At 37.1% G+C, this 230,686-nt stretch carries 220 protein-coding genes, 1 tRNA gene, 2 riboswitches and 5 other annotated features (1 of these 228 running past the window's edge); of the genes, 49 read left to right on the forward strand and 172 right to left on the reverse strand.

The annotated features are described in order from the left end of the window. The 24 genes from clpX to F7888_RS07905 all read right to left on the reverse strand — a co-directional run. On the reverse strand, positions 1-169 hold the 5' end (the start) of the coding sequence (gene clpX, locus F7888_RS07790; protein ID WP_191778615.1) for an ATP-dependent protease ATP-binding subunit ClpX. 1,103 nt of this gene lie to the left of the window's left edge; 169 of the gene's 1,272 nt are visible here — the first part of the coding sequence; its start codon is at positions 167-169; the stop codon falls past the left edge of the window. A gap of 442 nt (positions 170-611) precedes the next feature. Further along, positions 612-1,898 (reverse strand): trigger factor, encoded by a 1,287-nt coding sequence (tig, locus tag F7888_RS07795; protein ID WP_191778616.1) that lies wholly within the window; start codon positions 1,896-1,898, stop codon positions 612-614. Between the two features lie 336 nt (positions 1,899-2,234). Continuing rightward, positions 2,235-3,287 carry a tetratricopeptide repeat protein gene (locus F7888_RS07800; protein ID WP_191778617.1) on the reverse strand — a complete coding sequence of 351 codons (1,053 nt, stop codon included), beginning with the start codon at positions 3,285-3,287 and terminating at the stop codon, positions 2,235-2,237. A 144-nt stretch (positions 3,288-3,431) separates the two neighbouring features. Continuing rightward, on the reverse strand, positions 3,432-4,022 hold the full coding sequence (gene leuD / locus F7888_RS07805; protein WP_191778618.1) for a 3-isopropylmalate dehydratase small subunit: 591 nt from the start codon (positions 4,020-4,022) through the stop codon (positions 3,432-3,434). 17 nt (positions 4,023-4,039) lie between these two features. Continuing rightward, positions 4,040-5,449: a 3-isopropylmalate dehydratase large subunit gene (gene leuC / locus F7888_RS07810; RefSeq protein WP_191778619.1), complete on the reverse strand. Its 1,410-nt coding sequence runs from the start codon at positions 5,447-5,449 to the stop codon at positions 4,040-4,042. Positions 5,450-5,483: 34 nt separating this feature from the next. Beyond that, positions 5,484-6,599 carry a 3-isopropylmalate dehydrogenase gene (leuB, locus tag F7888_RS07815; RefSeq protein WP_191778620.1) on the reverse strand — a complete coding sequence of 372 codons (1,116 nt, stop codon included), beginning with the start codon at positions 6,597-6,599 and terminating at the stop codon, positions 5,484-5,486. A gap of 279 nt (positions 6,600-6,878) precedes the next feature. Next, complete coding sequence (locus tag F7888_RS07820) at positions 6,879-8,417, reverse strand: 2-isopropylmalate synthase (protein WP_191778621.1); 1,539 nt, start codon at positions 8,415-8,417, stop codon at positions 6,879-6,881. Next, positions 8,404-9,435 carry a ketol-acid reductoisomerase gene (ilvC, locus tag F7888_RS07825; RefSeq protein ID WP_191778622.1) on the reverse strand — a complete coding sequence of 344 codons (1,032 nt, stop codon included), beginning with the start codon at positions 9,433-9,435 and terminating at the stop codon, positions 8,404-8,406. Before ilvC ends, F7888_RS07820 begins: the two co-directional genes overlap by 14 nt. A 73-nt stretch (positions 9,436-9,508) precedes the next feature. After that, positions 9,509-10,027: an acetolactate synthase small subunit gene (gene ilvN / locus F7888_RS07830; protein WP_191778859.1), complete on the reverse strand. Its 519-nt coding sequence runs from the start codon at positions 10,025-10,027 to the stop codon at positions 9,509-9,511. Further along, positions 10,024-11,742, reverse strand: a complete 1,719-nt coding sequence (ilvB, locus tag F7888_RS07835) for an acetolactate synthase large subunit (protein WP_191778623.1) — start codon at positions 11,740-11,742, stop codon at positions 10,024-10,026. The genes ilvN and ilvB overlap by 4 nt, the downstream gene beginning before the upstream one ends. A gap of 82 nt (positions 11,743-11,824) precedes the next feature. Beyond that, positions 11,825-12,091 (reverse strand) — a binding site (T-box leader). A gap of 34 nt (positions 12,092-12,125) precedes the next feature. Continuing rightward, positions 12,126-13,031: a branched-chain-amino-acid transaminase gene (gene ilvE, locus F7888_RS07840; protein WP_191778624.1), complete on the reverse strand. Its 906-nt coding sequence runs from the start codon at positions 13,029-13,031 to the stop codon at positions 12,126-12,128. 477 nt (positions 13,032-13,508) lie between these two features. Continuing rightward, positions 13,509-13,585: transfer RNA gene (locus tag F7888_RS07845), tRNA-Arg, on the reverse strand. Between the two features lie 116 nt (positions 13,586-13,701). Further along, positions 13,702-14,211, reverse strand: a complete 510-nt coding sequence (locus F7888_RS07850; protein WP_191778625.1) for a metallophosphoesterase family protein — start codon at positions 14,209-14,211, stop codon at positions 13,702-13,704. 78 nt (positions 14,212-14,289) lie between these two features. After that, positions 14,290-14,883, reverse strand: coding sequence for an XTP/dITP diphosphatase (locus F7888_RS07855; protein ID WP_191778626.1), 594 nt, complete (start codon positions 14,881-14,883; stop codon positions 14,290-14,292). A 4-nt stretch (positions 14,884-14,887) separates the two neighbouring features. After that, a complete protein-coding gene (gene rph / locus F7888_RS07860; RefSeq protein WP_191778627.1) occupies positions 14,888-15,637 on the reverse strand; it encodes a ribonuclease PH in 750 nt (249 codons plus the stop codon). Positions 15,638-15,790: 153 nt separating this feature from the next. Continuing rightward, complete coding sequence (locus F7888_RS07865; RefSeq protein WP_191778628.1) at positions 15,791-16,861, reverse strand: GerMN domain-containing protein; 1,071 nt, start codon at positions 16,859-16,861, stop codon at positions 15,791-15,793. A 281-nt stretch (positions 16,862-17,142) separates the two neighbouring features. After that, complete coding sequence (gene racE / locus F7888_RS07870; RefSeq protein ID WP_191778629.1) at positions 17,143-17,937, reverse strand: glutamate racemase; 795 nt, start codon at positions 17,935-17,937, stop codon at positions 17,143-17,145. A 9-nt stretch (positions 17,938-17,946) separates the two neighbouring features. Next, positions 17,947-18,405, reverse strand: coding sequence for a MarR family winged helix-turn-helix transcriptional regulator (locus tag F7888_RS07875; protein WP_191778630.1), 459 nt, complete (start codon positions 18,403-18,405; stop codon positions 17,947-17,949). A 224-nt stretch (positions 18,406-18,629) separates the two neighbouring features. Beyond that, a complete protein-coding gene (gerE, locus tag F7888_RS07880) occupies positions 18,630-18,854 on the reverse strand; it encodes a spore germination transcription factor GerE (RefSeq protein WP_078545247.1) in 225 nt (74 codons plus the stop codon). Positions 18,855-19,154: 300 nt separating this feature from the next. After that, positions 19,155-20,798, reverse strand: coding sequence for a glycerol-3-phosphate dehydrogenase/oxidase (locus tag F7888_RS07885; RefSeq protein WP_191778631.1), 1,644 nt, complete (start codon positions 20,796-20,798; stop codon positions 19,155-19,157). 80 nt (positions 20,799-20,878) lie between these two features. Continuing rightward, complete coding sequence (glpK, locus tag F7888_RS07890; RefSeq protein WP_191778632.1) at positions 20,879-22,369, reverse strand: glycerol kinase GlpK; 1,491 nt, start codon at positions 22,367-22,369, stop codon at positions 20,879-20,881. A 145-nt stretch (positions 22,370-22,514) separates the two neighbouring features. Beyond that, on the reverse strand, positions 22,515-23,276 hold the full coding sequence (gene sdhB, locus F7888_RS07895) for a succinate dehydrogenase iron-sulfur subunit (protein ID WP_191778633.1): 762 nt from the start codon (positions 23,274-23,276) through the stop codon (positions 22,515-22,517). Positions 23,277-23,279: 3 nt separating this feature from the next. After that, positions 23,280-25,040 carry a succinate dehydrogenase flavoprotein subunit gene (sdhA, locus tag F7888_RS07900; RefSeq protein ID WP_191778634.1) on the reverse strand — a complete coding sequence of 587 codons (1,761 nt, stop codon included), beginning with the start codon at positions 25,038-25,040 and terminating at the stop codon, positions 23,280-23,282. Positions 25,041-25,137: 97 nt separating this feature from the next. Then, positions 25,138-25,749 (reverse strand): succinate dehydrogenase cytochrome b558 subunit, encoded by a 612-nt coding sequence (locus F7888_RS07905; RefSeq protein ID WP_191778635.1) that lies wholly within the window; start codon positions 25,747-25,749, stop codon positions 25,138-25,140. 378 nt (positions 25,750-26,127) lie between these two features. On the opposite strand from F7888_RS07905, the gene F7888_RS07910 reads away from it, so the two are divergent. After that, positions 26,128-26,571, forward strand: a complete 444-nt coding sequence (locus F7888_RS07910) for a YslB family protein (protein WP_191778636.1) — start codon at positions 26,128-26,130, stop codon at positions 26,569-26,571. A gap of 264 nt (positions 26,572-26,835) precedes the next feature. On the opposite strand, the gene F7888_RS07915 is transcribed toward F7888_RS07910, so the two are convergent. The 13 genes from F7888_RS07915 to zapA all read right to left on the reverse strand — a co-directional run bounded on the left by F7888_RS07915 (position 26,836) and on the right by zapA (position 42,062). Next, positions 26,836-28,074 (reverse strand): aspartate kinase, encoded by a 1,239-nt coding sequence (locus F7888_RS07915; RefSeq protein WP_191778637.1) that lies wholly within the window; start codon positions 28,072-28,074, stop codon positions 26,836-26,838. 129 nt (positions 28,075-28,203) lie between these two features. Beyond that, a riboswitch (Lysine riboswitch) is annotated at positions 28,204-28,381 on the reverse strand. 71 nt (positions 28,382-28,452) lie between these two features. Beyond that, positions 28,453-30,225: an excinuclease ABC subunit UvrC gene (gene uvrC, locus F7888_RS07925; protein WP_191778639.1), complete on the reverse strand. Its 1,773-nt coding sequence runs from the start codon at positions 30,223-30,225 to the stop codon at positions 28,453-28,455. A gap of 136 nt (positions 30,226-30,361) precedes the next feature. After that, a complete protein-coding gene (gene trxA / locus F7888_RS07930) occupies positions 30,362-30,676 on the reverse strand; it encodes a thioredoxin (protein ID WP_191778640.1) in 315 nt (104 codons plus the stop codon). Between the two features lie 365 nt (positions 30,677-31,041). Further along, complete coding sequence (locus F7888_RS07935; protein WP_191778641.1) at positions 31,042-32,019, reverse strand: electron transfer flavoprotein subunit alpha/FixB family protein; 978 nt, start codon at positions 32,017-32,019, stop codon at positions 31,042-31,044. A 38-nt stretch (positions 32,020-32,057) separates the two neighbouring features. Further along, complete coding sequence (locus F7888_RS07940; protein WP_191778642.1) at positions 32,058-32,831, reverse strand: electron transfer flavoprotein subunit beta/FixA family protein; 774 nt, start codon at positions 32,829-32,831, stop codon at positions 32,058-32,060. Positions 32,832-32,886: 55 nt separating this feature from the next. After that, positions 32,887-33,660, reverse strand: a complete 774-nt coding sequence (locus F7888_RS07945) for an enoyl-CoA hydratase (protein ID WP_191778643.1) — start codon at positions 33,658-33,660, stop codon at positions 32,887-32,889. Between the two features lie 60 nt (positions 33,661-33,720). Further along, entirely contained in the window at positions 33,721-34,317 is a 597-nt protein-coding gene (locus F7888_RS07950; protein WP_191778644.1) for a TetR/AcrR family transcriptional regulator, read from the reverse strand. 223 nt (positions 34,318-34,540) lie between these two features. After that, positions 34,541-36,235 (reverse strand): long-chain-fatty-acid--CoA ligase, encoded by a 1,695-nt coding sequence (locus F7888_RS07955; protein WP_191778645.1) that lies wholly within the window; start codon positions 36,233-36,235, stop codon positions 34,541-34,543. A 286-nt stretch (positions 36,236-36,521) separates the two neighbouring features. Next, entirely contained in the window at positions 36,522-36,929 is a 408-nt protein-coding gene (locus tag F7888_RS07960) for a DUF350 domain-containing protein (protein WP_191778646.1), read from the reverse strand. Between the two features lie 15 nt (positions 36,930-36,944). Next, positions 36,945-39,305, reverse strand: a complete 2,361-nt coding sequence (locus F7888_RS07965; protein WP_191778647.1) for an endonuclease MutS2 — start codon at positions 39,303-39,305, stop codon at positions 36,945-36,947. Positions 39,306-39,348: 43 nt separating this feature from the next. Next, the gene (polX, locus tag F7888_RS07970; protein ID WP_191778648.1) at positions 39,349-41,064 is read right to left on the reverse strand and encodes a DNA polymerase/3'-5' exonuclease PolX; all 1,716 of its coding nucleotides are present in this window, start codon (positions 41,062-41,064) and stop codon (positions 39,349-39,351) included. Between the two features lie 157 nt (positions 41,065-41,221). Next, positions 41,222-41,764: a CvpA family protein gene (locus tag F7888_RS07975; protein WP_191778649.1), complete on the reverse strand. Its 543-nt coding sequence runs from the start codon at positions 41,762-41,764 to the stop codon at positions 41,222-41,224. After that, positions 41,757-42,062 carry a cell division protein ZapA gene (zapA, locus tag F7888_RS07980; protein ID WP_191778650.1) on the reverse strand — a complete coding sequence of 102 codons (306 nt, stop codon included), beginning with the start codon at positions 42,060-42,062 and terminating at the stop codon, positions 41,757-41,759. Before zapA ends, F7888_RS07975 begins: the two co-directional genes overlap by 8 nt. A 364-nt stretch (positions 42,063-42,426) precedes the next feature. Here zapA and rnhC point away from each other — a divergent pair, with 364 nt between their 5' ends. After that, complete coding sequence (gene rnhC / locus F7888_RS07985; RefSeq protein WP_191778651.1) at positions 42,427-43,374, forward strand: ribonuclease HIII; 948 nt, start codon at positions 42,427-42,429, stop codon at positions 43,372-43,374. A gap of 192 nt (positions 43,375-43,566) precedes the next feature. Here the strand turns inward: rnhC and pheT are convergent, their stop codons facing one another. From pheT to F7888_RS08005, 4 genes are all read right to left on the reverse strand, one after another. Further along, positions 43,567-45,981 (reverse strand): phenylalanine--tRNA ligase subunit beta, encoded by a 2,415-nt coding sequence (gene pheT / locus F7888_RS07990; protein WP_191778652.1) that lies wholly within the window; start codon positions 45,979-45,981, stop codon positions 43,567-43,569. An 18-nt stretch (positions 45,982-45,999) separates the two neighbouring features. After that, positions 46,000-47,034, reverse strand: a complete 1,035-nt coding sequence (gene pheS / locus F7888_RS07995) for a phenylalanine--tRNA ligase subunit alpha (RefSeq protein WP_191778653.1) — start codon at positions 47,032-47,034, stop codon at positions 46,000-46,002. 83 nt (positions 47,035-47,117) lie between these two features. After that, positions 47,118-47,375, reverse strand: a binding site (T-box leader). A 55-nt stretch (positions 47,376-47,430) separates the two neighbouring features. Next, entirely contained in the window at positions 47,431-48,159 is a 729-nt protein-coding gene (locus F7888_RS08000; RefSeq protein WP_191778654.1) for a YwaF family protein, read from the reverse strand. A 24-nt stretch (positions 48,160-48,183) separates the two neighbouring features. Then, positions 48,184-48,945, reverse strand: a complete 762-nt coding sequence (locus F7888_RS08005) for a TrmH family RNA methyltransferase (protein WP_191778655.1) — start codon at positions 48,943-48,945, stop codon at positions 48,184-48,186. 147 nt (positions 48,946-49,092) lie between these two features. Here F7888_RS08005 and sspI point away from each other — a divergent pair, with 147 nt between their 5' ends. Further along, positions 49,093-49,302, forward strand: a complete 210-nt coding sequence (sspI, locus tag F7888_RS08010; RefSeq protein WP_191778860.1) for a small acid-soluble spore protein SspI — start codon at positions 49,093-49,095, stop codon at positions 49,300-49,302. A gap of 39 nt (positions 49,303-49,341) precedes the next feature. On the opposite strand, the gene F7888_RS08015 is transcribed toward sspI, so the two are convergent. Together F7888_RS08015 and F7888_RS08020 are read right to left on the reverse strand one after the other, a co-directional pair. Beyond that, positions 49,342-50,427 (reverse strand): M42 family metallopeptidase, encoded by a 1,086-nt coding sequence (locus F7888_RS08015; protein WP_191778656.1) that lies wholly within the window; start codon positions 50,425-50,427, stop codon positions 49,342-49,344. A 77-nt stretch (positions 50,428-50,504) separates the two neighbouring features. Then, positions 50,505-50,993, reverse strand: coding sequence for a dUTP diphosphatase (locus tag F7888_RS08020; protein ID WP_191778657.1), 489 nt, complete (start codon positions 50,991-50,993; stop codon positions 50,505-50,507). A gap of 120 nt (positions 50,994-51,113) precedes the next feature. On the opposite strand from F7888_RS08020, the gene F7888_RS08025 reads away from it, so the two are divergent. Then, entirely contained in the window at positions 51,114-51,506 is a 393-nt protein-coding gene (locus tag F7888_RS08025) for a sigma-w pathway protein ysdB (protein WP_191778658.1), read from the forward strand. Positions 51,507-51,538: 32 nt separating this feature from the next. Here F7888_RS08025 and F7888_RS08030 read toward each other — a convergent pair whose 3' ends face one another. The 28 genes from F7888_RS08030 to F7888_RS08165 form a co-directional block, all read right to left on the reverse strand. Further along, positions 51,539-52,129 carry a TVP38/TMEM64 family protein gene (locus F7888_RS08030; protein WP_191778659.1) on the reverse strand — a complete coding sequence of 197 codons (591 nt, stop codon included), beginning with the start codon at positions 52,127-52,129 and terminating at the stop codon, positions 51,539-51,541. A 110-nt stretch (positions 52,130-52,239) separates the two neighbouring features. Then, positions 52,240-52,515: a DUF1294 domain-containing protein gene (locus F7888_RS08035; RefSeq protein ID WP_191778660.1), complete on the reverse strand. Its 276-nt coding sequence runs from the start codon at positions 52,513-52,515 to the stop codon at positions 52,240-52,242. Positions 52,516-52,587: 72 nt separating this feature from the next. Then, positions 52,588-52,944: a 50S ribosomal protein L20 gene (gene rplT / locus F7888_RS08040; RefSeq protein WP_191778661.1), complete on the reverse strand. Its 357-nt coding sequence runs from the start codon at positions 52,942-52,944 to the stop codon at positions 52,588-52,590. Between the two features lie 40 nt (positions 52,945-52,984). Further along, positions 52,985-53,185, reverse strand: a complete 201-nt coding sequence (gene rpmI / locus F7888_RS08045; protein WP_191778662.1) for a 50S ribosomal protein L35 — start codon at positions 53,183-53,185, stop codon at positions 52,985-52,987. 21 nt (positions 53,186-53,206) lie between these two features. Next, positions 53,207-53,725 carry a translation initiation factor IF-3 gene (gene infC / locus F7888_RS08050; RefSeq protein ID WP_078545182.1) on the reverse strand — a complete coding sequence of 173 codons (519 nt, stop codon included), beginning with the start codon at positions 53,723-53,725 and terminating at the stop codon, positions 53,207-53,209. 97 nt (positions 53,726-53,822) lie between these two features. Continuing rightward, positions 53,823-53,958, reverse strand: a sequence feature (ribosomal protein L20 leader region). 312 nt (positions 53,959-54,270) lie between these two features. After that, positions 54,271-56,202 (reverse strand): threonine--tRNA ligase, encoded by a 1,932-nt coding sequence (gene thrS, locus F7888_RS08055; protein WP_191778663.1) that lies wholly within the window; start codon positions 56,200-56,202, stop codon positions 54,271-54,273. A gap of 53 nt (positions 56,203-56,255) precedes the next feature. Beyond that, positions 56,256-56,505: a binding site (T-box leader), on the reverse strand. An 80-nt stretch (positions 56,506-56,585) separates the two neighbouring features. Continuing rightward, entirely contained in the window at positions 56,586-57,449 is an 864-nt protein-coding gene (ytxC, locus tag F7888_RS08060; protein WP_191778664.1) for a putative sporulation protein YtxC, read from the reverse strand. Between the two features lie 163 nt (positions 57,450-57,612). Further along, on the reverse strand, positions 57,613-58,401 hold the full coding sequence (locus F7888_RS08065) for an ATP-binding protein (protein WP_191778665.1): 789 nt from the start codon (positions 58,399-58,401) through the stop codon (positions 57,613-57,615). A 13-nt stretch (positions 58,402-58,414) separates the two neighbouring features. Further along, the gene (locus F7888_RS08070) at positions 58,415-59,107 is read right to left on the reverse strand and encodes a helix-turn-helix domain-containing protein (RefSeq protein ID WP_191778666.1); all 693 of its coding nucleotides are present in this window, start codon (positions 59,105-59,107) and stop codon (positions 58,415-58,417) included. A gap of 26 nt (positions 59,108-59,133) precedes the next feature. Beyond that, the gene (locus F7888_RS08075) at positions 59,134-60,525 is read right to left on the reverse strand and encodes a replication initiation and membrane attachment family protein (protein ID WP_191778861.1); all 1,392 of its coding nucleotides are present in this window, start codon (positions 60,523-60,525) and stop codon (positions 59,134-59,136) included. A 184-nt stretch (positions 60,526-60,709) separates the two neighbouring features. Further along, positions 60,710-61,168 (reverse strand): transcriptional regulator NrdR, encoded by a 459-nt coding sequence (nrdR, locus tag F7888_RS08080; protein ID WP_191778667.1) that lies wholly within the window; start codon positions 61,166-61,168, stop codon positions 60,710-60,712. A gap of 114 nt (positions 61,169-61,282) precedes the next feature. After that, positions 61,283-61,663 (reverse strand): cytosolic protein, encoded by a 381-nt coding sequence (locus F7888_RS08085; protein ID WP_191778668.1) that lies wholly within the window; start codon positions 61,661-61,663, stop codon positions 61,283-61,285. 124 nt (positions 61,664-61,787) lie between these two features. Further along, complete coding sequence (gene speD / locus F7888_RS08090) at positions 61,788-62,168, reverse strand: adenosylmethionine decarboxylase (RefSeq protein WP_191778669.1); 381 nt, start codon at positions 62,166-62,168, stop codon at positions 61,788-61,790. 258 nt (positions 62,169-62,426) lie between these two features. Further along, positions 62,427-63,458 (reverse strand): glyceraldehyde-3-phosphate dehydrogenase, encoded by a 1,032-nt coding sequence (locus F7888_RS08095; RefSeq protein ID WP_191778670.1) that lies wholly within the window; start codon positions 63,456-63,458, stop codon positions 62,427-62,429. Between the two features lie 181 nt (positions 63,459-63,639). Further along, a complete protein-coding gene (gene coaE / locus F7888_RS08100) occupies positions 63,640-64,248 on the reverse strand; it encodes a dephospho-CoA kinase (RefSeq protein WP_191778671.1) in 609 nt (202 codons plus the stop codon). Between the two features lie 23 nt (positions 64,249-64,271). Then, complete coding sequence (ytaF, locus tag F7888_RS08105) at positions 64,272-64,910, reverse strand: sporulation membrane protein YtaF (protein WP_191778672.1); 639 nt, start codon at positions 64,908-64,910, stop codon at positions 64,272-64,274. A gap of 91 nt (positions 64,911-65,001) precedes the next feature. Continuing rightward, positions 65,002-65,826, reverse strand: a complete 825-nt coding sequence (gene mutM, locus F7888_RS08110) for a DNA-formamidopyrimidine glycosylase (protein ID WP_191778673.1) — start codon at positions 65,824-65,826, stop codon at positions 65,002-65,004. 12 nt (positions 65,827-65,838) lie between these two features. Beyond that, positions 65,839-68,469 (reverse strand): DNA polymerase I, encoded by a 2,631-nt coding sequence (polA, locus tag F7888_RS08115; protein WP_191778674.1) that lies wholly within the window; start codon positions 68,467-68,469, stop codon positions 65,839-65,841. A gap of 131 nt (positions 68,470-68,600) precedes the next feature. Continuing rightward, positions 68,601-68,801 (reverse strand): cold-shock protein CspD, encoded by a 201-nt coding sequence (gene cspD, locus F7888_RS08120; RefSeq protein ID WP_191778675.1) that lies wholly within the window; start codon positions 68,799-68,801, stop codon positions 68,601-68,603. 211 nt (positions 68,802-69,012) lie between these two features. Beyond that, on the reverse strand, positions 69,013-69,942 hold the full coding sequence (gene hflC, locus F7888_RS08125) for a protease modulator HflC (RefSeq protein ID WP_191778676.1): 930 nt from the start codon (positions 69,940-69,942) through the stop codon (positions 69,013-69,015). Continuing rightward, the gene (hflK, locus tag F7888_RS08130; RefSeq protein ID WP_191778677.1) at positions 69,935-70,906 is read right to left on the reverse strand and encodes an FtsH protease activity modulator HflK; all 972 of its coding nucleotides are present in this window, start codon (positions 70,904-70,906) and stop codon (positions 69,935-69,937) included. The genes hflC and hflK overlap by 8 nt, the downstream gene beginning before the upstream one ends. A 228-nt stretch (positions 70,907-71,134) precedes the next feature. Beyond that, on the reverse strand, positions 71,135-72,871 hold the full coding sequence (pnpS, locus tag F7888_RS08135; protein WP_191778678.1) for a two-component system histidine kinase PnpS: 1,737 nt from the start codon (positions 72,869-72,871) through the stop codon (positions 71,135-71,137). Beyond that, entirely contained in the window at positions 72,864-73,583 is a 720-nt protein-coding gene (locus F7888_RS08140) for a response regulator transcription factor (protein WP_191778679.1), read from the reverse strand. The genes pnpS and F7888_RS08140 overlap by 8 nt, the downstream gene beginning before the upstream one ends. A gap of 222 nt (positions 73,584-73,805) precedes the next feature. Beyond that, positions 73,806-74,282 carry a MaoC family dehydratase gene (locus F7888_RS08145; protein ID WP_191778680.1) on the reverse strand — a complete coding sequence of 159 codons (477 nt, stop codon included), beginning with the start codon at positions 74,280-74,282 and terminating at the stop codon, positions 73,806-73,808. Positions 74,283-74,468: 186 nt separating this feature from the next. Next, on the reverse strand, positions 74,469-75,410 hold the full coding sequence (gene mdh, locus F7888_RS08150) for a malate dehydrogenase (RefSeq protein ID WP_191778681.1): 942 nt from the start codon (positions 75,408-75,410) through the stop codon (positions 74,469-74,471). A 136-nt stretch (positions 75,411-75,546) separates the two neighbouring features. After that, complete coding sequence (gene icd, locus F7888_RS08155; protein WP_191778682.1) at positions 75,547-76,818, reverse strand: NADP-dependent isocitrate dehydrogenase; 1,272 nt, start codon at positions 76,816-76,818, stop codon at positions 75,547-75,549. Between the two features lie 107 nt (positions 76,819-76,925). After that, on the reverse strand, positions 76,926-78,044 hold the full coding sequence (citZ, locus tag F7888_RS08160) for a citrate synthase (RefSeq protein ID WP_191778683.1): 1,119 nt from the start codon (positions 78,042-78,044) through the stop codon (positions 76,926-76,928). Positions 78,045-78,334: 290 nt separating this feature from the next. Beyond that, positions 78,335-78,796, reverse strand: coding sequence for a DUF441 domain-containing protein (locus tag F7888_RS08165; RefSeq protein ID WP_191778684.1), 462 nt, complete (start codon positions 78,794-78,796; stop codon positions 78,335-78,337). A gap of 153 nt (positions 78,797-78,949) precedes the next feature. On the opposite strand from F7888_RS08165, the gene ytvI reads away from it, so the two are divergent. Next, a complete protein-coding gene (gene ytvI / locus F7888_RS08170) occupies positions 78,950-80,071 on the forward strand; it encodes a sporulation integral membrane protein YtvI (protein ID WP_191778862.1) in 1,122 nt (373 codons plus the stop codon). A gap of 40 nt (positions 80,072-80,111) precedes the next feature. On the opposite strand, the gene F7888_RS08175 is transcribed toward ytvI, so the two are convergent. From F7888_RS08175 to dnaE, 8 genes are all read right to left on the reverse strand, one after another. Next, the gene (locus tag F7888_RS08175) at positions 80,112-80,498 is read right to left on the reverse strand and encodes an FxsA family protein (protein ID WP_191778685.1); all 387 of its coding nucleotides are present in this window, start codon (positions 80,496-80,498) and stop codon (positions 80,112-80,114) included. Positions 80,499-80,603: 105 nt separating this feature from the next. Beyond that, positions 80,604-82,364 (reverse strand): pyruvate kinase, encoded by a 1,761-nt coding sequence (gene pyk / locus F7888_RS08180; protein WP_191778686.1) that lies wholly within the window; start codon positions 82,362-82,364, stop codon positions 80,604-80,606. 126 nt (positions 82,365-82,490) lie between these two features. Continuing rightward, the gene (gene pfkA / locus F7888_RS08185) at positions 82,491-83,450 is read right to left on the reverse strand and encodes a 6-phosphofructokinase (protein ID WP_191778687.1); all 960 of its coding nucleotides are present in this window, start codon (positions 83,448-83,450) and stop codon (positions 82,491-82,493) included. Between the two features lie 254 nt (positions 83,451-83,704). After that, positions 83,705-84,682 (reverse strand): acetyl-CoA carboxylase carboxyl transferase subunit alpha, encoded by a 978-nt coding sequence (gene accA, locus F7888_RS08190; RefSeq protein ID WP_191778688.1) that lies wholly within the window; start codon positions 84,680-84,682, stop codon positions 83,705-83,707. Beyond that, a complete protein-coding gene (gene accD, locus F7888_RS08195) occupies positions 84,679-85,539 on the reverse strand; it encodes an acetyl-CoA carboxylase, carboxyltransferase subunit beta (protein ID WP_191778689.1) in 861 nt (286 codons plus the stop codon). The genes accA and accD overlap by 4 nt, the downstream gene beginning before the upstream one ends. A 92-nt stretch (positions 85,540-85,631) precedes the next feature. After that, a complete protein-coding gene (locus tag F7888_RS08200; RefSeq protein WP_191778690.1) occupies positions 85,632-86,228 on the reverse strand; it encodes a FadR/GntR family transcriptional regulator in 597 nt (198 codons plus the stop codon). Between the two features lie 9 nt (positions 86,229-86,237). Next, positions 86,238-87,476 (reverse strand): NADP-dependent malic enzyme, encoded by a 1,239-nt coding sequence (gene ystJ / locus F7888_RS08205; RefSeq protein ID WP_191778691.1) that lies wholly within the window; start codon positions 87,474-87,476, stop codon positions 86,238-86,240. Between the two features lie 413 nt (positions 87,477-87,889). Further along, complete coding sequence (dnaE, locus tag F7888_RS08210) at positions 87,890-91,267, reverse strand: DNA polymerase III subunit alpha (protein ID WP_191778692.1); 3,378 nt, start codon at positions 91,265-91,267, stop codon at positions 87,890-87,892. Between the two features lie 159 nt (positions 91,268-91,426). On the opposite strand from dnaE, the gene ytrH reads away from it, so the two are divergent. From ytrH to F7888_RS08225, 3 genes are all read left to right on the forward strand, one after another. Continuing rightward, positions 91,427-91,765, forward strand: coding sequence for a sporulation membrane protein YtrH (gene ytrH / locus F7888_RS08215; protein WP_191778693.1), 339 nt, complete (start codon positions 91,427-91,429; stop codon positions 91,763-91,765). After that, complete coding sequence (ytrI, locus tag F7888_RS08220; RefSeq protein ID WP_191778694.1) at positions 91,765-92,268, forward strand: sporulation membrane protein YtrI; 504 nt, start codon at positions 91,765-91,767, stop codon at positions 92,266-92,268. The genes ytrH and ytrI overlap by 1 nt, the downstream gene beginning before the upstream one ends. 101 nt (positions 92,269-92,369) lie before the next feature. Continuing rightward, positions 92,370-92,561, forward strand: a complete 192-nt coding sequence (locus F7888_RS08225; RefSeq protein WP_191778695.1) for a hypothetical protein — start codon at positions 92,370-92,372, stop codon at positions 92,559-92,561. 83 nt (positions 92,562-92,644) lie between these two features. Here the strand turns inward: F7888_RS08225 and F7888_RS08230 are convergent, their stop codons facing one another. Beyond that, the gene (locus F7888_RS08230) at positions 92,645-93,580 is read right to left on the reverse strand and encodes a DHH family phosphoesterase (RefSeq protein WP_191778696.1); all 936 of its coding nucleotides are present in this window, start codon (positions 93,578-93,580) and stop codon (positions 92,645-92,647) included. A gap of 134 nt (positions 93,581-93,714) precedes the next feature. Between F7888_RS08230 and F7888_RS08235 the strand changes: the two genes are divergently transcribed. Beyond that, positions 93,715-94,011: a YtpI family protein gene (locus F7888_RS08235; RefSeq protein WP_191778697.1), complete on the forward strand. Its 297-nt coding sequence runs from the start codon at positions 93,715-93,717 to the stop codon at positions 94,009-94,011. Between the two features lie 35 nt (positions 94,012-94,046). Here F7888_RS08235 and F7888_RS08240 read toward each other — a convergent pair whose 3' ends face one another. From F7888_RS08240 to F7888_RS08250, 3 genes are all read right to left on the reverse strand, one after another. Further along, positions 94,047-95,363, reverse strand: coding sequence for a CBS domain-containing protein (locus F7888_RS08240; RefSeq protein ID WP_191778698.1), 1,317 nt, complete (start codon positions 95,361-95,363; stop codon positions 94,047-94,049). Positions 95,364-95,477: 114 nt separating this feature from the next. Continuing rightward, positions 95,478-95,723: a YtxH domain-containing protein gene (locus F7888_RS08245; protein WP_318246250.1), complete on the reverse strand. Its 246-nt coding sequence runs from the start codon at positions 95,721-95,723 to the stop codon at positions 95,478-95,480. Positions 95,724-95,817: 94 nt separating this feature from the next. Beyond that, positions 95,818-96,501 (reverse strand): metal-dependent hydrolase, encoded by a 684-nt coding sequence (locus tag F7888_RS08250; RefSeq protein ID WP_191778700.1) that lies wholly within the window; start codon positions 96,499-96,501, stop codon positions 95,818-95,820. 168 nt (positions 96,502-96,669) lie between these two features. Here F7888_RS08250 and F7888_RS08255 point away from each other — a divergent pair, with 168 nt between their 5' ends. Continuing rightward, a complete protein-coding gene (locus tag F7888_RS08255) occupies positions 96,670-97,770 on the forward strand; it encodes a M24 family metallopeptidase (protein ID WP_191778701.1) in 1,101 nt (366 codons plus the stop codon). Positions 97,771-97,818: 48 nt separating this feature from the next. Here F7888_RS08255 and F7888_RS08260 read toward each other — a convergent pair whose 3' ends face one another. Continuing rightward, the gene (locus F7888_RS08260; protein WP_191778702.1) at positions 97,819-98,061 is read right to left on the reverse strand and encodes a hypothetical protein; all 243 of its coding nucleotides are present in this window, start codon (positions 98,059-98,061) and stop codon (positions 97,819-97,821) included. Between the two features lie 200 nt (positions 98,062-98,261). Beyond that, complete coding sequence (ald, locus tag F7888_RS08265) at positions 98,262-99,383, reverse strand: alanine dehydrogenase (RefSeq protein ID WP_191778703.1); 1,122 nt, start codon at positions 99,381-99,383, stop codon at positions 98,262-98,264. 240 nt (positions 99,384-99,623) lie between these two features. Between ald and F7888_RS08270 the strand changes: the two genes are divergently transcribed. Next, the gene (locus F7888_RS08270; protein ID WP_191778704.1) at positions 99,624-100,076 is read left to right on the forward strand and encodes a universal stress protein; all 453 of its coding nucleotides are present in this window, start codon (positions 99,624-99,626) and stop codon (positions 100,074-100,076) included. A gap of 53 nt (positions 100,077-100,129) precedes the next feature. Here the strand turns inward: F7888_RS08270 and argH are convergent, their stop codons facing one another. Both argH and F7888_RS08280 read right to left on the reverse strand, forming a co-directional pair. After that, entirely contained in the window at positions 100,130-101,500 is a 1,371-nt protein-coding gene (gene argH / locus F7888_RS08275) for an argininosuccinate lyase (protein ID WP_191778705.1), read from the reverse strand. Beyond that, complete coding sequence (locus F7888_RS08280; protein WP_191778706.1) at positions 101,497-102,699, reverse strand: argininosuccinate synthase; 1,203 nt, start codon at positions 102,697-102,699, stop codon at positions 101,497-101,499. The genes argH and F7888_RS08280 overlap by 4 nt, the downstream gene beginning before the upstream one ends. Positions 102,700-102,929: 230 nt before the next feature. On the opposite strand from F7888_RS08280, the gene F7888_RS08285 reads away from it, so the two are divergent. After that, positions 102,930-103,244 carry a hypothetical protein gene (locus F7888_RS08285; RefSeq protein ID WP_191778707.1) on the forward strand — a complete coding sequence of 105 codons (315 nt, stop codon included), beginning with the start codon at positions 102,930-102,932 and terminating at the stop codon, positions 103,242-103,244. A gap of 303 nt (positions 103,245-103,547) precedes the next feature. Here the strand turns inward: F7888_RS08285 and F7888_RS08290 are convergent, their stop codons facing one another. The 9 genes from F7888_RS08290 to sppA form a co-directional block, all read right to left on the reverse strand. Further along, positions 103,548-104,060 carry a MogA/MoaB family molybdenum cofactor biosynthesis protein gene (locus F7888_RS08290; RefSeq protein ID WP_191778708.1) on the reverse strand — a complete coding sequence of 171 codons (513 nt, stop codon included), beginning with the start codon at positions 104,058-104,060 and terminating at the stop codon, positions 103,548-103,550. Continuing rightward, positions 104,057-104,902 carry an EcsC family protein gene (locus tag F7888_RS08295; protein WP_191778709.1) on the reverse strand — a complete coding sequence of 282 codons (846 nt, stop codon included), beginning with the start codon at positions 104,900-104,902 and terminating at the stop codon, positions 104,057-104,059. The genes F7888_RS08290 and F7888_RS08295 overlap by 4 nt, the downstream gene beginning before the upstream one ends. A gap of 145 nt (positions 104,903-105,047) precedes the next feature. Further along, positions 105,048-106,238: an acetate kinase gene (locus F7888_RS08300; protein ID WP_191778710.1), complete on the reverse strand. Its 1,191-nt coding sequence runs from the start codon at positions 106,236-106,238 to the stop codon at positions 105,048-105,050. Positions 106,239-106,457: 219 nt separating this feature from the next. Beyond that, positions 106,458-107,468, reverse strand: a complete 1,011-nt coding sequence (locus F7888_RS08305; protein ID WP_191778711.1) for a class I SAM-dependent methyltransferase — start codon at positions 107,466-107,468, stop codon at positions 106,458-106,460. 99 nt (positions 107,469-107,567) lie between these two features. Beyond that, positions 107,568-108,068, reverse strand: coding sequence for a thiol peroxidase (tpx, locus tag F7888_RS08310; protein ID WP_191778712.1), 501 nt, complete (start codon positions 108,066-108,068; stop codon positions 107,568-107,570). Positions 108,069-108,234: 166 nt separating this feature from the next. Then, complete coding sequence (ytfJ, locus tag F7888_RS08315) at positions 108,235-108,660, reverse strand: GerW family sporulation protein (protein WP_191778713.1); 426 nt, start codon at positions 108,658-108,660, stop codon at positions 108,235-108,237. A gap of 11 nt (positions 108,661-108,671) precedes the next feature. Next, entirely contained in the window at positions 108,672-109,373 is a 702-nt protein-coding gene (locus F7888_RS08320) for a DUF2953 domain-containing protein (protein WP_191778714.1), read from the reverse strand. A gap of 94 nt (positions 109,374-109,467) precedes the next feature. Continuing rightward, entirely contained in the window at positions 109,468-109,971 is a 504-nt protein-coding gene (locus F7888_RS08325) for an RDD family protein (RefSeq protein WP_191778715.1), read from the reverse strand. Between the two features lie 15 nt (positions 109,972-109,986). Then, positions 109,987-111,000 carry a signal peptide peptidase SppA gene (sppA, locus tag F7888_RS08330; RefSeq protein ID WP_191778716.1) on the reverse strand — a complete coding sequence of 338 codons (1,014 nt, stop codon included), beginning with the start codon at positions 110,998-111,000 and terminating at the stop codon, positions 109,987-109,989. A gap of 172 nt (positions 111,001-111,172) precedes the next feature. On the opposite strand from sppA, the gene F7888_RS08335 reads away from it, so the two are divergent. Continuing rightward, complete coding sequence (locus tag F7888_RS08335) at positions 111,173-111,973, forward strand: NAD kinase (RefSeq protein WP_191778717.1); 801 nt, start codon at positions 111,173-111,175, stop codon at positions 111,971-111,973. Between the two features lie 62 nt (positions 111,974-112,035). On the opposite strand, the gene F7888_RS08340 is transcribed toward F7888_RS08335, so the two are convergent. The 4 genes from F7888_RS08340 to ezrA form a co-directional block, all read right to left on the reverse strand. Continuing rightward, a complete protein-coding gene (locus tag F7888_RS08340; protein WP_191778718.1) occupies positions 112,036-112,242 on the reverse strand; it encodes an alpha/beta-type small acid-soluble spore protein in 207 nt (68 codons plus the stop codon). A gap of 119 nt (positions 112,243-112,361) precedes the next feature. After that, positions 112,362-113,564, reverse strand: coding sequence for a tRNA uracil 4-sulfurtransferase ThiI (gene thiI, locus F7888_RS08345; protein WP_191778719.1), 1,203 nt, complete (start codon positions 113,562-113,564; stop codon positions 112,362-112,364). Position 113,565: 1 nt separating this feature from the next. Then, positions 113,566-114,708, reverse strand: a complete 1,143-nt coding sequence (locus F7888_RS08350; protein ID WP_191778720.1) for a cysteine desulfurase family protein — start codon at positions 114,706-114,708, stop codon at positions 113,566-113,568. Between the two features lie 298 nt (positions 114,709-115,006). Continuing rightward, positions 115,007-116,698: a septation ring formation regulator EzrA gene (gene ezrA, locus F7888_RS08355; RefSeq protein WP_191778721.1), complete on the reverse strand. Its 1,692-nt coding sequence runs from the start codon at positions 116,696-116,698 to the stop codon at positions 115,007-115,009. Between the two features lie 192 nt (positions 116,699-116,890). Here ezrA and hisJ point away from each other — a divergent pair, with 192 nt between their 5' ends. Beyond that, positions 116,891-117,712: a histidinol-phosphatase HisJ gene (gene hisJ / locus F7888_RS08360; protein ID WP_191778722.1), complete on the forward strand. Its 822-nt coding sequence runs from the start codon at positions 116,891-116,893 to the stop codon at positions 117,710-117,712. An 8-nt stretch (positions 117,713-117,720) separates the two neighbouring features. On the opposite strand, the gene refZ is transcribed toward hisJ, so the two are convergent. Further along, on the reverse strand, positions 117,721-118,359 hold the full coding sequence (gene refZ / locus F7888_RS08365) for a forespore capture DNA-binding protein RefZ (RefSeq protein ID WP_191778863.1): 639 nt from the start codon (positions 118,357-118,359) through the stop codon (positions 117,721-117,723). A 176-nt stretch (positions 118,360-118,535) separates the two neighbouring features. On the opposite strand from refZ, the gene F7888_RS08370 reads away from it, so the two are divergent. Beyond that, positions 118,536-119,018 (forward strand): GAF domain-containing protein, encoded by a 483-nt coding sequence (locus F7888_RS08370; RefSeq protein ID WP_191778723.1) that lies wholly within the window; start codon positions 118,536-118,538, stop codon positions 119,016-119,018. Positions 119,019-119,253: 235 nt separating this feature from the next. On the opposite strand, the gene F7888_RS08375 is transcribed toward F7888_RS08370, so the two are convergent. Further along, positions 119,254-121,089 carry a sensor domain-containing diguanylate cyclase gene (locus tag F7888_RS08375; RefSeq protein WP_191778724.1) on the reverse strand — a complete coding sequence of 612 codons (1,836 nt, stop codon included), beginning with the start codon at positions 121,087-121,089 and terminating at the stop codon, positions 119,254-119,256. 386 nt (positions 121,090-121,475) lie between these two features. On the opposite strand from F7888_RS08375, the gene rpsD reads away from it, so the two are divergent. Then, on the forward strand, positions 121,476-122,078 hold the full coding sequence (rpsD, locus tag F7888_RS08380) for a 30S ribosomal protein S4 (RefSeq protein ID WP_191778725.1): 603 nt from the start codon (positions 121,476-121,478) through the stop codon (positions 122,076-122,078). Positions 122,079-122,404: 326 nt separating this feature from the next. Here the strand turns inward: rpsD and tyrS are convergent, their stop codons facing one another. Continuing rightward, positions 122,405-123,670 carry a tyrosine--tRNA ligase gene (gene tyrS, locus F7888_RS08385; protein WP_191778726.1) on the reverse strand — a complete coding sequence of 422 codons (1,266 nt, stop codon included), beginning with the start codon at positions 123,668-123,670 and terminating at the stop codon, positions 122,405-122,407. A 55-nt stretch (positions 123,671-123,725) separates the two neighbouring features. After that, positions 123,726-123,956, reverse strand: a binding site (T-box leader). 125 nt (positions 123,957-124,081) lie between these two features. Here tyrS and F7888_RS08390 point away from each other — a divergent pair. Continuing rightward, a complete protein-coding gene (locus F7888_RS08390; RefSeq protein WP_191778727.1) occupies positions 124,082-126,997 on the forward strand; it encodes a transglycosylase domain-containing protein in 2,916 nt (971 codons plus the stop codon). Positions 126,998-127,047: 50 nt separating this feature from the next. Here the strand turns inward: F7888_RS08390 and acsA are convergent, their stop codons facing one another. Further along, complete coding sequence (gene acsA / locus F7888_RS08395; protein ID WP_191778728.1) at positions 127,048-128,766, reverse strand: acetate--CoA ligase; 1,719 nt, start codon at positions 128,764-128,766, stop codon at positions 127,048-127,050. 181 nt (positions 128,767-128,947) lie between these two features. Between acsA and F7888_RS08400 the strand changes: the two genes are divergently transcribed. Genes F7888_RS08400 through F7888_RS08410 form a run of 3 tightly spaced genes read left to right on the forward strand, consistent with a single transcriptional unit; the run spans position 128,948 to position 131,418 of the window. Next, positions 128,948-129,580 (forward strand): GNAT family N-acetyltransferase, encoded by a 633-nt coding sequence (locus tag F7888_RS08400; RefSeq protein WP_191778729.1) that lies wholly within the window; start codon positions 128,948-128,950, stop codon positions 129,578-129,580. Between the two features lie 40 nt (positions 129,581-129,620). Beyond that, a complete protein-coding gene (locus F7888_RS08405) occupies positions 129,621-130,268 on the forward strand; it encodes an acetoin utilization AcuB family protein (RefSeq protein WP_191778730.1) in 648 nt (215 codons plus the stop codon). Continuing rightward, complete coding sequence (locus F7888_RS08410) at positions 130,261-131,418, forward strand: acetoin utilization protein AcuC (RefSeq protein ID WP_191778731.1); 1,158 nt, start codon at positions 130,261-130,263, stop codon at positions 131,416-131,418. The genes F7888_RS08405 and F7888_RS08410 overlap by 8 nt, the downstream gene beginning before the upstream one ends. Positions 131,419-131,465: 47 nt before the next feature. Here the strand turns inward: F7888_RS08410 and ccpA are convergent, their stop codons facing one another. The 5 genes from ccpA to F7888_RS08435 all read right to left on the reverse strand — a co-directional run bounded on the left by ccpA (position 131,466) and on the right by F7888_RS08435 (position 135,515). After that, entirely contained in the window at positions 131,466-132,467 is a 1,002-nt protein-coding gene (gene ccpA, locus F7888_RS08415; protein ID WP_191778732.1) for a catabolite control protein A, read from the reverse strand. 287 nt (positions 132,468-132,754) lie between these two features. After that, positions 132,755-133,831, reverse strand: a complete 1,077-nt coding sequence (locus F7888_RS08420; protein ID WP_191778733.1) for a bifunctional 3-deoxy-7-phosphoheptulonate synthase/chorismate mutase — start codon at positions 133,829-133,831, stop codon at positions 132,755-132,757. Positions 133,832-134,164: 333 nt separating this feature from the next. Beyond that, complete coding sequence (ytxJ, locus tag F7888_RS08425; RefSeq protein ID WP_191778734.1) at positions 134,165-134,491, reverse strand: bacillithiol system redox-active protein YtxJ; 327 nt, start codon at positions 134,489-134,491, stop codon at positions 134,165-134,167. 70 nt (positions 134,492-134,561) lie between these two features. After that, complete coding sequence (locus tag F7888_RS08430) at positions 134,562-135,014, reverse strand: YtxH domain-containing protein (RefSeq protein WP_191778735.1); 453 nt, start codon at positions 135,012-135,014, stop codon at positions 134,562-134,564. 48 nt (positions 135,015-135,062) lie between these two features. After that, positions 135,063-135,515 (reverse strand): DUF948 domain-containing protein, encoded by a 453-nt coding sequence (locus F7888_RS08435; RefSeq protein ID WP_191778736.1) that lies wholly within the window; start codon positions 135,513-135,515, stop codon positions 135,063-135,065. A 229-nt stretch (positions 135,516-135,744) separates the two neighbouring features. Here F7888_RS08435 and F7888_RS08440 point away from each other — a divergent pair, with 229 nt between their 5' ends. Continuing rightward, a complete protein-coding gene (locus F7888_RS08440) occupies positions 135,745-136,860 on the forward strand; it encodes an aminopeptidase (RefSeq protein WP_191778737.1) in 1,116 nt (371 codons plus the stop codon). A gap of 98 nt (positions 136,861-136,958) precedes the next feature. On the opposite strand, the gene murC is transcribed toward F7888_RS08440, so the two are convergent. The 8 genes from murC to F7888_RS08480 form a co-directional block, all read right to left on the reverse strand. Beyond that, on the reverse strand, positions 136,959-138,257 hold the full coding sequence (gene murC, locus F7888_RS08445; RefSeq protein WP_191778738.1) for a UDP-N-acetylmuramate--L-alanine ligase: 1,299 nt from the start codon (positions 138,255-138,257) through the stop codon (positions 136,959-136,961). Positions 138,258-138,662: 405 nt separating this feature from the next. Further along, positions 138,663-141,170, reverse strand: coding sequence for a DNA translocase FtsK (locus F7888_RS08450; protein WP_191778739.1), 2,508 nt, complete (start codon positions 141,168-141,170; stop codon positions 138,663-138,665). A gap of 174 nt (positions 141,171-141,344) precedes the next feature. Further along, entirely contained in the window at positions 141,345-142,160 is an 816-nt protein-coding gene (locus F7888_RS08455; protein ID WP_191778864.1) for a DUF1444 domain-containing protein, read from the reverse strand. A 49-nt stretch (positions 142,161-142,209) separates the two neighbouring features. Then, positions 142,210-142,521 carry a thioredoxin family protein gene (locus F7888_RS08460; protein ID WP_191778740.1) on the reverse strand — a complete coding sequence of 104 codons (312 nt, stop codon included), beginning with the start codon at positions 142,519-142,521 and terminating at the stop codon, positions 142,210-142,212. Positions 142,522-142,525: 4 nt separating this feature from the next. Continuing rightward, a complete protein-coding gene (locus tag F7888_RS08465) occupies positions 142,526-143,539 on the reverse strand; it encodes a PTS transporter subunit IIC (RefSeq protein WP_191778865.1) in 1,014 nt (337 codons plus the stop codon). A gap of 137 nt (positions 143,540-143,676) precedes the next feature. Next, the gene (locus tag F7888_RS08470; RefSeq protein WP_191778741.1) at positions 143,677-144,177 is read right to left on the reverse strand and encodes a hypothetical protein; all 501 of its coding nucleotides are present in this window, start codon (positions 144,175-144,177) and stop codon (positions 143,677-143,679) included. 159 nt (positions 144,178-144,336) lie between these two features. Continuing rightward, the gene (locus F7888_RS08475; protein ID WP_191778742.1) at positions 144,337-144,849 is read right to left on the reverse strand and encodes a DUF84 family protein; all 513 of its coding nucleotides are present in this window, start codon (positions 144,847-144,849) and stop codon (positions 144,337-144,339) included. Positions 144,850-144,943: 94 nt separating this feature from the next. Beyond that, positions 144,944-146,017, reverse strand: a complete 1,074-nt coding sequence (locus F7888_RS08480) for a M42 family metallopeptidase (protein ID WP_191778743.1) — start codon at positions 146,015-146,017, stop codon at positions 144,944-144,946. Positions 146,018-146,202: 185 nt separating this feature from the next. Here F7888_RS08480 and F7888_RS08485 point away from each other — a divergent pair, with 185 nt between their 5' ends. Further along, complete coding sequence (locus F7888_RS08485) at positions 146,203-146,505, forward strand: PepSY domain-containing protein (RefSeq protein WP_191778744.1); 303 nt, start codon at positions 146,203-146,205, stop codon at positions 146,503-146,505. Between the two features lie 48 nt (positions 146,506-146,553). Here F7888_RS08485 and F7888_RS08490 read toward each other — a convergent pair whose 3' ends face one another. The 3 genes from F7888_RS08490 to trmB all read right to left on the reverse strand — a co-directional run bounded on the left by F7888_RS08490 (position 146,554) and on the right by trmB (position 148,671). Beyond that, on the reverse strand, positions 146,554-147,396 hold the full coding sequence (locus tag F7888_RS08490) for a YtnP family quorum-quenching lactonase (RefSeq protein ID WP_191778745.1): 843 nt from the start codon (positions 147,394-147,396) through the stop codon (positions 146,554-146,556). 17 nt (positions 147,397-147,413) lie between these two features. Beyond that, positions 147,414-147,920 (reverse strand): GNAT family N-acetyltransferase, encoded by a 507-nt coding sequence (locus F7888_RS08495; protein ID WP_191778746.1) that lies wholly within the window; start codon positions 147,918-147,920, stop codon positions 147,414-147,416. Between the two features lie 106 nt (positions 147,921-148,026). Further along, positions 148,027-148,671: a tRNA (guanosine(46)-N7)-methyltransferase TrmB gene (gene trmB / locus F7888_RS08500; RefSeq protein ID WP_191778747.1), complete on the reverse strand. Its 645-nt coding sequence runs from the start codon at positions 148,669-148,671 to the stop codon at positions 148,027-148,029. A 234-nt stretch (positions 148,672-148,905) separates the two neighbouring features. Here trmB and F7888_RS08505 point away from each other — a divergent pair, with 234 nt between their 5' ends. Further along, entirely contained in the window at positions 148,906-149,184 is a 279-nt protein-coding gene (locus tag F7888_RS08505) for a YtzH-like family protein (RefSeq protein WP_191778748.1), read from the forward strand. On the opposite strand, the gene F7888_RS08510 is transcribed toward F7888_RS08505, so the two are convergent. From F7888_RS08510 to thpR, 7 genes are all read right to left on the reverse strand, one after another. Next, entirely contained in the window at positions 149,181-149,969 is a 789-nt protein-coding gene (locus tag F7888_RS08510; RefSeq protein WP_412095987.1) for a phosphotransferase, read from the reverse strand. The genes F7888_RS08505 and F7888_RS08510 overlap by 4 nt on opposite strands. Before the next feature lie 223 nt (positions 149,970-150,192). Then, positions 150,193-152,349 (reverse strand): type I pullulanase, encoded by a 2,157-nt coding sequence (gene pulA / locus F7888_RS08515; protein WP_191778750.1) that lies wholly within the window; start codon positions 152,347-152,349, stop codon positions 150,193-150,195. A 25-nt stretch (positions 152,350-152,374) separates the two neighbouring features. Then, positions 152,375-153,316, reverse strand: a complete 942-nt coding sequence (locus F7888_RS08520) for a diacylglycerol/lipid kinase family protein (protein ID WP_191778751.1) — start codon at positions 153,314-153,316, stop codon at positions 152,375-152,377. Between the two features lie 217 nt (positions 153,317-153,533). Continuing rightward, positions 153,534-154,280: an NERD domain-containing protein gene (locus tag F7888_RS08525; RefSeq protein WP_191778866.1), complete on the reverse strand. Its 747-nt coding sequence runs from the start codon at positions 154,278-154,280 to the stop codon at positions 153,534-153,536. A 38-nt stretch (positions 154,281-154,318) separates the two neighbouring features. Continuing rightward, on the reverse strand, positions 154,319-155,005 hold the full coding sequence (locus F7888_RS08530; protein WP_191778752.1) for an LrgB family protein: 687 nt from the start codon (positions 155,003-155,005) through the stop codon (positions 154,319-154,321). Continuing rightward, positions 155,002-155,397: a CidA/LrgA family protein gene (locus F7888_RS08535; protein ID WP_225228669.1), complete on the reverse strand. Its 396-nt coding sequence runs from the start codon at positions 155,395-155,397 to the stop codon at positions 155,002-155,004. The genes F7888_RS08530 and F7888_RS08535 overlap by 4 nt, the downstream gene beginning before the upstream one ends. Before the next feature lie 13 nt (positions 155,398-155,410). After that, positions 155,411-155,974 carry an RNA 2',3'-cyclic phosphodiesterase gene (thpR, locus tag F7888_RS08540; protein WP_191778753.1) on the reverse strand — a complete coding sequence of 188 codons (564 nt, stop codon included), beginning with the start codon at positions 155,972-155,974 and terminating at the stop codon, positions 155,411-155,413. A 144-nt stretch (positions 155,975-156,118) separates the two neighbouring features. Between thpR and cysK the strand changes: the two genes are divergently transcribed. Then, positions 156,119-157,048: a cysteine synthase A gene (cysK, locus tag F7888_RS08545; RefSeq protein ID WP_191778754.1), complete on the forward strand. Its 930-nt coding sequence runs from the start codon at positions 156,119-156,121 to the stop codon at positions 157,046-157,048. Between the two features lie 157 nt (positions 157,049-157,205). Here cysK and F7888_RS08550 read toward each other — a convergent pair whose 3' ends face one another. Beyond that, on the reverse strand, positions 157,206-158,042 hold the full coding sequence (locus F7888_RS08550) for a cytochrome c oxidase assembly protein (RefSeq protein WP_191778755.1): 837 nt from the start codon (positions 158,040-158,042) through the stop codon (positions 157,206-157,208). Between the two features lie 87 nt (positions 158,043-158,129). Beyond that, positions 158,130-159,008, reverse strand: coding sequence for a LysR family transcriptional regulator (locus F7888_RS08555; protein ID WP_191778756.1), 879 nt, complete (start codon positions 159,006-159,008; stop codon positions 158,130-158,132). A 110-nt stretch (positions 159,009-159,118) separates the two neighbouring features. Here F7888_RS08555 and F7888_RS08560 point away from each other — a divergent pair, with 110 nt between their 5' ends. Further along, positions 159,119-160,207: a citrate synthase/methylcitrate synthase gene (locus F7888_RS08560; protein WP_191778757.1), complete on the forward strand. Its 1,089-nt coding sequence runs from the start codon at positions 159,119-159,121 to the stop codon at positions 160,205-160,207. A gap of 81 nt (positions 160,208-160,288) precedes the next feature. Here the strand turns inward: F7888_RS08560 and F7888_RS08565 are convergent, their stop codons facing one another. The 5 genes from F7888_RS08565 to F7888_RS08585 form a co-directional block, all read right to left on the reverse strand. Continuing rightward, on the reverse strand, positions 160,289-160,624 hold the full coding sequence (locus F7888_RS08565; RefSeq protein ID WP_191778758.1) for an antibiotic biosynthesis monooxygenase family protein: 336 nt from the start codon (positions 160,622-160,624) through the stop codon (positions 160,289-160,291). 72 nt (positions 160,625-160,696) lie between these two features. Further along, entirely contained in the window at positions 160,697-161,230 is a 534-nt protein-coding gene (locus F7888_RS08570; protein WP_191778759.1) for a hypothetical protein, read from the reverse strand. 15 nt (positions 161,231-161,245) lie between these two features. After that, complete coding sequence (locus F7888_RS08575; protein WP_191778760.1) at positions 161,246-162,664, reverse strand: DUF4153 domain-containing protein; 1,419 nt, start codon at positions 162,662-162,664, stop codon at positions 161,246-161,248. 124 nt (positions 162,665-162,788) lie between these two features. Next, positions 162,789-163,433: a permease prefix domain 1-containing protein gene (locus F7888_RS08580; protein ID WP_191778761.1), complete on the reverse strand. Its 645-nt coding sequence runs from the start codon at positions 163,431-163,433 to the stop codon at positions 162,789-162,791. After that, positions 163,420-163,761 carry a PadR family transcriptional regulator gene (locus tag F7888_RS08585; protein ID WP_191778762.1) on the reverse strand — a complete coding sequence of 114 codons (342 nt, stop codon included), beginning with the start codon at positions 163,759-163,761 and terminating at the stop codon, positions 163,420-163,422. Before F7888_RS08585 ends, F7888_RS08580 begins: the two co-directional genes overlap by 14 nt. 156 nt (positions 163,762-163,917) lie before the next feature. Here F7888_RS08585 and F7888_RS08590 point away from each other — a divergent pair, with 156 nt between their 5' ends. Beyond that, positions 163,918-164,124: a hypothetical protein gene (locus F7888_RS08590; protein ID WP_191778763.1), complete on the forward strand. Its 207-nt coding sequence runs from the start codon at positions 163,918-163,920 to the stop codon at positions 164,122-164,124. A gap of 47 nt (positions 164,125-164,171) precedes the next feature. Here the strand turns inward: F7888_RS08590 and clpP are convergent, their stop codons facing one another. The 5 genes from clpP to F7888_RS08615 all read right to left on the reverse strand — a co-directional run bounded on the left by clpP (position 164,172) and on the right by F7888_RS08615 (position 169,436). Further along, a complete protein-coding gene (gene clpP / locus F7888_RS08595; protein ID WP_191778764.1) occupies positions 164,172-164,753 on the reverse strand; it encodes an ATP-dependent Clp endopeptidase proteolytic subunit ClpP in 582 nt (193 codons plus the stop codon). Between the two features lie 29 nt (positions 164,754-164,782). Further along, positions 164,783-165,487 (reverse strand): sigma-70 family RNA polymerase sigma factor, encoded by a 705-nt coding sequence (locus F7888_RS08600; protein WP_191778765.1) that lies wholly within the window; start codon positions 165,485-165,487, stop codon positions 164,783-164,785. 237 nt (positions 165,488-165,724) lie between these two features. Next, positions 165,725-166,924, reverse strand: a complete 1,200-nt coding sequence (locus F7888_RS08605; RefSeq protein WP_191778766.1) for an MFS transporter — start codon at positions 166,922-166,924, stop codon at positions 165,725-165,727. Between the two features lie 65 nt (positions 166,925-166,989). Beyond that, on the reverse strand, positions 166,990-168,402 hold the full coding sequence (gene pepV, locus F7888_RS08610) for a dipeptidase PepV (protein ID WP_225228670.1): 1,413 nt from the start codon (positions 168,400-168,402) through the stop codon (positions 166,990-166,992). Between the two features lie 20 nt (positions 168,403-168,422). Then, positions 168,423-169,436 (reverse strand): potassium channel family protein, encoded by a 1,014-nt coding sequence (locus F7888_RS08615; protein ID WP_191778767.1) that lies wholly within the window; start codon positions 169,434-169,436, stop codon positions 168,423-168,425. Between the two features lie 470 nt (positions 169,437-169,906). Between F7888_RS08615 and F7888_RS08620 the strand changes: the two genes are divergently transcribed. Further along, the gene (locus tag F7888_RS08620) at positions 169,907-170,128 is read left to right on the forward strand and encodes a DeoR family transcriptional regulator (RefSeq protein WP_191778768.1); all 222 of its coding nucleotides are present in this window, start codon (positions 169,907-169,909) and stop codon (positions 170,126-170,128) included. 171 nt (positions 170,129-170,299) lie between these two features. Here the strand turns inward: F7888_RS08620 and F7888_RS08625 are convergent, their stop codons facing one another. After that, positions 170,300-171,013, reverse strand: a complete 714-nt coding sequence (locus F7888_RS08625) for a pseudouridine synthase (protein WP_191778769.1) — start codon at positions 171,011-171,013, stop codon at positions 170,300-170,302. 172 nt (positions 171,014-171,185) lie between these two features. Between F7888_RS08625 and F7888_RS08630 the strand changes: the two genes are divergently transcribed. Next, a complete protein-coding gene (locus F7888_RS08630; protein WP_191778770.1) occupies positions 171,186-171,401 on the forward strand; it encodes a hypothetical protein in 216 nt (71 codons plus the stop codon). 55 nt (positions 171,402-171,456) lie between these two features. Here the strand turns inward: F7888_RS08630 and F7888_RS08635 are convergent, their stop codons facing one another. After that, entirely contained in the window at positions 171,457-173,097 is a 1,641-nt protein-coding gene (locus tag F7888_RS08635) for a putative polysaccharide biosynthesis protein (protein ID WP_191778771.1), read from the reverse strand. Positions 173,098-173,370: 273 nt separating this feature from the next. On the opposite strand from F7888_RS08635, the gene F7888_RS08640 reads away from it, so the two are divergent. Next, complete coding sequence (locus tag F7888_RS08640; RefSeq protein WP_412095989.1) at positions 173,371-174,600, forward strand: BaiN/RdsA family NAD(P)/FAD-dependent oxidoreductase; 1,230 nt, start codon at positions 173,371-173,373, stop codon at positions 174,598-174,600. Positions 174,601-174,626: 26 nt separating this feature from the next. Here F7888_RS08640 and F7888_RS08645 read toward each other — a convergent pair whose 3' ends face one another. Beyond that, on the reverse strand, positions 174,627-174,812 hold the full coding sequence (locus F7888_RS08645; protein ID WP_191778773.1) for a sporulation protein Cse60: 186 nt from the start codon (positions 174,810-174,812) through the stop codon (positions 174,627-174,629). A 214-nt stretch (positions 174,813-175,026) separates the two neighbouring features. On the opposite strand from F7888_RS08645, the gene F7888_RS08650 reads away from it, so the two are divergent. After that, complete coding sequence (locus F7888_RS08650; RefSeq protein WP_191778774.1) at positions 175,027-175,545, forward strand: hypothetical protein; 519 nt, start codon at positions 175,027-175,029, stop codon at positions 175,543-175,545. Between the two features lie 270 nt (positions 175,546-175,815). On the opposite strand, the gene F7888_RS08655 is transcribed toward F7888_RS08650, so the two are convergent. The 8 genes from F7888_RS08655 to arfA all read right to left on the reverse strand — a co-directional run bounded on the left by F7888_RS08655 (position 175,816) and on the right by arfA (position 183,834). Then, positions 175,816-176,442: a hypothetical protein gene (locus F7888_RS08655; protein WP_191778775.1), complete on the reverse strand. Its 627-nt coding sequence runs from the start codon at positions 176,440-176,442 to the stop codon at positions 175,816-175,818. A 25-nt stretch (positions 176,443-176,467) separates the two neighbouring features. Then, complete coding sequence (locus F7888_RS08660; RefSeq protein ID WP_191778776.1) at positions 176,468-177,349, reverse strand: ABC transporter permease; 882 nt, start codon at positions 177,347-177,349, stop codon at positions 176,468-176,470. Then, the gene (locus F7888_RS08665) at positions 177,346-178,233 is read right to left on the reverse strand and encodes an ABC transporter permease subunit (protein WP_191778777.1); all 888 of its coding nucleotides are present in this window, start codon (positions 178,231-178,233) and stop codon (positions 177,346-177,348) included. Before F7888_RS08665 ends, F7888_RS08660 begins: the two co-directional genes overlap by 4 nt. A 185-nt stretch (positions 178,234-178,418) precedes the next feature. Then, the gene (locus F7888_RS08670) at positions 178,419-179,402 is read right to left on the reverse strand and encodes an aldo/keto reductase (RefSeq protein ID WP_191778778.1); all 984 of its coding nucleotides are present in this window, start codon (positions 179,400-179,402) and stop codon (positions 178,419-178,421) included. 152 nt (positions 179,403-179,554) lie between these two features. Further along, positions 179,555-179,821 (reverse strand): DUF6171 family protein, encoded by a 267-nt coding sequence (locus tag F7888_RS08675; RefSeq protein WP_225228671.1) that lies wholly within the window; start codon positions 179,819-179,821, stop codon positions 179,555-179,557. A gap of 15 nt (positions 179,822-179,836) precedes the next feature. Then, complete coding sequence (locus F7888_RS08680) at positions 179,837-181,324, reverse strand: alpha-N-arabinofuranosidase (RefSeq protein ID WP_191778779.1); 1,488 nt, start codon at positions 181,322-181,324, stop codon at positions 179,837-179,839. A gap of 26 nt (positions 181,325-181,350) precedes the next feature. Continuing rightward, positions 181,351-182,328, reverse strand: a complete 978-nt coding sequence (locus F7888_RS08685; RefSeq protein ID WP_191778780.1) for a glycoside hydrolase family 43 protein — start codon at positions 182,326-182,328, stop codon at positions 181,351-181,353. A gap of 15 nt (positions 182,329-182,343) precedes the next feature. Beyond that, the gene (gene arfA, locus F7888_RS08690; protein WP_225228690.1) at positions 182,344-183,834 is read right to left on the reverse strand and encodes an arabinosylfuranosidase ArfA; all 1,491 of its coding nucleotides are present in this window, start codon (positions 183,832-183,834) and stop codon (positions 182,344-182,346) included. A gap of 267 nt (positions 183,835-184,101) precedes the next feature. Here arfA and F7888_RS08695 point away from each other — a divergent pair, with 267 nt between their 5' ends. Further along, positions 184,102-185,016: an ArsR/SmtB family transcription factor gene (locus tag F7888_RS08695; RefSeq protein ID WP_191778782.1), complete on the forward strand. Its 915-nt coding sequence runs from the start codon at positions 184,102-184,104 to the stop codon at positions 185,014-185,016. 59 nt (positions 185,017-185,075) lie between these two features. Here F7888_RS08695 and F7888_RS08700 read toward each other — a convergent pair whose 3' ends face one another. The 3 genes from F7888_RS08700 to xylA all read right to left on the reverse strand — a co-directional run bounded on the left by F7888_RS08700 (position 185,076) and on the right by xylA (position 189,024). Further along, positions 185,076-186,068 (reverse strand): Gfo/Idh/MocA family protein, encoded by a 993-nt coding sequence (locus F7888_RS08700; protein WP_225228672.1) that lies wholly within the window; start codon positions 186,066-186,068, stop codon positions 185,076-185,078. A 62-nt stretch (positions 186,069-186,130) separates the two neighbouring features. Further along, the gene (xylB, locus tag F7888_RS08705; RefSeq protein ID WP_191778784.1) at positions 186,131-187,630 is read right to left on the reverse strand and encodes a xylulokinase; all 1,500 of its coding nucleotides are present in this window, start codon (positions 187,628-187,630) and stop codon (positions 186,131-186,133) included. 62 nt (positions 187,631-187,692) lie between these two features. Beyond that, complete coding sequence (gene xylA / locus F7888_RS08710) at positions 187,693-189,024, reverse strand: xylose isomerase (RefSeq protein ID WP_191778785.1); 1,332 nt, start codon at positions 189,022-189,024, stop codon at positions 187,693-187,695. 195 nt (positions 189,025-189,219) lie between these two features. Here xylA and F7888_RS08715 point away from each other — a divergent pair, with 195 nt between their 5' ends. Continuing rightward, the gene (locus F7888_RS08715) at positions 189,220-190,392 is read left to right on the forward strand and encodes an ROK family transcriptional regulator (protein ID WP_318246251.1); all 1,173 of its coding nucleotides are present in this window, start codon (positions 189,220-189,222) and stop codon (positions 190,390-190,392) included. Between the two features lie 196 nt (positions 190,393-190,588). Here the strand turns inward: F7888_RS08715 and F7888_RS08720 are convergent, their stop codons facing one another. The 8 genes from F7888_RS08720 to F7888_RS08755 form a co-directional block, all read right to left on the reverse strand. After that, positions 190,589-191,743, reverse strand: a complete 1,155-nt coding sequence (locus F7888_RS08720; RefSeq protein ID WP_191778786.1) for a glycosyl hydrolase family 8 — start codon at positions 191,741-191,743, stop codon at positions 190,589-190,591. A gap of 19 nt (positions 191,744-191,762) precedes the next feature. Then, positions 191,763-193,268 (reverse strand): GH39 family glycosyl hydrolase, encoded by a 1,506-nt coding sequence (locus F7888_RS08725; RefSeq protein WP_191778787.1) that lies wholly within the window; start codon positions 193,266-193,268, stop codon positions 191,763-191,765. Between the two features lie 14 nt (positions 193,269-193,282). Beyond that, complete coding sequence (locus F7888_RS08730; RefSeq protein ID WP_191778788.1) at positions 193,283-195,379, reverse strand: alpha-glucuronidase family glycosyl hydrolase; 2,097 nt, start codon at positions 195,377-195,379, stop codon at positions 193,283-193,285. Positions 195,380-195,400: 21 nt separating this feature from the next. Continuing rightward, positions 195,401-196,324 carry a carbohydrate ABC transporter permease gene (locus F7888_RS08735; protein WP_191778789.1) on the reverse strand — a complete coding sequence of 308 codons (924 nt, stop codon included), beginning with the start codon at positions 196,322-196,324 and terminating at the stop codon, positions 195,401-195,403. 11 nt (positions 196,325-196,335) lie between these two features. Next, complete coding sequence (locus F7888_RS08740; protein ID WP_191778790.1) at positions 196,336-197,304, reverse strand: ABC transporter permease; 969 nt, start codon at positions 197,302-197,304, stop codon at positions 196,336-196,338. Between the two features lie 161 nt (positions 197,305-197,465). Next, on the reverse strand, positions 197,466-199,136 hold the full coding sequence (locus tag F7888_RS08745; RefSeq protein ID WP_191778791.1) for an ABC transporter substrate-binding protein: 1,671 nt from the start codon (positions 199,134-199,136) through the stop codon (positions 197,466-197,468). Positions 199,137-199,245: 109 nt separating this feature from the next. Next, positions 199,246-201,003, reverse strand: a complete 1,758-nt coding sequence (locus F7888_RS08750) for a sensor histidine kinase (protein WP_191778792.1) — start codon at positions 201,001-201,003, stop codon at positions 199,246-199,248. Next, complete coding sequence (locus tag F7888_RS08755; protein WP_191778793.1) at positions 200,987-202,588, reverse strand: response regulator transcription factor; 1,602 nt, start codon at positions 202,586-202,588, stop codon at positions 200,987-200,989. The genes F7888_RS08750 and F7888_RS08755 overlap by 17 nt, the downstream gene beginning before the upstream one ends. Positions 202,589-202,837: 249 nt before the next feature. Here F7888_RS08755 and yfkAB point away from each other — a divergent pair, with 249 nt between their 5' ends. From yfkAB to F7888_RS08775, 4 genes are all read left to right on the forward strand, one after another. Further along, on the forward strand, positions 202,838-203,968 hold the full coding sequence (gene yfkAB / locus F7888_RS08760; protein ID WP_191778794.1) for a radical SAM/CxCxxxxC motif protein YfkAB: 1,131 nt from the start codon (positions 202,838-202,840) through the stop codon (positions 203,966-203,968). 286 nt (positions 203,969-204,254) lie between these two features. Then, complete coding sequence (locus F7888_RS08765; RefSeq protein WP_191778795.1) at positions 204,255-205,430, forward strand: MFS transporter; 1,176 nt, start codon at positions 204,255-204,257, stop codon at positions 205,428-205,430. Between the two features lie 229 nt (positions 205,431-205,659). Beyond that, a complete protein-coding gene (locus F7888_RS08770) occupies positions 205,660-206,877 on the forward strand; it encodes an aminotransferase-like domain-containing protein (protein WP_191778796.1) in 1,218 nt (405 codons plus the stop codon). Beyond that, complete coding sequence (locus F7888_RS08775) at positions 206,877-207,878, forward strand: D-2-hydroxyacid dehydrogenase (RefSeq protein ID WP_191778797.1); 1,002 nt, start codon at positions 206,877-206,879, stop codon at positions 207,876-207,878. Before F7888_RS08770 ends, F7888_RS08775 begins: the two co-directional genes overlap by 1 nt. Before the next feature lie 67 nt (positions 207,879-207,945). Here the strand turns inward: F7888_RS08775 and F7888_RS08780 are convergent, their stop codons facing one another. Then, positions 207,946-208,365, reverse strand: a complete 420-nt coding sequence (locus F7888_RS08780) for a PH domain-containing protein (protein ID WP_191778798.1) — start codon at positions 208,363-208,365, stop codon at positions 207,946-207,948. A 134-nt stretch (positions 208,366-208,499) separates the two neighbouring features. Here F7888_RS08780 and F7888_RS08785 point away from each other — a divergent pair, with 134 nt between their 5' ends. Next, positions 208,500-208,676, forward strand: a complete 177-nt coding sequence (locus F7888_RS08785; RefSeq protein WP_225228673.1) for a hypothetical protein — start codon at positions 208,500-208,502, stop codon at positions 208,674-208,676. Between the two features lie 312 nt (positions 208,677-208,988). Here the strand turns inward: F7888_RS08785 and F7888_RS08790 are convergent, their stop codons facing one another. Beyond that, positions 208,989-209,432, reverse strand: a complete 444-nt coding sequence (locus F7888_RS08790; RefSeq protein ID WP_191778800.1) for a DUF5392 family protein — start codon at positions 209,430-209,432, stop codon at positions 208,989-208,991. A 222-nt stretch (positions 209,433-209,654) separates the two neighbouring features. Beyond that, positions 209,655-209,756, forward strand: a riboswitch (purine riboswitch). 153 nt (positions 209,757-209,909) lie between these two features. Here F7888_RS08790 and F7888_RS08795 point away from each other — a divergent pair. The 7 genes from F7888_RS08795 (at position 209,910) to F7888_RS08825 (ending at position 215,846) form a co-directional block, all read left to right on the forward strand. Further along, positions 209,910-210,503 carry a xanthine phosphoribosyltransferase gene (locus F7888_RS08795; RefSeq protein ID WP_191778801.1) on the forward strand — a complete coding sequence of 198 codons (594 nt, stop codon included), beginning with the start codon at positions 209,910-209,912 and terminating at the stop codon, positions 210,501-210,503. A gap of 14 nt (positions 210,504-210,517) precedes the next feature. Continuing rightward, on the forward strand, positions 210,518-212,044 hold the full coding sequence (locus F7888_RS08800) for an NCS2 family permease (RefSeq protein ID WP_191778802.1): 1,527 nt from the start codon (positions 210,518-210,520) through the stop codon (positions 212,042-212,044). A gap of 160 nt (positions 212,045-212,204) precedes the next feature. Then, entirely contained in the window at positions 212,205-212,585 is a 381-nt protein-coding gene (locus F7888_RS08805; protein ID WP_191778803.1) for a GntR family transcriptional regulator, read from the forward strand. Between the two features lie 2 nt (positions 212,586-212,587). After that, complete coding sequence (locus F7888_RS08810) at positions 212,588-213,277, forward strand: ATP-binding cassette domain-containing protein (RefSeq protein ID WP_191778804.1); 690 nt, start codon at positions 212,588-212,590, stop codon at positions 213,275-213,277. Further along, positions 213,274-214,107 carry a hypothetical protein gene (locus F7888_RS08815; protein WP_191778805.1) on the forward strand — a complete coding sequence of 278 codons (834 nt, stop codon included), beginning with the start codon at positions 213,274-213,276 and terminating at the stop codon, positions 214,105-214,107. Before F7888_RS08810 ends, F7888_RS08815 begins: the two co-directional genes overlap by 4 nt. A 12-nt stretch (positions 214,108-214,119) precedes the next feature. Next, positions 214,120-215,340, forward strand: a complete 1,221-nt coding sequence (locus tag F7888_RS08820; RefSeq protein ID WP_191778806.1) for a hypothetical protein — start codon at positions 214,120-214,122, stop codon at positions 215,338-215,340. A gap of 2 nt (positions 215,341-215,342) precedes the next feature. Further along, positions 215,343-215,846: an RNA polymerase sigma factor gene (locus F7888_RS08825; protein WP_191778807.1), complete on the forward strand. Its 504-nt coding sequence runs from the start codon at positions 215,343-215,345 to the stop codon at positions 215,844-215,846. Positions 215,847-216,093: 247 nt separating this feature from the next. Here the strand turns inward: F7888_RS08825 and F7888_RS08830 are convergent, their stop codons facing one another. From F7888_RS08830 to F7888_RS08845, 4 genes are read right to left on the reverse strand one after another with little or no spacing between them, the layout of a single operon-like run. Continuing rightward, positions 216,094-216,468 carry a nucleotide excision repair endonuclease gene (locus F7888_RS08830; protein WP_191778808.1) on the reverse strand — a complete coding sequence of 125 codons (375 nt, stop codon included), beginning with the start codon at positions 216,466-216,468 and terminating at the stop codon, positions 216,094-216,096. A gap of 58 nt (positions 216,469-216,526) precedes the next feature. Beyond that, on the reverse strand, positions 216,527-217,654 hold the full coding sequence (locus F7888_RS08835) for an NAD(P)/FAD-dependent oxidoreductase (RefSeq protein WP_191778809.1): 1,128 nt from the start codon (positions 217,652-217,654) through the stop codon (positions 216,527-216,529). A gap of 50 nt (positions 217,655-217,704) precedes the next feature. Beyond that, positions 217,705-219,564 (reverse strand): ABC transporter ATP-binding protein, encoded by a 1,860-nt coding sequence (locus tag F7888_RS08840; RefSeq protein ID WP_191778810.1) that lies wholly within the window; start codon positions 219,562-219,564, stop codon positions 217,705-217,707. Continuing rightward, a complete protein-coding gene (locus F7888_RS08845) occupies positions 219,561-221,285 on the reverse strand; it encodes an ABC transporter ATP-binding protein (RefSeq protein ID WP_191778811.1) in 1,725 nt (574 codons plus the stop codon). Before F7888_RS08845 ends, F7888_RS08840 begins: the two co-directional genes overlap by 4 nt. 271 nt (positions 221,286-221,556) lie before the next feature. Here F7888_RS08845 and F7888_RS08850 point away from each other — a divergent pair, with 271 nt between their 5' ends. After that, positions 221,557-222,213, forward strand: a complete 657-nt coding sequence (locus F7888_RS08850; RefSeq protein ID WP_318246254.1) for a DsbA family oxidoreductase — start codon at positions 221,557-221,559, stop codon at positions 222,211-222,213. A gap of 46 nt (positions 222,214-222,259) precedes the next feature. Here the strand turns inward: F7888_RS08850 and F7888_RS08855 are convergent, their stop codons facing one another. The 3 genes from F7888_RS08855 to F7888_RS08865 form a co-directional block, all read right to left on the reverse strand. Next, the gene (locus F7888_RS08855) at positions 222,260-223,180 is read right to left on the reverse strand and encodes an aminoglycoside phosphotransferase family protein (protein ID WP_191778812.1); all 921 of its coding nucleotides are present in this window, start codon (positions 223,178-223,180) and stop codon (positions 222,260-222,262) included. Positions 223,181-223,296: 116 nt separating this feature from the next. Continuing rightward, positions 223,297-224,139, reverse strand: a complete 843-nt coding sequence (locus tag F7888_RS08860; RefSeq protein ID WP_191778813.1) for an aldo/keto reductase — start codon at positions 224,137-224,139, stop codon at positions 223,297-223,299. 18 nt (positions 224,140-224,157) lie between these two features. Then, positions 224,158-225,351, reverse strand: a complete 1,194-nt coding sequence (locus F7888_RS08865) for an MFS transporter (protein ID WP_191778814.1) — start codon at positions 225,349-225,351, stop codon at positions 224,158-224,160. A 175-nt stretch (positions 225,352-225,526) separates the two neighbouring features. Between F7888_RS08865 and F7888_RS08870 the strand changes: the two genes are divergently transcribed. The 3 genes from F7888_RS08870 to F7888_RS08880 all read left to right on the forward strand — a co-directional run bounded on the left by F7888_RS08870 (position 225,527) and on the right by F7888_RS08880 (position 227,548). Then, positions 225,527-225,910 (forward strand): winged helix-turn-helix transcriptional regulator, encoded by a 384-nt coding sequence (locus F7888_RS08870; protein WP_191778872.1) that lies wholly within the window; start codon positions 225,527-225,529, stop codon positions 225,908-225,910. 137 nt (positions 225,911-226,047) lie between these two features. After that, positions 226,048-226,815, forward strand: coding sequence for an ABC transporter ATP-binding protein (locus tag F7888_RS08875; protein ID WP_191778815.1), 768 nt, complete (start codon positions 226,048-226,050; stop codon positions 226,813-226,815). Next, on the forward strand, positions 226,799-227,548 hold the full coding sequence (locus tag F7888_RS08880; RefSeq protein ID WP_191778816.1) for an ABC transporter permease: 750 nt from the start codon (positions 226,799-226,801) through the stop codon (positions 227,546-227,548). The genes F7888_RS08875 and F7888_RS08880 overlap by 17 nt, the downstream gene beginning before the upstream one ends. 32 nt (positions 227,549-227,580) lie before the next feature. Here F7888_RS08880 and F7888_RS08885 read toward each other — a convergent pair whose 3' ends face one another. Together F7888_RS08885 and F7888_RS08890 are read right to left on the reverse strand one after the other, a co-directional pair. Then, positions 227,581-228,561, reverse strand: a complete 981-nt coding sequence (locus F7888_RS08885; RefSeq protein WP_191778817.1) for an ABC transporter substrate-binding protein — start codon at positions 228,559-228,561, stop codon at positions 227,581-227,583. Positions 228,562-228,573: 12 nt separating this feature from the next. Beyond that, on the reverse strand, positions 228,574-229,317 hold the full coding sequence (locus F7888_RS08890) for a polysaccharide deacetylase family protein (RefSeq protein ID WP_191778818.1): 744 nt from the start codon (positions 229,315-229,317) through the stop codon (positions 228,574-228,576). 188 nt (positions 229,318-229,505) lie between these two features. Here F7888_RS08890 and F7888_RS08895 point away from each other — a divergent pair, with 188 nt between their 5' ends. Further along, positions 229,506-230,423, forward strand: a complete 918-nt coding sequence (locus F7888_RS08895) for a nuclease-related domain-containing protein (RefSeq protein WP_191778819.1) — start codon at positions 229,506-229,508, stop codon at positions 230,421-230,423. The last annotated feature ends 263 nt before the right edge of the window (positions 230,424-230,686 follow it).

Raw genomic sequence — 230,686 nt, forward strand, 5'->3', positions numbered from 1 at the left:
CCACTTCTTCCTCTGTTCCTAATTCCTCTTCAACGATTTCAGTACATAGTTCAATGCACTCATCACATATATAAACACCAGGCCCTGCAACTAATTTACGTACTTGATCTTGTGTTTTACCACAAAAAGAACATTTAAGTTGGCCTTTTTCATCGTTAAATTTAAACATTATGTCACCCCTTATTCTATCTTCTCTATTCTAACTTTTCCTCTTTTTAAACCATTACTTAAATGGGTAAGAGTCTCTCCCTGAACATTGTGAATCAGTAGTATGTACTGAATTGTACCATACATTGCAATTAAACTGGTAATGAAAACCCTTTGGCGAAAATATGTAAGTATTACGAAAAACAATATGTACTATGTAAAAAAATTGAACGATAAAACTGCCCTACTTCTATCATTCCCATTTAAGCTGTGATTAAAACTAACCAATTAAAATTCAGGGTTTGACTCTTACTCCACTCGGATCTCTTGGGTAACATCGTTACCGCTTTTACAATCTTTTTTCTAGATTATTATATGTATACGAGTTGAATGATCTGAATATTAATTAAATTTTGGTACAAAACAAGGCACGATTAAATCGCGCCTTATTCTAGTTAGTTCTATTATGCAATACTCTTGCTGTTTTCCACAAGGAAATCGATTGCTTTTCTTATTTTTAGATCTTCTTTAAGAGCGTCAACTCCACCAAGCATTACTTTCAATTGGTCAACTGGAGTTTGGTACATTTCAGCCATTTTCTCAAGCTCTGCATTTACTTCATCATCAGACGCTTCAAGCTTTTCAGCAATTGCAATAGCTTCTAATGTAAGATTGATACGAACACGCTTTGCAGCATCCTCTGCCATTTGGCTACGTAAAGCAGCTTCATCTTGACCTGAGAATTGGAAGTATAACTCAAGGTTCATACCTTGCATTTGTAAGCGTTGTTCGAACTCTTTTAACATACGATCTAATTCAGTGTCAACCATTGCTTGTGGTACATCAATTTCAGCATTTTCAGCTGCTTTTTCAATTAATGTATCTTTCAATTGGTTCTCTGATTCAGTTTTCTTAGTTTCTTCAAGACGAGTTTTTGTTTTAGCTTTTAACTCTGCTAATGTTTCTACTTCATCATCAACATCTTTTGCAAATTCATCGTCTAATTGTGGAAGCTCTTTTGATTTGATTTCGTGAATTTTCACTTTGAATGTAGCTGGCTTACCTGCTAAGTTTTCAGCATGATATTCTTCTGGGAATGTTACTTCAACATCCTTCTCTTCACCATTGCTTAAACCAACAAGTTGCTCTTCAAATCCAGGAATGAATGATCCAGAACCGATTTCTAATGAATAGTTATCAGCTTGTCCACCTTCAAATGCTTCACCATCAACAAAGCCTTCGAAATCAAGAACAACTGTATCACCATTCTCAACAGTTCCTTCTTCTTTTACAACTAATTCAGCATTACGCTCTTGAAGTTGCTTTAATTCAGCATCAACATCTTCGTCAGTTACAGTAGCATCTAAAGTTTCTACTTCAAGACCTTTGTAGTCTCCAAGCTTCACTTCTGGCTTAACTGTTACTTTTGCAGTGAAGATAAGGCTCTTGCCTTTTTCGATTTGTTCAACATCTACTTCAGGACGATCCACTGGCTCAATTCCAGTTTCTTCGATTGCTTGTGAATAAGCTTCTGGTAGTAAGATATCTAACGCATCTTGATATAGTGATTCAACACCAAAGCGCTTTTCGAACATTCCACGAGGAACTTTCCCTTTACGGAATCCTGGAATATTTACTTTTGTTACAACCTTTTTAAATGCAGCGTCAAGACCTTCATTGACCTTTTCTGCATCTACTTCTATTGTTAGAATTCCTTGATTTCCTTCTAACTTTTCCCATTTTGCAGACATTATGTTTCCCTCCAACATCAATTAATGCAGAAACTAACCATTGGTTTCATTTCTGCTTTTACTTATTAAGATAACGAAATGCTATGTATTTGTAAAATCAAACAACCTAACGGTGATAATTGTCAATTATTAACACGTCATTATCTATTTATACTGTCATGTGTTATGCTTATGTAAGTATTGCTTTATTTACCAAATCAATACAAGCATTTTACAACCACTACATTATAACATACAATAATGAGCTTTCAACAGCTAGAATTTGTAAATAATCATGAATAATTGTGTGAGACATCAAGGATTACTGACGTCTCATGTGATAATTGGTAAAAACTACTACTGATTAAAATAAGTAATTTCTTCTATTTTTTGTATTTTGTTAATCACATGCTTCAATTGAAATACATTAACACCATATGATTCCTCTAATTCAGCATTTTCGATTTCAATACCGTGCAGCTCATATCCGTATAAATGAAGTGCTGCAGCCCAAATCGATGGACTATCCTCAGTCGGTACAAACGGGAATAACACAAATAGAACTCTCATCCATATTTCTTTTGTCACTTCGAAAAGAGTAGGATTCTCATTACCTAACTGATCCTCCAAATGACGCAATACAGACATAGAATATTCATCAGATAATATGTCACCCATTGTTGCAGGTATGACATGTAGAACCTGACCAAATTTTTCAACAGCGATTTCTTCATTCACCTTTTGATCCATCAATATTTGTAACAGCAGTGTCTTCATCATTGGATCCTTATTAGGATGACTGACAAATTCCTTTAATAACTCTAGATCTTTATGCAAGCTATATTCTTTAATGGAATGAATAAATGCAGCTTGCTCATTACGGTCATCTCGCTCTAGCAAGATTTCCTGAATTCGTTCAGACAATGTATATGTAATGGGTTCTTCACTTTCTTCCTCAAGCTTGTAAAGTTCATCCCCAGAATGAATCATTTTCTTACTTAATTCAAGCAATTGATAAAAACTTTCCGCATACTGTGGTGGAACTTGATCTTCTTCCAGTACAGCCTCGATGGTTTCTTTCACTTCCTGATACTGTCTTAATTGAATTAGAATCGTTAAATATACCTGTAATACATTAAAATAATCGCCAATATCTTGATGTAGCATTAGCTTACAACGCTGTTTTGCTTCCTCAAGCTCTCCTAACTCTAATAAGCAAAGTACGATTCCTAGGTCGATTTCATCATGCTCACCTGCGAGCTCCTGCGCTTGTAATAATAATGAAAGTGCATCTTTATAATTCTTACTTTTCAAGCTTTGAAGACCCTTTTCGATGAGTCTTTCTTTGAGATTAGGAAACTGAATAACAGTTGCTTCTTTATGGATTTTATCATTATCTTTGGTACTCATAGAGTCAAATCAGCTCCAGACTTTTGTCATCTCGTCTAAGTGTAGCAATCAATCTTTGAGAATACAATAGTTTGACTTTCATGACTAAGGCATGTAGCATTTCTACTACTTTTCGAAAACACAAAAGGGTGAGATCTTCTCACCCTAGGCACGTACTGTTTGTTTTTCATAGCGATCAATTTTATCTTCATAGGCTAAAGTCAAATCAATTTCATCCCAACCATTAAGTAGCATTTCACGCCAATGGTGATCTATTGAGTAGGATCTGACAAAGCCTTCTTCATCTTTAATCGTTTGTTCCTTTAAATTAACAGTGCAGCTGTAATCTGCTGATTTTGATTTTTCAAGTAAATATTCAATATCAGATTTTTCTAAAGTGATAGGTAGCATCCCATTCTTCAAACAATTATTGTAGAAGATATCTGCAAAATTAGGAGCAATTATAATTTGAAATCCATAGTCTTGAAGTGCCCACGGAGCATGTTCCCTAGAAGAACCGCAACCAAAATTCTCATTCGCTACTAATATAGATGCTCCAGCATTCTCAGGCTGATTCAACTCAAATTCAGGATTCAGTGTTTCATCATCGAGATAGCGCCAATCGTAAAATAAGAATCGTCCAAAGCCTGTTCTTTCTATTCTCTTCAAAAACTGCTTAGGAATGATTTGATCTGTGTCAACATTTACACGGTTTAAACCGGCTACTTTTCCAGCATGAATAATAAATGGTTCCATTTCTACACACTCCTTCGTTAGACAGACGCTGTCTCTAGTTTTCTAATATCTACGAATCTACCATAAAGTGCTGCTGCTGCTGCCATAGCAGGACTCACTAGATGAGTTCTTGCGCCTTTCCCTTGTCTTCCTTCAAAGTTACGATTTGACGTTGAAGCACATCTTTCTCCCGGAGGTACAACATCTGGATTCATACTCAAACACATGCTACACCCAGCGTCTCTCCACTCAAAACCAGCTTCAATAAAGATAGCGGATAACCCTTCTTCTTCAGCTTGCTTCTTTACCTGCTGTGATCCTGGAACGACCATTGCACGAACCTCTGGTGCTACTTTTCTTCCTTTGACGACTTCAGCAGCTTCTCTTAAATCACTGATACGAGAATTTGTACATGAACCAATAAATACATGTTGAACTGACACTTCATTTATTGGAGTTCCAGGTGTTAATCCCATGTATTCATAGGCACGAGCTGCTGCTCTTTTATCAACCTCTGCTTCATAATCATCTTGAGTCGGTATTGAATCATCAATGGTTATACTCATGGATGGGTTGGTCCCCCATGTAACTGTTGGTGCTATTTCTTCAGCGTTCAACTGTACTACGCGGTCGTACGTTGCACCAGCATCCGTTGCTAATGCTTTCCAAGCCTCAACAGCCTCGTCAAACTGACTTCCTTGCGGGCTATATTTTCTACCCTTTAAATAGGAGAAAGTCGTTTCATCTGGAGCAATTAATCCAGCTTTTGCACCCGCTTCAATCGACATATTACATACTGTCATACGCTCTTCCATCGACATATTTCGGATGACATCACCTGTATATTCGATGACATACCCTGTTCCGAAATTAATGCCATATTTTCGTATTACTGAAAGAATAACATCTTTTGCTGAAACACCTTTTGCTAATGTTCCAGAGATATTTACTTGTAATGTTTTAGGTCGTTGTTGCCACAATGTTTGAGTAGCCAGCACATGCTCTACCTCACTTGTTCCAATTCCAAATGCTAGAGCACCAAATGCACCATGTGTTGAGGTATGGCTATCTCCACATACTATCGTTTTTCCTGGTGATGTTAAACCAAGCTCAGGCCCAATGACATGAACGATTCCTTGTTCAGGACTATTCAAATCAGCTAACGGAATGTCAAAATCATGACAATTTCGTTCAAGTGTAGTCATTTGTTTTGAAGCAATCTCATCCTGAATCACAAATCGGTTCAATGTCGGTACATTATGATCCATGGTTGCAAAGGTAAGATCCGGTCTTCTTACCTTACGATTTTTCAAACGTAACCCTTCAAATGCTTGGGGTGATGTTACCTCATGAACAAGATGTAAATCAATATATAATAGGTCTGGTTTACCCTCTTCTCGATTTATGACATGGTTCTCCCATATTTTCTCAATGATTGTTTTTGCCATTTCAATTCCCCCTTCCCACTAGCTAACTCTCAATTTAAGCATATGCAGACATTATGTTAGAGATCGCACCGTCTTCTATTAATGCCGCTTTGATTTGTTCTGTAATCTCAGTCGTTTGTGCTGGTGTTCTTCCAACACGTTGAATATCAGCTGTTCGTTGTCCTGCCGAAATAACTTGATCAACTGCCTTTTCGATCGCTTTCGCTTCTTTTTCCATTCTAAAAGATAGTCTTAACATCATCGCGGCTGATAGAATCATAGCAATTGGATTTGCGATGTTCTTTCCTGCGATGTCTGGTGCTGAGCCGTGAATGGGTTCATATAATGAAGGTCCATCACTTGATAGACTTGCTGAAGGGAGCATACCCATTGATCCAGTTAGCATTGAAGCTTCATCACTCAGAATATCCCCAAACATATTTTCAGTCACAATCACATCAAATTGTTTAGGATTTCTAATAAGCTGCATAGCTGCATTATCCACTAACATATTCTCTAGCTCTACCTCTGGAAATTCTTTTGCTATTTCTTCAGCTACCTCACGCCACATTCGACTAGATTCCAATACATTTGCTTTATCAACTGACGTTACTTTTTTCTTACGTGTTTGTGCCATTTCAAATGCTTTATAAATAATACGCTCCATTTCAGAACGCTTATATTGAAGAGTATCTACGACAGTTTCCTCTCCACTCGCATCCACTGAGCGCCCACTCGGTTTTCCAAAATATAATCCTCCAGTTAATTCACGTACGATGACGAAATCTACACCTTCGATAATATCTTGCTTCAAGGGAGAAATATCGGTTAGAGCATTATAGGTAGTAACAGGTCGGATATTAGCAAATAAATTTAGTTCTTTACGGATTTGAAGAAGGCCTTTTTCGGGGCGTAAATAGGCAGGATTTTGATCCCATTTCGGTCCTCCAACAGAGCCTAATAAGACCGCATCGCTTTGTTTACACATATGAATTGTTTCATTTGGCAATGGAGTGCCTTCTTGATCGATAGCTTCCCCACCAATTAACCCATATTGAAATTGGAATTCATGTCCATATTGCTGAGCGATTGTTTTTAACACTTCAATCGCACCCTTACTTACTTCCTTACCAACGCCATCACCACGAAGCACTGCAATATTCTTTTTCAATTTTACGCCCTCCTTCTTGTATTTTTGCTTTTAAACTTAGGATATTTTCGTTTTTTTTGTTGCTTTTGATACCGCAGCCTGAATACACTCCCCGTCCTGTGGGGACACACGCATCCAACGGGAGTCTTGAGTGTATTCAGTCTGCTAGAAATCTCATTCTCAATAATTCATCTCAAATTAACAACAAACTTTGAGAAAACAGCCTAATCTTATAAGCCTGAATGCACTGAAATTCTCGCAAGTGTATTCAGACTGTTTCGTTTATAGCAAATTAGTTGTTTAAATGCTTACCTTTTCCTGTTGACTATTCTTAATATTGACGACACGATTCACTGCATTTAGATATGCCTTAGCAGACGCTTCTAGTACGTCCTGTGCCGTACCACGACCACTCGAAACAATACCATCCATAGTGATTTTTACATAAACCTGTGCTAGCGCATCTCTTCCGGCTCCAACTGATTGAATTCGGTAATCATCGAGTACAATAGCTGTAGCAATACATCGTTCTAACGTATTATAGAGAGCCTCTACACTACCTGCCCCTGTAGCCGCTTCTTGAATCGTTTGACCGTCAGTATTAGTTAAAGTAATGGTTGCTGTTGGTATTTGATTTGTTCCATATTGCACTTGAAGCGCAGATAAAACATAATAATCTTCATCATTTGTTAATTGCTGCTCTACAAGTAAAGCGCTTATATCTTCTTCTGTTATTTCTTTCTTTTTATCAGCTAATTCCTTAAATAACTCAAATAATCGATTTACATCTGAATCTTCTAACTGATAACCTTGTTCTACCAGATGAGTTCTAAATGCATGACGACCAGAATGCTTACCTAGAACCATCGAATTCGATTTCACACCTACTAAATCTGGTGAAATGATTTCATAGGTTGTTTTTTCCTTCAATACTCCATCCTGATGGATACCAGATTCATGAGCAAAAGCGTTCTTCCCTACAACTGCTTTGTTGGGTGGAATGACCATACCTGTAAGCTTACTGACCAAATCACTTGTACGTTTAATTTCGTTTAGTTTCAAACGTGTATTGGCTTGGTAGTAGTCTTGACGGGTATGAAGTGCGACAGCTACTTCCTCAAGCGAAGCATTTCCTGCTCGTTCACCAATTCCATTTATTGTCCCTTCAATTTGGGTGACGCCATTTTCAATGGCTGCTAATGAATTAGATACCGCCATCCCAAGGTCATCATGGCAATGAGCCGAAAGGGCTGCTCTATGAATGTTAGGAACATGTTCTTGGATATAGGCAAACATTTCACCATATTCTTTCGGATTCACATAGCCTACTGTATCCGGCAAGTTAATAACTGTTGCTCCAGCATCGATCACCTGAGTGATAATTTTCACTAAGAAATCAAAATCAGAGCGACAAGCATCCTCTGCAGACCATTGAATCGTTGGAAAAAACTTTGATGCATATTTCACAGAAGCAACAGCTGTTTCAATGACTTGTTCAGGTGTTTGCTTCAGCTTGTATTGCATATGAATCGGTGATGTAGCAATGAAGGTGTGAAGGCGAGGGCTTACCCCACCTTTCACAGCCTCCCAGACAGCATCAATATCACTTTGTTTTGAGCGTGCAAGCCCAACAACAGAAGCGTTCTTAATGATAGCTGCCACTTGTTTAACCGATTCAAAGTCACCCTTAGAGGCGGCTGGAAAACCCGCTTCGATAATATCAACGTTTAGACGTTCTAACTGTCTAGCAATCTCTAGCTTTTCATGTAGATTTAAATTCACACCTGCAGACTGCTCACCATCTCTTAACGTCGTATCAAAGATATTAATTTTTCGCACTTGCACCCACCACTTCTTTCTTTTGCTTCGATTTAACAAATGGCATCATTGCACGAAGCTTTTTACCAACCTCTTCAATTTGATGTGCATTTTCACGATTATTAATGGCTGTGAATTCTGGACGATTTGCTTGGTTTTCTAAGATCCAACCTTTTGCAAATTTCCCATCTTGGATATCCTTTAATACTTCCTTCATTTCAGCCTTCACACGGTCATCAACAATTCTTGGACCTGTTACAAAATCTCCCCACTGTGCAGTGTCTGAGATCGAGTAGCGCATTTCTGCCATTCCACCTTCGTACATTAAATCAACGATTAATTTCAATTCATGTAGACACTCGAAGTATGCTACCTCTGGTTGATAACCTGCTTCTACTAATGTTTCAAAACCAGCCTTTACTAATGCTGTTAACCCACCACAAAGGACTGCTTGCTCTCCGAATAAATCTGTTTCAGTTTCTTCTTTGAAGGTTGTTTCCAAGATTCCAGCACGGCCAGCACCAATTGCTTTCGCATAAGCTAACGCTGTTTCTTTTGCATTCTCTGAAACATCTTGATAGATTGCAAATAATGCTGGAACCCCTGCACCCTCAACAAATGTACGGCGAACTAAATGTCCTGGACCCTTTGGTGCCACAAGGAATACATCAACGAAATTTGGTGGTACGATTTGATTGAAATGGATATTGAAGCCATGAGCAAATACCAATGAATTTCCTGGTTTTAACCCTGGCTCAATTTCTTCTTTATATACTTTTGGTTGGTGTTCATCTGGCAATAACACCATAATTACATCTGCCTGTTCAACTGCTTCTTTTACTGAGTATACAGCTACTCCATCATTTTCAGCTTGATCCCATGATTTTCCTGGACGTAAACCTACAATTACATCTACTCCACTTTCACGCATATTTAAAGTATGAGCATGGCCTTGAGAGCCATATCCAATTACTGCTACCTTCTTGTTTTGTAAAGCGAAATCATTTGCATCACCGTTATAATATACTTTTGTCGTCATAATTACTCTCTCCCCTAATCGTTTTCAAATTTTAGTTTTATATTTTAAAAGCTAGCTTTGTGAAGCTTGCTATTTAAACAATTGAATATGGTTTCATTGACGAAGCATTCTTTTGTGTACCACGAGGGAACGCTGTTGTCCCTGTTCTGGCAATTTCTTTAATACCATAAGATCTGAGTAAATCAATCAAAGCTTCAACCTTTTCTGATTCACCAACCACTTGGACAACCAGACTGTCTTTACTTACGTCAATAATGGTAGCTCTGAAAGGTTCTATTAATGTATAAATCTCATTTCTATTAGAAGGTGTAGCTACCACTTTTATTAACGCAAGCTCTCTTGCTACTATCGCTTGATTAGTGATATCCATTACCTTTAACACATCAATTTGTTTGTTTAGTTGTTTTGTAATTTGCTCTACAACTGTTTCCTCATTTGTGTGGATAACGAAAGTCATTCGAGAAACACCTTCTATTTCTGTGTGACCCACAGTAATACTTTCAATGTTGTAATGACGTTTCGTAAATAAACCAGTTATTCGGTTTAATACTCCTGCACGGTTATTCACTGTTAATGTAATAATTCGTTTCAACATTTAACACCTACCATTTCATGAAGCCCTTTTCCAGGTGCCACCATTGGATATACATTTTCATCTGCTACAACTCGGAAATCCATAAGCACTGGACCATCAAATTCAATTGCTTCCTTAAGCACCAGCCTTGTCTCTTCGTCAGTTGTAGCACGTAATGCTTTGATGCCATAGGCTTCTGATAGTTTAATGAAGTCAGGCTGATTAGTTAGTAGCGAATGCGAGTATCTTCCTTGATAGAAGATTTCCTGCCATTGTCTAACCATTCCTAATGATTGATTATTGACAATCATTATTTTAATCGGAAGATTCAGTTCATGAATGACAGAAAGCTCCTGTAAAGTCATTTGGAAACCACCATCGCCAACTAATGAAACAACCGTTGCACTTCGATCTGCTAACTGTGCACCAATACTAGCTGGTAATCCAAATCCCATTGTCCCTAATCCACCAGATGTTACCCAATGATTAGGTTTCTTAAATTTATAATATTGCGCTGTCCACATTTGATGCTGTCCAACATCAGTTGTGACAATCGCTTCTCCATTGGTATATTCATAGACTAACTCGATTAATTTCTGTGGTTTAAGTGAATTATCAGAAGCTTTATAGCAAAGTGGATATTCTTGTTTCCAAGCAGATACCTTTTTAACCCATTCACTATTCTCACCTTGTAATCCATCTTGATGAATAAGCTGAGTGAGGACTTCTTTTGCATCACCTACGACTGGTATTTTTGTTGTAACTACTTTCCCAATTTCAGCAGGGTCGATATCAATATGTGCAATCGTTGCATTTGGAGCAAAGTGAGCAAGATTGCCTGTTACACGGTCATCAAATCTAGCACCAATACTGATTAATAAGTCACTCTCATAAATGGCCATATTGGCTGTATACGTCCCATGCATACCTGCCATCCCTAAATAAAGAGGGTGATCTGCTGGAAAACCGCCTAACCCGAGTAATGTATGAATAACTGGAACATTTTGTTGTTCAGCGTATTCTTTTAATTCCTTTGCAGCATTTCCATGAAGAATTCCAGCACCTGCTAATATAACCGGCTTCCTCGCTTGACTTACAGCTTCTACTAGTTTTCTAATTTGCAAATGATTTGGCATGACAGTTGGTTGATAACCTGGTAAATCAATCTCTTTGGAATAATCGAACTCCCCTACTATCGTAGCCATGTCCTTTGGAATATCGATTAGAACTGGACCAGGGCGACCAGATGTTGCTATATAGAACGCCTCTTTTATTATATTTGGAATTTCAGCTACATCTCGTACTTGATAACTGTGTTTTGTTATTGGCATTGTAATCCCTAGAACATCTGCCTCCTGGAAAGCATCTGTTCCAATTACAGAAGAAGCAACCTGCCCCGTAAATACCACAAGAGGAAGTGAATCGATCATTGCATCTGTTAGCCCTGTCACAATATTTGTTGCACCTGGTCCTGATGTTGCAATGACAACTCCTGGCTTCCCTGAGATTCTTGCATACCCTTCAGCAGCATGAATTCCACCTTGCTCATGCCTAGTTAGTACATGAAAGATTCCAGCGTCATAAATTTTGTCATAAATCGGCAATACTGCTCCTCCCGGATAACCGAAGATGACTTCAACATTCTCTCTCTTAAGTGATTCTAAGAGCATCTCAGCTCCACTCATTGTTGTTGAAGTATCGACTTTACCTTCCACATTCGCTTTTACAGCCATTCCCCTACTTCCCTTCCATCATTTATTTTCTCCAGTAAAAAAGAAAAGTCTTCTCACCCAAATGACTTAAGAATCCTTAAGTCAAAGGGGTGAAAAGACATGAACACAGCTTTTCACGGTACCACCCTTATTCATAGTTACATTACTGCAACTATCTCTGGAACAACACTTTGTTGTTCGTTTTGATAACGGGTGAGATTACCGTAACACCCGGCCAATTCTACTCGAACTCTTTCAAATTGACACTCAGAGGTGAGTTCATCTATTGCTGATAACACCGGCTTCCAGCAACCCGGCTCTCTGTTGATATCATAATCAATAGACTACTTATCCTCTTCAACGTTTTAAATTTATAATGGTCTAACAGTTAATCGCTGATTAACTTAGACAGCATTTGCATTATCTTGTAGTTCATAGACTTTAACACCATCTTGAACTACTTTCGCTCTGAAATCTTTCAGAAGTGACTTTGTATGTTCACCAGGAACACCTTCACCAATGACTCGCCCATCTACTTTGACAACTGCAATCACTTCTGCAGCAGTTCCAGTTAAGAATACTTCATCAGCTGTGTACACATCATGTCTTGTAAATGGTTCTTGTAATACTTCATATCCTTGCTCTTTGGCAATTTCCATAATCGCATTTCTAGTGATGCCTTCTAATGCACCAACATAGGATGGGGGTGTGAAAAGCTTTCCATCCTTAATAATAAACACGTTATCTGCTGAGCCTTCGGCAACATATCCTTGGTCATTTAACATAAGTGCTTCACTTACATTAGCCAAATGAGCCTCTATTCTAACTAATACGTTATTCAAATAATTCAGTGATTTCACTTGAGGGCTAAGCACATCTGGACGATTTCTGCGAGATGCGACAGTGATGATTTCAAGTCCAGTGTCATATAAATGCTTAGGAAAAATCGCCAGTGGTTCAACAATTACGACCACATTCGCTTTTTTACATTTATTTGGATCTAAACCTAAATCTCCAACCCCTCTGGAGATTACTACTCGAATATAGGCATCCCTATGATTGTTTTTTGCAACTGCTTCACAAATGATCTTTGTAAGTTCATCTGGAGTATATGGTACCGTTAGTAGTATTGATTTTGCTGAATTGTATAGACGTTTCATATGTTCTTCCATTTTGAAAATATTCCCGTCATATACTCGGATTCCTTCAAATACGCCATCACCATATAAAAATCCGTGGTCATAAACTGAGATTTTCGCATCTTCTTTTTTTACAAATTGGTCGCCTAAGTAGATCCATTGATCACTCACTGTTAGACACTCCTTTTTCCCCTTCGCCGTTACGACGCTTTAAACTATTGAATTATAAAGGTGCACCTTTACCTTTACGAACACCAGTCACTGATGTATGAAAGCGATGGATCTTGTTCGTTGATTTCGCTTTGTTGTTTACCAATTTCTTCTTACTTTTATTATTTGAGCCTTATATTACGCTCATTTTTTGTAAGAGTCAACACCATTTTTGAAATTATTTGATAATTTAGACTAATGGTACAGTTTGTATCCGCTTACAATGTTGATTTGTTAGGTATTCTTACTGACAAAAATTTTTTCACTGTTCTCTAAAGGGTTGTAAGCCTTGGTATTATTACAAAAAATTGGTTTAAACAAAAAAAGAATGGAAAAGAAAATGAAGGTACTAATTGAATCGCGAGAGGTAACATAACGTAATAAAAAAACGCATAAAAAAACCCTTCTTCAACCGAAGAAGGGATTATGTATAAGTTATGGCGTCCCAGGAGAGATTCGAACTCCCGACCGACGGCTTAGAAGGCCGTTGCTCTATCCAGCTGAGCTACTGGGACATTTTTTTGCGTCACTCATTAGCGACATTTTTTATTATATAGGCATAGCAACTTTATGTCAACACTTATTAAAAACTTTTTTTATTTTTTTTAAAGGGAGCGTTAACTCCCCTTTATTATAACGTAAAATCAGCTGATAATGAATCAACATTTTGACCCAAAAGATCATAAAAATGAACTTGAACGTGATTATCATCAAGACTTAGAATTGCATACGTACGCTCTTTCCTCATTCGTGGTAGACGAATACTTCCTGGATTGATAAAAAGGGTACCATCAATCATTTCAACACCAGCTACATGTGAATGTCCAAAACAAACGATCTTAGCACCAAGCTCTTCTGCTCGATAGTTAAGATTCAGTAAAGTCATTTTGCAATTATAAAGGTGTCCATGTGTAACAAATAATGTATGTTTTCCTAACACATGTGTAAAATCTTCTGGAAACCCAGTGTCAAAGTCGCAATTTCCTCTCACTCTAAAAAAACCATTTAATTCGTTTGAATGATATTCCAACTCTGAGTCGCCACAATGAATCATTATATCTATCTCAGTTTTGTGGCGTTCTTTTAGCATGGTCAGCTCATCTGTTAATCCATGGCTATCACTGACAATTAATACTTTCATTTGATATACCTTCTTTACTTAATTTCTTCTATATAAGACATTGATATTTGTGTACATTGCTTGGTATTTTTTCTTACATCAAAATAGTTCATCAATCATGTTTTGGAGTTTTTTTAGTGCGTTGGCACGATGACTAATTTTGTTTTTTTCTGCATTTGTTAGCTCTGCCATCGTCTTGCTATAGTCAGGTAGATAAAATATTGGATCATAACCAAATCCATGATCTCCAACTTTTTCAGTATGTATCATCCCTTCACATGTCCCTTCAACGGTATGTGTTTGTCCATTCTGAACGGTTAGTGCGAGTGCACAATGGAACCTGGCTGTTCTTTGCTCATATGGGATACCACCAAGCTTTTCTAGCACCTTGTTCATATTGTCTTCATCACTTTTATGTGCTCCTGCATATCTAGCAGAATAGACCCCTGGCTCACCATTCAATGCATCAATAGATAATCCTGAGTCATCGGAGATTACTGTTTTATTTAGTGCTTTTGAAATTTGCTCTGATTTCAAGATTGCATTTTCAACAAATGTTTCTCCAGTTTCTTCAACATCTTCTAATTCAGGATAGTCTAGTAGTGATTTAACAACAAATCCTTTTCGTTTGAAAAGCTCCTCAAAATCTTTTACTTTCCCTTTATTTTTCGTAGCAACAATGATTTCTTTCATTTCCTCACTCTTTTCCTGCTGTTATAAGGTTTGTCAGTTCACCTAGGGCTGTTTTTTGCTTATCAATGATTTCCATCATTCCTTTTTCAGCTAGTTCTAACATTTGATTTAATTGATTTCTAGAGAAAGTTGCTTCTTCTCCCGTTCCTTGTAATTCTACAAAATGACCAGCGCCTGTCATAACAATATTCATATCAACATTTGCTTTTGAATCCTCTATGTAATTTAAATCTAATATTTCCCCATGCTCTTCATCTACTCCAACAGATGTTGCGGCTAAAAAATCTTTAATCGGAAAAGTTGAGAGATTCTTTTCGTGATATAATTTCCCACAAGCGAGAACAAGTGCTACAAATGCTCCTGTAATGGAGGCTGTCCTCGTCCCACCGTCTGCTTGGATGACATCGCAATCAATCCAAATCGTTCTTTCTCCAATGACATCTAAGCTAACAATTGAACGTAGTGCTCGTCCAATTAAGCGTTGAATCTCCATCGTTCTTCCAGTTACCTTCCCTTTACTTGATTCACGAATATTTCTTTGTTCTGTCGCTCTAGGTAACATGGCATATTCTGCAGAGATCCAGCCTTTTCCTTGTCCACGCATAAATGGTGGAACTCGATCCTCAATACTTGCATTACAAATCACCTTTGTGTCACCCACTGTTACTAATACAGACCCTTCTGGATGCTTCACATAATTTATTTCGAAATGAATAGATCTTAATTCATCCTTCTTTCGTCCATCAACTCGCATTCAACAATCTCCTATCCAATTTAAATGATGGCTGTTTTCGTCTATATTGTTGCTTTTAATACCGCAGCCTAAATTAATAACATAAAGAAGAGGTGGGCTTTTAGTAGCCTACCTCTTACTGTCTAGTAATAGTATATCAAAAATGTTCTTTTATTAAAAACTACCTGTATTGACTTTTTCTGGACGAGTTACTGGCTCAGAAACAGATGTTCCAGCCTCATTTACAATGCCTTTCTCACCTTCAACCGTAATGGCTACACTCTCCACACCTTCTTGCTCTGTTAAAGATAAGACGATTGTATTTAGAACATGAGTAGAGATCATTTTATCGTTAAAGCTTCCAAAGATGGCTTCATTGAAGTCCAAAGTAACCTTTCCATCTGCATATGTTGAGCCTAATAATTCAACATCACCATGAATGTCATTATATAGATTAGCCGCTAGTCCTGGCCCTTTTATTAATTCATTAATCACATTTACAACATTGTCTTGTTCTGAAGTTTTAATTCTCTTTGTAACAGGTACATAATATTCGTTTCCATCATTTTCAGCTATAAAGTAAACAGTTATTGGTTTTGTGCTTGTGATATCAGTAACATCAGAGTTATCGATGTTAATTCCATCTGCTCGGCTCAATTTATCTGTAATTGGAGTTCCGTTAACAGGCATTTCCTCCAGTTTATTACCATTCACACTTATTTCTACATCTTGAATGCTCTCGAATTGTGTAAGTGTATAAGTAATAGCTTGTAAGATTTTCTGTTCATCTTCTGCTTGGTAGTTAGTGAATTCTTTTGAGAAATCTACAACTACGGTATGACCATCCATATTAACTGATACTTCTGTGTCTTGAGGAATAACAGCTCTAAATCCAGATGGAAGCATTTCACTTACTGGTCCACCTTCAATGAGATATTCAACAGCTTGTTTAGCAACACTTTCAGTTTTTGGTAGGTTAACAGTTTGCGAAACGACGAAACCATTAGCATCAATTAAATATAATTCACGGGGAATCGTTTCTGTCGCAACTTCTTCATTTGTTTCAGAAGCACCTTCTTCTGTTCCCTCTTGCTCAACAGTTTCTAGATCATTTGTATATGATTCGTTTTGCGGGGGATCAATTTCCTCCATCGTTTTTTCTCCGCCAAACAAACCGCATCCAGATAGTAAGACAGAAGATGCTATCACTGTTGTCGCTAGTGTATATTTTGTTTTATTACGCATACATATTCCCTCCTAAGCAAGTTTGTACTAATATGTATACGAGCTATTTTGGGTTTTAGACCAACTTTCATATTTATTTTGGACAAAACCTTTTTTATTTTAGTTGTTGTATAGATTATTGTTTAATGTAGTCCTCACCCTGAATACACTCTGAGTCCTGTGGGTCTCACTTTGGCTACTGTTCCCACGGAAGCCTTGAGTGTATTCAGTCTGCTCAGTCATTAAGCAAAAAAAATCTACTGTAATCCCTTCTATTGAAAGAAGCTACAGTAGATTTTCATTTATAACTTTATTGATTTGATATTCTCGATTGGCTGGTCGAACCATTGGTTTGCGATTTTTTGGAAGATTTCTATTTCTCCCGTTGTAAGAAATAGATGCTCTTTCTTACCATGTGTTTCATTTAAGAGGCCGCTATAGGAGAGGATTGTGCTAACTTCTCTTGCGGTTTCATCTCCAGAACTTATTAATTTGATTTTTTCCCCTAAATAATTCTGTATAGGTTCACGTAGTAAGGGATAGTGCGTACAGCCTAATATGAGAGTATCTAGTTTTCCACCTTTGAACTCTTCCAGTGATTCTGCGACAATTGTTGTTGCTTCCTCATTGTCATAATCGCCACTTTCTACAAGTGGTACGAATCTGGGACACGCTAAGCTTTCTACCTTAATGTTTTGATTGATTGCTTTTAAAGCTGTTTCATACGCTCCACTATTAATCGTACCGATTGTACCAATCACACCGATATGTCTATTTTTCGTCACTTTAAGAGCTGTTCTAGCTCCAGGATTGATGACACCAACAACTGGTATATTTAGTTCATTTTGAATTTCTTCCATAACAAACGCCGTCGCTGTATTACATGCAATGACTAGCATTTTTATATCAAAAGACAATAAATAGTTCGTCAATTCCCAAGTGAATTGACGAACCTCTGATTTTGATCTAGGACCATATGGACATCTTGCCGTGTCACCTAAGTATATGATTTCTTCATTTGGTAATTGTCTCATAATTTCTTTAGCTACTGTTAAGCCTCCGACACCAGAGTCAATTACACCAATTGGTGTATCCAAGGAATCGCCTCATTCTTCTCTCATTTCTTGATGTAATTTCGTAAGGTACTTTTCGAACATCTGAATATCTTCTCTGCTGAAATCAGTTAATACATCCGAAAGGTAATTTTGTCGTTTTTTTATTACTTCTTCGATAATACGCTCTCCTTCTTCAAGCAGATGAATTCTAACAACACGACGATCATTAGGATCCTTTACTCTCATTACAAGCGTATTTTTCTCCATTCGATCAACTAGATCTGTTGTCGTACTGCATGCTAAGAACATTTTATTTGATAACTCTCCAATTGTCATGTCTCCATCTTCTAACAACCATTGAAGTGCAATGAATTGAGGAGGTGTTATTGTATAGTTACTAAGTATTTCTCGACCCTTTTGTTTAATAATGGCAGAAATATAACGTAATGATTTCTCAATATCAGCAACGACCTTTTGATCATTTATTATTGTTTCTTCTTGTATAGACATAACAACCACTCCTAGCGTCTTTATTCTTTATTATATTGACGCGAAAATCGATATATTTACTTATATTTTCTACTTTTTTCAACAAAATTGCAAGTTTTGTTTTCTCTCTCTAATAGTTTCTCCACATCACTTACCTATTTCAAAAAATTGTTCCTAGCATGAACATCATAAATCTCTATAAATAAGTACCGACTAGCCTATAAAGGATAGCCGGCATTTACTACCTAAAGTTCAAGTTCTCCCATACGAAGGAGCTCTACAACTGCCTGAGAACGCCCCTTAACTCCCAGCTTTTGCATTGCATTCGATATGTGATTTCGAACTGTTTTTTCGCTTATGAATAAATCACTTGCGATTTCTTTTGTTGTTTTGTCTTGAACAAGTAATTCAAATACTTCTCTTTCTCTTTTTGTTAGTAATGGTTTTGGTTGAAACTCTTTCTCCTTCAAGTATTGTAACCCTCCTTGCTAAGGTCCGAGCTGAACTACTGGATGGGTATATATTTAGTCAACATATAGTATGTAGCATGAGCTACTACTGTGACTGAAAACAAACGCTTTCTGCTATTTTTGTGATAATTACCTCCTAGTAAAATCAACACTCTCGGTCACTAAAAATGATACTTACGCGTATTGATATCATATTGATGTGCCAATAAAAAGGTGACTACTCAAATAATAATGTTTAACCCAAATATCCGACAAACTTTTTGAAGACTAAAAAAGAGACTGTATAATGTATGACAGTCTCTAACAATTGGTTATGATCTTATTGTCGTTATCGTTAAATACTACTGCTTTTAGCGCTTTCTCCAATTCATCTTTATAACGATATTTTAGATGGGTTGGCCAACGATAATATGCTGCCATGTAATCAATTACAGGCTTCTTCCATTTTTGAACCCAAGCATAATCAAAATAAAGAGATCCGGTTCGTCTGATAAAAAAATCAGCTGGATTTATTGTCATCTCATACTCAATTGCATACTTAATCATCGCTAGTATATGTGGTGGAAGCAAGACATTTGAGCTATAAGCTTCATTCATGATTCTAATAATCTCTTTGATATTCGAACCATACAAACGCACAAGCTGGTTTGCTACTCTCTGATCCACTTCATATTCTAACAGGTTCTTTACTTGTTCCGTTCTAAAGGAAGCATATCCTAAAGAACCACCTACATCCCCTCCAGAAATCGGCAAGTTCTTTGTTTGAGATTTTACTGAAACAAGTTGGTCGACTATAACTTCAGCCATTTTCCGGTAGCCTGTAAGCTTTCCACCAGCTATTGTTAATAATCCTGAGTCAGACTCCCATATTTCATCTTTTCTTGATATTTCAGAAGGGTCCTTACCCTCTTCATGTATGAGAGGACGTAGCCCAGCCCAGCTTGATTCAATATCATTTACACCAAGCGCAATATGTGGAAACATATCCTTTATAGTTTGAAGTAAGTAATTGCAGTCCTCTAATGTGACCCGTGGCGAAGCAATCTCATCTTCATAAAATGTATCTGTTGTACCTATATAGATTTTCTCATCTCTAGGGATGGCAAATACCATTCGTCCGTCATTTGTATCATAATAGATTGCTTGTTTTAAAGGGAATTTCTTTTGATTAACTACAATGTGAACACCTTTTGTTAACCTCAATGTCTTCCCTTTAATGGATTGATCCATTTGTCTAATCGTATCTCCCCAGGGTCCAGTTGCATTAATCACTTTTTTTCCATAAATTCTGTATTTTTTATTTGTTAAGACATCGATTAAATTGACCCCGATAATTTTTTCATGTTTATAAATAAAGGATTCCACCTTAGTATAATTCAGTGCAGTGGCTCCTTTTTCAACAGCCTTTTTTATTACCTCAATCGTTAGCCTCGCGTCATCTGTACGATATTCAACATAATATCCACTACCAATTAACCCTTCCTTTTTGATTAAAGGGACTAATTGTAGCGTTTCTTTGACCCCTAACATTCTACGTCGTTCAGTCTTTTTCACGCCTGCTAACCAATCATAGAGTCTTAATCCAAAAGAGGTTGTAAACTTGCCAAATGTACCACTCTGATAAATGGGTAACAGCATCCATTCAGGTGAAGTAACATGTGGACCATTTTCATATACGATTGCTCTTTCTTTTCCAACCTCAGAAACTAACCTTAATTCAAATTGCTTTAGATACCTTAGGCCACCATGAATTAATTTAGTTGACCTACTGGAGGTTCCAGCAGCAAAATCCTGCATTTCAAAAAGAATCGTTTTGAGTCCTCTTGTTCTTGCATCTAGAGCGACCCCAGCACCTGTAATGCCTCCCCCGATAATAATTACATCGTAATCTACATGTTGACTGGAATCTAACATCTCTTCTCTCTTTGTGCCCGAGAAGTTCATAGTAAGCCTCCTTATCTATTAAAAGAGACCACATAAGACAATCCATAAGAATCAGTCATGTGGTCTTGTAAATTACCGTTTTATTTAAATGCGATTGCGGCATTAACTGCTTTTTTCCACCCTTGATAAAGCTCTGTCCTCTTCTCATCATCCATCAAAGGTTCAAATTTTTGATTTATGTTACGCTGTGAAGCAATTTCAGCAGTATTTTTCCAATACCCTACAGCAAGACCAGCAAGATAAGCAGCACCTAACGCAGTGGTTTCTTCAACTTCAGGTCGCTCAACAGACACATTAAGTAAATCACTTTGAAATTGCATCAAAAAATTATTCTTTACTGCTCCGCCATCTACACGCAATGCCTTTAGCTTTATTTCAGAGTCTGCTTCCATCGCCATTAAAACATCCTTTGTTTGATAGGCAAGGGCTTCAAGAGTTGCACGGATAAAATGTTCTTTCTGTGTCCCTCGAGTTAAACCAAATACAGCCCCTCTTACATCGCTATCCCAATAAGGCGTTCCTAAGCCAACAAAAGCAGGTACAACATAAACACCATCACTTGAATCCACACGTGCTGCATAGGTTTCACTATCACTAGCATTGCGAAATAGTCTTAATCCATCTCTCAACCATTGTACAGCTGACCCTGCAACAAATATACTCCCTTCAAGTGCGTATTGTACTTTTCCATTTAATCCCCAAGCAATTGTTGTTAATAATCCATGATTTGATGTGACTGCTTTGTCACCTGTATTCATTAACATGAAGCAACCTGTACCATATGTGTTTTTAGCCATCCCTGGCTCAAGACACGCTTGCCCAAACATAGCTGCTTGCTGATCTCCTGCAATGCCAGCAATCGGTATTGTTTGACCGAAGAAATGATGTTCTGCCGTGTAGGCATAGATTTCAGAGGATGAATGGACCTCTGGTAACATCGTTTTTGGTACCGTCAAAATCTCTAATAGCTCATCATCCCATGATAAATCATGAATGTTAAATAACATTGTTCTTGAAGCATTTGAATAGTCAGTGACATGTGCTGTTCCACCTGAAAGTTTCCAGATTAACCATGTATCAATCGTTCCAAACATTAATTCCCCTTTGTTTGCTTTTTCTCTTGCACCTTCAACATGGTCTAATATCCATTTTATTTTTGTTCCTGAAAAGTATGCATCGATTAGCAGCCCTGTCTTTTCGCGAATCACGTCATTCAAACCCTGTTGCTTCAAATCATCACAAATATCACTCGTTTGACGTGATTGCCATACAATGGCATTATAGATCGGTTGGCCTGTTTCTCGATCCCATACCACCGTAGTTTCTCTTTGATTGGTAATCCCAATAGCTGCAATCTGTTTTGGTTTCACATTCGCTTCATTAAGGACAGCTGCTATAACAGCCAAAATAGAGCCCCAAATCTCATTTGCGTTATGCTCCACCCACCCTGGCTTCGGAAAAATTTGGCTAAATTCCTTTTGGGCAGAATGAACAATTTTGCCGTCTTTATCAAATAAGATCGCCCTCGAACTTGTTGTCCCTTGGTCTAAAGATAGAATATAGTTCTTCACTTTATTCCCTCCCTTTTTATGATAGCGCTTAAATTTCATTCTTTGAAATGAATACTAAGAATCCATATTTATAGAATAATATAAAAAAATGCTCGGTTCAATCATTGTTGATCCCGAGCATTTTCGTAAACTATTCAAATAAAGATTACACTTGGTCACTACCAAAGAAGTTTCTAAATGATTGAATCGTTGTGTCACGATTTAGTGCAGCGATAGAAGTCGTTAATGGAATGCCCTTCGGACATGATTGAACACAGTTTTGTGAGTTACCACAGTTTGTTAATCCACCTTCATCCATAATCGCCTCTAGACGCTCTGCTTTATTCATTGCACCTGTTGGATGTGCATTAAATAAGCGAACTTGTGATAATGGCGCTGGACCAATGAAATCAGATTTACTATTTACATTAGGACATGCTTCAAGACAAACACCGCAAGTCATACATTTAGATAATTCATATGCCCATTGACGTTTTGTTTCAGGCATACGAGGTCCTGGACCTAAATCATAAGTTCCATCAATTGGAATCCAAGCCTTCACTTTCTTCAATGAATCAAACATTCTTCTTCGATCCACTTGAAGATCACGAACAACTGGGAATGTTCTCATTGGTTCAAGCGTAATTGGCTGTTCAAGCTTATCAATTAGAGCTGTACAAGATTGGCGTGGCTTCCCATTTATAATCATTGAGCAGGCACCGCAAACCTCTTCTAAGCAGTTACTATCCCAAGCGACAGGTGCTACCTTATTACCATGTTTATCAACAGGATTTCTTCGGAACTCCATCAGTGCAGAAATAACATTCATATTCGGACGGTATGGAACCTCAAATTCTAGTATATAAGGGGCTGACTCTGGACTGTCTTGACGAGTAATTTTAAATTGAACTACTTTTTTCTCAGCCATTGTTTAATTTTCCCCTTTCTTCTTAGAGTAGTCACGTTTACGTGGCTTGATAAGTGATGTGTCAACCTCTTCGTAATGGAATGCCGGTGCAGTCGTTTCACCAGTGAACTTAGCCATAGTTGTTTTTAAGAAGTCTTCATCATTACGTTCTGGGAAATCTGGTTTATAATGAGCACCACGACTCTCATCACGATTTAACGCACCAATTGTTACAACTCTTGATAAATGAAGCATGTTCTTCAATTGTCTTGTAAATACAGCGCCTTGGTTACTCCACTTCGCTGTATCATTAATATTAATTTTGTTAAAGCGTTCAATCAATTCTTCAATCTTTTGATCTGTTTGCTTTAATTTGTCATTGTAACGAACAACTGTTACGTTATCAGTCATCCATTCTCCAAGCTCTTTATGCAGAACATAGGCATTCTCTGTTCCATCTAAAGACAACATTGTATTCCACTTATCCTCTTCTTGCTTCACATGACGATCAAATACAGATGAAGAAATAGAATCTGTACCCTTAGCAAGGCCATTAATGTATTTAACCGCATTCGGACCAGCTACCATTCCACCATAGATAGCCGATAGTAGTGAATTCGCACCAAGTCTGTTTGCACCATGCTGTGAGTAATCACACTCACCTGCTGCAAATAGGCCAGGTATATTCGTCATTTGATCATAATCAACCCATAATCCACCCATTGAATAGTGAACTGCTGGGAATATTTTCATTGGAACTTTACGTGGATCATCACCCATGAATTTCTCATAGATTTCGATAATTCCACCAAGTTTAATATCTAATTCCTTTGGATCTTTGTGAGAAAGGTCTAAATAAACCATGTTTTCACCATTAATACCTAACTTTTGCTCAACACAGACATCAAAGATTTCACGAGTAGCAATGTCACGAGGAACAAGGTTTCCATATGCAGGATACTTTTCCTCTAAGAAATACCATGGTTTACCATCTTTATAAGTCCAAACACGTCCACCTTCACCACGAGCAGATTCACTCATCAAGCGGAGCTTGTCATCTCCTGGAATCGCTGTTGGATGAATTTGAATGAATTCACCATTTGCATAATAGGCACCTTGTTGATAAACAATAGATGCTGCTGAACCTGTGTTAATAACAGAGTTTGTTGATTTACCAAAGATAATTCCAGGTCCTCCTGTAGCCATAATAACAGCATCAGCAGGGAAGGTCTTAATTTCCATTGAAGAAAGATCTTGTCCTGTAATCCCGCGACACACACCTTCATCATCAACTACTGCACCAAGGAATTCCCAACCTTCATACTTAGTTACAAGGCCTGCTACTTCAAAGCGACGAACCTGTTCGTCTAAAGCATATAATAATTGTTGACCTGTTGTTGCACCAGCAAATGCTGTTCTGTGATGTTGAGTTCCACCAAAACGGCGGAAATCAAGCAATCCCTCTGGTGTACGATTAAACATAACACCCATACGATCTAATAAATGAATAATTCCAGGTGCTGCATCACACATTGCTTTTACTGGTGGCTGGTTAGCAAGGAAATCTCCACCATATACAGTATCGTCAAAGTGCTCCCACGGAGAGTCACCTTCACCCTTTGTGTTAACTGCACCATTAATCCCACCTTGAGCACATACGGAGTGAGATCTTTTTACTGGAACAAGTGAAAATAAATCAACTTGTACACCAGCTTCTGCTGCTTTTATTGTTGCCATTAAGCCGGCAAGTCCACCGCCGACAACGATTATTCTTCCTTTACTCATACTAGTCACTCCCCTATAAAGTGAAACTCTCACCTAGTGGTCTCCCACCATAGCAAATTACTAAATTATCAAATTAAACATATAAGTTTACTAGAATTTAAACAACAAATGCAAAAATTGCACGTACCCCTACGATAGTTAAAGCAACAAAGATTCCTAGTGTTACATATGTTGAAATCTGTTGTGATCTCGGTGAAACTGTGATACCCCAGCTAACTGCAAATGACCATAATCCATTAGCAAAGTGGAAAATAGTTGAAATAACACCCACTAAATAGAATACTAACATAACAGGTGAAGCTAAAATATTAGCCATCATGTCATAGTTAACCTCTGCACCACGTGCTGCCGCTATTCTTGTTTCCCACACATGCCACACAACGAAGATCAGTGTAATTACACCAGTAATACGCTGAAGGATGAACATCCAGTTACGGAAATAACTATATTTGCTTACATTGTTTTTCGCTGTAAAAGCAATATAAAGTCCATAAATTGCGTGAAATAAAATTGGTATAAAAATAATAAATGTTTCAAGTAAATACCTAAATGGAAGACTTTCCATAAAATGAGCAGCAGCATTAAACGCTTCTGGACTCTTAGTTGCAAAATGGTTAACAACTAAGTGCTGAATTAGGAAAATCCCTACTGGAATTACACCTAATAACGAATGAAGTCTGCGATAAAAAAACTCTCGATTACCTGCCATTGTTTACCCCCCTTAATAATAACCAGTGCAAAATTCTTCCCATTACTCTATTTATATCCTTAGTCTGATAAAATGAAAACCCTTGCAAATCATTATGGTCGTCTAAATGTTACTAAAACTCAATTTATGTATTAGACATTATAAATATATTCACAATTTTTTCTTTTATCAGTATAACTTAACAAGTTCATTTTACCCTCATAAGTTTTGAGCGTCAAGAAAACGTGTACACAAATTGTTCATTAATGTTCAAATTTTTAAACAACTCAACTAAATATATGAAGACTACCTGGGATTTTTCTTGAAAAATATAGTAAGAAATTCATGTGTTACGTGGTCATTGTTGTTATATAATATAAATGGAAAGAGGGGATTGCCATGAAACAAGGTTTATTTGAAGAATCGAGATCTGAATTAGAAAGCCAAACTGTATCTGCTTTTGGCTATGAACTTATACGAGAAGATGTACTCTCAGATTTATTAGGTAAAAATGCACCACAACTACTGTACTGGGCAGGTAAAAACCTGGCAAGAAAGTATCCTTTACAATCAATAGAAGAGATCATTTCCTTCTTTGAAACAGCAGGTTGGGGAACACTGACTGTTGATCGAATGAAAAAAAATGAAATGGAATGTCATTTAACGGGTGAACTTATTGCTGCACGCATAAAGAAAAATGCTGAACATTCATTTCAACTTGAAGCAGGATTTCTAGCCCAACAGATTCAACAACAAACGAATCAATTAACAGAAAGCTATGAACAGCTCAAAAAAAGAGCATTAAAAGTTATATTCACAGTTAAATCAGAAAAACTGACTTAAAATAAAAGGATGGCTCAGCTATAGTTTAACCCGCTTCTCCAAACGATATGAGAGGCAGATTACTCTATATGCGAGACATCCGTTTTGCTTTTTGGCTGTTTTCGTATATATTGTTGCTTTTGATACCGCAGCCTAAAATACACTCCGCGTCCTGTGGGAGCCAACTAGTCCCACGGGAGTCCCCCGTGTATTCAGTCTGCTAGAAATCTATTCTCAACTAATTCACCTCAAAAAACAACAATCTTTGAGAAAACAGCCTATTTTTTATACTGTTAGTTGATTGCTTTCAACGACTGACAATTGAAAGGCATCATGTAATACTTCCACTGCTTTAACCATCAGTTCTTGCTCTACAACTGTTGAAACTTTGATTTCAGAAGTACTTACCATCTTCACATGAATTTCATGATCAGCAAGCACCTTGAACATCTCAGCTGCAACACCTGGATTTGAAATCATACCAGATCCAACGATTGAAACCTTTGCAAGGCCATCTTCTGTTTCAATTTTCGCAAATCCTAATGTCTCTTGATTTTCTTCTAATACACGTACAGTATCACTTAAGTCTGCTGTCTTCACTGAAAATGAAATATTTGTTGTATCTTGATCTGTTGTGCTTTGAATAATAATATCAACATTAAGTCCATTATTAGCTAATGTTGTAAAAATAGTTGACAGTGTGTGAAGAGCGTTTGGTAGTCCACATACTGTTACTCTTGTCACTTGATCCTCAAATGCAATACCTCTTACTACTAAATTCTTCTCCATTGATACTTCCTCCTCAATTATTGTTCCATGTTCATTCTCCATACTTGAGCGAACTTCAAGTGGCATTGAATAGTTCTTTGCAAATTCTACAGCTCTTGGATGAAGGACACCCGCACCCAGATTTGCTAATTCAAGCATTTCATCATATGAAACAGAGTGTAATTTTCTCGCTGTCTTTAAATAACGAGGATCAGTTGTAAATACCCCAGTGACATCCGTATAAATATCACATTTATCTGCATTCAAAGCAGCTGCAATGGCTACTGCTGTTGTATCTGATCCACCTCGACCAAGTGTTGTAATCTCCCCATCAACAGTTGCCCCCTGAAAGCCTGCTACAACGACAATGTTACCTTGCTCAAGACTTTTTTTAAGCTTAGATGTTTCAATATTTGTAATTCTGGCATTGCTATGTACAGCCTCTGTTTGTATTCCAGCCTGCCAGCCAGTATATGAAAGAACATCATAACCCTTTTCTTTAATCGCCATTGCTAATAAAGAAATCGTTACTTGCTCACCAGTAGTTAATAGCATATCCATTTCACGCTTGCTCGGGTTACTACTAATTTCTCCAGCTAGTCGGACTAATTCATCCGTTGTTTTTCCCATCGCTGAAACAACAACAACGACTTGATTTCCAGCCTCTCGTTCTTGAATCACTCGGTTTGCGACATGTAGAATACGCTCAACTGAACCAACCGATGTTCCACCAAACTTTTGTACAATAATCCCCACTTTAATCCACCCTTTTCATTCTATTTGATGTATTCCTTTGATGACTACTCACTGTAAAATGGCATTAAAAAAAGCAATGAGAATTATCTCATTGCTGTGATTAACGAAAACATACATATCCGATTCACACCGTGAGATAGCTCTCCAAGATCTAACATCTTGACAATTCTGCATTTCTTAAACACAGAACCAGCAAAGAAAGTAGTGAGTCTTTCTTTACTTCGGCAATCTCCCCTTTCAGCAACTATCATTGGAGCTCATTCTCCTCTAATTACTTACTCTTGAAGCTTGCACCTCTATCTTCACTTCAAATAATGAAGTGTATTAAGTTGTCTCAAATTATACAGGACAAAATCTGAATGTGCAAGAACATAATCCTTACTGTCTTAATTTTTCATAGATCAATTCTGCGGTTTTACGTGGAATCTTTGCTTCCTGAATTTCCTCAATACTTGCTTCTCTTAACTTTTTAACTGAGCCAAAATGCTTCAACAATGATTTCTTCCGCTTATCTCCTACCCCAGGAATGTCATCAAGCACTGACTGAATGACTGATTTACTTCGAAGTTGGCGATGGAATGTTATCGCAAAGCGGTGAACCTCATCTTGAATCCGTTGTAAAAGATAGAATTCCTGACTATTTCGAGACAAGCTTGCTATTGTTAGCGGATCACCAATTAATAATTCTGAAGTTCGATGCTTTTCATCCTTTACCAATCCAGCTACTGGGATTTCTAAGCCTAGTTCATCCTCAAGTACTTCCTTAACGGCAGCCAAGTGACCTTTCCCTCCATCAATAATAATTAAATCTGGCAGTGGAAGTTGTTCTTTTAGCGCTCTACTATAACGTCTCCTTACAACTTCACGCATGGAGTCATAATCGTCTGGTCCTACAACTGTCTTAATTTTATATTTACGATAATCATTTTTACTTGGTTTTCCATCTACGAATACAACCATTGCAGAGACAGGATCTGTCCCTTGAATATTGGAGTTATCAAACGCTTCAATTCGATGTGGAGTTGGAATTCCTAGCTGTATTCCTAGATTTTCGGTAGCTTTAATCGTTCTCTCTTCATCGCGTTCGATTAAAGAAAATTTCTCTTTTAATGAAATCTTCGCATTCTTTGTGGCTAGTTCGATTAATTCCTTCTTTTTCCCTCTGCTAGGCTGAGAGACATTAACCTTCAACAGCTGCTCTGCTAATTCCTTCTCAATTGAAGATGGCAGTAGCACCTCTTTTGGTTTAAAATGATTTGTTTTCGTATAAAACTGACCTAAAAATGTTAAAAAATCCTCTTCAGGTTCATTGTAAATCGGAAAAAGTGAGACATCTCGTTCAATCAATTTCCCTTGACGAATGAAAAAGACCTGTACACACATCCATCCTTTATCAAAGGAGTATCCAAACACATCACGGTCAATAAAATCATTCATTGTCATCTTCTGTTTTTCCATCGTTGTTTCAATATGAGCAATCTGATCTCGATATTCTTTTGCACGCTCAAAGTCTAATTCTTCTGAAGCCTTCATCATCTTCTCAGTAAGCTCAACTTTGATTTCTTTGTATCCACCATTTAAAAACTTAATAATATTATCTACAATTTCTTTATTTGTTTCATCTTCAACTGGCTGAATACATGGGGCCAAGCATTGACCTATATGATAATACAAGCATACCTTATCAGGTAATGTTGAACATTTTCTCAGTGGATAAATTCGATCTAATAATCGTTTTGTTTCATTTGCAGCTTGTACGTTCGGATACGGTCCAAAGTATTTTCCTTTATCCTTCTTCACATTACGAGTAATGATTAAACGCGGTTGTTTTTCAGCAGTTACCTTTATAAATGGATAGCTTTTATCATCTTTTAGCATCACATTATATTTTGGGTCATGCTTTTTGATCAGATTAATCTCTAGTATAAGAGCTTCAATATCTGATGATGTGACAATATATTCAAAGTCAACAATCTCATTGACTAATCTTAAGGTTTTACCATCATGTGATCCAGTAAAATAGGACCTCACACGATTTTTCAATATTTTTGCTTTCCCAACATAAATTATCGTCCCTTGACGATCCTTCATTAAATAACAGCCTGGCTGTGCTGGTAAAATGGCTAGCTTTTCTTTGAGGTGATCATGCATAGTAACAACTCCTTACATCATCAAATGACTATCCTTGATTGTATCATGTTTCTAGAGAAACTGCGCTGTTAAAAGTTGCAAAAAAACAGCACAAAAAAAACAGCCTAGTTCGTCTAGACTGTTTCTGGAGTATTCCTTAAATATGTTTAGTTAATACTTCAGCAAGAGCGTCTTTTGGTTGGAAACCAACAACTTTATCAACAACTTCACCGTTTTTGAAAACAAGGAGAGTTGGGATACTCATAACACCGTATTTGCCAGCTGTTTCTTGGTTTTCATCAACATCTAGCTTAACGATTTTTACTTTGTCACCCATTTCTGAATCTAATTCTTCAAGAACTGGAGCAATCATCTTACAAGGTCCACACCATGGTGCCCAAAAGTCTGCTAGTACTACCCCTTCACTTGTTTCTGTATTAAAAGTTTGATCTGTTACATTTGAAATAGCCATTTTATTTATTCCTCCTATTAACTACTTTGAAATTATAACCAAAGTATATCACCATTGTTTTTTAGATGCTAATTATTTGACTCAAAGGTAATCTTTCCCCATTTTTTATACTCATATGTATTGTAAATGTAAGATGTGATTGTTTTTTACTAGGCTGTTTTCGTATATATTGTTGCTTTTAATACCGCAGCCTGAATACACTCCACGTCCTGTGGGGACACACATATCCCACGGGAGTCTTGAGTGTATTCAGTCTGCTAGAAATCTCATTCTCAATAATTCATCTCAATACAACAACAAACTTTGAGAAAACAGCTTTGCCAAAAAAGAAAGCGAGCTTTTTGAGCCCGCCTTTTTAAGTCATACTATGAATGAACTTTTAATTTCTTAAATTCTTCAGTAAGTAACGGAACAACCTCAAATAAGTCACCAACGATTCCGTAGTCTGCCACTTTAAAGATATTTGCTTCTGGATCTTTATTGATCGCTACAATTACTTTGGAATTAGACATGCCAGCTAAGTGCTGAATAGCACCTGAAATTCCACAAGCGATATAGAGGTCAGGTGTGACGACTTTACCAGTTTGGCCAATCTGCAATGAGTAATCACAATAATCAGCATCACATGCACCACGTGATGCACCAATTGCCCCACCTAAAACATTCGCTAACTCCTTAAGTGGTTCAAATCCTTCCGAACTTTTCACACCACGTCCGCCAGCAATGACTACCTTTGCTTCTGATAGATCGACACCAACAGCTGCTTTTCTGACCACTTCTTTTACAATCGTTCGTAAGTCTTTAATATCAATATCTACTACTGATACTTCACCTGTAAGTGAATCATCTGGATCGAGTGGAGAAATATTATTAGGACGAATCGTTGCAAAAATGATTCCCTCAGTAATAATTTTCTTCTCAAAGGCCTTGCCTGAATAAATTGGTCGAGTGAATACAATATTTCCACCAGCTTCATCGATTTCTGTCACATCTGAAATTAAACCAGCCTGGAGCTTAGCTGCAAGTTTAGGCGCCAAGTCTTTCCCAAGTGCTGTATGACCGATGATAATGCCATCAGGTTTTTCCTCATTTATAACTGTTAATAGTGCTTGTGAATATCCATCAGGAGTATATGCTTTCAATTTATCGTGTTCAACCACTTTTACTCGATCTGCCCCATAGTGAAACAATTGATCTGATAATCCCTTAACTCCTAGACCAAGTAAAACAGCTACAACTTCTCCTCCTTCTGCTACTGTTTTCCCTGCTGCAATCGTTTCAAAAGAGACATTTCGTAACGAATTATCACGAACCTCTGCAAGTACGAGCACCTTTCTTGACATATCTTTTTCCCCTCCAAATCGTTGATAGACAAGCTTATTTAAATCACTTTTGCTTCACGATGTAGTAAGGACACAAGCTCAACCACTTGATCCGCTATTTCACCCTCTAATACTTTCCCAGCTTCCTTTTTAGGGGGAAGATAGATTTCGATTGTTTTTGTTTTTGCCAAAACGTCCTCTTCATCTAGATCAAGATCATCTAATTCTAATTCTTCTAATGGTTTCTTCTTCGCTTTCATAATTCCTGGTAAGGATGGGTATCGAGGCTCATTTAATCCTTGCTGACAGGTCACAAGTAAGGGGAGAGTTGTTTCAATTGTCTCAGTGTCTCCTTCTACATCTCTCACAACTGTCACAGTATCATCCTCTATATCTAGCTTTGTGATGGTAGTCACATATGGTATCTCCAAATTTTCAGCCACTCGAGGTCCAACCTGGCCAGATCCACCATCTATGGCTACATTTCCTGCTAATATTAAATCAACATCCTTGTCTTTTAAGTATTCAGAGATTATCTGAGCTGTAGTAAATTGATCCCCATTCTCTAAGTCATCCTCAGTATTAATCAGGACCGCTTTATCAGCCCCCATCGCTAATGCTGTTCTTAATTCTTTATCTGAGTCTTCAGTTCCTACAGTAATAACAGTTACTTCTCCACCAAGCTTATCTCGAACTTGAATAGCTTCTTCAACTGCATATTCATCATAAGGATTGATTATGAATTCAGCTCCATCTTCTGAAATTCTCCCCGCTGAGATGGTGATTTTTTCCTCTGTATCAAAGGTTCTTTTTAATAAAACGAAGATATTCATACTTTTCCCTCCAAAGAACTAGATTAAAAGAATGATGACGAGAAAGCCTATCAATTTATTTCCCTTTAAAAACAGGCTTCCTTTTTTCAATAAATGCTTGGATTCCCTCTGTTGAATCTTCTGTGGCAAATACTTGAGCGAACAATTCTGCTTCTCTATCAACAACTCCCTGGAAATCTTCCTTTTTTGCAAGATTTAATAGTTCAATTGTTGCCGCGATTGTTGTTGGGCTTTTTAAGGCTATTTTTCTAGCAATCTTTAATGTCTCTTCTAACACTGCTTCTTCACTAAAGGCATGATTCGCTAATCCAAAACGAACAGCTTCTAGACCTGTGATAGGATCACTTGTCCAGAACATTTCAGCTGCCTTTGCTGCCCCTACATATCGAGGAAGACGTGCTGTCCCAGCAAATCCTGGTATGATTCCTAACTGTAATTCTGGTAAACCAAGCTTCGCATCCTCACTTACAATTCGCATATGACAAGCGAGAGCTAGCTCTAATCCACCACCTAATGCAGCACCGTGGATACTTGCTATAATTGGTTTGGAGAATTGCTCAATCCGTTCAAACAGCTGCTGTCCAAATTTCGCTAAGCTTGAGTAATCACTCTCTCCTTTTAATGAGAGGAATTCTTTGATATCTGCTCCTGCAGAGAAGAATCGTCCTTCTCCATGAAGCACAATCACTCGTATATTTACATCCTTCTCCACCTCATCCAACAAGTCCGAAAGCCCTTTCAAAACTTCTGAGGACAAGGCATTCGCCGGAGGACGGTTAATACTAATTAACGCAACATGATCCTGCACCTTCATTTGCCAATGCTTCATTCTTTATTCCCCCTTAGCTTGAGACGATATCTATAACGGCCTGAGGTGTGAGCTCAGGACCTAATTAACAGGCTGAGCCACTCCACATCCACTAATTAAAAGGTGATGAACTTTTTTTGATAAGCTAACTAAATCATATTTTTGCTCGTTCATGACCCATGTGGTAACTGTTTCATCGATTGTACCGAAAATCATTTGTCTAGCAAGACGGACATCTAGATCCTGAGAAAATTCCCCTGATTCAATCCCAGATTTAATGATGGAATCAACAATCATTAAGTATTCCTTAAGTACTTCATTAATCCGAAGCCTTAATTCCTTGTTAGATTGACGGAGTTCAAGCTGTGTAACGACTGCTAAATGAAAATCTGCTGCTAATTGTGAGAAATGATTTTCAATCAATGTTAATAATTTGTCCGCAGCAGAGGATCTGATATTGATTTCCTCCTGTATAGTTTCAATAAAAGCTCCTAACTTTTCTTGGAACAAGGAAACTAAAATATCTTCTTTGTTTTTAAAATAAAGATAGATTGTTCCGTCTGCTACTCCTGCTTGTTTTGCAATTTTTGATACTTGTGACTGATGATAGCCATTCTCTGCGATGACAATAACAGCAGCATCAATAATTTGTTTGTACTTTGGTTTCGTTCGATTCATAATGCTGTACTTCCCTTCATTAAAATGAATGAATAATCATTCATATTTTAATAATAAAGAGTTTCATAGCTGCTGTCAAGGTAGAGTTCCCAATATATACGGTTAGCACATAGGACATCTAAAGTTTTAATGTGCTAACCCTTCTTTATCGGTTTCATTTCCATTGTTCTATTCTATACTCCATTCATTATGATAATCCTAACTATTCATATTAATCAACTAATTAAGCATCTTTTTTTTGTTTTTCCTTCTCCTCATCAATTAGCGCTCTGCGTAATATTTTACCTACTGCTGTTTTTGGTAGTTCTTTTCTAAATTCATATAATCTAGGTACCTTGTAGGCAGCAAGATGCTTTCTGGAGAATTTTTCCAGATCCTCTTCCGTACATGTTGCCCCTTCCTTCAGAACAATATAGGCTTTAACTGTTTCACCTCTGTACGCATCTGGCACACCAGCTACAACGACTTCCTGCACACTTTCATGCTCATAAAGTACTTCTTCAATTTCACGAGGATAAATATTAAAACCACCTGCAATGATCATGTCCTTTTTACGATCAACCACAAAGAAATAGCCATTTTCATCCATATAACCCAGATCCCCAGTTAATAACCAATCATTTCGCATAACTGCAGCGGTTTCATCAGGTCTGTTCCAATAGCCCTTCATCACTTGCGGGCCTTTCACTGCGATTTCGCCAATTTCCCCAGGGTTATCAACCGGCTCACCAGTCTCTAGAGATAATATCACTGCTTCTGTATCTGGCCATGGTAGACCAATACTTCCAATGATACGTTCTCCCCATAATGAGTTAGAATGGGTAACTGGAGAGGCTTCTGTTAATCCATAGCCCTCAACAAGCTTTCCACCTGTTACACGTTCAAATTTATCTTGAACCTCCACAGGTAATGGTGCAGAGCCACTAATACAGCATTCAATTGAAGACAAGTCATAATTTTGAATATCCGGGTGGTTTAACAATCCAATATAAATGGTAGGCGCACCTGGAAACAGTGTTGGCCTTTGTTTGGAAATAGTTTTTAATGTATCTTCAACTTCAAACTTAGGGAGAAGAATCATTTTAAATCCTTGTAAGACAGATAAGTTCATCACTGTAGTCATGCCATATACATGAAAGAATGGTAAGATCCCAAGAACTGATTCTTCCCCTCTTTTTGCTCGATACATCCATTTCGCACACATGATTGTATTCGAGACAAGATTTAAGTGCGTTAACATGACACCCTTAGGAAATCCGGTAGTTCCACCTGTATATTGAAGTAGAGCTAGATCCTCCACAGCATCAATATTCATTGTTATTTCATCTTCCCTTGCTTCTTCGAGAATCCTTTTGAATAAGTGTGTGTTTTCAGCATGTTCAACCTTAACAACAACTCCATGCTGTTTCTTCTGAATAAAAGGATAAATCATGTTTTTCGGAAACGGTAAATAATCCTTGATTCCAGTCACAATAATATGTTGTAAGCTACTCACGTTCGGTTTCACTCTCGAGACTCGAGGGAAAAGCAAATCTAGTGTAATAATCACCTTGGAATCGCTGTCATTCAATTGATATTCAAGCTCTCTTTCCATGTACAAAGGGTTTGTTTGCACAACAATACCACCAGCCATCAGCACTCCATAATAACTAATTACTGCTTGAGGACAATTGGGGAGCATAATCGCTACACGGTCACCTTTTTCAATACCAATCTGCTGTAAATAGTTTGCAAGCTTACAAGATTCTAGATACACTTCTTTGAATGTTAGCTCTTTGCCAAGAAAATGTATGGCCTTCTTGTGTGGAAACTCAGTGGCTGCATCTTTCAAAAACTGTGATAGAGGTTTTTTCTCATAATTAAGTGAATGGGGAATTTCATTTGGATACTGATTTAACCAGGGCTTCACTAATTCCATTAGGCTTCCTCCCTTTTCCCTAATATCTAAACCTACAGACTGATACGCTCATAAAACACACTTTAAAAGCGCTTTCATTATTCCCATTATATAACATTGAAAATTTTGTGACAATTAATAATTACATGGTTTCCTAAATTAGTACAGGCTATAAATATAAAAATAGCCTGACTGAATGAGTTACAGCCAGACTATTACTTAGTTACGTAAAAAATACTAAATAAATAATACCGATAATAATAAATCCCGCACAACAACCAATTAATACTTTTGCCAATGTTTCCATTTATCCAATCCCACCACCAATGACAAATGAGAGGCCGATTGAAATAATCATAGAAATCAAACCTACTGCACGATTGTCTTTTTCGATTTCTTCATCAATTTTAAATTTTGGTGTTAGAAATTCAAAAATGAAATAGGCTGTTAGCAGTAAAAGAAATCCAAACATCCCCCAAGCCATCATTTCTAATAATGTGTCATGATTGCTGATGGAATAGTGAAAGATATTTGCCATGCCAAATATCTTTCCACCTGTTGCCATTGCTACAGCCATATTCCCATTTTTAATTTCATCCCAATTACGATACTTAGTTACAAGTTCAAATATAGCTAAAGATACAATAATACATAGGACAACAACACTAAAATAGGCAGCAGTTTGTATAAATTCATTTTCCCAAAAACCAGTCATAAGGATATCCCCCACTTATTTCAATTCAACAACCGTAACTCCAGTTCCGCCTTCACCCGCTTCACCGAAACGAGCTGATTTAATTGAACGGTGTTTTTTCAAATATTCTTGAACACCTTGTCTTAGTGCACCAGTACCTTTTCCATGAATAATAGAAACTCTAGGATAGCCTGCTAATAATGCATCATCAATGTATTTCTCCACTCGTACCAGTGCATCTTCAAAACGTTCACCACGTAAATCAAGCTCAAGCCCAACATGATAATCTCTTCCCTTGATTGTAGCAAGTGGTTTTGTTTCAACTGGCTTTGGTCTACTTACATACTCAATGTCTTTTTCTTTGACCTTCATCTTCATGATACCCATTTGAACCTGCCATTCGTTACTTCCTACCTTTTCAATAAGATGACCTTTTTGGTTAAAGCTTATCACCTTCACCTCATCACCAGGGAGTAACTCTTTCTTAACCTGTTTAGTCACAGGTTGATTCTGCTTTGATTTTTGTAAAGTTGGAATGGCTTTTTCAAGTCGTTTTCTCGCATCAATCAACTCATGCTCTTTTACTCCAGCACGCTGACTAAGCTGCATCCTTCTCAAATCTTTGATAATTTCTTCTGCTTCTACAGCTGCTTTTTCGATTGTTTCAGCTGCTTTTTTCTCAGCCTTTTCATAAAGCTTGTCACGTTCTTGATTGAATTCTATAATCTGAGCTTGAAGTTCTTGATGAAGCTGTTCAGAATCCCTTCGAATACGGTCAGCTTCTTCTAATTCCTCTTCTGCTTGTTTTCGTGTTTGTTCCAATGAAGCAATCATGTTTTCCACTGTATTACTTTCTGTACTTACATGATTACGAGCTTGTTCAATCACTTCATTCTTTAAGCCTAGCCTTTTGGAAATTTCAAAAGCATTACTTCTTCCTGGAACACCGATTAGTAATCGATAAGTTGGACTTAGTGTCTCCACATTAAATTCTACGCTTGCATTTATGACACCTTCACGATTATATCCGTATGCCTTTAATTCTGGATAATGTGTGGTTGCAATGACAATCGCACCTCGATTATACACTTCATCCAAAATAGAAATTGCAAGTGCTGCTCCCTCTTGAGGGTCTGTTCCAGCACCAAGCTCATCAAATAACACTAAGCTCTCATGATCCACTGAATTAATGATATCAACGATGTTAACCATATGAGATGAAAACGTACTTAAGCTTTGCTCAATTGATTGTTCATCACCAATATCAGCATATACATACTTGAAGACCGCCATTTCAGACCCATCTAGAGCAGGAATTTGCAGCCCAGATTGTGCCATCAGAGTGAAAAGCCCTACGGTTTTAAGCGTAACTGTTTTACCTCCAGTATTCGGGCCCGTAATGACAATTGAGCGATAATCCTTGCCAATTTCAATACTGTTTGGAACCACTTCTGTTGGATCAATGAGAGGATGCCTTGCTTTATCAAGTCTTATATACCCTTGATCATTCATTCTTGGCTTTGATGCTTTTATTTTTTGACTATAACCTGCTTTAGTAAACATAAAATCTAAATCAGCAAGTACTCGTACATTTTCTAATAATTCTTGTCCAAATTCTGCGACATAGACAGATAATTCTTGGAGAATTCGTTCAATTTCCTGCTTTTCTCGAACCTTTGCCTCTGATAATTGATTATTCAAATCAACCACTGATTGAGGCTCGATAAATAACGTAGCTCCTGATGAAGATTGATCATGAACAATTCCACCATAAGTACTGCGATACTCCTGTTTAACAGGAAGAACATATCGATCGTTTCGAATCGTGATGATCGCATCTGATAACGTCTTTTGAGCTGATGAAGAACGTATCATATTTTCGAGTTTTTCACGAATTCTTGATTCACTTGTACGTAAACTTTGACGAATAGAACGTAGCTTTTCACTCGCTCCATCTAAGACATCACCATTATCATCTATACAAAACTTAATTTTCTGCTCTACTTCAAATAATGGAGCAATGAAGCTTGCAAATTCATCTAAAATGGGAATTTCAATCCCATCTTCAACCATTGTTTCAATAAACTTCTTCATTTGCCTTCCAGAATAAATCGTTGAAGCGATATCTAATAGCTCATGTGTTCCAAGTATACTACCTATCATTGATCTTTTTACACCTGCACGAATATCCGTTAAGCCTCCTAGGGGTACATTCCCTTTTAGTCGAAGGACTTTCACTGCCTCATCCGTTTGCTCTTGTAAGAGGAGTACCTCTTCATAATCTGTAGAAGGCAAGAGCTGTTCCACTCTTTCTCTTCCTAGTGAGGATGCAACATGCTTACTAAGCTGTTCTTTCACTTTATTAAATTCCAATACATTTAATACCCGTTGTTGCATGTAGAGAAACCCCTTTCTGTAACTTTCTTATTTATGAGGGCTTTTACTTACGATTTAAATACGCAATTAAGTCTTCCGTTTCCCATGTATTCATAACTTGTTCCTTTTTAACCCAGCCTTTTTTTGCTGTTGAGATGCCATATTTCATATGGTCTAACATCTCTATATTATGTGCATCTGTATTTATTACAATCTTTACACCCGCATCTGCTGCTTTTCTAATATATTCAGCTGACAAGTCTAATCGGTGCGGATTTGCATTTAATTCAAGAGCTGTATTTGTTTCCTTAGCAAGTGAGATTAATAAATCAATATCAACGTCATAACCGTCTCGTCTACCAATGATTCTCCCTGTTGGATGCGCAATGATATCAACGTGCAAATTCTCTAACGCTGTCTTTAGTCGACTCATGATTTTCTCGCGTGAATGAGAGAAGCTTGAATGAATCGATGCAATAACAATATCCATTTCTGCGATGACCTCATCATCATAATCCAATGTACCATCAGGAAGGATGTCCATTTCTACTCCTGATAGAATTGTAATATCATCATATTTCTCATTTAATCGAGCGATTTCTTTCTTTTGTTGTAGCAATCTTTCAGGTGTCAGACCATTTGCCACTCGTAAATATTGAGAATGGTCAGTGATCGCCATAAATTTATAGCCTTTTTGGCGACATTGCTCGACCATTTCTTCAATTGAAAAAGCACCATCACTCCAGGTTGAGTGCATATGAAGATCGCCTCTTATATCTGATAGCTCGATAAGACCACTTTCAGTAGAGAATAATTCCACTTCTGTCCCATCTTCTCTAAGCTCTGGTGGAATAAATGGTAGGTTGAAATACTGATAAAATTCCTCTTCCGTTTCAAACGTATAAATTTCATTGGTTTCTAAGTTCTCAACACCATATTCACTGATTTTTTCACCACGTTCTTTGGCGAGCTGTCTCATTCTCACATTATGGTCCTTGCTTCCTGTGAAATGATGAAGGGTTGTGATAAACTCATGAGGCTTCACTAGTCTGAAGTCTACTGAGACATCATATAGGTATTCTAGTTCCAAAGACACCTTCGTTTCACCACTAGCAATAATATTCTTCACTTGTGGAAGGGCTAGCAACTGATCTCTCACCTTTAAAGGCTCATTTGTGCTTATAATAAAATCTAAATCCTTAATCGTTTCACGCATTCTTCGAAGACTTCCAGCTCGTGAAAATTGCATGATACCCTCCATTTTCTCTACTGCCTGTTCAATCACTAGCGCTAAATCTAGCATCATGGCAATTGGTAACCGCTCTGGTCTGTTTCCAACCTCTTCAATCGCAGCTAAGATTTTCTCTTCTGTCTTCTTTCCAAACCCTGCTAGATGCTGTACTTTGTTTTCAACACATGCCTTCTTTAAGGATTCAAGATCAACTACTTCAAGCTCTTTATATAGCTTCGCGATCTTCTTTCCACCAAGACCTTGGAGCTTGAGCAGCGGAATTAACCCTTCTGGCACTTCTTGTTTAAGCTCCTCAAGCACAGTTGAGGTTTCAGTGTTTATGTACTCCTCAATCACAGAAGCAGTCCCTTTTCCAATTCCAGATAATTTCGTAAAATCATCAATAGCACTAAGACTTCGATCATCATTTTCTAATGCAGCTGCAGCCTTTCGAAAGGCTGATATTTTAAAAGGGTTGTCCCCTTTAAGTTCCATATATATCGCAATTGTCTCTAAAAGCTTAATCACATCTTTTTTATTAATCTCCATTAAAAACACTTCCTTTACTACCTACGATTCACTAGTTAAAATGATACAGATTTTTTTCATTTTGTACAAACGAGAAAAAAGCTGTCCATTAAGTGACCTTACACCATGTTCATCTCTAGAGGTGAATTGATGCGAGGCACTTTTGCGTCGGACAGCTTTATTGTGCTAAATGGGCAAACCATAAATCTTTTATTTTCCCTGAGAAGATAGGAGTATGCTGCACTATTGCTTTTGCCATAGATGAATCACTAATGGATGTTTGAACTGCTTCTATTGGCATTAATGCACCAATATATAGCAAAACAAAAATCACAAGATACACCTCAACAAACCCTAATACACCACCGGCCCAACCATTAATCTGTTTTAGAAGTGGCAATTGTGCTAAGAAATCTAGCATTGAACCGAATATTTGCATGATTATCTTTGTCGCAAAGAATAGAATAGCAAAAGCGATTGCTCGATAATAAGCAGCTTCCATATCAGTGATTTCCATTAAAAATTCAAGTGGTGGCACACCTGATAATTCTGGATATGGGATCCATAGTGTTAATTTTGGTGCTAAATCATCCACATACATATAAGCTACGATAAATGCAACAATAAACCCAGTCAGGTGAACAATTTGAAGTATGAACCCCCTCTTAAGTCCAACTAAAAAACCCATCACAAGGATGATTATTAATAATATATTAAGCATTGTTCGTCCAATCCTTTTCTTTTTCTAAATAATATTTTAGCTCTTTTTCAACCAGCTCATAGTCTTCTTTTAATTTTAAATATTCGTGAACGACATTAACAGCCGTTAGAACAGCTAGCTTATTTATATCTAAATATGGATTTTTTGCACCAATGTCACGCATTTTGTCATCGACCATTGAAGCCACTAGACGAATATGACTTGTACTCTCGGTGCCGACAATTGAATATTGTTGTCCATATATATCAACGGTTGTTCTAGTTTTTGATGGTTGTTGTGACAACGCTTTTGCCTCCATTCATCTGTTAAAAGAAATTCAGTCATTAACAGATTCATTAAACTTTTATTTTAATGGTTACATGATAAAATTAATTCTATGATACCTAATTTTAAAATCTATCCATAATGATAACATGAACCATCGTATTATGGAAAGATATCTAGACATTAGTTATGATAGAAAGTAAGATTTTTTATTTGGTTGTTTTCTCAAGGTTTGTTGATTTAAGATTACAAAGTAGTTTCTAGCAGTCTGAATACACGCAAGACTTCCGTGGGATGCGTGAATCCCCACAGGACGCGGAGTGTATTCAGGCTGCGGCTTTAAATACAACATATATAAGAAAACATCCTTTTATTTTAACCTTTAGGAGTTGTTATGATTGTCAAATAGCGTACTTAAAGTGGACTCTAGTGTAATGAAGAAACTGGAAACACATTATTCTCAGTATAAAGTTGATAAACTCCCCCCTGGCAGTATCTTTGTTGCAAAATTACCCTCCTGTACAATTACTGCTTATAAATCAGGAAAAGTACTTTTCCAAGGAGGTGCCGCCCAAGTAGAAGCAAGTAAATGGGGAGCTTCTGAAAGTACTAATCCTGCGGCCTCAGGTGTAAAATCAACTGCAAAACCTAAAGCTCAGCATGGTTATGCCCCTCCAAAGGATATCGCCGAACTCTCCATCATCGGATCAGATGAAGTGGGTACAGGTGATTATTTCGGACCAATGACCGTTGTTGCCTCATATGTATCCAAAGATAAGATTCCTTTGTTAAAGGAATTAGGGGTAAAGGACTCTAAGAATTTGAATGATACACAAATATGTGAAATTGCAAAAGACATTATTGAGGTCATCCCATACAGCTTACTCATTCTACATAACCCTAAGTATAATCAACTTCAAAGCAGTGGAATGACACAAGGGAAAATCAAAGCACTATTACACAATCAAGCCATCAATCATTTATTTGATAAAATAGCTCCAACACAGCCAGATGGCATTCTAATTGACCAATTCGCAGAGCCTGGTGTTTACTTCAGACATCTTCAAGATCAAAAGAGAGTCATCAAGGAAAATGTCTATTTCAGTACAAAGGCTGAGGGCGTACACTTATCTGTTGCGGCATCATCAATTATCGCTCGTTACGCGTTTGTAAAACAGTTTGAAAAGCTTAGTAATAAAGCTGGGATGACATTACCAAAAGGGGCGGGTGCACAGGTTGATGTGGCAGCTGCTAAATTAATTAAAAAGCTCGGGGTTGAAGCATTAGGGGAATTTACAAAACTTCACTTTGCCAATACAGAAAAAGCAAAAAAACTCATGAAATGATAAAAAGCATTTTAGTATAAATTGTTGCTTTAAATATCCGCGTCCTGTGGGGGCCCACGCATCCCACGGGAGTCTCCGTGTATTCAGTCTGCTAGAAACTTCACTTTCAATTAATTAACATCTAAACCACAACAAACTTTGAGAAAATAGCATAATCAAAAGCTGCCTAAACAATAGGCAGCTTGATTTTAATTATGAACGTAAGCTCGCTCCGAATTTTTCTTCGACAACGGCTAATACTTTCCCATGTGCTTTTGTTACTTCTTCATCTGTTAATGTACGTTCTGGATCTTCGTAACGTAATGAATAGGCAACAGATTTCTTCCCTTCTTCCATACGTTCACCTTCATATAGATCAAAGATTGATACATCCTTAAGTAGCTTGCCACCAGCTTCAACAATGGCTTGTTTAATTTCACCAGCAGCAATCGTTTTATCAACTACTAATGCAATATCACGCGTCATTGATGGGAAACGTGGAATACTTGAATAAGTGACATCTTCAACCTTTGCACCAAGCAATTGTTCTAATGATAGTTCATATACATACGTTTCATTTAAATCTAGCTCTTTTTGAACGGTTGGATGCACTTGACCAACGAAACCGATCTCAGTCCCATCTAATAATACGTGAGCTGTACGACCTGGGTGCATTCCCTCAATCTTAGCTTGCTTATAAGAAATTCGCTTTTGTAATCCTAATAAATCAAAGACTCCATCAAGCACACCCTTGATCACATAGAAATCAACTGCTTTCTTCTCACCCTGCCATAGATTTGATTGCCATAGACCAGTAGCTGCTCCTGCAAGATGCTCTTTTTCAGTTGGAAGCTTATTCTCTCCGTTTGAAACGAATACAGAACCAATTTCATAGACTGAAATATGATCTACTTTACGAGCAATATTGTGTGATAGTACCTCTAATAGGTGTGGAATAATACTTAATCGTAGAACACTACGCTCTTCACTCATTGGCATAGACAGCTTAATTGGCTCAGCTGTTTCAAGAGCATATTGGTTCACTTTACTACTGCTTGTAAGTGAATACGTTACAGCTTGATAAGAACCAGTACCTTCTAGGTAACGACGAATAGATCGTCGCTTAGCTTGATAGTCAGATAATTTCCCAGGGAAAGTTTGCCCAACTGGTAAAGTTGTTGGTAGGTTATCATAGCCATATAAACGTGCAACTTCTTCAATTAAGTCCTCTTCTATCGTGATATCTCCACGTCTTGTAGGAACTGTAACAGTAAATGTTTCATTGTCTACTACTGATTCAAATTGAAGTTTTGAGAAAATAGCTGACACTTCATCCGCTGAAATACTTGTACCTAACACCTTATTAATACGTTCTAATGTAATTGTTACTTTTGCCGGTTCCATTGCTAGTGTATCAACCTCAACTACACCGTCAAGAACTTCTCCACCTGCATAACGAACCATTAGCTCAGCTGCACGATCAGCTGCTTCACGCGTTCTATTCGGATCAATTCCTTTTTCATAACGTGAGCTTGCTTCACTTCGTAATCCATGATCTTTTGAAGCCGTACGAATCGTTCCGCCTGTGAAGTAAGCTGATTCGATTAATACTGTCGTTGTATCTGATTGAACTTCAGAGTTTGCTCCACCCATTACCCCAGCAAGAGCTACTGGCTCTGTGCCATTCGTGATTACTAGATGATCTGGAGTTAATGTTCTTTCTGTATCATCTAAAGTTGTGATTTTTTCACCCGCTTTTGCACGGCGAACGAGAATTTCCTTTGATCCTAGTCGATCATAGTCAAACGCATGTAATGGTTGACCATACTCAAGTAAAATGAAGTTTGTAATATCAACAACATTATTATGTGGACGGATGCCTGCTGCCATTAAACGATTTTGTAGCCATAATGGTGATGGCGCAACTTTTACATTTTTCACGACACGAGCCACATATAATGGATTATCTTCACTTGCTTCAACTGATACTGAAATATAGTCTGAAGCTTTCTCAGCCACTGTAGATAATTCAATTGTTGGAAGCTTCACTTCCCTTCCCAAAATTGCGCCAACTTCATATGCCACACCAAGCATACTTAACGCATCTGCTCTGTTCGGTGTAATGCTGAGCTCTAATACTTCATCGTCAAGATTTAATTGCACTAGTGCATCTGCTCCAGGCTCTACATCTGTTGGAAATACAAAGATTCCTTCTGAATATTCCTTTGATACAAGCTTAGATTCAATACCAAGTTCTTGAAGGGAACAAATCATACCGTGGGATTCTTCACCACGAAGCTTTGCTTTTTTGATTTTGAAATTGCCAGGTAACACCGCGCCTACCTTTGCAACAACAACCTTTTGACCTTTATCAACATTTGCTGCGCCACAAATAATTTGCACAGGCTCTTCGTCACCAACGTCTACTAAACACTTGTTCAGCTTATCCGCATCAGGATGTTGTTCACGTTCAAGGACATGACCAACGACCACATTTTTGATGCCCTCGCCTAAGACTTCAACACCTTCAACTTCAATTCCACTCTTTGTAATTAAATCAGCCAGCTCGCTCGCTGATACTCCTGTCAAATCGACATATTCACTAAGCCATTTATATGATACAAACATGTAAAATCACCCTCCTTATTACGCTCGTTTAAATTGTTGTACGAATCGAATGTCATTTGTATAGAAATGACGAATATCATCAATTCCATACTTCAGCATCGCAATACGCTCTGCTCCCATTCCGAAAGCAAATCCCGTATATTTCTTTGAATCAAATCCTGCCATCTCAAGAACATTTGGGTGAACCATTCCAGCACCTAGAATTTCAATCCAACCCGTTTTCTTACAGACATTACAGCCTTTTCCTCCACAGATAAAGCATGAGATATCCATTTCAACAGATGGCTCAGTAAATGGGAAGAAGCTAGGGCGCAAACGAATTTGTCGGTCTTCACCAAACATTTTCTTCGCGAATACCTCTAAAGTCCCCTTCAAATCACTCATTCTGATATTCTCATCAACGACTAAACCTTCAATTTGCATAAATTGATGTGAGTGTGTCGCATCATCATTATCACGACGGTATACTTTACCTGGACAAATGATTTTTACTGGACCTTTCCCTTTATGTTGTTCCATTGTTCTTGCTTGAACTGGTGATGTATGCGTACGCAATAAGGTTTCTTCAGTTATATAGAACGAATCCTGCATATCACGAGCTGGATGTCCTTTCGGAAGATTCAACGCTTCAAAGTTATAATGATCTTCTTCTACTTCGAATCCTTCTGCAATTGAATAACCCATTCCTAAAAATAAATCTTCAATCTCTTCAATAACTGCTGTTAAGGGATGATGATTTCCAACCTTTACAGGACGACCTGGTAAAGTTACATCAATTGTTTCAGAAGCTAATTGCTGTTCTACTGCAGCTGCTTCTAATTTCTCCTGCTTTTCTGTTAACACTTCAGTAATTTTTTCTCTTACGACATTAACTAGCGCTCCCATTTTTGGGCGTTCCTCCGCTGATAACTTACCCATTCCACGAAGAACCTCTGTTATCGGGCCTTTTTTCCCTAAATAAGCAACACGAATGTCATTTAGTTGTTTTAAATCCGTTGCTTCCTCAATCTTTGCAAGTGCTTCTCCTTGAAGCTCTTTTAAACGATCCTCCATCTTACATCCTCCTTAATTACTCATTATGTGATTCCTTACATATCCGCTAAAAACTTTTGGAAAACACAAAAACCCCGCCCCCAAAAAGGGACGAGGATATCATCGCGGTACCACCCTTGTTAACCGTCACATTAATGTATGATTAAACATACAAGAAATGACTGTTCACTTCATTTTGATAACGGTTAAACCGGTACACCTTTACGCTCTAATAGAGCGGTCCAAGTGCCAACTCAAGAGGTGAAATTCACTCATGTTTTTACCATAAAAATGCTTGCAGTCTTAGGCATTTTCTCCCTGAATGGAAACCATTAGCTACTCTTCTCTATCATCGTTTTTTCATATGTAAATAATAGATATTATTATAATATAAGAGGAACATTGATGCAAACCCATTTAAGCTCTAGCACGTTTTTTTTCCTCGACAAAAGCAAATGGCAAGTAAATTAAGCAAAAGATCCCAAGAGCAGCCACTTCAAGTGATAGGAGATACCAAGGATATGGGCCTAGTAAATCAATCAAGCTTGGGTTCGTTGGCTTTCTAGATAGGAACATATAATTTCCACCGGTCCACTTATTCACGATAAACACAAAGACGGCGAGTACATTTAAAGCCCCAAACGCCTTCCATACCGATTTCATTGTAGGTCGATATCCCTCAAACCAAATCATATATAGGCTTGCGAGGATGATCGCAATATGAGCTAAGAAAAAATGAAAATATCGATAATGAGGAAAGTCATATGCAAGTTCAGGGGTAATCATTGCTTGCAATGCTCCTCCTACACCTAAGAATAGGGTCACTTCAAACAATAAGAAATTTCTCGTAAATAGCATAACAATACTTAGCATTAAGGAGATTGAACAAAGTTGAAATGGGAGAGAATCGACCGGATTCCATACACCTGTATAGGAATACCATATGTATAATGTTAATTCACTAACTAACAGTAGACCAGCTAAGAAGTAGCGTATGATTCGTCTACCACTGCCTGAGATGCTATTCCTCAATAAATAGAAGGCTACTACCGTGGAAACCAGCAATAGTAGCATGACTATATGTGATAAGGAAAACAATTGAAATGGTTCACCAATGACTTTAAAGCCAGCATACTTTTCAATCATCTATTCTCACACTTTCGATAAGATTTATCTTAAATGATAAAGTAGAATTGCTGCAGCTATCGCTACATTCAGCGATTCACTTTTTCCGTAGATTGGGATATAGAGATTCTGTGTGGTTTCTTTCAGCAGTTCCTTGTTCACACCATTCCCTTCATTCCCAACGATTAGTCCAAAGGCCACTTGAGATGATGATACCTCTTGATATGGAACTGCATGAAGTAGTGCCGTACCATACACTGGTATTGATTCTTCCTTCAATTTATCTATCCATTGCTGTAAATTCCCTTTTATAATCGGGAGATGAAAAATCGCTCCTTGTGTAGAACGTATTACTTTAGAATTATAGACATCAACCGTTCCATCACCAATAATGACAGCATCTATGCCTGCTGCTTCAGCCGTACGAATTAATGTCCCAAGATTCCCTGGATCCTGTACCGCATCTATTAATAGTAATTTTGAAGCATGTTTGTCTAACTGAAAGTCTTGAACATCTCGTTGTTTACAGACGGCTACAATACCTTGTGTTGTCTCAGTCTCAGAGATTTCCTTCATGATTTCATCTGTTACAATCCTAACCATGACATCATCTAACTGCCAACGAGATGGAATCTCAGCATGTTCACTTATTATGAGTTCAGAAATAATATTTTGATATCCTAAAGCTTCCTCTACTAAATGAAATCCTTCGATCAAAAATGATTTTGAACGATCGCGTTCTTTTTTTGTTTGAAGCTTTTTCCATTGCTTCACAAGTGGATTCTTAATTGATTCTATTCTTTTCAATGAGTTAAACTCCTTCTTTATATATCTATGACGGTATAGTACAAGCTATACTAACATTTTCTTTCATTATATCCCAAAATAAATACATAATAAAATCTGAATATGTAAAAGCTACATATGAAAAGTTACATAGGAAGGGTGTTAATGATGGATTTAAATTTACGTCATGCAGTTATTTCAAATGTTTCTGGGAATTCACAAGGAGAATTACAAGATACGATTGTTGACGCGATCCAAAGCGGAGAAGAAAAAATGCTTCCAGGTCTAGGCGTATTATTTGAAGTAATCTGGCAAAATGCTTCTCAAGAAGAAAAACAAGAGATGCTAGCTACGTTAGAGCAAGGATTAAAGAAATAATGAAAGAGGCAGACGAATCTGCCTCTTTTTGTTTGCCCTTTATTCAAACGTGATCTGATCAACTGTTTTACGATCAAGACGTTTAATAACAGCTACAATTAGTTTTACTGCATTTTCATAATCATCACGATGTAGAATCGCTGCATGTGAGTGAATATAACGTGTAGCAATCGTAATCGCTAAAGATGGTACTCCTTTAAATGTTACATGAATCGCACCAGCATCTGTTCCACCACCGGGAACATAATCAAATTGGTACGGTATATCAAGCTCATCTGCTACATTTGTTACATAATCACGAAGTCCTTTATGCGAAACCATTGACGCATCGTATAGAATAATTTGAGGACCTTTCCCCATTTTACTTAAGGCTTCCTTTTCAGTAACGCCTGGAGTATCACCAGCAATCCCTACATCTACTGCGAAGCTTAGATCTGGATTGATTAATTGCGCTGAAGTTTTAGCCCCTCTTAATCCAATTTCTTCTTGAATTGTGCCTACACTATAGACAGTATTTGGGTGTTCTTCGCCTTTTAGCTGTTTTAATACATCGATAGCGATCGCACAGCCGATACGGTTGTCCCATGCTTTTGCCATAAGCATTTTTTCATTATTCATCACTGTAAATTCAAAGTATGGAACGGCTTGGTCTCCAGGACGAACACCAAATTCCATTGCTTCTTCTCGACTTGAAGCACCGATATCAATGAACATATCTTTGATTTCAACTGGTTTTTTTCGTGCTTCTGGTGATAAGATATGTGGCGGCTTTGAACCGATGATACCTGTTACTTCACCTTTACTTGTTACAATCGTCACTCGTTGAGCAAGCATGACCTGAGACCACCAGCCACCGATTGTTTGAAATTTCAAGAAACCTTTATCATCAATGTTAGTAATCATAAAGCCGATTTCATCTAAATGCCCAGCTACCATGATTTTCGGACCATCTTCTCTTCCTACTTTTTTTGCTACTAAACTGCCAAGACCGTCTGTTGTTACTTCATCAGCAAATGGAGTGATGTACTTCTTCATTACCTCACGAGGTTCTCTTTCATTCCCAGAGACACCCTTTGCATCAGTTAAATCTTTAAGCATTGTCAATGTTTCATCTAGCTTTGCCATGTATTCAACTCCTAATATGTACGGTATATGTCATTCATTCCACTTAATTATACAAAAGATTCTTTAAAAAGCGAAATTTAATAACCTTGTTCTTGTCTCTCAAAATTCACTTCATTCTTTGATATATAAGCTTGAACGATTTGCTCTTCTGAAAATCCAAGAATCACAGCCAATGTGAAATAATCTTGAATTAATTTCTTATAATCCTCTATGGATTTACTTGATTGAAAGGCTGTGATTTGTTGATACAGCACTAAAAACTGCTCAACTGTATTCCCCTTCTTTTCCTCTAGAAAATCAAGCACTTCGGATTCAAACCCTAAATCTATACCAAGTGATAAGATAAAATGTACACCATCTACAAATTCCTCTAATATTGTCTCACGACTAGCAGGAGGCTTTAAACTCCAAAATTTAAATGCTCTCGTTTCATTCGCTAATTCACCTAACTCAACCAGCAAAGCCAATATTTTTCGATCAAATAAATCCTCATCTTCTAAATGATGCTGATTAACAATATGTTGGTCCAGCTTAGTTTGCATAGTAAAAAGTTGTCTTAAATCCATTCCATCAGCTCCTGTTCGAATCAATAGATAAAATTATAACAAATAATTATCATAAAAATGAAACCTTTTCACTTCTTGTTCGTAAATAAAAGGAATCATACTGCGCAGGAGGAATATAGAATGATTGTGATACTATTAAGATTATTATTATTTGCAGCAATCTTCTTTATTATATTTAGCATTATTAAATATATTTTGAGCCCAAAACGAAAACTAGAGCTTGCTCATGAGCAAAAAAAATTTTACTTCTTAGATGATCAAAAGAACGTCAGAAAGAATTTTCAACTGACTTATAAAGGAGTATTATTTGAGGGCGAGAAATATTTAGGAACAACAGATCGAGCTTTTGATGTAATATCCATTTTTGTATGGACGAAGAACACAGCCGAATTAAAAGGACTGACGTATGATGATTTCAACGTTGTTGAGAGAAAAATAAAAGCAGCCTATCCAAATGCAAAAATTGATTGGAAGAGTCCAATTAAAGAATTCCTCATGAAAAAACAGCGATAGTTGAGTTCTATCGCTGTTTTTTCTATCTTTTTTTATTCGCCAAATTTCTTCTCTACCTTAGGAGCGAAAAACTCGTTCCATTTAATAATCACTTGCTTTTCCCTTAAGAGATAAAACAATAGAGTTAGAGAAAGAAGAATGACGGCGATCATCGTTGCCGAAAACTCTCGGATAAATTGCCCGAACACTGTATAGAATAGGGCAACTGGGATATTGGTTACAATTGAACTCTTAGTATATTGTCTAAAGTTTCTTGTTACCTCTATTAGGCAGAGTGATAGAAGATGAAAGTTAATAAAAGGAATTAACCGCAAAATGGCAATTTGCCCAATTGTAAAATTCACCTTATCCCCAAGCCATTTCTCCTTTAAGCGGTTAACCTTCTTGAAAGTTGATGGCATCTTCTTAAATAAAACGTAAAAAGCAACACTTAAGCAGGACAACCCTATTAGTGAATATAGCGTGCCAAATAATGCTCCAAATAATATCCCCCCGACTACACAAACAACTTGAACAGGAATTAATAAAAACGGTCTGATAAGATGTAATAAAATAAAGGCTGCTGGTGCAAGCATACCGGTTGATTCGACAAATACAAATAACAATGTCATTGTATCATCCAAGCTAGGTCACCTCTTCTCCCTTGAGGATTCATGACAATCTGAATTAGGTGAAAATCAGAACTTGTGATGCTACTTAAAGATATACAACTTCTCTTGGTTTTATGACTACTTTAGACATACATGACTAGTATATAAAGATAAATCAAGGCCGTTACAATCGATAATAATGGCAAAAGCACTCTAAACGAAAGATGCTTTGTTTTATGACGGAAACGGAACATACCGATTGTTAATCCAAGTGCCCCACCTAATATGGCTGTGACCCAGATCTGACGCTCACTGATTCTCCATTCATTCTTTTTTGCTTTTTGCTTATCACTATACATAACGGTATATCCATAAAAGTTAATGATTGCATAAATGATAACTATTACCCAATTATTCATAGTTTCCCTCCAACAAAAAAAGATCATCCTCTAATACTACTAGAGAATGATCTTTTCTACTATCCTTAAAAATTACTTAAGGTTGTTTTTTGCAACTGTTGCTAATTCAGCGAAAGCTTTTTCATCGCTAACTGCTAATTCAGCAAGCATTTTGCGGTTTACTTCGATACCAGCAACTTTTAATCCGTGCATTAAACGGCTATAAGAAAGACCGTTCATACGTGCAGCTGCGTTGATACGAGTAATCCAAAGCTTACGGAAGTCGCGCTTCTTTTGACGACGATCGCGATAAGCATACATTAATGATTTCATTACTTGTTGGTTTGCTACTTTATATAAAGTATGTTTTGAACCATAATAACCTTTTGCTAATTTTAATACCTTTTTACGACGTTTGCGTGTTACTGTACCGCCTTTTACTCTTGGCATTGTGTTTCCCTCCTAGATCTATCTTTCAAAGTTATGCGATTTATTTGATGTTGTCTAATAAGTGACGAATACGTTTGAAGTCGCCTTTGCTCACTACAGTAGATTTACGTAGCTTACGCTTTTGCTTTTGAGACTTATTAGCGAATAAGTGGCTAGTGTAAGCGTGTGAACGCTTCAGCTTACCTGATCCAGTCTTCTTAAAACGCTTTGCAGCGCCACGATGTGTTTTCATTTTTGGCATTGGGTGTTCCTCCTCAATTCATTACTTTTCGTTTTTCGGTGCTAACATTAAGAACATACTACGTCCGTCCATTTTCGGTGCAGATTCAACTGTACTCACCTCAGCACAAGCTGCTGAGAAACGGTCTAATACTCGTTGACCAATTTCTTTATGTGTAATGGCACGGCCTTTAAAACGAATTGATGCTTTTACTTTATCGCCTTTTTCAAGGAATTTAATCGCGTTACGCAATTTCGTGTTAAAGTCATGCTCATCAATTGTAGGACTTAAACGAACTTCTTTAACATTAATAATCTTTTGGTTTTTGCGGGCTTCTTTTTCCTTCTTTTGTTGTTCAAAGCGGAATTTCCCATGATCCATAATTTTGCATACAGGGGGTTTCGCATTTGCTGCTACAACCACTAAATCAAGGTTTACTCTTGCAGCAATTTCAAGTGCTTCTTGCTTAGTTTTGATACCAAGCTGTTCACCATTTTGATCAATCAAACGAACTTCACGTGCACGAATGCCCTCATTAACCATCATGTCTTTGCTAATAATTAGCCACCTCCAAGGTAATTTGCCGAATCCTTATTTGATATGCCGAACACGGCTTCTTCAACCAATGATTTTCATATTGAACCTAATTTCCAGGTTTACACATAAAAAAGTGTGGATGCATACTACACCCACACTTACGATTTCAATTAAATAATTAAAAGATATCTCGTAAACCTGTCAACTACATAAACATGTGTCATTCAGGTGAGAAGCGGGTGCTTCTGCTTATTACCAAACAAGTATTCAGTTTCCTCAGTTACTATACCATGCATACGTGTTGCACGTCAAGTCAATCGCTTTTTTTAGCACAAAAATTATTGTAACAGAGTATTTATGTTATATCAAGGTTTTTTTATCGAATGATTGTTTTTCGTATATGTTACTATTTTTAAAGCCTAATCCTGTATACACTCCGCGTCCTGCGGGGTGACTGGTGAGCCTCCTCGTCGCTTTCGCTCCTGCTCACGTCTCACTTTAGCCACGTATCCCGCAGGAGTCTACGTGTATTAAGGCTGCTATAATATGCAACAAACTCAAAAAACTGCCTAACGATTTACTTCTTGTTTTAGTCCTTGAACAAAGGCATCAAAGCTTACTGTTTCTGATTTTTGTTCACCATATTTACGGACATTTACTGCATGTTCCTGTACTTCATTATCACCTACAACAAGCATGTAAGGAATCTTTTGCATTTGTGCTTCTCTTATCTTATAGCCAATCTTCTCATCACGCTCATCAAGCTCGACACGGAAGCCTTGTGCTTGTAAGTCTTCTTGAACCTTCTTAGCATAGTCTAAGTGAGCTCCAGGTGAGACTGGAATCACTTGAACTTGTATTGGTGAAAGCCAAGTTGGGAATGCCCCCTTATACTCTTCAATTAAGAAAGCAACGAATCGTTCCATTGTTGAAACCACTCCACGGTGGATAACAACAGGTCGATGCTGTTTCCCATCCTCACCTACATAAGTTAAATCAAATCGTTCTGGAAGCAAGAAGTCTAATTGAACAGTTGAAAGAGTTTCGTCCTTTCCTAATGCTGTACGAACCTGTACATCAAGCTTAGGACCATAGAAAGCAGCTTCTCCTTCAGCCTCATAATAGTCAAGACCAAGATCATCCATCGCATCTTTTAACATACCTTGCGCCTTTTCCCACATTGCATCATCATCGAAATACTTTTCCTTATCCTCTGGATCACGATAGGATAGACGGAAGCTATAATCTTTTAAGCCGAAATCTTTATATACCTCTTGAACTAAATTCACTACACGGATGAATTCATCCTTAATTTGATCAGGACGCACAAAGATATGAGCATCATTTAATGTCATTCCTCGAACACGTTGAAGACCTGATAATGCTCCACTCATTTCGTAACGGTGCATTAAGCCAAGCTCCGCAATACGAATTGGTAGCTTACGGTAGCTGTGGATTTCGTTTTTATAGACCATCATGTGATGTGGACAATTCATTGGTCTTAAGACAAATTCTTCATTTTCCATTTCCATTTTCGGGAACATGCCATCTTGATAATGATCCCAGTGTCCAGACGTCTTGTAGAGATCAACACTACCTAATACCGGAGTATACACATGGCTATAGCCTAATCTTTCTTCTTTATCTACAATATAGCGTTCAATCACACGACGAATTGTTGCACCTTTTGGTAACCAAAGTGGTAAGCCTTGACCAACTTTTAGCGAGTTTGTGAATAAATTTAATTCTTTTCCTAATTTACGGTGGTCACGCTCTTTCGCTTCCTCTAACAGGCGTAAATGCTCATCGAGCTCTGCTTTCTTGAAAAAAGCAGTACCGTAAATACGTTGTAGCATTTTGTTTTTGCTATCCCCGCGCCAGTAAGCACCTGCAATGCTTAATAGCTTAAATTCTTTAATTTTGCCAGTAGAAGGAACGTGTATCCCACGACATAAATCAAAGAACTCGCCTTGTTCATATATAGTAACTTTCTCACCCGCTGGAATAGCTTCAATTAGTTCCAATTTTAGATTGTCACCAATCTCACTAAAACGAGTCATAGCTTCTTCGCGACTTACTTCTTTACGAACAATATCAAGATTTTCATTTGTGATTTTTTTCATTTCTTTTTCAATCGCTTTTAAATCCTCTGGAGTTAATGATTCCTCCATATCAATATCATAATAGAATCCATTCTCAATAACTGGGCCAACACCTAATTTAACATCTTTATATAAACGTTTAATTGCTTGTGCCATTAAATGCGCAGTACTATGACGCATGATTTCTAAGCTTTCAGCACTGTCTTGAGTGATGATAGCAATTTCTCCATCTTCAAGAATTTCAGTACGAAGGTCTATTTGCTGTCCGTTGAATAAGCCAGCGATTGATTTCTTTTTTAAGCCAGGACTAATTGAGCCGGCAATATCTTCAGTTGTCGTGCCTTTAGGAAACTCCTTTACTGCACCGTCTGGAAATGTAATTTTTACTACTTCTGACATGACATTCACTCCTTTAATCATTTTTTTAGACAAAATAAAAAACTCGCCCCTAAAAAAGGGACGAGCTATTATTTATAAGTTCGTGGTTCCACCCTTGTTCCCATGTAAGTAGCTAAGCTTCTTACAAGGCTCAAGAAAACGATAACGGGTTTTCCCGTCAGTAATTACTAAAAGAGTCGCTCTTTGTTCACTACTGAAGTTTAAAGGTGGTAAGTCATTGAATCGTGTTAGGAAGTTCTCAGCCTAGCCTTCCCTCTCTTTGAACCGTATCGCAATCACTCTTGTCCTTATCACTACTGTTCACTCTATTTGATTCTTGAATAAGTAATATGCTAAGTATTATATTGCTTCTATCCAAAGAAAGCAAGAGTGAAATGCGGATGTTAGATTTTTTTCTGTAATTTGGCTTGTTCAAAGTAATTTCTCGAATAAATTTGAACTCGCTCTAAAAAGATATTCTGAATGGTTTGTACCATTCCATGATCTACCTCATTCGTATAGATAATGATTGATTGAGGCGAAATCGACACTAATGGTGCAATCACCGTTGAATCAATATACATTGGGTGACTTACAATTAATTTACGGTCAATATGCCTTGTAATCTCAGAGTATTTTAACTCTGTAAAAGAGTCATTGTAAAAATAAAAATGTTCATCATGATAAATGTGTAAGCAATCAATTTTTGCTGACCGATCAAACGTGTAGTCCCTTAAATTTTGAATAAAGTTTTGATATTCTTGCTCGAGCTTATATTCATCTATTGCCATCTCAGCAATTTTTAGCAACTTCTCTGTGTAGTTGTGTAGTCTAAATTTGATAAAGGATTCAAATGAAAATGAGATGGTTGTTCTCATAAATTCTTGAAGAGCCTCTGCTACAACCTCTTCTCTTGCTTTCAGTTCTTCAAGCTGTGGCATATCATCATATTGTCCACCAAGTAGCCCATGTGCAATTTGAAGTATTTGATGTTGCTCTTCTACATCTGTGAAATAAAAATCACTTTCAATAATCGATAATAACTGTGAATCTTCCACACACTCAATAATATATTGGGTTAAGACTGGAATAATCAATGTCCTTAGAGCTATTTCTTTCTTTGCCTGAATGGAGATAAACAATGTATTATTTTGTTCTAAATCATATGTAATGTTTATGTAATTTATTGAAAGAGCTAGCTTGGCTTTGTTTAATAACTCATATAATCGCTTTGCCTCTAACCCATCTTGAAAAGAAATTTGAATCAAGTTTGTCCCTCCTTTTGCCAGTACCCTGTTCATATGTATATGGGGAGTAGGACAAATTTAGAAGAGATAAATAGAAACAATTTTGATGAAGTTTTATTACCAGGTCATACAACAGCTACAATAAAATAAGGTGAAATCAATTTGATCTCACCTGTACGTCATATTATTGATTCATTGAAAGATTTTTTGAACGATAGCTATGTGGTGTTGTTATATTTATAATATGTGACTCATCCATTTTATTTTTGATTCGATCAGCGATTCGACCACCATAACGCTCCTCAAGTTCATGTAAATCTAAATTGGAAGTATAGATTGTACTTTTTCCTTGGCGCTGATTGATTAATAAAAACATTACTTCCTCTACCCAATCTGTTTTTCTTTCTGCACCGATGTCATCTAGAATTAATAAATCAACCTGTTCAATAGCAGAAAATAAATCATTCTCAGAGAAGTCAACGTCTTTTCGGATAATACTCCTAATCACATTTAATAGTTTTGGTACATCAAAGAAAAGTGCTGTATAACCTGTATTTTTTATTAGTTTATAGGAGGACACAGCCAAGTGACTCTTTCCACGACCTTTATCTCCATAAATATATAGTGATTCTTTTTTCGTGAAGTTTTCTAAATAGTCGTAAATTCGCTCAACAGCTTGGTCGAGACTTTCATAATCTGATTTAAAGTTCGAAAACTCGGCATTTTTTAAGTCATCATTTAAAATGGAAAACCTTTCAAAGAAACTAATTTTAGCTTGTTTAGAGGCTTCAATGGTTTCTGATGCTAGGCGGCAATCACATTCGTTTTTTAAGATGTCCCATTCACCTTTTCTTTCACCACCAATGATTTTCATACGGACTGTTTTTACTTCACGATTACATTTAGGGCATGTATATTGTTCAAGTATTTCCATGTTCCCCATATCACCAAGTAGCTTTCCGATCCGTTCCATATACTCACTCCTCTCACTTATTCAAAATCCGCTTAACGGTCTCTATCTCTACACCTGACATCTTAGCTATTTTAGGTAACGAATAAGTACCCTTATTATAAAGAGACTTCACAACCGCCTCAACGTACTGCATTTTCTTTTCATCATATTTAGGCTTTTGAACTACAATTTGTTCTGCCTTTTTTTCTTTATACTCTTTTCTTACAACATTGTTTGGTTTTTGTTCAGTAACAGTGGACTTTGCAGCCTTCTGTTCCTTTAATTTAGATTCAAGGTCTAAAAAGCGTTTTGCCCACTTATTCTCAGTTACTTCCTCTACTTGCTTAGGAGCAGGCTGAGTGGACTGTGTAGGCACTACTGCCCCTTCTTTTTTCTTGGCCGCTTCCAGCTCTCTGAACTTTAGTGCCATAACCTTGTCCTTTTCTTCCTGCTGCTTTACTTTTTCTTCTTGTTTTCTTCTCATCCTAATTGCACCATGCTCAATTAACTGTTCCTCTAAGAGGGAAAAGAAGGATTTCACACTCGATGTTTGATTAAAACAAAAATGAAGAATCGTGACATATTCCTTCTCTGTAAATAAATCCTTATATAATTCCTGATATTGAAGAATGCCATATAAAAAGTTACTATTTACACTTTCATACAGTTTTATTTTTTCCGCATGATATTCAATCGCTCGTTCTAAGTATGATTTATCTTGATTCATTTAACCCTCCCCCGAATAAAAGGAACCTATTGATGATCAGATGATTGTAATAGTTCTTTCAGCTTTGCTACACGTTCTTGAAGCTGGCTTTTCTCTTCTGTTAAATCTTCTTGTTTATCTACTTGTGTTGCCGGTACACTTTTCTTTTGAGCATTACCCTTTGATTTGGTGGTTTGCTTCTTTTGGGTCGCCCATTTTTGGTATTCACGAGTCTCTTCTCTTGCTAATAGCATAGCCTCTTTTACTGTTTTGACATTCTTTCGTGTCCAATGGCTAGCTATTTTTTCAATATACGCTTTTGAAAGCTTCATATCTGTTTTTAGCATGACGTAGTAAATTAACACATTGACTACCCCAGGTAACAGCTTCTGATGAAACATGATATCTTCGATGATTTTCAAGTCAACAGCAGCAGGCTCAATTCCTCCTGACAAATCTGTTAAGAGTTGCTTAGGGGAAATTTGTTCTAACTGCTGCATAAGCTCTTCGTCTTTTGTTTTTGGCTGTTGATCCATCATCGACCGATAAGGTATAGGCTGTGTTCGTTCAATCAGGGTAGGAAGAACATTACCATGTTCAAACTGATACCAATCTCTCGCTGCTTTTCTTAGCATCTCAATATCGATATTCTCCATATGGTCAAATGCACTCATGACAATATTTTGCATCTCAATCGGATTAATATCGTACAAGAAGCTCAACTTTCTAATGGCTTCCTTTACCTTTGGTGTCAATGATTTACTCGGAATCATCACTTCTGACATACCTGAGATTAATAAATCAAAATCAAATATAGACTCGCTGACTTCTGGAAATTCAGCACTAGTTCTTGAGAAGTATTCTTTCCCATTACTTAATTCAAGGTCTTCCCTTGCCTCTTCTGAAATATTAGAAACCATTTCCTTTGGATTAACTGATTTGAATACATGATCAAATGATTTGGATACCACTTTAAATTTTTCCATATCGAGTACTTCGTCAGAAAAGAACTTTTTCAACTTTAGAAATTTATTCTTTCCAATCAGATGATATAAATAAATATTTAGCATTCCATCATTGAAGAATTCTTGAGGGGAAAGAGGTGGTTTAAGTTCATATATAAATAATCTTGTTTCATCATCTTCATTGACAAACGTATTTAACAGCCCAATGCCTTCAAGCTTAATTCTTTCATGATAGATTTCTTTTAGATTCAATTGTTGCAATACCATGATGCTGTGATGAGTATTTTCCTCGCTCCACAGTCGATTTTGTTGAAGCTCGCTCCATAATGTTAAATATAGGCTTAATGCCTTTGCCCCAATTAAAGGTTGATAAAGTAATGTTAAGATATTTCGATCAAATTCGTTATTTAGAACCCCTGCAGATTTCACAAGATATCGATCTACTGGGAGTAATTCCTTCCAATGCTGCTCCATACTAATCAATGCCTTCCCTCTACTAATTCTAAGGTCTTGCTCTAAATTGTTGTTTATTAAGCCGCTGCTAGAAATACTACTTTATTATAAGGATATCATATTATTGTCCCCAGAAAAGCTGGAGAAAACAGCCTAAGGTAAATGATAAAATGAAGAAAAAGAGCTTAACCTAAGCTCTTTATCTCTATCTTTCTTTTTTTATTAGCTCTTTTAGCTCATCAATGAATACATTAATGTCTTTGAATTGACGATATACAGAAGCAAAACGTACATATGCAACTTCATCAATACTTGCTAATCGATCCATCACCAGCTCACCTATAGATTCACTTTGCACTTCTGAAATCCCTAAGTTTCGCAATTCTTTTTCCACTTCATGAGTAATATCTTCTATTTGTTTTAAAGCAACTGGGCGTTTTTCGCAAGCCTTTATTAAACCACGAAGAATTTTTTCTCTGCTAAATTCTTCACGGGTGCCTTCTTTTTTCACAACAATAAGCGGAATTTCTTCGACTTTTTCAAACGTTGTGAAGCGATACTGACATTCCTCACATTCACGTCTTCTTCTGATAGCTCGTCCATCATCAACTGGGCGAGAATCTAAAACTCTAGTTCCATTATGTTGACAAGTAGGGCATTTCATCGCAAACAGCTCCCATCCATTCCATAAGAAGAACATTCATTCTTCAAGCGTTCACATACTTTTATCTTATAAGAAAGCTGCAATAAGTACAAGCTTTAATAAGCTTCAAATTGATTATTGTGATCCCCCAGCATGAATAAATGGTAACTTACGATCTAACGTTTGGTATAAGGTTGTAATTAGCTTGTGACTAGCCCCGAAATCAATTGGTAAAAGCAATGTATTCGTGGTTGCAGAGAAATCTACTGATGTTTCAAAAGGACGAACACTAATGACTGTTGCGACAATAAATGATTTCTTTCCTTTAATGCTCATTTCCCCGCGCTCTTCAGAGATTGAAGTGATGGTATATCCATCCATTTGTTCAATCATTTCTTTAACCGCTTCCATTGCTTTCTTTTGTGATGTCTTATAATAGTGACTTTTTAATGATTCATCTCTATGATCATCTCTTGTTTCATTATGATTTGTAAATAAACGCTTAAGCTTCCCCATATTCGTTAAGCACTCCTTTTAGGATTATATTTTGATTGTTAGTAATGTCTGATAATGTTAATACGTATTAAAAAAAGAGGTGCATTGTATACACCTCTTAATTTTAGTCTATTATTCATATTTTTTAAAGAGCTTTTACTTGTGTTGGTTTAATTTGCACTGGACCTTTACCACGAGGGATCTCAATATTCTCACGAGTTTGTGCTCCTAGAGCCTCAGCAATATAATCTGCAGCAATATTCGGATCTAAGTCACCACAAGTATACACATCAATGCTTGCATAACCATGTTCAGGAAAGCTATGAATGGTTAGGTGAGATTCAGAAATGATAACCACTCCGCTTACACCTTGTGGTGCGAACTTGTGAAATGCTACCTCACGTACTTCAGCTCCTGATTTAAGTGCTGCATTGACAAATGTTCGCTCAATTTCTTGCACATTATTTAATTTTTCAAAGTTACATCCCCATAGCTCAGAGATGACATGACGTCCCATTGTTTCCATTTTTGTTCCCCCTTTAACAAAATTTGTTCCATGAGCTCTTTGCAATGGCATGTGAATACTACCACGGGGGAAAGTTAGTCCAGAGAGGTCCTAACCCTTTAAGTAGTCACAAAACCTGCGAATGTAAGAAGTTCACGAAAAATAGTATACTTTGTTTGGTATATTTTTGCAACCGACTTTTAGCAAATTGGATGGATTGTAAAGGGGTTTTTCAACGATTAGTTTGTCTGTAGATGGACGTCATCATGCAGAGAAAACTTAGCCAACTTTTGAATTACTTACCGAACCCATTTTGTAGCCAACATGCTTCGCTAAATCGACCACTCTGCTCGAATATCCCCATTCATTATCATACCAAGCAAGAACTTTGATTTTGCGAGAACCAATGACCATAGTCGATAATCCATCAATAATCGATGAATGCGGATTTGTATTAAAATCAATGGATACAAGTGGTTCTGTCGTAAATTGAATAATTCCATTCATTTTGTTCATTGCTGCCATGTTGAAGGCATGATTCACATCTTCTTTTGTGACATCTGTATTTACATCTACTACTAGGTCAACGAGGGATACATTCGGTGTTGGTACTCTTAGCGCTAATCCGTGCAATTTCCCTTTTAAATGTGGTAAGACTAATGACAGAGCCCTTGCAGCTCCAGTTGTAGTTGGGATGATGGACTGTCCGCAAGCACGTGCTCTTCTAAGATCTTTGTGGGGATTATCAATATTATTTTGGTCGTTTGTATAAGAATGCACAGTTGTCATAAGGCCGTTTTGGATACCGAACTGTTCATCTATAACTTTTATGACGGGTGCAAGACAGTTTGTTGTGCAGGATGCATTTGAAATAATCGTGTGGTTTCTTATATCAAATTTATGTTCATTAACTCCCATCACAATTGTTATATCTTCATTATCTCCTGGTGCAGTTAAAATCACTTTCTTTGCACCTGCCTTCACATGTGCCATCGCTTTTTCTTTAGAATTAAATTTCCCAGTCGCTTCAATCACAATATCTATGTCTAAATGGTTCCATGGGAGTTCTAGTGGATCTCTTGAGCTTAGTAGATTGATTCTTTTTCCATTCACAATGAGTATATCTTCATCAGTAGTTACTTCCCCATCGAAAACGCCATGAATGGAGTCGTATTTAAGTAGGTGTGCTAAAGTTTCTGCAGGATAGCTTGCATTAATTGCTATTATATCTAATTCATTTTCCATCATAGCTTTACGAAATACCATTCTTCCAATTCGTCCAAATCCATTAATCGCCACTCTAGGTTTCATATATAACTCGCCTCCGTTATATGTGTTATACTTTTTATCTGTTTTTCCTTTTAAAGTATAACATGAATATAAATAGTATGTAATTATCAATTTGCACAAATTTAAAATGTTATTATATTTTGAATGTTTTTGAAAAAGGACAACTAATAAGCAAAAAAAGAACTACTTTATAAAGTAGCTCTTAGACATAAGTAATAATATTCCATTCTTTAAGTATTTCAATTAGTTGTTGTTGTGTATGTTCTGTAGTTCCGTTATTGTTAATCACTGCGTCAGCAAGATGAACTTTGCTCATTAGTGGCATTTGCGAGGAAATTCTTGCCCTTGCCTCGTTTAGAGATAAATCGTTTCTTGCCATGAGTCTTTGAACCTGTATTTCTTCATCAACAAACACAAGCATTGTTTTATCAACCAAATGAGTTAAATTACTTTCAAATAGCAAGGGAATATCTAAGAAGACAGCTTTCTCTCCTTCTGCGAGATAATGTTCTTTCTCTTTGATCATTCTTTTTCGAACTGCTGGATGAACAATCTCATTCAACTGCTTTCGTTTGTCCTCATCATGAAAGATGATTGACCCGAGTTTTGCTCGATTGATCGACTTATCTTCATTTACTATTTCTTCACCAAATGAATCTATAATTTGTAGATAAGGCTGTTCTCCGATCTCTACCACTTTTTTTGCAATGATATCTGCATCAATGACAGGAAATCCCATGCTTAGTAGCATTGTGGATACCGTGCTTTTTCCACTTGCGATTCCTCCAGTTAGTCCAATAACACAAGACATGATTAGTTATCCTCCTAAGTTGATTAAAACTTCCATATACCTAGTACAATTAGTAAAACTCCTGGTAAGAATGTGAATTTCTCTACCCATTTCATTTCAGAAAAGAATCTGCCACATTTGATTCCACTTGTAACAAATAACGAACTCATCACGGCGACAAACACCGCCATTAGCCAAGGTGAATAGCCAAGTAATGCCGCTCCAATACCAGCACCAAAAGCATCTAATGATAAGGCTAATCCGAGTAAAAAGGCTTCAATCCCGGTAATCGTCCCAGATTTATCAAAATCCGCATCCATCGGTCTTTTTAAAATCTGAATGACTAATCCTAAAGATTTAATTTCAACCTTCACTAATGTTTTTCTTTCTTGGTGTGATTCATTACTATCATTTTGAGGTCGGAAAAACTGATACAAAATCCAAGCACCAATTAATACTAACACTATGCCTCCAACCATCTCAGCAAAATCTGGCGAAAGAAAGCTGGCAATCGAATTACCAACAGCCATCGCAAGTAATAATGTTAATGCAGAACAGCACGCGATCATCACGATTGATTTAAAAGGTATTTGCATTTTCCTTAATCCATAGGTGAAACCAACACTAAAGCTATCTAAGCTTACCGCAAATGCTAACAAAAGTAGTGAGATATATTGAACCATTAATTTTTAAGCTCCTCCCCTAACAATCGCTAAGTTAGTATATGGAAGGAGCCTATTTGATGTGAACTGTCCTTATTAAATTAATTGAACTTTACTTTTGACATTTAGGGCAAAAGTGAGTCCCTCTACCACCTACAACTGTTTTCTCAATGATGGTTCCACACCTCTTACATGGTTCACCCTTTTGGCCATAGACAAACAACTCAAGCTGGAACATTCCAATTTCACCTTGCGAATTAACGTAAGAGCGAATGGTACTACCACCCTTATCAACTGCTTCTTGTAGAGTTGAAATAATCTCTTGGTGAAGTCTTTTTATTTCCCTTGGCTTAATTGAGCTTGCCTCTCTCTCAGGATGAATTCCCGCTCGAAATAACGCTTCATCCACATAGATATTTCCTAAACCAACAACAATCTTTTGATCTAATAAGGCAACTTTTACTTTGCGGTTTGTTTTCTTAAGGTACTCCGTCAGACGTTGTTCCGTGAATTCAGCTGAAAAAGGCTCTGGCCCAAGTTGAGCAAGTGGTAGGCTTTGTTCCTCTTCCCCTTTTAAATACAAATGAAAGGTACCAAACTTTCGAACATCACGATAACGTAACTCTGTTCCATCTGTAAACGTGAATATCACATGAGTATGCTTATCAAATGTCTCCACGCTTTGGTATAATCCATACCTACCTTCCATTCTTAGGTGAGAAACAAGGGTGTAATCATCTAAGATAAATTTAATGAATTTACCTCTACGCTCTACATCATGTATTGTTTGACCTTTTATTGCATCAATAAATTGCTCACTATCGGCTGGCTTTTTAATCATTTTCGGCCAAAAAACCTGCACGTTTTGGATTGTTTTCCCTGCAACTAGCCCAATTAATGTACGCCTTACTGTTTCTACCTCTGGTAATTCTGGCATACAATCACTCCTTTATTTAGCGTCATACCATGTTGGTCCGTATGAATAATCCACTTTTAACGGAACTTGTAATTCAACGGCATGCTCCATTACTTCTGGAACGATCTTCTCTAATTTTTCAATCTCATCCCGTGGTGCTTCAAAGATGAGTTCATCATGCACCTGTAATAATAATTTAGCTTGGAGCTTTTCATTTTCTAATCGTTTAGCCATCTCAATCATCGCTTTTTTGATGATATCAGCTGCACTTCCTTGAATTGGAGTGTTCATCGCTGTTCTTTCTGCAAAGCTTCTGACATTGAAGTTACGGGCAGTGATTTCAGGAATATATCTTCTACGCTGTAAAAGAGTGGAGACATACCCTTTTTGCTTCGCATCTTGAACAATTTCCTCCATATAATCTTTCACGCCTGGGAAGCTTTCAAGATATCTTTCAATAAATTTCCCTGCTTCTTTTCTCGTAATGTCCAAGTTTTGAGATAAACCATAATCACTAATACCATATACAATTCCAAAATTAACTGCCTTTGCCTGTCTTCTCATATTAGAAGTAACCTCTTCTGCTTTCACATGAAATACATCCATCGCTGTTTTCGTATGTATATCAAGATCATGTCTGAAGGCATCTATTAGGTTATCATCATTAGCAATATGAGCTAATACACGTAATTCAATTTGAGAATAATCGGCAGCAAAGATCACCCAATCACTATGTGAAGGTACAAAGGCTTGTCTAATTTTACGTCCTTCTTCTAATCGAATCGGTATATTTTGTAGGTTAGGGTCGGTTGAGCTTAAACGACCAGTCTGTGTCAATACTTGATTATAAATGGTATGAACCTTTGACGTGTCGTTATGAACAACCTTTAATAATCCTTCAATATAAGTCGATTGCAATTTCCCAAGCTGACGATAGTCTAAAATATATTCAATGATCGGATGCTTACTTGCAAGTTTCTCAAGGATATCTGCTGAAGTTGAGTAACCAGTTTTTGTCTTCTTGACGACAGGTAAGCTAAGCTTTTCGAAAAGTATCACTCCGAGCTGCTTCGGTGAATTAATATTAAACTCCTCACCCGCTAGTTCATAAATCTGTTTCTCCAGTGTAGTTAGCTTTTCTGTAATTTCTTTTCCCATCATTTGAAGTCTAGGAACATCTACAGTGATTCCTTCTGATTCCATGTCAGCCAAGATTCTAGCTAAAGGCATTTCTAAATCAGTAAATAATTCATATTGCTCATTTTCCTTTAATTCTTCTTCATATATTTCCTTTAATTTATGTAATGCGATCGCTTTTCTTACAAGATGCTCTGCAAGGATCTTTTCTTCAGGACAGCATCTTTTTGCCCCTTTTCCGTAAACAGCTTCATCTGTTTGAATATCCATGATTCCTTTTGCTTTGGCAATTGTAGCAATATCTTCAAACGTCTGTGAAGGATCAAGGATATAACTTGCAATAAGACAATCGAAATCTACTCCATTTAAATCAATATCCTTCCAGCGTAGGGCAACAATTGATCTTTTTCCATCATAAACAGTCTTTCTGTTACTCTCATCGGCTGCCCATTCTTTAAATAATGATGACCGGGTGGCAACCTCTGTTGGAATAAAGTAATAACCATTCTTATTGACGATAGCGATACCTTGTATATCGGATTGATGATAATTCCCTTCCATTACTTCAATAATAATCGTTGAATCTGTCGTTAATACTTCTTGATTGAGATCTTCAACAAAAGTAAAGTCAATCTCTTCTAATACATGATCTTCCTCAGATTCAACGATGTCCATTTTATCTAATAATGAGTTAAAGCCTAATTCTTTGAATAACTCAATCACCTTTTTCTCATCGTATCCTTCATATTGCGTGTCTGGTAAAGAAACTTCAATCGGTGCTTCTGTGAGAATTGTAGCTAGCTGCTTACTTAGGATGGCTTGTTCTTTAAATTCCTCAAGTTTTTCCTTTAGTTTTTTCCCGCTGACCTTGTCCGTGTTTTCAAGTAACGACTCTAGTGTTCCAAATTCTTTTAATAGCTTAAGAGCTGTTTTTTCACCTACACCAGGAACTCCAGGAATATTATCTGACGTATCCCCCATCAGACCTTTCATATCAATAATTCGTTCTGCTGGAATGCCATACTTTTCTTCAATAAAGGCTGGAGTGTATGAATCTACATCTGTGATCCCCTTTTTTGTAATATCCACGGTGACTTTATCTGTTGCTAGCTGTGTTAAGTCTTTGTCACCTGAGATTACTTTGACCTCGAATCCTTCTTTTTCAGCTTGAATTGATAAGGTCCCGATAATATCATCAGCTTCATACTTCTCTAGTTCATATCGTTTGATATTATAGGCATCTAAAAGCTCACGTACGAAAGCAAATTGTTCAGATAGCTCTGGTGGTGTTTTTTGTCGGCCACCCTTATATTCACTAAATGTGGAATGACGGAAAGTTGTTTTACCCGCATCAAATGCAACGAGCATATGGGTTGGTTTCTCATGTTCAAGGATTCTCATAAGCATCATCGTAAAACCATATACAGCATTCGTGTGAATCCCTTTATCATTATTTAGAAGAGGTAAAGCGAAGAACGCGCGATAGGCGATGCTGTTCCCATCTATTAACACTAGTTTTTTACTCAAAATAAATCCTCCCTAGTTCATTCATGTCATGTCTACATTTTATCATGTTCAGAAAAAGAAAGGAAAATAACTGATTATCTCTTGAGACAAAAAAAACAGACCCCTAAGGATCTGTTTTTTCGCTTATATAATTAAGCTTTAGTTACGTTAGCAGCTTGTGGTCCACGGTTACCGTCAACGATTTCAAAAGTAACAGTTTGACCTTCTTCTAATGATTTGAAGCCTTCGCCTTGAATAGCTGAGAAGTGAACGAATACATCGTCTCCACCTTCGCGCTCGATGAATCCGAAACCTTTTTCTGCGTTAAACCATTTTACTTTACCTTCTAACATTTTGTTTCCTCCTAGTGTGTTTGCACACAGTGTAATACTATTCTTGCTCTAAGAGATATTTCAAGACGAAAAGCCATTTAGAACTTGTTCTATCCAAACATTCCGAACAAAAATAATTCTTCTTAATTTTAACAGTAAACCCAAGACTTAGCAAGTATTTATAACAATGATTCGCTATTTTCACGATACTTTTCTTAGTACTGTAGACGATCTACTCCATATAGCCCATTAGAATTCTTGCATATGGTGAATCTGATGGTAGAATAATCACTGTTTTATCATTAATTGTCTTCTTATATGAGTCTAGTGTTCTATATAAACTATAGAATTCTGGATCTTTCGAGAATGAGTCGTTATATATTCTTGCAGCTTCTCCTTCTCCTTCTCCTCGAATCACTTCAGCTTCTGCTTGCGCTTTTGCCAATAATTCAGTTACTTCACGGTCAGTCTCAGCTATGATTCTATTTTTCTGAGCATCCCCCATTGATAGATATTCTTGTGCAGTAGATTCACGCTCAGAAATCATTCGAGTAAATACAGATTGTTCGTTTTCTGTTGGTAAATCCGTTCGCTTCATGCGAATATCAGTAACAGTAATTCCATAGTTATCTTCTGCTAGTAACTCATTTACTTTTTCTGTGATACGGTCGTTCAAGCTACCTCGAGATGACTTTTCATCATTGATGATTTCATCATAATTTAATTGACCCAGTTCTGTACGAATGGCTGAATAAATAAATTCATCTAATTTAGCCTCTGCATTTATGACTGTTCTAGTTGTTGAGATCATTTTAATTGGGTCTTCAACCTTCCAAAGAGCATAATTATCAATGATCATTCTCTTTTTATCTTTTGTATTAATCTCAGCTTCCTTAACATCATAAACCATTTGATATTTTGGTAATGTTTCAACCGTTTGAATGAAAGGAATTGTGTAAGTTAGGCCAGGAGTGGATTTAATTCTCACAACCTCACCAAATTGACGTACTACCTTGTACTCTCCTTCTTTAACAATTAACAAGTTTGTTAGAATAACACCTAAAAGGACGAAAGTAGCGACTAGTATGATTCCTACTCTCGTATATTTCTTCCATTCTTTATTCCCACGTTCATTAATATCAACAATGTTTTCATTACTCATTAGTTCCATTACCTCCCTCTACAACAGCTGGTGTTTGTTTTTGTTCTTCTAGAGGACGAATCGGAAAATACTTCATCGTGTTTCCATCATCATTCATAATATATATTTCTGCACCTGGTAACACTTGGTCAAGTGTTTCAAGAACAAGACGCTGTCTTGTAATTTCTGGTGAATTTTTGTATTCGTTATAGAGTTCATTAAAGATCGCAACATCACCACGAGCAATTTCAATACGTGCAGCCTTATCTCCATTAGCTCGTGAAATCAATGCGTCCTTTTCTCCTTCTGCCTCTTGTGTCCGTTGATTTCTATATTTATTTGCTTCGTTGATTTTCGTATTCATTGTTTCACGAGCATCTGTTACATTCGTAAATGCTTTACGTACATCTGCATTTGGTAATTCTACATCTTGTAGTTTTACACCGACAACTGAAATTCCAATTTCATACTTATCAATTAAAGAGGTCAATAGTTCACGTACGTCAGCTTCGATTTGCGCCTTTCCAGAGGTTAAGGCATCATCTATTTTTGAACTCCCAATAATACTTCTGAGTGAAGCTGATGTTGCATTATGAAGAATTTGTTCTGGGTCTTCCGAATTAAATAAATAAGTTGCTGGGTCAGTGATTTTCCACTGAACAACTAAATCAGCAAGGACAATGTTCTCATCCCCAGTGATCATTTTTGTTTCATCTGCATATTCAACAATTTCACCATTACTTTGCTCATATCCAAATTGCAAACTGAAATTCACCTTTGGTAAGACTTCTACTGTTTGAATCGGCCAAGGTAATTTAAATTTCAATCCTGGCTCTACAATTGGATCACCAGCCTCCCCAAATGTTAAGATGACGGCTTGTTCTGATTCATCTACCGTATACCATGAAGTTAAAGCAGTAATACCCAAAATAATTACAACAATCGATAATCCTATGATCGTATAAATACGTTTAATACTTATCATGTATTTCCCCTCTTTCAATATTACTTTTGTTTCTATCTATTTACGATTATATGATAAAAAGGTTTCAAAAAGATTAGTTGCATTTTATTGCCAAAAGATTTGAGCAAAAAAAAGAGTGAAGACAATTGTCCTCACTTTCAAAATTCCTCCTTGGATGAAGGGGTTCATAAACATAATATAGGTTGTTTATGAAGTTGAAATCAATTTATTGTAAACCTTTTGTAAAGCTTACATCTTTTTTAATGTAATCTTGAAGGTCGTCCCTTCCCCTTGCGTACTCTTCACCGTAATTTCACCGTGATGTGCTTCAACTAAATGCTTAACAATTGCTAACCCTAAGCCTGTTCCACCAGAATTTCTAGTTCTTGCTTTATCAACTCGATAAAATCGTTCAAAAATCCTAGATAGTTCTTCTTGAGCAATTCCAACACCAGTGTCTGTCACATATACATCTACTGTCTCTTCGTTATTCCTAAGATCAACTTTAATTTTCCCACCTGCAGGTGTATAAGCAATGGCGTTATTTATTAAATTTATAAAGATCTGCTTTAACCGATACATATCACCTAATACGTACATCTGATCATGGGTATAAATTAAATCTAATCGAATTTCTTTTTCCTCTGCTTTACCCTTTAACATAATAAACGCATCTTCAATTAATTCTTTCATGTTGACATGCCCTAGATTTAGCTTAAATCCAAGCTGCTCAACTTTGCTCAATTCTAATAAATCTTCAATTAATGTTTTCAAGCGTTCACTTTCCTTCAAAATGATAGACAAGAAGGATTCAAGCGTTTCTCGATCCTCTAGTGCACCATCTAAAAGTGTTTCAGAAAATCCTTTAATTGAAGTAATCGGTGTTTTCAGTTCATGTGAAACATTCGCTACAAAATCTTTTCTCATTTGCTCAAGTTTTTTCAATTCAGATATATCATGAAAAACAAGAACAATGCCCTTCCATTCATCATTTAAACCAATGATTGGTGCACCATATACCTCAAAATGTCTCCGTTCAATTGCAAATTGAAGTAATAACTGTTTTTTGACTGTTTCTTCTGTCATAAAAATTTCTTCGATTAATGCTTGAACTTCTTTATGATCTATTGCATCATGGTATAGTCGATTTAGATAGGTTGAGCTTGAAACTGAAAAGATCTCCTTATAGGCACGATTCGCAAGGTTAATATAGCCTCTTCCATCAATCAAGAGAAGACCACTCCCCATATTCTCAATCAGAGTTCTCAAGCGATCCTGCTGCATTTCATGATCCTTTGTAACCTTCTCTAGATTTCTAGCAAGGATATTTATTGACTGGCTCAGCATCCCTGTTTCGTCAACACTTTCCTCATAAGTTCTTGCCTTATAATTCCCTTTAGCCAATTCGATGGCCACCTTTGTAGCAGACTCAATCGGTTTCGTGTATTGAGTTGTGATTTTAACTCCTAACATAATGATTACAACCAAAGCTAGCCCTAAACTCACAATTAGCAACGTCCAAATATGCTGATATACTGTTTTTAGAGCTTCAACAGGGGAGCTTAAAATCACATACCCAGCCAATTCCTCATTTTTCAATAATGGTGCACCATAATAATAAACATCGTATGTATCATCTACCAATTGGAAATTTCCACTTTTCGACAAATGATGGCTAATCACCTGCTCAACATCTGACCCATTCTCTGATGAATGTAATAGTAATTTTCCATTTTCGTCAAGGATGGTTATGTCAGCATTAAGTGATTCACTCATTAACTCTAGATTTTTAAGTAAATCAGGATACTGCAACCCTTGATCTCTTACATAAAATTCTACTAAGTTCGTTTCTTTTTCCATTCGTTCATTAAATGTATTAAGATAGAACCCTTTAAACATTGAACCAAGTAATACTCCGATGCCTATTAGAACGATTAAAATTAAAGTAATAAAGCCAAAAAGAAGTCGAAAGCGAAACTTATTCATTCAATTTAGGCTCCTCTAGCTTGTAACCTAAACCTCGTATTGTTTTAATATAAATCGGTTTTTTTGTGTCTTGTTCGATTTTTTCTCTTAAATGGCTGATATGAACATCAACAATTCTTGTATCACCAGCAAAATCATAATTCCAAACAGCACTTAAAAGTTGATCACGTGTTAGCACTCTTCCTTTATGCTTAGCCAAATACACCAAGAGTTCAAACTCTTTTGGTGTCAGGTCTAATCTGACATCATTATAGTACGCCTCATAATGCTCAGGTAAAATTAATAAATCAGCTATGACAATCCTTTCTGAAGGATCACTAGCTTCTTGTTGAATCTCTATATTTTGAGTCATTCTTCTTAATATAGCCTTCACTCTTGCGACCACTTCTCTTGGACTAAACGGCTTTGTTAAATAATCATCTGCCCCTAATTCTAATCCTAGTACCTTATCGAATTCGTCGTCCCTAGCTGTTAACATTAAAATGGGAGTAGCAATCTTACGTTGTCTTAATTCTTTACATACCTCGATACCATCCATCGTAGGAAGCATCAAATCAAGTATAATCAAATCGGGCTGCTCATTTACCGCTTTTTCTAGCCCTTCTCCCCCATCCATGGCTGTTAAAACGTCATAGCCTGCTTGTTTTAAGTTATATTGAAGCAGGGTCACGATTGATTGTTCATCATCAACTACTAATACTTTTTTGTTCATAGGTTCCTCCAAGGTAATAGATTAAACCCCAGCATCTGCAAGACTTGTGTGCTTAATCATACTCATTCGCCACACAAACTTTACTTTGCTTTTTTCTCTCTGTCTATCTTTCATTATATTTGAACTTTTAGAATTGACCAATCTTTTTATCTTTTTTTCTAAAAATTTCTAAATAAAAAAGAAGACTTCTGAAGTGAAGTCCTCTTTTTATCGATATTTTAATTAGAAGTTTTCTAGAATTTTCCCATCAAGTGGAACTATTTTTTTGGGTGGAGCCACTGTGATTATTCCTGTGACAACTTTATCCCCATGTTCATCTGTTGCTGTTACAGTAATCTCTACAGTTTCTGTCGGTATATTAACTTTTGTTACCTCTAGTAAGAATTCAACTGTTGCATAATGGTACACATGCTTTGGAAAATTAATTTCCTGCTTAAGAATATGACTTCCTGGACCAGGTAAATACTTAGAAACTGCCGAAGTAATAATACCTGTTAGCATGATCGTAGGTACGATTGGTTTTTCAAATGGTGTTTGTGATGCATAATCATGTTGAACATATAGAGGGTTAGCATCATTTGTTAAACCTAAAAACAGCAATAAATCTTTGTCCTCTATTTTTTCAGTTAATGATAATTTTTCACCGACCTTAATTTCTTCAATCATCCGACCTAATTTCCGTTTTTTACCTAATAGCATGAAATAACAGCACCTCCGAAGGATTTACAAAGCTCGTACTTTTCCATATAAAAAAAGCTGCTCCTAAAGTATATGATTAAGCTTCCTTATGTATTTCGTAATATATTCTATATCTTACCAAACGAAGAAATTATATACTACTTTTAGGAAGTAATCCTTTTAGAAACAACTTATTAACATGGTTCTTTATACTAATATCTGCATGACAGTTTTTACTGAGTCTGCGGATTTTTGTAGAGCTGCTTTTTCTTCTTCCTCAAGTTCGAGCTCGATGATTTCTTCGATTCCATTCCCACCTAGTACAGCTGGTACACCAAGGTAAATTCCCTCATATCCATATTCACCCTCTAGGTAGCAAATCGCAGGAATCACTCTTCGTTGATCCTTCAGGATTGCTTCAATCATTTCTACTAATGAAGCTGCTGGAGCATAGTATGCGCTTCCATTTCCTAAAAGGTTAACAATTTCTCCGCCACCTTTACGGGTACGTTCAACAATTGCATCAAGACGATCTTTTGGAATTAACTTTTCTAACGGAATACCACCAGCATATGAATAACGTACTAATGGAACCATCTCATCACCATGGCCACCTAATACAAAACCAGTTACGTCTTTCACAGAAAGATTAAGCTCAGATGCAACAAATGTTCGGAACCTGGCTGTATCTAATACACCAGATTGTCCAATGACACGATTCTTTGGAAAGCCTGATTCTTTGAATACTGTGTAAGTCATCGCATCAACTGGATTTGTTAACACAATGATATGACAGTTCGGAGAGTATTTCACCACTTCTTTGGTGACACTCTTCATTATATTTTGATTGGTTTGAACCAAATCGTCACGGCTCATTCCTGGTTTACGCGCAATACCAGCTGTGATCACAACAATATCAGAATCTGCTGTCTCTTCATAATTTGCGGTTCCAATGATGTTAGCATCAAACCCTAGAACAGGGCTCGCTTCTAGCATGTCTAGTGCTTTTCCTTTTGTCGGATTTTCCATTTGTGGAATATCAACTAACACAACATCTGCAAGCTCTTTTTGAGCAGTTAAGAAAGCTGTTGTTGCACCAGTAAATCCTCCACCAATGACAGATACCTTTTTACGTTTGAACTGTGTCATAACCTTTTCCTCCTATTATCTTATTTTCAAGCTAGATCCATCTAACAGTTACCTTGTGGACTCTCATTGAAAAATACCCCTTTATAACAAGAAAAAATGGTATGGAGGAAGCCACATTGTGCTTCCTCCACATAAATTAAGCTAAGTTCTTAATTAGTTCGTTCGCAAATTCAGAACAAGCTACTTCTGTTGCACCATCCATTAGACGTGCAAAGTCATATGTAACAACTTTAGAAGCAATTGTTTTTTCCATTGAATTCGTGATTAATTGTGCTGCTTCTGTCCAACCAAGGTGCTCAAGCATTAATACCCCAGAAAGTAATACAGAAGATGGATTTACCTTGTCAAGACCTGCATATTTTGGAGCTGTACCATGAGTCGCTTCAAAAATCGCATGACCAGTTTCATAGTTAATATTTGCTCCTGGAGCAATACCTATTCCACCAACTTGTGCTGCTAAAGCATCAGAGATATAGTCTCCATTTAAGTTCATTGTAGCTACCACATCAAATTCACGTGGTCTAGTTAAAATTTGCTGTAAGAAGATATCAGCAATTGAATCTTTGATAATGATTTTGCCAGCTGCCTCTGCATCGCTTTGAGCTTTGTTAGCTGCTTCCTTACCTTCTGTTTCAACTAAGCGGTCATATTGAGCCCAAGTAAATACTTTGTCTCCAAACTCTTTCTCAGCCAATTCATAACCCCAGTTCTTAAATGCACCTTCAGTAAATTTCATGATGTTTCCTTTATGAACTAATGTTACTGATTTACGACCATGCTCAATTGCATAGTTGATAGCTGCACGAACTAGACGAGTTGTCCCTTCTTGAGATACAGGCTTAATACCGATACCTGAAGTTTCAGGGAAGCGAATTTTATTCACACCTAATTCATTTTGTAAGAATGAGATTAGTTTTTGTACTTCTTCAGAACCATTTGCGTATTCAATACCAGCATAAATATCTTCAGTATTCTCACGGAAGATAACCATATCTGTGTCTTCAGGACGCTTGATTGGTGATGGTACACCAGTGAAATAACGCACAGGACGTAAGCAAGTAAATAAATCTAATTCTTGACGTAGTGCAACATTCAGTGAACGAATACCTCCACCAATTGGAGTTGTTAAAGGTCCTTTAATCGCAATTATGTATTCACGAATAACATCAAGAGTTTCTGCTGGTAACCATTCACCTGTTTGGTTGAATGCTTTTTCTCCAGCTAAAACCTCTTTCCAGACAATTGATTTTTCTCCATTATATGCTTTTTCAACAGCTGCTTCTAATACACGAGAAGCTGCAGCCCAAATATCTGGTCCAATTCCGTCTCCTTCAATATAAGGAATAATTGGGTTATTTGGAACATTTAATACCTCATTAGATACAGTAATCTTTTCTCCTTGACTCACAAAAAAAACCTCCCATTTTTTAAATCTGTTTAAGTAGAGGCCGAAATAAAACGGCCTCAAGTACTCTACTATTCCATTTTATAAGAAAAGTAGAAAAATTTCATGCATTATCTTCTTTCATCTAAAGGAATATACGCTTGTTTACCAGGACCAGAATATTCTGCTCGTGGACGAATTAAGCGATTATTATCATATTGTTCTAAAATATGAGCTAACCAGCCTGACACACGACTAACTGCAAAGATTGGTGTAAATAGGTCATGGTCAATTCCTAAGCTATGGTAAACAGATGCTGAATAGAAGTCAACATTAGGAGGAAGTGGCTTTGCTGTTGTAACAATTTCCTCAATTCGTGTTGACATCTCAAACCATTTTGGTTCACCTGTTAGAGCTGTTAGCTTCTCAGACATGCTTCTTAAATGCTTAGCTCTTGGATCTCCTTGGCGATAAACTCGATGACCAAAGCCCATGATTTTTTCTTTATTATTTAACTTGTCGAGAATATATGGTTCAACATTTTCCACTGAACCAATTTCCGTCAACATTTTCATTACGGCTTCATTTGCTCCACCATGAAGTGGACCTTTTAGTGCACCAATTGCAGAAGTTATCCCTGAATATACATCAGATAAGGTTGCAACACAAACACGTGCTGTAAACGTTGATGCATTTAACTCATGATCTGCATGTAATACTAGCGCTTTATTAAATGCTTCTTCCGCTATAGCTGAAGGCTCATCTCCTGTTAACATATACAGTACATTGGCAGCAAAGCTTAAATCTTTTCGTGGAGGTAATGGCTCTAATCCTTTTCTCACACGAGAAAATGCTGCTACAATTGTCGGTAATTTTGCTTGTAATCGAATAGCTTTTCGATAGTTCGCAGCCTCATCCATAACGTCAGCTTCTTCATCATACAAACTAAGTAGTGAAACAGCTGATCTTAACGCAGCCATTGGATGTACTTTTTTAATTGGATATGTTTTGAAATGGTTAAGAACTTCCTCAGGTAGAGAAGCATTTTCTGTTAATTGTTTAGTCAGTTCAGCTAGTTCTTGTTGATTCGGTAATTTGCGATGCCACAGTAAGTAAATAACTTCTTCAAAACTTGCATGCTCAGCTAGTTCATCAATGTTAAACCCTACATAGGTCAACGTATCATCGATAATTGAACTGACTGATGATGCTGTTGCCACAACCCCTTCAAGTCCCTTTGTTACTGTCATCTTAGAATCTCCCCTTTTCTAAAAATCTCCCATTGCCTTTTTCTTACCTATTTTCAATCTGAGCGGATGCTCAAAAATAGTACAAATAAACATATTTTTGAAAATTCACTCAAAAGAAAATGCTTTCATTTTTGCCAAACAAAAACACAACAATAGTAAGCAATTGATTGGAACCAAATAAATAATATGTAGATGGATACGCAATCTTATAGTCTATTATAAACAATTATCTGACATTTGTGAATCAAAAGGTATCACTGAATAGTAAATTGCAGATCCGATACTATATTTTAAGAGAATAAATTCATAAATTTCATTACTGCATAAGCAATTCCTGCACCTATTAAAGGGCCAACTGCTACTCCTTTAAAGAGGGAGACAGCAATGATTGTTCCAAATACAAGAGCAGTTGTTATATGTGGGTCATCTGCTAATAGGTTGACTCCACCTTTTGCTAATAATGCCACGATGATTCCTGACCCTAATGCAATCCATGCATATGCTGATTTCATTGCATCGCCTAATTGTTTAAATCCAATTTCTCCAGTTGCTATGGGAATCAGAACAGCAATAGTAATAATTGTAACTCCCCAATGAATCCCCTTACTTTGGACATATGGAAAAATTTTAGAATCAAGACCAGTTACTTTAATAATAAGCAAAGTACCTACTGCTATCATCAATGATTGATTTTTACCGAAATAACCAACAATTAATAATATAAGTAAGAACAACGTTGATTGATTTAACAACCTCGTTCATCCTTTCTTTTCACACAATGAGTTCTAATCATCCGTGTAAGTTTTTTTATCCAAATACCGAACCTTTCTTTCTAAATATGCAATACTTTCCATATATATTATTACCATGTAAAATATCGTATATAAGGTCAGGAGGGATCGTTGTTGAAATTAGCGCATCTATATAGCATCATTCGCTTTTTAGTTGTCATCATCGCTATCATTTTAGGCATAACTCTAGCTTATTATGTAACAAAAGTAACGTACCCATTTCTAATTGCTTTTGCTATTTCTTTTTTCATCCAACCACTTGTCATCTTTTTTCAAGAAAAAGCTCGAATGCCAAAGTCTTTAGCAGTGATTGTTACACTGGTTGTTGTTTTCGGTGGAATAGCCGGAATATTAACCTTATTAGTTGCTGAAATTATTTCTGGCGCTAATTACTTAGCGAATGTTGTTCCAAATCACTTTGAGACATTGGTCGTATATATCGAACAGTTTGTTGTCGGTCAATTAATTCCTCTTTATAATCAACTAACAACCCTTTTCAACAACCTTGAATCAGGACAACAACAATCGATTATTACAAATATTGAGAACGTCGGAAAAACAGTTGCTACAAATGTCGGACATTTCATACAGACTTTCCTATTAAAAATTCCAGATTTCCTAGGATGGTTACCAAATGCAGCTACTGTTATTATTTTTTCCTTATTGGCTACATTTTTTATAAGTAAGGATTGGGAGAGGATCGTACGCTTCACCAGAAAAATAGTACCAATTAAAGCGCGAAGCAGTAGTAAAACAGTAGTTGTCGATTTAAAACGAGCATTGTTCGGTTTTTTGAAGGCACAGGCGACTTTAATTTCGATTACAACGATTATTGTGTTAATAGGTTTATTAGTATTAAGAGTGGATTATGCGATTACGATTGCTTTGATTATTGGCGTAGTTGATCTCCTGCCTTATTTAGGGACAGGGCTAGTGTTTGTACCTTGGATTATTTATGCCGCGTTAAGTGGAAGTGTTCAATTTGCGATTGGTCTAGGAGTGTTGTATATCATTGTTTTAGTTCAAAGACAGTTAATGGAACCAAAAATCTTGTCATCAAGTATAGGACTAGACCCACTCGCAACCTTAATTTCCTTGTTTGTTGGTTTCAAGTTAATTGGTTTTCTCGGTCTAATTCTAGGACCTGTTACATTAGTCGTTTTGAAAACTTTACATTCTGCCGGAGTGTTTAGAGATATTTGGAGCTATGTTATTGGGAAAGAAAATTTAAGATAAAAAAAGCGGTTGACGATAATGTTTACGTCAACCGCTTTTTTTATCTTATAATTGTGAAATTACCACGTCTAATCGCACGTTGTACGAGTCTTCCTATCCATGGCTTAATCACATTCCTTGTTGCTGGTAATAGCAATAATAAACCTATTAAATCCGTTACAAATCCTGGTGTTAGAAGAACTACTCCCCCAACTAATATACATAACCCATCAATGATGATATCACTGGGCATTTGTCCGTAACTCATTTGATGTTGAAATTTCCTTAATGCTTCAAGGCCTTGTTTCTTGGCTAACCATGCGCCAAGTACACCCGTCGAAATAATAATTAACACGGTTGGCCAAACACCTATTATATTCCCTGAGAGGACCAACAATCCAATCTCTATAGCAGGTACAATAATGATCAAAGCTAATAATAAGCGCATTCCCCGGCCTCCTAGTTAACAAATACAGTATACACTCATTATAAATTAAACTAAACAAAAAGAGAAGGATGAGCTCCTTCTCCCGTTTGAAAAGTTCAATTGAACTTATAGTACGCTTGCATGTCCTTGATAGACAATTCCTCTTGATGAATCAACAGTAATATCTTGTCCATCTTTTATAATTGATGTAGCATTTTGAACACCAACAATAACAGGTATGCCTAAGCTTAAACCAACAACAGCCGCATGACTTGTTAATCCACCTTCTTCAGTGATTAGAGCTACTGCCTTTTCCATTGCTCCAATCATGTCACGATCTGTACCTTTAGTTACAAGAATAGCTCCATCTTGCATTCTTGCATTTGCACCTTCACCAGTTTCAGCAACAACTGCTTTTCCGTATGCTGATTTCTGACCAATTCCTTGACCTTTTACAATGATGTCCCCAACAACATGAACTTTAATTAAGTTTGTTGTACCTACTTCACCTGCAGGAACTCCAGCAGTAATCACAACTAGGTCACCATGATTGATAATACCAGAGTTTAGACCTTGTTCTACAGCAACGTCAAGCATTTCATCTGTTGATTTACACATTTTCCCAACTCTTGAATATACACCCCATACAAGCGACAATTTTCTAGCAGTAGAATCATTTGCAGTTACTGCGATAATTGGTGCCTTTGGTCGATATTTAGAGATCATTTTTGCAGTATATCCACTTGCAGTTGAAGCTAAGATTGCAGCAACATCAAGGTTATGTGCAGTATGTGCTACAGATTGACCAATCGCATCTGTAATTGTAGTCCCAGATTGCTTGCTTCTCTTTGAAAGGATGTCACGATGTACAAGTGCTTGTTCAGCTCTTGATGCAATATTATGCATAGTTTGAACTGCTTCAACTGGATAAATACCAGCAGCAGTTTCACCAGAAAGCATGATTGCGTCTGTACCATCAAAAATAGCATTTGCTACATCACTTGCCTCTGCACGTGTTGGACGTGGGTTACGTTGCATAGAGTCAAGCATTTGAGTAGCTGTAATTACTGGCTTACCTGCAGCATTACATTGTTTAATTAGTTCCTTTTGTACAAGTGGTACTTCTTCAGCAGGAATTTCTACCCCTAAATCACCACGAGCAACCATTAAGCCATCAGATACTTCTAAGATTTCGCTGATGTTATCCACACCCTCTTGGTTCTCAATCTTAGGGATAATCTGAATATCAGTAGCATTATGCTCCTCTAATAGTTCACGAATTTCTAGTACATCAGATGCACGACGTACGAATGAAGCAGCAATGAAATCTACACCTTGTTCGATACCGAAAACAATATCCTTTGCATCCTTTTCAGTAATACCAGGAAGATTTACTTTTACTCCCGGAACATTCACACCTTTTTTGTTTTTAAGTGTTCCACTGTTAAGAACTTTTGTTAAAATTTCATTTTTCTCTTTGTTTACCTCAATTACCTCTAAACCAATTAAGCCGTCATCTAATAAAATTCTAGAACCTGTTGTTACATCATCCATTAAGCCAGAGTATGTAATTGAGAACTTTTCAGTAGTTCCAACAACCTCTTCCATAGAAACGATTACATTTGAGCCTTCTTTAAGCTCGATTGCACCGTTCTCCATTGTGTTTGTACGAATTTCAGGACCTTTAGTATCAAGTAAAATTGCTACAGTTTTTCCTGTTATCTTCGATGCTTCTCGAATGTTCACGATTCGAGCTCCATGCTCTTCAAAATCACCATGAGAGAAATTTAAACGAGCCACATTCATACCCGCTTCAATTAGTTGTGTTAACTTTTCTACACTTTCACTTGCCGGTCCAATTGTACAAACGATTTTTGTTTTACGCATTCTAATATCCTCCTATTGCTGCTACACCTTATTATATATAAATTTTGAAACACCTATTTTAAATCTCAAGGTTCTTTTGAGAGGGATTACCTCTCAAAAGAACGAATGAGACCGATACCACACTGATTATATGGATAGTTCTTGAGAAAGTCGGTACATGTTTTGATCAATTGAATGTGGACGATCTAACACTTCTAGAATGTCATGATCCACTAATTCATTCTTTTCAATTCCGACTGCACGGCCACCTTTGCCTTCAAGCAGTAATTCTACAGCTCTTGCACCTAATCTACTAGCCAATACACGGTCAAAAGCAGTTGGAGAGCCACCACGTTGAATATGCCCTAACACACTTACTCTAGTTTCAAGTTGAGTTGCTTCTTCAATTTTCTTACCAAATTCAACACCACTACCTACACCTTCAGCAACGATAATAATGCTGTGCTTCTTACCACGTTCATGTCCTCGTTTTAAACGTTGTAGAATATCATCCATATCATAATCAGCTTCTGGAATCAGAATCGTTTCAGCTCCACCTGCTAATCCAGACCAAAGAGCAATATCACCAGCATGTCTTCCCATCACTTCAATTACGTATGTACGTTCATGAGAAGTAGCTGTATCACGAATTTTGTCAATGGCATCAATAACAGTATTTAATGCTGTATCAAATCCAATTGTGAAATCAGTTCCTGGGATATCATTATCAATAGTGCCCGGAACACCTACACATGGGAAGCCATGCTCAGTTAATTTTTGTGCACCACGATATGAACCGTCTCCGCCGATTACAACAAGACCTTCGATACCAAGCTTATTTAATTGCTCGATTCCTTTTTTCTGACCTTCTAGAGTTTTAAATTCTTCACTTCTAGCTGTATATAGCTTAGTTCCACCTCGATGAATAATATCTCCAACAGAGCCTAATTCAAGCTTTTGGATTTGCCCTGACATGAGTCCAGAATATCCTTGATAGATACCGTATACTTCGATATCATGAAAAATTGCCTTTCTAACTACCGCACGTACGGCTGCGTTCATACCTGGAGAATCTCCACCACTAGTTAATACACCAATTTTTTTCATTTTTTCACCTCATTATATATAGTTACAATTAGCAGAAGTTAAATACATCTTTTACAAATAATTATTCTTCATACCATTGTTCTACAATATTTTTAACATACCATGAAGGAATATTGAAAACAATAGAGATTATGTGAATAATTCTAAGTTATGTATATGGTATGAATAGACCACTTGATTTAACGATGCTAAATAGATCACATGGCTTTTTACACATGCGAAAACGTGCACCCTTACTAGGATACACGTTATCATCACTGAATTCCAACAAAATCGTCTATTTTTTGATATTGACCTATTTTTTTGAATTTTTCATATCGACTGAAAACTAACTCTTCTTTTGAAAGCTTAAGTAATTCACCTAAAGATTCCTTAAGGACAGCATCCATTGCAACAGCTTGTTCCTTAATACTTCGATGTGCTCCACCCTTTACTTCGGGAATAATTTCATCAATGACTCCAAGTGCTTTCAAATCAGGTGCAGTAATTTTCATTGTTTCAGCGGCTTTCTTCGCAAGACCTGCATCCTTCCATAGAATAGATGCCGCTCCTTCTGGAGAAATTACTGAATAAGTGGAGTTTTCAAGCATGTGAATATAATTTCCTACTCCAAGAGCGAGTGCTCCCCCACTACCACCTTCACCGATTACGATACAAACAACAGGAACAGTTAAACCAGCCATTTCAAATAAGTTTTTTGCAATAGCCTCACTTTGACCACGTTCTTCAGCAGCCTTCCCAGGATACGCTCCTTTTGTATCAATGAAGCAAATGATTGGACGATTAAACTTTTCCGCCTGCTTCATTAATCTAAGTGCTTTTCTGTATCCTTCTGGATGCGGCATTCCAAAATTTCTGCGAATGTTTTCCTTTGTATCCTTACCCCGTTGATGACCAATTACTGTAACGGGAATGCCATGATATCTAGCAATTCCTCCTACAATCGCTTCATCATCACCAAAATAACGATCGCCATGAACCTCGATAAATTGTGTGAATAATTCCCCAATATAATCAAGGGTCGTCGGACGTTCAGGATGCCTTGCAAGCTGCACACGGTCCCAAGGCTGCATATTATTATATATTTCGTACTCGAGCTTTTCTAGTCTAGCTTCAAGCTTATCTATTTCATTTGTTAAATCGACATCAGATGTTTTTGTAAATTCTTTTAATTCATTGATTTTATTTCTTAGTTCTTTCACAGGCTTCTCAAATTCTAGTTCACCAATCACTTGAAATCACCTCCCACTTGATGTAAGTCTAGTATATTACCAAGTGTTTCTTTCATATTATGACGGTGAATAACCCCATCAAGCTGTCCATGCTTTAGCAAGAATTCTGCCGTTTGAAAGTCTTCAGGTAACTCTTCTCGAATCGTTTGCTCAATAATTCGTCTTCCTGCAAAACCTATTAAAGCACGAGGTTCAGCAAAATTATAATCACCAAGAGAAGCAAAACTAGCTGAAACTCCACCAGTGGTTGGATGAGTCATGATTGAAATAATCAGTCCTTGCTCATCGCTAAATAGCTTTAATGCAGAGCTTGTTTTTGCCATTTGCATAAGGCTTAGCACTCCCTCTTGCATTCTCGCTCCACCACTTGCTGTGAAAATAAGAAATGGAACCTTTAATTCTTTTGCTTTTTCAATCGCTCTAGTAATTTTTTCACCTACAACTGAACCCATGCTCCCCATTCTGAAACTTGAATCCATTACAGCAATGACGATTCTATTACCATTAATTTCACCTTCACCAGTTACAATGGCTTCATTCATTTTCGTTTTACGACGGTCCTGTTCAAGCTTTTCAATATAACCGGGAAAATCCAATGGGTTTTCTGATACCATTTCTTTATCATATTCTACGAAAGTGTCTTCATCTAGTAAGCTTGTTAGTCTCTCATATGCAGTCATCGGGTGATGATGATCACAATTCATACAAACTTTTAAATTTTTAACTAACTCTTTAGTATACATGATTTTTTTACAGTTCGAGCATTTTGTCATGATTCCTTCTGGGACATCTTGCTTTGCATGCTCTGATGGGATTGCTGCATACTTTTTCTTTTTTACAAAAAGATCCTTTAACAAGCAGAAACCGCCTCACTTTCTTTCCTTGTGTTACCATAAAAGTTCTATCAACATTATAGTCCAGTTTAATACAAATTATTTGATGGTTCGTCTCAAACAGAGAAAAGTCTATTATATTCGTTCAATACTCTTTCGACATTACGTTCTTTGAGACCTTTTATTATTTCTGAAAAATCAAAATCCTCTTGGCTGGTTGTGGTCGATGTTAAATAATAATCATTGATAACCTGCCATATTCTTAACATGAGAAAGTTATCCGTAGCCTCAACAATCACTTTAAAAAGTTGGGAAAACGTGATGCCTTCCTGTCCATTTTTCAACTCAAGCTCTTCTAACTGTTGAGCATTAATTCTATCGCATGCCAACTGGATACATTGACGCTCAATAAGATATTTCGTTTCTAATAGGTCACTTTTCTTTTTAATGCCTTGCAGAATAAATGTCCCTAATATTTGAACTAATTGGTTTTCACCAAAATCCTTGATGAATGTCCCTTCACCACGCCTTGTTTCAATTAATCCAAGTAGTTCTAATGCTCTTAACGCCTCACGAACAGAGGACCTACCTACACTTAATCGATCTGACAATTCTCTTTCTGAGGGAATTTTATCCCCTGCAACCAAACCGTCTTCTTCAATAATGTGCTGCAGTTTTTTCACAATTTCAATATAGAGCTTTGATGATGTCACTAGTAAAAATCACTCACCTTGTCCAATAATAGCTAACTTTTTCGTTTTTTCTAATATATCATCTGGATTGACTGTAATTCTTGCAACACCTGTCTCCATTGCAGCTCGTGCAACCGAAGCAGCCACAATCGGTGCCACTCTTGGATCAAATGGTGCTGGAATCACGTATTCAGCTGATAATTGGTCTTCAGAAATCAAAGATGCAATGGCCTCTACTGCTGCCATTTTCATTTGTTCATTTATATGAGTTGCACGGACGTCAAGTGCACCTCTAAATATTCCTGGAAAAGCTAGTACGTTATTTACTTGGTTAGGAAAATCTGAGCGACCTGTACCAACGACTTTTGCTCCAGCTTTTTTCGCTTCTTCAGGCATGATTTCTGGATTCGGGTTAGCCATGGCAAAAATAATCGGATCCTCATTCATAGATTTCACCATTTCACTCGTTAATGCACCTTCGACCGAAACACCAATAAATACGTCTGTTCCTTTAATAACATCTGCAAGACTACCTTCAATCTTGTTACGGTTCGTATATTCAGCAACCTCTGCTTTTACTGTGTTCATCCCGTATGAACGACCTTCAAAGATCGCCCCCTTTGAATCACACATTACAATGTCCCTTACCCCGTAATGGTATAACAATTTAATAATGGCAATTCCAGCTGCGCCAGCTCCATTTGCAACAACCTTAATCTCTGACATTGATTTTTCAACCAACTTAAGAGCATTTACTAATCCAGCAACAGTTACAATGGCTGTCCCATGCTGATCATCATGGAAAATAGGAATATTGGTTTCTTTTTTTAGTCTTTCTTCTATAACGAAGCAATTTGGTGCTGCGATGTCTTCAAGATTCACTCCACCAAATGTTGGCTCTAATAATTTAACGGTCTCAATTATTTTCTCGACATCTGTTGTGTTTAGACAGATTGGGAAGGCATCAACTCCTGCAAAGCTTTTAAATAGGACAGCCTTTCCTTCCATCACAGGTAACGCAGCTTCTGGCCCAATATTTCCAAGCCCTAATACTGCTGTTCCGTCAGATACGACAGCAACCATATTGCCCTTCATTGTATAATCGTATACTTTACTTTTGTCATCATAAATATCTTTGCAAGGCTCTGCTACACCAGGTGAATATGCTAGGCTTAAGTCCTTTGCATTTTTCACTTGAACCTTTGATTTTGTTTCAAGCTTTCCTTTGTGTAATTGGTGCATATGCAAGGCTTCTTCACGTAAAGTCATTAAGCTCACTCCCCAAAATGATCAATCCGATTTTTTCTTAGACTGTTTTCATATAGATTATTGTTTACCACTCCGCGTCCTGTGGGGCGACCGGTGAGCCTCCTCGTCGCAAGCTCCTGTGGGGTCTCACTTTGCTCACCAATCCCACTGGAGTCTACGTGTATTCAGGCTGCTAGAGACTATCAAAACAACACACTTTTTATGAACAGTTTTATTCTTATTTATCGTTTATTTAAGTGAAATCCCAGTGGTCTGACCACGTTGACTCTTACAATATTAACATATTTTTTCCTGATGTACATCGTATTTTATCAAATTAGATGTCCTCATCACCTACTCAGGTTATAGACTAGTAGCCTGAATACTCTTCTCCCACAAGGGTCTACATGTATTCAGGCTGCTCGTATTTCACTTTATTTTAGTACAACATTTTTCTCTCCTAAGAGGTCTTTAAGTTGTTCAATAGCGTTTGATTGGGTGGAGACCCAGAATTCGCGTTGAAGTGCGATGGTTTTTTGATTATTTTCATAATAGATGACTACTTCTGTCGTCCCATTGTGTTGTTTTAAGATTTCCTTCAATTGATTTAACACATCATCTTGTTGGTGCTTTCCTTCAATCTTGAGAAATAGTTTGGTATTTAATTTACTTTTACTAATTCCTTCTACTTCTTCGAATGTTTTAACAGCCTTCACAATAAATTGCAATCGACTCTCACGTTGTTCGACTGTTCCTTCAAGAAAGAGAATCTCACCTTTTTTCAAATCATGAGAGAAACGCTTGTAGACAGTCGGAAAAACCACAGCATCCATGTCGCCAGTCTCATCACTCATCGTTAGAAAGGCCATGACCTCACCTTTTTTCGTACGAATCGTCCTTTCAGCCGTAAGTAACACACATAGTAGCCTCTTTTGATTTGTAGGATTTACACCAGAAAGATCAGCAATTTGGACTGAAACCTGACTATTTAATTTACTTAGGACTGTACTCACAGGATGACTTGATAAGTAAAATCCGAGCGCCTCTTTTTCTAATTTCAGGGTTTCCTCTTGAGAAAAAGGAGAGACCTCCACGTATTTAGGCTTAATCATGAATTCATCCTCATCATCAAATAAACCAAATTGATCATTACCTTTTGGATGTACTAATTCTGCATGTTCGATGGCAACATCAATTGTGGCAAGCATTGTTGCGCGGTTCTCACCAAACTCATCAAAAGCTCCTGAACAAATAAGAGATTCTAATACCCGTCGATTTACATTCCGTGCAGAAACACGGATACAGAAATCAAATAAATCACGAAATGGCTTCTTTTTTCGCTCCTCTAAGATTTCACGTAAAGCGGCCACTCCAACACTCTTCACTGCAGATAGACTAAATCGAATACCATTCCTTTCTACTAAAAAAGGGTATGTACTCTTATTAATAGATGGAGATAAAATTTTTATGCCTATTTGTTTTGATTCTCTAATATATTGTGCTAATTTTTCTTCATTTCCAACAGCACTAGTCAACAAGGCAGCTGTAAAATAGGTTCGATAATTTGCTTTTAAATAGGCTAATTGATAAGCAATCATACTATAAGCAACAGCATGGCTTCGATTAAATCCATAGTTTGCAAATCGAACAATTAAATCATAGATTGCCTCTGCTACTTGCTGATCATAGCCCCGACTGATACAGCCTTTTACAAAATGAACACGTTCTTGATCTAAGACTTCCTTTTTCTTTTTACTTACCGCTCTTCTTAATAAATCCGCTTCACCTAATGAGAAGCCCGCCATTTTTGAAGCAATCTGCATAATTTGCTCCTGATACACAATCACTCCATAAGTTTGCTTTAAGATAGGTTCAAGATCAGCATGGGGATACATGACCTGTTCTTTTCTGTGCTTCCTTGCAATATACAGTGGTATATTCTCCATTGGACCAGGTCGATACAATGCGTTAACTGCCACAATATCTTCTAACTCAGTTGGTCTTAACCGTTCTAATACATTTCTCATTCCACTTGATTCTAGCTGGAAGATTCCAGTTGTATCTCCACTACTTAGGAGCGAAAACGTGTTAGAATCATTAGTCGGAATGGTTGTAAGGTCAACAGTTTGTCCAGTATTTTTCTTTATTAGTGTAATGATTTGATCGATTAAGGTTAGGTTCCGTAATCCGAGAAAGTCCATTTTTAACAAGCCAATCTCCTCAAGAATCTCCATTGAAAATTGGGTTAAGTATACGTCTTGATGACCTTCTTGGATAGGAATTAACTCTGTAAGTGGTTGTTCACTTATGACCACACCCGCAGCATGTGTTGACGTATGTCGTGGTAATCCTTCTAGCTTTAGCGCTATTTCAAAAATCTTATTACCCATTTCTGATTTTCTTAGATACTCTTGCAGTCCCTTTGATTCTGTTCTAGCTTGACTTAATGTGATTCCGAGTCTAGATGGGACCTGCTTTGCGATAAAGTCTGCCTCTTTACTAGGTATTCCCATAACTCTCCCAACATCACGTAGCACAGCTCGAGCTGATAAGGTTCCGAATGTGATAATTTGAGCCACATGTAGTTGTCCATATTTACTTGCTACATACTCAATAAGCTCATCACGACGATTATCTGGAAAATCGATATCAATATCTGGCATTGATATTCTTTCAGGATTTAAGAAACGTTCAAATAATAACGAATGTTTAATAGGATCTACATCTGTAATTTTCAGTACATATGCAACAAGTGAGCCAGCAGCAGATCCACGTCCTGGTCCTGTTAAGATGCCTTGTTCATGTGCATATTTCATAAAGTCCCAAACAATTAAAAAATAATCACTAAATCGCATTTTCATGATTACTTCAAGTTCATAGGTCAATCGTTCATAATATTCTTCACTTGGTTCTATATATCTCTCCTTGAGCCCCTTCATACAAACCCTTGCTAAATAATCATCCGCCGACTCTTGATTAGGGACTGAATATTTGGGCAGAGCCATTTTTCCAAGCTCAATTTCGACTTGACACTTTTCAGCAATATCAATGGAATGTTGAAGCAGACTAGGGGAATCTGAGAATAGCTCTATCATTTCTTGTTTGGACTTAAAATAATATTCATGACTACTAAGTTGAAAACGGTCATCCTCTGATAGCTTTGTGCCATTTCGAATATTAACTAAGCATTCAAATGCGAGCACGTCATCTTTCGCTAAATATTGAACATCATTAGTAGCTACAAGTGGAATTTGTGTTCGCCTACTAAGTTCTTTTAGGTGAAAATGTAATTCAGTCTCTTCTTTCAGCCCAAGTTTTTGTAATGATAAATAAAAATCTCCAACCTCAAAACATTTTCGATAAAAATTGATGGAGGCGGTAGCTTCTTCAAGTAAGTTTCTCATTAAAAATTGTTCAATTTCACCATCGATACCAGGGGTGATGCCAATAAGTCCCTTACTATAATGTTTGAGCCACTTCTTTGGTATCCCATTTTTGGACTTTGTTTGAACAATGCTACTTATTTTTAATAGATTACGATAACCTTCCTCATTCTTAGCTAATAAAATAAGTGGAGAAGCTTGATTTAATTCATCATCTATTAATACTGAAACGGTTAAACCAATGATTGGCTTAATTCCAAACTTTTTGCATTCTTTATAGAAGTGAACAGCTCCGTACATGACATTATCATCTGTAATAGCGAGAGCTCTATATCCGAATTCATTCGCTTTTTTCACCAATTCTTCTATCCTCACTGAACTAGAAAGCAAACTATACCCGCTATTTACCTGAAGATGTACATAGGACATGTGTTTTCCCTCCTCCCGAACGAACTTTCTTTTTTTATATTATAGTCTTTAAAAAATGTACAGACAAATAAAGAATCTCTGACATTGAATTCATACTTAGTGAAGTTTGTCCATATACATGAAGTATCTCATGGTTGTGAGTAGAAAGGATGATTACGCTTGGAAATAAAAGAAGCTTTTTTTCCAGCATTTATTCATAGTTACTTTATTGCGTTAGGTGTGTTATTAGGTGGTTGTCTCATCGGTGGAATCGGGGCCTTTATCTCTGGTGAACCTCCATTGACTGAGATCTTTCGAATGGCAAATAAATTAAAAATATGGGCATTGGTTGCTGCAATTGGAGGAACCTTTGATGCATTTAACAGTTTTGAACGGGGTCTTTTGAATGGACAGACGAAAGATTTATTTAAGCAATTTCTTTTAATTATTTCCGCAATGGGCGGTGCACAATCTGGCTGGACCATTATTGTCTGGCTTACACAGGAGCATATTTCATAATGAGAATCCCACCATTTTATCAAAGAGCAAGCTGGCAACGTTTTTTTGGAGGAATCGTCATTGGTGCCTTAATAAGTTGGTTTGTATTTATATTTCAATATGGTGTCTTTCAAGAAAAGCAAGTAAAAATTATCACAAAGCAACAGGATCGGATCACGAATCTAGAACAAAATTTAGAAACATTAATGGAAAATAACTCGAAACTGAATGAAGAAAACAAGAGTAAACTAAAGATTCAAGATTTCAAAGTTCAGCTTGTTGATGCTGAGAAATTTAATTTAGCTCCATTACAAATTCATAAAATCACAGATGATGTCTTAAAGGAACTTAACCACCTAATTGCGATGGACATTGAAAGCTTAACGAAAAACAAAGAGCTTCTACGTAAAGCAATCGAAAATAAACCATATGAAATCGATGATAAAATCTATAAATTACAACTATATGCAGTTTACTTTGATACGACGCTTGAGCTTTCATTAAAAATCACTTTAGCCAATTAAGCAAATATGAATATTTATTGAAAAGTTCTGAATATACTGGCATTTACCCATGGAAGTAGTTACAATAAAGAAAAAAAGAGATTTTCATGGGGGAATGTTAGATGCACATTATCCAGCGGAAAAAGCTTGTGAAAGAAAAAGTCGACCGTCTTAAGAATGGGTATTCTGCGTATGCTGAATCACAAGAAGTTGCTACTCTCCTAAAGAAGGAAATCCAAGCACTTAATCTGCATGTCTATGAAGATGTTACCGAGGTTGGATCCTGGTTTATTCCTGACAAATTTAATCAGTAAAAGTAAAGACTATTAAAAAAGTGCCGTTAGATAATGAGCATATTTTTTTGCTCCATTGTACAACGACACTTCCTAATGGTCTTTTATTTTTGGCAAAGCTCTTTTAAATCCTCGACTAATGGGTCTACCTCATCCCACGAGTAGATTGAGGCACCTGCTGCTAATGGATGTCCTCCTCCACCATATTTTTGTGCAATTTGATTGATCGTTGGCCCTTTTGAGCGAAGTCTCACTCTAATCTGGTCTTCTTCTTCAACAAAGAATACCCAAGCCTTGATTCCTTCAATATTGCCTAGTATTCTCACCAATTGTGAGGCATCAGAGGCATTGACATGATATTGTTTTAGAATTTCTTTTGAAATCTTCATAAATGCAACGCCTTCTGTTGTTACTTCAAAATGTTGCAGCACATAACCACTTAATCTTGATACACTTTCCTTCGTGTTATATAGATTCTCGTAAATATCAGAGAACGAAAAGCCATAGCTTACTAGCTCACCAGCATATGTAAATGTCCTTGGATTTGTACTTGGAAAGAGGAATCTTCCGGTATCTCCAATAATTCCAGCATAAATAAGTCTTGCTGCTTCTTTTGTTAATCTAAGTCCAGCTGACTTCCCATGTAAATATAACTCATAGATTAACTCACTTGTAGAACTTGAGCTTGTATCTACCCATACAAGGTCTCCATAAGGATCTTCATTTGGATGATGGTCGATTTTTATCATTTTATCAGCCAGCTTATAACGGTCATCACAGATTCTTTCTTGATTTGCTGTATCACAAATTATCGCTAATGCACCATTATATGTTTCATCAGAAATGGTATCCAGCTTATATAGAAATTCTAAAGAAGGTTCACTTTTACCAACAACATAGATCGTTTTATCTGGAAAGGAGGCTTTTAGTAGTTCTGCCAGTCCACATTGAGAGCCATATGCATCTGGGTCTGGACGCACATGTCGATGGATAATAATTGTATCGTATTCTTTAATCGTATTTATAATTTGTTCTTTCATTTTAAAAGCATCTCCTTATACTGTAAGCAAACATATAGCTATTAAATTCGCCAAAACAATTTCCCCCTAGATTATTTCATGATTTATCAGTAAAATAGATGTAGAAAAATCGTAAATGGAGGACTTATCAATACATGCCTATACTTGTAGTTCTAATCGTGATCACATTCGCTTTTTATCTATTTTATAAAACAAAGTATTTTCGAAGTAAACGTCCCATTGAAAGACAATGGCTTTCATCAAAATCAAGTATTGCATTAGGAATATTTGTAGCCTTGTTCGCTATTAACGCTGTATATCTTCACCAATCAACAGTCTCCTTTATCGTAGCTGCTGTATTATTACTCGTTGGAGTAGGAAGCATTTGGGCTGGTGTTCGTGCATATCGATATTTCTTACCGTTAGTCATCGAGGAATCTGCAAAACAATAAGATTTTTTAAAAGGGATGCAGGAGCATCCCTTTTTTTAACGGTCAATTAATTGAACCATCATCATCGCCTTACCAACGACAACTCCTTCATTAAAAACCTCAACATCCACTTTACCAAACTTTCTTCCCACTTCTAAAACCTTTGGCTTAATTTCAATTATACTATCAATTTGAACTGGTTTAATAAAATAAATGGTGATATTCTCAACAACAAGATCCCCTTTTTTATACGAACGGAGAACTCGGTTAGCAGCTTCAGTCACAATCGTTGTAAAGACTCCATACGAAATAGTCCCTAAATAATTGGTCATTTGTGGTGTAACCCCACATCTGTAGACGATTTCACCTTTAACATCAGAAGTCGAATCTTCAAACTGGCTTGTAATGATATCCTCAATCGTTTCCCCAACCTGTGGCTGGCGACCAATCATTTGAAGAGCTTTTAAGACATCTTGACGACTAATAATTCCTTGCAACTTATTATTTTGGTTAACAACAGGTAATACTTCTATCCCTTCCCACACCATCATATGAGATGCAGAGGCAACAGAGGTCTTTTCATTAACGGTCATTGGTTGCTTCGTCATCAGCTTTTCAACAGGAAAAGATGGGTCTCGTCCCATTACATCCTTAGAGGTAATGATCCCTACTACTTTCATTTGAGAATCAACGACTGGGAAACGACCATGACCTGTCTCTTGGTTATATTGATGCCAATGGCCTACAGTATCAGTATTTTTGAGAAAAATCGTTTGATCAATCGATGTTAAAATATCTTCAACCAACACAATTTCCTTTTTAATTAACTGATCATAGATGGCACGATTAATCATCGTCGCCACTGTGAATGTGTCATAACTAGTTGAAATAATTGGTAGTTCTACTTCATTAGCTAACTTTTTCACTTGCTCATCTGTATCAAAGCCGCCTGTAATCAACACCGCTGCCCCTGTATTTAACGCATATTCATGTGCTTTCGTCCGATTCCCTACGATTAATAGGTTCCCAGCTCCGGTATATCTCATCATCGCGTCGATTTTCATTGCACCAATGACAAACTTATTCAATGTTTTATGAAGGCCAGTTCTGCCACCAAGTACTTGGCCATCAACAATATTGACAACCTCTGCAAATGTCAGCTTCTCAAAGTTTTCTTTCTTTTTTCTTTCAATACGGATTGTCCCAACACGTTCAATCGTACTGACATAGCCTTTATTTTCAGCTTCCTTAATCGCTCGGTAAGCAGTTCCTTCACTGACGGCCATATCCTTAGCAATTTGCCGAACCGATATTTTTTCACCAACTGGAAGTTCATCAATGTACTGTAAGATTTGTTCATGCTTTGTTGCCAACTGCGTCACCCTCTAGTCAATCTATTTCATAGACCATTTGTAAATGCTCCTTTTGATATAGTTACTATTATATAGGTGAGTGTGGCTATATTCAATCAAAGGTTCCTCACTATTCTATTGATACTGTCTGATTCTGCGACCTTTTTGTGACATGTCTTTTCTTGTTCCAACAACTTGCTTTCTTTTTTTCGGACTATATAATAATCCGACTAAATTCCCACCGACTACAATCAATGCAAATCCAAGCCAAGCCATTGAAAATATACCTTGTAACCCTGGCGCTTCAATCGATAAATTAGGGATGCCATAATAGAGTAGTAATCCGCAAATTAATAAACAAAGAATCAGTCTGTTCTTCATCAATATTCCTCCTAGATAGATAGCTTGGTTCATTCTATGCACCCAACCATGAAAACATACATTTCTAGAAGAATCCTTCTTTAGAACTTGTCACTTATAGCTCCACTGACTCTCCAGCCTGAAGAACCTTGCCCACGCCCTCTGCCAATAGACGAACAAAGGAATTTGGATCTTGAGAGATTACTGGGAACGTATTGTAATGCATTGGAATAACCATTTTCGCCCCAATCCATGAAGCTGCAACACTTGCATCCTCTGGCCCCATTGTGAAATTATCCCCAATTGGGAGAAATGCCAAATCTATTTGATTTCGTTCTCCAATGACTTTCATATCTGAGAAAAGGGCAGTATCTCCAGCATGATAGATGGTTTTTCCATCAGCTTTGAAAAGGATCCCCGCTGGCATTCCTGTATAGATGATTTCCTTCGTTTCCTCAACTGTATAGCTAGAACCATGAAATGCTTGTGTTAACTTTACGGTTCCGAAATCAAACGTATGTGATCCCCCAATATGCATTGGATGAACCCTAACACCTTGCCAACTTAAGTAAGTAGCAAGTTCAAAAGGAGCAACAACGAGTGCATCATTCTGTTTAGCAAGTGAGACTGTATCACCAACATGATCATTATGACCGTGTGACAATAGAATCACATCGACTTTTTCATCTTCAGCCTTCAGATCTGTTTTTCCGTTTCCTGTAATAAATGGATCAATAATAATCGTCTTTCCTGTTGTATGTATTTTCACTACTGAATGTCCATGATATGAAACCTTCATTCAATAACCACTCCTCACTTTTTTATTAATTACTATTTCGATATGTATGGAAAGATTCCTTTGTCCTCATCCTTTCCTATTAAAAAAATGTCCAAACATAAGAAGATAAAGTTTACTTTTTTTCCTGTACTTGCTAATCTAACATTACAAGGAAAGGGTGTGGAGCAAATGAATCATCGTTTAGAAAAGACCACAGATTGGTTAAAAGAAAAAGACATTTCATTTTGTATGCTTACGTCAACTCCAAATGTATTTTACCTAACTGGGTTCTATACCGAACCTCATGAGCGACTCTTAGCATTGTTTGTATTTCAAGATAAAGAACCATTTCTAGTGTGTCCTGCAATGGAAATCTCACAAGCAAAGGCAAGTGGTTGGGAATATGAAATCGTTGGTTTTAGTGATACAGATCAACCTTGGGATCTAATTAAACAGGCTCTGACAAAGAGAAATCTTAATGTATCAACGGTTGCTATCGAGAAAGAACATATGAATATTGAACGATATGAGAATCTTGTGTCATTATTCAGTCATGCTACTTTTATATCTGCCGAGGAAAAGTTACATACATTACGAATGATTAAGGATGAAAAAGAAGCAGAAATCCTAAGAGAAGCTGCAAAGCTTGCCGACTATGGAGTTGAAGTGGGGGTTAATGCACTCGCTAAAGGAAAAACAGAGTTGGATGTGTTAGGAGCAATTGAATTCGAATTAAAGAAAAAAGGTATACGTCAAATGTCCTTCGATACGATGGTACTAACTGGGCTAAAAACTGCTAGTCCCCATGGAAAACCAGGTTTGGCTGAAATCACTCCCGGTCAATTAGTCTTATTTGACCTAGGCGTCGTATTAGATGGATATTGTTCAGATATTACTAGAACGGTTGCTTTTGGTAGTATTAATGAGAAGCAGGAAGAAATCTATCAAACAGTACTGAAAGCTCAACTTAACGCTGTGGCTGCTAGTCGACCTGGCGCAAAGATTGGTGATATTGATACTGCTGCTCGATCTATTATCACTGAAGCTGGATATGGAGATTATTTCACCCATCGAGTAGGCCATGGACTTGGCATTGATGTGCATGAGTTCCCTTCCTTAAACAGTACTAACAAGATGGAGCTCCAAGTAGGTATGGCATATACGATCGAACCAGGAATCTATCTTGATGGAGTGGGTGGCGTTAGAATCGAAGACGATCTCATCATAACTGAAACTGGTGCTGAGCTCCTTACAAAGTTCCCAAAGGAATTACAGATTATAAAGAGATAACTAAAAAACGAGAGTAGAGAAATGCTAATCATTTTTCTACTCTCGTTTTTAATAGTGCTTTTTGGAGAGAAGTCCGAATGCAAGACTTTCTATGTACGGCTTTACTTGTCCATTTCTTGACTGAATGATATAAAGGGACTCTAGAATCATCTCCATTTCCTTTTCATCCACAATGGTATCTACATCTGAAAATAAAGACTTAATATTTGTCATATATGTTGTGTTATCGATTCTAATTTTTAATTTATCATCTTGAATATCTTCTAATATATTCATGATCTTTTCATTCAAAAATTTACTCCTCACTTTCTTCCTCTCTTCTTTCGAGAAAGATAATTTAATACTAGCGGTTAATTCTATTCCATAGTATGTTTAACGCACATCATATCCATCAGTAAAATATAGTCAATTGAAAGATGTTTAAATGAAGAAAAACGAACGCAGCCAGGAAATTGAAGGGGATAAAAGCCCCAAACAGGGGCTTTTACCATTTATGAAATACCTAATAAATCTTTTGTATTAGAATATGTTAATCCATGTGCTTGTGCAACAGCTTCATAAGTAACAAAACCATTTAATGTATTTATACCTTTACGTAGTGCTTCATTTTCAATACATGCCTGTTTATAACCTTTATTTGCAATCTGAATTGCATAAGGAACAGTTACATTTGTTAAGGCAATTGTTGAAGTTCTTGGAACTGCACCTGGCATGTTTGCCACTGCATAATGAACAACATCATGCTTAACATAAGTTGGGTTATCATGTGTTGTAATTCGGTCTGTTGTTTCAAAGATACCACCTTGATCAATGGCAATATCAACCACAACTGAGCCTGATGACATTGATTTAATCATTTCCTCACTCACAAGCTTTGGTGCTTTTGCGCCTGGGATTAGAACAGCTCCGATAACTAAATCTGACTCTTTTATTGCCTGTCCGATATTAAGAGGATTTGACATCAGAGTCGTGATATCATTACCGAATATATCATCTAACTGACGAAGTCGTTCAGGGCTTAAATCAATTATCGTTACTTGTGCACCAAGACCTATAGCCATTTTGGCAGCATTTGTACCAGCAACACCTCCACCAATAATTGTTACCTTACCACGTCTAACACCTGGCACACCTGATAATAGAATTCCTTTACCACCTTTAGGCTTCTCTAAAAATTGTGCGCCTAATTGTGCTGCCATTCGACCTGCAACTTCACTCATTGGAGTTAATAAAGGAAGCTGGCCATTTGCTAACTGAACGGTTTCATAAGCAATCCCTACAACCTTATGCTTTGTAAGCGCCTCTGTTAACTCAGGTTCTGGTGCTAAATGTAGATATGTAAAAAGAATCAAATCTTCTCTGAAATAAACATACTCTGATGGAAGCGGCTCTTTCACCTTCATGACCATTTCCATTGACCAAGCCTCATCAGCTGTAGCAACGATTTTTGCACCCGCTTCGATATATTGTTTATCTGAAAATCCAGAGCCTTCTCCAGCACTTGTTTCAATAAATACGTCATGTCCAAATCGCACTAAATTTACAACTCCAGCTGGTGTCATCGCTACACGGTTTTCATTGTTCTTTATCTCTTTCGGTACTCCAATACGCATGACATTACACCCTCCTTAAATTCCGCACTTTTATGTATCAAGATGTTTTCATTAAGCAATATCACGTTAAACTATATCACCAATTAAAGCTATGTTAAACTATTTTTTCTAAAAGAAACATGTCCACAAATCCATTTCCTCCCATTTGTTCACGAGAAATTCATGGATTCCTCATTTCCAAACTCAATAGAGTGATATAATTAAAGTGTAACATTATATCTATTGTGGGGGGCGTTTAAAGTGAGTTTAACCTATAAACGTATTCTGGTAGCAATTGATGGTTCACAAGAGGCTAGTTGGGCATTCAAAAAATCACTTGAAATCTGCAAGCGAAATAACGCTGCGCTCATTATCACTCATGTTATCGATACTCGAACATTTGCCACAGTGGAGGCATATGATCGTACCGTTGCTGAAAAAGCAGAAAAGTATGCCGAGCAGCTAATGAGTGAATACAAATTACATGCAGAACAAGCTGGAGTGAAAGAAGTCTTCACTACTATCTCCTATGGTTCACCAAAAGTCAAAATTGCCAAAGAAATTGCCCCAAAACATCATGTTGATCTTATTATTTGCGGAGCAACAGGTCTTAATGCAGTAGAAAGATTCTTTATTGGAAGTGTATCAGAACATATTACTCGTTATGCAAAATGTGATGTCCTCGTTGTTCGTACTAATAAAGATTCTATATAGAAAAAAAGGGAATGTGATTAAGTGAATTTCACTTAACCAACATTCCCTTTTGTTTAGTTCTTTTCTTTAATTTTTGCTATAGCTTTTCGGACTTGTTCAAACCCTGTTCCACCTGCACTATTTCGTCGACTTACGGCATTAATCGGCTGTAATACTTCATAAATATCTTCAGTAAATAAGTCTGATGCTCCCTTGTAATCCTCTAGCGGTAAATCAAGTAAATAGATTCCCCGTTGAATACAAGTTAGTACTAATTTCCCAACAACTTCATGGGCATCTCGGAAAGGAAGTCCCTTAGCCGCTAAGTAATCAGCCAGTTCAGTTGCATTAGAGAAATCCTTCTTAACAGCCTCAGCCATTACTTCTGATTTTACTTTTAACGTAGAAATCATCCCAACAAAGATTTTAAGTGACCCCTTCACAGTTTGAACAGTGTCAAACATGCCTTCTTTGTCCTCTTGCATATCCTTGTTATAAGCTAAAGGAGTACCCTTTAGAACCGTTAATAAGCCAAACAAATTACCATAAACCCGTCCAGTTTTTCCACGGATTAGTTCCGCCATGTCAGGATTTTTCTTCTGTGGCATAATACTACTTCCCGTTGCGAAAGCATCATCAATTTCAACAAACTGAAATTCTTGGCTGGACCAAAGAATTAATTCCTCACAAAAACGTGATAAATGCATCATCACAAGGGAACAATTACTTAGAAATTCAACAATGAAATCACGATCACTAACTGCATCAATGCTATTTTCATAGATTCCATCAAAACCAAGTAATTCTGCACTATAATGTCGATCAATATTAAATGTTGTTCCAGCTAATGCCCCAGCACCTAGAGGTGAAAGATTGATACGCTTAATGGAATCGTTAAGACGATCTGCATCACGCTCTAACATTGAATAATAAGCAAGTAAATGATGTGCAAAAGAAATTGGTTGTGCTCGTTGCATATGCGTATAGCCTGGTACAATTGTTTCAACATTCTGCTCGGCTTGATTGACAATTGCATCTTGTAGCTCGTTGATTAACCCAATGATTTCTTTCACTTGATTTCGTAAATACAAATGCATATCAGTGGCTACTTGATCATTACGGCTTCGTCCAGTATGAAGTTTCCCACCAACAGGACCGATCTCATCAATAAGCATTTTCTCAATATTTAAATGGATATCTTCTTGAGCCACAGAAAACTGTAGCTCATGATTATTTGCTTTTTCTAATAAAATGGTTAATCCATTCTTTATGTCTTCTACTTCGTCAGCTGTTAAGATGTCACATTTACCAAGCATGGTTACATGTGCGATACTACCTTCAATATCTTCTTTAACTAATTCTTGGTCAAAAGAGATCGAGGCACCAAACTCATCAACCCATTCTTCGGCGCTCTTCTCAAATCGACCTCCCCATAATTTCTTCACACGTTCACCTTCTTGTTATTTACAATGCTATTAACCTTTGTTGGTAATCCCCATAGAGAAATAAATCCAACAGCTGCATTGTGGTCAAACTCATCATCTGATGTATAAGTAGCTAATTTTTCATCATATAGAGAGTAATCAGATTTACGTCCTTCTACAATTGCATGACCTTTAAACAATTTGACACGGACGATCCCTGTTACTGTTTTTTGTGTTTCATCAAGGAATGCAACTAATGCATCTTTCAGTGGTGAGAACCATAATCCGTTATAGATAAGCTCCGTTAACTTCTGACCGATGACTGGTTTGAAGTGAGCGACTTCTTTTACTAGAGTAATATCCTCTAATTCTTTGTGGGCCTTTAATAATGTCATTGCACCAGGACATTCATAGACTTCACGTGATTTAATCCCAACTAAACGGTTTTCAACATGGTCGATACGTCCGACTCCATGCTTTCCTGCTACATAATTCAATTCAAGAATTAAGTCTGCTAGTTTATAAGACTTACCGTTTAACGTTGTTGGAACCCCTTTTTCAAAACCAATTTCTACGATTTCAGGAGTATCAGGTGTTTTATCAAGTGGAGCAGTAAGATCATACGCTTCTTCAGGTGGAGCAACCCATGGATCTTCTAGAACTCCACATTCATTACTTCTCCCCCAAAGATTTTGGTCAATTGAAAATGGGCTATCCAAGTTAATTGGAATTGGAATATCATGCTTTTTCGCATAATCGATTTCTTCCTCACGAGACCATTTCCACTCACGTACAGGAGCAATCACTTCTAGGTTAGGATTTAAGGCGTTAATAGATACTTCAAAGCGAACCTGGTCGTTTCCTTTGCCCGTACATCCGTGTGCAACGGCTACCGCTCCTTCTTTTTCAGCTATTTCTACAAGCTTCTTAGCGATTAGAGGACGAGATAGTGCAGAAACTAATGGATATTTGCCTTCATATAATGCATGTGCTTTCAATGCATACAATGCATAATCATTCGCAAACTCATCTTTTGCATCAATTACATAAGATGAGACTGCCCCAACTGTTAATGCCTTTGATTTAACGAATTCTAAATCCTTTCCTTCACCAACATCCAAGCAGCACGCAACAACTGCATATCCTTGTGCTTGTAACCATTTAATTGCCACACTCGTATCTAATCCACCAGAATAGGCTAGAATCACTTTTTTATTCATTTGTTTAAATCCCCCAGTCAGTATATTCATTCGTCTTGTTTAATATTTATTCATTATCAATACGTATACTTTAGCAACTTTTTTTAATTTTTTCAATACTTATACAAAAAAAAGTATAAAAATAAATAACACATTAGATTGTATGTTTCATGATAGTCTTTCGTGAAACAAGTGGGCATTCCTTTTTTCATAGTGTAAAATGGAGATAAGTGAGTTATGGGGGGAGAACATTGAAGGAACATTTTCAGTATGATGAAAGATTAGGAATAGAAATCCCTGCATTATCTAAACATTGGGAAGAGTATAATAAGGATGAGCAACAGGGAATTTTATTAATGTGGGAAGGTATACGTGGCAGGATCCCAGATCGAATTGCAGATTTAGAAAAAGTCATTAATGAAAAACAAGCACAACTAGGGAATGAATTAGATTTTCCTAAGTCATGTGTGTTAAATTCAGAAATCTCTGAGCTAGCTTCCATTATAAATGATCTATGGATTTGGTATCGTTCAAACCAAAAAGTGTCACAAAAAGGGCATTACTAATTAATTTTGGCTGTTTTCCCAAAGTTTGTTGTTTTTAGCTGTACATTATTTAAAAAATAGAATTCTAGCAGACTGAATACACGAAGACTCCCGTGGGATGCGTGAGCCAAAGTGAGACCCCACAAGAGCCAGCGACGAGGAGGCTCACCGCTCACCCCACAGGACGCGGAGTGTATTCAGACTGCGACTTTAAAAGCAACAATTTATACGAAAACAGCCTTAATTTTTATTAAAAGAGAGACCAGCCTCGGAACTTTTGTTCATTGGCTAGTCTCTCTTTTTCTTGTATGTATCGGTTCTTTGTTATAAATCCTTCTTTATTTCTCGTATCACATGACCCAATTCTGGTAAAATTAATTTCTCCATTGCTAATTTCACAGCTCCAGTTGATCCCGGGGTTGAAAATACAGCGGTATCAAGTGAAACACCGGCTATTGCTCGTGACAGCATCGCAGCAGATCCAATATCCTCTGTATAGCTTAACATTCTAAAGAGCTCTCCAAAGCCAACGATTTCTTTGTCTAGCAGCTTTGTTACGGTTTCTATCGTCACATCTCTCTTTGCGATTCCAGTTCCACCATTTAAGATAACAGCATCAATGTCATCACTCTCACAGCCTTTGATTATTTCTTGATTGATTGTGGCTTCGTCATCATTTACAATCACATAGTCGATCACGTTATGTCCATAATCGTTCAGTAACGAGTTCATTAATTGACCACTTTTGTCTGATTCTTTTGTTCTAGTGTCACTAACTGTAATTACTTTACAACGTACACTTTTTGGTGATTCCTTTTTATGCTGCAACGAACTCACAATTCATTTCCTACCTTTTCATTTAAATATCGATATTGATAAAATTTATGGGCAAACTCAGTAACCTGTCTTGTGAATTGATAATTCATACTAGCTCCAATTGTCATCCCTACTAATGGCAGACCTTGAATGAGTTTCTTTCTAAACATGAAAATGACAAAGCCTTTTAAAATTTGCTTTAAAGGCTGTTTAACCCACGCCTCGTTCACAAAATGATCAGTTCCTTCATAGAAAAACGGGTTATCTGTCGCTCCATCTAACTCCTCAATTAGTTCTTCCCAGCCACGATGTTTTAGATTCTTAGGTAAGGTTGCTCCGTGAAAAACCTTAAGAGAAAGCATCATTTCGTATGGGGTGCTTGTTTCATAACCATAGGTCATTGCAATCAGCTGTACCGCCCTTAGGTTAATAATCGTCATCGTTAGAATATCAGTTCCGACTAATAAAAGTCCCCCTGTTCCAACTAAGCCCCCTTGAGCAAATGAATACACGCGATGCTTTGCAATTTGATGGTCGGCCAAATATGCAAGTTGATCCAGTGTTAAGTTTTTTAAATCAGATAATTGATCCACCTCATCATGGAAAGCTCTTGCCGATGTAATGATTCGATCTCTTGCATCCATTTGTAGCTGAGTACCTTGAATCACAGCATGGAGATGAAATAACCAATTGTCTATTTTAGCAAAAAATTCTGTTCTTACTTCGTCAGGTACTAATTGAAAAGACTGTTCTAGAAGTTTATCGTAGGTCATTTGGAAATCAGTGAGCTCATAATCATACAATTGCTCACGCCAATGATTAATGTCCTCTAATACTTTTTTCTCACGCTCAGATAATACCACGTAAACTAGCCCCCTAACTTTCGTTCATTTTGTGTTCAATTATATCATATGTAATAGCTAATCAATAAACAGAGGCCTTTCACAAAAAAAAAAGTGTAGAGAAGGAAGTTTTCCTTTTTCTCTACACTTTCTTAAGATGCTCTAATTAATGTGCTAAACGAACAGCATCACGAGCAATCATTACTTCTTCATTTGTAGGAATAACAATTACTTTTACTGGTGAATGTGGATAGTTGATAAATTCTTCTTCTCCATGAATTTGTTGGTTACGTGCAGGATCCCAATAAATTCCCATGAACTCTAAACCACGAAGAACTCGTGCACGGATAACATCACTATTTTCACCGATTCCAGCAGTAAAGATAATTGCATCTACACCGTACATTCTTGCTGCATAAGAACCAATATACTTATGAATACGACTAGCAAATACTTCAAGTGCAAGTTCTGCACGTTCATTTCCGTTATTAGCCGCTTCAGTGATATCACGTAAATCACTTGAGAATCCTGAAATCCCTAGGATACCACTCTTTTTATTAAGAACATTTAATACTTCGTCAGCAGTTTGACCTGTTTTCTCCATAATATACGGAATTAATGAAGGGTCAATATTGCCTGAACGAGTTCCCATTGCCACACCAGCAAGTGGAGTGAATCCCATAGATGTATCAATTGATTTTCCACCTTCAATTGCAGCGATACTTGCCCCGTTACCTAAATGGCAAGAAATTAAACGCAATTGTTCAATAGGTCTGCCTAGTAACTCAGCAGCACGTTCTGATACATATTTATGAGAGGTACCGTGGAAACCGTATTTGCGGATTCCAAACTTCTCGTAATATTCATATGGAAGACTGTATAAGAATGACTTCTCAGGCATTGTCTGATGGAAGGCTGTATCAAATACCGCAACAGCAGGTACAGTTGGTAGTACTTCTTTGAACGCCTTAATTCCTGTGATGTTTGCAGGGTTGTGAAGTGGTGCTAATTCTGATAATTGATCTAGCTTTGCTAACACTTCATCAGTAATTAATACTGAATCACTAAACTCTTCACCACCATGGACTACACGGTGACCGATTCCATTAATTTCATCTAATGATTTGATAACACCAGTTTCTGTTAATTTATTTAAAAGTATTTTAACTGCAACTGAGTGATCTGGGATATCAGTTACGTCAGTTTGCTTTTCACCATTAACTGTAATACTAAAGATTGCATTATCAAGGCCGATTCTTTCTACTAATCCTTTTGTTACAACTTCTTCACTTGGCATTTCAAATAACTGAAACTTTAATGATGAACTTCCGGCATTTATAGCTATGATTTTCGACATTTGTTCCGCTCCTTTTTTTGTGGTTACCATGGTGTATGTATTAGTATCATTTCTCTACATTATTCTATGCAATTTGACACTTTTATATCTGCCTTTTCCATTTAAACACCGAGAAGTCCACATTTCAAGTGAGAAGACCAATTGGAAACGTTTTCGACACAAATTCTTTAAATTCAGATAAATAAAATGACATATTTTGTTATACCAGGGGTTAGAAATTTATCGTTTTTCTACTTCCAGCTTCTTCTCATCCTCAAACCACTGATCAATTTTTTGAATCATGCTAGTCATTGAGTCTCGATTTGAAAACGATGGGAGATTTGCTAATAATGCTTGTTTTGGAGCCGTGATTCCCTCTGCTTTCTTTTGTAACATGAAGATACTTTTAGCTGCATCTTTATTCCTAAACATTGTTGTAGGCAATTGAATAAGCCCCTGAATATGCATATTTTCTGTAATAAATGCATTTAGCTTTGGAGCCTCAGGACTTTCAAATAACGCATTTGGAATAAGCAAAACGATATATCCGCCTGGCTTAGTATGGTTCAAGCTTTGTTCGATAAATAAGTGATGTGCATAGGAATGACCAGAGTCTACTTTCAATGTATAGTTCGCAGCATTCACGTCGTTTGGGTAATATCCATACGGTAAATCACAGACGACAATATCCACTGGATCAACATATAATTTTTCCAGGCTATCTTGATTATATAATTGGATATTATGTTCTTGAAGATTTGCACTGACATAGGCTAATTTCACTAGTAAGTCATCTACTTCACTACCAAATGCATTTATCTCCTTATCAGCATTTTGGTTCATCACGGCTGTTAGTAAATTCGCAGTCCCTATTGCTGGATCAAATATTGTGAAATGCTTTTTGTCTCTTGTTACTTTACTAATGAGATAACCTATAAATAAAGCAACGGCATCTGGTGTCATTTGATGATTTACTTGAGCTCCTTCATGCATTCCCTTTAGAATGGCAAGCTGGTAAGCCTTTCTGATTTCTTCCTTGGAATAGTTCATCTTCAGTAAGGAACTATATTCTTTTTCAAGATGTTTCTTACTTAGTTCACTAACCTCTTCTTGCACAATTGCTTGTTGAAAGATATTCTCTCCTGTTTCAGCCACTGCTTCAATGTAAGTGCACGATAATTCCTCTTTTAAAAGGGTAGCTGTTTCGTCAATCAGTTTAAATAATATTTCTACTTGAGATCTTTGTTCCATCGTTTTCCTCCTAAATGGTCTTACCCAATCTAAACATAAAAGAGCCCCTAGTATTTCCAGGGCTCCCTAGTCAATTTTAAGCTATTATGTCATAAAAAATTATTGAGCTGCCTTAGCCGCTTCGATTGCACCTTCATAATTTGGGTGGTCTGTAGCTTCACTTACATATTCAACATATGTAATTTTATCATTACTGTCAATCACAAAAACAGCACGAGCTAGTAAACGTAATTCCTCAATTGCTACACCATATGCTTCTCCGAATGAAAGGGAACGGTGATCTGACACAGTTTGAACATTCTCAATGCCATTCGCTCCACACCAGCGCTTTTGTGCAAACGGAAGATCTACACTTACTGTTAATACCTTCACGTTACTTAAGCTTGCTGCTTCCTCATTAAAACGACGTGTTTGTGCATCACAAACTCCTGTATCAATTGAAGGAACTACACTTATTAAACGTACTGACCCCTTTGAATCTGCAAGTGTAACTGGTGATAAGTCATTTGCTAATACTGTAAAGTCTGGTGCAGTATCCCCTACTTTAACTTCTTGACCTAGTAATGTTACTGGATTGCCTTTAAAAGTGATATTTGCCATTCCCAATTCCTCCCTTATTATATGTACAGATAAATTCTAGCTATATCTTCTACAGATTGCAATGATTTGCACCTAGATTGACAAATTTTTATGATAAAGAATAGAGCTGTCCTTTAAGTGCTTCACTTACTTTGCACTTTTGTTAGTGGACAGCCCTTAGAACCTCTTATATATTAAAATCTTGATTATCTTGACTTTGAGCTTGATTATCACCTTGCTTGTTTTTAAACATTTGCTGTACTTTATCAACTGCTTGTGGTGCAAGTTCTAATAATTTTTCATACAGATGTGTATTTTCATCTAAGTGAAGCATTTTCACACCTGAAGCATTAACAATTAGAAATGCGATTGGGGTAATTGATACTCCTCCCCCGCTACCTCCACCAAACGGTAAGCTAGCTCCTTCTCCTTCTTTAGAAGGTTGAAATTCACTACCACCAGCAGCAAATCCAAACCCTACCTTTGAGACGGTTAAGATAACACTTCCGTCAGGTGTTTCTACTGGATCCCCGATAATTGTATTAACATCAATCATTTCCTTAAGATTTTCCATTGCTGTGGTCATTAACCCTTTAATTGGATGATCTGACATTATACTTCCTCCTAGCTTTTAGTGATTTTCGAATTACTACCTGTCAACATGGAGAGGGGAGCTGACTTGAATTTTGGTAAATTCCCCTTCCAATATCTAACCAGTCTAATTCCTGCTAACATAGCTTTCCCGACTCTGAAGTGAAACATACATTCAAATTTGGTCTCTGAATATAATTGTTGAAATAATGGGGTTATCGATATATTGGGCTTCGCCTTTAAGTTCATATACTGACTTATAATACCTAGCAAAACACCTTTTACTGACCACCCTAATCCGACGAAAATACCCGTTTGAGCAGCGTCTCCAATTCCAAAAGCAGTATGCCAATTAACCTTTGTCACTGTAACAGAATGAAGAAATTTCTTAATAATCTTATGGAAATTTGCGACATGGTCAAGGATGGTTCCAGAATCTTGAATAGCTCTAATGATTTCATCTGGAGTGAATTTTTTCTTTTTATCTTTTGTCTTCTTTTCCTTCAGATTGCTTTTTTCCTCATGCTTCAATTCGATATTAGGTGAATCATCATCCACCTTAATCTGTGGAATATGAATGGTGTATCTAATAAGTCCAAACCAAAGGCTAAATTTAATCTTGATATCCTCATTTTTGGGTGAATGATTGAATAGAATCAACACTTTTAACTTACTAATAAGAAGAATAAATAAAAGAGCAATAATAATTAAAAAAATGATTAAAACCCATTTCACTCCACGCACATCCTTTCAATCTTCCATTATCACCCTTCTACAAATGATATAAACATCCCTTTCCATAAAAAAAAGAATGCAGTTGCCCGCATCCTTAAGATTGTTTATTTAATTCCTTATGTTCGTGTATAACCGTTGTTTCTGCAAATAGATCATGAATTCCTTGCTTCTTTGGTAGGAATGCAATTATTAAATACCCAATATATGTGACCTTGGAAATAAATCGTCCGACAAACTCACGAAATATCACAGTTCCCCATGTGAGTTCTTCCCGTGAAATGGTTATTACTTTTAGACCAAAAACCATTTTCCCTAAAGTTTGTTTAAAATATTTTGTCATTAGCACAAAATAGAGAAAATAGGTTAAAGCTGTTGTGATTGAAATAGGAGCAAACATACTAGCTCCTGATAATGGTAAATCAATTAGTTTGAAAATAGGATAAACAATCAGCCTGTTAATACTTCCAACAACGATTAAATCCAGTAGATAGGCCCATAACCTCATCCAGAACCCTGCATATTGTATGTAAACTGCATCATTTGGAGACTGAACAAGATTTTCTGGCTGCTCATGTGCGTTGTTATAAGATATATCCATCAAATCACGCCTCCTTTACTTTGCATACAAATACATCATTCGAGGTGAATTAGGTTGAGATAGTAATTGGACCAGAGATGCCATTTCAATATCATCTGTAAACAGTTTTTTGGCACTCATTGAGAAGAGTGAACTTAGACCATAATTTGCTTCATATTCAACCACATTAACGTCTCCAAGATCATAATCTGCTTTCATTGCTTCTAGTGCATCCTCAAAATAACCTAATTCATCGACAAGCTTCAACTCTTTAGCTTGCCTTCCATCATAAATTCGTCCATCTGCAACTTTTCTTACTTCAGCTTCTGATAAATCCCGACCCTTTGAAATCACATTAACAAAACCTTCATAAGCATTATCGACCATGTTCTGAAGAATATCTCTTTCTTCGTCTGTCATTTCTCTTGATGCTGACATGATATCTTTGTATGGGCCGCTCTTTATTGTTTCAAAGGTAACACCATACCTTTCAGCTAACCCTGAATAATTTATCCCTTGCATAATTACTCCAAGTGATCCTGTTAATGTATCAGGAACCGCAAAGATTTTGTCAGCCGGAGCTGAAATATAATATCCACCTGATGCAGCCATCGTGCCCATTGAGACATAGACTGGTTTTCCAGTTTCTTCTTGCAACTCAACAAGTCGATCATGAATCTCAGCACTCTCAACTACTCCACCACCAGGGGAATTCACACGAAGAATGATCCCTTTAACAAAATCATCCTCCTTCGCTTGATCAATCATTCGTAAAAATGCTTGATGCTGATACCCTGTTGGACTAAACAAAGAAGTAACGTCATCACCAGTATCCTGTATTGCACCATTTACTTTCAGAACTAGAATTTTATCAAGTCCATTCCCTGGCGTAATACTATGTTCTATGAATTCTGTATCTGTCGCACCAAATAAATCATCCGTCCAACTACCACTTTCATTAAATGCAACTGTAGAAGCAAAATTCACCAAAATTGAGATAATAAAAAGTCCTGCTGCAATCCCTAAAGCTGCCCAACGTTTTCCATTCATTCTTTTTTCAACTCCTTTTATTCTAGACACATACCTATTTACGACTCATTTTACTTTTGGTTTCAATTTCATGTAAACTGATATTATATTGTAACAGAAATTTCTAATTTTGGATAAATTAACTGTTATAATCATCTTGAAATCTAATTTTGCTTAAATGGAGGAATGAACGATGCCAGATCGCAGAAATCTTTACTTCTTTTATGAGAAATCTAAAGAATTAATTCAAAAAGTTGATGAGTTAAAGGCTTTAGCAAGGGATTATCAATTTACTGTCGTTACGGACCACTTAAAAGCTAATATCATCGTTAGTATTGGTGATGATGGAACTTTTTTGCAAGCGGTACGTAAAACCAATTTCCGTCAGGATTGTCTCTATGTTGGAATCTCAACCACTGGTAGCCTAAGTATGTATTGTGATTTTGATATCAAAGATATCGACGGTTTAGTTGAAGCCATGACCACTGAGCAAATTGAAGTTAGAAGATATCCTACAATTGAGGTAAGTGTTGATAATGAAGCTGCATTTTATTGCTTAAATGAATGTTCTATTCGTTCACCCATCATCAGAACTTTTGTTATCGATGTTTACATAGACGATCTTCATTTCGAAACATTCCGTGGGGATGGAATGATTGTTGCAACACCTACTGGAAGTACTGCATATAACAAATCTGTAAACGGTGCAGTCGTTGACCCACTCTTACCATGTATTCAGGTCAGTGAATTAGCCTCTTTAAATAATAATCAATACCGAACCCTTGGATCCTCTTTCATTTTAAGTGAACAAAGAAAGCTATCCTTGAAAGTTGTCCAGGATGGGAATGATTTCCCTATTATCGGAATGGACAATGAAGCAGTTAGTATTCAACATGTTGAGAAGATTGATTTTAGCCTAAGTGACCGAAAGATTAAAACCGTCAAGCTCAAGAACAATTCATTCTGGGAAAAGGTGAAACGGTCCTTTTTATAAACAGCATTTACTCATGAAAAAGAGCGGGATGTTACTCCCGCTCTGTAGCCACTTATATTAAATTATTTTTGGAAAGAACCACTCATTTGTTGTTGAGCGAAAGAAACTAAACGTTTAGTAATTTCTCCACCCACAGAACCGTTAGCGCGAGAAGTAGTATCTGCTCCAAGGTTTACACCAAATTCAGAAGCAATCTCATACTTCATTTGGTCGATCGCTTGTTGTGCACCTGATACTAGAAGTTGGTTTGAGCTGCTGTTGTTTGCCATGTGCTATCACCTCCTTGTGAGTATAGATTGTGTAAAAAAACGAATGTTAATTCAATTTTTTTATTGGTAATTGTTCACAGGATTGTCATGATATGCAAATAGCTTCAACATCAATTAAATTAAAATAACTCTTCTAATTCACTCTTGCTAGTACTCTTGCCGATTTTGACTACTTCTGTATTTTCAACAGCTCGATTGATTAATTCATTAAAATCAATAAAGCTCTCGTAATACTCAACTTTTTCTCGTTTTGGCCTTGTTTTGGGAGCTGCAGGACTAAAGATCGTACAGCAATCTTCATATGGTCGGATTGAAATATCATAGGTATCAATCTTTCTTGCGATATCAATGATTTCTGTTTTATCCATGGAAATGCATGGTCTGAGCATAGGAGTGCTAGTGACATCATTTATTGCGTACATACTTTCCATCGTTTGACTTGCCACTTGTCCTAAGCTCTCACCTGTCGTTATTGCCAACCCAGTTCTTCTATTTCTTATTTCATCTGTAATTCTCAGCATCATTCTTCTAGTAGAGATGAGTGAGTAATTTTCAGGTACTTGCTTTTGAATCACTTCTTGAATTTCTGTGAAGGGAACAATATGCAAGTTGATATCTGGACCAAACTGAGTAAGAACCTCTGATAGGTCTACAACTTTTTGCTTTGAGCGTTCATTTGTATAAGGTGGACTATAGAAATGAACAGCTTCTAGTTCTACCCCTCGCTTCATCGCTAGATAACCAGCTACTGGACTATCTAGACCACCCGAGAGCATTAGCATTGACTTTCCGCTCGTGCCTACTGGCAAGCCACCAGCACCAATTATATCCTTACAGGTAATATAGCTAGCTTCCTTTCTCACCTCGACACGCACATTTATCATAGGGTTATGGACATCCACGACAAGTTCATCTACATTTGTTAAGATATGACTTCCCACTTGATAGTTTATTTGATTTGTATCGAATGGGAATAACTTATCCGATCTCCTTGCAGATACTTTAAACGTCTTACCTTCATAATCAAGCTCCGTAAATGCAAACAAGGCAGCTGCTTTAATGGCATCAATATCGCTTTCTGTCTTCACAGCCAGACTAAATGAATGAATACCAAACACTTTTGTAAGGCGTGCGGATATCTCTTCATGATTTTCACCATTTAAAACGATAAAAATCCGATCTCTTGTAGTCTCAATCTTAATCTGAGGATAATCAGTTAATTTATTTTGAATGTTTCTCTTTAATTTATCTATGAATCGTTTTCGGTTTCGTCCTTTTGTTGAGATTTCACCAAAACGGATTAGTATATGGTCATATTGCATGTTATCTCATTACCTTTCCTAAATGATCTATTGCTTTATTTATTGCATTTAGTATATATGGGACTTCTTCTAGTTCATTTTCTGCTGACAAGCTCATTCGAATAGCACTACTTGCAATTGGCTCATCCTTTTTCATTGCAAGTAAGGTCTTGCTAGGTGCCTTTTTCTTTGAAGAGCATGCGGATGTAGTTGAAAGAATGATACCATTCTCTTCTAACAAATGGACGAACACCTCAGATTTCAATCCATTAATGGAGAAATTGATAATATGTGGTGCAGTTTGGTAACTTGGAGTATTTATTGTAATAATAGCATTTGTTTCTAGTCCATCCAATATAGCCCGTTTTATTTGGTTGATTTTCTCAACCTTTTCGTCCATATTCTCCAATGTCATCCGCAATGCTTTCGTCATGGCAACAATGCCAGCAACGTTTTCAGTCCCAGACCGTAATTGCATTTCTTGTTGACCACCTGAGATTAATGGAGCAAGCTCCACTCCCTTTCTAACATATAGAATACCCGTACCTTTTAATCCATTGAATTTATGGCCAGACAACGTGCATAGGTCTATACCAGCCTGCTGAAGCTGCAATGGTACCTTTCCAACTCCTTGAACATGATCTACATGGTATATGATTTTTGGATAGGCTTTTAATAACTTTCCAATTTCAGCTACAGGTTGAATTGTACCGATTTCATTATTAACATGAATCACTGAAACAAGGATGGTGTCTTCCCTTATTGCCTTTTTAATATCTGAAATTTCTACAACCCCATTTGAATTTACTGGAACATATGTAACTTCAAAACCAGACTCCTTCAATTGCTCAAACGATTCACTAACAGAAGGATGCTCTATTTGAGTGGTTATAATATGATTTCCACGATTCTTTCGTTGAAGTGCTGTTCCTTTGATAGCTAGATTATTCCCTTCTGAACCCCCAGCCGTAAATATGACTTCCAAAGGAGAGACATCTAATAAATCTGCTACTTGCTTTCGGGCTTGAATTAATAACTTTTCAGCCTCTCCACCAAGCTTATGTAAAGACGAAGGATTACCGAAATATGCTTCTGATACTTTCACAAAAGAGGTAATCACTTCAGGAAATGGTTTCGTCGTTGCGCTATTATCAAGATAGATCATAGAATCCTCCTCACACTTCATGCAAAATGTAATAATACCATATTCTGTTTTGAAATGAAATTGATTGAAAATCAGTAAAAAGGACTCCCACCAAAGTTCATTTAGATGGAAGTCCTTTCTATTTTAATTAGGCTGTTTTCGTAAATATTGTTGCTTTTGATACCGCAGCCTGAATACACTCCGCGTCCTGTGGGAGCCAACTAGTCCCACGGGAGTCCCCCGTGTATTCAGTCTGCTAGAAATCTATACTCAACTAATTCACCTCAAAAAACAACAATCTTTGAGAAACAGCCTTTAATTAAGATTCAGCAGCTATTAATTCTTCGATTTTTTTTAGTACCCCAGGCTCGAATTCTTCTAAAGTGGTAGCTGCTTGCTCTAATGCTTGCTGATATTCATAGCTTCTGAACAATTGCTCAGCTTCATTCAGACTAGTTGCAACCTTTTGATATCTGCTTCGATATCGATTGCCATATTGAATAATTCGTTCTGCAAGGAAAACTTGTTCAATCATCTCTTCAGTTTGAGCATATGTTTTTTCTACAAGCTCCTCAGCAGTCGATAGAGATTCATTAACCGCAGGCATATTAAGAGGCTTTTCCTCTAATTTTATGAGTACCTCTTCTACACCAGTTCTCGTCTCTTTTAAGATTTCATGAAAACTCTCCGGTAATCCTGGGATATTATTTTTAAGTAATAACCTTTTTATCTCATTTAACTTTCGTTGCATTCCGACAACCTTTTCTCTTGCTGCCAATTCATCCTTACGTAATGCTTGAATCATTTCACAATACTCAAAATGCTTTTCCTTTAGTTCCTGTAGAGAAGAATACACTTCCTCTAGTTCTACCTTCACAATTGAATAAGCTACATGCTCCTCAGACAGTTTATCTTGAATCATCACAAATTGTTTAAATAATAAAGTTAGTTTCTTCACAATTTGACGATGTGAATCAAGGTCCTGATCTGTTAATCGATAGCTTTGTTGGACCAATTGAGTTTCATAGCCCGAATCATTACTTTCTTCAAGCAATGTTTGAAAGTTTGATTCAATCTCTGCTAACTCTGTTTGAACAAAACGGTGCGCTTCCACTTCTTTTTCAAGCAAATCATACATCGTTTCTATCGACTCTTTCACTTCTTCTAGTCCTTGCTTAACTTCATCAATTTCGATTTTCTCGAGTAATTCGATGAAATAATTAAGTCTAGCTCTTGCATTTTCTATTTCTTTTTCCACTTGTATATGGTCTAGAATATAACCCTGACTCTTCATTTCGTCATGACCATCTGCTATTTCATCCAACTTTTTAGGTAAAATAGACTGACATTCTGTTAGGAGTAATGGGATTTGCTCCATTTTTTCTTTCAAATCTGTCAAAAGGTCCTTCATGTTCATAACCATTTCTCTGGCTTGAAGGTAGTTTCCTTGTTGTGTTGACGTTTCAAACTCCTTGAACATTTCATTTATAGCATCAAGCCTTAGCTCTAGCTGTAGTTCAGCCTGTCCAAAGGTATGACGGTGTGCAAGTAATACTTTCTTAAGTTCTCGATATGATTGCTTAAGCTCTTCAACCTCAACACGGTTCTTCTCTTCACTGCCGATTAACTCATTTAATTCCTTTAATATTCGATTGATGGACGAATCTGTTGAATTTAAAATATCTTCAATCTGCTGCAGGACTTTTTTCGCCTTTTTAAACCGATATTTATCTGCAAATTCCTCTGCATCAAATAAATATTCCTCGACATTTGGTAATTGGAGAGTAACAATCTCATCCCATTCCTTTCGCCATTGTTCAAAAAGCTCCTCAGCTTCCCCTGTCATATTTAGTTCTTTCACTTTCGATATTTCATCCGTCACTGGTCGGTTTGTAATTTCAATTTTCCATAATTCTAACCGATCCACTTCTTGATATATCTTTTTTCGAGAATAAAAACCAAAAATCGACACTCCAATTATAATAATAAAAATTCCGATCAGGTATTCCATAAAAAGCCCCCTTGCTTCTATCATATCTTTTATGTATAAACCTCTGTTAGTTAGAAGGCATAATAAAAATCAATTTAATGTTTTTTCAATGTTTTTATGATACCATGTAAACGACAATTTTTGAGCAAAATTTTAAATTTTTTTACAGAAATTTGCTAAGGTGAAATTAATCGTAAATTAGGAGGGGTTCATGTGAAAATTGATGGACATATTCATTCTCCATTTTGTCCACATGGTACAAATGATGAATTTAAGCAATACATTGAAAGAGCAATTGAACTTGGGTATAGCGAAATTTCATTTACAGAGCATGCCCCACTCCCTCTGAACTTTGAAGATCCAACACCTGACAAGGATAGTGGGATGGATCCTACAAAATTAGAGAAATATATTTCTTACCTACAGAAACTTCAAAAAAGGTACAAATCACAAATCAACATTAATATCGGGTTAGAAATAGATTTTATTAAGGGATATGAAGAGGAAACAAGAAAATTTCTAGAGGAATATGGTCCATATTTAGATGATAGTCTACTATCCGTTCATTTCTTAGAGTGTCAAGGAAACTACTATTGCCTCGACTTTTCAGCGTCGATGTTTAAGCAAATGATACAAGTATTTTCTTCTGTGGATGCGATCTATGAAAACTATTTTGATACACTTCACAAATCCATTACCACTGATCTTGGGCAATATAAGCCTAATAGAATTGGACATATTACATTAGTCCATAAATTTCAAAAGTTATATCCTGCTAAGAAGGACTTTCGTTCAAGCATTCTTTCAATCCTAAACCAGATGAAAGAACATCGTCTACAACTGGATTATAATGGTGCTGGTGTGAAAAAGGAGTTTTGCGGGGAGCCTTATCCACCACAATGGGTAATTAAGGAAGCCATAAAACAAAAAATCCCTCTAGTTTATGGATCTGATGCCCATAGCGCGAAGGACTTAGAACAAGGGTTTGATTCTTTATATGCAAACCATCTCTTTACATCACCTACGACATCCTAATACGCGTTTTACTTGGCTGTTCTAGCCTGTATATAAGAATTCTCAAGTGGGACACAGATGGTCATATTTACCCATCTTTCAAGTTCCTTTACATATTGTTCTGTAAAATAATCCTCATTGTGTATCACATGCAATACTTCTGACATGTATTGTGGATGAAGATAAGGCATTGTTAGCATCCCTTTTAGCTGCATAATAGCTTGAGGGATTAACATTTTTCTAAACTCCTGCTGATGGATCCCAGTTTCTAGAATAGACTTAATGTAGAATTTCTCCTTTGTCATATAGGTTGTTAATACCTCTCGGATAAGGACAGAATCTAGTGTAATTTCTCTTAGTACACATCTAGCAAGCTGACTGTTTTCTTTTTGATAATACATCGTTTCTTTAATAAACATAAGCAGGCACTCTCTAGCTGAACGGCGCTCAAGTTCAACATACGCACGTTCAATGACTGATATATACCCTTCTAAATAAGTAGATACCAGATATTCCAACAAGCCAGCTTTATTATCGAAGTAATAAGAAATATTAGCAACGTTCACATTTGCTTTTTTTGCAATTTCTCTAACAGACGTTCCATCAAATCCTTTTGTATTAAACAAAAATGCTGCAGCATCAATGACTTTTTCCTTCGTTTTAGAAATTTTTTTCACCTTTAATTCCATAATTAATGACCACCTTTTTAGAAATGGTGTATACTCTTTATTAATTCTAGGAATTAATTCTATTTCCTTTATGAATCCATCGACAAATAGCTTTGTTATTCAACGGATTTTGATAGGGGTCAAATAAGATTTATGAAGTATTAAGGGGGATAAACATGTTTCATGTCGAACAATACAATGATAACCGTGTAGAAAATTATAAATTAGTGATTAAACAGCTGAAAGCTTTAATTGAGGATGAGCCAAATCCGATAGCTAATTTGGCAAATGCATCTGCATTATTAAACCAATTTTTAGATAACGTCAATTGGGTTGGTTTTTATCTAACTGAACAAGAGAATCAGCTTGTTTTAGGACCATTCCAGGGGTTACCTGCTTGTGTTAGAATTCCATTTGGCAGAGGCGTTTGTGGGACTGCTGCCGCTAATCGAAAGACAGAAAGAGTCGAGGATGTACATGCCTTTCCAGGTCATATTGCTTGTGATGCTGCTTCACAAGCAGAAATTGTCATTCCAATTATCAAAGATAATGAAGTATACGGTGTCCTTGATATCGATAGCCCCATCAAAAATCGCTTTGATGAGATTGACCAAGAATACTTAGAAGAATTTGTTCAAGTATTAACTACTTATTTATAAGCTGTTTTGATCAGAAATGTCGATTTGAATGCCGCAGCCTGAATACACTCCGCGTCCAGTGGGGTGACTGGTGAGCCTCCTCGTCGCTTACGCTCCTGTGGGGTCTCACTTTGGCCACAAATCCCACAGGAGTCTACGTCCATTCAGGCTGCTAGGAACTATTTAACGTTAACACTTTTGCTTTGATTCTATCAAAAAAAGCTACCTTCATCGGTAGCTTTTTTCGTGTATTCATTTATTCTTGAATAACGACTCTATTCTTTCCAGAGTCTTTGGCCATATATAATGCTTGGTCAGCACGATGGAATAATTGCTGTACAGTATCTTCAGTTTCATTTCTCCAATAAGCAACTCCACAAGAGATCGTTACCTGTGGCGACGTATGATCCCGAACTTTTTCAACTAACCTGTCTGCTATCGCAATCCCTATACTTAATTCTACTTTAGGTAAATAAATCGCGAGCTCTTCTCCACCCCATCTGGCACCAATATCATTATCTCGAATATTTGCCTTCATAATTTCAGCAACCTGAACAATCACAGAATCTCCGACCTGATGACCAAATGTATCGTTAATCCCTTTAAAATTATCAATATCCACTAATAGAAAAGTACCGAAACCATCTCTTTCCATTGAGCGATGTATTTGTTCATCCAAATAATTTCTGGAATATAATTTCGTCAAATGATCAGTGATAACTAGTTTCTCTAATTCTTCACGGAGTGTTGAATTAGAAAATGCTAAGGTTGAATGATGAATTAATGATTGAAACAATTTAAATGTATCGAAAGAGAAGAAGTATGGGCTTTGATGTAGAACGATGGCAAAACCGATGACTTTATTACTTTGAACCATTGGAACTGCCATAATTGAACGATATACAGCTTTTTCTTCATATTCTTTTTCATCGGTTCCATAATCACCAACAAATAGTGTATCTCGTTCTTCCTTAATCTTTTCACGAACATATTCGAGGATGTCTAATGCAGCTGTTGAAGAAAAGTAAGCAGTACTGCCTTCTAATACTTCAATTTCACCAGTATTCAATGTGAATACAAATCCAACTTCATGACCATGTAAATATTTAACAATTTGATCAGACATAAATGAGATCGTATCTTTTAATCGTAAATTTGAATTTAAACGATGTGTCGTATCATTAATTAATTGTAAATCTGCCACAAGTCTTTTGGATTGTTGATAAAGCTGAGCATTTTCTAAAGCACTACCCGCTGTATTTGCTAGCAACTCAATAAAGTTAATTTCATAATCTGGAAACATTACATTGCTCCCAGCAATAACTTGAAGGACACCATATACACCTTGTTTGCCTTTTAAAGGTGCATATAGGATTGATTTACGCTCACTTACAACGTCTTCCTTTTGGATATTTCCAGTGACATATGCCTGAATTGCTGCTGAATTTTCATAATTATTATATTCTAAATCCTTTATCGGTAAGCTATCGTTTTCTACATTATCATGGGATAATAATAGAAAGTACTCAAAAGTTGGATATACATTTTCTAATGTTTTAATGACTTCACTTAAGACATCATCTATATCCATTGACGAGTGGAACTTAGCTGTTAAACCAAATAAACGTTCATATCTAATTTCTTCATTTAAATACTTTGTGTATTTTTGAGAGCGATCAATTATTTTCGAACATTCTTCACCCAATGTATGTATTAACGTTTGACTAGCAATATAGCCTTGTTCTAATTCTAACGAAAGAATACCGATGATTCTATCATTTATTTTCATGAGTACTTTTCTTGATTTCAACTCATTTGAATGAAGTTTGAATAATGTGTCAATTCCATCCAGAGAAATAGCTTCTAGCTTTGATAACCTTGTTCCATTATTTCGAGTGGTTGCTGCTGGAATAAATTGTTCCTCCCACTCATCAAATAAATAAATCGTAGCTTCACTTATAGGGAATTCCCTAATGATTAATTCCACAAGCTTTGATGTAATATTTGAAGGATCAATGTCCATTGTCATTATTTCATATAGGTTACTTTTAAATATTAATAAGTTCTGAACCTCTATTTCTAGTAATTCCATCTTCTCACCTACATTTATCATGCCTATATTCGTCTACCTACGATATTATGTCTATTATAATTTAAAAGTCAGTAAATTACCCTATTTACTTCACTATTTTTTCATTAATTCTTACTTTTTTTACAAAAACCCCTAAAAATAAACCTAATTTTGAAGGAACTTGACTTTATACCATATAAAACATATAATGTTCGTTGTGTAAAATATTGCAGCATTTGTGATGGTTTTATGTATTCATTTTGTTCCTCTTAGTTCTTTAAGATGGTGTATCGAGTAACTCTTGGCTGCTAGAGCGAGGATACATGAAAATAAAATGACCGTAAAAACCCGAGTCGCATCTGTTTTTATTTTACAACAAAATAAAAACATTGAAGGAGGAGTCATTCATGGCTCGTTATACAGGTCCAAGCTGGAAATTATCCCGTCGTCTTGGTATTTCATTAAGTGGTACAGGTAAAGAATTAGAAAAGCGTCCATACGCTCCAGGACAACACGGTCCTAACCAACGTAGAAAGCTTTCTGAGTATGGTTTACAATTACAAGAAAAGCAAAAACTACGTCATATGTTCGGAGTAAATGAGCGTCAATTCCGTAACTTATTTGATGCTGCTGGTAAATTACAAGGTAAGCACGGTGAAAACTTCATGATTCTTTTAGAATCTCGTCTTGATAACCTTGTTTATCGTGCAGGTTTAGCACGTACTCGTCGTCAAGCTCGTCAATTAGTTAACCATGGTCACATCTTAGTTGATGGTAGCCGCGTTGATATTCCATCATACCGCGTGAAGCCTGGTCAAACTTTCACATTACGTGAAAAGTCACGTAACAATTCTGCTGTTAAAGAAGCAGTTGAAGTGAACAACTTCGTTCCAGAATATTTAACTTTTGATGCTGAGAAATTAGAAGCAACATTCACTCGCTTACCTGAGCGTTCTGAATTAGCTGCTGAAATTAACGAAGCTCTTATCGTTGAATTCTACTCACGTTAATAACAAGAAGGACCTTGGATTTATTCCAGGGTCTTTTTTTATTTGGCTGTTTTCGTATATATTGTTGCTTTTGATACCGCAGCCTGAATACACTCCGCGTCCTGTGGGAGCCAACTAGTCCCACGGGAGTCCCCCGTGTATTCAGTCTGCTAGAAATCGAATCGATTCTCAATTAATTCACCTCAAAAAACAACAAACTTTGAGATAACAGCCTTTTATTTTAATAGGTCCAGGTAATATCAATAGGATTGTCATTTCACCTAGAGATTACTCCATGAAAAAAAGAAGCAGAATATGGAAATCTGCTTCTTTAAACTATTCAATACTTAGTATTTAATAAGGAAGTACTTCTTCTTCCCACGTCTGATGATGGTGAATTGACCTTCGATTCGATCTTCCTTTGTTAGAACGCGATCAAGCTCCTGAGATCTTTCTCCATTAATATATATCGCACCATTTGTAATATCTTCGCGCGCTTGACGTTTTGAAGGAGAAATTTTGCTGTTAACTAGTAAGTCAACTAAGCCAACTTCCTCTTCGCCCTCAACTTGGTATGAAGGGACATCCTTGAAACCTTGCTTAATTTCTTCAGCACTTAATGCTCCTACGTTACCACTAAATAGGCTTTCAGAAATCTTCACAGCTTGATTAAATGAGTCTTCACCATGTACAAGCTTAGTTACTTCCTCTGCTAAGGCTTTTTGTGCAAGACGCTTCTCAGGTGCTGTTTGTGTTTCTTCTTCAAGTCTTTCAATTTCCTCTTTAGTGAAGAAGGTAAAGTACTTTAAGTATTTAATCACATCACGGTCATCTGTGTTAATCCAGAATTGGTAGAACTCATATGGTGATGTTTTCTCCTTATCAAGCCAAATCGTACCACCTTCTGTTTTTCCGAACTTAGTGCCGTCTGATTTCGTCACAAGAGGGATTGTTAAACCAAATGCCTTTGATTCTTCATCCGCAACTGTTTTACGAATCAATTCAAGACCTGCCGTAATATTCCCCCACTGATCACTTCCACCAATCTGAAGCTTACAGTTTTGAGTTTCATATAGCTTCAAGAAGTCATATGATTGAAGAATCATGTAACTAAATTCAGTAAAAGAAATACCAGCATCTAATCTAGACGCTACAGAATCCTTTGCAAGCATATAATTTAATCCAAAGCTCTTTCCAATGTCACGAAGGAATGTAATTAAATCTAATTGACCAATCCAATCATAGTTATTGGCAATTTGAGCAGGGTTGCCTTCTTTTTCAAAATCAAGAAATTGTGATAATTGATTTTTGATGCTCTGACTGAATCCTTCAACCACTTCTTTTGTATTTAGTGTTCTTTCTGCTTTCTTTCCACTTGGATCACCAATTAATCCTGTTGCCCCACCAACTAATGCAATTGGTTGATGTCCGGCCATTTGAAATCTTTTAAGCGCTAAAACCCCAACTAGGTGACCGATGTGTAAGCTATCAGCCGTTGGATCGAATCCACAGTATAATTTTACACTTTCTTTTTTCAATAAGTCAGTTAAGCCCTCTGCATCTGTTACCTGGTTAATGAGGCCTCTAAATTGTAAATCATCTAATATCTCCATCTTAACTCTCTCCTTTTTTAGCTTTTAGACAATAAAAAACTCGCCCCTTCATAAACGAAGGGGCGAGTATTATATCGCGGTACCACCCTACTTAAAAGCTATATCATGCTTTTATCTCAATATTTCTATAACGGGAAATAACCGTCCTCTGCTACTAACAAATTGTTATGTTCACAAAAGAAGCTCAAGGTGGTAATTCATGCTAACTTATGTACTGATTTGCACCAACCATCAGCTCTCTGGAACATTGAAGTTATACACTACTGTGACCTCTCATTGCTTACTATTATTACTGTCTTTTTTATCATATTATACAACTTTATGTCAAATAAAATATTGGAAATTACTAAAAAAATAATACTTCTAACTTGCTTTATGCTATAATGTACATGATTTTAGGGGGCTGATGATATGAATTTTAATAAATCTCAGTGGAAGGAACGTTTACTGACGTTCAGACAAGTTCTGACAAATAAACACGCCTGGAAAGGGATAAGAATTACATACAACGTCGTTTGGAATTTATTCTTAATTTTCTTAACCATAGGCATCATTGGATTATCTTTTGCTGGTGGAGTTGGTGCAGGTTATTTTGCTTCTCTTGTGAAGGAAGAGCCTATAAGACCCTTTGAAAGTATGCAAAAGGATATTTACAACTATGAAGAAACAACAGAGGTTTACTTTGATAATGATATTTATTTAGGAACATTACGTACTGATTTAGAGCGTGAGGAAGTAAGTTTGAGTGAAATTTCTCCTCATGTGATTAATGCTGTCATTTCAACAGAGGATGAATATTTTTACGAGCATAATGGTGTAGTTCCAAAGGCAATTATGCGTGCCATTTTACAAGAAGTGACTAATTCGGCTACACAAACGGGAGGAAGTACTCTTACCCAACAATTAATAAAAAATCAGATCTTAACAAATGAAGTTTCTTTCGATCGTAAAGCAAAAGAAATTTTATTAGCTATGCGTTTAGAGAAATTCTTCGAAAAGGATGAAATTTTAGAAGCTTATTTAAATATTGTTTCATTTGGAAGAAACTCAAACGGACGTAATATTGCTGGTGTACAACAAGCGGCACAAGGGATTTTCGGTGTTAATGCTAACGAGTTAAACATTGCTCAAGCAGCATTTATTGCGGGGATTCCTCAAAACCCATACGCGCATACCCCGTTCTATAATAAGCCAAATGAAGATGGGCTATATGTTAAGGATAATCTAGAGCCTGGGTTAGATCGAATGAAACTCGTCTTAAGAAGAATGCTTGCTGCTGAAGTCATTACACAAGAGGAATATGACGAAGCGTTAGAATTTGATTTAAGAGCGCATTTAGTAGAACCTGCAAAAACAACTCGAGATGACTATCCTTGGTTGACTGCTGAGGTTGAAGAAAGAGCTGCCAATATTTTAGTTTATAAGATTGCTGAAGAAGATGGTTATGATGCTAAGGATATTGAGAGTGATAAAGAATTATGGAATTCTTATTATTCTTTAGCCTATAAGCAGCTTCGCCAAAACGGATACCGTATCTATACAACAATTGATAAGGATATCTATGATGTATTCCAGAAGGTTACAAGGGAATTCGAATATTATGGTAATGATAAGAAAAACAAAAATCCCGACCCTGAGACTGGTGAACCTGTATTTGAACCACTAGAAGCCGGTGCATATTTACGTGAAAACAAAACAGGAAAAATCATTGCTTTTGTTGGTGGACGAGATTTTAACAGAGAAGAAACAAACCATGCTACTAAAGCGATTCGCCCTAATGGTTCAACGATGAAGCCATTGCTTGATTATGCACCAGCATTTGAATATGGTACATTACAGCCTGGATCAGTGTTAGCAGATGTGCCTTACAATTATCCAGGAAGTACGAAAGCTGTGCAAAACTATGGTGGACCAAATGATTATAAAGGACTGATGTCAGTAAGACATTCGTTGAAGTTATCACGAAATGTCCCTGCCGTTAAAGCTTATGTCAATAATTTTAACCAACGACCATTATCGTTCTTAGAAAAAATGGGCTTCACAAGTCTTGTTGATGCTGATGAGCATGCGTATGCGATTTCTCTTGGTGGATTAACATATGGGGTATCAGTTGAAGAAAATGTGGATGCCTATTCGACCTTTGCTAATGAAGGAAAGTTTAAAGACGGCTATATGATTGACAAAATCACTACTAAAGACGGTGAGATTGTTTTTGAACATAAAGTTGAAGAAGTTGACGTTTTCTCTCCTCAAACTGCATATTTAACGATCGATGTCATGCGAGATGTCATTAAAAGTGGTACAGCAACTTCACTATACAATCATCTTAAATTCAACTCTGACTGGGCTGGAAAAACCGGTACAGGGCAAGATCTAAGAGATGTTTGGTTTGTTGCAGTAAACCCTAATGTATCGTTTGGGACATGGATGGGCTATGATACACCTAAGCCTGTTGATAACACGTATAAAGGTGTTGGATATTCTCAACGTAACATTATGTATTGGTCTAAATTAATGAATGCTGCTTATGATGTTCGTCCTGAGCTTGTTGACCCAGAGGAATCCTTTAAAATGCCGGGTGGAATAGTTCGTCGTTCCTACTGTGTATTATCTGGATTAATCCCTTCTGATCTATGTAAAGAAGCTGGTCTAGTTGAGACAGATATTTTCAATGCGAAGTTTGTCCCATCTAAAGTGGATGATAGTTTAACAAAAGGAAAATATATCATCGTAAACGATAAGGCATACAAAGTTCCAGCAAGTGCACCTTCTGAGTTTGTGCAAGAAGGCGTCATGATCAAAAAAGAATTCTTAGACTACCATAAATTAACTGATACAAAAGCGATTGAGAGGATACTTCCACAGACAGATAAATGGAAAAATCTCATCATTACAGAAGATGGTGAAGTAAAGGACAATGGTTCTGTCCCTTCTAAAGTGAATGGTGTGAGTATTTCAGGTAATACACTCTCTTGGAAGAAACATGATCACAATGATATTATTGGTTACCGAATTTATGGAACAGCGAATCACTCTAAAGAATTTAAAAAGATCGGTGCTGTACCTGCTACTGATTCTCTCAAATTTAACATTGGAAATTCGATTGGTGCGTACTATGTAACAGCTGTTGATGTAAGCGGAAAAGAGACACCATTACAGGATAGTACCCTTGTTAAAAAAGGTGATTATGAAGAAGAAAAACCTAAAGAAGAGAAGCCAAAAAACGAGGAAAAACCTAAAAATGATAAACCACAGGAGGATGCACCAGAAAAACCAACTCCTCCTGAACAACCACCTACTGAACCAGCAGAGAATGGTGATGAGTAATAAAATGAGGCAGACACTAAGTGTCTGCCTCATTTTTGTTTTTGACATTATTAATCTTCCATCGTTGATAAATCACCTGTTGGTAAATCTAATTCCCAAGCTTTTAATACACGTCTCATAATCTTACCACTACGTGTTTTTGGAAGCTTATCACGGAATTCAATCTCACGTGGTGCTGCATGAGCAGCAAGCCCCTTCTTCACGAAGTTTCTGATATCCTCTTTCAATTCGTCAGAAACGTTATAGCCAGCTCTAAGGGCTACAAAGGCTTTTATGATTTCACCACGAACAGGGTCAGGTTTACCAATTACTCCTGCTTCAGCGACAGCTGGATGCTCAACAAGCTTACTTTCAACCTCAAATGGACCGACCCTTTCACCACTCGTCATAATGACATCATCAATTCTTCCTTGGAACCAGAAGTATCCATCTTCATCCATATATGCAGAGTCTCCAGATACATACCAATCACCTGGCATAAAATAAGATTCATATTTTGCTTGATTATTCCATATTGTGTGCATCATTGAAGGCCATCCACGTTTAATGGCTAAATTCCCCATACGATAAGGTGGAAGCTCGTTCCCTTGGTCATCAACAATCGCGGCCTTAACACCAGGTATTGGTTTCCCCATTGATCCAGGTTTAATTTCCATACAAGGATAATTACAAATCGTCTGACTACCCGTTTCAGTCATCCACCATGTATCATGCACTCTTAAATTAAATACCTTCATGCCCCATCTAACAACCTCTGGGTTCAACGGTTCACCAACACTCAATATATGTCTAAGCGAGCTCATATCGAATTGTTTCACTAACTCATCACCTGCACCCATCAGCATACGAAATGCAGTAGGAGCACTGTACCAAACAGTTACACCAAAGTCTTCAATCGTTTGATACCAAGTTTCAGGCTTGAAACGACCTCCCAAAATGACATTGGATACACCAGACAGCCAAGGTCCAAAGATTCCGTAAGCAGTTCCAGTTACCCACCCAGGGTCCGCAGTGCACCAATAGACATCATCTTCCTTCAAATCCAATACCCACTTAGCTGTTTGATAATGCTGAATCATTGCATTATGAACATGAAGTACTCCCTTTGGCTTACCTGTAGATCCTGAGGTATAATGCAGAATTAAACCATCCTGACGATCTACCCATTCAATCTCAAGCTTCTTACTTGCCGTCTCCATTCGTTTATGAAAATCAATGAAAGGACCTTCTTCTTTTATATTTTCTCCAACAATTACGACTGACTTCAAGGCAGGAAGAGCATCCAAAGGAACCCTCTCTAGTAATTCTGGTGTTGTTACAATGACTTTTGCTTCACTATCCTCTAAACGATCTCTTACTGCACCTTCCATGAAGGCTTCGAATAGTGGACCTACTATTGCACCTAATTTAATTGCACCTAAAATAGTAAAGTAACATTCAGGTGATCTCGGCATGAAAACAAAGACGCGGTCCCCTTTTTCCACATCTGCATCTTGCCTTAATAAATTTGCTGCCTTGTTAGATAACTCTTTCATCTCTTTGAATGTGTATTTCTCTTCTTTTGAAGGGTCACGGTAGTATAAAGCAATTTTGTTTTTACGATGGCCTTCAGCATGGCGGTCTATTGCTTCATATGCCATGTTTACTTTGCCAGTTTCAGACCATGAGAAATGTTTTTCAGCTTCTCCCCAACTGAAATCACGATACATTTGATCATAATCCTTTAAATTAAAATCCCCTTTTATGACTGGTAGCGCTTCCACTTTCATAACAAATCCCCCTTATGTAAGTCTTTGCTCTTCTATTATAGTACAAATGGTTATTTTTCTCAATTTTAAAAATTCTTTATTATAACAGATTGAAAGATTTTTAGAAAATGAATTGAAAACGCTTTATAAACAGGATTTTCATGTATAATAGGAACAAGTACTTTACATTGGTGGTGATGTGATGGAACATCGAAAAACGTATAATGCGAAAGAAATAAAAACACCAAACGGAAACTTAATTATCGAAGGTCCCATTTCTGGGAAGAAGCTTGCAAGCTACGAATTTCATCATGATTTAGTTGCTTTTCGTCCACCAGATCAACAAAAACAAGCATTAATTGAGATTGCAGATTTACCTGAGGGAAGAATCCTTATTGCAAGAGATCGAGATACGATTGTTGGGTATGTTACATTTCTCTACCCTGATCCCCTTGAAAGATGGTCTGAGGGCAACATGGAAAATTTAATTGAATTAGGTGCAATCGAGGTCGTACCAGAATTCCGTGGATATTCAGTCGGAAAAAATTTACTTCAGGTTTCAATGATGGATGATGCCATGAACGACTATATCATTATAACGACAGAATATTATTGGCATTGGGATTTAAAAGGTACTGGTTTAAATGTGTGGGAGTACCGAAAAGTGATGGAGAAAATGATGAATGCTGGGGGTCTTGTTTGGTTTGCAACAGACGACCCAGAAATCAGCTCACATCCAGCAAATTGTTTAATGGCCCGAATTGGTAGCCGAATTGAAAATGAGTCAATTCAACAATTTGATCAATTAAGATTTAAGAATCGATTTATGTATTAGGACCTGATTATAGATATGTATGGAATAAGGAGGATACATAATGATACTTGAGGATATCATGCAAAAAAATGTTATCGCGATCTCTCCTTTTGAACCAATCAAATATGCGATTGAATTAATGGAAACCAATCATATAAGACATATCCCCATTATTGATAACAAACAACAAATTGTCGGCGTGATTAGTGATCGAGATATCAGGGATGTACGTCCATCCATTTTACATCAAAACGAGCATATGGAAGTTCTTGAACAACCAATACAAACGATTATGACAACTAATGTTATTACCGGTCACCCACTAGATTTTGTTGAGGAAGCGGCTGTCATCTTTTTTGAACATAAGATTGGTTGCTTACCAATTGAAAAGGATAATAAATTAGTTGGGATTGTGACCGAAACGGACATTTTGTATACACTTGTACAGCTTACAGGTGCACATCAACCTAGTTCACACTTAGAAATAAGAATTCCTAATCATACCGGAGTACTTGCTGACGTCGCAATTATTTTGAAAAAATACAACATAAATATCGGAAGTGTCCTTGTATACCCAGATCAGGATGAAGGATATAAGAAGGTTGTGTTTCGTGTTCAGACGATGAACCCAACCAAAGCAGTTAATGAGTTAAAAGCTAACGGATATTCGATTATCTGGCCAATGACACAGGAGTTTTTTCATGAGTAAGGATTCTGTTTTTGTATATTCAGATGAATTCACTGCCTATAAATTTAATAACAAACACCCATTTAATCAATTAAGAGTGCAATTAACCTATGATCTTTTGAAGAGTCTGAATGCACTTAATGATTCAGTTGTGGTTGCTCCAAGAATTGCAACAGAAAGCGAACTTACTCTGATCCATGACCCTAAATATATTCAAGCTGTGAAGCTTGCAGGTGAAGGAAAATTAGCGCTAGATATTGCCGGGAATTATGGACTAGGGACAGAAGACACACCTACATTCCCCAATATGCATGAAGCTAGTTCATTACTGGTAGGAGCTACACTTACAGCTGTAGACTACGTTATGTCTGGAAAAGCTTCACATGCACTTAGTTTAGGAGGTGGCCTGCACCACGGTTTTCGTGGGAAAGCATCTGGTTTTTGTATTTATAATGATAGCGCTGTAGCAATTAAATATATGCAAGAAAAATATCAAGCAAGAGTATTATATGTTGATACAGATGCACATCACGGAGATGGAGTACAGTGGGCATTTTACGATGACCCCACAGTTTGTACCTTCTCTATACATGAAACAGGACGCTACCTTTTTCCTGGTACAGGGAATGTAAATGAACGAGGTTCAGGTAAGGGGTATGGCTATTCTTTTAACATTCCAGTTGATGCATTTACGGAAGATGACTCATGGTTAGATGCCTATACAACTGGATTGACAGAAATTATTAAATTCTTCAAACCAGATGTGATATTGACGCAAAATGGTGCGGATTCACACTATTATGATCCATTAACCCACCTTTCTACAACAATGAAAATCTATCGTGAAATCCCTAAGCTCGCCCATAAGCTCGCTCATGAACATTGTAATGGTCGATGGATTGCTGTTGGAGGTGGAGGCTATGATATTTGGAGAGTAGTTCCACGGGCATGGTCTGTCATCTGGCTTGCGATGACCGACCAATCAGATGTTTCTGGCAAATTACCGACAGAATGGGTAAATAAATGGCAACCGAAGGCACCTGTTACTCTTCCTGAAGAATGGGATGACCCAAAACACCTATATAAGCCGATTCCCCGCAAACAGGAAATCACAGAAAAAAATGCAAATATGGTTGCAAAGGCTCTCTATCATATTAGAAATAATCACTAAAAAAGAGTGCCTGGACCGCAATTGGGACCAGGCACTCTTACATCTTCTTATTTTTCAATCATTGATTGACGATATTCAATTCGATGAGGTAATTCAACAATATGATCCTCAACGATTTCTTTGTTCATATACTTTGTTAAGAGACGCATTGCAACTGCACCGATATCATACATCGGCTGAACAACTGTTGTAAGGCGTGGACGGACCATTGTTGCAAGACGAGTATTGTCAAAGCCAATAATTTCAATCTCTTCAGGAATAGATACACCTGAATCAGTTGCTCCATGAATCACACCAAGAGCCATTTCATCGGTACTAACAAAGATTGCTGTTGGACGCTCAGAGAGGTCTTGAATTTTTTCAAAAGCTTCAATACCTGATTCATAGCTATCGTCACCTTCAACTACATATCCCTCTACAAATGTTAGTCCACCTTCCTCTAGTGCACGGCGGTATCCTGCGAATTTCTGAATGCCAACTTGCTCTTCAGAAGGCCCAGAAACAAAGGCAATCTTCTTATGCCCTTTGTTAATTAATGCTATAGTTGCATCATATGCAGCTTGTTCGTAGTTGATTGTGACAGATGGAATTTTTTTACTTGTTTCGATTGATGCTGCTAAAACAATTGGTGCAGGTGATCTTTCAAATTCTGCAACATGCTCTTCTGTGATACTACCACCCATGAATACAATACCATCTACTTGTTTGCCAAGCATTGTATTAAGAAGATGTAATTCTTTATCTTTATTTTGATCTGAATTACTTAAGATAATATTATATTTATACATTGTCGCAATGTCTTCAATCCCACGTGCTAATTCAGAGTAAAAGATACTTGAAATATCTGGGATGATTACACCAACAGTCGTTGTTTTTTTACTAGCTAGTCCTCTTGCAACCGCATTTGGTCGATAGCCAAGTCTGTCAATCGCATCTAATACTTTCTTCCTTGTTGTCGGTTTAACATTAGGATTTCCGTTAACAACACGTGAAACAGTTGCCATTGATACATTTGCTTCTCTTGCTACATCATAAATTGTGACATTCATCGACAACACTCCTTAAACGTACATTCTATATTTATTAGTATGAGTATAAATAGTCATAATCATTACTTGATTAATCTAGTAGTTGATTTAAATTATCCAAACTTATGTCAAAATTTCATACTTTATGTATGTAATCATACGACACAAAACCCTTTATAGCAATGTCTTTGCATAGATTTTGTGAAAAACTTTCAATAAAAAGAGAGAACTTTGTGACGAAAGCGCTTTAAATGTTTTTTTGATTCCAATAGAAAAAAGCTGACTTTTGCAGTCAGCTTTTTCATTGATTATGCTTTCACAGTAGCTAATTTCTTAAGTTCTGTGATGTATTCATTAAATTGATCAAAATCCATTTGCTGTGCGGAATCTGAAAGAGCTACAGCTGGATCTGGATGTACTTCTGCCATAACACCATCTGCACCAATTGCAAGTGCTGCTTTAGCACATGGAATTAATAAATCACGTCTACCAGTTGAATGTGTTACATCAACCATAACAGGTAAATGTGTTTCTTGCTTAAGAATTGGTACTGCTGAAATATCTAGCGTGTTTCTTGTTGCTTTTTCATATGTTCTAATCCCACGCTCACATAGGATAATTTGACCATTCCCTTGAGAAATGATATATTCTGCCGCATTGATGAATTCATCAAGTGTTGCAGCTAACCCTCTTTTTAATAAGACAGGTTTATTTACCTGACCTGCTGCTTTTAGTAAGTCAAAGTTCTGCATGTTACGAGCACCAATTTGAATAACATCGATGTAATCAATCGCTTTTTCAATATCAGCTGGATTAACAATTTCACTGATTGTTGCCATATCATATTCATCTGCTACACGTTTAAGGATTTTCAGACCTTCTAGACCTAGACCCTGGAAATCATACGGTGATGTTCTAGGTTTATATGCTCCACCGCGAAGAAGCTTTAATCCTTGTGATTTAGCAACTGCTGCCACTGCTGCTACCTGTTCATAGCTCTCAACCGCACATGGACCAACAACAAAATATTGACTGCCATCTCCAATTTTTTCGCCCTTAACATCGACAATTGTATCTTCAGGCTTCTTTTTTCTTGATACAAGGAGAGCTTTGCGATGGTCATCCTTTTGTAATTCAAGACCCGCTTTGAAGATTTCTTTAAAAATATGTTGTAAGGTCGACGTTTCAAAAGGACCTTGATTATGTTCATTAATTAAATTTAACATATGACGTTCACGTACTGGATCATATTGATTTACACCCTGTACTTCTTTTGCTTTTCCAATTTCTTGAACGAGAGTTGCTCGCTCACTGATTAATTCTAATAATTTTAAGTTAATTTCATCTACTCGATCGCGGAGTGTATCTAATTCTGCGTTACTCATCTCTCTCATCCTCTCTCAACTTTAACAAGTAATTTCTTTGAATATATTATTTATGGATTAGGCTTATTATAAATCATAAATAATTGATTGTCACTAAAAAACTTTAACATTTAAACGCTTTTAAGCACTAAAGTGTTGTTTAAACTATTCAAAATCGTTAAATAATATAGGTTTATTTTGAAATAGTACATGATTATATCTATGTATGCAAGGGAATTTTGCGAATCAATTATTATAGTCTATTCAATCAGACGTAAATGTGCAATTTTCGTTTATCCTAGAAAAAAAGCCTGTTCCTTCAAAATGAAGAGACATGGCCTTTTGTTGAGTGAATTAAATGGATAACCCTTCTTTTAAAGAAGACTTCGTTATTTTCCAATGAGAGGCATTCCAAGAAACAGTATTCCCCTCAAAAACTAGTGCTTGTGGTGATTCGTGCTTGATATTATATTCCTCTGCTATGTAGTTAGATAGTGGTCTTGCTTCTTGAACATATAAATAATACGCTGCAACATCAGGCTGTGCTTCCATAAACCCTTCAAATTCATCGTATGCTGCCTGACTGACAGGACAAGTTAAGCTGTGCTTAAACACTAAAAACTTTTCATTTTGCCCCACTAATTGATTAAATTCTTCAATCGTCTCGATTTTTTGCTTCATTTTCTTACTCCTCTCTTCTAATTAAACTAAAATGGTGAAGCTATTCACCTCACCATTTAGCTTGTACATTTTACAGTTTGTTTTCTGCTTCTGTTAATGCTCTTTGCGCATCGGCTAATCTTCGCTGAAATTCTTCTGTATTGTCAGTTGGTTTTGCAGTGTCTACTGTTTCTTCGACAACTTTCTCAATGTTCTCCTCAACAGGACTAACAGCTTCAGTCTTACTTCCAACATCACCATATTCCCTTACCTTTTTGTAAAGTTGTGCAGATTGCTCAGACACTACTCCAGTAAGATGTGCTGACTTTTCTTTTGCCACCTCTGCAAATCCTGTTCCTTTTTCAATAGCTGTATGTCTTAAATGTTCTGTTTTTTCTTTGACGATATTAGCTTGTTCATTCAGGTCATGTCTTAACTCTTTACCTGACTTAGGCGCTAGAAATAATGCAGTTGCCGCACCAATAAGCCCGCCTATGATTGATCCCACAAGAAAATCCTTACCACTCATTGCTTTCTTACTCATTTAGACATCATCTCCCATCAAGTTTATTATGCTAAGCTTACCCTAATGTTAAAGCTCGATATCATTCTTCACTTTATCTAGAGATTGTTTCTTTTTTTTATCTTTCCACATGTCCCAAATATCTATTACAGCACTTCCCCACTGAACAACTTGAGATACCTTGTCTTGATTCTTTTGAATTTGATATGTAACAGATTCAGACACGTTTTGAATCGAACCGTTGAATTTTTGAATTGATTGGCCCACATCATTCACCGCATCAAAAACCGAGTTTAAGCTTTGAGATTTTTTTTGTAAATCATCTGCTAGCACATTCGTCTTTTGAAGTAGCGTTGTAGTCTCGGTAGCTATACCTTCCATTTGTTTTTCAAGACCTGTAAGAGTACCTGCTACTCGAGTTAACGTTATTTGTAGGGATTTTAATGTTTTAACTAAATAAATGACTAGAACTAAAAATCCTAGAGCGATAATGGCTGCACTTATATATACGATGATAATCATAGAACAACACCCCCTTCTAACTGATACAATAAGTCTTTCCCTTAAAAAAAGCAATTTTTAACAATGACAATTTCTCTTAAAAATGGCTATTTTATTTACTTTCGACATCTTTCTTAGAAGTCCTGCAATCCTTTTTTTATTAGCGGACCTTTAAAGTAAACAATTTTTCTACATTTGGGTTACAATATATGTGTTGAGAAACGATATTTAAAGATGGAGGCTGTTTTTGATGAAAGATGCTCGTATTGAAACTTTAGCAAGAAATTTAATTAACTATTCCGTTCGACTACAAAAAGGTGAAAAAGTATTAATTGAGAATTTCGGCCTTCAACGTGAGCTAGTGACTGCACTTGTAAGTGAAGCTTACAAGGCTGGTGGTTTCCCATTTGTATTGCTTAAGGACCATCAAGTAGATCGCGCTTTACTCATGGGTGCTGATGAAGAACAATTCAATCTAATGGCTGATTTCGAAGCAAATGTTATGAGTAACATGGATGCCTATATTGGCTTACGTTCAGGAGATAATATCAATGAGCTAGCAGATGTTCCTGATGACAAAATGAAAATTACAGGGAACACAATTGGGAAGAAGGTTCATCGCGAGATTCGTGTACCAAAGACAAAATGGGTTGTTTTACGTTATCCAACCGCTTCTATGGCTCAATTAGCTAAGATGAGTACAGAGGGGTTTGAGGACTTCTATTTCAACGTTTGTAACTTAGATTATGGAAAAATGAGTGAAGCAATGGATTCCCTTGTTACACTTATGAATAAAACCGATAAAGTCCGAATTACTGGCCCAGGCACAGATTTAACGTTCTCAATCAAGGATATCCCTGCAATCAAGTGTGCTGGGGAAATGAATATTCCAGATGGAGAAGTCTACACGGCTCCGGTTCGTGATTCAGTAAACGGTACCATTACATACAATACTCCATCTCCATATCAAGGATTTACCTTTGAAAACGTGAAATTAACGTTCGAGAATGGAAAGATTATTGAAGCAACTGCAAATGATACAGAAAGAATTACAAAAATCTTTGATACAGATGAAGGAGCACGTTACATTGGTGAATTTGCAATCGGTGTAAATCCATACATTCTTCACCCAATGCAAGATATTCTTTTCGATGAGAAAATCGATGGAAGCTTCCACTTCACACCAGGACAATGCTATGATGATGCCTACAATGGAAATTCTTCAAACATCCATTGGGATATGGTTAACATCCAACGCCCCGAATACGGTGGAGGAGAAATGTATTTCGATGATGTCTTAATTCGAAAAGATGGCCGCTTTGTCATCAGTGAATTAGAAAAACTTAACCCTGAAAACCTAAAATAAGATCGTTTGGTGCCAGGCACCTCAAGTGGGACAGAATATGTCCCACTACAAAAAGAGGATTAATCACAAAGTGCGATTAATCCTCTTTTTTATGTCTATTATACTAACACGTTTTCATATGCTTCTTGGAATTTCTGGATGTCACCAGCACCCATGAAAATTAAGACACTGTTCTCATGGTGCTTTAGGACAGCAGTATCTGCTTCATCAATTAGAGAGGCATTTCCTATTTTTTCTTGTAAATCATTAATTGATAATTTACCATGATTCTCTCTTGCTGAGCCAAAAATGTCGCATAAATATACTTTATCAGCATGGCTTAAGCTTGAAGCAAATTCACTTAAGAATGTTTGAGTTCTAGTAAATGTATGTGGTTGAAACACTGCCACAATTTCTCGATCCGGATATTTTTGTCTAGCTGCTTCAATGGTTGCATTAATCTCAGTTGGATGATGAGCATAGTCATCGATTAAGATTTGATCTCCAATTTTCTTCTCAGAGAATCTTCTTTTTACACCTTGGAATGTGCTTAGTCTTTCTTGGATAACTGTTACGTCAATATTTTCATATTGGCATAATGCAATGACAGCTAATGCATTTAGTACATTATGATCTCCATAACCTGTTATCTGGAATGTTGCATAAAAGTTATTACGAACAAAGACATCAAACGTTGAACCTTCCGTTGTTTTGTTCACATTTCTTGCTTGAAAGTCATTATCTTCAGCAAATCCGTAAAAAACTACTGGGACATTCGCATGAATGCTTTGAAGATGTTCATCGTCTCCACATGCAATAATGCCTTTTTTCACTTGTAATGCCATTTCTTGAAAGGCACTAAATACATCTTCTACATTCGCGAAATAATCAGGATGATCGAAATCAATATTGGTCATAATCGCGTAATCAGGGTGATAGCTTAAGAAGTGTCGTCTGTATTCACATGCTTCAAACACAAAATATTTATTATTTTCTGCCCCCTGACCTGATCCATCTCCAATTAAATATGAAGTGGGTTCAGCTCCTTGCATTACATGAGCTAACAGGCCGGTTGTTGATGTTTTTCCGTGTGAACCAGTTACTCCAATACTTGTATACTTTTGCATGAAATCACCTAAGAAACGGTGATATCTTATCACTGGTATTCCGAGCTCAGTAGCTGCTTGTATTTCTTCATGTGTATCAGGGAATGCATTACCTGCTATTACAATCAAATCTGAAGTAATATTGTCTTTGCTAAATGGAAGGATTTGTATGCCACGTTCTTCTAACGGTTTTTGTGTAAAAAAACGTTTTTCAACATCAGATCCTTGTACTTCAAATTTCATATCATGAAGTACTTGAGCTAAAGAACTCATGCCAGTGCCCTTAATGCCAACAAAATGGTAAACTGTCATATAAAGAACCTCCAACAATCGTCTATCTGTAAAACAGTATATGATATTCATCTATTTTTGCTAATTGAACTCATATGATGGGGATGATTACATAAAATGCTAGTTGCTATGTTATTGTTACTGTTGGTCGATCATTCATGGATTATGTATTCATTTCCAACAGCAAAAATGGCTTAAATTACTGAAAAATCTTCGTATCATCAACCCGCATTTTTTCATTATAGCACTAATCAATTCTAATGACCACGTATATTATAACCATGTATATTTTCTTAATTTTTCTATGATTGGATATAATAAAACAAGTATTTCTCACCTATAACAGAAAAACACTGGTGAAATATTTTCCACCAGTAGCTTTCCCTTTGTTACAGTATTGTATTTATTTAGCATCAAAGTAATTTATTAATTTTCTTGAATGTTATTCAGTTCTTCTTCTGAAATAAGGATTTCTCTTGGCTTGCTACCTCGTGCCTCTGAGATAATTCCTTGTTCTTCCATCATGTCAATTAATCGTGCAGCCCGATTATACCCAATACGGAAACGACGTTGCACACTTGAAGTCGAGGCACCACCTTGTTCAACTACGAATTCACAAGCCTCTGGGAATAACTCATCATCGTCACCTGACATACTTGACGATTTTTTGATCAGTTCATCCTGTTGAAATAGATAAGACGGCTTCACCTCTTGTTTGACATGTGAGACGACTCGATCAATCTCTTCATCTGAAACAAAATTACCTTGTACCCGTTTTGGTTTGGATGAACCATTTTCAAGAAATAGCATATCTCCCTTACCTAATAGCTTTTCAGCACCACTTGAATCAATAATTGTTCGTGAATCTACTTGAGATGATACTGAAAATGCAATTCTAGTTGGGATGTTCGCCTTGATTAAGCCTGTTATAACATCAACTGAAGGACGTTGAGTAGCTAGGATTAAGTGAATTCCACAAGCTCTTGCTTTTTGTGCAATACGGCAGATCGCTTCTTCTACTTCTCCTGGTGCAACCATCATCAAATCAGCTAACTCATCAATGATAATCACTAAAAATGGCAGTTTGCCGCTTTGCTCCTGATGCTTTTCAACCATTTCATTATATCTTGAAATATCACGGACACCCGAATGAGCAAACAATTCATATCTTCGCTCCATCTCTTCTACTGCCCATTTTAATGCTGCTGTTGCTGCTTTCACATCGGTAATAACCGGACTCACTAGATGAGGTATATGATTATATGGTGCAAGTTCTACCATTTTAGGATCAATTAATAACAGCTTCACTTCATGAGGGGCTGCTTTGTACATTAAACTCACAAGCATCGTATTAATACATACACTTTTCCCTGAACCGGTTGCTCCCGCAATTAGACCATGCGGCATTTTATTTAGGTCAGTGATAATTGGTGTTCCTGATATATCAAGCCCTAGAGCAACAGTTAAGGGTGATGTGCTATTGATAAACTCTGGACTATTGACAATCTCATGAAGAAATACAGGCTTACTTATCTTATTTGGAACCTCAATTCCAATTGTATTTTTCCCTGGAATCGGAGCTTCAATCCTGATTTCCTTTGCCGATAAATTAAGCTTGATATCATCTGAAAGATTAGTAATCTTATTAACCTTAACCCCTGGTTCAGGCTGCACTTCAAATCTTGTTACCGCTGGTCCTTGAGTTACATTAACCACATGTGCTCGCACTTTAAAGCTCTTCAGTGCTTCATCCAAAAGCATTCGTTGGTTCTCAACCCAATTCTCATCCTCATGATGACCAATAATCTGTTGATTGAGTAAGGACAGTGATGGGAAGGTATATCCTGTCTTTTCTGGTTGTTGTTCCTCCAACCTCGTTTTGATAGGCTCCTGTCTCTGAATTGATTCTTCAGACTTCAGATTTTGATGTTCTCCTTCTCTTGTTACTTGCTCTTGTACTACCACGTTTTGCTCTACTCTTACTGGTTCAACTTGTTGTCTGTCTTCTATCCGATTTACTAGACTTTTCTCGTTTTGCTTTTGGACTTGCTGCTTTTCTCTATCTTTCTTTAACATGAGAACATTAAATGGGATTGGTCTACGCCCAGTTCGTTCAGTTCTATGTTTTTGCTCTACTTGCTGTTGCTCTAGTGCAGGTTCTATCATCTCTTCAACATCTTCGACTTTATTGTCCAGCTCTTCAACCGCCTCAAGTTCAATAACCTCTTCTTTGCTATGTACCAAAGGCTGTTCTTCTTCTGAATCCACTTGCTCAAAGTCACCTTCTGTTTCAACATCATCCTCAATCTGGAGCTTTGTTAATAGATCACTAATATCAACCGTTTGTTCAATTGGAGCATTAGTATTATCTTCTTTTACAGTTTGATTTTCTACGAAAGAATCCACCTTTTCTTCCATTTTAATTGCGGTTGGATGCTCTTTTTCCACTTCAATGGTTGCTGAAGCCTCCTCATACCCGTTTCTTAAATCTAATGTGTGTTTTCTATGATGATGATCTACTGATGATAATTCAAATTCTATCACAGGCTCTTCTTTCATAGGTTTAGTCGTTGGTGGTTTAAATCCATGAACTGCGGAAGGAATTTCCGTTGGGCGGAATGGCTGCTTCCTCTCAAGATTAGGTGTCTTACTTTCATGATTGTCTTTAGATTGGAAACGTGTTGGTTGTTGTTTCTCAACAGGCTTTGTTTGTTCAGCTCGATTTCTTCTTTTCGCTATCACCTGTGCTTTCTCATTTGACCCATCAGGAATAAGTGGGAACCTAAATTGACCTTTTGGATATTGATAGGTCACCTTTGTATCAATCGTTTTATGTGAGATATTATTGATATGAGGAGGATTCTTAGTTGAGGGTATGACCTCATTCTCTTCGTCATCATTAAATAAGCCTTTTATTTTATCAATCCATTTCATGTAATCACTCTTTCATTTCTTCTACTTCATCTCTTATTGTAACAATATTTCATAGAATTTGAAGTAAAAAATAGCCTTAAAAACACAAAGTGCCACCGCCCTTTTCATTGTTCTAGGTCATAAGAATCATCTTTCAACCTAAAGAACGAAAAAAGTTGCGCTTGGCACTTGTCATTAATCCTTTTTCTTTCCGTTATTCATTGGACGATTTTTTCCTAAGATAAAAATTGGTTCAAGTTTCCCATCTTCGTAAATAAACGAAAGGGCAGTAATTGGAACTCTTCCATTTGCAAAGAAACTCATCGTCATTTGTGCAAGAATATCATAGCCTGTTTCGTTTTCAACATCAGCAATGATTAACACATCCTGATGAGGAACTGCTACAGCCATCGTTCCTTTCATTTGTTGGCTTACTTTTAGAAGGAAGCTTTCATTTAGGATTCGACTAGCATCGTAACCATCATTTTTGTTTAGAAAATAAAAGGTATTTCCTGCTACTTTGTCCTCTTTCAAGGTATAGTCCAAAGACCTGATATTAAATCTAGCAATTTCCTTCATACGTTCAATATCCCATTGTTCTCTATCCATAATTGACTGGTCAATTAAACGATACGTGGTACCTAAATCTAAGGCATAATAAATTCGTGTTTCAGCCGTATGTTCTTCAAAAACAAGAGGAATTCCTTCATTGGATTCAGTTGGAAATGACGTAGAACGAATAACTGGAAAGATTTGCTTTTCTTTACCGGTTAACTCTAGCTCTTTTGTCATGACTGTTAGAGATTCTTTAATATAGTAAACAATCTCATCAATTGCTTGGTCTTTCTCCATATTCCATTTTGCAATAACCCCAGGTATCGATAATGTCATCCCTTTGTGAGTTATCCGGTCTTCTATTCTCAACTCATCCTTTTCACGGTCATAATTGAAGGACCAATCATCTCTATTAAGACGCTCCTGGATAATTGTTCTCATTTTTTTACTATCCATTTTTTTCATGAACTGTACCCTCCTTAAAGTTGGAGAATATCGCTTAGTTTTATAAACTTGTTAAAAACGTGACGATTTCTTCTTTTGTTTTACGATCCTTACTAACAAATCTACCTAATTCTTTCCCTTCTGCAAATACTACAAAGCTAGGGATACCAAAGATCCCTAATTCCTGGCAAAGGTCTATGAATTGATCACGATCAACATAATAAAATGTAAACTGACTAAACTCTTCTTCAATCTCAGGAAGTACCGGTTCAATCACTCTACAATCAGGACACCAGTCTGCTGAAAACATTAGAACAACCTTTTCTGTTTTTATCATTTCCTCATATTGAGTCATATTCTCTAATTTCTTCATATGATCACGCTCCAGTTTTTATTTTCATATCGCCAAGCTTAATCCAGCCCTTTTTCCTCATCCATTCGGATATTATCAAACTTATCACAGCTGGGCTAATAATATGTAATAAAACGACTTTCCAAAAGACATCAAATGTAAATCCGTTACTTGTAAAAGTCATCACCTGACCTACAAGACCACTCGTTCCCATGCCTGCACCTTCAGCTACATTTGTAAGTTTGAAATAGACTGTACTAAATGGAGCGAGTATCATTCCAGCTATTGTTGGCGGAATGATAATAAGTGGATTTTTGATGATGTTTGCCACTTGAAGCATAGATGTTCCAATTCCTTGAGCAATTAGACCACCAAACCCATTTTCACGATAGCTACTTACGGCAAACCCCATCATTTGCGCACAGCATCCAATCGTGGCTGCACCTGCAGCTAATCCATGTAAATCTAGCATTAATGCAATGGCTGCACTAGAAATTGGTGCAGTTAGCGCCCATCCCATTAGAACTGCAACTAGGATTCCCATTACAAGTGGTCGTTGTTCTGTAGACCACATGATTAATTCACCAAAGCTCTTCATCCCAAAATTTATTGGAGGACCTATCGTTTTTGCTGTAAGAAAGCCAATAAAAATGGTTGTAAAAGGAGTTACGATGATATCAACCTTTGTTTCTTTACTTACTGCTTTTCCAATCTCAGTTGAAATTAACGCTGCAATGAAGCTTCCAGCTGGGCCTCCAAGCTGTGCTCCCGCAGCACCACTAATAATCGCAGAAAATAATACAAGTGGTGGTGCCTTCAACCCAAATGCAACTGCTGCACCGATTGCTGGACCCATTAATCCCATTGCAAGACTTCCCATATCCATAAGAAATTGGTTATCGAACTGTTTCCCAACGGTATTTATAATCAATCCAATAATTAATGATGAAAAAAGTCCCAGTGCCATATAGCTTAGTGCATCAATAAAATAAACTTTTGGAGAAAGGGTGATCCCCTTTTTAGAAAGAAACGTCCGCAACATAATCCCTACCTTTATCAAACTTTGATATATACGTTTACTATTATAAACGTAATCGTCTTGAAATAAAGCAAATAGCGCTAACTGACATGAGTTCTAGAAGACTAGTTGACTTATGTTCAGTTAGCGCTATTGTGTTAATATTTAACAGAAGAAACAATTTGCATCATTTGTTCTGCATTGTCTTTGACCTTTTTAAGTTCAGTCACTGTAGTCATTTTCACGCCACCAATACCAATTGATAGTTGATAACTATCTTCTTCAACACTTTCAACTTTTACATATCCAAATCGCTCTTCATCCTTAAATGTTTCATTCAATAAATCATTCTCAGATTCTAAGACCGTTGATTTATATAGCTCTTCACTGTTTTGTTCCTCATTAGGGTTAACAAACAGAATGAATAGCTGCTCTCCTTGTTGCAGGATGAGATTATTTTCTTCTACTGTTTCTTCTTTCATATCACTCGGTAAGAAATATGAAAATGTTGATTCGGTTTGATTAGGTTCCATTGGCTCAGCCTCAAAGGTTTGTGCCGTTGTCTGTTTTGTTTCTTCAATGACTTCTTCAACTGAAGCAGAACACCCTACCAAAAGTCCTATGAGTAACAAATAGGAAATTATACCTTTTTTCACCATATTCTCACTTTCCCCTTTGTAATAAAGGAAGTTATTTTACTTTTCTACACTAATTAATAATAACCATAACTTTTCCCGTGTGACAACCCTTTAATCTATATTTCACAGAATTAACTATTTCTATATAGTAATTGGAAGAGAATGGTACTAAAGACATAGCTACAACTGTTTATATGTGTATTGCCCAACTAAAAGCCTTGAGACATGAACGAACATCTCTGTACGATCAATATAACCATTTGTAAAGATTCCTATTGCACCTTCTTTGGTACTTATATTTCGTTTCATTGTATAATCAGCCATAACCTCACCTAATTCTCGACCATCCCTTAAATGCTGTTCAAATTCTTTAGGTAAGCTTATCCGTGCTCCTCCGGCAATGATTGGAGTATCATTCTTATCAATTAAAGCACCCCAATTGCATAGAAAGAGACCGTACTCTGTTTCAACAACCCCACCTTCAAGCCCAATCCCAATATCGGCAGCTTCCTGCTGTAATGAATGTCTGGCACGATTAATAGCTCCTTCGATTGTTTCTTTGTCGGAAAAGGGCTGTGGTGATACTCCAGAAGAAACAGCACAAGGATAAAATTCAGCCTCAATTCCTTCAAAACCTTTTTTTACCGCATTTACCTTTGTGGGATTTTTAGTACCAATGGCAATATGTAACATTATCTAACAACCTCTATTCATATCAAAAAGGCTGCCTGATTAGGTGCAAAGCACCAATCATTGATGACAGCCTTTCATATTATTTTTTCTCGGTTTAACTATTTGCTTTAATTGATTCAATCGTAGAACGATCAGATGACTTAACTAATTTAATTAAAAGCTCTTTTGCAGCTGCATAGTCATCAACATGTACAATGGAAGCAGCCGTATGGATATAACGTGAGCAAATACCAATCACGCCAGAAGGAACGCCTTCATTTGAAATATGCACTCTGCCAGCGTCTGTTCCACCTTGAGAAACAAAATATTGATATGGAATATCATTCGTTTCAGCCGTATCTAATATAAATTCACGCATACCTCTGTGAGTCACCATCGTACGATCAAAAATTCGAAGTAATGCTCCTTTTCCAAGTTGGCCAAAGGCATTCTTATCACCAGACATATCATTTGCAGGACTTGCGTCTAATGCAAAGAAAATATCTGGGTTAATCATATTCGCAGCAGTTTGTGCACCTCTTAAACCAACTTCTTCTTGTACCGTTGCACCTGAGAATAAGAGGTTCGGTGTTTTTTCGTCCTTTAATTCTTTTAAAAGTTCAATTGAAAGTCCACACCCGTAACGATTGTCCCATGCTTTAGCAAGGATTTTCTTTTCATTTGCCATCGGAGTAAACGGACAAATTGGAACGATTTGCTGACCTGGCTTAACACCAATTCTCTTCACATCTTCACGGTCATCTGCACCAATATCAATCATCATATTTTTAATATCCATTGGCTTATTACGTTGTGATTCTTCTAATAAATGAGGAGGAATTGAACTAATGACTCCGATAACAGGTCCATGCTCTGTAATAATTTGAACTCTCTGAGCTAGTAAGACTTGGCTCCACCAGCCACCTAATGTTTGAAAGCGAATGAGGCCATGATCAGTAATAGATTTAACCATAAAACCAACTTCATCCATATGTCCTGCAACCATGACTCTAGGTCCTGACTCGTCTCCCTTTTTCACTCCAAAGATGCTTCCTAATCCATCCTGAATAACTTCATCCGAGTATTTTTCTAGTTCTGTTCTCATATATTGACGAACGAGATGTTCGTTACCAGATGCCCCTGGTAATTCAGTTAACGTTTTAAACATACTTAATGTATCTTGATTCATGTTCTCTCTCCTTTTTTACATCGTCTATTAATTTATGTATTATTTATTTAGTATACCGAAATTCCTTTCCTCTTACCACCTATAACATTCCCTTAACATACGTGCCTAACATTTTGTATACTATAATAAAGACAGAATTTCTTTTATAATAAGATTAAATACCAGGAAAGTCGGTGACTTGTCCAATGAATTGGAAAAAATTCCTTATCGGTGTAAGTGTAGGCTTTGCAAGTGCCTATCTCTTAAATAAAACGATGTCAGATAAAGGCATCTCTGCAGAAAAAGCGCTCCGAAATGTAAAAAATGCTTTCAAACAAAACGGGCCTATAAGTGGTTCTTGGATACATATGGTTCCAGAAGAATACACAAAGAACCAAATCCTCTATAAAGTATATAAAGGTGGCATATCAAGAGAAACTGCGGAAGGCTTAAAACAACATGAATTTGTGGTTGATGCAACAACAGGAACCATTCTTGAGATCAACTAACAAAGCAAATTAGAGATTTCTCTCCAAAAGAGAAATCTCCCTTTCAGGTTAGCGAGTTCTTTTTACACTCTCGCTAATCGCCCCAGTTTCATCAAACTTCACCGCACGATAAAAGGCATCATGGTAAAAACTAAACCATGCTTGCTTATTCTCACCTAATTTCATCAACTTTTCTTTCATCGCAATTGAATCCATTGGATAATCATCATACGCCAGTACCCATAAGACATTTTTATGTGCATGCGTTGGCATTAAATCTGCTAAATGAATCAAGTAGTCATGACCACTCTCAATGAGCAAAACTGAATGACCAGCACTATGACCTCCCGTATGTAGCATTGTGATTCCAGGAAGAACCTCGGTCTCTGTTTCGAATGTTTCAACCATTCCTTCAATCGCTTCCCAATTCTCACGCCAATACGTATTTCTTGATCTTATATTCGGGTTTCTCATTTCATCCCACTCAATTTGATGAGTTATTATTCTTGCATTGGGAAAGGTAGGAACGAGCTTGTCATCTTCCCATCTAGTCAATCCGCATGCATGATCAAAATGCATATGAGTCATTAAAATGAGATCAATGTCATTCACGCTTAAACCTAATTCACTTAATGACCTATGAATACTGGATTCCTCTGTTACACCAAAATTCCTTCTTTGCTTATCATTCATCTTGTTATTTCCGATTCCAGATTCAACTAAGATGTTCCTCCCTGAAGCTTGAATGAGAATGGGATCGGTCCTTAATTCAATTTGATTAAGTTCATTATGAGGATATTTTTTCGTCCATAATGCATGTGGTACAACTCCAAACATAGCACCACCGTCCATATGTGTAACTCCACCATTTAACCAAGTTAATCTTATCTCTCCGATTTGTAATGTTTCCACTTCATCACCCCATCACATTAGTCGTTTATTCTTAAGCCAACAATCACTAAGTCTCTTTCAACACCATCAAGTACTGCAACCTTTGGCAATAGAGCCATTTGAGTGAATCCAAAGTGTTCAAATAGTTTGATGCTTGGAAGGTTATGACCGAAAATAAAGGCTAGTAATGTTTTAATGTTCAAGTCTGGACACGCATGAATGGCATGCTTCAGTAGATCTTTTCCAAGTCCTTTTCCACGATAATCATTATGTATATAGATACTAAGTTCTGCAGTTTGATTGTAGGCAGGACGTCCATAGAATTTCTCGAAGCTCACCCAAGCACAAATGCGGCCGTCTAATTCTACTACCCAAAGAGGTCGAAACTCAGGGGAGTGATTTGAAAACCACACCTCTCGGTCACTGACAGTTACAGGCTCAAGATCAGCAGTCACCATACGACTGGCAATCGTCGAATTATAAATCTCAACAATCATTGGTAAATCTTCCCTAGCAGCATCACGAATTGAATATTGGTTCAACATCATTAATCTCCTCACTGGTTATAAAATGCAAAAATTCCTCTTAACGTAAACAGTACAACGCTTTTTTCATACTGTCTACTATAAGAGGAATTTTCTATAGAAAAAATTAATTAGTTCTAAATCTTGTTTCACTTCGATAAATGGGATGTCCCATTTTTGAGAACTTCTCCTCATACTCGGTCATGATATTGCCTTCATACTCACTATTATGCAAATCAAGACTTACATATGTTAAGAGCATACCATAATCAGAAAAACTCATTAAAGAAGACTCAAATAGTCCACGATTATCGGTTTTAAAATGAATTTCTCCATCAGAGTTTAAAATGGTTTCATACATTTCCAAAAATGTACGGTAGGTAAGTCTTCTTTTGGCATGTCTTTTCTTTGGCCATGGATCTGAAAAATTTAAATAAACACGGCTCACTTCGTTTTGATCAAAGTAATTCAGAAGGTCTTCAGCATTCACATTAAGCAATTTGAGATTCGAGATATCTGCTGCAATCGCTAAATCTAGTGCTGATACAATAACACTTTCTTGAAGCTCAATACCAATAAAATTAATGGTCGGATGAGCCTTTGCCATTTCAGTAATGAATTGTCCTTTACCGGTACCAACTTCTATATAAATCGGTTGATTATTTTCAAATACTTGCTGCCAGTTTCCCTTACAACTCTCAGGGTTCCCGATCACATACTGTGGATAAGCTGCTAGTTTATCCTTTGCCCACGGTTTATTCCGTAAACGCATGATGCCGCCACCTCTTTACAAATAATATCGTAAGAAACGATAACATGAACAAGCCATAAGTGCAAGTAAATATTCGCATGATCAAATAAAGCAAAAAAAAATAAGAGGGAACCCCTCTCATTGTTTTTATCCTTATTTAAGTTAATAGCATACGATTCAAACTTGGCGCATAAATTAGCTGTCCTTTACACAATTTAATATCAGGAACTACACCGCTATAAGGAGTGAACGGAAATGTCATTAAATCATACACATCAAATGAACATTCTGAAGGATATATTAACAAATCATCAGGATGACTGCTGCGGCACTGTTGCTGAATGTGAACAAATGGAACGATTAATTAAGTCACTTATGGTTAATCAGGAAATCGACCAAGAGGTGAAAAACTTATTAACTGATATTTATTCTTATAGTCAGCAAGGGAAATACACACAGCATCTTGATAATCATATCAATGAACATCAACATCAATTATCTCAATGGATTTCTGAAATTGATCAGTTCTCTTAATCGTTAATTAATAAGTGATGAAGATATTGAAGCCAATGCTTAATTTCTTTGTCACTATTTTTTGATGTATACCAAATAATTTGCATAATCGTTTGAGAAGTGACATACCACTTCATACGTCTAAAGAGATCTTCAGAAGCCTCAATTCCATAGCGATTAAGCCATTCCACCCAATCTTCTTCCTTAATATACCAATAGAGAAGCATTCCAATATCAATCGCAGGATCAGCAATCATCGCTCCATCCCAATCAATCAAATATAGCTGCTTCGACTCTGTAAGCAACCAATTATTATGATTTATGTCACAATGACATACGACTTTATTATCATATTTAATATGCTCTAAATCCTCTTCTAAGCGAGCAATTGCTTGCTGTATCTCAGGAGTTTCAACTAAGTGAGCGAAGGCTGAAAGTGACTGTTTAAGTTCAAATAGAATATCTTCAGGTTCTAAAGGTTGCTTCCCTAGACGTTTAAGCATATTTAAAAGTTCTTGTGAGTGATGGATTTTATGAAGAAGCTCGGCTACATGTTGGTTATTCATGTCACTTGGTTTAAGTTCTTCTCCGTTTAGCCAATGTTGAGCAGTGATAACATCTCCATTTTCAAGACGCTTTGTCCAAACAAGCTTAGGGACGATCCCTTCTGCTGAAAGTACAGCTAAAAAAGGAGAGGAATTCCTTTTTAAAAATAGCTTTCTTTCGTTATATTGTGCAAAGTATGCATCCCCTGTTGCCCCACCTGCTGGAGAAATCTCCCACTCGTTACCTAGTACATATTCCAACCATTTCACCTTCAATTTCAACACAACATTTCATTAAGAGATTAATATATCAAACAATCAAGTATAAGTGCTATATATTTTTTATTATGTCATTTTTTCTATTACATATAAGTAGAGTAAATAAAAAAGATAACTATTGGATTTAGCTTTCAAAAACAATAGCTATCGTTTAAATTTTAGCTTTTTTATCCTTTTAAAGTCAAGAGAAACTGTGAGACCTCTCCTAGTTTTCATACAAAACAATCGTACTTATAGGAGAAACATGGATTTTTGCCCCAGAAAAAGGATATAAACTCTTTATTCCTGCATGATTTTCGTCACAAATAACCTCCCATTTACCATTTGATGGTAAATCAACAATCGTCTCTTCAAGTAAATTACTATGAATGACTACCAAATGATTCCATGGACCAAAATGCTTCACTTCATTTAAGGAATAACAAATGACTCCCTCTTGACGTTTGTGAAAGGTTAAGTGTTTTCTAATATATGCTGCTGTCGGAAGTCTAAATCCTCCATGTGTTTTTCTAAGCGTAATTAATCCTTTCACATATTCCACTTCATCCAAATGCTCAGCCTTTCGCTGCCAATCTACCCAATTGATTGTATCAGGGGATTTGTAACTATTTTCAATCCCTTGTTTTGTGCGATAGAATTCCTGTCCACTATGAATAAACGGTATCCCTTGTGAAAGGAGGACTAGAGTTGTTGCTAAACGTTGTCTTTTCTTTCGAATATCAACACTTTCATTTGAATTGCACTCTGACATTTTATCCCACATCGTATGATTATCATGGGATTCAACATAATTTATGGTTTGAGACGGTTCATAGAATAATCCCTTTTCTCCCTTACCTAATGAAATGCTTCCAGCAATAGATTGTTTTATTTCATTTTCCTTATGCATATTCCCTAATGCATATCCACGATCATATAAATTAAAAGTACTTCCCTTTACGACATCTCGAAATCGATCATTAAATTGCCCGATTCCTTGAAGGGCACCTGCATTTTTGATAACAGCCTTTTTATCAAAAGGCAAAGGCGTATTTAAATCCCAGCCTTCTCCAAATAAAATAATTGTTGGATCAATCTCATCAACTGCCCGTCTAATCGCATTCATTGTATCGATATCCAAAATTCCCATTAAATCAAAACGCATTCCATCTATTCCATATTCCTTAATCCAGAAAGTGATAGAATCCAAAATGAATTTTCGAACCATTTTTCGTTCTGAGGCAATATCATTCCCCACTCCAGTCCCGTTTGAAGGCATTCCATGCTCATCATGTCTAAAATAGTAGCCAGGAACAATTCGTTCAAATGAAGAATCTTCGCGAATGTATACATGATTATAGACCACATCCATAATCACTCGAATCCCATGTTGATTTAACATATGGATTGCTTGCTTCAATTCTATAATGCGAGAATAAGGATCTCCTGGATTTGTTGCATAGCTTCCTTCTGGCGCGTTAAAAAACAAAGGATTATACCCCCAATTATAGCTCTCAAATGGGTATTGCTCATCAACTCCACCAAAATCATTGAAAGGAAGTAACTCAACATGGGTAACGCCAAGCTCTTGTAAATAATCTAGACCAGTCGTTGTTTGTGCATAACCTCTTGTACCAGTTTCAATTAATCCCAGATATGTCCCTTTATGATGAACTCCACTTTTAGGATGAATAGAAAAATCCCGAATATGAGTTTCGTAAATAATCGCATCTGTCATATGCTGAAAATGGGGTAAAACACTTTTTGGCATACGTGTTTTATGTAAATCAACAATCACTCCATATTTACTATTCATCGACAAAGCAACAGCATAAGGGTCAACTGCTTCACGCCAGACTAAATTCACACAGACATTATATTTATAGTAAAAACCATCCAAATCCCCAGGTAATGTTATTGTCCATACGCCATTATTTTCTCTTTGTAATTGATGAATTTCTTCGCGATTACGCTGTTTATGAAAAAGGATTAACATCACATCAGATGCCGTAGGTGCCCATAATTTAAATTGTGAAGAGGTTGATGTGTAGGTAACACCAAGGTCTTCCCCTTCATAATAAAAGGCATCATCAAATTCCTTCGTTCGAATCACTGCACCAATTTGGAGGTCCGTTTCAGACTGAAATTCATCTCTAATAAAGTAAGAATTTCCTATATCCAAGAAAGCATTTACCGAACATTGATACTTTTTATATCCTTCTATTTCAATGCATTGCTTTATTTCGAGCTCCCATGAATGCTGCCTATTATCATATAATGTAAACGAAGTTGCAAGTCCCTTTTGATAAGACAGAGGAACAAGGATCGTTATAACATTAAGCTCGTCTAAGTACGCTTCAAACACTCGTGAAATCTCCGCCAATAGTTGCACCTCCTATCAAACCAGATTATTTCCTTTTACTTACAATTAAAGGTTGTTTATGTGATGCAATCGAAATCGAAACAGGTGAAGTTCCTATATACTCACCATCTGCATGCATTGGTAATTTTGTTTCTGGTAAAATGTGAATCTCTTTACCTATATGAAAATTAACACCTTTAAAAAAAGTATGCTTACCGAAAAATACCGTTCCAAATAGCAATAACAGTTTGATTGGTGGAAAATGATGAACAACCGTTACATTCAGTAACCCATCAAACGGATTTGCTTTTGGTGAAATTTTCATTCCTCCACCATAATATGGTTGATTGGAAATAGTCACAAACCAGACATCCTGATAATGATACTCTTGCCCATCAATGTTTAATTCAACATTTGTCGTCTTATATTTAAATAACAGATTTAAAAGAATTCCTACATACACTAAAGAACCCATTCGAAGCTTATTAAAATTCTTTTTCATTCTAGACTGATTTGCTCGGTTTGATACTTCTGCATCAAATCCTACACCTAAATTATTTACAAAGTAGGATGGCTTCGTCCGCTCTCCCAATTTATAGCGACCCACATCTATTTTTTTGATGAGCTTCTTCTTCATCAGGATCGTTCTTAATGCTGTGAGAGGGGATGCGGGGATAGAATAGCCTCTTGAAAAGTCATTTGCAGAACCAGCTGGTATGTAGCCAATTGGAATATCAGAGCCATCCATGACTCCATTTATGACCTCTGAAATCGTACCATCTCCTCCAACAGCTACAATTGCTTCAATCTGTTCATGATGCATATTTGCAATCTGTTTTGCCAGTTCAACAGCATGACGTTCACTTTTTGTGAAGAACGAACGATAATTTACTTGCTTTGTTTCTAATTCTTGTTTAATCATTTCCCAAATTTTTAACGATGCACCATTTGCTGCAACTGTATTTACAATAAAGAAGTATTTTTTCATAAAGATTCCTTCTACTGATAAGATTTACTATTATTCTACAAAAAAACTCGGAATAAACAAATAGATTTTAAGCATGTGTAGGGCTTACATAAGAAGCCCTCCTCTATTTATATGAAACAATCTTCAATGAAAGAATCGTTTCTTTATTCAAAGTTACACAAAAGGTCGTAGCTTTCCAATACATGTGTTTGTTTTGGAACTCTACGACCTTACCTTATTACTGACGAAGTATAAATGTAGCATGACAATGCGATAGCAATGCATGTGCTGCTTTCATTTGAATAGACTTCAATGGCGATACAATGCCTCTCATTCGCTGAAACCATTCCTCATATTCCCTTTTATCAACTAAATTCACATCATAAGGAACAAATGGGTAGTCAAAGATCCCTGTCCGATTTAAAATAACCTTTCTGATTGGGAAATCTATTTCATTTAACTGATATATTTGTCGGACAATTTTTTCAGTCCGATTTAATCCAATCAAAGGAGATAACACCTTTTTTTCACTTTTCCCATTCTTTTCAATCCAAAAGCGCTCCTTTGAGCCAACAAATACACTATTCTCATCCCCCTCCAAGAAAGTGATGCACAAAGTCTCAATAGGAGTAATAATGATTATTTCCACCTCAACAGGAGCTTGTTTTAATAAAAAAATGGGCTTATATAAAACCAAATACGTATCTGGAAATCGTTGCAAGAAGTATTTCAAATTTGAATCATAATAGAATTGTTCATCGACAAACGACCGTTCACGAATCGTTGAGCTGGCCCACTTCAATTGAAAAGAAAAGATGGAATCTAAAAACTCTTGTTTCAATTCCTCATCATTCATTTGCTGTTCCAATTCATTTTTCACTTTGGTCCAATTCTGTTTTTTTAATCGAATGAATTGAGTCGGATATCGATACACGTTCAATTCATAACGAGAGATATAATCCTGAAGCTTGATTAATTGTCCCAGTCAAAACGCCTCCTTATTTCTATAGTAAAAGAAGAGATCTATAATAAAAGTTTAATAAGAATCGGGCATACAATTGCAGCAAAGACCGCACTTATGATCATTGATATCGAGCTGATTGCCGCTTCCTTCTGACCAATTTCAAGAGCTCTTGCCGTTCCGATCCCATGAGAGGCAGTACCAAAGCCTACACCAATTCCAATATAATGAGTAATTCTAAATAATTTCAGGATGCTTGGCCCAAACATGGCACCACTCACTCCTGCTACGGTAACAAATACAGCTGCCATGGTCGGTATGCCTCCGGAAATTGAAGCAATGTCCATGGCAATCGGAGTAGTAACAGACTTTGGAATTAACGAAATAATAATCTCCTTGTCGATCTGTAGCATTAACGCTAAATATAAACCAGACAAAAGACCAATTGTTGATCCGATAAACACACCTGCCATGATTGGTGTGAAATATTTCTTCAGAAGATTTTTATTTTGATAGAGTGGAAAGGCCAATGCCACAACGGCTGGTCCCAATAATTCACCAATCCAGCTTCCACCTAACATATAGGTTTCATATGGGATGTTAAAAAGTAATAGGAGTAAAATAATAACAGTTGTTGTCGTTGCAATTGGTACAAGCAACGGATAATGATACTTTTGATACATTAATTTCATCATTTGAAATAGAACAATCGTTAGTACGCATGTTCCAACTCCCCAAACCAAATTCATGCTCCAAATCCCCTCTCAACTGATTGCTGTTTTTTCTCAGATCGGCTGGAGATTCGTTGTGCGATAAAACCAGAAATCGACATAACTATCACTGTACTAAGAAAAGCAATAACGAGGGTAAAAAAACCTTTTCCTTGAAAAAAGGGGAAATAGTTCATTAATCCGACTGTAGCTGGAACAAATAAAATCGCTAAATGACTTAATAGAAAACGACTTCCAAGTTCGAGCCATTGTACCTTCACTATTTTTAATTGTAATAGCAAAAATAAAAGCAGCATTCCTATAATACTGCCAGGAATACTGATGTTCAAGAATGATTGAATGATACAACCGATATAATAAATACCATAAAGGCCACCCATTTGCAAAATGGTTATTACTATTTTTTTCATATGGGATTCCTTCCTATTCCCTTAAAGTAAATCTCGAAATGACTTCATATTTAGGTGAACGATCTAAATGGGTTTGATATAGCACTACCTCATGACAGGGAAATAGTACTCCAGGATATAGCTGATTGAAGTGGTCTAATACTGATGAATCAAAGCCATCTGAGTTCTTCCACCTTCTTGCGATTGTGATATGAGGATTATAGGGACGTTTATCTAATGAGAAACCAATTTCAGTTACACTTTGATAAATTTTTTGTTGAAGCAGTGATAATTCTTGATTCTTTTCAACCCCTACCCAGAAAATTCGTGGTGCGTCATTTTTCCCAAAGGTTCCTATCCCGTTAGCCACTATCTCAAAGGAAGGATAGTCATTTAAAGTCATTGTCATTTGTTCTTTCACTTTACTCAGTGCCTCATCTGATGATGATCCAAGGAAAGCTAGGGTAATATGATAATCTTCAGGGTGTACCCAAGATTTAAACGGAAAAGCCTGCTTTAATTCCTCACTTCTCTTTGATAGTTCAGCTTTAGTGGACTTTGGTATCGGTACTGCTAGAAAATAATGATGATCCGCCATATCCATAGCTCCTTTTATAACGTAATAGTTCATATTGTACACCAAAATTTGTAATAATTCACTCTAGTATGTTTCGTTATAGTCATGTGATAAAATAAGGACAGATATTCGATAAGGAACAAGTTTAATGAAGGACGTGAAGGAATGAAGGTCGTATCTAGTTTATCTGAATTAATAGGTGATACTCCACTTTTGAAATTAAGAAAACTAAACCCAGAAAATGGTGCGCAAGTCTACTTAAAATTAGAATTCTTTAACCCCAGTGGCAGTGTAAAAGATCGTGCTGCTTTTAATATGATTATTGAAGCTGAAAAAGCAGGATTATTAAAACCAGGCGCTACCATCATTGAGCCAACAAGTGGAAATACAGGCATTGGTTTAGCCATGAATGCAGCAGCTAGAGGCTATAAGTCCATCTTAGTCATGCCAGATACAATGACAAAAGAGCGAATCAATTTATTGAAAGCATATGGAGCTGATGTCGTATTAACTCCAGGAAACGAGAGAATGCCTGGTTCAATCCGTAAAGCAGAGGAATTAGCTGAACAAATCCCGAATAGCTTTATCCCCATGCAATTTGAAAATCATGCAAACCCAGATGCCCATCGTCATACCACTGCTCGAGAGATTATCGAAGCGATGGATATCATCGGAAAGCCACTATCAGCTTTTGTAGCAACAGCTGGAACCGGAGGTACGATTACTGGAACAGGTGAAGCCCTTAAGGAACATTATAATGACATCACTGTTCATGTCGTTGAGCCAGCAGGTTCACCCGTTTTATCAGGTGGTCAACCTGGAAGTCATAAGCTAGTTGGGACAAGCCCTGGATTTATCCCTGACATTTTAAATCAAAATGTATATGATGAAATTTTTAAAATTGAAGATGAGGACGCATATGGTATTACAAGACGATTAGCCATGGAAGAAGGTATATTAGTAGGTCCCTCCTCAGGAGCCGCTTGCTATGCTGCTATCCAAGTCGCAAAGCGTCTAACTCCAGATGATGTTGTCGTTTGCATTGCTTGTGACACAGGAGAACGATACCTCTCAAGTGACCTTTTTCAGTTCTAAGTATTTGAACAACACCTAGCAGACAGAATACACGGAGACTGCCGTAGGATTTGTAGTCAAAGTGAGCCCCCACAGGACGAGGAGTATATTCTGGTTGCGTCTTTAACGGTAACAATCTTTACGAAACACAAAAAAGTAGTGATTCATTAAGAATCCACTACTTTTTTATTTTACCCTTACGTTTTAAATAAAGAGCAACTGAACCAAAAGTAATAGCTTGACTAAGTAAAAAGATGACTCCCCCTATCCTTTGCTCATGTAAAGGTGGATATGGTAACAAATAATTAAAGAAGTCCTCAGGGATCGATTCAACCGATTGTCCTGGGGGCAAACACACCTCAAGAGATGATTTAATCAACTCTGGATCAATATAGATAGAATACAGAATCTCATTAGACATGATCAAAAACACACTAAACGGAATCATTAGCACAAGATTTGCAAAACAGTAAACAATTTTCTGTTTAATAGCCAATCGATCCAACTCTTTCAACTTCACAACAATCGGTGACCATAATAAAAGTGCCGCAACAAATAAGCACAATAAATATACATAATGAAGAATATAACTAACTCTCACATAACTAAATACAACTGGTATATGATAGCCTATAAATAATAAGTGAAATACCGGAATTGTCAGTTTCGGATGGTGTATAATGAGTAGAATTTTTTTCACCTTAGGATAAGTGAATGCCCTTCTCAGAATCTCAGTCTTAAACCCTAATAGCAATAACGGTGCAGCAATTAATAGGATGATCACCATCTGGATCATATGCACTCTAAAGACAATTCTTCCAAGTAGATTTAATGGACTACCTACTGCAAGAAAAATCAAAAACAACCCGCTTATAAACGCAATGCTCTTCCACATCGAATGCTTGCCAGACGTTGGTAAAAGGAATAAATAAAAGACTATTCCCAATAACACCATTAACAGGATTCCTGCGTTCCATTGAGTATGAAACGTAAAATTTCTCAACAATTCAATCATGATAGCATTCCCATTCCTTCGTTTTCTTTCTTTTATTGTAAATTGAATGGGGAGATTGCAATGTGATTTTAATCACTAAGAATTTAATTACAAACGGTATCTAGATAGATACGCCAAAAATTCCAACTGTAGTGTATGTTCATATTTATAGACGGCATAGGTTGCTGCTTCTGGTAACTGGATCGAATGACATACCACTTCCATCAATCGACCTTCTAACATCTCCCTTCTCACAACCGATTCTGGTAGAAATGACACGCCCAATCCTTCCGCAATAAAACGCTTTGTAATATGTGTTTGGGAAACCTTCATCATACGAGTACTTGGGTACTTCTGCTTAATTGTTGTCGTCAGCTCATCCCAATATCCAGGATGATTATGTGTCAATACATAATTTCTGGTTAGTACCTCTTCCTCATCCAAAGGGGCTGCGGTTTCACTATCCATCCCATCATGTGAACAAACAAGAATTACCTGGTCTTTACTTAGTAGACGGCTAAAGGTTTTAGGATGATTTCCCTGCAAGCAAGACAATCCAATATCCACACTTTCGTCAAGAACAGCTTTTTCAATTTCTGCTGACTCTACTATTTTCACAGATATCTCTACATGAGGATAGTCATTCAGATATCGCTTCAAAACATGGGGCAAAATGGTCTCAGCAATTAATGGAGAAATGGCAATGGACAGTGTTTTCGTAAAACCTTGGTTCCTCCGATTCATTTCCTCTAAGCCTTTTTGGTAGCTATGAATTAAGTGTCTCGCATGCTTCAAGAATGTTCTTCCTTCTTCTGTGAGTTTAATTTTCTTTCCATCACGAAGAAATAAAGAAACACCTATCTCTTTCTCTAATTGCTTAATATGAAAAGTCACCGAGGGCTGTGAAATATATAATAGCTCAGATGCCCGTCTGAAATTTTCCGTTTCCGCTGCAACCACAAATGTTTGTAGCCAGTTAAAATCCATGATGAACACACCTTATTAATATTTTTAATTAAATTCTTTAAAAATCTTTAATTTTCTTTATTAATTATATTTTATAGAATGAAGTTAGAGAATGAAAGGGGGAAATGCATATGTTTTCTAAAGGATTAAAGGGAATTGTTGCGGCGGAAACAATGATTTCTCAGGTTGATGGAGAAAAGGGAGAATTATTATATCGAGGTTATGAAATTAAGAATTTAGTGAAGGGCCGATCGTTTGAGGAGATAAGCTACCTGTTATGGTATGGTGAGCTACCTACACCCGCACAACTAACAGCATTAAAGAATGAGCTGATCAAAAATCGTTACTTACATGACCATACATTTAATATACTTACTCAACTACCAGCTGAGATGGATTTAATGAGTGTCATTAGAACCTGTATTTCTTCAGAAGGATTGCAAACGTACGGCTGGAAGCCAACCATTGAACAAGCGATTCGATTAACATCAATGGTTCCTCTCATTATTAGCTACCGAACAAGGCTATTGCGCGGACAAGAAATCGTATCTCCAAGCACAGAGCTTGGACATGTCGCAAATTATTTATATATGCTCGAAGGTAAACAACCAAGCGTGGCTCATTGTGACGCGCTAGAGATGTATATGATTTTAACACTTGAACATGGAATGAATGCTTCTACCTTTACTGCAAGAGTCACGGCATCAACAGAGTCTGAAATGGTTTCAAGCATTACCTCTGCGATTGGAACGATGAAAGGTCCACTTCATGGTGGAGCTCCTGCTGGTGTACTCGCTTTACTTGAAGAGATCGATAAAAGTGAAGATTCCACATTAGAAACGATTCGAAAGAAAATCATAAGAGGAGAACGTTTAATGGGCTTTGGGCATCGTGTATATAAAACAATTGACCCTAGATCGCAAGCATTAAAAACAAAGCTAATGGACTTAGTTGGTGAGGATCGATGGCTAGATCTTGCAATTGAAGTAGAATACCTGTCTATTAAAGCACTAGAGGAATTAAAACCTGGTCGTGCATTATATACAAATGTAGAATTCTATGCTGCTGCAATCATGAAGGCGATAAATTTCGATTCTGATTTATTCACACCAACCTTTACTGCAAGCCGCGTTGTCGGTTGGTCTGCACACGTATTAGAGCAAGCAGAAAACAATACCATTTTCCGACCAGAATCAATTTATATTGGGTCAAGACACTAAATACAGTTGCTGATACAAAAGAAAGGACAATTCATCTAGAAAACGAATTGTCCTTTTTACTATGATTATCATATGGGAATATTATGCTTGAACTTCCTTAGTGCTTGGTCCTTTTGACGCCTTCACTTCGTATACGCCATGAGCTACACTAATAACATGCTCTGGCTTTGGTTGACCTTGTCTATTACGATGGCCTGCAATATGTTCAGGACTCTTCTCCCATTGCTTCCAATGATCTTCAGATTCCCAACGTGTCATCACGATGACTTCTTCATCACCACGTCTTACTTTTTTAACTAAGACGCTTAGATCAATAAATCCTTCTGACTTCTCGATAATTCCTTCTTTTTGAAAACGATTAACGACGATATCTGATGTACCTTCTTTTACAGTGATAGTCTTTGTCTCAATAAACATATTCCAAACACACCCCTTTTCACTTCATATATTCATTCTATTGATAAAGATTATCATTGTCAATGAATTCAACTAATTATTTATTGATTTTCTTCTTGGAACCCCTGTGAAAATAAAACAGCACACACATGCTGTAATAGTCACAATGATACCAAACACAATTCCTACAGCTGCCATAAATGTATCGTCTCCAGGAAAATTCGGTGTTAATGTAAGAAGCCGGTATATACATAGGATGAGTAAAATAAGATAAAAACCACTACCAATAGTCCCCATAATCAGTCTTCCTTTCTCCGGTCCATAGTAGCAATGAAAAAGAACCAACCAGCAGTAAAGGCTAGTTAGGACACCAAGAAGCATAATAACAATATGAATATAAGGTAACAAAAAAAGCATCTGCATATATAGAAGCCCCGATATACTCGTAAATAAGAAGAGATTACAGCCAAATAAGAGGAAGCCACTACGCCACGGATTTTCAAACAACGCCCATTTCTTTAATTTCTGTATCATCGGATTAGTAGGAGAAACCACCTTCATCATCATGTTCCTATTGAACATAATCAATATGATAACAGCTATTCCAATCACTCCAATCAATGTCACTCCCAAATTGTTCACCTACCTTTTCAGTAATGCTTGTCTTGCATTCTCTCTTGAAAGATTGTAGCTTTGCCACGCAATATCAGCGGATATAGCTTTGTCCTTCTCGCGCAAAAGCTGCTCTAACCCCGGAATATCAGGATGAGTCTTATGAAGTTCAACTATGTCAGGAACAGCCGAATACGAAAGGAAATCCAAATACTCCACATCAATTTTCCCTGTCTGCTTATACCGTTCAATATTATTGCTCACTATCATTTTATCAAGGCCAATTATATTCAATCCCACGTAAAAAAGTAGAGTGAACATGAGGTAAAAATGGGAGAGCTTTAATTGAGTGGCCCAGACTTTAATTAAAGTAAAACTAAACACAATCGCTAAATAGATCATAAATGAGTGAGCAAAGAGCCGTGACATCGTAAATCCATAGGCTTGTTCATACATCATCAACCTGAAAAACGCAGAAGTGAGCATGACCCCGCTAAAAAAAATTAAACATGTGAGCAAAAACTTCACAAAAGGAAGATATTTTTTTTCCATAAACGTAACTGTCCCTATTAAAATCACATAGTTAATGATTGTGACAATCATTAATTCAAAAAATCCACGTCTTGCATATTCTGAATAAGATAGACTAGGTTCAAGTGTACCGCTGAAAAAGTACTGGAACTGAACAATTGTAAATAATAAGTAAATGATGTTCATTAAGAGTAGGACAGTCGTTACAATAATCGTGTCCCAATTTCTAATTTCTCTCTTCCTTCTCTCAATCACAACTGTTTTTTTAGTTAACACCTTAAAGAAACAATAGAAGAAAGTAGTAAGTACCATGATTTTAATGATTGTAAAAACAAAATGCCCATCTACATCAAATAATGCAGTTGGAAATGAAAAAAGTAGGTCCGCAAATTTTTCATCAGCTATCAAAAGTAAAAATGTCACAATCACTAAGAGTGGAGTAGCTACCAACAACCCTATGAGGATTTTTTTACCTGTTTTAAAGGTTGACTCACCTATATTTCTTCTTAGTTTTCTTCCAGATAAACGTACTGAAATTTTAAAGCAATGCAGCATTTGATAAAGTTTTTTCCCTAATAAATCGAGAAATGAAAGAGAGTTCCATTCAATAGTAGCTTGGCTAGTAAGTAACACCGTGTGGCAATATACCAATATAGGGATAACAAGCAGATTAACTGTATTAAAAAACAAATTTGAATAGACAAAATAGGACAAGGTTAATGTACAAATAAAGAAAAATAACAACAGGCTTATTCTTTTATTTGTAAAAGGATACATTCGGTATCGATAAAAAAACAACATATAAAAAAGTGCTGTCAGTATGAGATAAGAAATTCCAATCCTCTCTCTAAGTAAACAAACCTCTACAACTATTCCTAATACTAAACAACTTAAGATAAAACCCTTATTTTTCAACATCGTTTTCCTCCTTACATAGTTATTCTAGGTATATGATTAAATTTTTTTTATTCACAAGAACTAAAACTTATTGTGTTCTAAATTTCACTATCTACAAAGTAATTCTATGTAGGTAGTGAAATTTTTAAATAGACTTAACAGTCCCCCATCGAAAGCTAACATAACTGATAGGGTATAGAACAATCGTACCGACTATACATGCAGCGATAAAAGCTGGTGATAGTAACGGATCGAACCATGAAGTTGGAACAATTCGAAAAAGCACTAATACCATCAGAAATAAGTTAGGAAGCAATGAAATATAAAATGTACGAACCAATAGTTTCATTCCACCAAAACCGAATTCTTTCCCAATTTCATAGCCTAATAAAGCCCAAAAACCCATATATAACAGCATAATGATAATTGGGATACCAGTTAAGAAGCTCCATGTATGACTAATCATCGGGATTGGTAGTAAATGATACAAAACCGTTAAGATTATACCACCTATAAAAAACAAACTATTCATTAGGATAAATGTCCATTGAGTTTTTGTTGGAGTCACCTCAAGCTCTTGGTGATATGTTCCTGCTACTTCTTTGGGAGTACCAAATTTAGTTTGCACCTCTTTAATCGCTGCTTGCTCGTCTAGACTCTGATTCAAGCAAAGCTCCTCAATCATCTCTGAAATATGCGAATCAATTTCTTGGAGAAGCTCCTCACAGTTTGGATGACTTTTCAACTCTTTTGATAAATCATTTATATAATCCTTTTTAGATTGAATCATATCCCTTTCTCCCAATCACTTTATCAATTACTGATACAAAGCTCTGCCATTCGTTTGTTTTCTTTTGGAGAATCTCTTTGCCACTCTCCGTTATTTTATAATATTTCCGCGCTGGACCTTTTTCCATTTCCAACCAATAAGCCTCGATATACTCCTGCTTCTCAAGCTTATGTAGAGCAGGATAGAGTGTACCTTCCTTTACTTGTAAAGCATGCCCGCTTCTTCTTTCCATTTCCTTTACGATTTCATATCCATACATATCTTTTTCAGTTAACAACTGTAAAAGAATTAATGAAGTACTTCCCTTTACTAATTCACGATCAAACATTTTTTCCACCTACCTAGAATAAAAAGGTATTACTTTTTTTTAATCTTAACGCTTTTAATTGGAAATGACAACCTAGTCTTGGAGTTTTTACAAATTTAATATTGGTTTGTAATAGGGAATTCTATAAGTGTGGGCAAACAAAGGAGGACGCAAATCGTGCAGGTTAGTACGTTTTTCATAAAAGATATTACTGGAGCAGAGCAAATACAAAACTTAGAAATGTTATTAACACAGTTAAATGGTGTCGAACGAGCTCTATTTGATACTGATGATCATGAGATAAAAATTGAATATAATGATCAACTGATTGAACTAAAGAGTATTGTTGAGAACATCGAAGGACAGGGTTTTAAAATACAGTAATCGAAAAACGAGGCTGAGTTTAATATACTCAGCCTTTATTAATTTGGTTATTTTCTTTCAATCACTTCATCAATGATACCGTAAGCCTTCGCTTCCTCCGCACTTAAGAAGTAATCTCGTTCCGTATCTTTTGCAACACGTTCTATAGGTTGACCTGTACGTTCGGAAATAATCTGGTTAGTATGCTGTTTTAGCTTTAGTATTCTTCGTGCAGAAATTTCTATTTCTGTTGCTTGCCCTCTTGCTCCACCAAGAGGCTGATGTATCATAATTTCACTATTTGGTAATGCATAACGCTTTCCCTTTGTGCCTGCTAGTAATAGGAGTGCACCAAAGGAAGCAGCCATCCCTGTACAAATCGTTCGAATATCAGGCTGAATATATTGCATCGTATCAAAAATGGCAAAACCTGCAGTTGTAGAACCTCCAGGGCTGTTAATATAAACAGAAATATCCTTCTCTGGATCGTCTGCGGCTAGAAATAATAACTGAGCAACTACACTGTTTGCCATTTGATCATTTATTTCATCGCCAATCATAATAATTCGATCTTTCAGTAATCTTGAATAAATATCGTATGAACGCTCTCCATAATTGGATTGTTCAATCACATATGGAATTGTATTCATTTCTTGTTCCTCCCATTCTTAATGAATCGTTATGCAGCCATTGAAAGGGTCAGAGTGGAATCGTGTTGCTTTCTTGTGATACTTGGAATCGTCATTTCTACTACTCTTGGTGAAGAAAGAGTCTTAATCAAGATGGAAGGATCCTCATGCTCCAGTGAATAATGAAATAGATTCGCTAAAGCTGTCTGCTCGTCACTTAAAATCATCTCTGCTGTCTCATCCTCATCGAGTTGTAAAGTTTCAAGACGCTTTTTCGCGCGATATAACGTCGCTTTAACAGCCATTTCAGTAGTCCCTAATAAGTCTGCAATTTCCTTTGACTTATATAAGAAGGCTTCTTTTAGAATATAAATGCTAGCTTGGTTAGGAGTAAGCTGGTTTAATAACAAATTGATTAAGTAAGAACGTTCCTCAGAATAAGTATCTAAAGTAGGACAAGAGGTTTCTAATACTTCATCAAGCAACGATTCCTTCTTTTTTCGTATTTGATCGATCCAATGGTGATAAGCAATTTTATTTAACAAAGCTGAGTTAAGACCTTGTGGGTCATCATACTTTTTTATCGCTTTCAACATTGTCTCTTGAACTAAATCCTCTCCCTCCCATTTATCTTTGGAAAGAAAAAAGCAATACTTCCGCAATTTTTGATATAAATCTATAAATCCACCTTCGTCTTGATTTCCTCCTTCATCACCTCGAAGTATCGAATTACACATTCTAAGCTTAGCAGTCATCTCTTTCACTCCTTTTTACCTTTCACCTTATATAACGGAACCGACTCAAAAAAAGATACGGGTGAACAAAAAATATTTCCCGGGACAAATTTCGTCCCGATCGTGGTGCCAGGCACCCGAAGTGGGACGGATTGTGTCCCGATCGCTTCTGTTGTCCCACATAATTATATCCTAACTTTGGTATTTAAAGATTCAAAAAAGCAGTGCATCTTTTCTATGCAACTGCTTCTATTGTTGTTAATTAGTATATGTACTCAAGCTTTTCCTTTTATCCAACCTACTTACACAGATCAAGATTAATATCCCAATCCCTGTTAAGATGCTAAAAAACATGTAAATAGTTAACACACCAAATTGATCTAGAATGATTCCTCCAACATATGTACAAAACCAACTACCTAACCCATTACCAATCGCAGCGTATAATGAAATTGCAGTAGCTCTGACATTGTTCGGAGATACTTCTCTAACATATTGAAGGGCTGCTGGGATAAATAAACCAACTGAAAAGCCTTGTGCAATTGTGGTCGCATACACTAGAGTTAAAGAAGGTTCAAAGAAATAAAACACCCATCTTAAACCCGAAATTAATCCAGCTAGAATCAGAATATGTATGACACCCAGCCGCTGAATCCAATTCCCTGCAACCTTCATAAACGGAGCCTCACTACCTGCTCCTAATAAAAAGGCAATCCCTACCCCTGTCAATGTCCCACCAATATCGGTAATAAAAATCCCAAAATACACATTATTAGCCGAAATAGGGCCAAAGATCATGAAGGTTGTTACTAAGAACAAGACAAAACGAGGTAATTTAAATAAGGTTTTAACACCTTTGATCAAATCAACCTGTACACTAGACCTTTCATTAGGCATCCGCCAAGCAACAATAGCAGTTAGCAATAACGAAACAGAAAGAGTATAGAAAATCACTGACAAACTAAATATCTCTGACAGACGCCCTGCAAATAATACAGCAATAGCAAACCCAACTGCGCCCCATAAACGAAGTGAACCGTAATTCCCTTTCACTCTTTGGACATAGGAGATCGTAACACTGTCAGAAATCGGGACAATTGCACTCTGAAAAAAGGACAGCATGCCTGCCATAATAATCAAAACGAAGACAGTACTAATCGTTGAATAGATGATCACAATCATCGATGCCATTAGAAGCGTAAAGGTTAAAACAACTCTCGGTTTCTGAGTATAATCTGTAATCATTCCCCACATCGGCTGAGCGATAATCATGACTACCGGCGTAACTGACATAATTGTTCCAATCTGTGTACCTGAAAGTCCCATCCCCTTCAAATAAACAGATAATAGCGGTGTGAATGTACCAAGACCAAAGAAAAAGATAAAATAAAAAGAACTAATCGTTAGATTTGTATTTCTTTCCTGCTGACTTGTTTTTTGCTTCAATGACACTTCCATCTTAAAAATTCTTCCTTCCACCTGAATCGAAAAGCAGTTAACTCTTCATAAAGAGAAACTAAATTCTATCGTGCCAGTTCATAGATTGCTTGCGCGTAAATAGCCGTCGCTTTTAATAAATCTTCGATGTAAATATGTTCATCTTTTTGATGTGCACAGTCTTCCCTTCCCGGAAATAAAGGACCAAACGCAACCCCACTTTTCAATGATCGTGCATAGGTGCCACCACCAATTGATAAAAGGGTAGCATCAACCCCAGTTTGTTCCACGTACACCTTTTGTAGTGTCTCGATTAACGGATGATCTTTTGAAACATGATGCGGTGCTGAGTTAGAAAATTGCTCTAGTTCAAATGAATGCTGCGTACACACCTTTATTATTTGATTGCGTGTTTTTTCAATCTCATTTGTCACTGGGTAGCGCATATTTAAGCCAATCATCCCACCATGCTCAGACGTATAAGCTAGTTTCCCAACATTAATTGTTAAATCGCCTGTAATGTCATCTTCATATGCCACACCAAGTTGTTTCCCACGTGATTCTTTTGAAAAATATCGTACAATAAAGCTGATAAATTCGTTTGCATTTTTGTCCCAACTAAATTCACTTAAAAAGCTAGCTAAGTATACCCCTGCATTTTTCCCGTAATTTGGCTCCATTGCATGTGCGGATTTACCTTCCACCTGTAAGACACAATAAGTATCCTCAAGAATCGCCTTTCCTTTAAGAGCGTTTACAGTTAGAAATTCTTTGAAGAGTTCAACAAATGACGTTTTCATTCCTGCAATGGTTACCTTGGCTTCAGCAAAATCAGGAACCATATTGTATCTCCTGCCTGATTGAAATGACACAAGCATCGATTCATGATGATTATCGGTGGGTTCATTTTTCCGTACTAAGTCTATATCTACAATTCCTTTTTCCGCATAAATAATTGGGAAATCTGCATCTGGTGCAAATCCCATAGTTGGCATTTCTTCATGCTTAAAATAATGTTCAACACATTGCCAATTGCTTTCTTCATCTGTGCCAATAATCATTCGAACCCGCTTTGATAAAGGAAGGTCCATCTCTTTAATAATCTTCATTGCGTAGAATGCAGCCATTGTTGGTCCCTTGTCATCTAAAGAACCTCTAGCATAAATCTTACCATCTCTAATTTCTGCACCAAATGGAGCACTTGTCCATCCATCCCCTTCTGGGACAACATCAACATGACAAAGAATTCCGATCAACTCTTCTCCTGTGCCCCATTCGATATGGCCTGCAAATCCATCGAGATTTTTTGTCTGGAAACCCTCGTTAGATCCTTTTGTCAGCAGATACTCAAGTGCATCATTAATTCCTTTTCCAAAAGGAGCCCCCTTAGATGCACTATGTTCATCTAGGACACTTTTTATTTTCAAAAAGGTTTGCGTGTCTTCAATGATTTCTTGCTTATGCTTTTGAACTTGTTCGATCCACTTGTTCATCGTCATCACATTACTCCTTTGATAACCTATGTATTTGTTAGTCTTGTATATGTTTCTTTATCACATATAATATAGAGTGTCGTATCTTCCTTTATTGATTCATCTAAGCGTCGACTAATATTAATCCCTTCACTGTTAGCAATGAGTGTTGCACCTTCTTTAATTAGGGCATCAAATGCGTCTTGATATGTCCTCCATTCGGATCTAGACGATAATTGATACAAATCATCTCCATATTTATGACTCATTAATTGTGAATAAACAAAGGATACCCCTTTAGTAAAGGCTGACCTAACAGCCATTCTAGATACAGTCTCGTGAGTAACGACAAACTCATCGACATGAACATGAACAAAATTTTGAATATGCTCCTCATGTAGAATCTCAACGGTTGTATGAGCATCTCTTGCAATTCTTTCGACAGCTGTTGCGATCAATAACGTTTTTCCATCAGCAAGCAGTGAATCTTCTATCGTATCATCAGCAAAGATAATAACTGCTTTACTCTTCGTAATATTTGCTTTTTGGAGGATCGTTTGATTTGACGCGCTTCCTTGTACATAAGACACTCGATTGTTATTAATAGGCGTCTTTTTTAATATATCAATAAGAACAATTTCCATTGATGAATCTGTTTGCAGAATTTCTTCAATTGCATACTCTGCTTTTTTTGACCAACCAATAATGACAATGTGATTTTCTCCTTTATAGTCCAATTTGCCCTCCTCCCTCATTTTGCGCAACATACCAAATGAATCAATAATTTTACCAATGACAACCCCAATTAATCCGATTCCAATAATATAGAGAAATACCGCGTAGATTCTACCTGCAATTGTTACTGGATAATAATCCCCGTAACCAACCGTTGTGACAGTCGTCATTACCCACCAAAACGAATCAAATATGGTTGGAAACGTTTCAGGCTCAATGGTCGACATTGCGATTGTACTAACTAGAATTAAGCTCGTACTTGCCCAAAATAACACCCAGTTATTTAAACGAACAATTCTAAACAGGATTCTTTGGAGTGGAAACAATAAAGATTCCTCCCTATCTACTTTTAATCAATGAAATCATTATATCTAAAAAAGGTATGAATATCTAACCATTTCCTACGGTAACAACTTGTAATAAAACTGTAAATTACAGAATAATAGAAATAATATATGATAATAATAGAAATAAATGAAGGAATTTGACAATTTATGTAGAAATAGTCATACTATTCAGAACCAACAACATATAGATGAATAACCGCAACAATCACTATGCTATAACATGCTAATCCTTTATTCTGACAGCTTATGTGATCACCATCCAAAGATCAGTCGGTAATTGAAAGGAGAGATGCCTGTCTAAAGATTTTCAGAGAAGTGTTAAAAGCTTGTAAATAAGAATATTATTCCTAGTAATTGCGGGATAATTTGTGTAGAATGTTAAGAAACATCAGATAATTTCATTTCCTGTCACGAACATGCCATGCGAAAAAAATATGAGGAGTGGTTTTTTGAAACCTTCAACAGACCGTATGCTAAATCGTATCAAATCCGTCTACATGTTTATCAATGAGAGAGGAACTGTTTCAACACAGGAGCTTGTTGACGAATTTGGCATTACACCACGGACGATCCAGCGCGATCTGAATGTGTTAGCATATAATGATTTGGTTCGCAGCCCAAGTCGCGGCAAATGGACGACAACAAGGAAGAAAGTAAAGATGACATCGTAACTAATTTACAATTCTTTAGTTACTCCTAATCATTAGGAAAAAAAGAATCATAGAACCTCAATGAAACTTACACTTAAGAAGTCTAGACAATACATATTAATATGTAACTGTTTTGTCAGTATAAATAAAAGCAAGGTGCAATGTCAGACGCACCCTGCTTTTTCCTATTTATCAATGATGATTTTTTAGTAATTCTAATTCTTCATTAGTAAGTTCGCGATATTCACCAAGCTCTAATGATTCATCCAATTGAAGCGGCCCCATACTTAATCTCTTTAAGTAAATGACACGCTTTCCGACTGACTCAAACATGCGCTTTACTTGATGAAACTTCCCTTCCATGATCGTCACTTCAATGTCTGAAGTTAACCCACTCTTTTGAATAACGAGCTTTGCAGGCATGGTTTTATATCCATCATCGAGCACAACCCCTTCATGAAAAGACATCACATCATCAGTTGTTACTTCTCCTTCTATCACAGCAAAATACGTTTTCGGCACATGCTTTTTCGGTGATAAAAGTTGATGCGTAAGTCCTCCATCATTTGTAATCAATAGTAAGCCCTCTGTATCTTTATCTAACCTTCCGACTGGGAATGGATTATATACTGCATCATCGAGCTCTAATATATCGATGACCGTTTCATGCATAGAGTCCTCTGTTGCCGAAATAACCCCAGGAGGTTTATTTAACATGAGATAAATAAACTCTTTATATTCAATCACTTCACCATGAATTGTCACAGTATCTTCTGTCGGATTAAAATGAGCACTCCCATCCTTGACCGGCTTATTATTCACTTTCACTATTCCTGATTTTAATAGTTTTTTTACTTCTTTCCGGCTTCCATAGCCTCTATTTGCTAATAATTTATCAATTCTCATGATTCCCTCCTCTAGCGGGATAAATTCCGTCCCACTCTCGGTGCCTAGCACCAACCCAAAAAAATATAATGAATGTAGGCATTTATCTTATACCTTTTTTTATACCCATCATAGACTACTATCATGCTACGAATACCTAGTAAATCGAAATTCTTAAAAGGAGTGTTTAAATATGCATTATCGTCAACAAGTACCACAAGGTGGAATTTATTTACCAATCCCAGGACTTCCTGGAGGTGGCGGTGGATTTCCAGGTGGTGGATCTAACGTCCAACAACAAATCAACCGTTTAGAGCGTGAGCTTGATAGAACAAATCGTCAACTTGAACAATTAGAACGTCGTGTTCAACGTCTTGAGCGTCGTCCAGGATACGGTTCACAGTTCTAAGCTTTTAGTGAAAGAAGGTGCATGGACTCCGCAAAAGCGGTACCAAGCACCTTTTTTAATGTTCTACTGCTTTTTTCCGCTTGAATCTGCTCAAGATCCGATCCAACTGATTCCCCATTAATTTCTCCAAGAGATGTGAGCGATATGATAGATACAAATAGACGATTGCCCCAATTCCAACACCTATCAGAAGAATGATAACTGAATATAGTTTTCCATCATCATAAGTAAATGTATAGGAAAACAAATGCGTCACAATAAAGATGCTAAGCGTCATGATTCCCGCAAAAATGGCCATTAGGAATGATCTTCTAACAAAGAACTTAAAGCGATAGCCTGCATGTCGTGAGATCATCCAAAAACTATAAGCAATTGATACCGTATAGCCTAAGGCAGTAGCAAGAATCGCTCCGATTTCACCAAACCACACGATAAAAGGAATATTAAAAATCATTTTTAAGATAAAACCAAACGCCAAGCTAATGACTGCAAATTTTTGTTTATTTATTCCTTGAAGAATCGCAGCTGTTAGGGTGAAAAACGAAAACAGAATCGCAACTGGTGCGTACCAACGTAAGATGCGCCCACCCTCTTCACTGATTTCATAAAAGGTCGCATACGCTGGATAAGCCAACACTGATAAACCCACAACAGCAGGTAATACAAGTAAGACACTAATTTGAAAGGTTTTATCAATTTGCTTTCGAAGCGTTGTGAAATCTCCTGACGTATAGGAGTTTGTAATCGTTGGAACTAACGTCAATCCAAATGCCGTCGCTAAAGAAACAGGAATCATCACAAGCTTAGGAACGTAGAGATTAACCATTCCAAATAGTTCCTCAGCCACATCAGCCTGTCCAATCCTCACCATTGCCCGATTGAAGGTAAACTGGTCAACATATTGATATAGAGGTATTGCAAGGCCAACAAAGACAAATGGTCCTGCATAAGATAATAATTCCTTGTACATTTCCTTTGTGGTCATGACTGAAGCAGGACGACTATTCTCAAGCATTTGGTCTAAATATGGTTTTCTTTTATACCAATACAAAATCAGAACGGCAAGTCCACCAAGAGCACCGATAAAGGCAGAGAACGTAGAAAACGCAACCGCAGTCGCAATTTCACCATCCAATAATTTCATGATGACAAAGCTCGATCCTAAAAGAAAGATAATCCGAACAACCTGCTCAACCACTTGTGAAACAGCCGTTGGTCCCATCGATTGATAGCCCTGAAAAAAACCACGTATTAAGCTCATCATCGGAACAACAATAAGTGCTACACTAACCATTCTCATGACTAGAATAACATCCTCTATCTTATTTCCATGTTCATCTCCACTTCCCCCAAGGACAATCTCTGCTAAGAATGGAGCAAGCGAAAATAATAGCAAAAAGCCCAGTACACCCATGATTGACATCACAAGTAGACCTGACTTTAACATTCGTCTTCCTGTATGGTAATCACCTAAAGAATTATATTTTGAAACAAACTTAGAAACAGCTAGAGGAAACCCCGCTGTTGATATAAATAAAAAGATGGTATATTGCCCATATCCATAAGAATATAATGCTCCACCTATTTTGCTAACTAATGCATAAAAAGGAATCACATAGAGCATTCCTAAAATCCGAGAAATATAAGTTCCTAACGTCAAAACAAACGTACCACGAAGTAATTTAGATTCAGACATTAACAATCCCCATTCTACGATAAAATGTCCTCACGTATGAAGACGAACAACACTTATGTATCATTATCTTTAACTTTACTATTTTAACATAAACGATTCACTTGTCATTTCATTTCTCTCCCTAAAAAGTGAGAAGAATTTGTGTCTCTTTTTGCTTTTTCTCTTTTTACTATATAATAGTTCTAGGATAATTGAAAATATGTAAATGAATAAGGGTTGGTGTTTTAGTTGAAATATGATGTTGTTGTAATAGGTGGCGGACCATCTGGCTTAATGGCAGCCATTGCTGCAGGAGAAAAAGGAGCTAATGTCCTGCTTTTAGATAAAGGAGAGAAATTAGGTAGAAAACTAGCTATCTCAGGTGGAGGGCGCTGCAATGTCACAAACCGTCTACCAATTGATGAACTAATTAGTCACATCCCAGGTAACGGGCGTTTTCTTTATAGTGCCTTTTCGATTTTTAGTAACGAGGATATCATTCGTTTCTTTGAAAATCTCGGGATTAAGCTGAAGGAAGAAGACCATGGACGAATGTTTCCCATGACGGGCAAGGCTCAATCAGTGGTCGATGCTTTAATTAATCAATTAAAACAATTAAGAGTTACCGTGAGAACAAACACTCCAGTGGAAAAAGTAGATTACAGCGAGTCTGAAGTACGCGGTGTATTACTTAGAGATGGTACATATATTGAAACAACCTGTGTAGTTGTAGCTGTTGGTGGTAAATCAGTTCCACATACAGGCTCTACTGGGGACGGGTATGCCTGGGCAAGGGCTGCGGGACACACCATAACAGACTTATATCCAACTGAGGTTCCAGTTACTTCAAATGAACCATTTATAAAAAACAAAACATTACAAGGATTATCATTAAGGGATGCGGCACTTAGTGTCTTAAATCCAAAGGGAAAAATCGTTAAGACTCACAAAATGGATATGATCTTCACTCATTTCGGTATCTCTGGTCCTGCTGTACTTAGATGCAGTCAATTCGTTGTTCAAACGCTGAAAAAGTTCAATGTACCAGAAGTAACAATGAGTTTGGACGTTCTACCTGATCAAAAAGAAGAAGAGATTTTTCAATCCATACTGAGAATGACAAAGGAAGAGCCTAAAAAGGCACTAAAAAACTTACTCAAAGGTTTCCTTCCAGAACGATATCTCCTATTTTTATTAGAGAAAAATGGGATTGATCCACTTGTCACCTCTTCGAACCTTTCACATGAGCTTATTCGAGGTTTTGCAAAGGACTGTAAACAATTTCAGTTCAAAGTGAATGGGACATTATCAATTGAAAAGGCTTTTGTTACAGGTGGTGGTGTTTCTGTTAAAGAAATACATCCAAAGGAAATGGAATCGAAATTAATGAGTGGGCTTTTCTTCTGCGGGGAAATTCTCGATATCCACGGTTACACCGGAGGCTATAATATTACTTCAGCTCTTGTCACTGGTCGTCTTGCAGGAATGAATGCAGGACTAAAATCAAAACAAGCAATTCATTAATAGACATCTAAGCCTAACATCCATTGTTAGGCTTTATAGATGATACAGGCTGAAAAGCAATAAATTTGATCTTCTTCATCTGGCGCTGAACAAGCGACCTGATATTTAATATCCATCAGTTGCCAAACCTCAATTGTTTCTAAAAAACGATTCACGGCATCTTCTAAATCTTTCTCATGGCATTCATCAAACACCCTTACTTTTACAACCATGTTCTCCACCTCCTATACCATTATTGACAGTTATGTTAATTTTCAGTCAATTAAATTTCCATTTGATTTTTTCTAGTTTTATTGTATAATAGATAACTGTATTTTTCGTTAAGTCCCCGCTTTTAACAGTCCAGTAGTTCATCGCATATACTATACCTTATTCCGTGATGTAAACTTCACACTAAAAAAACACCAAGGAAGGGAGCCTTTAGACATGCTTTTTGATAGATTACAAGAAGATGAGCTTGAGAGGAAAGACCCGCTAGAAGTGAGAAAAGAATTAGTAAATCTTGAATTCCAATTATTTCGAATGCAAGAAAATATCAAGGAAATCTCCAAAAAAAATCAAATCATTGGAATTGATCAAACGAAGGATGATAGATGGGTCATCGTTTCTGCTGAGGATAATGGAAATCAATGCAAAATCATGATTAATGATTGTGAAAATCCTTACCGAGGGAAATGGGATTTTTCAATTCATGCTGAATATGCAGATGATGATAATATTCATATCGACGATATTAGAGGACCTGCCAATAGAGGGTATGGCTCTATTTGTATGAATTATCTTAAAGAGCTGGCACGTGACCAAAATATTCCTTACATTACTGGGGATATCGCCAAAAGAGATTGGGATCATGTCGATCGACTTGTCCATTTCTACGAAAAACATGACTTTTCAGTTGAAATAGACTACAAGGAACAATCTGGCGAAATTGTTTGGTCTGAATAAAAAGTTCTACCCAAAAGTGTTAGTTACTAACTTTTTGGGTAGATCTTTTTCACTTGAGTCGTTCTCTTATATATTTGATATTTGTTAAAATAGCAGACTTTTAAGTTAGGCTAATAAAACCGCAGACTGAATACACTCCGCGTCCGGCGGGGTGACCGGTGAGCCTCCTCGTCGTTACACTCCTGCGGGGTCTCACTTTGCCCACTGATCCCGCAGGAGTCTACGTGTATTCAGTCTGCTAACAATGAAAGTTCATAAAAATAATTTATCTTAATCATTGTGTACAACTTCTTCTCCTATTTTTACGACTGCAGCAAATACTTCGTCATCACTGTTGATACGAAAGGACACATGGAAATGACCGAGTTCTCTTACTCCCTCCTGCTTATAATAAGGCTCCAGCTTTTCACCAAGTAATTCACTAGTTAAATCATATACATAAACAGAGCCATTTTTCTTACTGTAGTCTGCTCTGACTGTTATATCCGATGGTAAATGATCTTCCAGAAGGAAAAAGGCCTCTTTAGCTGAGGAAACTCCTTCGTTAAAGTAAATCGTAGCATCTGAGCAGACTCCTTCATACCGTCCACAGCTTACTCTTAACGTTGGTGTTTCTAGCTGTGCCTGTTTGTAGACATACCCCTCTTCTTCTCCTTGCTCCTTAACCTTATCCATATAATCACCAATTCCACCTTTTGCGGTAACTGGACCAACATCTTTAATCGTTGGTTCATTAGTTGGTATCTGTGTAGAAGTTACCTCCGCCGTTTTAGCCCTTGATACCCTTGAAGGAGAATCAGGATCTAACACTACATCCATGAAGATGAATGCAAAAATGGCGAAGATAAGATAGCCAGCAATAACAAACATTATCTTACGAATATGAAACACCTCCATACTTGTCTATCTAGTAAGGTATTCGTTATGCTTTCACCCATCTCTTTCGCAATCCTTCTCCTAGTAAATTAAAGGTGAAAATCACATACGTAATTGCGAGTGCTGGAAATAACGGAATCCAGGTTGCATTTAAAATATCATTTTTCGTATCCCCAAGTAAGGAACCCCAATTATAGCCTGTGTTTTGAAGAGGTGGTGTTCCATCTGGAAAAATACCAAAATCAATGAACACCTTGAATACCCCAAGCTGCCCAATCAGTAATGCCATTCTTCCAAGATCCATCATGAAATTAATCAAAATCTGTGGACCTAACACAGGTAAATAGTGACCAAACATAATATAACTTTGTTTACTTCCGATCGTAATGGCTGCATCAATATATGGCTTTTTCGATAAAGAATTAGCAAGCTGTTGGAACACCATACCGACTTTTCCAATCTCTAATAACGCTACTGTGAAGACAATAAGGAGAAACCGTTCATTTGTATACGTAAAGAGTGGCATATTAAATAAAATCAGAGCCATGAAAATAAGTGGAATACCTGAAAGAACTGAGTTCCATGTTGAAAGCACAAAATACGTGAAGCCCTTCCCTTTGCTAGCAAGCAGCCCTAATGGAATCGCTAATAAATATTTTATAAATGTACATGCAATCATAAAAAACAACGTATCCTTTGCACCTACAACTATAAGACTAAGCATATCTCGCCCATCTCCATCAGTCCCTAACCAATCTTCACTTGATGGTGGATGAGGTGCTTTTGTAAATTTCCCACTACCTTCGTAAAACCTCATTCTTCCCTCTTCAAATTCCGTATCAATAAAAGGAAGATATGGGCCAATAAATGTAACAACTAATAAGATTGATAGTAAAATAAGTCCAGTAGTTAACTCTCTATTTCTCATGTGGCACTCCTTTCTCGCGGGTCAAAATAATAGCGAAGGAGATATGAAACAATTTGAGTAATAAAAACAATCGTCATAAACAACCAGGCTAGTGCAACAATCAGTTCTCTTTCATGTGGAATAGCCATAAATAATCGATAAGCAGCTCCCTTATAATCAAGAAACATCTCCAAAACTAGTAGATTTGATAACAGCAATAGCATAATAGAAGGCAAATGACTAAAAACATTTCCTAGAGAGTTATGTAACATATGATTAGTAACGACAAATCGTTTTTTGAACCCTTTTGCATACGAAACTTGAACATATTGCTCACTTTGTTCATCTAAAAGCGCGTTCATTGTAATCTTAGCAACATAGGTCATTGGATAAACCGTTACAATAAGTGATGGCAGGATAAATCCATACCACTCTTCATATGCAAACACATCTATAAATGGAAAATAGAATAATAGAATCCAGATTAAAGCAATAATAAAGAAGAAATCTGGAAATGACTGTGCTAATGAGGTTAAACGGTTGCCAAATAGGTTCGTTAGGCGATATTGATTACGATAATCAAACACACCCTTTAGTACACCCAATACAATAATTAAGAAGAAGGATGTAATAATAATCTTCATAGTTCTAGGAAATACACGCACTACTTCATCTGTAACAAGAGTATGTGACCTTGTCACACCAAAATACCCTTCAGTCATTACTTGCTTCATAAAAGTCGTTGTTTCAGGTATATACGTTTCCCAAGATGCATAAAAGGTTGGAAGTAATTTTCCAGGCTCCTGAAAAAACATCGCATCCTTTGGAAAAAATACAATTAGCACAATTAAGAGTGCAGAAACGACATAGATTACTAATGTTCGAACAATAAATCGTGCTAACAACTTTCAGCCCCTCCTAAATTCTGATAATTCTTTATTTTAATATATTAACAGAATACTTCATCAATTGGTAGGTCTTCTCTCACATTTGGATGGTGAATCTTATTTCCTAGATTCCCTTATCTTTCTCTACAAAAAAACTGGTTTGAAAATATCAAACCAGTTTTTACTTTCCTTTTGTCATACTTCTAATATGAACCTCTAATATAATCAGCTACATGCTCACGATAGAAAGCTTGCAGCTTAGATAATTCTTCTACTGAAAAGGCAGGAACATTCCCAGCTTCTAGATTAGCAAGTACTTGCTTCTCTGTTTTAAATCCTGGAATAACACATGTTACTCCTTGTTGGTCTAGACACCATCTAAGTGCCGCAGTAGCCATTGACTGTCGATCCTCTTTAATCCAATCTAGCTGCTGACTTAATTCGACACCACGGTTAAATTCTATGCCAGCAAATGTTTCTCCTACATTAAAAGATTTACCATCTTTGTTGTAATTCCGATGATCATCGGCCTCAAATGTCGTATTTACAGAAAATTTCCCGGTCAATAATCCACTAGCAAGTGGTACTCTGGATAGGATCCCTACGCCAGATGCCTCCGCTTTTGGAAATAACTCTTCCAATGGCTTTTGTCGAAAGATATTAAATATTACTTGAAGTGCACTCACATTCGGATTCTCTAAACAAAGAAGTCCCTCTTCGACTGATTCTACACTTACACCATAATATCTAATTTTCCCTTCTTGCTTTAACTTTTCTAATACTTCAAAGACACTTCCATCTTTTAAAATATCAAATGCAGGACAGTGAATTTGATATAAATCTACTGCTTCACGATTCAAACGTTTTAAGCTTGCTTCTAAATAAGTACGAACCTGTTCCTCCGAATAGGTTTTTGGATCATGGATATCTCCTTTTCGGCAAAACTTTGTCGCAATGTGAATCTGCTCTTCTTTTCCTTTAGTAGCCACTGCTAGTAATTCTTCAGCATGTCCATCTCCATACACATCAGCTGTATCGAAGAAGTTAACACCGTGCTCAATTGCCGTGTGAAGAGCTCTTAATGATTCTTGATCATCTGTTTTCCCCCATGAGCCACCAATTGCCCATGTCCCAAAGCTAATTTCACTCACCTTTAAGTCTGTGTTACCGAGTTGACGATATTTCATATGTATTCCTCCTATTCGTCTTACATAAGAAAGCATTTACATTTCTATTTTAGTACCAAGCATGGCGATTGTAAAATGTGACAGCTTGCTTAAAGGTTTGATAACTCACATAAGCGAAGGTTGGCTCAACACCGAGCTACCTTCGCTTTCATTTACCATTTAGGATTAAATGGATATGGACAAGTTTTGTAAGCTAGTTTAGCTCGATATTCAACATAGCACCCACAATGAGTGCATGTGAATTGACCTGATAGAGCTGGACAGCTTTTACATTGATTCAGTCGTTCTTCGTATAAATCATCACTTACAAGGTCTGTTTCTAATTGCAATTGCTCTTCTACGAGCTTTCGTGCTTGTTCGTCTGTTTCAATTGGGGACCGAAAACATCCTTTACATGTTTGCTCTGTTTGCATATTCATAAATCAACTACTCACTTACTTGATTGTGAATAATAGAACTGACATCGCTGGTAATTCAGCCGTTATCGTATCCCCTTCAATGGTGAAGCTTGTGAATTCTTTAGGCTTCACTTCCTCTGGGTGATCGAAATCATTGTGAGCATTCATTGAAGTCGCTGTTAGAATCGTACCAGTTACTTGACCCATAGATTTTTCCAACCCTCTTAGTTCAATCGAAACAGACGTACTACCTTTAAGATCCAAATTATTTAAGGTAATGTTCACTTCTCCATCACTACTTTTTGAAGCAGATGATGTGATGACAGGTAGTTGATCATTTTCACCTTCAACCTTGCCAATCACCGAATCAAGAGAAATTCTGGTTGCATCCTGATGAACTTTATACATATCAAACACGTGATATGTAGGTGTTAAAATCATTTTTTCTCCTTCAGTCAATATCATCGCTTGCAGAACATTTACTGTTTGAGCAATGTTTGCCATTTGCACACGATCACTGTGATTGTTGAAGATATTTAAATGAATACTCGCCACTAACGCATCACGGATTGAGTTCTGTTGATACAAGAAGCCAGGGTTCGTACCCGGTTCTACATCATACCATGTACCCCACTCATCTACGATAAGCCCTACGCGTTTTTCAGGATCATATTTATCCATAATCTTCGAGTGCTTTGTAATGAGTTCATCCATATGTAATGCTTTCTTAAATGCGCTGAACCACTCATCCTCAGCGAAATCTAAGGCAGATCCTTTTTCAGACCAGGATTCCCCTGGTATTGTATAGTAATGGAGGCTCAATCCATCCATATACCTTCCTGCTTCTCTCATGAGAACCTCTGTCCAATGATAATCACCAGAGTTCGCTCCACCCGCAATTTTGAAGATTTTGTTATCACCATAATTTCTTACGTAGGTTTGAAATTGACGATAGAGGTCTGCGTAGTATTCTGCTCGCATATTTCCGCCACAGCCCCAATTCTCATTCCCAACTCCAAAGTATGTTAACTTCCACGGCTCCTGCCGACCATTTTCAGCACGCCAATTAGCCATTGGAGATTCCCCGTTGAATGTAAGGTATTCGACCCACTCAGACATTTCTTGAACTGTACCACTACCAACATTCCCATTTATATACGGTTCTGTTTCAAGCAGCTCACAAAGTAGCATAAATTCATGGGTTCCAAAATGATTATTTTCGATTACTCCCCCCCAATGAGTGTTAACCATCCTTTTGCGACCTTCTTTAGGACCAATTCCATCCTTCCAATGATACTCATCAGCAAAGCACCCACCCGGCCAACGTAGGACTGGAATTTGAAGGTTCTTTAATGCTGTCAGTACGTCATTGCGAATCCCTTTCGTATTAGGGATAGGGGAATCTTCCCCAACCCAAATCCCTTCATAAATACAACGTCCTAAGTGCTCTGCAAAATGACCATATATATTTCTATTAATCTTCCCTTTTTCAACATCAACATTGACGATTAACTTATTTGTCATTACTCTACACCTACTTAATGAGAATTTTATTTTGAATTTAGCGTTTTTCCATCAGGAACCGGAGCTCCAAATATAGGAAGGCCATCCTCAGACCAGGTAAACACCTGTGCCCTTGTATGACGATTTGGGTCATATAAGGGGTTCCCTTCAATCTCCTTATAATTTCTTGCATGATAGATTAAGACATCCTGCGAATTGTCTTCAGTAACTGTAAAGCTATTATGACCTGGACCATATTGACCTGTTTCATCACTAGAAGTTAGCACTGGTTCAGGTAGTTTCTTCCAAGATGCTGGGTCTAGTAAATCACTATCCTCAGAAGCTATTAATAGTCCCATGCAATAATTAAAGTCTGTAGCACTTGCTGAATAGGCCATAATCACTTTCCCATTTCTAATTAACACCGCAGGGCCTTCGTTTACATAATATCCGATTCTTTCCCACTCATACTCTGGAGTGGCAATCATGACTTGCTCCCCGGAAATCGTCCATGGATTTTCCATTTTGGCAATATATAAATTAGAGCTACCTTCGATATTTGGATCCTTTTGAGGCCAAGCTAAATATCTAATCCCACGATGCTCAAATGTCGTCGCATCAAGAGAAAATGACTCCCAAGAAGTCTTAATTTGTCCCTTCTCAATCCACTCACCCTCTAACGGATTAGCAGAAGCGTTCTCAAGTACATAAATTCTATGAGCATATAACCCAGCAATTGTTCCATCATTGACGGCAGCAGCATAATAGATATACCATTTCCCATCAATGAAATGAATTTCAGGAGCCCAAATATTAGCACTTTGAAGTCCTTCATCATGCTTTCTCCAAACGACACAAGGAGATGCTTCACTAAGTCCTTGAATCGTTTTCGAACGTCTCACTTCGATACGATCATATTCCGGTACTGAACCAGTAAAGTAATAATAGCCATCCGTATGCTTATACACCCATGGATCAGCACGTTGTTCAATAATTGGATTACGATATGGTTGTTGTAGCCTCATGATTCTCGCCCCTTCTTAGCTTCTTTTTCCTAAACGAATAACATTCCAAGAGTGTTTCCCTAAGCGTGCAGTAACTCTACCATCTTGCACCTTTGCGTCACCATTAGAATGAGGTCTAACAGCTTCATGTTCGATTGTGTTTACCGCTTTCAAGTTTTCATGCTCTAACACGATATGTTCTATAAGTTGATAGCCTACAAAACTACGAACATCACAGTCTATGTCTAAACCTTCTTCTAAACTACGATTTAATGCAAAAATCGTTAATTCTTCATTTTCTGGATGATAGACAGTCATCGTATCTAGGTATGGCACATCTGTAAATTTAGTTGAATCATATTTTGGTGAGTTAACAACAGGTTGTAGTGCAATCCCACGTCCATATTTAGACACATGTGCATACGGATAGAAAATCGTTTGTTTCCATGCTCCCCCACCATCTTTAGTCATGATTGGAGCAATAACATTTACTAACTGTGCCATACAAGCCATTTTTACTCGATCTGAAAATCTTAAAAAGGAAAGTAACATACTTCCTACTAGTAGTGAATCTTCGAAGTTATACACATCCTCAAGCTGTGGTGGTGCAATCAACCACGGGTCAAGCTTCTTATCCTGATCATTCGAGTGGAACCACACATTCCATTCATCAAAGCTTAAATTCATCGTCTTCTTACTACGTTTTTTTGCTTTCATATAATCACAGGTTGAAATAACCGTTTTGATAAAGTGGTCCATATCTAGAGAATTAGCTAGATAGCTTGCTGAGTCATTATCACGGTTCCCATAGTATTGGTGTAATGAAATATAATCTGCATACTCATACGTATGATCAAGTGTCGTTGCTTCCCACTCTGGGAATGTCGCCATACTAGAACTCGAACTTCCACATGTAACTAATTCAATTGACGAGTCTACTAATTTCATCGCTTTAGCTGTTTCCACTGCAAGTCTTCCATACTCTTGTGCTGTCTTATGTCCAATCTGCCAAGGCCCATCCATTTCGTTTCCTAAGCACCAAGTCTTAATTTTATGAGGCTCCTCGTAACCGTGACTTTTTCTTAGGTCACTCCAATATGTACCACCAGGATGATTTGTATATTCGACTAGATTTCTAGCTGCATCAATTCCTCTAGTCCCAAGGTTCACAGCCATCATCACCTCTGAATTCACCTTCTTTGTCCATTCCACGAATTCATTTGTTCCAAGTTCATTCGTTTCAATGGTTCTCCATGCTAATTCTAGTCGTCTCGGACGCAGTTCCTTTGGACCTACTCCATCTTCCCAGTTATAGCCTGAAACAAAGTTTCCTCCAGGATAACGAATGATCGGAACATCTAGCTCTTTTACAAGTTCAATGACATCCTTCCTGAAACCATTCTCATCTGCTTGCGGATGGTCTGGCTCGTATACCCCTCCGTACACTGCACGTCCTAAATGCTCAATAAAAGAACCATAGATTCTCGAATCAATTTCTGAAATGGCATAATCCTTATCAATGATCATTTTTGCTTTAAGATTGTTCGTCAATGTTATCCACCCATTTCTTCATTTTATATTCCCATCTTTTACTTTATGTTTATTTAAAATAAACGATAGAAAATTCTCATATTTCTTATAAGTCCATCTTAGTTTCACACCTATCCTTTGTCAATAAAAAATGTATGCGATTTCAAATATATATTTTATTTTTGTTTAAAATATTACATTTTTGTTTTATAATAATCTAAAATAAAAGGAACGAATGGTTAAACGTTTGAAAGGGTGGTCACATTGATTCACATTAAAGATTTAAAAAATGGCTTAGATATATTCAAAGCATTAAGTTCTAGTGTACGTGTAGAGATAATTAATCTACTATCGACGAATGAGCGTATGAATTTAAATGAAATAGCAGAGCATCTTAAGCTTACAAATGGGGCTGTAACGATGCATATTAGAAAACTAGAGGATAGTGGTCTGATTAAAATCACATCTGCTGTTGGCCGGCATGGTATTCAAAAGATTTGTTATCTAAATGAGGATTCTCTAACAGTAGATCTACGAAAAAAGGATATTGAGGAGCATCTATATGAGTATGATATCAAAGTTGGCCATTATAGTGACTATCATATTGAACCTACATGTGGGCTAGCAACAAAGGATAGTATTATCGGTGAATTTGATGATCCTCGCTATTTTGCAGATCCTAAGCATATTCATGCAGACATTTTGTGGCTTACAAAAGGGTATGTTGAATATCGGATTCCAAATTATTTAAACAAAAATGAAGAGTTTAGAGAATTGCAGTTTATTATGGAGCTTGGATCGGAGGCCCCAAACTATAATCATAATTGGCCATCTGATATTCACTTCTTTTTAAATAACATTGAATTAGGATATTGGACCTCTCCAGGAGATTTCGGTGAAACAAAAGGGCATTGTAATCCTTCATGGTGGCCACCGAATCTGAATCAATATGGACAGCTTAAGCTGCTTAGAATTAATCATGAAGGAACGTATATGGATGGGAGCAAAATTTCAGATGTAACAATTGATGAGATCAATCTGACATCGAAGTCTGATATTAAATTTAAGCTTGCTGTCAGCGAACATGGTAATAGTGGTGGGTTAACGATCTTCGGTAAGCATTTCGGCAATTATGAACAGGATATCATTGCTAGATTAATTTATGATGTGGTGAAGTAACATCTTCTAATAAAACAACCATCAGATGAACAATCAATCTGATGGTTGTTTTGGTATGATCAAAGGTTAATAAACGTACCTGATTCAATTGATTGATAGCATGCTTCGATTACCTTCATATTTAGTATAGCTAGTTCACCAGGATATTTTAATTCAATCGCTGGATCTAAAACAGCATCTGAAAAGTGCTCTACCTGCAGGATATATTGTTCTCCAAAGATTTTCTCTTCTCTTTTGACAGAACCCTTTTCTACGATTATTACTCCGATGTTTCCATTTACATCTGGACGATACGCTGTAGGTACATTAATCGTGCCTTTCGTTCCAATGATTTCATATTGGTTTCGAAATGTCATATCAAAGCTACAATCAAAAACAACATCTACTCCACCTTCCATTTTCATCATGACCACGGACGTCGTCTCCACGTTATACTTAGGATGAATCGTAGATTTCACCCCTACTGTAACAGGCTCACTTTCTAGTAAATGACGAGAGGAATGTATGCAGTAACACCCTACATCAAAGATGCTTCCCCCTCCTAGCTTCGAATCCATTCGGATATTTCCTTCCGGTTCATTCATGAAAAATGAAAAACTAGCTTTCATGAGTTTTACTTCACCTATTTCACCAGAATGTATGATTTCTTTCACACGTTCATGCTGTGGATGAAATTGGTACATAAAGGCTTCCATAAATCGAACACCATATTCATGGCAAACTGTTACCATTTCTTTGGTATCCTCAGCTGTAAGTGAAGCTGGTTTTTCACATAGTACATGCTTCCCTCTTTCAGCTGCCTTTTTGACCCATTCCTTATGTAACGTATTCGGAAGAGGAATATAGACTGCATCAACCTCTGGGTCATCAAGCAACTCTTCGTAGCTAGTATAGGCTTTAGGAATTTGCAATCTTTCTGCTACCTCGATCGCCTTCCTCCCTCTACTTGCAATCGCAACAACCTCAGCATTGTTAGCCCTTTTAATTGCTGGAATTAACTGTGTTTGTGCAATATTAGCAGTACTTAAAATCCCCCATTTAACGAACGTCATATACATCGCCTCCTGTTCCATTATACAAATACTTGATTAATAGAAACAATGACTGTGATCCCTTACTTTCTAAATTCTTTTAATTCTTCATTTATTTCTCTTGTTTGGTTGTAGATCGTCTTATAGATCTTAAATAGCTTTTTGTAGGCAATTACATTTTCTTCAATCGGTGTATATGTTTCAGCAGGTATAAGAAACTGATCAGCACACTCCTGTAGAGATTGATGCCAACCTGATCCATACGCAGCAAGAATGGCTGCACCCATTCCAGGTCCTTGCTCACTCTTTAATTTCACAATTTCCGCATTAAACAAATCCGATTGAATCTGCAACCATTCCTTATTCTTTGCTCCACCCCCAATTGAAATAATCGTATCAATTTGTTTCCCATTTTCACGGAAAATTTCAATCGACTCATTCAATGAGAATGTGATTCCTTCAATAACAGCACGAACAAAATCCTTACGTGTATGTGATGCATCAGCACCAATAAAGCTCGCGCGAATCGTTGAATCTGCATGTGGAGTTCGTTCACCAACTAAATAAGGAGTGAACATTAACCCATTTGATCCAATTGGAACAGTATCCATGCCATCAACAAAATCCTCAAAGCTTTCACCAGGGGCAAATACATCCTTGAACCAACTTAAGCTATATCCCGCCGCTAATGTCACACCCATTGTATAAAAGGCGTTTTCCTCAGAATGGTTAAAGTAATGAACCTTCCCTTCAAAATCAAGGTCTTTATTTGATTCATATGACAAAATAACTCCTGATGTTCCAACACTACATAATGTCTTTCCTTCTGATAAAATACCAGAACCGACAGCACCACAAGCATTATCTGCTCCACCAGCGAATACCTTAGTTGTTTCAGAAAGACCAGTGATAGCAGCAAAGTCGGACGTAATCCCCCCAACACAATCAATGGATTCAACTAATGGTGGACAAAGCTCAAAAGGAATATCCACTAAACGGCAAATTTCCTCACTCCAGCTTTTTTCCGCAACATTTAATAATAAGGTACCCGCCGCATCAGAATATTCGCTATGTAGCTCTCCAGTTAAGCGATATCTCAAATAATCCTTCGGTAATAAAAACACAGAAGCTTGTGCAAACACATCTGGTTCATTTTCTTTCACCCATAGGATTTTTGGTAATGTAAAGCCTTCGAGTGCCGGATTCTTTGTAATTTGCAGAAGCTTTTCTTTACCGACCATCTCATATATGTCCTGACATTGCTTTGATGTTCTTGTGTCATTCCAAAGGATGGCAGGCCTGAGAACCTCTTTGTTTTCATTTAAAAGAACAAGCCCATGCATTTGTCCAGAAAAGCTAATTCCTTCAATATCTTCCACATTCCCATCAAAACCGTGGACGATTTCAGACAATGCTTCAGTCGTCTTATCTACCCACTCCTCTGGATTTTGTTCACTGTAACCTGACTTTTCCTGAATTAATGGGTATGATTTAGATGCTTCTTGAACGACATCCCCATTTTGATTAACTAACAACACTTTTACAGCACTTGTACCTAAGTCAATACCGATAACATATTTCATCTATGCTCATCTCCTTAATGAAAAAGGATGTGCCACTGACACATCCTTTCAAGTTGTGAATATTAAACCGTTACACCCGCTGATACATTTAAGATATAACGATTGATCGTTGCTTTTAATAACTCTTGACGGCCAGATTTATTTTCGATATTTTCTAAATCAAGTGCATAAGCTTCAAGCTTGTGAAGGTCTGTTTTACCTTCAACAATATCAAGGCCAATCCCATGAGTATAACTGCTATAACGGTCTGCAATAAAGTTTTCTAGCACTTGATCATCGATTAGCTTCTGAGCTACCTTGAAGCCGATCGCAAATGCGTCCATTCCCGCAATATGTGCGTGGAATAAGTCATCAGTATCAAATGAACCACGACGCACCTTCGCATCAAAGTTCAAGCCACCTTTTCCAAGGCCACCATTTTTGATAATTTCATACATTGCAAGAGTAGTAGTATATAAGTCAGTTGGGAATTCATCTGTGTCCCATCCTAGTAAGGTATCACCTTGGTTTGCATCAACTGAACCAAGCATACCATTGATACGTGCTGTACGTAATTCATGCTCAAATGTATGTCCAGCTAATGTCGCATGGTTTGCTTCAATATTAAATTTGAAAGAATCTGTTAGATCATATTTTTGCAAGAAAGCTAATCCAGTTGCAACATCAAAATCATATTGATGAGTCGATGGCTCTTTTGGCTTTGGTTCAATTAAGAATGGTGCGTCAAAGCCGATTTCCTTTGAATAATCCACAGCCATATGGAAGAAGCGTGCTAGATTATCGAGCTCAAGCCCCATATCCGTATTTAAAAGTGTTTCATACCCTTCACGTCCACCCCAGAATACATAATTCTCAGCACCAAGCTCTTTCCCTACTTCAAGCCCTTTTTTCACCTTTGCTGCTGAATATGCAAACACATCGGCATTAGATGAAGTTGCAGCACCAAACACATAACGTGGGTTTGTGAACATATTAGCAGTATTCCATAGAAGCTTCGTATTACTTGTTTTCATATATTCTTTAATCATTGCAACAATGACATCTAGGTTTCTATTAGTCTCTCTTAATGTGCTTCCTTCAGGCGCTATATCTACATCATGGAAAGCAAAGAATGGTGCATTCATTTTTTCAAAGAATTCAAATGCTGCTTCAACACGTGCTTTCGCTTTATCTAATCCAGTTAAATGATCCCAAGGACGGATAGCCGTTCCAGCACCGAATGGGTCCGCACCTTCACCTGTAAATGTATGCCAGTAAGCAATTGAATAACGTAGAAATTCTTGCATCGACTTCCCGCCAACAATTTCTTCTGGATTATAGTACTTAAATGAGAAAGGATTAGTTGAATTTGGACCTTCGTATTGTACTTTGTTTACATTTGGAAAATAAGCCATTTTACATTCCTCCTAAGATTCTATTAAATTAAGGATTGACTAATTTTAACCGTTTATGTAACCGTTTTCTGCAAGCGGTTAAACTATCAACTTACTTTGAGTATATCAGCCTAAACTTAATTTGTCTATCCAATAAACTAAGTTTGTGATAAAATTAATTAAAACGTGACAAATTCATTACAGGGGCGAATAAAGATGCAAATGACATGGAATCAACAAGTCGTGAAACGCAATAATAAATCTCTTGTGTTACAAATGATTAAGGATCATGCTCCCCTCTCGCGTGCAGATATCTCTCAGCGAACTGGATTAAATAAATCGACAGTTTCTTCTTTAATTAATGAATTATTAGAGGATGAATTAGTGTATGAAACAGGGCCTGGGGAATCTAGCGGAGGACGTCGACCCGTCTTACTTCTATTCAATCAAGTTGCAGGATATTCAATTGGAATTGATATTGGCGTCAACTATTTATTAGGCATCCTTACAGATCTTCAAGGCAAGATTATTTATGAAAAGAATATCCCGCTAAAACAACTTGATTATGAAAAAGTAGCAATACAAGTAAAAGAAATCATTCACCACCTCATCGATATGACTCCAACAAGTCGATATGGTGTCGTTGGGATTGGAATCGGTGTTCCAGGAATTGTGAATAAAGAAGGAAAAGTATTATTAGCGCCTAACTTAGGCTGGAAAGATACCTTGCTCAAAAAAGAGCTTGAACTCGAATTTGAACTGCCTGTTATTATTGAAAACGAGGCTAATGCTGGTGCCTTCGGTGAAATGCGATTTGGAGCTGGTCAGCTTTTTGAGAACATTACCTATATCAGTGCAAGTATCGGAATTGGTGTTGGCTTAATTTTAAAAAGCGAATTATACCGTGGGAAAAATGGCTTCTCTGGGGAATCAGGACATATGCTCATTGACCTGAATGGAAGAACATGCAGCTGTGGCAGAAACGGCTGTTGGGAGGCTTATGCATCTGAGCATGCACTATTGAAAGAGGCAAAAGAACTCTTCGGTACTGAGATGACATTAGAGGAATTAATTGAACAAGCAAACAAATCTAATCAAGTTGTTATTAATCTATTTCAGCGCGTAGGACAATACATTGGTTACGGGATTACGAACTTAGTCAACACCCTCAATCCCCAGCAAATCATTATTGGCAATCGAATGACGATGGCAAAGGACTTTCTAGAAGAATCTGTTAGAAACGCAATCTATGAGCAATCACTTCCTTTCCATCAGCAAGACTTATCGGTTCAATTTTCTGAGCTAACAATCTACTCTGCTGCACTTGGGGTTTCAGCATTCGTTGTCGAAAACTTCTTCAAACAAGAAGAATTAATCGAACAAACATAATAGATAAAGTCACAGAAAACACTCATTCTATGAAAAGAATGAGTGTTTGTTTTTATAGCATTTAAATCAAAGATATAACTTATTATAAAAGTGAGAAATCTAGCAGGCTGAATACACGTAGACTCCCGCGGGATGCGTGTATTCAGCCTGCAGCTTTATAAGCCAACTATTTATACGAAAACCGCCTAATATACTATCAGGCATTCGGCAGCCAAATCCGATAATTCCCACTAAGCGCTAACATGCTAAACATATATAAGCAGTTATCATAATATCTTCTTACACCCGTGCGCACCGGTATATTCCAAAATAATTCAACGGTTTCCTTCGCATGTGGACCATTCACTGTAGCTAATGAAGCCATCGCATTTGTCGCAATCAAACCAACTGGATGTAATGCCTTCTCTTCAAAGGGTGTCCCATCAATCTTATACCTTCGATAGTCCTCTGGATGCTTATCAGCAAAGAACGCTTGAATCTTATTTGCAGCTTCAGTTTGCCAAGGATCTTTCTTGAACCATTCATAATCCAATCCAATATTTGCTGCCACACGATATGAATCACTAAAGAAATGGCCATAGCCTCTTTCATCATTTGGACGACCATCGTAATAGGCATACTCAGGTGCTAACCCTGTGTCTGGATGACACGAAATCTTCAAATAATTACGACTTGCCACTGCTGCTTCCTTCCAAAACTCTCGATCCTCTTCATTTGCCCAAAGTGCAAACAATTCATAGAAATGTGGGAGATGGTAAGAAGGATCGGAAAATTCCACTTCTGGCACAAACTTAATTAGTTTATTGTCACGATTCCACATCGGATGACCATCATGATTTTCACCCTTATGAAGGCAATCTCTTAATAACTGTCTTGCTTGGACACTATAATCAAACGGATCTTCATCCCCGTCACCCCAGCGATGAGCAGCAAAGAACAAGGCAAGGGCAAAGAACTCCTCACCATCTGGAGCAGGTCCATAAGAGTTTTTCTTTCCATCTGGTCTGCATGACCAAGCGAAATATCCTGCATGCAGTCCTTCAGTCATATACATATTCTTCTTCGCCCAATACCATAAACGATCAAACACGTCTTTTTTATCAAGCTGTACAGCCATCATCATACCGTATGACATTCCTTCTGTTCGAACATCTAGATTCCCTGTATCAAGTAGATATCCACTCTGTTCATCTGGTTCAAAATAAATCCTTGTTTCCTCATCACCATAAAAGATCTGATTCCAGCTATCTTCAACTCTTGCTTGAATGTCTTCTTCAGAAAATCCATATTCTTTAAATACATTACGATATACTCCTGTATAAAATGAACCATTCGTTATTATTGTTTCCATAGATATCCCAACCCCTTTATTAATAAGAAGTAATTAATGAATCATCTAAACCTATATATGTGTCAGTCTCATCATGAACCGGTGTGATTTCGACCAATGTGACTTCATTTTTCGTTAGAGTCATCGCTAGAGTCAACATTCCATCCTCTGTTTGAGTTCGTTCTGTGCTTACTTTAGGATTAGCTAACGCTCTTAATGTCTCGACCGAGGCTTTATCAGGAAAACGCGGTCTCCCCATTTGCTGCCATGCTTTCCATGGATTTGCGTGGTTTTCATCCACCGTTTGACGTTTAATAAAATTCTCCTTACAAGGAACAGGAATCTTCATTTCTATTGTTCTTTCATATCCTCTACCTTTTTCCATGACAACATTCCAAGCAACAAGTGAAATCGAACCATTTGCTCTTCTAGTTACAATGATTTTGTCATCGCGATAGAGCAACTCTTCTCCTAGCTGATTGAAGAAAGAAAATAAATGAAAGGTCGGTTTCGGAATTCGATTAAGTCCAATCAAACCGAAGCCACCATGAAACTGAGCCTTAGGTACATCTAATTCCTCGAACACATCGCTAAATGTCCAATAAGAAAAGGAATCTACAAAATCCCCACCCTCACTTAATATTCTCGCAAGGTAAGCTGCATTTAACGGCGTATCATGCACAGGGTTGATTGGACTGTATGACGTATTGTATTCTGTGATATGGAATGGAAGGTTAGGAAATGGTGAGTCATCTATTAATCCTCTAACCATCTTAAATTGCTCAAGCATATCCGTGTTCTCTTCTAAATCTTGATAATAATAATCAGGCGTCACTTTCTTCGGTGCTTTAGAGGTATAGGCATGCCTTGAAACAAAATCAATAGGAACTTCCTCACGCTCACAGTACGAAAGAAAATCAGTGATCCAATGGTCTGCACCGCCACAAATAGCTGGACCACCAACTAATAAATCAGGATGAACTGATTTAACAGCTAATGCTGTAACCTTATAGAGCTTAAAGTATTCCGCTTGATCTGCATCCTTCCAAAAGTTAACCAGATTAGGTTCATTCCATACCTCAAACGGCCATTTCAACACTTCTTCTTCGCCATATCGTTCAATAAAATGTGACACCACAGCCACAATGAGATCATGCCATTTTTGATAATCCTTTGGAGGAGTTACATTCCCCTCCCAATAGAAAATTGTTTGATCACCGGATGCTAATTTTTTCGGCATGAAACCAAACTCAACAAACGGGCGAATATCAAGTTCTAAAAAAGAATCAAATATCCGATCAATATAAGTGAAGTTATAAAATGGGCGAACCTCATCACCTACTTGTAATTCACGATAGATTCCTACATCATCAGAAAGAAGACCATGTCCTCTTATATACTTAAACCCTATTTTTTCTTTTGCAAGCTTAAGATGATCTAAATATTCCTGTTGCAGGGCTAACCCTAATCTTCCAGTCCCCACACAATACTGCCAATTCTTATTAAACGTCTTCACATTGTCTGTTTGAACTTGAATGATTTCCACGATTACACCCCTATTTAATAAATTTCTCTGCTTAATTCATCATGGATTCCTGACTTACGATAAAAATACGTATTGATTTGATCACGCCACTCTTTTGAATGCTCTGCTTGTTCTAATAACCTACTTAAAATACCGTTAAATCGATCTTCATCAATTTTCCCAGCTAATTGCTGCCATTCCTCTACTAGCTTCTCAGCTTGTTCCACACCTTCAAAATGAGTATTGTAGATATGCTGAATAACCGTTACTCCAGATTTCAATTTGTGTGTGTATGGAACATGATGGAAGAATAGGAGCAGTTCGTCTGGACATGTTTCTAAGGATTCATATAGATCCTGATTTTCTTTAAAATACTGACCCGTATAACCCGTTCCGTCCTTTAATGTGCGATTGACCCCAATCCCATGACAATCGGCAAAATGATACGTGCCCCATAATGAATACTCATATCCGTCTACATTAGGTCCATAATGATGGTTTGGATTTACCATCCACCCCACACCAAGAGGTGCTGTATAGCTTTCATAAATACTCCATGATCTTAATAACATTGTAGAAATAGTATCGACAACTTCTGGATCATTTCCAAAGGTTAGACGTACCCATTCTTCTGTAATTTCCTCAGCCGTTAGCTCAGGATTCCATATAAGACGACCATACCCATAGAAATTCGCTTGTGCTAGTGTATGCCCCGTCCAGTTACGATCATTACCTATATTCGAAACAGCTGTTATCCCACTTAATCGATTTTGATAGAGTTCTCCACTGACAATTCGTTTTACCGTGGAATCTTCACCTCTAGTAAACGTATCGAAATCTAATACTTCCTTCCATTGTGGAATTAGATAGCAGAGATGTTTTTGCTGGCCAGTATATTCCTGAGTGACTTGAAATTCTAGCACTTGATTAGTATTTGGCATCGCCCCTAAAAGTGGTGACACAGGCTCTCTCACTTGAAAGTCCATTGGACCATTCTTTATTTGAAGGACGACATTTTCAAGAAACTCTCCATCAAGTGGTTTAAAATGGTCATACGCCGCCCTTGCACGGTCTGTCTTACGATCTCGCCAATCCTGCAAACAATTATAGACAAAGCATCTCCAAAAGACGATGCCACCAAATGGCTTCAATGCTCTTGCTAACATGTTAGCACCATCTGCATGATTACGATCATATGTAAATGGACCAGGACGGTGCTCAGAATCTGCTTTAATGACAAAACCACCGAAATCAGGAATGTATTGATAAATCTCTTTAACCTTCTCACCCCACCATTCCTGAACATGTTGATCAAGCGGATCTGCTGTATCAAGACCTCCAAGCTGAATCGTACTTGCATAGTTAGCACTTAAATACGTTTTGATTCCATATGCTCTAAACACCTCAGCTATGCGAGCTACATCTGGAAGAAACCGTGATGTAATGAGATTTGTTTCAACCTCATGAACATTCACATTATTAATTGCTACTCCATTAATCCCTACAGAGGATAGAAGTCTGGCATAATCCTTGATTCGTTTCATGTCACCAATAAATTGATGGTCCTTATAATAAATCGATTCACCAGCATAACCACGCTCAATGGAACCGTCCATATTATCCCATTCGTTGATCATTCTTAATTGATTTGTAGGATTTTCAATGATACGAACCTCACCGAGATCTTCCTCCATCTTCATAAGGCGTATCAAGTGAAATACCGCATACAATGCACCTACATCAGTTTTCCCTACTAACATCAGCTTCTGATAACCATCTACTATAACTGCTGTGATTAAATAGCCTTCATCATCTAGTAACTGAGAATCGACCAACTCACAAATCGATGGATGATCCTCAACCGTTGCTAAGACAACCGAAGAATAATTTTTAATTTCAGCTGAAGCTTCAGGCGAACTCCCAACCATTCCCTTGATTGCAGTCATCAGCTCCTGTTTTGCAGATTCCATAACATGAGAATGACTTAGCACTTCTATGTGTGAAAGAAGCGTTTGATAGTCTGCAAGCCACTCTTGATTTTCTATTTTTGTATACTGTAACCAGCATGAATAATCATCATATTCACTTAACACTCTTTGTTCAATTTGAGTTTCATTCCCGCTATTTTTCATTGGATTCCTCCTACGAATGATTTAACCTTTTACTCCACCAATCGTTAAACCCTTCACAAAGTATTTTTGAACGAAGGGATAGACGCAAATGATTGGTACACTTGCTATAATTGTCATCGTTGCACGTATCGATGTTGGAGTAACGACATTCGCACTTGCATTGGCATTGGCAAACGCATCTGCAGCAGTTTTCCCAGACATCGAAGCATTAGAGTTTTGTAGAATTTTCATTAACTCGTACTGTAATGTACTTAATTCAGGAACAGATGAAGTATATAAAAATACGTCAAACCAGGAGTTCCACTGAAACACAGCAACAAAGAGCGAAACTGTTGCTAATACTGGTAAAGACAACGGTAAAACAATTTTGAAAAAGGTTGTGAAGTCACCTGCGCCATCAATCTTTGCAGATTCCATTAAGCTATCTGGTAGACCTTCAATAAAGGAACGTACAACAATTAAATTAAACACTCCAATAACCCCTGGCAAAATATATACCCAAAAACTACCAATCAGTTCTAAGTCCCTCATTAATAGAAAGTTCGGGATTAATCCCCCATTGAAATACATCGTTAAAATAAAAGCAATCGTTACAAATTTTCTTAATACAAATTCTTGTCTACTGATGGTGTAAGCGACCATGGCAGTACAGAAGACTGAAATGGCCGTACCTAACACTGTTCTTAATACTGACATTAAGAATGAATTGACAAGAGATGATTGTTTAAATACATGTTCATAGTTATAAAAAGTGAATTCTCGTGGCCATAGAAAGATTCCACCTTTAATTGAATCTGTTGCATCATTTAAAGAGATTGCCAACGTATTAAGCATTGGGTAAAGCATGACTATACATAAGAGAATCATGAATGTATAGTTACTAATGTCAAAGATTCGGTCTCCCAAAGAGGAATGGCGCGCATTGACTTTGAATGGATTTTTCATGGATACTCCTCCTAAAATAATCTTGCTTGCCCTAGTTTTTTGGCAATCGAGTTAGCGGTAAATAAGAAGATAAAACTAACTACGGTTTTGAAGATCCCTGCAGCTGTTGCTAATGAGAAGTTACCCATTGAAATCCCGTATTTAAGGACGAAAATTTCTAGCACCTCAGAGTATTCAATGTTCATTGGGTTCCCTAAAAGGTATTGTGCTTCAAAGCCCGCTTCAAGAATATGACCAAGGTTCATAATCAGTAGAATAACAATGGTTGGCTTTAATGCAGGTAATGTAATTAGCAACATCCTTTGCAGCCTTGAAGCACCATCAATTTCCGCTGCCTCATACTGCTCTTGATCAATCATTGTAATCGCAGCTAAATAAATGATTGTGTTCCACCCAAGGTTCTTCCATACCTCCGAGGTACCTAGAATTCCCCAGAAATATTCACCAATCCCCAACCATAGAATGGGTTCAAAGCCTAGCTTAACTAACGCAATATTGATAATTCCATTTTCTAATGAAAGTGTATATGAAATAATACTCGCTGCTACTACCCATGAAAGGAAATGCGGCATGTAACTAATTGTTTGTACAATCTTCTTAAAGCCTATATGTCTCAGCTCATTTAAAAGTAAAGCAAGGATAATTGCTGTTACAAAACCGAGGACTAGATTAATTGCACTCATGGCAAGTGTATTTCGAAGTACACGGAGGAACGCTTCATCACTAAAAAGAAAAGAAAAATGCTCAAATCCTACCCATTCTTGTTCACTAAAGGATTTTGCGGGCTTAAAATCCTGAAAGGCCATTGTCCAACCCCATAGTGGAACGTATTTAAAAACGACTAACCATAGAACAAATGGTAAACTCATGGCTAAAAGCGCTTTTTGCTGTCCACATTTTTTAAGAAACAGCTTAAGTCCAGTAGGCTTATTTGGTTCCGGTGGGATTACAACAGATACTGGTTCACTTTTCACACTCATGACTACCCCTCCTTTTGATGTTTTCGACTTATTTGAGAAACGACTGTCTGAATAAAAGCTGGTATTGATTCCTGTTAATGATTGCAATATAGAAAAGGAGAAGAAAGGACTCATAACCTCATAAGGTAGCTAGACCATTTCCTCTCCATGTAAACTAGTGATTATTGGTTTTGTTCAACAAGTTTCTTTACATTTTCAGTCATTGTTTTTTCATATTCTTCAGCACCAAGTTTGTCATGCTCAGCAACATATTCCGCCCAAAGTTCTTCAAAGTTACCTTCTAGGACTAACTTAGGATAGTACAATCTTTGTAAATCAGTCTTCTTCTGAATATAAATTTGTGCAGGTGATCCTTGTTCTAGTTCAGCACTCCATGCTGGGTACCAAGGACGGTCCTCTGGCTCAGCAAACAGGTCTGCGAATACCTTAGCATTATACTTCTCAAGGATTGCTAAATCGCCTTCAGTATAAGCAGCTTGTGCAACTTCAGGCTGCCTGCGAGGCTCCCATGCATTTCCATCTGAGAATAGACCATTACCACGTGGCCAATAGTATTCAAATTGTGCGAAGCCGAATTCTTCACGGAATTCCTGATTTGACGTTAAGTTAATTTGCTCATCAGTTCGATAGAAACGACCATTATCACTTTCATATGTTTCTCCTTCAATTCCCCACATAATAAGCTTTTGGTTTTCTTCCTTCGCCATATTATCTAAGAACTTCATAATACGAACAGGGTCTTTTGCACTCGTCGTAATACCAACACCACGATTATTAACGAATGATGGTGGATCAATGTATTGGTCCTTAATGCTTTCATCAAATGTCACAGGTAATGCAATAAAACGCTTGTCATCGTCACCCGCTTCCTTTAAAGCGGTTTCAGCTTGACCAATTTGCCAACCATAATCAAAGAATCCTAGTACTCTTCCAGATGCTAATTTCGCTAAATACTCATCATAGTTTGCAACAAATGCTTCTTTATCAAATAAGCCTTTAGCATTTGCTTCATTCAGCTTTTGTAGCCATCTTTTCTCGTAATCTGTTGCTGCATATACCTTCGCCTCATGTGTTTCCATATCAACCATTACTTCTCCGTCATTCGGATAACCTGCTAGGTGATTAGGGACGTTTGTTGTAGAGAAAAATCTCCAGTCATATGTTAATGCAGTGAAAGGAATTGTACTCGCACCATCGACTTCAGGATACTTTTCATAGTATTTTTCAAGTAGCTCAAAATATTGATCTAGTGTTTTTACTTCTGGATAATCGAACTCTTTTAACACACCGCGCTGCATGAAGAATGCACCTTGGTCAATATTTGGGTTAGGAATGTAACCTTGACTTGCATTAAATGGAATAAAATAGATATTTCCATCATCTGCCTTCATTCGCTCTAAATATGGCTCATACAATTTCTTTAAGTTTGGTGCATGTTCATCAATTAAATCATTTAGAGGAATAAATGCTTCTGCTTCCAAGATTTTATCAATCGCAGTATCAGGAACTAAAACATCAGGATATTGACCACTTGCAATCATTGTCCCAATTTTTGTGTTGATATCACCCACTAGGAATTCCATCTTAACTGTTACACCAGTTTGTTCTTCGAAAATTTTCCCGATTTTTGTTTCTGTTGATTGAATGTCTTTACCGGGTGATCCAGCATTGAAATAGGTAAACGTAAATGGTGATGTGTCGTTCTCAGTTGTTCCACCTTCACTCTCTTTATCTTTCTCATCTGTAGATGCACTATCATTCTTACAACCTACTAACGCTAGAAACATAATAAGAGATAATAATCCAACTAAAAGCTTTTTGTTTAATACCATTTAATAACCCCCTTAACCTTTTTTGTAAGCACTTTCATTTTAAAACATTTTCGTTTGTTTGATTACCCAACAAAGTATAGTTTTTACTTAAAAAACTTAAGAAGGCATTCTATTTCGTGCCACCGGCTTTCTTTGATGATGGTAAATGAACAGAAATTGTCGTCCCTTCAAGTAGATCACTTTTAATATCAAAGTGAAAATCAGAGCCATAATACATCTTAAGTCTGTAATACACATTTTTTATTCCTACATTTTCTCCAATTGCTTCCTCCATTTTGAGAGATTCTAATAATTGATGTAGTTTTACCTCTTCAATACCAGGTCCATTATCTTTAATTTCACAAATGAGATAATCAGCATGACGTTTGATGATAATCTCAATCACACCTTTTTCCTTTTTATGCTCCACTCCGTGTATACTTGCATTTTCGACAAAGGGCAGAAGGATCATATTGGGAATAATCTCTTCATAAGCATCCTCATCAATTGATAAGATATATTCTAATTTTTCATCAAAGCGGTATTTTTGAATTTCTAAGAAGCTAAGGATAACTGCCAATTCCTCTTTCACGGTGACCCAATCTCTTCCCCAAGTGAAAGATTTCCTAAGCATTTTCGCCATATTTTGAATGATTTTAGCTGTTTCATCCTCTTTCTTTATAATGCTCCTCATTCGAATCGTCTCAAGTGCATTAAATAGGAAATGAGGATTAATTTGACTCTGCAAGGCACTAATCTGAGCTTGTTTTCTCTGCAAATCCAAGTCCTTCTTCTGAATATTTGCAACATAGACATCATTGATAAGCTCATTGATCCTTCTTGACATTCGGTTAAATTCACTAGTTAACTGACCGATTTCGTCTTTATACTGAATACCATCAATCGTTTCAAAGCTTTGGTTTTTCATTTTTTTCATATAATTCAACACTTTGTTCAATCTAAGGTTAATAGACTGGGAAATGAAGATAATGATTGCAGTGGGTACAATGATGTTAAAGATTGCTAGGAAGAACAAAAAATAGAGAGATTCAGACATATTGTCTAATAATTGTGATTCGTCTAGGACAGCGACTATTTTCCAATTAGTGAGGAAATGATCGATATCATATTTCTCTTCAAGTGAGATAACCTTATCTGGTTTTGAAATCTCTCCAATATTTATGATCTCTTCTCTCCAATTAATCATTGGATCGGTTGTATATTCAATTTGATCCTTGTCATTTAATAAATATAATTCCCCCTCTAAATTTGCGTTGTTAAAGATATGATTAATCATGTCTTGATCAATATCAATTTTGACGATTTTTTTAGTTGAATTATAGACTTTAAAAAAATTTAGTTCGCGAATGATACTAATGGTATCTCGCTGGTATGTTCCACCTGTCTTTATCACAAGAGGAAATGAATCAGGTTTGCGAGTGAGCTCCTTATACCAATTTTCTTGGGCGATGAATGATGAGATTGGATTCACACCGCCAGAATAGACGACGGTATTATTATCTGAATAAAACTGAATAGATTCTATTGCTGAAAAAACGGGAGTATATTTATTAAAGCCTCTTAATTGAGTATCATATGCCTCAATATAATCTGCAGATGATTGATAGTCTTTGTCTAAGAATTCATTGATTTTACTATCTGTGTAAAGTGCTGAAGAAACCCCTACAGCATGGACGATGCTCTCTTGAAAATCACTTTTGATTTGATTCATTACCTTTGCAAGATCATCCATCTTTTGTTTTTTCACATTGTTTGTGGTTACTTGATAAAAAATAACATTCGTTAAGACAATAGGTAGAAACACTGAAAAAATATAGAGAATCACAATTTTATTTCGTAATTTAAGATTATTAAAGTATTTCTTCAATGACTCTCCCTACTTTCGATGAGTTAAGAATTTGATTACGGTATTCAGTCGGAGTCGTTCCCTCCATTTTTTCAAATTGTGTCACAAAATAATCTGTACTTCCAAACCCAACCTCTTCAGCAATTTCATATACTCTTTTATTCGTTTGGCGAAGAAGCTTTCTCGCTTCAGTAAGTCGCAAGTTAAGTACATATTCTTTAAAGTACATCCCGTATGTCTTTTTAAACAGCTGCCCCATATAGACTGGATTCATAAAGAAGGTATTGGCAATCGACTTAAGACTAATATTCTCGCGATAATTTGCTTCAATATAAGCCTTCACTTTATAAATATCTCCCTTTGAATTTTCTTTTCGATGCTTAATGATTAATTCTGCCGCTTCAATCATAAAGTGTTTAAATTTCTTTTTTAATTGAGGGATGGACCAATTAAATGATTTCCAATCAATCATTTCATCAAGTAATTGCAGTGACGCAATGTCCCCATCAATGTCTTTGATTTTTCCAATAACACAATGAATACAACGATTAATGGATGTACTAACTGCTTCTGGAGCAAAGGCCTTTGCTTTGAAATCGTGAAAGATCTCATCAATAATGGTACAAAATTTCTCTGGTTGGTTCTCTTCTAACTGCTCCATTAATTGGTTAAACAAAGCAACATCTAATTCCGCATAATTGAGGTTAATCCCTTCAACCTCATGATAAAAAATAGGATTCTTTACTGGTTGCATATATTTATAACGCATGGCCTCATTCGCAGTGCAAAATGCTGTCTTTAATTCAGTTATTTGCAGAATCTCCTTGCCGATATAAATGGAAATCTCCTCATCTGTTGCCTCTTGAATAGCCTTGAATAGATTTTCAACTAACAAAGAAATTTGATTTCTATAGGGTTTTAGATCATTAGTGTTAATAAAAGTCCCAAACACCCCTGTTTTTATTTCATATAGGAAAACATGATAGTTTGTTCGACAAACAAACTTAGTGACTTCACCTAAGATTTGTTTTATTTGTTCTGTATGGGTAGTGTCTTTTGTCACACCATTCACTTCCATAATCAAATACCAATGAGATGATGGTGTTTGGCTCATACGCAGAATAGTTTGTAGGGCTGGTGTGAATATCGGTTGACTTTGATCACATAAGACTTGTTGAAACAACGATTCTAGTGCCATTTGCTTCTGAAGTTCAGATTCTTGCTTTTCTTCTGTCATAGAAGCAGCTAATCTAAGTAATGTTACTTCTAACTCATCCTTGTCGATTGGTTTCAGAATAAAATCACTTACTCCAAACCGAAGCGCTTGTTGTGCATATTTGAAATCATTATATCCACTAACAATAACGAATTTAGGAGTTATTTCATTTGATTGGCTAACATTCTGAATTAATTCCAAGCCGTCCGTAACTGGCATTCTAATATCTGTAATGACTAAATCCGGCTGACAATCCATAATCACTTGAAGCGCATCCTCACCATTTCCAGCCTCTGCTATAACTTCATAGCCACACCCGTCCCAATCGATTAAACTCATTAACCCTTTTCGAACAAATTGCTCATCATCTACTAACAAAACCTTGTACATTCTTTATTTCCCCCCTCTTAAAATAACACCGCATATTGAAAGCGTTACCAATGAATCTCATTAAAAAATGCGAAAAGAAATAAATATTTTAGTGTATGTACTTAATATAATGATAGTGTATATACATCCATTCTAGCAGAATTTTCAATAATCTCAATATCGTCTTTTCTATTTCAAACGATAATTGACAAGTAAACTACTATTTCTCATAATAATGACTTGGCCTACTTATTTAAAAGGAGATTTCTAATGACAACAACCAAAGGTTTAAAACCTATTCATCCATTATATGACCCATGGGAAGCTTATTTAGATATGGAGGAATATCAAAAGCTAACCTTAACAAATATTGAATTTACGACCACAACACTATGTAATATGAGATGTGAACACTGTGCAGTCGGCTATACCCTCCAAACGAAAGATCCAACTGCTCTACCGATCGAGCTTATTCTAAAAAGATTGGACGAAATTCCTACTCTTCGCACCTTAAGCATCACAGGTGGCGAACCAATGCTTTCACTTAAATCTGTTAATTCATACGTGATACCTATTTTGAAATATGCCCATGAACGTGGAATCCGAACACAAATCAATTCAAATCTTACCTTAGACCTTTCACGTTATGAAAAAATCATTCCATACCTCGATGTTTTGCACATCTCTCATAACTGGGGCACGATAGATGATTTTGTAGAAGGTGGATTTGAAATGATGGAGAGAAAGCCATCCTATGATCAGCGTGTTACCTATTTTGAGCGAATGATTGAGAATGCAAAAAGCTTGAGCAATGCTGGAATCCTTGTCTCTGCTGAAACGATGTTAAATAAACGAACACTTCCTTATATGAAGGAAATCCATGAGCAAATCACTGGCGAAATGCAATGTGCAAGACACGAGGTGCACCCAATGTACCCAAGCGATTTCGCAAGTAAGCTTGAGACTCTTTCTCTTACTGAAATCAGGCAAGCGATTCATCATCTCCTAGATATTCGAGATGAAAACACCTGGATGCTATTTGGAACTCTTCCCTTCTACTCATGTAGTTCAAATGAAGAAGATCTCAAGTTATTGAAAAGACTATATTCAAGTAAAAATGTCACAGTCAGAAATGATCCAGATGGTCGTTCAAGATTAAATGTAAATATATTCACTGGTGAAATCATCGTTACTGACTTTGGTGATGCGCCTGCACTTGGGAATATTAAGGACACCACATTACAGCATGCCTTTGACAATTGGAATCGTTCTAAGCTTGCCCAATCTATCAATTGTCATTGTCCTGCGGTAAAGTGCCTAGGTCCAAACCTTCTAGTGAAGGATGCTTACTACAAAGACATTAATTTTACAAAAATGAAAGCTAATGCTTCATTTTCTTAATCCACGAAAGGATTCACTAGCACTTGCGGTGAATCCTTTTCTTCATTTAGAATACAATTATTATTTAAATTTTTAAAAATCTCCAAATTTTTAATTAAATGCACCATTGTTACCGTTTTCTCTTTGTTTTTCTCAAGTTTGCACGCTCTTTCACGATTTTAAATATTTCGGGTGATGAAGTATATTATTGGTAACATCTGATGTGATGAAAACTAACGAGCCAATTTCATTCATTGCCTTAGAAACAATTTCTTCACAAAACTACACATAGAAAGGCTAAGGCTCAATGTCAAAAAAATCATTTTACCTATTAGCATTTATCATGTTTTTATCTATGACTGGCTATGGGGTGGTCCTTCCTGCTTTACCTTATTTAGCGGATGAACTAGGGCTTAGCTCCTTTCAAATGGGGAGCTTGATTACGGGATGGGCGTTCACTCAATTTCTAGTTGTTCCCTTCTGGGGGAGATTAGCTGACAAATGGGGGCGAAAGCCAGTCTTAATTTTTGGATTAGTCGGGTTTGGATTAGCATTCTTACTATTGTTATTTGCAAAGTCCTATCTTCACCTATTACTAATTCGCATGATTGGCGCTTTTCTTTCATCAGGAACGCAACCCGCTGCACTGGCATTCGTTTCAGATTCATTTGAGAAGAAAGAACGTAGTCAAGCGATTGCCAAAATGGCTGCAGCCAATGCACTTGGATTTTTGTGCGGGCCAGCAGTTGGAGCCTTATTTTCACCATTGGGGATAAATGTACCTTTCATTGTAGCTGGGACACTCAGTCTTGTTACAATCCCATTAGTATTGATTTATTTAAAAGAACCACAACAAAAAACATCATCAAAAGAATTACCTTCATTTACACAGTCTTTAAAGGTCATGATCACACCAAGATTCCGCGAATTATTTTTTATCACCTTCGGATTAGCTGTTGCAGCGTCAAGTCTATTTTCGATGTTAGGCTATTTTCTCATCGAACGATTTGATGCATTAGCAAGTGAAACAGGGATTGCCTTCAGTGTTCAATCAGGAGCGGCAGTCGTCATTCAACTATTTATTATCGGATACCTGTATCAAAAATATCGTGATACTCATATTGCAAAAACAGGCTTTCTCTTTGAAGCTGCTGGATTCTTACTCATTGTTGTCTCTTTTTCATTTACGCTTACCTTGATTGGTTGTGCTCTCATTGGCATCGGTCAGGCACTCTCACGTCCAACCCTCCTATCCTTGCTATCTAGGCAGGATCAAATTGGTCAAGGAACTGTCATGGGACTGCAGCAATCGATGGATAGCTTAGGAAGAACCGTCGGCCCATTGGTCGCAGGAGCCCTATTTATGCTCCATGAAGCCGCACCATTTATTAGCGCACTACTCGTCTGCTTGGTCATGCTACTGACATTCTCCCTCTACTTCAAAGACCAACCAGCCAAGAAAGTACAAAATCATTATTTATAAAAGGCTATTTATATAAATTAAGTTTGTTGTTCTTCACTAGCATCTAGCAGCATGAATACACGGAGACTCCCGGGGGATTAGTGGCCAGAGTGAGACTCCGCAGGAGCATAGCGACGAGGCGGCTCACTTAGCCACCCCACAGGACGCGGAGTGTATTCATACTGCGGGGTAAAGAGCAAAAATTTATAAATATAGCCTTATAAAACATAAAGGTATAGGATGGTGTGATATGAATAACAAACCGTTTACTTATTCAAAAAGATTTCCACAAATTGCAGAAATCGGAACAGCCTTCGCATCAAATAAAATTAAGGCGATTCCACTTTCATTCGGCTTTCCTGCACCTGAATCGTTCCCGCTTCCAACCATTTCAGAAGCAGCCGTGACAGCATTGGCAACCCAAGGACCAGAATCTCTCCAATACACAGGCGGAACGGGCCCTGCAAAAGTCGTTGAATGGGTTACAGCACGCTCCAAACTCCGTTCCATCGAAATAGATAAATCAGAGATCATCATCACAACAGGTTCGATGCAAGCGATTGACTTAGCTGTAAGAACATTAACAGACCCAGGAGATCAAGTATGGATTGAAGCCCCTTCATTCTTTGGTGCCATCCGGATTTTTAAGTTAGCAGAAGTTGAGCTATCCTCTTTCCCCATTGATGAAGATGGTGTAAGAGTCGATTTGATCGAAGAAGCATTACTGCATGCAAGAGAAAATCAACTCCCACTTCCAAAAATGCTTTATATTATGCCTAATTATCATAATCCAGGGGGAATCAACCTTTCTTTAGAACGACGGAAAAAGCTGGCTGAGCTAGCACATGAATATAACTTTTTCATTTTAGAAGATGATGCGTATGTCGAATTAACCTTTACAAATGAATTTCTGCCTGCCATTTACTCATTTGCACCAGAACGGGTCATCTATTTGAGTACATTCTCAAAAATTATTGCTCCTGGAGTAAGAGTTGGCTGGGCAATTGCCTGTCAAGAAGTCATCACGAAGATGCGAATGCTAAAGGTTGACGGTCAGACGAGCGTATTCGTTCAAGAAATCATTCATCAAATCCTAGACAACTTGAATTTCGAAGATCATCTTGCTGATATCAATTCGTTATATGCGTCTAGAAAAAATGCGATGGTTGATGCAATCAATGATTTCTTTGCGGATGATGTATCGTTTGCGGTTCCAGAAGGAGGATTCTTCCTATGGCTCACCTTCCCTCTCGGAACAGATACAAGCACCTTATTGGAAAAATCATTAGAAGCTGGTGTGAATTATATTCCTGGCAGACACTTCTATCTTCATGAGGAGGGTTATAATCAATTACGGTTATGCTTCACGTTCTGTGATGAAGTAACCATTCGAGAGGCAATTAGCAAACTTGCTACAACATATTATCAGCTTCAACATCAGCCTGAAGAATTGAAGGAGGTTCTGTAATGACCTCTGATATTACCGCCCGTCCTAAGAAAACAAAGCCCTATGTATATGTAAGATATAATATCCCTGAAAAGTATCAGCTAAAAATGAAAGAAATATGTGAAGAAGTCATTGTCGAGCCATGGGTATATGGAACTCCTGAACCCACACCTTCCATTGACCTTACGAAGGTAAATGTCATTGCAACACTTGGTATCCAGGATTCACTGAACATCCTTAGTGACACACCGAATGTGAAATGGGTTCAATCCTTAAGTGTCGGGATAGAAGCGATGTTTCATGAAGAGGTTCGCAACAGTGATTTAGTTATTACCAATGTGAAAGGCTGTACATCCATTCCTATTGCAGAGCACACAATCGCGATGATTACCGCATTTAGCCGCGGTGTACCTACAATGATTCGCAACCAAGGGAGTAAGACATGGCATCGGATTCAGGTACTCGACTTAGAGAATGCAACCGTTGGGATCATTGGATATGGTGGAATCGGCCAAGAAATTGCAAAGCGTTGCAAGGCGTTAGGGATGAATGTCATTGGCTGTCGTAAGCATCCTGGAAAAAGCAGTGATGTCGATCCAGCAGATCAGATAGTTGGGTTGAACTTAGTAGATGAGGTCCTTGCTCAATCTGATTTCTTAATTCTTACTCTTCCATCTACTGATGAAACATTACGTTTTATGGATCGCGAGAAATTTTCTAAGATGAAAAAAGGCAGTTATTTTATCAATATTGGACGTGGAAATACGATTATTGAGGATGAGCTCCTACAAGTATTGCAAAATGGTCACTTATCTGGTGCAGCATTAGATGTGTTTGATGTTGAACCATTGCCACAAGATCATCCTTTTTGGACTCAGGAAAATGTCATTATTTCCCCTCATAATGCTTTTTACTCACCAAAGACGATGGACCGTTATATGGATTTATTTATCGAGAATCTCAAGCGGTATGCTAATCATGAGCCTCTTTTAAATATTGTTGATAAAGAGCTTGGGTATTAGGTTATTAAGAAGAGGAGTCACTATTTTGTGACTCCTCTTTTGCTAGGTGATTTCATATTATTAAGTTCTACTTTCTTTTTAAGACTTTAATGGCAGGATTTGTTTCTTGTAATGCCGCTATGAAGTGATCTCGATTTTGAGGCGAGATGAAGATCCTATCCACTACCATCCCACTTTGATAGTTAATTTCCAGTCTATCAAGAGATAAAGCAGGGCTTGATAACGGATTAAATGTCGGTCTGACTGATATAATTGAATTAATCGGGATACTTCGGTGGATGAAGGCTGCCCTAACGTGAAGTACTCCTTTCTCAATCGTATAAGCAGTAGAAATAAGCAACCAAATGATAAGTCCAGCAATCGCGATTAGAATAACTCCATGATAAGCCCCATTGATGATTTCAGTTAAAGCGAGATACAGCATATGTAGAGTAATAATAATTAAAAATGGAAAGAAAATTATTCCTTTTTTTGATTTAAATCTCAAGCTATTCCCTCCCCAAAACAATGATTTGAGTAATTGAAGAATACCATATATTTTGAACTCAGGTGAAGTTTGATGAATACTTCCTGTTGGTTTTATCAAAAATAAAGGTAAAGAAGGCAGAGGTGATAGTTGCTTTGAATCAAAGAAGACTTAGAAAAGCAAAGGAAAGAGACCATTGTCCAGAATGCCGCGGGAGAGGGTTTCACGCGTTTGCAGGCAGTGATTTCTTCGTTTCTGATCCTGCGAATTGCTACGCCTGTAACGGAAGTGGATTATATGACATCTGGCAAAAACGAAACCCTTTGAGCTAAAAATGATAAACAAGCTACACTAAGATCCTCATCTGGATGATGATGGACTATGTGAGTGTGTTATTTGATTAAGTCCGGGCGTTCATCGCCCTTGATGAACGACTTTATCCGTGCGCTCGAGCTCAATTCGGGCGTTCATAAGCTTGATGAACGACTTTATCCGTGTTCTCGGACTCCATTCTGGCGTCATAAGCTTGATGAACGACTTTATCCATGTGCTTGGGCTACATTCGGGCGGTCATTCTCTCTTTCCATTATAGCTAACGATCTTCATCCCTTCAGAATTCATATTTCTCCTATCATCGGCAGCTTTTATTGTTCATAAAACCGCTTTTTCTTCATATCTTCCTCACTTAAGAAGTCAATAAATGTTTTTATTGCGATGAATGGTTGGTCTTGAATCCAACGAATGTACTCTTTTTTTCTCACTTCAGTTAAGTATTCACTCTCATTGATCCGATCAATAATAAACTGGTTACCAAGCCGCTCAATCTCTATATGAAAAAAACGTGTTTCTTTGACTAATGCCATACCAAAGGCACCACATAGCGCTAAGCCAACAATCATCATGAACGATTGTTCATGAAAAGGATATAAAATCAGATAAGTAAGGTTCGTGAGTGAAATCATTAGTAAGAACATCGAGATCACCATATAAATAGAGCTCTTTTTCACAAGAGGTGCTACTCTTTGTTTGAGTTCATCTAGCTCTTTTTGAGCAAATTCAGGTACATCATCAGACATAAATAACTTCAAACCCATCTCCCCTTTTTTTATCCACCGAAGGACGTTAATTACTTTATTTATAGTATAAAACTCAGCTGAACATTCAACAAATCTTGTGCTTATTACAATCCCCAACCTAAAGTTCACCGAATCATTTCACGAACTAAATTTTACCAATCCGAGATTTTATTCGTTTTTTTCAAAATTAAGGGTTCCCTTTATCAGTAATATCCGATATAATCACTCTCATACACAAACTATAGAACATTATCTCGTATAATCTTGGGAATATGGCCCATAAGTTTCTACCAAGTTACCGTAAATGACTTGACTACGAGTGATACACTGACATTAGAGTTCTGGCATTGTGGGTATTCCCTGTATGCTATGAAACACACGGGCATAACAAGTCAAGATTGAAACCCGAATGTCAAGGCATCACTTTTAGTCAAAAGTGGCCTTGATGTTCGGGTTTTTTGTATGGACAAACCGAAGGAGGAAATTAGGTTGGATCAATTAAAGAATGCGATTATTGAAAGAGGATCAGTAGTATCTGATGGAGTTCTTAAGGTGGATAGCTTTTTGAATCATCAAATCGATACTGACCTCATGATTAATATAGGGAAGGAATTTGCACGATTGTTTAAGGATTCGAACATCACAAGAATTCTAACAATTGAAACATCTGGTATAGCGCCTAGCTTCATGGCAGCCAATGAATTATCCGTTCCTCTTGTTTTTGCTCGAAAAAAGAAATCACTTACGATGAATAATGATGTTTATACAAGTAGTGTTTATTCTTTCACAAAGCAAGTAACAACGGAAATTGCTGTTTCAAAAAACTTCTTAAGTCCAGATGATCATGTCCTCATTATCGATGATTTTCTTGCAAATGGACAAGCTGCACTTGGATTAGCAAGTATTGTCAAACAATCTGGCGCATCCGTTGCTGGTATTGGAATTGTGATTGAAAAATCATTCCAAAATGGACGCGAATTGCTTGAAGAGACTGGATATCGTGTGGAATCACTTGCACGTGTTGAATCATTACAAAATGGCAAAGTTACTTTCATTAAAGAACCAACTACACTTCACATCTAATTGGGGGAACTCACATGAATAAAACGGTTAACTATCCTTGGTACAAAAAAGAAGATACTGATGCGTTTTTCGCTTTGTTTCAAAATAATTTAGCTAACTTCGTCCTTATTGCAGTAACCATGCTTGGAATGGGATTCCCAACAAGCATCGTCTTTGGAAAGGTTATTCCTGGAGCGGCTGTTGCCGTCATGGTTGGGAATTTATATTATGCTTACATGGCAAATCGCCTTGCTCAAAAGGAAGGACGTACTGATGTAACTGCCCTTTCTTATGGAATCAGTACTCCTGTTATGTTCGTGTTCTTATTTGGTGTGTTAGCACCAGCTTATGCGTTAACAAATGATCATGAACTTGCTTGGAAAATAGCTGTTGGAGCCGCGTTTTTAAGTGGTCTGATTGAAACACTTGTAAGCTTCACTGGGAACTGGGTTCGTAACCACCTTCCTCGTGCAGCTATGCTTGGAGCCCTTGCTGGGGTAGCTATCACATTTATTTCTGGTGAAATGTTATTTAATACATTCTCCGTACCTGTAGTTGGTCTTGTTTCATTAATTATTATTATTGTTGGTGTTGTTGGAAAAATGGCAATGCCGTTTAAAATTCCGACTTCCTTGTTCGCCGTTATTATTGGTACTATTTTAGCGTTTGTCCTTGGTTATCAATCTCCTGAAGCGATTTCAGAGGGTCTTGCGAATATTGGCTTCTATCCAATTCTACCAAGCTTTGCAGCGTTTGAAGGTATGTCATACTTATTTGGTTCATTAATCGGTCTTCTTGCAGTTATTCTACCTATTACACTTTATAATGCGATTGAAACAATGAACAATGTTGATGCAATGGCAGCTGTTGGTGATTCGTACGATGTTCGTGAAAGTCAAGCAGTTGATGGTGTTGGTACGATGCTTGGAGCTGTTTTTGGCGGATTATTCCCAACAACTGTATACATTGCGACAGTTGGTTCAAAAGCAATGGGTGCTGGACGTGGATATAGTATTCTAAACGCAGTAGTCTTTGGAATTGCTGCAGTAACTGGTGTAATTGCTGCATTCTCAGCTATCATTCCATTAGCAGCAGTTGCATCCATCCTTGTGTTTGTTGGTACATCAATGGTGATCACAGCGTTCCAAAACAACGAGACAAAATACTTCCCAGCTGTTGGAATTGCAATGCTTCCATATCTTGCAAACTATGTGATGACACGCTTCAACAATGCCGCTGGCGAGGTCGTTGCTAACATCTCTACAGGGATTGTTCCACTTGGTCAGGGTGCGATGTTCACAGCCATCATCTTAGGTGCAATCACTGTAGCAGTGATTGACAAACAGTTTGTGAAAGCAAGTATTTTCTCATTAATTGGAGCCCTACTCTCCTTCGTTGGCTTCATGCATGCACCGAAATTAGCATTCAACGCAGCACCTGACTTTTCGGTCGCTTACGTATTAGTCGCAGTATTTTTAGGCTATTGCGCTCTTCAACAAGCAAGAATTGCAAGAAAAGAGAATGCGGCTATTCAACGAAACTTAACGAAAGCAGCTTCTTAAATACACGGTTTTAATACATTCGCAGGAGTTTTTCACTCCTGCGAATTTTTTGTGTTGACTTCTTTACTGTATTAACCATATAATACACATATAGCGTATGAACTACTTAATACACACACAACATGTTTTAACTAAATAGAAATGTATAGGAGTTGTTTCAATGAATGTGAATTTTAATAATCGTGATCCGGTCTATTTGCAGATTGTTCGTTATTTTAAAGAGCAAATTGCCATTGGTGAATTAGAGCCTGGAGAAGAAATCCCATCAAGACGTGAGCTAGCAAATCGAATGAAGGTGAACCCAAATACTGCGCAAAGAGCGTACAAGGAAATGGAGGAACAGGGATTGATTTATACCGAGAAGAATCATCCAAGTAAAATCACAACTGATCAACAGATATTAGGGAATGTACGAAGTGAACTGCTTGTTGAAGCGGTTGATGTATTTGTGTCATCTGTTCGCTCTATCAATGTACCTGTTGACGAGCTGCTTGATTTAGTTCGAGAAAAGTACACGGCAAACGATAATAAGGAGGCTTAAGCATGATTGAAGTAAAAGCGGTAGAAAAGAAATTCGGACGTAAGAAAATACTAAAAGGTGTCTCTTTCTCAGCCAATAAAGGTGAAATCACCTGCTTAATTGGCATCAATGGCGTTGGAAAAACAACAATTCTAAATGCCATTATGGCTCTTACCCCGATTAATAAAGGCGAGATCTTGATCGATGGAAAACCAATTGATAAGCATACTTACGAAAAAATCACCTTTATCCCAGATGCCATCACTATGCTTCCACAGATGACTATCTCTGAGGCCATGGAGTTTATGCAAGACTTTTACGTGAGCTGGAATCAGGAACGTGCAAATGAATTACTTGGTTTCTTCAGATTAGACAAAGAACAACGAATCTCTTCCCTTTCGAAAGGAAACACAGCAAAGGTCAATTTATTACTTGGTCTTGCACTTGATGTAGATTACGTCTTAATGGATGAGCCGTTCTCTGGAATTGATATGTTCAGTCGAGAGGAAATTGCGAAGGTATTTACAAGCCATTTAATTGAAAATCGCGGTGTTATTATCACAACACATGAAGTCAGCGATATTGAGCATTTAATTGATAAAGTTGTTCTACTTGATAATGGATTGGTCACAAAGGAATTCAGTGCAGAGGAAGAACGTGAAATCAATGGGAATTCAGTCATTGATGTCATGAGAGAGGTGTATCAGCGATGAAAAAATACTTAAAGCTAGTTAATTTTGAATTAAATCGAGTGACTAAATTATATGTCGTCTTGCTTGCAATCACATTTGTGATTCAAATGATCGGCCTGATTGTTAGTACAAAAAGATATCTTAATTTGGCTAATGAATCAATCTATGGCGAGATGATGTCACAAACTGAATTTCTAGAAACATATGGTCAATATAGTATTCTTCAATTTATAAGAAGCTCTTGGTTCTTTGGTCCAATTGCATTATGTATTGCGGCCATTGGGTTCTACATCTTTCTTATTTGGTATCGTGATTGGGTTGGGAAGAATACGTTTGTTTACCGATTACTTATGCTCCCAACATCAAGATTAAATATCTTCTTTGCAAAAATCACGACAATTCTCCTTTTAGTCTTTGGATTAGTTGCTTTTCAACACATCCTATTACTAATTGAAAATCTAGTGATGAAAGCTAGGATTCCTGAGGAATTTAGAGTAGACCTGGGTATCGTGTCTATTATTCAAAGCTTACCTGAGTTATCAATCATTATCCCAACTAGTTTGATAGAACTAGTCTTATATTATGGAGCAGGTTTGATGGCTGTCTCGGTTCTTTTTACAGCGATTTTAATGGAACGAAGCTTCAAATTAAAAGGGATCTTATTAGGTATTCTGTATTGCGCGGCTGCTGTCATTGTATTACTAGCACCATTACTCTTACATGAATTTGTTCTGGATGGCTTCTTCTATCCAATTGAATTATTAATACTTGAAATCATCATGGGATTGATTATATTAGGCGTATCGATTTGGATGAGCCGCTTCCTATTAATTAGAAAGATCACTGTATAAGGAGTGTCAAACATGAAAAAATACTGGAAATCAATCGCCATTATTGTAGTGATTATATTTAGTCTTGGAGCCTTCTATGTGAATGCAGCTTCGTCCGTTGTCATTCACCCAGCTTTTGTGATAGAAACACTGAGTGGGGATGCAAATGAAATCAAGCCATTGCAGTTAGTGGGACATTATTCGGATACCTCCTCAATGAATTATGTAAGTACGTCTGTCACGCTTGACGAAGAAGGCTCTACTTATCAAAATCGGAGCTTTCTTAATAATCTCATTGGACATCCACCTGGACTAATTTCAGAATACCGGGATAATTATCGAAACTTCATGAGAGGTAAGAATTTTGATATCAACTCTTATTTTGAGAACGACAAGCACCTTGCTTACGCAGATGTTGAATACAATTTAAGTTCTATAAAATCAAGAGATTTTAAGTTTAATCTTGCTGTGTTAACGAAAGCAGATGGAAACATAGATTCCTTTCAACTTGAAGTTCCTAATGGGAATAAGTTCGATTATATGTATGTTGAGGATGTACAATTAATAGAAAATAAGTTATTCATCATCACCCATAGTTATAAATACCAAGGTGACAATTACGTAAATGAGAAGCATAACTATACAATAGATGTAACGACTCACAAAATGGAAAATGACGATATCATCATACAAGGTACTACCGATGGAGCTAAGACAAGAACCGATACACAGCTTGTTTCATCAAACCCAATTGGAGCATCTGAACACTTAATTTTTATAGAAACTGAATGGGAAATCATAGAAGACATGGAGTCCTCTCGAGAAGAAGTGATCAAGCAAGAGTTCATTTCTTACAATATCCTAACAAAAGAAAAAGAAACAATCGATCTTCCTAACCTACAACTAGATGAGAATAACCTTAGCTTCTTTGATGGCTCTACAATCTATTTCATGACATTTGGAAACCAAGAATTGATTGTTACTCCGTATCACTTAGAAGATGACAAAGCTGGAGATAGTTATTCCATACCACTTTCTGGTGAAGATGGAATGGCCTATGCACATATGACAACCGTAAAAAATGATAAGCTCTATATTACATCTTCACAAATGACAAATGATATCGAGGCAGATGTGATTGTCGCAGATGCAACTACTGGTGAAACATTATTCACAGGTAAGATTGCATTTAAGGATCCAGCAGAGTTCACTAACCCGTTCGAATTATATTTCTATAGCATGTATGTGAAGTAAACATGGAGACTTGGGAGATCTATGCAGCCTATAAAAATAAGGTGTATCACCTTGCACTTTCCTATGTGAAGGATACTTATTTAGCGGAAGACCTTTCCCATGAAATTCTTGTCAAATGCTATTTAACGCGTAAAACATTTAACGGTGATTGCTCCTTTCAGTCCTGGATCTATCGAATTGCGATTAACCATTGCATCGATTATTTACGAAAAGAAGCTAGACATTCAAGCTTACTGTATGAAGATGTTGATTTGTTTAATGATAAAAATGGCTGTACTCCTGAATCTGAGGTCTTACTTCAAAGTGAGAAAGAAGATCTCAGATTCAAATTAAGACAGCTTCCTTCTAAATACAAAGAAGTGATTATTCTCTATTACTTTCAGGAGCAATCATTGAAGGAGATCGAGGGTCATTTGAACATCAATCTTTCTACGATTAAAACTAGGCTGTTTCGTGCAAAACGTTTGTTGCGGGACATGTATGAAGATGTCGAGGCAATTTGTTAAATGAGCATAAAAAAAAGCACCATATCCAAGGATAATCTCCTGGGGTATGGTGCTTTTCTTAATAATATAGGAAACAAAGTAGATATATTTGAATCCTTAGCAGACTGAATACACGGAGACTCCCGCGGGATGCGTGAGCAAAGTGAGACCCCACAGGAGCATCGCGACGAGGAGGCTCACCGGTCACCCCGCAGGACGCGGAGTGTATTCAGACTGCGTTTTTGTAGAGCCACCCTAAGTTTCAAACTTATTTATAAAACACCTTATCGATATTATACTTCGAATGAAGGTTATTAATAATAAACGTTTCGTAAATGTCACGGTCAGTTGGGTCTTCTACTAGACAGATATCAATTCGGTAGACTTCATCTCTGTATTTCTTCATTGGAGATACATTGTCTTCAAAATGCTTCTTAATTCTTTGTCTTAGCTTTCGTGCCTTCCCTACAAATAACAGCTCATCATGCATGTTGAAGAATAGGAAGATTCCGCCCTTGTCTCTTGGGATCTTATGAAAATCAATGAAACCATAGATCGCTTTGATTTCAGGTTCATTTTCTGTTCGAACTTGTTCTCTCTGAGTAATACTAATATCAGGAGTTGGTATTTCAATTTTAATCAAGTATGTCACGTCCTTTAAATGTATAGTGGTCTATCGTACCATAAGAACCTGCAAAAAGCTATTCAATCTTTGCACTGATAGCTCCTGTCACATCATAATCTTGAAGGTCAATCTCAAGCTCTTGTCCAAGAGCAAGCTTTGCTAACTCTGCACCTAAATAAGGGCCAACTGTTAAGCCTGAAGCACCTAGGCCATTTGCAACTAAAATTCCCTCAACATTTGGCAAACGTCCTATCACTGGTAGGAATCCAGGTGTGAATGGGCGAAAGCCAACCCTTGTCTCCATCAATGTTGCATGTTCTAATTGCGGGGCGACTGTCAGTGCTTTTTGAAGAACCTCATGAATTCCCCCAGCGGTCACACGGTTATCAAATCCCGTATCGTTTTCATGAGTCGCACCAATCACTACTCGACCTTCCTCAAATGACAAAATATATTGATCACTTGGTGGCATCACAACTGGCCAATCTGCTGTATCATGAGTAGGCAAGTGCAGATGAACAATTTGAGCTTTTTGAAAGCTGACCAGAAATTGCATACCCAAAGGAGCAATTAATTCGTTTGCCCATGCGCCCGCTGTTACAATCACTTGATCAGCAAGTAGGATTTGATCCTCCACTTTCACACCTGTCACTCGGTTATTTCTAAAGACTAACATAGCATTCCCTCTCAGAAATGTACCTCCATGGTTCATAAAAGCAGCAATCAAGGAATCCCTCAAGGCTCTACCATTCACTCGTGCTGCTCCACTGATATGTACAGAACCATATTCCTCTGATAAGACAGGAAACATCGCCTTAGTTTCTTGTGGAGATAGTCTTGTAATTTCACCGATTTCTGGTGCGTCCTCACGCCTTTTGACTGCACGCTCTTCCATTTTCACTAGCTTGACTTCATCATGATGCAGACTAATGGCTCCTACTTTCTTGTAACCTGTATCAGATTCGCCTTCCTTCTCTAACTGAGGAATAAGTGTTTGATAATATCTTGCCCCATTTTTCGCTAAAGTGTACCACGCTTTGTTCCTTCGCTGTGATAACCATGGGCACACAATTCCAGCTGCTGCATCTGTTGCTTGTCCTAGATCCCAGCGATCAACAAGGGTTACTTGAACCCCTGTTTTTGCGAGATGATAAGCAGTTGATGCACCAAGTATCCCAGCACCAACGATAATCATTGATTTCATTTATTAACACCTTTTTCACTAATCTATTTCATTTGCTTATTTTACCCTAACTAACTTACTGCCTCACTCGAACTAAATTGACTATAGTATAATTCAGCATAGAATCCATTTTGTTCTAGCAACTCATGATGATTTCCTTTTTCAATAATGTCGCCTTCCTTCATGACTAAAATTAAGTCAGCATCTCTAATCGTAGAAAGACGATGGGCAATAACAAAGCTTGTACGCCCCTCCATTAATTGATTCATGGCGTTCTGAATATTCATTTCAGTTCTAGTATCAACACTACTCGTCGCTTCATCTAATATTAAAATTTTCGGATCAGCTAGAATTGCTCTAGCAATTGTAATTAATTGTCTTTGTCCTTGTGAGATATTACTTGCATCCTCACCTAACACCGTATCATACCCATCAGGCAATGTCCGTATGAAATCGTCGGCATAAGCACTTTTTGCAGCGGCAATCATGTCTTTCTCCGTCGCTCCTTCACGGCCATATGCGATATTGTCTCGTATGGTTCCATTGAACAGCCATGTGTCCTGAAGCACCATCGCAAACATTGATCTTGCTTGTTCTCGCGTTAAATCACTTAAATTGACTCCATCAATACGAATGCTGCCACGATCTGGCTCATAAAACCTCATTAATAAATTGATAATCGTTGACTTCCCTGCTCCAGTCGGTCCAACAATAGCTACGGTTTGACCTTCAGCAACATCTAAGCTTAAATCCTTAATGACTGGCTTGTCAGCTTCATAGCCAAATTGTACATGATCAAAAGATATGCTTCCTTTCAAGCGATCAAGATCAACATTTCCTGGCGACTCAGTATTCTCTTCTGACTCATCTAACAGGACAAAAATTCGTTCTGCTGATGCCATTGCGACTTGAATCATGTTTGCAATTCCAGCAGCTTGAGTCATCGGTTGAGAAAGCTGTTGAGAATATTGAATAAATGCCTGTACATCACCAATTCGAATATTTCCATTTAAAACAAGAAGACCACCTGCAATACTTACAAAAACATAGCTGAGGTTCCCAACAAAGGTCATCATCGGCATCATCATTCCTGAGATAAATTGAGCCTTCCAACCAGAATGATACAAACGCTCATTGATTTCATCAAATTCCTTTATCGCCTCTTCTTCATGACCAAATGCTTTCACCACTTGATGTCCCGAAAACATTTCTTCAATATGACCATTCACATTCCCTAGCTCTTCCTGCTGATTCACGAAATGCTTTTGGGAAAATGATGCAAACACACGTATCACAACACCACTTAGCGGAATCGCAATCAGTGCAACAAGTGTTAACCAAGGGCTAATCACAAGCATCATAATAATGATCCCAATAATAGAAATAAATGAAGTAATTAATTGTGAAAGAGCCTGCTGCAAGGAATTATTAATATTGTCAATATCATTCACGGCACGGCTAAGAATATCACCATGTGGATGCTTATCAAAATACTTCAGCGGCAATCTTGTAAGCTTTTCATTTACTTCTTGTCTAATTTGTGCACTCGTTCTTTGTGACACACCTGCCATAATGTATTGTTGAATAAAAGCAAACAATGAACTTAACAGATAGAGTCCAATAAGAATAATTAGAATTCGACCAATAAATGCAAAGTCCACTCCCACTCTTGCAGTAACGCTCTCAAATAAAGAGGTTGTTGCATCCCCTAGTAGCTTAGGACTTATAACATTAAATAAGGTTGAAAAAATGGCTGCAATCGCCACAAGAATTAACTTGAATTTCTGTGGTTTTAAATAGGCTACTAATCTCTTGAAGGTATTCTTGAAATCCTTTGGTTTTTCAACATGCATCATCGGACCAAATCCTGGTCCTCCCCCTTTTGGCTTGGAGGTAGATGAACCTATTCCTTTTTTCACCTTTTTACTCATGCGCTCTCCCCCTCTGCTTGCTGTGAGGAAACAATCTCTTGATAGATGTTGTTCTCTTGAAGTAGTTGCTGATGTGTACCAATACCAGCGATTTTCCCTTCGTTCAATACGATGATTTGATCTGCATCAACCACCGTATTTACCCGTTGTGCGACTAAAATAATGGTAGCTTGCTGTGTTTCACTTTTTAGCGCCTGTCTTAGCTTTGCGTCTGTTTTATAATCAAGAGCTGAGAAGCTGTCATCAAATATATAAATCTCTGGCTTTCGCACAAGAGCTCTAGCAATCGACAGACGCTGCTTTTGACCACCTGATAAATTCGCTCCAGCTTGTTCAATCACCGTCTCTATTCCATCTTCTTTTTCATTGACGAACTCGAGAGCTTGAGCTGTTTCTAATGCTTTCATGATTTCTTCCTCGGTTGCATCCTTTTTACCATAACGAAGATTATCTGCAATCGTACCACTAAATAAGGAAGCCTTCTGTGGGACATAACCGATGACTTCTCTTAGTTGCTTTTGTGTTAGTTTTCTGATATCAACGCCATTAACAAGAATACTCCCACTTTCTATATCGTAGAAACGTGGAATCAGCTTAACTAGAGTTGATTTTCCTGCTCCAGTACTTCCAATAATCGCCGTTGTTTGGCCAGGCTTTGCTTGGAAACTAATTTGTTCAATCGCTGGTCGCTCTGCACCAGCATATCTGAACGTTACATCCCTGAATTCAACAACCCCGTGCTCTTTCGTTTGCTCTGATTTCTCCGGGTCAACAATATCCGGCTGAAGCATTAACACTTCATTGATCCGTTTTGCTGATGCCTGTGCACGCGGAATCATAATGAATCCCATTGAGAGCATAATCAATGAAAATAAAATCATCATTGCATATTGTAAAAACGCCATTAAATTCCCGACCTGCATAAGCCCTTGATCAATACGAATGGCACCAAACCAAATAATCGCGACATTGGTGAAATTCATCATGATCATCATCACTGGAAACAGTGATGCCATGATTTTGTTTACTTTGATCCCTGTATCACGGAAATCTTCATTCGCGGTATTGAAGCGTTTCTTTTCGAAACCAACGCGATTAAAGGCTCGTACCACTCGAACCCCAATTAGATTTTCACGAATTAATAGATTCAATCGATCTGTTTTCTTTTGCATCGAAACAAACAATGGAATCGCCTTTCGTGTGATTAAGATAATCGTTAAGGCTAAGAGCGGTAATGCTGCTAGAAAGATGAGTGAAAGAGTAGCGTCTCTAGACACCGCCAATATAATACCTCCAACTAGCATAAGCGGAGCTCTTGTCATCATTCGGAGCATCATATTTAATACATCTTGTACCTGTTTAATATCATTGGTCGTTCGAGTAATTAACGAAGATGGACCAACCTTATCAAACGATTGTAGCGAGAAATTCTCTACATTAATAAATAATTTACGTCTTACATCTCGTCCAAATCCTAGGGCGACCTTTGAGGCGAAGTAGGACACAATCACAGTTAATAGGACTGCTAGAATTGCTGTTCCGATCATCAATCCACCTGTTCGGAGGATGTATGGAATATCATTGTTCACAATCCCAACATCAACAACATCCGCCATTAACGTTGGAAGGAAAAGCTCAAGCATACTTCCTGCAAGTGTAAAAATAACAATCAACACAATTTGGAAAGAATACGATTTTAAATGTTTCAGCATATTTAACATAAGCATCACTTCCTGAAATAGTTAAGTTAGTGAACATTTCACCATGTTATCTATTTTTCAGTTTTACTGGAGAAATGTCAACTTTTAATGACCATAAGCAACGAATATCTTCATAAAAGGTATTGTCACCTTTTATGAAGCATTTAAACCACATGAAGGCAGTTCACTAGACTAAATTAGGGGCTAGTAGGTATACTACTTATGAAAAAATAAAGGGGGATTTGTCATGTTAATTGAAATATGGACTGACTTTGCTTGACCGTTTTGCTATATTGGCAAAAAGCGTCTGGAGGACGCGATAAAACAAATGAATCATCCGATTGAGGTTGTCTATAAGTGCTTTGAATTAGACCCAACTTCTGAACGAGATATAAACTATTCGATTTACGAAAGCCTTTCAAAAAAATATGGTATGAGTATAGACCAAGCCAAAGCGAATACCAATAATATGGTACAAATGGCAAAAGAGCTTGGACTAGATTATCAATTCGATACAATGATTCTAACAAATACATTTGATGCACATCGCTTAGTGATGTTTGCTAAGAAACAGGGTCTTATGGTTGAAATGACTGAACGAATCCTGCATGCTTACTTCACAGAATCCAAGCATATCGGAGATCATAAGACTTTAATCCAATTAGCCGTTGAGGTTGGGTTAGATCAAGAGTCTGTTGCTAGGATGCTAGCTAGTGATGAAATGAGTCATGAAGTACGTGCTGATGAGCAAGAAGCAGTTGACTATGGAATCAGAAGTGTTCCATTCTTCCTTGTTAATAAAAAGTATGCAATCACTGGGGCACAACCAACACAGGTATTTGTTGATTCACTAAACCAAATCATTGAACAGGATGGCCTTGCTGAGGAATTCCCTCATGACGAAGGCGAATTCTGTGATGATGAAGGCTGCGACATTCCGAAAAAGTAGCTAGAAGAAAACCAGCGTGAACCATTCCACGCTGGTTTTTTTACTTTTATAATGGCATCTCACCAAATTCAGTTCGATATAATGTTTCAAAGATCTCAATTCCTTGAAAAAAGGACTGATTAAAACTCCCATCTTCATCAACGCCCCATGAAGTAGCTAATACAGTATGGCAGTATCCCCAAAGCAACAAACGTTCCTTGTTCAGCTGCAGTTCCTCCGTCACAATCTCTACCCTTCTTTTTATCACGTTAATCGCACCTTGATCTGGAAGCTTATTTAACATGAATTGAATGAGATCATACTCGATTTCACCAATTAACCCTTTAGGATCAATCGCCGTCCATTGGTTTTTTCCAGATGAGATCACATTATAATGATGAAAATCGCCATGAAGGAGATACTGCTGTTTTATCGACTTAGTTAAATAGGCAAAGATATGTAGTGCCCGTTTCAAGATGTGACTTGATATCGGCCCAATCCCTTGCGGATGTTGTTCTACAATGTTTCGGAGACTTTCTTCTCTCGCTTTTGTTGTAGGAATTCTAGTTGACTCTGGTGCAGGAATGACTAGATTTCTCATGATATTAGCTGCTATTCGTGCTGCTTCTTCATGATCATTAAGTATTGCCAATGATTCACCTGGGGACAATTTTTCTAATAAGAGGACGCCCCGCTCCTCCTCTGAATCCATTAACTGAACCATTCCGTTGTTTCTGAATAATCGCAAAGCCTCTAGCTCCTGAAGAAACCCTTCACCAGGAATACAAATCTTTACAACAACTTCTGCTCCATCACTCATCACTGCAGGTGCAACATAGTTGATGGAAAGAGAATATGGTTTACCAAGCTTCAATGACCATTTATCTTCAACATGCTTAATGATTGTTGGTAACTCTTGTAACCATCTCTCTCCTTCTTCCTTAAAATAGAGTTTGACGGAATGAACAAAGTGGGGTTGTAGATTCATGGTTTGGCCTCCTTCCCTAGAATATGTCAACATTTTATATATTTAATAGTTTCATATCCCCATAGCTTCGTCAATCGAGAATTCGTCTTGAAGCTATGGGGATCATTTTTTAATGCTTAAAAATCAAAATTGTCTGGATCTGGACCTACTCTTTGATCTTGATTTAATTTACTTATCCAATTCATCTCTTCTTCTGTTAATTCAAAATCAAAAATCGCTGCATTTTCAATAATACGTTGCTCTTTAATCGATTTTGGAATCGTTACAACCCCATTTTGTAGATCCCAACGGAGAATGACTTGGGCAACTGATTTATTATGTTTTTCAGCCAATTGATTTAAATCTTGATGAGCTAATAATTGTCCTTGCATAAGAGGTGACCATGCACCTAATTGAATTCCTTGTTCTTTACAGAAAGTATGCAATGCCTGTTGAGTCAACAGTGGATGGTATTCAACTTGGTTCACCATTGGTTTAATGAGTGAATCCTTCATAAGATCTTCAAGATGATGAATGTGGAAATTGCTGACACCGATCGCCTTGATTTTACCAGCTCGATATAGAGTCTCTAATGCTCTCCATGCCTCTTTATACTTATCTGCAACTGGCCAGTGAATAAGATACAGGTCTAAATAATCCAACCCAAGTTTTTCTAAGCTTGTTTCAAAAGCTTGAATGGTAGATTCGAATCCTAAATCAGCGTTCCACACTTTTGAAGTAATGAATAACTCTTCTCTTGTAACCGCATATTCTTTCATTGCTTCATGTATCGCTTGACCTACGCCTACCTCATTTCCATAGATAGCGGCTGTATCCACACTTCGGTAGCCATGTTTGATTGCTGCTTTTACTGCATGAATTAAGTCTGGCCCTTCTTCAACTTTAAATACCCCAAGTCCAAACCAAGGCATTTCTACTCCATTACTTAATGTTGTTGTTGATTGTAAAGAATGTATCATCTTCTTTTCCTCCTTATATTATACTGCTTTTGTTCGTTGATCGTTTTTCTCTAATGAATAACTTTTACTTGTTAAAACAACGGCAATTAATACCATGAGCGCACCAATCCACGCAGTGTGAATCAGACCAAATGACTCTGCAATTAAACCACCTACATAAGATCCAATCGCTATACCTGCATTAAAGGCTGCTATATTTATCGCTGAAGCCACATCGACAGCACTAGGTACAAATCTCTCTGCCAACATTACTACATACACCTGTAAACCAGGAACATTCATAAAGGCGAACAGTCCCATCAAGAAAATAGTGATTAAACCTGCTACCTTAAATGGAGCAGTGAACGTCAAGATAAATAACACTATGGCTTGAATGATAAACATATAGAATAATGCCCTAATTGGATTGTGATTGGATAATTTCCCACCAATCATATTGCCAATTGCAATGGCAACACCATAGACTAGTAAAATAGCGGCAACTATGCCCTCTTTGAAACCAGTAATCTGTTGTAGGATTGGTGATAAATAAGTGAAGACTACAAAGGTACCACCATAACCAAATGCGGTAATGGCAAATACTAATAGCAATCTTTTATTTTTCACTAGTTTGATTTGATCACTAAAACTTGTTTGTGTTCCTTTCCTTAATGTAGACGGAATAAGGATACTGTTAGCAATCAATGCGATGATTCCAATGACAACGATCGCAACAAACGCCATTCTCCAACCTAATTCTTGTCCAATAAATGTACCAAAAGGCACCCCTGTTACTGTCGCCACAGTTAAACCGGTAAACATAATCGAAATGGCACTCGCTCTTTTTTCCTGTGGGACAAGATCTGCTGCTATTGTAGAGCCAATTGACATAAAGACCCCATGTGCCAAAGCAGAAATGATACGAGAGACTAATAATACGCTGATACTTGTTGCACTCGCAGCAAAGCTATTACCGATGATAAAAACAACCATAATCCAGAGTAATAACGATTTTCTAGACATCTTTGAGGTTAGCGAGGTTAAGATAGGTGCTCCCAACGTAACTCCTAACGCATATAACGAAACGGTTAATCCTGCAATCGTTAGCGATATATCTAAATCCCTAGCAATCAGTGGAAGAAGTCCCACACTTATAAACTCAGTCGTTCCTATTGCAAACGCACTTACTGCTAAAGCTAGCAATGCGAACTGGCTTTTCCTTTTTTCTAACATAAAATACTTACTCCTTTATATTGAAAGTTTGCCAAAGAATAGATTATGATGTTATCTACTTGGCAAATGTTATTATGATTGCTATCCAACAAAAAAGATAGAACGCACTTTAAAGTGATATAGATACCAATAAGTAATATAGGAACCAAAAAGTACCTATATTAAGTAGGAGGAAATAATGAAGAAGAAATACAATATATCAGTTGAAGCAACGTTAGAAGTAATCGGTGGGAAATGGAAGTGTGTGATTCTATGTCACCTCACACATGGCAAAAAAAGAACAAGTGAGTTGAAACGATTGATGCCTAACATCACACAAAAAATGCTGACTCAACAATTACGTGAGCTTGAGGATGATGGTGTAATTAATCGAATTGTTCACCATCAAATCCCACCAAAAGTAGAGTATGAACTAAGCGAGTACGGTAAAACACTAGAAGGAATCCTCGATTTACTATGCGCATGGGGTGATACACATATTACGAAAGTATATGGCGACAAATTTTCGATGTTAGAAGAAGGGATTTTGAATGAGAAGTTAAAGGAAGATAATCAATAAATAAAGTGGTGATTCATCTGATTCCGTTAGTTCATTCATGACCACCTATTTGTTGTTAATTTGTTACATCTACATCAAAAAACACTCCTACCTTTGTGATAAAATGAACATACTTTTTCACAAAAGGATGGAATGATATGAGTAACTCCGAACTATTTATTCGCGTTGAACAGGTTTCCTTCTCATTTAAGGAACAACAGATTATTTACGGGATGAATCTTTCTTTAACGAAAGGAACTTCGTATGCATTGATTGGAAAATCTGGGACAGGTAAAAGTACTTTCTTGAATCTAGTAGCTGGTTTTTTGAAGCCTACTACTGGCCGAATTCTGATAGATGGATTAGACTCTAGAAAAGGACGGGAACAGACTGGCTTTTTGTTTCAGGACCTCGTTTTATTTCCTTGGCAAACGGTACTTGAGGCGGTCATGATGCCGTTAAAACTCAAGAAAAAGAACGTCACAAAAGAAGAGTATCAAATCGGGATGAAGCTGTTAACAGAGATGGAGTTAGCTAACTTGCAAGACAAATACCCCCATGAATTAAGTGGTGGTCAAAAACAGAGAGTTGCACTCGCACGGACATTAATCGGAGAGCCAGATTTATTATTAATGGATGAGCCCACCTCTGCCCTAGATGAAATGACAAAGGAACAAATACAGCGGCTCATATTACATCAACAGCAAAAACGAAATACGACAATGTTATTTGTTACTCATGATATCGAAGAAGCAGTCTATTTAGGTGAGAAGATTCTTATTTTAAAAGAGGATGGAAAGGTACTAGAGTTAGAGAATCCTTTCTTTGCGGTTTATCAGCCAAAGGAACAGCTTGCTTTCTATCGAATGTGTATTGATATTAGACAATTAATGAATACGGAGAGTAGTTATGAACACACTACATAAACTATTAAATAATCAAATCGTCATTGGCACTCTTTCGATTTTATTATTTTGGTACTCACTCTTTTTTCTCGTCAATACTCATTCCATTCCCTCTCCGTTTGAAACCATAGCACACCTTTTTACAATTAAGATTCCTATACTCTTACATTCTCTCGCCAGCCTAATGAGAGTCTTGGTCGCTTTAGGCATTTCATTGATCATAGGTGTTCCTATTGGTCTCTTTTTAGGAGTAAACAAGACATTTAATCGGGTATTTTCACCGTTTTTATATTATTTATATCCATTACCAAAAGTGGCATTCCTACCGGTATTCATGCTTTTATTTGGACTTGGGAATATTTCAAAGGTAATGTTGATCATTTGGATCATTATTTTTCAAATTATTTTATCTGTAAGGGATGGGGTCACTCAAATCCCCTCATCTTATTTCAAGGTAATGGATAGCTTTGCTGCTTCAACTAGACATTACTATCAATATCTCGTTGTACCAGCTGTCTTACCTCAGCTCATTTCAGGGATAAGAATTAGCATTGGGATTTCACTTGCTTCTTTATTTTTTGCAGAGAATTATGCCACTACCTATGGAATCGGATACTTTATTATTAGTGGCTGGACAAAGATGAATTATATTGAAATGTTTGGTGGAATTCTAGTTCTAGGCTTAATTGGACTACTCATCTTCAAATGTTTGGATTGGTTGGAAGCCCGCCTTATTCCATGGGCACAGAAATAACGAGGTGTCCTAGTTAGGACGACCTCGTATTTTTAATGAGCAATAAATTGAAAGTCTGTTAATTCCTCGTATGAATATGTTTTTGTAATTTGCTCTTTGTCTTTTGTCCATTCGATAATATTTTCATATTGCCCTTGATTAATGGTGCGAGCATGTGAATACTCGTCTGTCATATTTGATAGATACGCACTCATCGCCTCAGGAAATTGATAAGCTGCTAAAATGTCTGCATATTCACTAACATCTGTTGTATTCATATAATCAACAGCTTTATTGTATCCTTCATAGAATCCAGCAATATCGCCTGGCTGTGCTTGTATGATCTCATCCATAAATGAAATTGTTCCACCTTTTAATCCCGCAAGTTTCGAACTGCCTAACAAATGCGCTCCTTGCTGGACAAGCATGCTTGCCTGTGGTTCTGTAAATACAACACCATCAATTTGATTAGACATTAATGCCTCTGCTCTGCCCGCGAAAGAAGGAATCTCAACAATTTCATAGGTGAACTGATCTTCTGTGGCAAACTCATCCATAATGTATTCAAGAATGAAGTTTGGTACAAGTGATACCTTTTTATCGGCTAATCCAGCCATTTCAGTTATCCCAGACTGAGGGGCTGATAGAATCTTGAAATCCTCACTAATATCTGACGTAATTTTCATTTGAACCCCATGCTCATAGAATGTTGCGACACTCATCACATCCCCAATCATTCCATCTAATTCCTTCGCTTGAACAGCAACATTGCGATCATTAGGTGACGTAAATGTCTTGATAGACACATTCACTCCGACTTCTTCAAAAAAACCTTTTTCTTTTGCTAAAATGATGGGAATGGCTGATTCAGCAGGTAAGATTCCGATGTTCAATTCTTTCCCAGTTGGGGCTTGCACGTTGCTTTCTGATTTCAGTTGTTCATTTGATTCCGCTACTTTCTCTGTTGTTGCCCCACAAGCAGCTAGAATGAACAACCCTGTTCCCATGACTAATACTAAAATGATTTTTTTCATTATATTTACTCCTTACTTTATGATTCTCTTAAAGCCTTCAAGATTGAGAAAATATGTAACTGTATTTCTTTTTAACAGCAGCGGGTCAGTAAAGGATGAATTGTGACCTTTTTCACAAGTGAACGCCAGCTGAAACCCTTTCTTTCTTAAAAGTGTTACATTTCTTTCTTCAAACAAACCAAAGGGATAGGCAAATACATCCTTCACCGAAACCACTTGATTGCAAATATCTAGATCGTGACTAAACGCTTCATCACTCGCTTCCATCATTAGACTTGTCGCCTCGTTTGTTCGTTGATGAAAAGAATCTGTATGATTTGCATATTCAAACACATCATCCATCTCAACTAAATCCTGTTTTGTTAAGCAAATAGACATGTCTGGATTAAATTCCTGGTCCTTCTCATGAAGCCAGCCTGATACAACAAATGCCACAGCATGCATATCATATTTTTTCAAGATGGGATACGCGTATTTTTTCATCGATTGAAAGCAATCATCGAATGTGAGCAAGACCGATTTCTCTGGAATGCTTTCCCCCTGATAGTAATATGCCTTCACTTCATCCAAGCTCAAGGTATGATACTGATGATTATGTAAATAAGCCATTTGTTCCTCAAACTGCTCAACAGTTGTAAACAGTGGTGATGGTAAAATATCATCATAATCCTGCTTCACATCAATATGTGATGGATGATTCGGGTTAAACTCCCCTGGTTCTCGTAACTCATGATACATCAGTGCTGAAAATGACATATTGAAGCCTCCTTTTGAATTCTATTTCATGGTGACATTTATAACTATAACTTATTAGAGCAGGAATATTTGTGAACATTTTCACACATTTTACTATACAAATTTGTTATGAAAACTAAGTTTTTGAAGATTGTCTATTTTTTTAGTAATAGTTATGATTAAGAAAAAATGAAGAAGGAGTGATAACCGTGATTATACAACAGCGAAACATACCATTAGAATTAAAGCTTTTAAGATTTATAAAAGCAAGAATGGATTTTGATTCAAAAGCAGAAAGTAATTATCAAATTCTTGAGAAAGGCTATCGAGGTGAGCGGGAGTTTGACAATTTAATGGTGGATTTTTCTGAAAACCTTCTCGTATTGAATGATTTGCTCTTAGAATATAACGGTACACTTTTTCAAATTGATTCATTGATGATCTCTTCAAATTCGATTTATCTTTTTGAAGTTAAGAATTTTGAAGGCGATTATTTGATCGAAAACGATACATGGTATTCCCCTTCAAAAAGTGAAATAAAAAATCCTCTACTACAACTACAAAGAACTGAATCTTTGATTCGACGTTTACTTAAAGAGCTTCGCTGTCATATTCCAATTGAAACCTACCTCTTCTTTGTCAATCCTGAATTCCAACTCTATCAAACTCCACAAAATGCACCAATTGTCTTTCCCTCCCAACATAAGCGGTTTATCAAGAAAAACACTTCCAAACAAGTAACCTTAAAAGATTCACATTCAAAATTAGCTCAACAGCTCTTATCATTGAACATCATCGAATCACCATACTCTAGGTTACCTGAATTCGACTTTGACACTCTCGATAAAGGTATTAGCTGTACATCTTGCCAAAGCTTAGACACTTTTTTAGTAAAAACAAAGTTAATATGTAAACATTGTGGTTGTAAGGAGGACTACTCATCCGCTGTTTTAAGGAGTGTAGATGAATTTAAATTGCTCTTTCCAAATCTCAAACTAACGACTAACCAAATTCATGAATGGTGTAACACTAGTAAAGCTAAAAAAACAATTCGAAAAATATTAGCTAACAACTTTAAAAAACGTGGTCGTAGTGTATCCTCTTATTATGAAGATTTAGATTCATGAATGACAAGATTGTGTATTCAGTAAGTACCTCATTTTGCTATATCGGGTAGTTGGAGCACTAGTTTGAGGTTCTAGGTACTTCATCTATGGTTGATGCTCTTGATTGGAGCACTACTCACCTCTTCTAGTTACCTCAACCATTATGCTTGCTCTTGATTGGGGCACTACTCAGACCCTCTAGTTACCTCAACCATGATGCTTGCTCTTGGTTGGGGCACTATACTCAGGCCCTGTAGTTACCTCAACCATGATGCTTGCTTTTG

The organism is Litchfieldia stipae, assembly GCF_014837155.1.
Lineage (GTDB): Bacteria > Bacillota > Bacilli > Bacillales > Bacillaceae_L > Litchfieldia.

Coding starts and splice junctions, on each gene's coding strand:
- tig (WP_191778616.1), bottom strand. CDS start 1,898: ATGTCTGCAAAATGGGAAAAGTTAGAAGGAAATCAAGGAATTCTAACA.
- F7888_RS07800 (WP_191778617.1), bottom strand. CDS start 3,287: ATGAGTACCAAAGATAATGATAAAATCCATAAAGAAGCAACTGTTATT.
- leuD (WP_191778618.1), bottom strand. CDS start 4,022: ATGGAACCATTTATTATTCATGCTGGAAAAGTAGCCGGTTTAAACCGT.
- leuC (WP_191778619.1), bottom strand. CDS start 5,449: ATGGCAAAAACAATCATTGAGAAAATATGGGAGAACCATGTCATAAAT.
- ilvC (WP_191778622.1), bottom strand. CDS start 9,435: ATGACGACAAAAGTATATTATAACGGTGATGCAAATGATTTCGCTTTA.
- ilvB (WP_191778623.1), bottom strand. CDS start 11,742: ATGGCTGTAAAAGCGAATGTGGAAGGTAAAGTCGATACTTCAACAACA.
- F7888_RS07850 (WP_191778625.1), bottom strand. CDS start 14,211: ATGAAAGTATTAATTGTCAGTGATAGCCATGGATTAACAGATGAGCTG.
- F7888_RS07855 (WP_191778626.1), bottom strand. CDS start 14,883: ATGAAAGAAATCATTGTTGCTACGAAAAATAAAGGGAAAGTAAAAGAT.
- rph (WP_191778627.1), bottom strand. CDS start 15,637: ATGCGAGTTGATGGACGAAAGAAGGATGAATTAAGATCTATTCATTTC.
- F7888_RS07865 (WP_191778628.1), bottom strand. CDS start 16,861: ATGCGTAATAAAACAAAATATACACTAGCGACAACAGTGATAGCATCT.
- F7888_RS07875 (WP_191778630.1), bottom strand. CDS start 18,405: ATGTCTATACAAGAAGAAACAATAATAAATGATCAAAAGGTCGTTGCT.
- F7888_RS07885 (WP_191778631.1), bottom strand. CDS start 20,798: ATGAACTTCTCGGGCACAAAGAGAGAAGAGATGTTAGATTCCAGTCAA.
- sdhB (WP_191778633.1), bottom strand. CDS start 23,276: ATGGCTGAGAAAAAAGTAGTTCAATTTAAAATTACTCGTCAAGACAGT.
- sdhA (WP_191778634.1), bottom strand. CDS start 25,040: ATGAGTAAAGGAAGAATAATCGTTGTCGGCGGTGGACTTGCCGGCTTA.
- F7888_RS07905 (WP_191778635.1), bottom strand. CDS start 25,749: ATGGCAGGTAATCGAGAGTTTTTTTATCGCAGACTTCATTCGTTATTA.
- F7888_RS07910 (WP_191778636.1), top strand. CDS start 26,128: ATGAAACAAGGTTTATTTGAAGAATCGAGATCTGAATTAGAAAGCCAA.
- uvrC (WP_191778639.1), bottom strand. CDS start 30,225: ATGCATGATCACCTCAAAGAAAAGCTAGCCATTTTACCAGCACAGCCA.
- trxA (WP_191778640.1), bottom strand. CDS start 30,676: ATGGCTATTTCAAATGTAACAGATCAAACTTTTAATACAGAAACAAGT.
- F7888_RS07935 (WP_191778641.1), bottom strand. CDS start 32,019: ATGTCAAGAAAGGTGCTCGTACTTGCAGAGGTTCGTGATAATTCGTTA.
- F7888_RS07940 (WP_191778642.1), bottom strand. CDS start 32,831: ATGAATATCTTCGTTTTATTAAAAAGAACCTTTGATACAGAGGAAAAA.
- F7888_RS07945 (WP_191778643.1), bottom strand. CDS start 33,660: ATGAAGCATTGGCAAATGAAGGTGCAGGATCATGTTGCGTTAATTAGT.
- F7888_RS07950 (WP_191778644.1), bottom strand. CDS start 34,317: ATGAATCGAACGAAACCAAAGTACAAACAAATTATTGATGCTGCTGTT.
- F7888_RS07955 (WP_191778645.1), bottom strand. CDS start 36,235: ATGGAATTAGTGAAGCCCTGGTTAAATCAGTATCCAAATGAAATTCCC.
- F7888_RS07960 (WP_191778646.1), bottom strand. CDS start 36,929: ATGACTGGTTTTTGGGAAAATGAATTTATACAAACTGCTGCCTATTTT.
- F7888_RS07965 (WP_191778647.1), bottom strand. CDS start 39,305: ATGCAACAACGGGTATTAAATGTATTGGAATTTAATAAAGTGAAAGAA.
- polX (WP_191778648.1), bottom strand. CDS start 41,064: ATGGAGATTAATAAAAAAGATGTGATTAAGCTTTTAGAGACAATTGCG.
- F7888_RS07975 (WP_191778649.1), bottom strand. CDS start 41,764: ATGCTTAATATATTATTAATAATCATCCTTGTGATGGGTTTTTTAGTT.
- zapA (WP_191778650.1), bottom strand. CDS start 42,062: ATGGAGGCAAAAGCGTTGTCACAACAACCATCAAAAACTAGAACAACC.
- pheT (WP_191778652.1), bottom strand. CDS start 45,981: ATGTTTGTATCATATAAATGGCTTAGTGAATATGTCGATTTGACAGGA.
- pheS (WP_191778653.1), bottom strand. CDS start 47,034: ATGGAGGATCGTTTAAAAGAGCTTCAAGGAGAAGCACTTGCAAAGATT.
- F7888_RS08000 (WP_191778654.1), bottom strand. CDS start 48,159: ATGATTGAAAAGTATGCTGGCTTTAAAGTCATTGGTGAACCATTTCAA.
- sspI (WP_191778860.1), top strand. CDS start 49,093: ATGGATTTAAATTTACGTCATGCAGTTATTTCAAATGTTTCTGGGAAT.
- F7888_RS08015 (WP_191778656.1), bottom strand. CDS start 50,427: ATGGCAAAGCTAGATGAAACATTGACAATGCTTAAAGATTTAACTGAT.
- F7888_RS08020 (WP_191778657.1), bottom strand. CDS start 50,993: ATGGATTTAAGACAACTTTTTACTATGCAAACTAAGCTGGACCAACAT.
- F7888_RS08025 (WP_191778658.1), top strand. CDS start 51,114: ATGATTGTGATACTATTAAGATTATTATTATTTGCAGCAATCTTCTTT.
- F7888_RS08035 (WP_191778660.1), bottom strand. CDS start 52,515: ATGAATAATTGGGTAATAGTTATCATTTATGCAATCATTAACTTTTAT.
- rplT (WP_191778661.1), bottom strand. CDS start 52,944: ATGCCAAGAGTAAAAGGCGGTACAGTAACACGCAAACGTCGTAAAAAG.
- rpmI (WP_191778662.1), bottom strand. CDS start 53,185: ATGCCAAAAATGAAAACACATCGTGGCGCTGCAAAGCGTTTTAAGAAG.
- thrS (WP_191778663.1), bottom strand. CDS start 56,202: ATGTCAGAAGTAGTAAAAATTACATTTCCAGACGGTGCAGTAAAGGAG.
- F7888_RS08065 (WP_191778665.1), bottom strand. CDS start 58,401: ATGGAACGGATCGGAAAGCTACTTGGTGATATGGGGAACATGGAAATA.
- F7888_RS08070 (WP_191778666.1), bottom strand. CDS start 59,107: ATGAATCAAGATAAATCATACTTAGAACGAGCGATTGAATATCATGCG.
- F7888_RS08075 (WP_191778861.1), bottom strand. CDS start 60,525: ATGGAGCAGCATTGGAAGGAATTACTCCCAGTAGATCGATATCTTGTG.
- nrdR (WP_191778667.1), bottom strand. CDS start 61,168: ATGAAATGCCCTACTTGTCAACATAATGGAACTAGAGTTTTAGATTCT.
- F7888_RS08085 (WP_191778668.1), bottom strand. CDS start 61,663: ATGGGGAAGCTTAAGCGTTTATTTACAAATCATAATGAAACAAGAGAT.
- speD (WP_191778669.1), bottom strand. CDS start 62,168: ATGGAAACAATGGGACGTCATGTCATCTCTGAGCTATGGGGATGTAAC.
- F7888_RS08095 (WP_191778670.1), bottom strand. CDS start 63,458: ATGAAACCTAGAGTGGCGATTAATGGATTTGGACGAATTGGAAGAATG.
- coaE (WP_191778671.1), bottom strand. CDS start 64,248: ATGTCTTGTGTTATTGGACTAACTGGAGGAATCGCAAGTGGAAAAAGC.
- ytaF (WP_191778672.1), bottom strand. CDS start 64,910: ATGGTTCAATATATCTCACTACTTTTGTTAGCATTTGCGGTAAGCTTA.
- mutM (WP_191778673.1), bottom strand. CDS start 65,826: ATGCCAGAATTACCAGAGGTAGAAACAGTAAGGCGTACATTAATTGGG.
- cspD (WP_191778675.1), bottom strand. CDS start 68,801: ATGTTAGAAGGTAAAGTAAAATGGTTTAACGCAGAAAAAGGTTTCGGA.
- hflC (WP_191778676.1), bottom strand. CDS start 69,942: ATGAGTAATGAAAACATTGTTGATATTAATGAACGTGGGAATAAAGAA.
- hflK (WP_191778677.1), bottom strand. CDS start 70,906: ATGATAAGTATTAAACGTATTTATACGATCATAGGATTATCGATTGTT.
- pnpS (WP_191778678.1), bottom strand. CDS start 72,871: ATGAATAAGTTTCGCTTTCGACTTCTTTTTGGCTTTATTACTTTAATT.
- F7888_RS08140 (WP_191778679.1), bottom strand. CDS start 73,583: ATGAACAAAAAAGTATTAGTAGTTGATGATGAACAATCAATCGTGACC.
- F7888_RS08145 (WP_191778680.1), bottom strand. CDS start 74,282: ATGCTATTAGGTAAAAAACGGAAATTAGGTCGGATGATTGAAGAAATT.
- mdh (WP_191778681.1), bottom strand. CDS start 75,410: ATGACACAGTTCAAACGTAAAAAGGTATCTGTCATTGGTGGAGGATTT.
- citZ (WP_191778683.1), bottom strand. CDS start 78,044: ATGACAGTAACAAAGGGACTTGAAGGGGTTGTGGCAACAGCATCATCA.
- F7888_RS08175 (WP_191778685.1), bottom strand. CDS start 80,498: ATGCGCTTATTATTAGCTTTGATCATTATTGTACCTGCTATAGAGATT.
- pyk (WP_191778686.1), bottom strand. CDS start 82,364: ATGCGTAAAACAAAAATCGTTTGTACAATTGGACCGGCAAGTGAAAGT.
- pfkA (WP_191778687.1), bottom strand. CDS start 83,450: ATGAAAAAAATTGGTGTATTAACTAGTGGTGGAGATTCTCCAGGTATG.
- ystJ (WP_191778691.1), bottom strand. CDS start 87,476: ATGACTTTACGTGAAGAAGCCTTGCATATGCACCAATTACACAAAGGA.
- dnaE (WP_191778692.1), bottom strand. CDS start 91,267: ATGTCCTATGTACATCTTCAGGTAAATAGCGGGTATAGTTTGCTTTCT.
- ytrI (WP_191778694.1), top strand. CDS start 91,765: ATGAGAATCCCACCATTTTATCAAAGAGCAAGCTGGCAACGTTTTTTT.
- F7888_RS08225 (WP_191778695.1), top strand. CDS start 92,370: ATGCACATTATCCAGCGGAAAAAGCTTGTGAAAGAAAAAGTCGACCGT.
- F7888_RS08230 (WP_191778696.1), bottom strand. CDS start 93,580: ATGAAAGAACAAATTATAAATACGATTAAAGAATACGATACAATTATT.
- F7888_RS08235 (WP_191778697.1), top strand. CDS start 93,715: ATGCCTATACTTGTAGTTCTAATCGTGATCACATTCGCTTTTTATCTA.
- F7888_RS08245 (WP_318246250.1), bottom strand. CDS start 95,723: ATGAAGAACAGACTGATTCTTTGTTTATTAATTTGCGGATTACTACTC.
- F7888_RS08250 (WP_191778700.1), bottom strand. CDS start 96,501: ATGAAGGTTTCATATCATGGACATTCAGTAGTGAAAATACATACAACA.
- F7888_RS08255 (WP_191778701.1), top strand. CDS start 96,670: ATGAATCATCGTTTAGAAAAGACCACAGATTGGTTAAAAGAAAAAGAC.
- ald (WP_191778703.1), bottom strand. CDS start 99,383: ATGCGTATTGGAGTACCGAAAGAGATAAAGAACAATGAAAACCGTGTA.
- F7888_RS08280 (WP_191778706.1), bottom strand. CDS start 102,699: ATGAATAAAAAAGTGATTCTAGCCTATTCTGGTGGATTAGATACGAGT.
- F7888_RS08300 (WP_191778710.1), bottom strand. CDS start 106,238: ATGTCGAAAATCATAGCTATAAATGCCGGAAGTTCATCATTAAAGTTT.
- F7888_RS08305 (WP_191778711.1), bottom strand. CDS start 107,468: ATGGAACAAAGATCTCAAGTAGAAATATTATTTAAACTGATTGACGAA.
- tpx (WP_191778712.1), bottom strand. CDS start 108,068: ATGGCAAATATCACTTTTAAAGGCAATCCAGTAACATTACTAGGTCAA.
- ytfJ (WP_191778713.1), bottom strand. CDS start 108,660: ATGTCAGATCATCCAATTAAAGGGTTAATGACCACAGCAATGGAAAAT.
- F7888_RS08325 (WP_191778715.1), bottom strand. CDS start 109,971: ATGGATATATCTTATAACAACGCACATGAGCAGCCAGAAAATCTTGTT.
- sppA (WP_191778716.1), bottom strand. CDS start 111,000: ATGAATGGAAAACGTTGGGCAGCTTTAGGGATTGCAGCAGGACTTTTT.
- F7888_RS08335 (WP_191778717.1), top strand. CDS start 111,173: ATGCCAGATCGCAGAAATCTTTACTTCTTTTATGAGAAATCTAAAGAA.
- F7888_RS08340 (WP_191778718.1), bottom strand. CDS start 112,242: ATGGCAAACAACAGCAGCTCAAACCAACTTCTAGTATCAGGTGCACAA.
- thiI (WP_191778719.1), bottom strand. CDS start 113,564: ATGCAATATGACCATATACTAATCCGTTTTGGTGAAATCTCAACAAAA.
- F7888_RS08350 (WP_191778720.1), bottom strand. CDS start 114,708: ATGATCTATCTTGATAATAGCGCAACGACGAAACCATTTCCTGAAGTG.
- ezrA (WP_191778721.1), bottom strand. CDS start 116,698: ATGGAATACCTGATCGGAATTTTTATTATTATAATTGGAGTGTCGATT.
- F7888_RS08370 (WP_191778723.1), top strand. CDS start 118,536: ATGTTTCATGTCGAACAATACAATGATAACCGTGTAGAAAATTATAAA.
- F7888_RS08375 (WP_191778724.1), bottom strand. CDS start 121,089: ATGGAATTACTAGAAATAGAGGTTCAGAACTTATTAATATTTAAAAGT.
- rpsD (WP_191778725.1), top strand. CDS start 121,476: ATGGCTCGTTATACAGGTCCAAGCTGGAAATTATCCCGTCGTCTTGGT.
- tyrS (WP_191778726.1), bottom strand. CDS start 123,670: ATGGAGATATTAGATGATTTACAATTTAGAGGCCTCATTAACCAGGTA.
- F7888_RS08390 (WP_191778727.1), top strand. CDS start 124,082: ATGAATTTTAATAAATCTCAGTGGAAGGAACGTTTACTGACGTTCAGA.
- acsA (WP_191778728.1), bottom strand. CDS start 128,766: ATGAAAGTGGAAGCGCTACCAGTCATAAAAGGGGATTTTAATTTAAAG.
- F7888_RS08400 (WP_191778729.1), top strand. CDS start 128,948: ATGGAACATCGAAAAACGTATAATGCGAAAGAAATAAAAACACCAAAC.
- F7888_RS08405 (WP_191778730.1), top strand. CDS start 129,621: ATGATACTTGAGGATATCATGCAAAAAAATGTTATCGCGATCTCTCCT.
- F7888_RS08410 (WP_191778731.1), top strand. CDS start 130,261: ATGAGTAAGGATTCTGTTTTTGTATATTCAGATGAATTCACTGCCTAT.
- ccpA (WP_191778732.1), bottom strand. CDS start 132,467: ATGAATGTCACAATTTATGATGTAGCAAGAGAAGCAAATGTATCAATG.
- F7888_RS08420 (WP_191778733.1), bottom strand. CDS start 133,831: ATGAGTAACGCAGAATTAGATACACTCCGCGATCGAGTAGATGAAATT.
- ytxJ (WP_191778734.1), bottom strand. CDS start 134,491: ATGAAGCAAAAAATCGAGACGATTGAAGAATTTAATCAATTAGTGGGG.
- F7888_RS08430 (WP_191778735.1), bottom strand. CDS start 135,014: ATGAGTAAGAAAGCAATGAGTGGTAAGGATTTTCTTGTGGGATCAATC.
- F7888_RS08435 (WP_191778736.1), bottom strand. CDS start 135,515: ATGATTATCATCGTATATATAAGTGCAGCCATTATCGCTCTAGGATTT.
- F7888_RS08440 (WP_191778737.1), top strand. CDS start 135,745: ATGAAAGATGCTCGTATTGAAACTTTAGCAAGAAATTTAATTAACTAT.
- murC (WP_191778738.1), bottom strand. CDS start 138,257: ATGACAGTTTACCATTTTGTTGGCATTAAGGGCACTGGCATGAGTTCT.
- F7888_RS08450 (WP_191778739.1), bottom strand. CDS start 141,170: ATGAAATGGATTGATAAAATAAAAGGCTTATTTAATGATGACGAAGAG.
- F7888_RS08455 (WP_191778864.1), bottom strand. CDS start 142,160: ATGGATAGTAAAAAAATGAGAACAATTATCCAGGAGCGTCTTAATAGA.
- F7888_RS08460 (WP_191778740.1), bottom strand. CDS start 142,521: ATGAAGAAATTAGAGAATATGACTCAATATGAGGAAATGATAAAAACA.
- F7888_RS08470 (WP_191778741.1), bottom strand. CDS start 144,177: ATGGTGAAAAAAGGTATAATTTCCTATTTGTTACTCATAGGACTTTTG.
- F7888_RS08475 (WP_191778742.1), bottom strand. CDS start 144,849: ATGTTACATATTGCCATTGGTACTAAAAATCCCACAAAGGTAAATGCG.
- F7888_RS08480 (WP_191778743.1), bottom strand. CDS start 146,017: ATGAATCAAGATACATTAAGTATGTTTAAAACGTTAACTGAATTACCA.
- F7888_RS08485 (WP_191778744.1), top strand. CDS start 146,203: ATGAATTGGAAAAAATTCCTTATCGGTGTAAGTGTAGGCTTTGCAAGT.
- F7888_RS08495 (WP_191778746.1), bottom strand. CDS start 147,920: ATGTTGAACCAATATTCAATTCGTGATGCTGCTAGGGAAGATTTACCA.
- trmB (WP_191778747.1), bottom strand. CDS start 148,671: ATGCGTTTACGGAATAAACCGTGGGCAAAGGATAAACTAGCAGCTTAT.
- F7888_RS08505 (WP_191778748.1), top strand. CDS start 148,906: ATGTCATTAAATCATACACATCAAATGAACATTCTGAAGGATATATTA.
- F7888_RS08520 (WP_191778751.1), bottom strand. CDS start 153,316: ATGAAAAAATACTTCTTTATTGTAAATACAGTTGCAGCAAATGGTGCA.
- F7888_RS08530 (WP_191778752.1), bottom strand. CDS start 155,005: ATGAATTTGGTTTGGGGAGTTGGAACATGCGTACTAACGATTGTTCTA.
- F7888_RS08535 (WP_225228669.1), bottom strand. CDS start 155,397: ATGAAAAAAATAGTAATAACCATTTTGCAAATGGGTGGCCTTTATGGT.
- thpR (WP_191778753.1), bottom strand. CDS start 155,974: ATGGCGGATCATCATTATTTTCTAGCAGTACCGATACCAAAGTCCACT.
- cysK (WP_191778754.1), top strand. CDS start 156,119: ATGAAGGTCGTATCTAGTTTATCTGAATTAATAGGTGATACTCCACTT.
- F7888_RS08550 (WP_191778755.1), bottom strand. CDS start 158,042: ATGATTGAATTGTTGAGAAATTTTACGTTTCATACTCAATGGAACGCA.
- F7888_RS08555 (WP_191778756.1), bottom strand. CDS start 159,008: ATGGATTTTAACTGGCTACAAACATTTGTGGTTGCAGCGGAAACGGAA.
- F7888_RS08560 (WP_191778757.1), top strand. CDS start 159,119: ATGTTTTCTAAAGGATTAAAGGGAATTGTTGCGGCGGAAACAATGATT.
- F7888_RS08565 (WP_191778758.1), bottom strand. CDS start 160,624: ATGTTTATTGAGACAAAGACTATCACTGTAAAAGAAGGTACATCAGAT.
- F7888_RS08575 (WP_191778760.1), bottom strand. CDS start 162,664: ATGTTGAAAAATAAGGGTTTTATCTTAAGTTGTTTAGTATTAGGAATA.
- F7888_RS08580 (WP_191778761.1), bottom strand. CDS start 163,433: ATGATTCAATCTAAAAAGGATTATATAAATGATTTATCAAAAGAGTTG.
- F7888_RS08585 (WP_191778762.1), bottom strand. CDS start 163,761: ATGTTTGATCGTGAATTAGTAAAGGGAAGTACTTCATTAATTCTTTTA.
- clpP (WP_191778764.1), bottom strand. CDS start 164,753: ATGAATACAATTCCATATGTGATTGAACAATCCAATTATGGAGAGCGT.
- F7888_RS08600 (WP_191778765.1), bottom strand. CDS start 165,487: ATGACTGCTAAGCTTAGAATGTGTAATTCGATACTTCGAGGTGATGAA.
- F7888_RS08605 (WP_191778766.1), bottom strand. CDS start 166,924: ATGGAAGTGTCATTGAAGCAAAAAACAAGTCAGCAGGAAAGAAATACA.
- pepV (WP_225228670.1), bottom strand. CDS start 168,402: ATGACGATGAACAAGTGGATCGAACAAGTTCAAAAGCATAAGCAAGAA.
- F7888_RS08625 (WP_191778769.1), bottom strand. CDS start 171,013: ATGAGAATTGATAAATTATTAGCAAATAGAGGCTATGGAAGCCGGAAA.
- F7888_RS08630 (WP_191778770.1), top strand. CDS start 171,186: ATGCATTATCGTCAACAAGTACCACAAGGTGGAATTTATTTACCAATC.
- F7888_RS08635 (WP_191778771.1), bottom strand. CDS start 173,097: ATGTCTGAATCTAAATTACTTCGTGGTACGTTTGTTTTGACGTTAGGA.
- F7888_RS08640 (WP_412095989.1), top strand. CDS start 173,371: ATGGCAGCCATTGCTGCAGGAGAAAAAGGAGCTAATGTCCTGCTTTTA.
- F7888_RS08645 (WP_191778773.1), bottom strand. CDS start 174,812: ATGGTTGTAAAAGTAAGGGTGTTTGATGAATGCCATGAGAAAGATTTA.
- F7888_RS08650 (WP_191778774.1), top strand. CDS start 175,027: ATGCTTTTTGATAGATTACAAGAAGATGAGCTTGAGAGGAAAGACCCG.
- F7888_RS08655 (WP_191778775.1), bottom strand. CDS start 176,442: ATGGAGGTGTTTCATATTCGTAAGATAATGTTTGTTATTGCTGGCTAT.
- F7888_RS08660 (WP_191778776.1), bottom strand. CDS start 177,349: ATGAGAAATAGAGAGTTAACTACTGGACTTATTTTACTATCAATCTTA.
- F7888_RS08670 (WP_191778778.1), bottom strand. CDS start 179,402: ATGAAATATCGTCAACTCGGTAACACAGACTTAAAGGTGAGTGAAATT.
- F7888_RS08675 (WP_225228671.1), bottom strand. CDS start 179,821: ATGAATATGCAAACAGAGCAAACATGTAAAGGATGTTTTCGGTCCCCA.
- F7888_RS08680 (WP_191778779.1), bottom strand. CDS start 181,324: ATGACAAATAAGTTAATCGTCAATGTTGATGTTGAAAAAGGGAAGATT.
- F7888_RS08685 (WP_191778780.1), bottom strand. CDS start 182,328: ATGAGGCTACAACAACCATATCGTAATCCAATTATTGAACAACGTGCT.
- arfA (WP_225228690.1), bottom strand. CDS start 183,834: ATGATCATTGATAAGGATTATGCCATTTCAGAAATTGATTCGAGAATC.
- F7888_RS08700 (WP_225228672.1), bottom strand. CDS start 186,068: ATGACGTTCGTTAAATGGGGGATTTTAAGTACTGCTAATATTGCACAA.
- xylB (WP_191778784.1), bottom strand. CDS start 187,630: ATGAAATATGTTATCGGTATTGACTTAGGTACAAGTGCTGTAAAAGTG.
- xylA (WP_191778785.1), bottom strand. CDS start 189,024: ATGGCTTATTTTCCAAATGTAAACAAAGTACAATACGAAGGTCCAAAT.
- F7888_RS08715 (WP_318246251.1), top strand. CDS start 189,220: ATGCAAATGACATGGAATCAACAAGTCGTGAAACGCAATAATAAATCT.
- F7888_RS08720 (WP_191778786.1), bottom strand. CDS start 191,743: ATGGAAACAATAATAACGAATGGTTCATTTTATACAGGAGTATATCGT.
- F7888_RS08730 (WP_191778788.1), bottom strand. CDS start 195,379: ATGAAAAATAGCGGGAATGAAACTCAAATTGAACAAAGAGTGTTAAGT.
- F7888_RS08735 (WP_191778789.1), bottom strand. CDS start 196,324: ATGAAAAATCCATTCAAAGTCAATGCGCGCCATTCCTCTTTGGGAGAC.
- F7888_RS08740 (WP_191778790.1), bottom strand. CDS start 197,304: ATGAGTGTGAAAAGTGAACCAGTATCTGTTGTAATCCCACCGGAACCA.
- F7888_RS08745 (WP_191778791.1), bottom strand. CDS start 199,136: ATGGTATTAAACAAAAAGCTTTTAGTTGGATTATTATCTCTTATTATG.
- F7888_RS08755 (WP_191778793.1), bottom strand. CDS start 202,588: ATGTACAAGGTTTTGTTAGTAGATGATGAGCAATTTGTTCGAAAAGGG.
- yfkAB (WP_191778794.1), top strand. CDS start 202,838: ATGACAACAACCAAAGGTTTAAAACCTATTCATCCATTATATGACCCA.
- F7888_RS08765 (WP_191778795.1), top strand. CDS start 204,255: ATGTCAAAAAAATCATTTTACCTATTAGCATTTATCATGTTTTTATCT.
- F7888_RS08770 (WP_191778796.1), top strand. CDS start 205,660: ATGAATAACAAACCGTTTACTTATTCAAAAAGATTTCCACAAATTGCA.
- F7888_RS08775 (WP_191778797.1), top strand. CDS start 206,877: ATGACCTCTGATATTACCGCCCGTCCTAAGAAAACAAAGCCCTATGTA.
- F7888_RS08800 (WP_191778802.1), top strand. CDS start 210,518: ATGAATAAAACGGTTAACTATCCTTGGTACAAAAAAGAAGATACTGAT.
- F7888_RS08805 (WP_191778803.1), top strand. CDS start 212,205: ATGAATGTGAATTTTAATAATCGTGATCCGGTCTATTTGCAGATTGTT.
- F7888_RS08810 (WP_191778804.1), top strand. CDS start 212,588: ATGATTGAAGTAAAAGCGGTAGAAAAGAAATTCGGACGTAAGAAAATA.
- F7888_RS08815 (WP_191778805.1), top strand. CDS start 213,274: ATGAAAAAATACTTAAAGCTAGTTAATTTTGAATTAAATCGAGTGACT.
- F7888_RS08820 (WP_191778806.1), top strand. CDS start 214,120: ATGAAAAAATACTGGAAATCAATCGCCATTATTGTAGTGATTATATTT.
- F7888_RS08825 (WP_191778807.1), top strand. CDS start 215,343: ATGGAGACTTGGGAGATCTATGCAGCCTATAAAAATAAGGTGTATCAC.
- F7888_RS08835 (WP_191778809.1), bottom strand. CDS start 217,654: ATGAAATCAATGATTATCGTTGGTGCTGGGATACTTGGTGCATCAACT.
- F7888_RS08840 (WP_191778810.1), bottom strand. CDS start 219,564: ATGAGTAAAAAGGTGAAAAAAGGAATAGGTTCATCTACCTCCAAGCCA.
- F7888_RS08845 (WP_191778811.1), bottom strand. CDS start 221,285: ATGTTAAATATGCTGAAACATTTAAAATCGTATTCTTTCCAAATTGTG.
- F7888_RS08855 (WP_191778812.1), bottom strand. CDS start 223,180: ATGAATCTACAACCCCACTTTGTTCATTCCGTCAAACTCTATTTTAAG.
- F7888_RS08860 (WP_191778813.1), bottom strand. CDS start 224,139: ATGATACATTCTTTACAATCAACAACAACATTAAGTAATGGAGTAGAA.
- F7888_RS08865 (WP_191778814.1), bottom strand. CDS start 225,351: ATGTTAGAAAAAAGGAAAAGCCAGTTCGCATTGCTAGCTTTAGCAGTA.
- F7888_RS08875 (WP_191778815.1), top strand. CDS start 226,048: ATGAGTAACTCCGAACTATTTATTCGCGTTGAACAGGTTTCCTTCTCA.
- F7888_RS08880 (WP_191778816.1), top strand. CDS start 226,799: ATGAACACACTACATAAACTATTAAATAATCAAATCGTCATTGGCACT.
- F7888_RS08885 (WP_191778817.1), bottom strand. CDS start 228,561: ATGAAAAAAATCATTTTAGTATTAGTCATGGGAACAGGGTTGTTCATT.
- F7888_RS08890 (WP_191778818.1), bottom strand. CDS start 229,317: ATGTCATTTTCAGCACTGATGTATCATGAGTTACGAGAACCAGGGGAG.